Annotated in this window: 207 protein-coding genes, 3 tRNA genes, 1 rRNA gene and 2 pseudogenes; 127 read left to right on the forward strand and 86 right to left on the reverse strand. The window is 70.6% G+C overall.

Annotated elements, in window-relative coordinates; translation table 11 throughout:
• The 16 genes from rrf to obgE form a co-directional block, all read left to right on the forward strand.
• Positions 1–79, forward strand: a 5S ribosomal RNA gene (gene rrf / locus ABGA98_RS08985); the annotation flags it as partial.
• Between the two features lie 148 nt (positions 80–227).
• On the forward strand, positions 228–1,517 hold the full coding sequence (locus tag ABGA98_RS08990) for a folylpolyglutamate synthase/dihydrofolate synthase family protein (RefSeq protein ID WP_347618333.1): 1,290 nt from the start codon (positions 228–230) through the stop codon (positions 1,515–1,517).
• Positions 1,514–1,858: a DUF4233 domain-containing protein gene (locus ABGA98_RS08995; protein WP_347617731.1), complete on the forward strand. Its 345-nt coding sequence runs from the start codon at positions 1,514–1,516 to the stop codon at positions 1,856–1,858. Before ABGA98_RS08990 ends, ABGA98_RS08995 begins: the two co-directional genes overlap by 4 nt.
• A gap of 11 nt (positions 1,859–1,869) precedes the next feature.
• Positions 1,870–3,435 carry a hypothetical protein gene (locus ABGA98_RS09000; RefSeq protein WP_347617732.1) on the forward strand — a complete coding sequence of 522 codons (1,566 nt, stop codon included), beginning with the start codon at positions 1,870–1,872 and terminating at the stop codon, positions 3,433–3,435.
• Between the two features lie 138 nt (positions 3,436–3,573).
• On the forward strand, positions 3,574–3,984 hold the full coding sequence (ndk, locus tag ABGA98_RS09005; RefSeq protein WP_020546379.1) for a nucleoside-diphosphate kinase: 411 nt from the start codon (positions 3,574–3,576) through the stop codon (positions 3,982–3,984).
• A 317-nt stretch (positions 3,985–4,301) separates the two neighbouring features.
• On the forward strand, positions 4,302–5,333 hold the full coding sequence (locus tag ABGA98_RS09010) for a rod shape-determining protein (protein WP_347617733.1): 1,032 nt from the start codon (positions 4,302–4,304) through the stop codon (positions 5,331–5,333).
• The gene (mreC, locus tag ABGA98_RS09015; RefSeq protein ID WP_347617734.1) at positions 5,333–6,211 is read left to right on the forward strand and encodes a rod shape-determining protein MreC; all 879 of its coding nucleotides are present in this window, start codon (positions 5,333–5,335) and stop codon (positions 6,209–6,211) included. The genes ABGA98_RS09010 and mreC overlap by 1 nt, the downstream gene beginning before the upstream one ends.
• Before the next feature lie 355 nt (positions 6,212–6,566).
• Complete coding sequence (gene mreD / locus ABGA98_RS09020) at positions 6,567–7,031, forward strand: rod shape-determining protein MreD (RefSeq protein WP_347617735.1); 465 nt, start codon at positions 6,567–6,569, stop codon at positions 7,029–7,031.
• On the forward strand, positions 7,028–9,073 hold the full coding sequence (gene mrdA / locus ABGA98_RS09025; protein ID WP_347617736.1) for a penicillin-binding protein 2: 2,046 nt from the start codon (positions 7,028–7,030) through the stop codon (positions 9,071–9,073). Before mreD ends, mrdA begins: the two co-directional genes overlap by 4 nt.
• Positions 9,070–10,236 carry a rod shape-determining protein RodA gene (gene rodA / locus ABGA98_RS09030; RefSeq protein ID WP_347617737.1) on the forward strand — a complete coding sequence of 389 codons (1,167 nt, stop codon included), beginning with the start codon at positions 9,070–9,072 and terminating at the stop codon, positions 10,234–10,236. Before mrdA ends, rodA begins: the two co-directional genes overlap by 4 nt.
• A 56-nt stretch (positions 10,237–10,292) precedes the next feature.
• Positions 10,293–12,203 carry a TIGR03960 family B12-binding radical SAM protein gene (locus ABGA98_RS09035; protein WP_347617738.1) on the forward strand — a complete coding sequence of 637 codons (1,911 nt, stop codon included), beginning with the start codon at positions 10,293–10,295 and terminating at the stop codon, positions 12,201–12,203.
• Between the two features lie 153 nt (positions 12,204–12,356).
• Positions 12,357–13,109: a TIGR03936 family radical SAM-associated protein gene (locus tag ABGA98_RS09040; RefSeq protein WP_347617739.1), complete on the forward strand. Its 753-nt coding sequence runs from the start codon at positions 12,357–12,359 to the stop codon at positions 13,107–13,109.
• Positions 13,110–13,253: 144 nt separating this feature from the next.
• A complete protein-coding gene (locus ABGA98_RS09045) occupies positions 13,254–16,466 on the forward strand; it encodes an Rne/Rng family ribonuclease (protein WP_347617740.1) in 3,213 nt (1,070 codons plus the stop codon).
• 226 nt (positions 16,467–16,692) lie between these two features.
• Complete coding sequence (gene rplU, locus ABGA98_RS09050; protein ID WP_132638318.1) at positions 16,693–16,995, forward strand: 50S ribosomal protein L21; 303 nt, start codon at positions 16,693–16,695, stop codon at positions 16,993–16,995.
• Between the two features lie 15 nt (positions 16,996–17,010).
• Positions 17,011–17,268: a 50S ribosomal protein L27 gene (rpmA, locus tag ABGA98_RS09055; protein WP_132516546.1), complete on the forward strand. Its 258-nt coding sequence runs from the start codon at positions 17,011–17,013 to the stop codon at positions 17,266–17,268.
• A gap of 183 nt (positions 17,269–17,451) precedes the next feature.
• Entirely contained in the window at positions 17,452–18,801 is a 1,350-nt protein-coding gene (obgE, locus tag ABGA98_RS09060) for a GTPase ObgE (RefSeq protein WP_347617741.1), read from the forward strand.
• A gap of 236 nt (positions 18,802–19,037) precedes the next feature.
• On the opposite strand, the gene ABGA98_RS09065 is transcribed toward obgE, so the two are convergent.
• Positions 19,038–19,808, reverse strand: a complete 771-nt coding sequence (locus tag ABGA98_RS09065; RefSeq protein ID WP_347617742.1) for an SDR family oxidoreductase — start codon at positions 19,806–19,808, stop codon at positions 19,038–19,040.
• A 54-nt stretch (positions 19,809–19,862) separates the two neighbouring features.
• Here ABGA98_RS09065 and ABGA98_RS09070 point away from each other — a divergent pair, with 54 nt between their 5' ends.
• The 5 genes from ABGA98_RS09070 to ABGA98_RS09090 all read left to right on the forward strand — a co-directional run bounded on the left by ABGA98_RS09070 (position 19,863) and on the right by ABGA98_RS09090 (position 25,339).
• Positions 19,863–20,462: a helix-turn-helix domain-containing protein gene (locus ABGA98_RS09070; protein WP_347617743.1), complete on the forward strand. Its 600-nt coding sequence runs from the start codon at positions 19,863–19,865 to the stop codon at positions 20,460–20,462.
• A 1-nt stretch (position 20,463) separates the two neighbouring features.
• Positions 20,464–21,591, forward strand: coding sequence for a glutamate 5-kinase (gene proB / locus ABGA98_RS09075; protein ID WP_347618334.1), 1,128 nt, complete (start codon positions 20,464–20,466; stop codon positions 21,589–21,591).
• Between the two features lie 84 nt (positions 21,592–21,675).
• Entirely contained in the window at positions 21,676–22,947 is a 1,272-nt protein-coding gene (locus ABGA98_RS09080) for a glutamate-5-semialdehyde dehydrogenase (protein ID WP_347617744.1), read from the forward strand.
• A 49-nt stretch (positions 22,948–22,996) separates the two neighbouring features.
• Positions 22,997–23,185 (forward strand): hypothetical protein, encoded by a 189-nt coding sequence (locus ABGA98_RS09085; RefSeq protein WP_347617745.1) that lies wholly within the window; start codon positions 22,997–22,999, stop codon positions 23,183–23,185.
• Positions 23,186–23,266: 81 nt separating this feature from the next.
• Positions 23,267–25,339 carry a protein kinase gene (locus tag ABGA98_RS09090; RefSeq protein ID WP_347617746.1) on the forward strand — a complete coding sequence of 691 codons (2,073 nt, stop codon included), beginning with the start codon at positions 23,267–23,269 and terminating at the stop codon, positions 25,337–25,339.
• Between the two features lie 67 nt (positions 25,340–25,406).
• Here the strand turns inward: ABGA98_RS09090 and ABGA98_RS09095 are convergent, their stop codons facing one another.
• Positions 25,407–26,429, reverse strand: coding sequence for a M48 family metallopeptidase (locus ABGA98_RS09095; protein WP_347617747.1), 1,023 nt, complete (start codon positions 26,427–26,429; stop codon positions 25,407–25,409).
• A gap of 96 nt (positions 26,430–26,525) precedes the next feature.
• Between ABGA98_RS09095 and nadD the strand changes: the two genes are divergently transcribed.
• From nadD to ABGA98_RS09155, 12 genes are all read left to right on the forward strand, one after another.
• Positions 26,526–27,143 (forward strand): nicotinate-nucleotide adenylyltransferase, encoded by a 618-nt coding sequence (nadD, locus tag ABGA98_RS09100; protein WP_347617748.1) that lies wholly within the window; start codon positions 26,526–26,528, stop codon positions 27,141–27,143.
• Between the two features lie 90 nt (positions 27,144–27,233).
• Positions 27,234–27,629: a ribosome silencing factor gene (rsfS, locus tag ABGA98_RS09105; RefSeq protein ID WP_132516528.1), complete on the forward strand. Its 396-nt coding sequence runs from the start codon at positions 27,234–27,236 to the stop codon at positions 27,627–27,629.
• Positions 27,626–28,255, forward strand: a complete 630-nt coding sequence (locus tag ABGA98_RS09110; RefSeq protein WP_347617749.1) for a histidine phosphatase family protein — start codon at positions 27,626–27,628, stop codon at positions 28,253–28,255. Before rsfS ends, ABGA98_RS09110 begins: the two co-directional genes overlap by 4 nt.
• A gap of 130 nt (positions 28,256–28,385) precedes the next feature.
• Positions 28,386–28,458, forward strand: a tRNA-Ala gene (locus tag ABGA98_RS09115).
• 655 nt (positions 28,459–29,113) lie between these two features.
• Entirely contained in the window at positions 29,114–30,436 is a 1,323-nt protein-coding gene (locus tag ABGA98_RS09120; protein ID WP_347617750.1) for a hypothetical protein, read from the forward strand.
• 458 nt (positions 30,437–30,894) lie between these two features.
• Positions 30,895–31,830, forward strand: a complete 936-nt coding sequence (locus ABGA98_RS09125; RefSeq protein WP_347617751.1) for a GNAT family N-acetyltransferase — start codon at positions 30,895–30,897, stop codon at positions 31,828–31,830.
• Positions 31,827–32,537 (forward strand): PIG-L family deacetylase, encoded by a 711-nt coding sequence (locus tag ABGA98_RS09130; protein WP_347617752.1) that lies wholly within the window; start codon positions 31,827–31,829, stop codon positions 32,535–32,537. The genes ABGA98_RS09125 and ABGA98_RS09130 overlap by 4 nt, the downstream gene beginning before the upstream one ends.
• Positions 32,538–32,548: 11 nt before the next feature.
• Entirely contained in the window at positions 32,549–34,159 is a 1,611-nt protein-coding gene (locus ABGA98_RS09135) for an ABC transporter substrate-binding protein (protein ID WP_347617753.1), read from the forward strand.
• Positions 34,156–35,136, forward strand: a complete 981-nt coding sequence (locus ABGA98_RS09140) for an ABC transporter permease (RefSeq protein ID WP_132341496.1) — start codon at positions 34,156–34,158, stop codon at positions 35,134–35,136. The genes ABGA98_RS09135 and ABGA98_RS09140 overlap by 4 nt, the downstream gene beginning before the upstream one ends.
• Entirely contained in the window at positions 35,133–35,966 is an 834-nt protein-coding gene (locus tag ABGA98_RS09145) for an ABC transporter permease (protein WP_132606084.1), read from the forward strand. Before ABGA98_RS09140 ends, ABGA98_RS09145 begins: the two co-directional genes overlap by 4 nt.
• Positions 35,963–36,964, forward strand: a complete 1,002-nt coding sequence (locus tag ABGA98_RS09150; protein ID WP_347617754.1) for an ABC transporter ATP-binding protein — start codon at positions 35,963–35,965, stop codon at positions 36,962–36,964. Before ABGA98_RS09145 ends, ABGA98_RS09150 begins: the two co-directional genes overlap by 4 nt.
• A complete protein-coding gene (locus ABGA98_RS09155) occupies positions 36,961–37,956 on the forward strand; it encodes an ABC transporter ATP-binding protein (RefSeq protein WP_347617755.1) in 996 nt (331 codons plus the stop codon). The genes ABGA98_RS09150 and ABGA98_RS09155 overlap by 4 nt, the downstream gene beginning before the upstream one ends.
• Positions 37,957–37,987: 31 nt before the next feature.
• Here the strand turns inward: ABGA98_RS09155 and ABGA98_RS09160 are convergent, their stop codons facing one another.
• Complete coding sequence (locus ABGA98_RS09160) at positions 37,988–39,412, reverse strand: cytosine permease (RefSeq protein WP_347617756.1); 1,425 nt, start codon at positions 39,410–39,412, stop codon at positions 37,988–37,990.
• A 293-nt stretch (positions 39,413–39,705) separates the two neighbouring features.
• The gene (locus ABGA98_RS09165; RefSeq protein ID WP_347617757.1) at positions 39,706–40,164 is read right to left on the reverse strand and encodes an SDR family NAD(P)-dependent oxidoreductase; all 459 of its coding nucleotides are present in this window, start codon (positions 40,162–40,164) and stop codon (positions 39,706–39,708) included.
• Between ABGA98_RS09165 and ABGA98_RS09170 the strand changes: the two genes are divergently transcribed.
• Positions 40,121–41,095, forward strand: a complete 975-nt coding sequence (locus ABGA98_RS09170; protein WP_347617758.1) for an RNA polymerase sigma-70 factor — start codon at positions 40,121–40,123, stop codon at positions 41,093–41,095. The two genes, ABGA98_RS09165 and ABGA98_RS09170, sit on opposite strands and share 44 nt — an antisense overlap.
• 125 nt (positions 41,096–41,220) lie before the next feature.
• Here ABGA98_RS09170 and ABGA98_RS09175 read toward each other — a convergent pair whose 3' ends face one another.
• From ABGA98_RS09175 to nhaA, 3 genes are all read right to left on the reverse strand, one after another.
• Positions 41,221–41,553 carry a hypothetical protein gene (locus ABGA98_RS09175; RefSeq protein ID WP_347617759.1) on the reverse strand — a complete coding sequence of 111 codons (333 nt, stop codon included), beginning with the start codon at positions 41,551–41,553 and terminating at the stop codon, positions 41,221–41,223.
• A gap of 106 nt (positions 41,554–41,659) precedes the next feature.
• Complete coding sequence (locus tag ABGA98_RS09180) at positions 41,660–42,109, reverse strand: hypothetical protein (protein ID WP_347617760.1); 450 nt, start codon at positions 42,107–42,109, stop codon at positions 41,660–41,662.
• Positions 42,109–43,944: a Na+/H+ antiporter NhaA gene (gene nhaA, locus ABGA98_RS09185; RefSeq protein WP_347617761.1), complete on the reverse strand. Its 1,836-nt coding sequence runs from the start codon at positions 43,942–43,944 to the stop codon at positions 42,109–42,111. Before nhaA ends, ABGA98_RS09180 begins: the two co-directional genes overlap by 1 nt.
• Positions 43,945–44,072: 128 nt before the next feature.
• On the opposite strand from nhaA, the gene ABGA98_RS09190 reads away from it, so the two are divergent.
• Positions 44,073–44,669 (forward strand): TetR/AcrR family transcriptional regulator, encoded by a 597-nt coding sequence (locus tag ABGA98_RS09190; RefSeq protein WP_347617762.1) that lies wholly within the window; start codon positions 44,073–44,075, stop codon positions 44,667–44,669.
• A 42-nt stretch (positions 44,670–44,711) separates the two neighbouring features.
• The gene (locus ABGA98_RS09195; protein WP_347617763.1) at positions 44,712–45,089 is read left to right on the forward strand and encodes a hypothetical protein; all 378 of its coding nucleotides are present in this window, start codon (positions 44,712–44,714) and stop codon (positions 45,087–45,089) included.
• Here ABGA98_RS09195 and ABGA98_RS09200 read toward each other — a convergent pair.
• Complete coding sequence (locus tag ABGA98_RS09200; protein ID WP_347617764.1) at positions 45,065–45,559, reverse strand: DUF523 domain-containing protein; 495 nt, start codon at positions 45,557–45,559, stop codon at positions 45,065–45,067. The two genes, ABGA98_RS09195 and ABGA98_RS09200, sit on opposite strands and share 25 nt — an antisense overlap.
• A gap of 126 nt (positions 45,560–45,685) precedes the next feature.
• On the opposite strand from ABGA98_RS09200, the gene ABGA98_RS09205 reads away from it, so the two are divergent.
• The 6 genes from ABGA98_RS09205 to ABGA98_RS09230 all read left to right on the forward strand — a co-directional run bounded on the left by ABGA98_RS09205 (position 45,686) and on the right by ABGA98_RS09230 (position 49,308).
• Entirely contained in the window at positions 45,686–46,048 is a 363-nt protein-coding gene (locus tag ABGA98_RS09205) for a hypothetical protein (protein WP_347617765.1), read from the forward strand.
• Positions 46,045–46,422 carry a hypothetical protein gene (locus tag ABGA98_RS09210; protein ID WP_347617766.1) on the forward strand — a complete coding sequence of 126 codons (378 nt, stop codon included), beginning with the start codon at positions 46,045–46,047 and terminating at the stop codon, positions 46,420–46,422. The genes ABGA98_RS09205 and ABGA98_RS09210 overlap by 4 nt, the downstream gene beginning before the upstream one ends.
• A gap of 52 nt (positions 46,423–46,474) precedes the next feature.
• Complete coding sequence (locus ABGA98_RS09215) at positions 46,475–46,729, forward strand: SRPBCC family protein (protein WP_347617767.1); 255 nt, start codon at positions 46,475–46,477, stop codon at positions 46,727–46,729.
• 139 nt (positions 46,730–46,868) lie between these two features.
• Positions 46,869–48,101 (forward strand): MFS transporter, encoded by a 1,233-nt coding sequence (locus ABGA98_RS09220; RefSeq protein WP_347617768.1) that lies wholly within the window; start codon positions 46,869–46,871, stop codon positions 48,099–48,101.
• A complete protein-coding gene (locus ABGA98_RS09225; RefSeq protein WP_347617769.1) occupies positions 48,098–48,919 on the forward strand; it encodes a metal-dependent hydrolase in 822 nt (273 codons plus the stop codon). Before ABGA98_RS09220 ends, ABGA98_RS09225 begins: the two co-directional genes overlap by 4 nt.
• Positions 48,920–48,939: 20 nt before the next feature.
• Positions 48,940–49,308 (forward strand): Clp protease N-terminal domain-containing protein, encoded by a 369-nt coding sequence (locus ABGA98_RS09230; RefSeq protein ID WP_347617770.1) that lies wholly within the window; start codon positions 48,940–48,942, stop codon positions 49,306–49,308.
• Positions 49,309–49,312: 4 nt separating this feature from the next.
• Here the strand turns inward: ABGA98_RS09230 and sigJ are convergent, their stop codons facing one another.
• Entirely contained in the window at positions 49,313–50,218 is a 906-nt protein-coding gene (gene sigJ / locus ABGA98_RS09235; RefSeq protein WP_347617771.1) for an RNA polymerase sigma factor SigJ, read from the reverse strand.
• Positions 50,219–50,292: 74 nt separating this feature from the next.
• Between sigJ and ABGA98_RS09240 the strand changes: the two genes are divergently transcribed.
• Both ABGA98_RS09240 and ABGA98_RS09245 read left to right on the forward strand, forming a co-directional pair.
• Positions 50,293–50,365: transfer RNA gene (locus tag ABGA98_RS09240), tRNA-Ala, on the forward strand.
• Positions 50,366–50,562: 197 nt separating this feature from the next.
• The gene (locus ABGA98_RS09245) at positions 50,563–51,378 is read left to right on the forward strand and encodes a helix-turn-helix transcriptional regulator (RefSeq protein WP_347618335.1); all 816 of its coding nucleotides are present in this window, start codon (positions 50,563–50,565) and stop codon (positions 51,376–51,378) included.
• Positions 51,379–51,390: 12 nt separating this feature from the next.
• On the opposite strand, the gene ABGA98_RS09250 is transcribed toward ABGA98_RS09245, so the two are convergent.
• Positions 51,391–51,771, reverse strand: a complete 381-nt coding sequence (locus ABGA98_RS09250; RefSeq protein WP_347617772.1) for a nuclear transport factor 2 family protein — start codon at positions 51,769–51,771, stop codon at positions 51,391–51,393.
• A gap of 98 nt (positions 51,772–51,869) precedes the next feature.
• Positions 51,870–52,313: an AAA family ATPase gene (locus ABGA98_RS09255; protein ID WP_347617773.1), complete on the reverse strand. Its 444-nt coding sequence runs from the start codon at positions 52,311–52,313 to the stop codon at positions 51,870–51,872.
• A 66-nt stretch (positions 52,314–52,379) separates the two neighbouring features.
• Here ABGA98_RS09255 and ABGA98_RS09260 point away from each other — a divergent pair, with 66 nt between their 5' ends.
• The gene (locus tag ABGA98_RS09260; RefSeq protein WP_347617774.1) at positions 52,380–52,814 is read left to right on the forward strand and encodes a GNAT family N-acetyltransferase; all 435 of its coding nucleotides are present in this window, start codon (positions 52,380–52,382) and stop codon (positions 52,812–52,814) included.
• A gap of 30 nt (positions 52,815–52,844) precedes the next feature.
• Entirely contained in the window at positions 52,845–53,675 is an 831-nt protein-coding gene (locus ABGA98_RS09265) for a maleylpyruvate isomerase family mycothiol-dependent enzyme (protein WP_347617775.1), read from the forward strand.
• 105 nt (positions 53,676–53,780) lie between these two features.
• Here ABGA98_RS09265 and tnpA read toward each other — a convergent pair.
• Positions 53,781–54,000, reverse strand: a pseudogene (gene tnpA, locus ABGA98_RS09270) (IS200/IS605 family transposase); the annotation flags it as partial.
• A gap of 118 nt (positions 54,001–54,118) precedes the next feature.
• Positions 54,119–54,316 carry a DUF4236 domain-containing protein gene (locus tag ABGA98_RS09275; RefSeq protein WP_347617776.1) on the reverse strand — a complete coding sequence of 66 codons (198 nt, stop codon included), beginning with the start codon at positions 54,314–54,316 and terminating at the stop codon, positions 54,119–54,121.
• Between the two features lie 98 nt (positions 54,317–54,414).
• On the opposite strand from ABGA98_RS09275, the gene ABGA98_RS09280 reads away from it, so the two are divergent.
• From ABGA98_RS09280 to ABGA98_RS09370, 19 genes are all read left to right on the forward strand, one after another.
• Positions 54,415–55,164, forward strand: coding sequence for a metallophosphoesterase (locus tag ABGA98_RS09280; protein WP_347617777.1), 750 nt, complete (start codon positions 54,415–54,417; stop codon positions 55,162–55,164).
• A gap of 346 nt (positions 55,165–55,510) precedes the next feature.
• Entirely contained in the window at positions 55,511–56,512 is a 1,002-nt protein-coding gene (locus ABGA98_RS09285) for an ABC transporter substrate-binding protein (protein WP_347617778.1), read from the forward strand.
• Between the two features lie 113 nt (positions 56,513–56,625).
• Positions 56,626–58,080, forward strand: coding sequence for a sugar ABC transporter ATP-binding protein (locus ABGA98_RS09290; protein WP_347617779.1), 1,455 nt, complete (start codon positions 56,626–56,628; stop codon positions 58,078–58,080).
• Positions 58,077–59,117: an ABC transporter permease gene (locus ABGA98_RS09295; RefSeq protein WP_347617780.1), complete on the forward strand. Its 1,041-nt coding sequence runs from the start codon at positions 58,077–58,079 to the stop codon at positions 59,115–59,117. Before ABGA98_RS09290 ends, ABGA98_RS09295 begins: the two co-directional genes overlap by 4 nt.
• A 47-nt stretch (positions 59,118–59,164) precedes the next feature.
• Positions 59,165–60,151 carry a galactofuranose ABC transporter, permease protein YjfF gene (gene yjfF / locus ABGA98_RS09300; RefSeq protein ID WP_347617781.1) on the forward strand — a complete coding sequence of 329 codons (987 nt, stop codon included), beginning with the start codon at positions 59,165–59,167 and terminating at the stop codon, positions 60,149–60,151.
• Positions 60,152–60,346: 195 nt separating this feature from the next.
• Positions 60,347–61,465 carry a multiple monosaccharide ABC transporter substrate-binding protein gene (chvE, locus tag ABGA98_RS09305; protein WP_347617782.1) on the forward strand — a complete coding sequence of 373 codons (1,119 nt, stop codon included), beginning with the start codon at positions 60,347–60,349 and terminating at the stop codon, positions 61,463–61,465.
• A gap of 61 nt (positions 61,466–61,526) precedes the next feature.
• Positions 61,527–63,056, forward strand: coding sequence for a multiple monosaccharide ABC transporter ATP-binding protein (gene mmsA / locus ABGA98_RS09310; RefSeq protein WP_347617783.1), 1,530 nt, complete (start codon positions 61,527–61,529; stop codon positions 63,054–63,056).
• 5 nt (positions 63,057–63,061) lie between these two features.
• Positions 63,062–64,321, forward strand: a complete 1,260-nt coding sequence (gene mmsB / locus ABGA98_RS09315; protein WP_347617784.1) for a multiple monosaccharide ABC transporter permease — start codon at positions 63,062–63,064, stop codon at positions 64,319–64,321.
• Positions 64,322–64,355: 34 nt separating this feature from the next.
• Positions 64,356–65,408 (forward strand): LacI family DNA-binding transcriptional regulator, encoded by a 1,053-nt coding sequence (locus ABGA98_RS09320; protein WP_347617785.1) that lies wholly within the window; start codon positions 64,356–64,358, stop codon positions 65,406–65,408.
• Between the two features lie 56 nt (positions 65,409–65,464).
• Complete coding sequence (araB, locus tag ABGA98_RS09325) at positions 65,465–67,096, forward strand: ribulokinase (protein ID WP_347618336.1); 1,632 nt, start codon at positions 65,465–65,467, stop codon at positions 67,094–67,096.
• A 68-nt stretch (positions 67,097–67,164) separates the two neighbouring features.
• On the forward strand, positions 67,165–67,848 hold the full coding sequence (locus ABGA98_RS09330; RefSeq protein WP_347617786.1) for an L-ribulose-5-phosphate 4-epimerase: 684 nt from the start codon (positions 67,165–67,167) through the stop codon (positions 67,846–67,848).
• Positions 67,845–69,299, forward strand: coding sequence for an L-arabinose isomerase (gene araA / locus ABGA98_RS09335; RefSeq protein WP_347617787.1), 1,455 nt, complete (start codon positions 67,845–67,847; stop codon positions 69,297–69,299). Before ABGA98_RS09330 ends, araA begins: the two co-directional genes overlap by 4 nt.
• A gap of 96 nt (positions 69,300–69,395) precedes the next feature.
• Complete coding sequence (locus tag ABGA98_RS09340; RefSeq protein ID WP_347617788.1) at positions 69,396–70,604, forward strand: FAD-binding protein; 1,209 nt, start codon at positions 69,396–69,398, stop codon at positions 70,602–70,604.
• Positions 70,605–70,693: 89 nt separating this feature from the next.
• Positions 70,694–71,476, forward strand: a complete 783-nt coding sequence (locus tag ABGA98_RS09345) for an LLM class flavin-dependent oxidoreductase (RefSeq protein ID WP_347617789.1) — start codon at positions 70,694–70,696, stop codon at positions 71,474–71,476.
• Positions 71,477–71,511: 35 nt separating this feature from the next.
• Positions 71,512–71,904 carry a DUF3224 domain-containing protein gene (locus ABGA98_RS09350; protein WP_347617790.1) on the forward strand — a complete coding sequence of 131 codons (393 nt, stop codon included), beginning with the start codon at positions 71,512–71,514 and terminating at the stop codon, positions 71,902–71,904.
• A 101-nt stretch (positions 71,905–72,005) separates the two neighbouring features.
• Complete coding sequence (locus ABGA98_RS09355) at positions 72,006–72,482, forward strand: TetR/AcrR family transcriptional regulator C-terminal domain-containing protein (protein ID WP_347618337.1); 477 nt, start codon at positions 72,006–72,008, stop codon at positions 72,480–72,482.
• Positions 72,466–73,557, forward strand: coding sequence for a methyltransferase (locus ABGA98_RS09360; RefSeq protein WP_347617791.1), 1,092 nt, complete (start codon positions 72,466–72,468; stop codon positions 73,555–73,557). The genes ABGA98_RS09355 and ABGA98_RS09360 overlap by 17 nt, the downstream gene beginning before the upstream one ends.
• Before the next feature lie 24 nt (positions 73,558–73,581).
• Complete coding sequence (locus ABGA98_RS09365; protein ID WP_347617792.1) at positions 73,582–74,637, forward strand: 3-oxoacyl-[acyl-carrier-protein] synthase III C-terminal domain-containing protein; 1,056 nt, start codon at positions 73,582–73,584, stop codon at positions 74,635–74,637.
• A 40-nt stretch (positions 74,638–74,677) separates the two neighbouring features.
• A complete protein-coding gene (locus ABGA98_RS09370; RefSeq protein WP_347617793.1) occupies positions 74,678–75,220 on the forward strand; it encodes a TIGR03086 family metal-binding protein in 543 nt (180 codons plus the stop codon).
• On the opposite strand, the gene ABGA98_RS09375 is transcribed toward ABGA98_RS09370, so the two are convergent.
• Entirely contained in the window at positions 75,189–76,862 is a 1,674-nt protein-coding gene (locus tag ABGA98_RS09375; RefSeq protein ID WP_347617794.1) for an asparagine synthase-related protein, read from the reverse strand. The genes ABGA98_RS09370 and ABGA98_RS09375 overlap by 32 nt on opposite strands.
• 223 nt (positions 76,863–77,085) lie before the next feature.
• On the opposite strand from ABGA98_RS09375, the gene ABGA98_RS09380 reads away from it, so the two are divergent.
• Both ABGA98_RS09380 and ABGA98_RS09385 read left to right on the forward strand, forming a co-directional pair.
• The gene (locus ABGA98_RS09380) at positions 77,086–78,567 is read left to right on the forward strand and encodes a von Willebrand factor type A domain-containing protein (protein ID WP_347617795.1); all 1,482 of its coding nucleotides are present in this window, start codon (positions 77,086–77,088) and stop codon (positions 78,565–78,567) included.
• Between the two features lie 112 nt (positions 78,568–78,679).
• Positions 78,680–78,752 (forward strand) — tRNA-Ala (locus ABGA98_RS09385).
• A gap of 11 nt (positions 78,753–78,763) precedes the next feature.
• Here the strand turns inward: ABGA98_RS09385 and ABGA98_RS09390 are convergent.
• The 3 genes from ABGA98_RS09390 to ABGA98_RS09400 form a co-directional block, all read right to left on the reverse strand.
• On the reverse strand, positions 78,764–79,684 hold the full coding sequence (locus ABGA98_RS09390) for a transporter substrate-binding domain-containing protein (protein WP_347617796.1): 921 nt from the start codon (positions 79,682–79,684) through the stop codon (positions 78,764–78,766).
• A gap of 7 nt (positions 79,685–79,691) precedes the next feature.
• Positions 79,692–80,327 carry a hypothetical protein gene (locus tag ABGA98_RS09395; protein WP_347617797.1) on the reverse strand — a complete coding sequence of 212 codons (636 nt, stop codon included), beginning with the start codon at positions 80,325–80,327 and terminating at the stop codon, positions 79,692–79,694.
• 126 nt (positions 80,328–80,453) lie between these two features.
• Positions 80,454–81,707, reverse strand: a complete 1,254-nt coding sequence (locus ABGA98_RS09400; RefSeq protein WP_347617798.1) for a hypothetical protein — start codon at positions 81,705–81,707, stop codon at positions 80,454–80,456.
• 186 nt (positions 81,708–81,893) lie between these two features.
• On the opposite strand from ABGA98_RS09400, the gene ABGA98_RS09405 reads away from it, so the two are divergent.
• Together ABGA98_RS09405 and ABGA98_RS09410 are read left to right on the forward strand one after the other, a co-directional pair.
• A complete protein-coding gene (locus tag ABGA98_RS09405; RefSeq protein WP_347617799.1) occupies positions 81,894–82,820 on the forward strand; it encodes an NAD-dependent epimerase/dehydratase family protein in 927 nt (308 codons plus the stop codon).
• The gene (locus ABGA98_RS09410) at positions 82,817–83,692 is read left to right on the forward strand and encodes a glycosyltransferase family 2 protein (RefSeq protein WP_347617800.1); all 876 of its coding nucleotides are present in this window, start codon (positions 82,817–82,819) and stop codon (positions 83,690–83,692) included. The genes ABGA98_RS09405 and ABGA98_RS09410 overlap by 4 nt, the downstream gene beginning before the upstream one ends.
• A 47-nt stretch (positions 83,693–83,739) precedes the next feature.
• Here ABGA98_RS09410 and ABGA98_RS09415 read toward each other — a convergent pair.
• From ABGA98_RS09415 to ABGA98_RS09425, 3 genes and pseudogenes are all read right to left on the reverse strand, one after another.
• A pseudogene (locus tag ABGA98_RS09415) lies at positions 83,740–84,141 on the reverse strand (GtrA family protein); the annotation flags it as partial.
• Entirely contained in the window at positions 84,104–84,853 is a 750-nt protein-coding gene (locus ABGA98_RS09420) for a class I SAM-dependent methyltransferase (RefSeq protein WP_347617801.1), read from the reverse strand. The gene ABGA98_RS09420 and the pseudogene ABGA98_RS09415, both read right to left, overlap by 38 nt.
• Positions 84,843–86,012 carry an NAD-dependent epimerase/dehydratase family protein gene (locus ABGA98_RS09425; protein WP_347617802.1) on the reverse strand — a complete coding sequence of 390 codons (1,170 nt, stop codon included), beginning with the start codon at positions 86,010–86,012 and terminating at the stop codon, positions 84,843–84,845. The genes ABGA98_RS09420 and ABGA98_RS09425 overlap by 11 nt, the downstream gene beginning before the upstream one ends.
• A gap of 268 nt (positions 86,013–86,280) precedes the next feature.
• On the opposite strand from ABGA98_RS09425, the gene ABGA98_RS09430 reads away from it, so the two are divergent.
• The 4 genes from ABGA98_RS09430 to ABGA98_RS09445 all read left to right on the forward strand — a co-directional run bounded on the left by ABGA98_RS09430 (position 86,281) and on the right by ABGA98_RS09445 (position 87,571).
• The gene (locus tag ABGA98_RS09430; RefSeq protein ID WP_347617803.1) at positions 86,281–86,532 is read left to right on the forward strand and encodes a hypothetical protein; all 252 of its coding nucleotides are present in this window, start codon (positions 86,281–86,283) and stop codon (positions 86,530–86,532) included.
• Positions 86,533–86,603: 71 nt separating this feature from the next.
• Positions 86,604–87,215 (forward strand): TetR family transcriptional regulator, encoded by a 612-nt coding sequence (locus ABGA98_RS09435; RefSeq protein WP_347617804.1) that lies wholly within the window; start codon positions 86,604–86,606, stop codon positions 87,213–87,215.
• Between the two features lie 11 nt (positions 87,216–87,226).
• A complete protein-coding gene (locus ABGA98_RS09440; protein ID WP_347617805.1) occupies positions 87,227–87,358 on the forward strand; it encodes a hypothetical protein in 132 nt (43 codons plus the stop codon).
• Positions 87,359–87,394: 36 nt separating this feature from the next.
• Positions 87,395–87,571, forward strand: a complete 177-nt coding sequence (locus ABGA98_RS09445; RefSeq protein WP_347617806.1) for a hypothetical protein — start codon at positions 87,395–87,397, stop codon at positions 87,569–87,571.
• A 10-nt stretch (positions 87,572–87,581) separates the two neighbouring features.
• Here the strand turns inward: ABGA98_RS09445 and ABGA98_RS09450 are convergent, their stop codons facing one another.
• Together ABGA98_RS09450 and ABGA98_RS09455 are read right to left on the reverse strand one after the other, a co-directional pair.
• Positions 87,582–88,403: an SAM-dependent methyltransferase gene (locus tag ABGA98_RS09450; protein ID WP_347617807.1), complete on the reverse strand. Its 822-nt coding sequence runs from the start codon at positions 88,401–88,403 to the stop codon at positions 87,582–87,584.
• A gap of 86 nt (positions 88,404–88,489) precedes the next feature.
• Positions 88,490–89,440, reverse strand: coding sequence for a helix-turn-helix domain-containing protein (locus ABGA98_RS09455; RefSeq protein WP_347617808.1), 951 nt, complete (start codon positions 89,438–89,440; stop codon positions 88,490–88,492).
• A 71-nt stretch (positions 89,441–89,511) separates the two neighbouring features.
• On the opposite strand from ABGA98_RS09455, the gene ABGA98_RS09460 reads away from it, so the two are divergent.
• From ABGA98_RS09460 to ABGA98_RS09500, 9 genes are all read left to right on the forward strand, one after another.
• Positions 89,512–90,810 carry an MFS transporter gene (locus ABGA98_RS09460; RefSeq protein ID WP_347617809.1) on the forward strand — a complete coding sequence of 433 codons (1,299 nt, stop codon included), beginning with the start codon at positions 89,512–89,514 and terminating at the stop codon, positions 90,808–90,810.
• Positions 90,807–91,466: a peptidyl-tRNA hydrolase gene (locus tag ABGA98_RS09465; protein WP_347617810.1), complete on the forward strand. Its 660-nt coding sequence runs from the start codon at positions 90,807–90,809 to the stop codon at positions 91,464–91,466. The genes ABGA98_RS09460 and ABGA98_RS09465 overlap by 4 nt, the downstream gene beginning before the upstream one ends.
• A gap of 255 nt (positions 91,467–91,721) precedes the next feature.
• Positions 91,722–92,483: a hypothetical protein gene (locus ABGA98_RS09470; RefSeq protein ID WP_347617811.1), complete on the forward strand. Its 762-nt coding sequence runs from the start codon at positions 91,722–91,724 to the stop codon at positions 92,481–92,483.
• A gap of 38 nt (positions 92,484–92,521) precedes the next feature.
• Complete coding sequence (ftsH, locus tag ABGA98_RS09475; RefSeq protein ID WP_347617812.1) at positions 92,522–94,468, forward strand: ATP-dependent zinc metalloprotease FtsH; 1,947 nt, start codon at positions 92,522–92,524, stop codon at positions 94,466–94,468.
• A gap of 66 nt (positions 94,469–94,534) precedes the next feature.
• Positions 94,535–95,155, forward strand: a complete 621-nt coding sequence (locus ABGA98_RS09480) for a DUF937 domain-containing protein (RefSeq protein ID WP_347617813.1) — start codon at positions 94,535–94,537, stop codon at positions 95,153–95,155.
• Positions 95,156–95,171: 16 nt separating this feature from the next.
• Positions 95,172–95,753: a nucleoside triphosphate pyrophosphatase gene (locus ABGA98_RS09485; protein ID WP_347617814.1), complete on the forward strand. Its 582-nt coding sequence runs from the start codon at positions 95,172–95,174 to the stop codon at positions 95,751–95,753.
• Between the two features lie 10 nt (positions 95,754–95,763).
• Positions 95,764–96,522, forward strand: coding sequence for an EI24 domain-containing protein (locus ABGA98_RS09490; RefSeq protein ID WP_347617815.1), 759 nt, complete (start codon positions 95,764–95,766; stop codon positions 96,520–96,522).
• 132 nt (positions 96,523–96,654) lie between these two features.
• Entirely contained in the window at positions 96,655–97,038 is a 384-nt protein-coding gene (locus ABGA98_RS09495) for a DoxX family protein (RefSeq protein ID WP_347617816.1), read from the forward strand.
• Between the two features lie 104 nt (positions 97,039–97,142).
• On the forward strand, positions 97,143–98,243 hold the full coding sequence (locus ABGA98_RS09500) for a DUF4192 domain-containing protein (protein ID WP_347617817.1): 1,101 nt from the start codon (positions 97,143–97,145) through the stop codon (positions 98,241–98,243).
• Positions 98,244–98,350: 107 nt separating this feature from the next.
• Here ABGA98_RS09500 and ABGA98_RS09505 read toward each other — a convergent pair whose 3' ends face one another.
• Positions 98,351–98,695, reverse strand: coding sequence for a hypothetical protein (locus tag ABGA98_RS09505; RefSeq protein ID WP_347617818.1), 345 nt, complete (start codon positions 98,693–98,695; stop codon positions 98,351–98,353).
• A 181-nt stretch (positions 98,696–98,876) separates the two neighbouring features.
• Between ABGA98_RS09505 and ABGA98_RS09510 the strand changes: the two genes are divergently transcribed.
• Positions 98,877–99,428: a DUF1707 and DUF4870 domain-containing protein gene (locus ABGA98_RS09510; RefSeq protein WP_347617819.1), complete on the forward strand. Its 552-nt coding sequence runs from the start codon at positions 98,877–98,879 to the stop codon at positions 99,426–99,428.
• 142 nt (positions 99,429–99,570) lie between these two features.
• On the opposite strand, the gene ABGA98_RS09515 is transcribed toward ABGA98_RS09510, so the two are convergent.
• From ABGA98_RS09515 to ABGA98_RS09530, 4 genes are all read right to left on the reverse strand, one after another.
• Positions 99,571–99,861, reverse strand: coding sequence for a septal ring lytic transglycosylase RlpA family protein (locus ABGA98_RS09515; protein WP_347617820.1), 291 nt, complete (start codon positions 99,859–99,861; stop codon positions 99,571–99,573).
• Positions 99,862–100,774: 913 nt separating this feature from the next.
• On the reverse strand, positions 100,775–102,298 hold the full coding sequence (locus tag ABGA98_RS09520; protein ID WP_347617821.1) for an ATP-dependent DNA ligase: 1,524 nt from the start codon (positions 102,296–102,298) through the stop codon (positions 100,775–100,777).
• A 272-nt stretch (positions 102,299–102,570) separates the two neighbouring features.
• Complete coding sequence (locus ABGA98_RS09525; protein ID WP_132516184.1) at positions 102,571–102,945, reverse strand: FKBP-type peptidyl-prolyl cis-trans isomerase; 375 nt, start codon at positions 102,943–102,945, stop codon at positions 102,571–102,573.
• Positions 102,946–103,040: 95 nt separating this feature from the next.
• Positions 103,041–104,480, reverse strand: a complete 1,440-nt coding sequence (locus ABGA98_RS09530; protein WP_347617822.1) for a GuaB1 family IMP dehydrogenase-related protein — start codon at positions 104,478–104,480, stop codon at positions 103,041–103,043.
• 97 nt (positions 104,481–104,577) lie between these two features.
• Between ABGA98_RS09530 and ABGA98_RS09535 the strand changes: the two genes are divergently transcribed.
• Positions 104,578–105,030: a GyrI-like domain-containing protein gene (locus ABGA98_RS09535; RefSeq protein ID WP_347617823.1), complete on the forward strand. Its 453-nt coding sequence runs from the start codon at positions 104,578–104,580 to the stop codon at positions 105,028–105,030.
• Positions 105,031–105,051: 21 nt separating this feature from the next.
• On the opposite strand, the gene ABGA98_RS09540 is transcribed toward ABGA98_RS09535, so the two are convergent.
• Entirely contained in the window at positions 105,052–105,570 is a 519-nt protein-coding gene (locus ABGA98_RS09540) for a helix-turn-helix domain-containing protein (RefSeq protein ID WP_347617824.1), read from the reverse strand.
• Positions 105,571–105,653: 83 nt separating this feature from the next.
• Here ABGA98_RS09540 and ABGA98_RS09545 point away from each other — a divergent pair, with 83 nt between their 5' ends.
• Positions 105,654–106,877: an FAD-dependent monooxygenase gene (locus ABGA98_RS09545; RefSeq protein WP_347617825.1), complete on the forward strand. Its 1,224-nt coding sequence runs from the start codon at positions 105,654–105,656 to the stop codon at positions 106,875–106,877.
• Here the strand turns inward: ABGA98_RS09545 and ABGA98_RS09550 are convergent.
• Positions 106,874–107,995, reverse strand: a complete 1,122-nt coding sequence (locus tag ABGA98_RS09550; protein ID WP_347617826.1) for a CaiB/BaiF CoA-transferase family protein — start codon at positions 107,993–107,995, stop codon at positions 106,874–106,876. The genes ABGA98_RS09545 and ABGA98_RS09550 overlap by 4 nt on opposite strands.
• Positions 107,996–108,248: 253 nt before the next feature.
• Here ABGA98_RS09550 and ABGA98_RS09555 point away from each other — a divergent pair, with 253 nt between their 5' ends.
• From ABGA98_RS09555 to ABGA98_RS09570, 4 genes are all read left to right on the forward strand, one after another.
• Positions 108,249–109,796: a serine/threonine-protein kinase gene (locus tag ABGA98_RS09555; protein ID WP_347617827.1), complete on the forward strand. Its 1,548-nt coding sequence runs from the start codon at positions 108,249–108,251 to the stop codon at positions 109,794–109,796.
• Positions 109,793–110,761, forward strand: coding sequence for an NAD(P)-dependent oxidoreductase (locus ABGA98_RS09560; protein ID WP_347617828.1), 969 nt, complete (start codon positions 109,793–109,795; stop codon positions 110,759–110,761). Before ABGA98_RS09555 ends, ABGA98_RS09560 begins: the two co-directional genes overlap by 4 nt.
• A 145-nt stretch (positions 110,762–110,906) precedes the next feature.
• Positions 110,907–112,256, forward strand: a complete 1,350-nt coding sequence (locus ABGA98_RS09565) for an FAD-binding oxidoreductase (RefSeq protein ID WP_347618338.1) — start codon at positions 110,907–110,909, stop codon at positions 112,254–112,256.
• A 7-nt stretch (positions 112,257–112,263) separates the two neighbouring features.
• The gene (locus ABGA98_RS09570) at positions 112,264–113,523 is read left to right on the forward strand and encodes a cyclopropane-fatty-acyl-phospholipid synthase family protein (RefSeq protein WP_347617829.1); all 1,260 of its coding nucleotides are present in this window, start codon (positions 112,264–112,266) and stop codon (positions 113,521–113,523) included.
• Between the two features lie 47 nt (positions 113,524–113,570).
• Here ABGA98_RS09570 and ABGA98_RS09575 read toward each other — a convergent pair whose 3' ends face one another.
• The 5 genes from ABGA98_RS09575 to ABGA98_RS09595 form a co-directional block, all read right to left on the reverse strand.
• Positions 113,571–114,230 carry a DUF6069 family protein gene (locus ABGA98_RS09575; RefSeq protein WP_347617830.1) on the reverse strand — a complete coding sequence of 220 codons (660 nt, stop codon included), beginning with the start codon at positions 114,228–114,230 and terminating at the stop codon, positions 113,571–113,573.
• A 133-nt stretch (positions 114,231–114,363) separates the two neighbouring features.
• Positions 114,364–115,647 carry a PHB depolymerase family esterase gene (locus ABGA98_RS09580; protein ID WP_347617831.1) on the reverse strand — a complete coding sequence of 428 codons (1,284 nt, stop codon included), beginning with the start codon at positions 115,645–115,647 and terminating at the stop codon, positions 114,364–114,366.
• 156 nt (positions 115,648–115,803) lie between these two features.
• Complete coding sequence (locus ABGA98_RS09585) at positions 115,804–116,130, reverse strand: phosphotransferase (protein WP_347617832.1); 327 nt, start codon at positions 116,128–116,130, stop codon at positions 115,804–115,806.
• 256 nt (positions 116,131–116,386) lie between these two features.
• Positions 116,387–116,935: an AAA family ATPase gene (locus tag ABGA98_RS09590; protein WP_347617833.1), complete on the reverse strand. Its 549-nt coding sequence runs from the start codon at positions 116,933–116,935 to the stop codon at positions 116,387–116,389.
• A gap of 86 nt (positions 116,936–117,021) precedes the next feature.
• Complete coding sequence (locus ABGA98_RS09595) at positions 117,022–118,557, reverse strand: long-chain fatty acid--CoA ligase (RefSeq protein WP_347617834.1); 1,536 nt, start codon at positions 118,555–118,557, stop codon at positions 117,022–117,024.
• A gap of 196 nt (positions 118,558–118,753) precedes the next feature.
• Here ABGA98_RS09595 and ABGA98_RS09600 point away from each other — a divergent pair, with 196 nt between their 5' ends.
• The 3 genes from ABGA98_RS09600 (at position 118,754) to ABGA98_RS09610 (ending at position 122,649) form a co-directional block, all read left to right on the forward strand.
• Positions 118,754–120,295, forward strand: coding sequence for a GMC family oxidoreductase N-terminal domain-containing protein (locus ABGA98_RS09600; protein ID WP_347617835.1), 1,542 nt, complete (start codon positions 118,754–118,756; stop codon positions 120,293–120,295).
• 128 nt (positions 120,296–120,423) lie between these two features.
• The gene (locus tag ABGA98_RS09605) at positions 120,424–121,320 is read left to right on the forward strand and encodes an alpha/beta hydrolase (protein WP_347617836.1); all 897 of its coding nucleotides are present in this window, start codon (positions 120,424–120,426) and stop codon (positions 121,318–121,320) included.
• A gap of 87 nt (positions 121,321–121,407) precedes the next feature.
• Positions 121,408–122,649 carry a cytochrome P450 gene (locus ABGA98_RS09610; protein WP_347617837.1) on the forward strand — a complete coding sequence of 414 codons (1,242 nt, stop codon included), beginning with the start codon at positions 121,408–121,410 and terminating at the stop codon, positions 122,647–122,649.
• 16 nt (positions 122,650–122,665) lie between these two features.
• On the opposite strand, the gene ABGA98_RS09615 is transcribed toward ABGA98_RS09610, so the two are convergent.
• A complete protein-coding gene (locus ABGA98_RS09615) occupies positions 122,666–124,570 on the reverse strand; it encodes a hypothetical protein (RefSeq protein WP_347617838.1) in 1,905 nt (634 codons plus the stop codon).
• Between the two features lie 465 nt (positions 124,571–125,035).
• Here ABGA98_RS09615 and leuS point away from each other — a divergent pair, with 465 nt between their 5' ends.
• Entirely contained in the window at positions 125,036–127,483 is a 2,448-nt protein-coding gene (gene leuS / locus ABGA98_RS09620; protein ID WP_347617839.1) for a leucine--tRNA ligase, read from the forward strand.
• On the opposite strand, the gene ABGA98_RS09625 is transcribed toward leuS, so the two are convergent.
• Positions 127,480–128,448, reverse strand: a complete 969-nt coding sequence (locus ABGA98_RS09625; protein ID WP_347617840.1) for a TIGR03557 family F420-dependent LLM class oxidoreductase — start codon at positions 128,446–128,448, stop codon at positions 127,480–127,482. The two genes, leuS and ABGA98_RS09625, sit on opposite strands and share 4 nt — an antisense overlap.
• Before the next feature lie 52 nt (positions 128,449–128,500).
• Positions 128,501–128,926 carry a hypothetical protein gene (locus tag ABGA98_RS09630; protein WP_347617841.1) on the reverse strand — a complete coding sequence of 142 codons (426 nt, stop codon included), beginning with the start codon at positions 128,924–128,926 and terminating at the stop codon, positions 128,501–128,503.
• A gap of 147 nt (positions 128,927–129,073) precedes the next feature.
• On the opposite strand from ABGA98_RS09630, the gene ABGA98_RS09635 reads away from it, so the two are divergent.
• Positions 129,074–132,223, forward strand: coding sequence for a PDZ domain-containing protein (locus tag ABGA98_RS09635; protein WP_347617842.1), 3,150 nt, complete (start codon positions 129,074–129,076; stop codon positions 132,221–132,223).
• 79 nt (positions 132,224–132,302) lie between these two features.
• Here ABGA98_RS09635 and ABGA98_RS09640 read toward each other — a convergent pair whose 3' ends face one another.
• From ABGA98_RS09640 to ABGA98_RS09650, 3 genes are all read right to left on the reverse strand, one after another.
• A complete protein-coding gene (locus ABGA98_RS09640) occupies positions 132,303–136,397 on the reverse strand; it encodes a vitamin B12-dependent ribonucleotide reductase (RefSeq protein ID WP_347617843.1) in 4,095 nt (1,364 codons plus the stop codon).
• Positions 136,394–136,849 carry a transcriptional regulator NrdR gene (gene nrdR / locus ABGA98_RS09645; protein WP_347617844.1) on the reverse strand — a complete coding sequence of 152 codons (456 nt, stop codon included), beginning with the start codon at positions 136,847–136,849 and terminating at the stop codon, positions 136,394–136,396. The genes ABGA98_RS09640 and nrdR overlap by 4 nt, the downstream gene beginning before the upstream one ends.
• Positions 136,850–137,187: 338 nt before the next feature.
• A complete protein-coding gene (locus tag ABGA98_RS09650; RefSeq protein ID WP_347617845.1) occupies positions 137,188–137,526 on the reverse strand; it encodes a LysM peptidoglycan-binding domain-containing protein in 339 nt (112 codons plus the stop codon).
• A gap of 669 nt (positions 137,527–138,195) precedes the next feature.
• On the opposite strand from ABGA98_RS09650, the gene lexA reads away from it, so the two are divergent.
• The gene (lexA, locus tag ABGA98_RS09655) at positions 138,196–138,906 is read left to right on the forward strand and encodes a transcriptional repressor LexA (protein ID WP_347617846.1); all 711 of its coding nucleotides are present in this window, start codon (positions 138,196–138,198) and stop codon (positions 138,904–138,906) included.
• Between the two features lie 116 nt (positions 138,907–139,022).
• Here the strand turns inward: lexA and ABGA98_RS09660 are convergent, their stop codons facing one another.
• Positions 139,023–139,865: an aminoglycoside adenylyltransferase domain-containing protein gene (locus tag ABGA98_RS09660; protein WP_347617847.1), complete on the reverse strand. Its 843-nt coding sequence runs from the start codon at positions 139,863–139,865 to the stop codon at positions 139,023–139,025.
• Positions 139,866–140,030: 165 nt separating this feature from the next.
• On the opposite strand from ABGA98_RS09660, the gene ABGA98_RS09665 reads away from it, so the two are divergent.
• On the forward strand, positions 140,031–141,047 hold the full coding sequence (locus ABGA98_RS09665; protein WP_347617848.1) for an aminotransferase class I/II-fold pyridoxal phosphate-dependent enzyme: 1,017 nt from the start codon (positions 140,031–140,033) through the stop codon (positions 141,045–141,047).
• 186 nt (positions 141,048–141,233) lie between these two features.
• Here ABGA98_RS09665 and ABGA98_RS09670 read toward each other — a convergent pair whose 3' ends face one another.
• On the reverse strand, positions 141,234–142,115 hold the full coding sequence (locus tag ABGA98_RS09670) for a glycerophosphodiester phosphodiesterase family protein (protein ID WP_347617849.1): 882 nt from the start codon (positions 142,113–142,115) through the stop codon (positions 141,234–141,236).
• Between the two features lie 173 nt (positions 142,116–142,288).
• Here ABGA98_RS09670 and ABGA98_RS09675 point away from each other — a divergent pair, with 173 nt between their 5' ends.
• Positions 142,289–143,674 carry an MFS transporter gene (locus ABGA98_RS09675; protein WP_347617850.1) on the forward strand — a complete coding sequence of 462 codons (1,386 nt, stop codon included), beginning with the start codon at positions 142,289–142,291 and terminating at the stop codon, positions 143,672–143,674.
• Here ABGA98_RS09675 and ABGA98_RS09680 read toward each other — a convergent pair.
• Both ABGA98_RS09680 and ABGA98_RS09685 read right to left on the reverse strand, forming a co-directional pair.
• The gene (locus ABGA98_RS09680; RefSeq protein WP_347617851.1) at positions 143,625–144,095 is read right to left on the reverse strand and encodes a TIGR03618 family F420-dependent PPOX class oxidoreductase; all 471 of its coding nucleotides are present in this window, start codon (positions 144,093–144,095) and stop codon (positions 143,625–143,627) included. The genes ABGA98_RS09675 and ABGA98_RS09680 overlap by 50 nt on opposite strands.
• Before the next feature lie 57 nt (positions 144,096–144,152).
• Positions 144,153–144,554, reverse strand: coding sequence for an ester cyclase (locus tag ABGA98_RS09685; protein ID WP_347617852.1), 402 nt, complete (start codon positions 144,552–144,554; stop codon positions 144,153–144,155).
• Between the two features lie 37 nt (positions 144,555–144,591).
• On the opposite strand from ABGA98_RS09685, the gene ABGA98_RS09690 reads away from it, so the two are divergent.
• The 3 genes from ABGA98_RS09690 to ABGA98_RS09700 all read left to right on the forward strand — a co-directional run bounded on the left by ABGA98_RS09690 (position 144,592) and on the right by ABGA98_RS09700 (position 147,931).
• On the forward strand, positions 144,592–145,803 hold the full coding sequence (locus ABGA98_RS09690) for an amidohydrolase (protein WP_347617853.1): 1,212 nt from the start codon (positions 144,592–144,594) through the stop codon (positions 145,801–145,803).
• A gap of 59 nt (positions 145,804–145,862) precedes the next feature.
• A complete protein-coding gene (locus ABGA98_RS09695) occupies positions 145,863–146,957 on the forward strand; it encodes a PrsW family intramembrane metalloprotease (protein WP_347617854.1) in 1,095 nt (364 codons plus the stop codon).
• 353 nt (positions 146,958–147,310) lie between these two features.
• Positions 147,311–147,931 carry a pyridoxamine 5'-phosphate oxidase family protein gene (locus ABGA98_RS09700; protein ID WP_347617855.1) on the forward strand — a complete coding sequence of 207 codons (621 nt, stop codon included), beginning with the start codon at positions 147,311–147,313 and terminating at the stop codon, positions 147,929–147,931.
• Between the two features lie 22 nt (positions 147,932–147,953).
• On the opposite strand, the gene ABGA98_RS09705 is transcribed toward ABGA98_RS09700, so the two are convergent.
• From ABGA98_RS09705 to ABGA98_RS09715, 3 genes are all read right to left on the reverse strand, one after another.
• Positions 147,954–148,121, reverse strand: a complete 168-nt coding sequence (locus ABGA98_RS09705) for a hypothetical protein (protein WP_347617856.1) — start codon at positions 148,119–148,121, stop codon at positions 147,954–147,956.
• Positions 148,122–148,491: 370 nt separating this feature from the next.
• The gene (locus ABGA98_RS09710; RefSeq protein ID WP_347617857.1) at positions 148,492–148,626 is read right to left on the reverse strand and encodes a carboxymuconolactone decarboxylase family protein; all 135 of its coding nucleotides are present in this window, start codon (positions 148,624–148,626) and stop codon (positions 148,492–148,494) included.
• Between the two features lie 133 nt (positions 148,627–148,759).
• Positions 148,760–149,233 (reverse strand): hypothetical protein, encoded by a 474-nt coding sequence (locus ABGA98_RS09715; RefSeq protein WP_347617858.1) that lies wholly within the window; start codon positions 149,231–149,233, stop codon positions 148,760–148,762.
• A gap of 46 nt (positions 149,234–149,279) precedes the next feature.
• On the opposite strand from ABGA98_RS09715, the gene ABGA98_RS09720 reads away from it, so the two are divergent.
• Positions 149,280–150,386, forward strand: a complete 1,107-nt coding sequence (locus tag ABGA98_RS09720) for an MFS transporter (RefSeq protein WP_347617859.1) — start codon at positions 149,280–149,282, stop codon at positions 150,384–150,386.
• Between the two features lie 75 nt (positions 150,387–150,461).
• Positions 150,462–150,713 carry a hypothetical protein gene (locus ABGA98_RS09725; RefSeq protein ID WP_347617860.1) on the forward strand — a complete coding sequence of 84 codons (252 nt, stop codon included), beginning with the start codon at positions 150,462–150,464 and terminating at the stop codon, positions 150,711–150,713.
• 47 nt (positions 150,714–150,760) lie between these two features.
• Here the strand turns inward: ABGA98_RS09725 and ABGA98_RS09730 are convergent, their stop codons facing one another.
• The 7 genes from ABGA98_RS09730 to ABGA98_RS09760 form a co-directional block, all read right to left on the reverse strand.
• On the reverse strand, positions 150,761–152,452 hold the full coding sequence (locus tag ABGA98_RS09730) for an ABC transporter family substrate-binding protein (protein ID WP_347617861.1): 1,692 nt from the start codon (positions 152,450–152,452) through the stop codon (positions 150,761–150,763).
• A gap of 362 nt (positions 152,453–152,814) precedes the next feature.
• Positions 152,815–154,836 carry an ABC transporter ATP-binding protein gene (locus tag ABGA98_RS09735; RefSeq protein ID WP_347617862.1) on the reverse strand — a complete coding sequence of 674 codons (2,022 nt, stop codon included), beginning with the start codon at positions 154,834–154,836 and terminating at the stop codon, positions 152,815–152,817.
• On the reverse strand, positions 154,833–155,741 hold the full coding sequence (locus tag ABGA98_RS09740; RefSeq protein WP_347617863.1) for an ABC transporter permease: 909 nt from the start codon (positions 155,739–155,741) through the stop codon (positions 154,833–154,835). Before ABGA98_RS09740 ends, ABGA98_RS09735 begins: the two co-directional genes overlap by 4 nt.
• Complete coding sequence (locus tag ABGA98_RS09745; protein ID WP_347617864.1) at positions 155,738–156,724, reverse strand: ABC transporter permease; 987 nt, start codon at positions 156,722–156,724, stop codon at positions 155,738–155,740. The genes ABGA98_RS09740 and ABGA98_RS09745 overlap by 4 nt, the downstream gene beginning before the upstream one ends.
• A 68-nt stretch (positions 156,725–156,792) precedes the next feature.
• Positions 156,793–159,144 carry an AAA family ATPase gene (locus ABGA98_RS09750; protein WP_347617865.1) on the reverse strand — a complete coding sequence of 784 codons (2,352 nt, stop codon included), beginning with the start codon at positions 159,142–159,144 and terminating at the stop codon, positions 156,793–156,795.
• Positions 159,145–159,208: 64 nt separating this feature from the next.
• Positions 159,209–160,105, reverse strand: a complete 897-nt coding sequence (locus ABGA98_RS09755) for a haloalkane dehalogenase (RefSeq protein ID WP_347617866.1) — start codon at positions 160,103–160,105, stop codon at positions 159,209–159,211.
• 61 nt (positions 160,106–160,166) lie between these two features.
• Positions 160,167–161,906, reverse strand: a complete 1,740-nt coding sequence (locus ABGA98_RS09760) for a hypothetical protein (RefSeq protein ID WP_347617867.1) — start codon at positions 161,904–161,906, stop codon at positions 160,167–160,169.
• A gap of 259 nt (positions 161,907–162,165) precedes the next feature.
• On the opposite strand from ABGA98_RS09760, the gene ABGA98_RS09765 reads away from it, so the two are divergent.
• A complete protein-coding gene (locus ABGA98_RS09765; RefSeq protein WP_347617868.1) occupies positions 162,166–163,695 on the forward strand; it encodes an MFS transporter in 1,530 nt (509 codons plus the stop codon).
• 35 nt (positions 163,696–163,730) lie between these two features.
• Positions 163,731–164,423: a DoxX family membrane protein gene (locus tag ABGA98_RS09770; protein ID WP_347617869.1), complete on the forward strand. Its 693-nt coding sequence runs from the start codon at positions 163,731–163,733 to the stop codon at positions 164,421–164,423.
• 55 nt (positions 164,424–164,478) lie between these two features.
• Here the strand turns inward: ABGA98_RS09770 and ABGA98_RS09775 are convergent, their stop codons facing one another.
• Together ABGA98_RS09775 and ABGA98_RS09780 are read right to left on the reverse strand one after the other, a co-directional pair.
• Positions 164,479–165,540, reverse strand: a complete 1,062-nt coding sequence (locus ABGA98_RS09775; protein ID WP_347617870.1) for a glycoside hydrolase family 76 protein — start codon at positions 165,538–165,540, stop codon at positions 164,479–164,481.
• Positions 165,541–165,592: 52 nt separating this feature from the next.
• Positions 165,593–166,747 (reverse strand): substrate-binding domain-containing protein, encoded by a 1,155-nt coding sequence (locus tag ABGA98_RS09780; protein WP_347617871.1) that lies wholly within the window; start codon positions 166,745–166,747, stop codon positions 165,593–165,595.
• Between the two features lie 187 nt (positions 166,748–166,934).
• On the opposite strand from ABGA98_RS09780, the gene ABGA98_RS09785 reads away from it, so the two are divergent.
• The 5 genes from ABGA98_RS09785 to ABGA98_RS09805 all read left to right on the forward strand — a co-directional run bounded on the left by ABGA98_RS09785 (position 166,935) and on the right by ABGA98_RS09805 (position 172,528).
• Positions 166,935–167,888, forward strand: a complete 954-nt coding sequence (locus tag ABGA98_RS09785) for a sugar ABC transporter permease (protein WP_347617872.1) — start codon at positions 166,935–166,937, stop codon at positions 167,886–167,888.
• Positions 167,889–167,893: 5 nt separating this feature from the next.
• Entirely contained in the window at positions 167,894–168,787 is an 894-nt protein-coding gene (locus tag ABGA98_RS09790; protein WP_347617873.1) for a carbohydrate ABC transporter permease, read from the forward strand.
• 37 nt (positions 168,788–168,824) lie between these two features.
• Positions 168,825–170,102: an ABC transporter substrate-binding protein gene (locus ABGA98_RS09795; protein WP_347617874.1), complete on the forward strand. Its 1,278-nt coding sequence runs from the start codon at positions 168,825–168,827 to the stop codon at positions 170,100–170,102.
• Between the two features lie 11 nt (positions 170,103–170,113).
• Complete coding sequence (locus ABGA98_RS09800; RefSeq protein ID WP_347617875.1) at positions 170,114–171,604, forward strand: glycoside hydrolase family 76 protein; 1,491 nt, start codon at positions 170,114–170,116, stop codon at positions 171,602–171,604.
• A gap of 96 nt (positions 171,605–171,700) precedes the next feature.
• A complete protein-coding gene (locus ABGA98_RS09805) occupies positions 171,701–172,528 on the forward strand; it encodes a PhzF family phenazine biosynthesis protein (RefSeq protein ID WP_347618339.1) in 828 nt (275 codons plus the stop codon).
• On the opposite strand, the gene ABGA98_RS09810 is transcribed toward ABGA98_RS09805, so the two are convergent.
• The 6 genes from ABGA98_RS09810 to ABGA98_RS09835 all read right to left on the reverse strand — a co-directional run bounded on the left by ABGA98_RS09810 (position 172,506) and on the right by ABGA98_RS09835 (position 177,705).
• Complete coding sequence (locus ABGA98_RS09810; protein WP_347617876.1) at positions 172,506–173,510, reverse strand: biotin-dependent carboxyltransferase family protein; 1,005 nt, start codon at positions 173,508–173,510, stop codon at positions 172,506–172,508. The genes ABGA98_RS09805 and ABGA98_RS09810 overlap by 23 nt on opposite strands.
• A gap of 83 nt (positions 173,511–173,593) precedes the next feature.
• Complete coding sequence (locus ABGA98_RS09815; protein WP_347617877.1) at positions 173,594–174,223, reverse strand: allophanate hydrolase subunit 1; 630 nt, start codon at positions 174,221–174,223, stop codon at positions 173,594–173,596.
• Positions 174,220–174,975, reverse strand: coding sequence for a 5-oxoprolinase subunit PxpA (locus ABGA98_RS09820; protein WP_347617878.1), 756 nt, complete (start codon positions 174,973–174,975; stop codon positions 174,220–174,222). Before ABGA98_RS09820 ends, ABGA98_RS09815 begins: the two co-directional genes overlap by 4 nt.
• A 17-nt stretch (positions 174,976–174,992) precedes the next feature.
• Positions 174,993–175,769: a thioesterase family protein gene (locus ABGA98_RS09825; RefSeq protein WP_347617879.1), complete on the reverse strand. Its 777-nt coding sequence runs from the start codon at positions 175,767–175,769 to the stop codon at positions 174,993–174,995.
• 21 nt (positions 175,770–175,790) lie between these two features.
• The gene (locus ABGA98_RS09830; protein ID WP_347618340.1) at positions 175,791–177,281 is read right to left on the reverse strand and encodes a hypothetical protein; all 1,491 of its coding nucleotides are present in this window, start codon (positions 177,279–177,281) and stop codon (positions 175,791–175,793) included.
• A gap of 199 nt (positions 177,282–177,480) precedes the next feature.
• Entirely contained in the window at positions 177,481–177,705 is a 225-nt protein-coding gene (locus ABGA98_RS09835; protein ID WP_132597337.1) for a hypothetical protein, read from the reverse strand.
• Between the two features lie 154 nt (positions 177,706–177,859).
• Here ABGA98_RS09835 and ABGA98_RS09840 point away from each other — a divergent pair, with 154 nt between their 5' ends.
• The 3 genes from ABGA98_RS09840 (at position 177,860) to ABGA98_RS09850 (ending at position 182,662) form a co-directional block, all read left to right on the forward strand.
• Entirely contained in the window at positions 177,860–178,429 is a 570-nt protein-coding gene (locus ABGA98_RS09840) for an HhH-GPD-type base excision DNA repair protein (protein WP_347617880.1), read from the forward strand.
• 244 nt (positions 178,430–178,673) lie between these two features.
• Positions 178,674–180,767, forward strand: coding sequence for a SpoIIE family protein phosphatase (locus ABGA98_RS09845; protein ID WP_347617881.1), 2,094 nt, complete (start codon positions 178,674–178,676; stop codon positions 180,765–180,767).
• Positions 180,768–181,009: 242 nt separating this feature from the next.
• Positions 181,010–182,662 (forward strand): RNA polymerase sigma factor, encoded by a 1,653-nt coding sequence (locus tag ABGA98_RS09850; protein WP_347617882.1) that lies wholly within the window; start codon positions 181,010–181,012, stop codon positions 182,660–182,662.
• A gap of 119 nt (positions 182,663–182,781) precedes the next feature.
• Here the strand turns inward: ABGA98_RS09850 and ABGA98_RS09855 are convergent, their stop codons facing one another.
• Positions 182,782–183,519: a peroxide stress protein YaaA gene (locus ABGA98_RS09855; protein WP_347617883.1), complete on the reverse strand. Its 738-nt coding sequence runs from the start codon at positions 183,517–183,519 to the stop codon at positions 182,782–182,784.
• Between the two features lie 401 nt (positions 183,520–183,920).
• On the opposite strand from ABGA98_RS09855, the gene ABGA98_RS09860 reads away from it, so the two are divergent.
• Positions 183,921–184,685: a GNAT family N-acetyltransferase gene (locus ABGA98_RS09860; RefSeq protein ID WP_347617884.1), complete on the forward strand. Its 765-nt coding sequence runs from the start codon at positions 183,921–183,923 to the stop codon at positions 184,683–184,685.
• A 299-nt stretch (positions 184,686–184,984) separates the two neighbouring features.
• On the opposite strand, the gene ABGA98_RS09865 is transcribed toward ABGA98_RS09860, so the two are convergent.
• Complete coding sequence (locus ABGA98_RS09865; protein ID WP_132342023.1) at positions 184,985–185,215, reverse strand: hypothetical protein; 231 nt, start codon at positions 185,213–185,215, stop codon at positions 184,985–184,987.
• A 224-nt stretch (positions 185,216–185,439) separates the two neighbouring features.
• On the opposite strand from ABGA98_RS09865, the gene ABGA98_RS09870 reads away from it, so the two are divergent.
• The gene (locus ABGA98_RS09870; protein WP_347617885.1) at positions 185,440–187,530 is read left to right on the forward strand and encodes a DNA topoisomerase IV subunit B; all 2,091 of its coding nucleotides are present in this window, start codon (positions 185,440–185,442) and stop codon (positions 187,528–187,530) included.
• 607 nt (positions 187,531–188,137) lie between these two features.
• Here the strand turns inward: ABGA98_RS09870 and ABGA98_RS09875 are convergent.
• Entirely contained in the window at positions 188,138–188,650 is a 513-nt protein-coding gene (locus ABGA98_RS09875) for a carbonic anhydrase (protein WP_347617886.1), read from the reverse strand.
• Positions 188,651–188,790: 140 nt separating this feature from the next.
• Between ABGA98_RS09875 and ABGA98_RS09880 the strand changes: the two genes are divergently transcribed.
• Positions 188,791–189,105 (forward strand): hypothetical protein, encoded by a 315-nt coding sequence (locus tag ABGA98_RS09880; protein WP_347617887.1) that lies wholly within the window; start codon positions 188,791–188,793, stop codon positions 189,103–189,105.
• Positions 189,106–189,121: 16 nt separating this feature from the next.
• Here ABGA98_RS09880 and ABGA98_RS09885 read toward each other — a convergent pair whose 3' ends face one another.
• On the reverse strand, positions 189,122–189,685 hold the full coding sequence (locus ABGA98_RS09885; RefSeq protein ID WP_347617888.1) for a thioredoxin family protein: 564 nt from the start codon (positions 189,683–189,685) through the stop codon (positions 189,122–189,124).
• A gap of 54 nt (positions 189,686–189,739) precedes the next feature.
• Here ABGA98_RS09885 and ABGA98_RS09890 point away from each other — a divergent pair, with 54 nt between their 5' ends.
• Positions 189,740–190,111, forward strand: coding sequence for a VOC family protein (locus ABGA98_RS09890; protein WP_347617889.1), 372 nt, complete (start codon positions 189,740–189,742; stop codon positions 190,109–190,111).
• 309 nt (positions 190,112–190,420) lie between these two features.
• Here ABGA98_RS09890 and ABGA98_RS09895 read toward each other — a convergent pair whose 3' ends face one another.
• Entirely contained in the window at positions 190,421–192,916 is a 2,496-nt protein-coding gene (locus ABGA98_RS09895; protein ID WP_347617890.1) for a DNA topoisomerase IV subunit A, read from the reverse strand.
• 489 nt (positions 192,917–193,405) lie between these two features.
• Between ABGA98_RS09895 and ABGA98_RS09900 the strand changes: the two genes are divergently transcribed.
• The 3 genes from ABGA98_RS09900 to ABGA98_RS09910 all read left to right on the forward strand — a co-directional run bounded on the left by ABGA98_RS09900 (position 193,406) and on the right by ABGA98_RS09910 (position 196,849).
• On the forward strand, positions 193,406–194,227 hold the full coding sequence (locus ABGA98_RS09900) for a TauD/TfdA family dioxygenase (protein ID WP_347617891.1): 822 nt from the start codon (positions 193,406–193,408) through the stop codon (positions 194,225–194,227).
• 94 nt (positions 194,228–194,321) lie between these two features.
• Positions 194,322–196,439, forward strand: coding sequence for a RecQ family ATP-dependent DNA helicase (locus ABGA98_RS09905; protein WP_347617892.1), 2,118 nt, complete (start codon positions 194,322–194,324; stop codon positions 196,437–196,439).
• A 266-nt stretch (positions 196,440–196,705) separates the two neighbouring features.
• On the forward strand, positions 196,706–196,849 hold the full coding sequence (locus ABGA98_RS09910; RefSeq protein ID WP_347617893.1) for a hypothetical protein: 144 nt from the start codon (positions 196,706–196,708) through the stop codon (positions 196,847–196,849).
• On the opposite strand, the gene ABGA98_RS09915 is transcribed toward ABGA98_RS09910, so the two are convergent.
• The gene (locus ABGA98_RS09915; RefSeq protein ID WP_347617894.1) at positions 196,846–197,739 is read right to left on the reverse strand and encodes a sugar kinase; all 894 of its coding nucleotides are present in this window, start codon (positions 197,737–197,739) and stop codon (positions 196,846–196,848) included. The two genes, ABGA98_RS09910 and ABGA98_RS09915, sit on opposite strands and share 4 nt — an antisense overlap.
• A 169-nt stretch (positions 197,740–197,908) precedes the next feature.
• Between ABGA98_RS09915 and ABGA98_RS09920 the strand changes: the two genes are divergently transcribed.
• From ABGA98_RS09920 to ABGA98_RS09935, 4 genes are all read left to right on the forward strand, one after another.
• Positions 197,909–200,782, forward strand: a complete 2,874-nt coding sequence (locus ABGA98_RS09920) for a GNAT family N-acetyltransferase (RefSeq protein WP_347617895.1) — start codon at positions 197,909–197,911, stop codon at positions 200,780–200,782.
• A 114-nt stretch (positions 200,783–200,896) separates the two neighbouring features.
• A complete protein-coding gene (locus tag ABGA98_RS09925; protein ID WP_347617896.1) occupies positions 200,897–201,487 on the forward strand; it encodes a DUF5998 family protein in 591 nt (196 codons plus the stop codon).
• Positions 201,488–201,951: 464 nt separating this feature from the next.
• On the forward strand, positions 201,952–203,058 hold the full coding sequence (locus ABGA98_RS09930) for a nucleotide pyrophosphatase/phosphodiesterase family protein (protein ID WP_347617897.1): 1,107 nt from the start codon (positions 201,952–201,954) through the stop codon (positions 203,056–203,058).
• The gene (locus ABGA98_RS09935) at positions 203,055–203,870 is read left to right on the forward strand and encodes a sulfurtransferase (protein ID WP_347617898.1); all 816 of its coding nucleotides are present in this window, start codon (positions 203,055–203,057) and stop codon (positions 203,868–203,870) included. The genes ABGA98_RS09930 and ABGA98_RS09935 overlap by 4 nt, the downstream gene beginning before the upstream one ends.
• Before the next feature lie 83 nt (positions 203,871–203,953).
• Here the strand turns inward: ABGA98_RS09935 and ABGA98_RS09940 are convergent, their stop codons facing one another.
• From ABGA98_RS09940 to ABGA98_RS09965, 6 genes are all read right to left on the reverse strand, one after another.
• Positions 203,954–205,789, reverse strand: a complete 1,836-nt coding sequence (locus ABGA98_RS09940; protein WP_347617899.1) for a hypothetical protein — start codon at positions 205,787–205,789, stop codon at positions 203,954–203,956.
• 168 nt (positions 205,790–205,957) lie between these two features.
• Positions 205,958–206,179 carry a hypothetical protein gene (locus ABGA98_RS09945; protein ID WP_347617900.1) on the reverse strand — a complete coding sequence of 74 codons (222 nt, stop codon included), beginning with the start codon at positions 206,177–206,179 and terminating at the stop codon, positions 205,958–205,960.
• 786 nt (positions 206,180–206,965) lie between these two features.
• Positions 206,966–209,467, reverse strand: coding sequence for a CHAT domain-containing tetratricopeptide repeat protein (locus tag ABGA98_RS09950; RefSeq protein ID WP_347617901.1), 2,502 nt, complete (start codon positions 209,465–209,467; stop codon positions 206,966–206,968).
• Between the two features lie 61 nt (positions 209,468–209,528).
• Positions 209,529–209,975, reverse strand: a complete 447-nt coding sequence (locus tag ABGA98_RS09955; protein ID WP_347617902.1) for a hypothetical protein — start codon at positions 209,973–209,975, stop codon at positions 209,529–209,531.
• The gene (locus ABGA98_RS09960) at positions 209,972–210,526 is read right to left on the reverse strand and encodes a sigma-70 family RNA polymerase sigma factor (RefSeq protein ID WP_347617903.1); all 555 of its coding nucleotides are present in this window, start codon (positions 210,524–210,526) and stop codon (positions 209,972–209,974) included. The genes ABGA98_RS09955 and ABGA98_RS09960 overlap by 4 nt, the downstream gene beginning before the upstream one ends.
• Positions 210,527–210,598: 72 nt before the next feature.
• Positions 210,599–211,612: a S8/S53 family peptidase gene (locus tag ABGA98_RS09965; RefSeq protein ID WP_347617904.1), complete on the reverse strand. Its 1,014-nt coding sequence runs from the start codon at positions 211,610–211,612 to the stop codon at positions 210,599–210,601.
• A 174-nt stretch (positions 211,613–211,786) separates the two neighbouring features.
• Here ABGA98_RS09965 and ABGA98_RS09970 point away from each other — a divergent pair, with 174 nt between their 5' ends.
• Positions 211,787–212,281 carry a DUF3145 domain-containing protein gene (locus ABGA98_RS09970; RefSeq protein WP_347617905.1) on the forward strand — a complete coding sequence of 165 codons (495 nt, stop codon included), beginning with the start codon at positions 211,787–211,789 and terminating at the stop codon, positions 212,279–212,281.
• A 186-nt stretch (positions 212,282–212,467) separates the two neighbouring features.
• Here ABGA98_RS09970 and ABGA98_RS09975 read toward each other — a convergent pair whose 3' ends face one another.
• From ABGA98_RS09975 to ABGA98_RS10015, 9 genes are all read right to left on the reverse strand, one after another.
• Positions 212,468–213,892 (reverse strand): carboxyl transferase domain-containing protein, encoded by a 1,425-nt coding sequence (locus tag ABGA98_RS09975; RefSeq protein ID WP_347617906.1) that lies wholly within the window; start codon positions 213,890–213,892, stop codon positions 212,468–212,470.
• A 1-nt stretch (position 213,893) separates the two neighbouring features.
• Positions 213,894–215,126 (reverse strand): beta-ketoacyl-ACP synthase II, encoded by a 1,233-nt coding sequence (fabF, locus tag ABGA98_RS09980; RefSeq protein ID WP_347617907.1) that lies wholly within the window; start codon positions 215,124–215,126, stop codon positions 213,894–213,896.
• 49 nt (positions 215,127–215,175) lie between these two features.
• A complete protein-coding gene (locus tag ABGA98_RS09985; RefSeq protein WP_043614464.1) occupies positions 215,176–215,415 on the reverse strand; it encodes an acyl carrier protein in 240 nt (79 codons plus the stop codon).
• Positions 215,416–215,507: 92 nt separating this feature from the next.
• The gene (locus ABGA98_RS09990) at positions 215,508–216,464 is read right to left on the reverse strand and encodes a beta-ketoacyl-ACP synthase III (protein WP_347617908.1); all 957 of its coding nucleotides are present in this window, start codon (positions 216,462–216,464) and stop codon (positions 215,508–215,510) included.
• Positions 216,461–217,357: an ACP S-malonyltransferase gene (locus ABGA98_RS09995; protein WP_347617909.1), complete on the reverse strand. Its 897-nt coding sequence runs from the start codon at positions 217,355–217,357 to the stop codon at positions 216,461–216,463. The genes ABGA98_RS09990 and ABGA98_RS09995 overlap by 4 nt, the downstream gene beginning before the upstream one ends.
• Positions 217,358–217,460: 103 nt before the next feature.
• Positions 217,461–218,585 carry a helix-turn-helix domain-containing protein gene (locus ABGA98_RS10000; protein WP_347618341.1) on the reverse strand — a complete coding sequence of 375 codons (1,125 nt, stop codon included), beginning with the start codon at positions 218,583–218,585 and terminating at the stop codon, positions 217,461–217,463.
• A 103-nt stretch (positions 218,586–218,688) separates the two neighbouring features.
• Complete coding sequence (locus ABGA98_RS10005) at positions 218,689–219,120, reverse strand: DUF350 domain-containing protein (protein WP_347617910.1); 432 nt, start codon at positions 219,118–219,120, stop codon at positions 218,689–218,691.
• A 42-nt stretch (positions 219,121–219,162) separates the two neighbouring features.
• On the reverse strand, positions 219,163–220,308 hold the full coding sequence (locus ABGA98_RS10010) for a glutathionylspermidine synthase family protein (protein ID WP_347617911.1): 1,146 nt from the start codon (positions 220,306–220,308) through the stop codon (positions 219,163–219,165).
• A 3-nt stretch (positions 220,309–220,311) separates the two neighbouring features.
• Positions 220,312–220,725 carry a hypothetical protein gene (locus ABGA98_RS10015; RefSeq protein ID WP_347617912.1) on the reverse strand — a complete coding sequence of 138 codons (414 nt, stop codon included), beginning with the start codon at positions 220,723–220,725 and terminating at the stop codon, positions 220,312–220,314.
• A gap of 172 nt (positions 220,726–220,897) precedes the next feature.
• Here ABGA98_RS10015 and ABGA98_RS10020 point away from each other — a divergent pair, with 172 nt between their 5' ends.
• The 3 genes from ABGA98_RS10020 to ABGA98_RS10030 all read left to right on the forward strand — a co-directional run bounded on the left by ABGA98_RS10020 (position 220,898) and on the right by ABGA98_RS10030 (position 223,213).
• The gene (locus ABGA98_RS10020; protein WP_347617913.1) at positions 220,898–221,920 is read left to right on the forward strand and encodes a PHP domain-containing protein; all 1,023 of its coding nucleotides are present in this window, start codon (positions 220,898–220,900) and stop codon (positions 221,918–221,920) included.
• Between the two features lie 115 nt (positions 221,921–222,035).
• A complete protein-coding gene (locus ABGA98_RS10025; RefSeq protein WP_347617914.1) occupies positions 222,036–222,764 on the forward strand; it encodes a YafY family protein in 729 nt (242 codons plus the stop codon).
• Between the two features lie 92 nt (positions 222,765–222,856).
• A complete protein-coding gene (locus ABGA98_RS10030) occupies positions 222,857–223,213 on the forward strand; it encodes a VOC family protein (protein WP_347617915.1) in 357 nt (118 codons plus the stop codon).
• A 137-nt stretch (positions 223,214–223,350) separates the two neighbouring features.
• Here the strand turns inward: ABGA98_RS10030 and ABGA98_RS10035 are convergent, their stop codons facing one another.
• From ABGA98_RS10035 to aceE, 3 genes are all read right to left on the reverse strand, one after another.
• Positions 223,351–224,139 carry a maleylpyruvate isomerase family mycothiol-dependent enzyme gene (locus tag ABGA98_RS10035; protein WP_347617916.1) on the reverse strand — a complete coding sequence of 263 codons (789 nt, stop codon included), beginning with the start codon at positions 224,137–224,139 and terminating at the stop codon, positions 223,351–223,353.
• Between the two features lie 10 nt (positions 224,140–224,149).
• The gene (locus ABGA98_RS10040; protein ID WP_347617917.1) at positions 224,150–225,646 is read right to left on the reverse strand and encodes an alpha/beta hydrolase; all 1,497 of its coding nucleotides are present in this window, start codon (positions 225,644–225,646) and stop codon (positions 224,150–224,152) included.
• A gap of 117 nt (positions 225,647–225,763) precedes the next feature.
• A complete protein-coding gene (aceE, locus tag ABGA98_RS10045; RefSeq protein ID WP_347617918.1) occupies positions 225,764–228,511 on the reverse strand; it encodes a pyruvate dehydrogenase (acetyl-transferring), homodimeric type in 2,748 nt (915 codons plus the stop codon).
• Between the last annotated feature and the right edge of the window lie 540 nt (positions 228,512–229,051).

A 229,051-nucleotide genomic window follows, 5' to 3' on the forward strand; every position in this document is an offset into this window, starting at 1 on the left:
TCCGAACCCGGAAGTTAAGCTTCTCTGCGCCGATGGTACTGCACTCGGGAGGGTGTGGGAGAGTAGGTCACCGCCGGACAATCTTTTCTGGAGGGGGTTTCGACGCGCACAGCGTCGAAACCCCCTCTTTTTGTGTTGGGGCACCTCCGCGACCGGGCCGCGTCGTGAGCGGTGGGGGAGGTCAGTAGGGTTGGGGTGTGGATTATCGTGCGGTAGAACGCGCGATCATGGAGCGTGGCGTCGAGTGGGATTTCGAGCCGACGCTCGACAGGATCGCGGCCCTTCTTGACGTGCTTGGCTCCCCGCAGCGGGCGTACCCCGTCATGCACATTGCCGGCACCAACGGCAAGACGAGCACGGCGCGGCTGGCAGAGGCGCTCCTCAGGGAGCGCAACCTGAGGGTGGGGCGGTTCACCAGCCCGCACCTGGTGTCGATGCGCGAGCGGATCACCGTTGACGGTGCGCCGCTGAGCGAGGAACGGTTCGCAGAGGTTTACGAGGAGATCATCCCGTATGTCGAACTGACCGACACGCAGGGACGGCGCATCCAGTTCTTCGAGTTGCTGACGGCGATGGCGTTCGCGGCGTTCGCCGACACGCCGGTCGATGTCGCGGTCGTCGAGGCCGGGATGGGCGGCTCCTGGGACGCCACCAACGTCGCGGACGGCACAGTGTCGGTGATCACGCCCATCTCGCTGGACCACACCGATCGGCTCGGGCCCGACATCCCCAGCATCGCCGCGGAGAAGGCGGGCATCATCAAGGCCGGCTCCACCGCCGTGTTCGCCCAGCAGGAGCTGCCGGCCGCCGAGGTGCTGATGAGGCGCGCGGCCGACGTCGGCGCCGTCGTGGCGCGGGAGGGGCTCGAGTTCGGGGTGCTCAACCGTGAGGTGGCGCTCGGAGGGCAGCTGCTCACGCTGCGCGGGCTCAAGGGTGTCTACGACGAGGTCTACCTACCGCTTCACGGCGCCCATCAGGCCGGCAACGCCGTCTGCGCGCTGGCCGCCGTCGAGGCGCTGACCGGCGGCGACGACCCGCTCGACGTCGACCTCGTGCGCCAGGCGTTCTCTGAGGTCGCCTCGCCGGGGCGGATGGAAGTCGTGCGGCGCACGCCGGCGGTCGTGGTCGACGCCGCTCACAACCCCGCCGGTATGCAGGCGACGTTGGAGGGACTGCACGAGGCGTTCGACTTCGCCAAGGTCATCGGCGTGGTCGCGGTCATGCGCGACAAGGACGTCGACGCCTTGCTGGAGTTGCTTGAGCCCGTGCTCGACGAGATCATCGTCACGCGCAACTCCTCTCCTCGGTCGATGACGCCGCAGGAGCTGGGTTCTCTGGCGGTGCCGGTCTTCGGTGAGGAGCGCGTGCACGTCGTCGACCGCCTCGACGACGCCATCGACCAGGGCATCGGCATCGCCGACGCCGAGGGTGAGTTCAGCGGCACGGGCGTGCTCATCACCGGATCCGTGGTCACCGCGGGGGATGCGCGGCTGCTGCTGAAGGCGGATGGTTCATGATGAACTTCGAGATCACCCCAGGGATGCGGCGGCTCGGCGCCAGCGTGCTCGGCATGGAGGCGATCGTCGCCGGGCTGATCACACCCGTGGCGATCAGCGTCGTCGGGGTCGAGCCGTGGCTCGCGGTCACTGTCGGCATCGGCCTGGCCGTGTTGTGCGTGGTCGCCGCGGGCCTGCTCAAGAAGTCCTTCGGCTACGTTCTCGGTAGCGTTGTCCAGGTGCTGGCCATCTGCGCGGGCTTCCTCGTGCCGGCGATGTTCTTCCTCGGAGCGATCTTCGCCGCACTGTGGATCACGGCGATTATCGTCGCTCGCCGTGTCGAAGGCGCTACTACCCGCTAAAGTCGGCCTACATGGCCGTCCCCCCGATCCATCGGTCGCCGCACCCGGCTGGCGCCAGGCTTCCATGGCTGCTCGATGCCGTGCTCGGGCTCCTCGTCGTGGCCGCGCTGCCGCTGGCGATCGTCGCGATCCCCAACACGCTCTCCGTCGTCGCCAAGCTGCTGCCCGGCGACATCGACCAGATCGGGCTCATGCGCACCCATGGGCTCGCCCTGCCCGCGTTGATGCTTACCGTGCCGCTCGCCGCTGTGGCGTTGCGCCGGGTGAAGGCCGCGCACCTCTTGCTCGCCGGGTTGACGCTGGTGGCGCTGTCCGACGCCGCGGGCGGCTATGCCGGGTCCGAGCTGCTGGTGGGAGCGGTGCGCGTGGTGCGTGGCATCGGCGCCGGCCTGATCCTGCCCGCCACGCTCGCGGCCGTCTGGGATCGGGCGCGGGTGCTGCGCGCCCTGTGGGTGGGCACGTTCGGTCTGAGCCTGCTCGCGGCCCAGGCGCTGGCGCTCTGGCCACTCGACGCGGTGAGCAGCTGGAAGGTGACGTTGCAGCCCTACCCGTTGGTGACGGGTGTGGCGCTCGCTCTGGCCGCCGTCCACCTCGTCGGATGGATGCTGCTCGGCCGGCCGTCCACGCAGGCGGCCGACGACGAGGACCGCTGCAGGCTGCTGCTGGCCGTCGCGCCGGCGGCGGGGATCGCCATCATGGCGATCAGCACCGCGAACGAAGGCTGGCGGGCGATCCCGGTCATCGCCCTGGCGGGCCTGGCGGTCGTCGGGTTGCTGGTGCTGGCCTCATTCGGGCCGCCACCGAACCGTACGCTGTCGTACTCGATGGTGGCGGTGGGCGTGGTGCTCCTGCCGAGCGCGGCGCAGGTCACGCTCATGGAGATGGGCGGGCTCGGCGGGCCGGGGCTGCGCGGGTTGTGGGTTCCGTTCGGGTTGGCCGGGTTGCTCGCCGTCGCGGCGGCTGTGGCGGTGCGGCTGTTCGCCGGGATCGCCGCGCGGTGGCTGGTGCCTCTGGGGCTGCTGGCCATGGTCGCGGGCTTGTGCTCGGTCCGGCTGGTCGTGCCTGCCGCTGATGGGCTGGTGCTCGTGGTGCCGTTCACGCTGCTCGCCGCAGGGGCGGCGGTGGCGCTGACGGCGGCGTTGCAGGACGTGGGGTTCGGGGCGGCGGTCTACGGGCTGTCGTTGTGCTGTGCTGGGGTGCTGGCGGGTTTCCTGCTGGGCACCGGGGTGCAGATGACGATGCTCGACGGGGTGCGCTCGGCCCAGGAACTGGTCGACCGCTTTGTCGGGGCCCTGCACTGGTGGGCGTTGATCGGCGGCTTCCTGCTGGTCGTGGTGATCGCGCTCGCCTCGCTGATGGCCCGGCGGCCGGTGAAGGAGGAGGCGCGGTCCCTGCATGACGCCGGCGCGGCGGAGCAGCCCTGCGCCGGAGGGCCCGCGGATGAGGGAGCCCGGGCCGGCACGCCCCCCGAGTCGGCCTTCGACACGGGCCGGCCGCGGTGGGGCGACGAGCGGCGGCCCGAGCCGCCGGCGGTGCCGCCACAGGCGCATTCGCCCGAGGACACCGCCTCCGCTTAGCGAAACGAGGGCGCGGCACGGGACGGTAAGCTGAGGGCCCTGTCATGGCGACGCGTGGGCCCGTGCCCCGCGGAGCGTTCACCGGGCCAGGTCCGGTGCCTGTCGCCGCGTCCCACTCTGTTCGAAGGAGAACATCAAGTGTCCGAGCGCACTCTTGTCCTGATCAAGCCCGACGGGGTTAAGCGCGGCCTCATCGGTGACGTGATCGCCCGCGTGGAGCGCAAGGGCCTCAAGGTCGTGGCGATGGACCTGCGTACCCTCGACGCCGACACCGCGAAGGCTCACTACGCCGAGCACTCCGAGCGGCCGTTCTTCGGCGAACTCGTCGAGTTCATCACCTCCGGGCCGCTCGTCGCCATGGTGCTCGAGGGCCCGCGCGCGGTCGAGGCCTTCCGTGCGCTGGCCGGCGCCACTGACCCGGTCAAGTCGGCCCCCGGCACGATCCGTGGCGACCACGCCCTCGAGATCGGGGAGAACGTCGTCCACGGCTCCGACTCGCCCGAGTCGGCCGCCAGGGAGATCAAGATCTTCTTCCCTGACCGCTTCTAGCCGTCTCCCCTTTCCTGCCGTGCCCGCGTAGCTTCTCGCTGCGCGGGCACGTGGTCTTTTCGCCGGTTTCTTTGCGGGGGCGCGAACAGAGTTTTGTCGGAGCGTTCCCATAGTCTTGCCCGCGGTTGGGTGTTGAGACGTTCCCGCGGCCGGTCGGATGTTGTGGTGCAATCCGGGCAAAATTGCGGTTGAGGTAGGGGCTGGAGATTTTTGAGGGGCGCGGGGGCTCATTGCGCCCGTCGGTGGGTACGTCACGTTACGATTCGAATTCGATCCGTAGTCATTCGCATTGGACGTTACGGAGGGCTCCGTTCCCCATGGGCAGCAAGCTCGCGTTTCTCGGCCGCGACATGGCGGTCGACCTGGGCACCGCAAACACGTTGGTTTACGTGCGCGGCCGGGGCATCGTGCTAAACGAGCCGTCAGTCGTAGCGATCAACACCGCCACCGGCAAGATCGTGGCGGTCGGCATCGAGGCCAAGCGGATGATCGGCCGTACGCCTGGCAACATCGTCGCCGTTCGTCCGCTCAAGGATGGTGTGATCGCCGACTTCGACGTCACTGAGCGGATGTTGCGATATTTCATCCAAAGAGTGCATCGACGCCGCCACCTCGCCAAACCCCGCATCATCATCGCCGTGCCCAGTGGCATCACCAGCGTCGAACAACGCGCGGTCAAGGAGGCGGGATACCAGGCGGGTGCCAGGAAGGTCTACATCATCGAGGAGCCCATGGCGGCGGCCATCGGCGCCGGGCTGCCGGTGCACGAACCCACCGGAAACATGGTGGTCGACGTCGGCGGGGGCACGACCGAGGTGGCGATCATCTCGATGGGCGGCGTGGTCACCAGCCAGTCGATCCGGATCGGCGGCGACGAGCTCGACCAGGCGGTGATCTCGTTCGCGAAGAAGGAATACTCGCTGATGCTCGGCGAGCGCACGGCCGAGGAGATCAAGATGGCGATCGGCTCGGCCTGCCCCACCGGCGAGGAGTCGCACGCGGAGATCCGCGGCCGCGATCTGGTCAGCGGGCTGCCCAAGACCATCATCGTGTCGAGCGAGGAGATCAGGAAGGCCACCGAGGAGCCGGTCAACGCGATCGTCGACGCGGTCAAGACCACGCTCGACAAGTGCCCGCCCGAGCTGTCCGGCGACATCATGGACCGCGGCATCGCGCTCACCGGCGGTGGCGCCCTGCTCAGAGGGCTGGACGAGCGGGTCAAGGTCGAGACGGGCATGCCCGTCCACCTCGTCGACAACGCGCTCGACTCGGTCGCCATCGGCTCAGGTAAGTGCGCGGAGGAGTTCGAGGCGCTCCAGCAGGTCCTGGTTCCGGAGTCGCGACACTGATGAGAGATTCCAACCGTGCCCGGCTGATCCTGGGAGCGCTGCTGGCGGCGGCGCTGGTCATCCTGACCATCGACCATCGCACGGGCGACAACTCGCCCCTGCACCCGCTGCGAGCGGCCGGAGCCTACGTGTTCGGCACGGTGGAGCGACTCGGCGGCGGCGTCGTACGCCCCATCGGCGGGTTCGTGCAGGCGCTGGTGGCCGCTCCCGGCGCTCAGGAACGCATCGACGCCCTCAAGGCGGAGAACGCCAAGCTGCGGGCGGGGATGCTGGTCGGCAAACTCGATTCCGACCGGGCCAAGGAGCTCAAGGATCTGCTCGGCCTTGCCGGTGCGGGCGGATACAAGGTGGTGCCGGCCAACGTCGTCGCCCGGCGGGGAGCGCCCGGGTTCGAGGACGCCGTGCAGATCGACGCGGGCACCAGCGACGGCGTGCGTGCGGAGATGACCGTGCTCAGCGGCGAAGGGCTGGTCGGGAGGGTCATCCGCGCGTCGGCGCACAGCTCGACGGTGGTGCTGCTCAGCGATCCCGCCTCGGCCGTGGGGGCGCGGCTGGAAGGGGCCAAAGAGATCGGCGTCGTGCACGGGGTGGGGGAGCACGGACGGCTCGTGCAGTTCCGGCTCCTCGACTCGACCGCACCGCTGACCAGGGGCGGGCGGATCGTGAGCTTCGGATCGCAGCACGGGAGGCCGTACGTGCCCGGGGTGCCCGTCGGGGTGATCGAGAGGGTCGAGTCGACGCCTGGAGAGCTGACGCGCATCGCCTACGCCAGGCCGTACGCGGATCTGACGGCTCTCGACGTGGTCGGTGTGGTGGTGGAGGCGCCCAAGCGTGACCCGCGTGACGCGGTGCTGCCCCCCAAGGAGAAGGCGCGGTGATCGGGGCGCCAGGAGGGATGACGGTTCTGAGGCCGGGAGTGGACGCGGCGCCAGGTGCGGGCGCCTCTGCGGGCGAGGTGATCGCTCCGCGGCCAGGTGCGGTGACGCCTTCGGATGATCCTCTGGTGGGGTCGGGGGTGAGGGCTGTCGGGGGTTGGGCCCTGGTGGGGTCGGGGGTGAGGGCTGTCGGGGGTTCGGCTCTGGTGGGGCCCGGCGTGAGGGGTTCTCGGGGGTCGGCTCCGGCGGGGCGGGGTGGAAAGACGTTGTGCGGTGAGGCTCTGGCGAGGGCGAAAGTGGCGTCTTCGGGTGGGGCGTACGCCGGGTCCGGTGTGGTCGTCGATGGGGAGGGGTCGCGGTGATCGGGGGGTTGTCCGTGGTGATCGCGCTGCTGGCGCAGGTCATGCTGGTCAACCGGCTGCCGCTGCCCGGCGGGGGCGCGCCTGACCTGGTGCTGCTCGCCCTGGTCGGGACGGCTCTGTCGCGCGGGTCCGCGTCGGGCGCGATGCTCGGGTTCTTCGCCGGCCTGCTGGTCGACGTCATGCCGCCGACCGCGCACCTGCTCGGCCAGTACGCGTTCGTGCTCGCGCTCGTCGGCTATGTCGCAGGGCACGGCGCGGGCGGACCGGTGACGACCGTCGTGTTGTGCGTGCTGATGGCGCCGCTGCTGGCGGCCGGCGTGGGCGGGCTGATCTCCGATTCCCGGGTGACGATGTCCACGCTGACCGAGCAGGTGCCCGTCACCGTCGTCTACACGCTGCTGGTCTCGCCGATCGTGATCTGGCTGACCACACGTGCCGGGCGGGCGAGGTTCTCGACATGATGCGGATGCGGGCGCGGCTGCTGGTGCTCCACGTTCTCGTGTTGACGCTGCTCGTCGTGCTGGCCATGCGGTTGTGGCAGGTGCAGGTGGTGCGCGGGCAGGAGTTCGTGACGCGGGCGACGGAGACCCGGACGCGCACCGTGATCGTGCCGGCCGTGCGCGGGCAGATCCTCGACTCGTCCGGCCGGCCGCTGGTGCGCAACAAGACCGCGCTGGTCGTGTCCGTGGACCGTACGCGGCTCTCGAGGATGCCCGACGGCGGTGTGAAGGTGCTGCGGAAGTTGTCCGCGGTGCTCGACAGGCCGGTGGCGCACCTGCAGCAGCGCATCACGCCGTGCGGGCCCGGGATCGCCAAGCCGTGCTGGACGGGGTCGCCGTACCAGCCGGTTCCGCTGGACGAGAAGGTCGACACCCGTGAGGCGTTGCAGATCCTCGAGCGGCAGGAGGAGTTTCCCGGGGTCACAGCGGAGATCCACTCCGTCAGGCAATATCCGGGAGGCAAGGCAGGCGCCCAGATGCTCGGCTACCTCCAGCCGGTCACCGAGGCGGAGCTGGAGAAGCGCGAAGGGCTCAAGGCCAGCTTCTCGGGGGTGGACCTCGTCGGGCGTGACGGGCTCGAATACGTCTACGACGAGGCGCTGCGAGGCAAGGCGGGGCTGCGTAGGGTGCAGGTCGACCGGATGGGCAAGGCGCTCGGCGTCGAGGAGCAGACCACTCCCATTCCGGGCGACCACCTCGTCACCAGCATCGATGCGCGCGTCCAGAACGTGGTGGAGAAGGCACTCGCGCGGGCCATGAAGTCGGCGCCGGCAGCCGATGGCGGGGCCGGGGTGGTGCTCGACGCCCGCAGCGGGAGGGTCGTGGCGCTGGCCAGCGCCCCCGGCTACGACCCGGCGATCTGGGCGGGCGGGATCTCAGCGCGCGGATACCAGTGGCTGATGTCGGAGAAGTCCGGCAAGCCGCTCGTGTCGCGGGCGATCAACGGCCAGTTCGCGCCGGGTTCGACGTTCAAGGTCTCGTCGGTGACCTCCATGTTGCGGGCCGGCTACCCGCTCAACGGCAAGTACAGCTGCCCCGGCTCCGTCATGGTGGGCGGACGGGCGTTCAACAACTTCCGCGGCATCCCCCTGGGCACGCTCGACCTGCACATGGCGCTGGTCAGATCATGCGACACGATCTTCTACCAGGCCGCCTTCGAGCAGTACTTGAAAGACGGCGGCCGCAACCCGAAGAAGACGCCGAAGGAGGTGTTCGCCAACGTGGCGAGGTCCTTCGGCTTCGGCGGGCCGACGGGCATCGACCTGCCGGGCGAGTCGTCGGGGCGCATCCCCGACCGGGCCTGGAAGAAGGACCTGTGGAACCGCACCAGCGCGGTCAACTGCGAGCGGTCGCGCAAGGGCTATCCGGAGGTCAAGGACCGTGCGCGGGCGGAGTTCCTGAAGCGTCTCGCGCTGGAGAACTGCACCGAGGGGTTCCTGCTGCGGCCGGGTGACGCGGCCAACTTCTCCATCGGCCAGGGCGACGTGCTGGTGACGCCGCTCCAACTGGCCAGGGCGTACATGGCGCTGGTGACCGACGGAAAGCTGCGCAGCCCGCGCATCGGGTGGGCGCAGGTCAGGCCCGACGGCAAGGTGGTCAAGACCATCGACGTGCCGGTGGTGGGCAAGCTGCCGCTCAGCGAGAAGGAGCGGCGCTACATCAAGAACGCGCTCAGCCAGGTGCCCTCCGACGGCACCGCCGCCGGCGCCTTCGCCGGATTCCCGATGAACAAGGTACGCATCGGCGGCAAGACCGGAACCGCCGAGGTCTGGGGCAAGAAGGACACCGCGTGGTTCGCCTCGTTTGCACCCACCCAGAACCCTCAATACGTCGTGGTCGTCATGATCTCTCAGGGTGGGATGGGCGGCTCGGCGGCGGCGCCGGCCGCGCGCGAGATCTACGAGGGCATCTACGGCATCAAGCGGCCCCCGGCGGTGCCCGGCGGGCGGTTGACGACGCGGCTGCCGACGTTCGCGCCTGACGGAACGGTGGCAAGAGGATGACGGGCCGCACGGCCGCCGTCCGGCGCCCCTCGCTGCTGCGGCGGGTGGCAGGCGAGAACTCTGCCGTGCGGCGCTTCGACGGGCTCATGCTGGTCGCGGTGGCCGGGCTGTGCGTGATCGGCACGCTGCTGGTGTGGTCGTCCACCCGCACCTGGGCGCCGGGGGCGACGGGACTGGTCAAGAAGCACCTGCTCAACCAGGCGCTGGGCGTGGTGCTGTGCGGCATCGTGGCCTCGGTCGACCACCGGGCGATGCGGGCGTACGCGCCGCTGGTGTTCCTGATGTCCCTGGTGGGACTGGGACTGGTGATCACTCCGCTGGGCGCGACGATCAACGGTTCGCATTCGTGGATCCTGCTCGGCGGCGGGTTCGCGGTGCAACCGTCGGAGTTCGCCAAGGTGGGCCTGCTGCTGATCACGGCGATGCTGCTGGCGCAGCCGGCGGAGGGGTCCGACCGGCCGCGCGGGTTCGACGTCGTGCTGGCGCTGCTCGCCGCGGCGCTCACGATCGGGTTGGTGATGCTCCAGCCCGACCTCGGCACTGCGATGGTGCTGGCGGTGATCGCGGCGTCAGGGTTGATCATCGCGGGGGTGCGAAAACGGTTGATCGTGGCGCTGACGATGGTGGCGGGCGCCGGAGTGTTCGCGGTGTTCTACTTCCAGTTGCTGGAGCCGTACCAGGTGGCGCGGTTCACCGCGTTCGTCGATCCCAGCGTGGATCCGCGAGGGGTGGGCTACAACAGCACGCAGTCGCTGATCGCGATCGGCTCGGGGCAGCTGCTGGGCAAGGGGCTGCTGGGTGGCGGGCAGACGACCGGGCGGTTCGTGCCCGAGCAGCACACCGACTTCATCTTCACGGTGGCGGGAGAGGAGTTCGGCTTTCTCGGGTCCGTCACCGTGGTGCTGCTGCTCGGCGTGGTGCTGCTGCGCGGGCTGAAGATCGCCAGGCAGTGCGAGGACCGGTTCGGGACGCTGGTCGCGGGGACGATCGTGTGCTGGTTCGCGTTCCAGATGTTCATCAACGTGGGGATGACGATCGGGATCATGCCGATCACCGGGTTGCCGCTGCCGTTCGTGTCGTACGGTGGTACGGCCACGTTCGCCAATCTCATCGCGGTCGGGTTGTTGCAGGCCATCAGGGTGCGCGGTCATTCGTTCACCTGAAGGCCCTCAGGGGGCTGCGGACCTGTCACCGTCTGAACGCCGCTACCCTTGACGGTATGCCTGTCGAGTCGATTTTCCACCGTCTGGAAGCGTTGCTGCCCAAGGTGCAGAAGCCGATCCAGTATGTCGGGGGCGAGCTCAACTCGACCGTCAAGGACTGGGACTCCGCCGAGGTGCGGTGGGCGTTGATGTATCCCGACGCCTACGAGGTGGGCCTGCCCAACCAGGGTGTGGCGATCCTCTACGAGATCCTCAACGAGCTGCCGGGCACGCTGGCCGAGCGCACCTACGCGGTCTGGCCCGACCTCGAGGCGCTCATGCGCGCCGAGGGCATCCCGCAGTTCACCGTCGACGCGCACCGGCCGGTGCGCGCCTTCGACGTGCTCGGGGTGTCGTTCTCGACCGAGCTCGGCTACACCAACATGCTGACCGCGCTCGACCTGGCCGGCATCCCGCTGACGGCGGCCGACAGGGGCGACGACGACCCCATCGTGCTCGCGGGGGGCCACGCGGCCTTCAACCCGGAGCCGATCGCCGACTTCCTCGACGCGGCCGTGCTCGGCGACGGGGAGCAGATCTCCATCGCCATCTCCGAGGTCGTCCGCGAATGGAAGGCGGAGGGCCGCCCCGGCGGCCGCGACGAGCTGCTGACGCGGCTCGCCGAGTCGGGTGGCGTCTACGTGCCCAAGTTCTACGACGTCGACTACCACCCCGACGGCCGCATCAAGCGGGTCGCGCCCAACAGGGCCGACGTGCCGTGGCGGGTGCACAAGCACACCGTGATGGACCTCGACGAGTGGCCCTACCCGAAGAAGCCACTGGTTCCGCTGGCGGAGACGGTGCACGAGCGGTTCAGCGTGGAGATCTTCCGCGGCTGCACGCGCGGTTGCCGGTTCTGCCAGGCAGGCATGATCACCCGGCCGGTGCGCGAGCGTTCGATCACCACGATCGGCGCCATGGTCGAGAACGGCGTCAAGGAGTCCGGCTTCAACGAGGTCGGCCTGCTGTCGTTGTCGTCGGCCGACCACTCCGAGATCGCCGACGTCGCCAAAGGCCTGGCCGACCGCTACGAAGGCACCAACACCTCGCTGTCGCTGCCCTCGACCAGGGTCGACGCGTTCAACATCGACCTGGCCAACGAGTTCTCGAGGAACGGCAGGCGCTCGGGCCTGACGTTCGCGCCCGAGGGCGGCTCCGAGCGCATGCGCAAGGTGATCAACAAAATGGTCACCGAGGAAGATCTGATCCGCACCGTCACCACGGCCTACTCACAGGGGTGGCGGCAGGTCAAGCTCTACTTCATGTGCGGGCTGCCCACCGAGCAGGACGAAGACGTGCTCGGCATCGCCGACCTGGCCAAGAAGGTCATCAAGGCGGGTCGCGAGATCACCGGCAGCCGGGACATCCGCTGCACGGTCTCCATCGGCGGTTTCGTGCCCAAGCCGCACACGCCGTTCCAGTGGGCCGCCCAGGCCGACCACGAGACCGTCGATCGGCGGCTCAAGGCGCTGCGCGACTCGCTCAGGGGCGACAAGCAGTACGGCAAGGCCATCGGCTTCCGCTACCACGACGGCAAACCCTCGATCGTCGAGGGCCTGCTCTCGCGCGGCGACCGCCGTGTGGGCGCCGTGATCCGCGCCGTCTGGGAGAGCGGCGGCAGGTTCGACGGCTGGAGCGAGCACTTCTCCTACGAGCGCTGGATGGCGGCGGCCGAGCAGGCCGGCGTCGACGTCGCCTGGTACACCACGCGCGAGCGGGAAGAGAACGAAGTCCTCCCGTGGGACCATCTCGACGCCGGGCTCGACCGCGAATGGCTCTGGCAGGACTGGCAGGAGGCCGTTACCGGCGGTGAGGTCGAAGACTGCCGCTGGACCCCGTGCTACGACTGCGGAGTCTGCCCCACCATGGGGACAGAAATTCAGATCGGCCCTACCGGGCGAAAACTCCTTCCTCTGACGGTGGTCTAGCGCGCTCAGTGGGCGAGCCGTGTCACGGCGTACACGTACACACGCCGGCGCGGCTTATCCTGAGGGGAAGGAACTCTTACAAGGGAAGGACGACAAGCTCTGAAACCTGTTCCCGAAGGGCCTCCGCCCGCGCCCACGGTGCAGCGCCTGCGTGTGCGTTACGCCAAGCGCGGCCGCCTGCGCTTCACCAGCCACCGCGACATCTCGCGGGCCGTCGAAAGAGCGGTCCGCCGTGCCGGCATTCCGGTGGCCTACAGCGCGGGCTTCTCGCCTCACCCGAAGATCTCCTACGCGGGCGCGGCGCCGACCGGCGTCGCCAGCGAAGCCGAATACCTCGAGATCGGTGTTACCACGCCGTGCGTTCCTGAGCAGGTCAAATCCGGCCTCGACGGGTCGTTGCCGCCCGGGCTCGACGTGCTCGACGTTGTGGAGGCGGGGCCTGGTGGTCTGGCCGACCGCTTGGAGGTCTCCGACTGGGAGGTGCGGCTGCCCGGTGCCGACCGTGAGCTCGCCGAGGTGGCGGTGGGGAAGTTTCTCGCGGCAAGCACGGTGGACGTCGAGCGCCTCACCAAGAAGGGCCCCCGCCGCTTCGACGCGCGGGAGGCCGTCCTGAGGCTCGTGGTGTCCGAGGGAACAGACAGAACCGCAGCTCAGGTGCATGGACGACCGTGTGTCATACTGCGCATGGTTGTTCGGCACATGACGCCTGCCGTTCGACCCGACGATGTGCTCACAGGGCTGCGCCTTGTGGCCGACTTCGCGCCGCCGGTTCCCCCCGAGGTGACCAGGCTGGCGCAGGGGCCGCTCGACGCCAGCACCGGTGCGCTTGCCGACCCGCTCGACCTGGACCGCGACACGACGCGCGGCGGCGAGGCGGGACCGGCGGGTGAGCACGTCGCCGGTTAAGGGAGTGCCCTGCGCGAGCCGGGCACGACCGTTGACAGGACTTGGCGCCGGCGCCCCCTCATCGGGGGAGCCGGCGGACAACGAGACACGAGGGCTCCTGCGCGGCGCGGCGACGCGCCCGGGAGCTGACGGGAGAGCGCCCGCATGCTCGACAACGAGCCCAACGCCGGGGCCACTGGCCCTGACGGGGAGACAATTGAACAGCCCGAGGTGACCAAGCGTCGCCGTTCCGCCCGCCGGCCCGCGGGTCCGCCGCCGGAGCCCGACGAGCCGGCCTCCGTTCCGGTCACCGTTGCAGCCGCGCAGGCGGCGCCGTCGGTGGCTGAGGTGCAGCCGGTGCAGATCAACGCCGTGCAGCGTGCCGCCGGTGAGCCCGCACCCGAGATTCTCGCGGAGGCCGCCGTCACGACCGGCGGAGCTCCGAGCAACGGTGACACGGCCGGCGGGGTGCGAAGCGGCGACACCGGCGAGGCCGCAGGTGTCGGCGGCACGGTCGTTGAGACCGCGGCCGGTGGCACGGTCGCCGCGGCTCCCGACACGGACGGTGGAGGGATGAGCGCGGCCGGTGCCGCCGAGGCCGGCGCGGGTGCGCCGGCGGCCGAGGAGAAGCCCAAGAGGGCCACGCGGACACGGTCCACGGCCACGACGACACGCCGGCGTACCACGAAGAAGGCCGCGGAGGCGCAGGCCGAAGAGGCGGGAGCGCTCCCCGAGAGCGCGGCGCCCGCCGAGGAGGCCCCGGCGAAGCGGCGCAGGACCCGCAAGAAGGCTGAGCCTGAGCCCGGGGCGGTCGCCGAAGAGCAGGAGGGCGTGACGACGCCCGCCGGCGGCGCGGTCGCCGTGGGCGCGCCCACAGGCGGTGCCGAGGCCGCCGCCCCGTTCGGCACGGACGAGGGCGCCGGCGGCCGTGACACCGAGGACCTGGCCGCTGACGTCGCCGCCGTGGCGGCCGGCGAGGCCGAGGTCTCGCAGGCCGGCGCGGGGACGGCGGCCAAGGCGAAGGACGCACGGGCCGGTGCAGGGACGGTGTCCGAGGCCGAGGGCTCGTCGGCCACGGCATCCGGGGCCGAGCACTCCGGAGGGGACGTCGAGGTGGCGCCCTCCGGCGCGGACGTGGCGCCTTTCGCGGCCGCCGGCGGGCAGGACGACGAGGACATCATCGAGATCCTGCCCGAGGACGAGCCGCTCGACGACGAGCCCGCGGGAGAGGACCTCGACGAGGAGGTCGACCGTCCGAGCCTGCTCGCCGACCCGTTCGGGCTGACCGCGCGCAGGCAGGACGAGCCGGGCGCCGCGTTCCGGCGGCCCGCGGCCATCTTCGCGCCGTTGTTCCAGGCGCCCGACCCCAGCAGGGCCAAGCCCGCCGTCACCAGGCGGGCCGAGCCGCCGCAGCCGGTCGCCGAGCCGGAGGAGGCCGAGGAGCCGGTCGACGAGACCGCGATCGAGGACGAGCCCGACACCGACACCGACACCTCCGACGAGCAGGAAGAGGAGGGCGGCGGCCGTCGCCGTCGCCGCCGTCGCGGCGGCAGGGGCCGTGGCAAGTCACGCGAGCGCGACGAGTCCGAGGACTCCGACGAGCAGGAAGAGGACTCCGACGAGGGGCAGAGCGAGGAGACCCAGGAAGAGGAGACCTCCAGCTCGCGCCGCCGCCGCCGGCGTCGGCGCCGTGGCACGGATGAGGGCGTGGAGCCGGCCGGCGACGACCCCCCGAACACGGTGGTGCGCATCCGCGCGCCGCGCTCGGGACGTTCGGCCGGGTATGACATCGCCACTGACGGCGTCCAGAGCGTGCGCGGCTCGACCAGGCTCGAGGCGAAGAAGCAGCGCCGCCGCGAGGGGCGCGAGCTCGGGCGCAGGCGCCCGCCGATCATCACGGAGTCGGAGTTCCTGGCCCGCCGAGAGTCCGTCGACCGGATGATGGTGGTGCGCAGGCAGGGCGACCGCACCCAGATCGCGGTGCTGGAGGACGGCGTGCTCGTCGAGCACTACGTCAACCGCGAGGCAAGCCAGTCCTACGTCGGCAACGTCTACCTCGGCAAGGTCCAGAACGTGCTGCCCTCGATGGAGGCGGCGTTCGTGGACATCGGCAAGGGCAGGAACGCCGTCCTGTACGCCGGTGAGGTGAACTTCGACACGGCAGGTCTCGAAGGCCAGCCGAAGCGCATCGAGTCGGCGCTGAAGTCGGGCCAGTCGGTGCTCGTCCAGGTCACGAAGGACCCGATCGGGCACAAGGGTGCGCGGCTCACGTCGCAGATCAGCCTGCCGGGCCGCTATCTGGTGTACGTTCCCGACGGGTCGATGACCGGCATCAGCCGCAAGCTGCCCGACAAGGAGCGCGCACGGCTCAAGAGCATCCTGAAGAAGGTCATGCCGGAGAACGCCGGCGTGATCGTGCGCACCGCCGCCGAGGGCGCCTCGGAGGAAGAGCTGGCCCGCGACGTGGCCCGCCTGTCCGCGCAGTGGGAGAACATCCAGAAGAAGGCCAAGTCGGCCAGCCCGCCCGAGCTGCTGTCCGCCGAGCCCGACCTGACGATCAGGGTCGTGCGTGACGTGTTCAACGAGGACTTCACCTCGCTGGTCGTGCAGGGCGCCGACGCCTGGGACACCGTTGACGAGTACGTGAAGTACGTCGCGCCGCATCTGGGCGAGCGCCTGTCGAAGTGGGACGCGGGCCAGGGTGACGTGTTCGAGTCGTACCGGATCGACGAGCAGCTCGCCAAGGCGCTGGAGCGCAAGGTGTGGCTGCCGAGCGGCGGCTCGCTGGTGATCGACCGCACCGAGGCGATGACCGTCGTCGACGTCAACACCGGCAAGTTCACCGGCCAGGGCGGCAACCTCGAAGAGACCGTCACGCGCAACAACCTGGAGGCGGCCGAGGAGATCGTCCGCCAGCTCAGGCTCCGCGACATCGGCGGGATCATCGTCATCGACTTCATCGACATGGTGCTCGAGTCCAACCGCGACCTGGTGCTGCGGCGCATGCTGGAGTGCCTGGCCCGCGACAGGACCAAGCACCAGGTGGCCGAGGTGACCTCGCTGGGGTTGGTCCAGATGACCCGTAAGCGGGTCGGTCAGGGCCTGCTGGAGGCGTTCTCGACGGCCTGCGACTGTTGCAACGGGCGCGGGCTGATCATCTCCACGGAGCCGGTCGAGGCCAAGCCGGAACCGCGCGGGACGCAGGGCAAGATGGCCGTCGAGAAGGCGGTCGCCGACAAGGTTTCCGCGGCGAAGGTCTCCGGCAACCGTGATACTGTGACCGGTGCGCTTGAAGAAGTCCCCGCTGAGGACGACCAAGCCAGCCAGACTTCCGGCAGGGGGCGGAGACGCTCCCGCCGAGCCAAGTCAGCCGAGTAACTTCGGCGGGCTTCCGACGTTCCGTCCGGTTCGCCTAGGGCGCCGTTAATCCGGTACCCTGGTGAATCGGTGCGTCAGGTGACGTGCCCTGTTGGCGCGCTTACTCGGTTCGTCGGTTTTGACAGGCCGAATGACAGGCGCAGCATTCGGAGTCAGCGGCCATTCCCGCGCGGGGTGGCCGGGGTCTCAGTGCAGTGCAACAGTGAGTCAGTAGAAGGGTTCCGCGGTGTACGCGATCGTTCGTTGCGGCGGCAGGCAGCAGAAGGTCTCCGTCGGTGACGTCCTCGAGGTGGACAAGGTCGCCGGCGAGGTCGGCTCTTCGGTTTCGCTGCCGACGGTGCTCGTCGTCAACGACGGCGATGTGACCACGGAGGCGGGCAAGTTCACGGTCAACGCCGAGATCCTCGGCGAGACCAAGGGCCCCAAGATCCGCATTCTCAAGTACAAGAACAAGACCGGTTACAAGAAGCGCCAGGGTCACCGTCAGCGGTACACCCAGGTGAAGATCACCGGCATCGACCAGGCCTGATCGGGAGTTTGAGAGATGGCACACAAGAAGGGCGCGTCGTCCACCCGGAACGGCCGTGACTCCAACGCTCAGCGCCTGGGCGTCAAGCGCTTCGGCGGCCAGCTGGTCAACGCGGGCGAGATCATCGTCCGCCAGCGTGGCACCCACTTCCACCCCGGCGACAACGTGGGGCGTGGCGGCGACGACACGCTGTTCGCGCTGGCCGCCGGGCACGTGCAGTTCGGTGTCAAGCGCGGGCGCCGGGCCGTCAGCATCGTTCCCGTCACGGAGTAGTTTCCTCCCGGGTTTCGCAGCCAAGGGGTGGATCGATCGAGTGTCGATCCACCCCTTGGCGTTTTTCGGGGATGTTCTGCGGCCCCGCGCTTGTTGAACAGGCGACCGCCCGGCGTGAGGACTGCCGCCGGGCTCGTTGGTGTAGTGGAGATGCCCCTGCCGGGGTGATGGAGAGGGTGCTTGATGCCGGACTTCGTGGACCAGGTGGTCCTGCACATCAAGGCCGGTGACGGGGGGAACGGGTGCGCCTCCATCCACCGGGAGAAGTTCAAGCCGCTCGGCGGCCCCGACGGGGGCAACGGCGGGCGGGGCGGCGACGTCGTCCTCGAGGTCGATCCCAACACCGCGACCCTGCTCGACTATCACTACCGCCCGCACCGCAAGGCCGGCAACGGCAAGCAGGGTCAGGGGTCCAACCGCGACGGCGCCAACGGTGACGAGGTGGTCCTGCCCGTGCCCAACGGCACGGTGGTGAGGGACAGCGCCACGGGTGAGGTGCTGGTCGACCTCGTGGGAGTCGGCACACGCTACGTGATCGCCCAGGGCGGGCACGGCGGGCTCGGCAACGCGGCGCTGGCCACCACCCGGCGCAAGGCGCCCGGGTTCGCGCTGCTCGGCGAGCCGGGCGACGAGCTCGACGTCATGCTGGAGCTCAAGAGCGTCGCCGACGTGGCGCTGGTCGGGTTCCCCAGCGCCGGGAAGTCGTCGCTGATCGCCGCGCTGAGCGCGGCCAAGCCCAAGATCGCCGACTACCCGTTCACCACCCTCGTCCCCAACCTGGGCGTGGTGACGGCCGGCGACACCGTGTTCACCGTCGCCGACGTGCCCGGGCTGATTCCCGGGGCGTCGCAGGGCAAGGGGCTCGGGCACGAGTTCCTGCGCCACGTCGAGCGGTGCGACATGCTCGTGCACGTCATCGACTGCGCCACCATGGAGCCGGGGCGCGATCCGATCACCGACTACGAAGTGATCGAAGCGGAGCTTCGGGCGTACGGCAAGCTCGACGACCGGCCGCGGCTGGTCGTCCTCAACAAGGCCGACGTGCCCGACGCCAGGGAGCTGGCCGAGCTGGTCACCCCGGACTTCGAGGCGCGAGGACTGAAGGTCTTCACGATCTCGGCCGCCACGCACGACGGGCTGCGCGAGCTCACGTACGCCATGGGCGAGTGGGTGGCCGCCGCCAGAGCCGCCAAGCCGGTCGAGGAGCCCACGCGGCTGGTGATCCGGCCCAGGCAGCTCGGGGACGCCGGCTTCTGGGTGCGGCGGGTCAACGACAACCTGTTCCAGGTCACCGGCGAGAAGCCGGAGCGGTGGATCAGGCAGACCGACTTCAGCAACGACGAGGCCGTGGGCTATCTCGCCGACCGGCTCGAACGGCTCGGGGTGGAGGAGGAGCTGGCGAAGGCCGGCGCCCGCGCGGGGGTCGAGGTGGTCATCGGGCCCATGGAGGGCGGCTACGTCTTCGACTGGCAGCCCACGCTCCACGCCGAGTCGATACGGGGTCCGAGGGGCTCCGACAGCCGCCTCGGATAGGCCTTCTCCTGGCTCGCCCGCCCACGAGGGCGCCGGCCGCCCGCCGCCCTCGTGGGCGGGCGTGCCAGGGGCCAGGGGTCCCGTGGTGGCCCAGTGTGGTGGTTGTCCCCGTTCCGGCGGGCTTGTGCCTGGCTTCGAGCGTTTGCCCGCCCGAGGGCACGGCGTGATGGCGTACGGCGGGTGCACGGTCAGGACGGGGGGCCTGCGGAGGGGCGGCTCGACGCCGGCCTGCCTGGTCAGGGGCGGAGGGTGGCTTCGGCGCCGCCGTCGGCGTAGAGGATCTGGCCGGTCATGAACGCGTTGTCCGGGCTGACCGTCCACGCGAGCAGGGACACGATCGCGGAGACGGGCCCGGGGAATCCGAGGGGCTGGGGCATCATGGAGGACACCAGCGCGCGGGTGGCCGGATCGTCCAGGAACATCGTTCTCGCCGTCTCCGTGTCCACCACACCCGGTGCGACCGCATTGAGCGGAATGCCGGCCTCCGCCCAGGCAGGGCTGACGGCGGCCCGGCGGAGCCAGCGGTTGAGCGCCAGCTTGGTGGACGGGTAGACGATGCGGCCCCGGCCGGCCTCGACGGCGGTCGTGACGGCGGCCACGGCTGCCTCCTCGTCCATGGACAGGCACGCGTCGACGATGGTGTCGTCGGCGGCCACGATCGCGCTCAGCGAGGAGACGGCGACCGCCCTGGGCCGGTCTGATCCGGCCAGAAGGGGCCTGATGCCCTCCAGGGTCGCGATCGTGCCGAAGAAGTTGAGCCGCGCGGTGAGCGGCGACGGGGCGGCGCTGCCGGCCACGGCGATCAGGCCGTCGACCCGGCCGTCAGAGGCCGCCACCACCGCTGAGGCGAGCCGTTCGCGGCCCTCCGGTGTGGTCAGGTCGGCGGTCACGTCGGCGTCGCGCACGTCGCAGCGGATCACCCGGTCGCCGCCCTTCTCCAGGTGGTCTGCGGTGGCGGCGCCGATGCCCGACGCGGCACCGGTCACGACGTAAGTGCGGATTCCCATGGACAAATTACTACATCGAATGAATTGATGCAGTCAATGTAGTAATGTGGGCGTATGGCGGAGGGGATGAGGGAACGGAAGAAGCGGCGTACGCGCGAGGCGCTGATCGCGGCGGCGGTGGAGTTGTTCCGGCGGCAGGGCTACGAGGCGACGACCGTCGCCCAGATCGCGGCCGCGGCCGACGTGTCGACCAGGACGTTCTTCCTGCACTTCGCCACCAAGGAGGACGTCGTCCTGGCCGACGCCGGCACGCGGGTCGAGCTGGCCGTACGGACCATCGAGGGGCGGGGGGCGGACGAGTCGCTGCCCGACGTGCTCGCCACGGCGGCCGAGCGCATGATCAGCGAGGTCACCGGTTCCGACCTGGCCACCGGGATGGCCGACGTCCGGGTGAAGCTGATGCTGACCGTCCCCGACCTGCAGGCCCGGATGATGCGGCGGCTGCTGGACGCGCAGCGGCGCATCGTCGACGCGTTGTGCCGGAGCTATCCGGAGGAAGGCGACGTCGTGGTCGTCGGGGCGCTGGTGGGGGCGCTGGTGGGGGCGGTGACCTCGGCCGCCGCGTACGCGCTGCGCCGGGGTGACACGCCGGAGGAGGTCGCCGCCGCCATGCGCGCGGCGGCCGGTCGCGTCGCACTTTCCGGCAGCCGATAAGCTGCCAGACGTGCGGGAACAGCTCAGCTCGGCGTCCAAGGTCGTTGTCAAGGTCGGCTCCTCCTCGCTCACCACTCCTCAGGGCATGATCGACGTCGACCGGGTCGACGCGCTGGTGGATGTGCTGGCGGCGCGGCGCCTGGCCGGAACGCAGATCGTCCTGGTCTCCTCGGGAGCGATCGCGGCGGGCCTCGGCCCGCTGGGGCTGACCGCGCGACCACGTGACCTGGCCACCCAGCAGGCGGCCGCGTCCGTCGGGCAGGGTGTGCTCGTCGCCCGCTACACCTCCTCCTTCGCCCGCTACTCCCTGCGCGTCGGCCAGGTGCTGCTGACCGCCGACGACATGATGCGCCGCGCCCACCACGCCAACGCCCAGCGCACTCTCAACCGGCTGCTCGAGCTGGGCATCGTGCCCATCGTCAACGAGAACGACACGGTGGCCACCGACGAGATCCGCTTCGGCGACAACGACCGGCTGGCGGCGCTGGTGTCGCACCTGATCCACGCCGACGCGCTGGTGCTGCTGTCGGACGTCGACGCGCTCTACGACGGCCCGCCGAGCCGCAGCGGCTCGCGCCGCCTGACGGAGATCCGCGGCGCCGGCGACCTGATCGGGGTCGAGCTCGGCAGGAGCGGCGCGGCCGTGGGCACCGGCGGCATGGTGACCAAGGTGCAGGCGGCCAGGATCGCCACCGGGGCCGGAGTGCCCGTGGTGCTCACGGCGGCCGCTCACGCGGCCCAGGCGCTGAGCGGAGCGGACGTCGGCACCTACTTTCACCCCGGCGGCCGCCACCCCGGCACGCGCCTGCTGTGGCTCGCGCACGCCACCACCGGGCGTGGCCGGCTCCACCTCGACCAGGGCGCGGTCGACGCCATCGTGGGCCGGCGCAAGTCCCTGCTGCCGGCAGGGGTGACGTCGGTGGAGGGCGAGTTCGCCGCCGGCGACCCCGTCGACCTGTGCGAACCGGAAGGCCTCGTGGTGGCACGCGGCCTGGTCAACTTCGACGCCGCCGAGATCCCCGGCCTGCTCGGGCGCTCCACGTGGGAGCTGGCGAGCACGCTGGGTCCGGAATATGAGCGCGAGCTGATCCACCGTGACGACATCGTCATACTGGAAGCCCACAGTTGAGAGCCGGATGCCCGACCGACGGGCCCCGGTGACGAAGGACGGCCGGGGCGCCGGGCGCCCCGGGCAGCGGAGCGGAGCGTAGCCATGAGCACAGAGTTCCTGAAGGTCGCCCACGCGGCGCGAGAGGCCGCCGCCGAGCTGGCCCCGCTGCCTCGGGCGCCGAAGGACCGGGCGCTGCGCGCCATCGCCGACGCGCTGGTCGCGCACGCGGCGCCGATCGTCGAGGCCAACGCCAAGGACGTCGAGCAGGCCAGGTCCCAGGGCACCGCCGAGGCGATGGTCGACCGGCTGCGGCTCGACGAGGCCAGGATCGCGGCCATCGCCGAGGCCGTGCGCCAGGTCGCCGACCTGCCCGACCCGGTCGGCGAGGTCGTGCGCGGCGCCACGCTGCCCAACGGGCTCGAGCTGCGCCAGCTCAGGGTGCCGCTGGGGGTGATCGGCATCATCTACGAGGGCCGCCCCAACGTCACCGTCGACGCCGCCGCCCTCTGTCTCAAGAGCGGCAACGCGGTGCTGCTCAGGGGCTCGTCCAGCGCTCACTCCTCCAACGCCGCCCTGGTGCGGGTCATGCAGGACGCCCTGGCCGGCACCGAGGTCCCGGCCGGGGCCGTGCAGCTCGTCCCCGGGCTGACCCGCGACTCGGTCAAAGAGCTCATGCGCGCCCGCGGCCTGGTCGACGTGCTGATCCCGCGCGGCGGCGCGTCGCTGATCAACTCGGTGGTCGAGGAGTCCACTGTCCCGGTGATCGAGACCGGCGTCGGCAACTGCTCCGTCTACGTCGACGCCGACGCCGACGTGGACCTGGCCGTGCAGATCCTGGTCAACGCCAAGGCGCAACGGCCCTCGGTGTGCAACGCGGCGGAGACGTTCCTGGTGCACGCCGACGTGGCCGACGCGTTCGTGCCCCGGGCGCTGCGGGCGCTGGCCGAGGCGGGCGTGACCGTCCACGGCGACGCGAAGATCGCCGCGTACGGCGAGGTCGTGCCGGCCACGGATGACGACTTCCGCGCCGAATACCTCTCGCTCGACATCGCCGCCGCCGTCGTCGGCTCGCTGGAGGAGGCGGTGGCCCACATCAGGCGCTACGGCTCCGGCCACACCGACGCCATCGTCACCAGGTCGCAGAGGGCCGCCCGCAGGTTCGTCGCGCTCGTCGACTCGGCGGCCGTGGCGGTCAACGCCTCGACGAGGTTCACCGACGGGGGCGAGTTCGGCTTCGGGGCGGAGATCGGCATCTCCACACAGAAGCTGCACGCGCGCGGCCCGATGGGGTTGCCCGAGCTGACGTCCACCAAGTGGATCTACACCGGTGAGGGGCATTTGCGCACGTCGGAGGGCACGGTGGTGGCCGGTTAACCGGCGTGTCGGCATGGCCGGCGCCTGACGACGCGGTTTGACTGGGGGCATGGAAATTGTCGTCGCCCTCGCCCTCATGGCCGCGGTGTTGTTCGGCGCCGACCGGCTGCTGCTCCGGCTGGAGAGCCGTGGCCGGGTCAACTGGCGCAGGAACAATCGCAGGCGGCTGTCCGAGGCGCCCACAGCCGAGCTCGACAGCATGCTGTCCGCCGGGCCGGCCACTCAAGCGCGCCGTTAACCTTCGGCGTGCCTCACGCGGTGACTCGCGTCACGGCGCTAGGGTTGTGTCCCTTATGGGCGCGCCGGGCGGGGAGGGACGGTGAGCAAGCTCGGCAAGGTGGGGCCGTACACCCTGGTCGAGCGGCTCGGCCGCGGCGGCATGGGAGAGGTCTATCTCGCCTCGATCCGTCGCGGCGAGCACGTCGCACTGAAGGTCCTGCACGACCTTGCCGAGGACGAGACCTCGCGCATCAGGCTGGAGCGCGAGGTCCGCGCGCTGCGCAGGGTCGAGAGCCCCTACGTCGCCAAGGTCCTCGACGCGGACCTGGGCTGCGCGCGCCCCTACCTGGTCATGGAGCACATCGAGGGCGCCACGCTGCTCGATCGTGTACGCCAGAACGGCCCGCTCGACGACGCCGACCTGGTCGACCTCGCCCAGGGCATCGCGGCGGCGCTGGCGATCATCCACGCGGCCGGAGTCGTCCACCGGGATCTCAAGCCGGGCAACATCATCATGGGCGCCGGCGGGCCGGTCCTGATCGACTTCGGCATCGCCCAGGTGCTCGACGCGACCCGGCTCACCATGACGGGCACGTTCCTCGGCACGCCCGGCTACACCGCGCCGGAGATCTTCGCCGACGAGCACGTCGACTCGCCCGCCGACGTGCACGCGTGGGCGGCCACGGTGGCGTTCGCGGCGACCGGGCGGCCGACGTTCGGGCGGGGCACGGCCGAGGCGCAGATGTACGCGGTGCTGAACGGGCAGGCCGACCTCAAGGGCGTGCCCGTGCAACTGCTGCCCCTGCTGCGGGCGGCGCTCAACAGGGAGCCGGGCAAGCGGCCCACGGCGGCGTTGCTGGCCGATCGGCTGTCGCGGCTGGCCAGGGCGGCGAGCGGGGCCGATCCCGAGCCCGCGGCGACCGGTGGACGGGCCGTCGAGGTGGCCGAGGAGGCCGGCAAGGGCACGGCCGTACGCAGCCGCACGACGGAGGACTCGGCGCGCGGACGGGCCGGTGGCACGGGTGTGGACGGCAAGGTGCCTGCGCCGCGCGGCCGTACGAGCGCCGACGGCAAGGGCGCGGCGGCGCGCGGCCGTGGCACCGCGGACGGCGCGGCGGTCCGGAGCCGGGCGGGCACGGACGGTCCCGCGGCGCGCAACCGCGCGAACCCGGACGGTTCCGCCGCGCGCGGCCGGTCAGGTGCTGACGGAGCCGCCGTTCGTGGCCGCGCGGACACGGAGGGGGCCGCGGCGCGAAGCCGGGCGAGTGCGGACGGGGCCGCACGGAACAGGGCGGGCACGGACGGGGCCGCACGGAACAGGGCGGGCACGGACGGGGCCGCACGGAGCCGCTCGGGCACGGACGGGGCCGCACGGAACAGGGCGGGTACGGAGGGATCCGCACGGAGCCGCTCGGGCACGGACGGGGCCGCGGCACGGAACCGCACGGACGGTGTTGCTGCGGCGCGGAGCCGTGTCCAGGCAGAGGGCAAGGTGCCCGCGCCGCGGAGCCGCGCGAGTGTCGACGGCAAGGTCACGGGGCCGCGGGCCAAGGTGGCCGCGCCACGTCAGCGGACGGCGGCGGCCGTGCGCGCGAGGGCCGCGACCAAGCCGCAGGACAAGCGGAAGACGGGCCTGCGCTCCGAATCGTCCACCACGCTGCCCGCGGGCAACGGCGCCCTGCTGTTGCTCGCCGCGCTGGCCGTGCCGTGCGTGGTGACCTCGGTGATCTGGCCGATCGCCTCCATCGCCATCACGACGGTGCTCGTGGTGCTGACCAGGACCCTCTGGATGAGCCACTGGCTGGTCAGGAACCGCAGCTCACGGGCCACGCGCGTGGCCCTGCGCGTGCTGCTCTTCCCGCTCGCGCTCGCGGCGGCGACGACGACGGCCGCCGTGTGGCCCGGCGTGCCCGTCGCGGTGGCGTCGGGCGGGGCGCTCTGGGCGACCGGCGGGGGTCAGATCGACGCTGACTGGTGGCAGCAGCCGGCGCCGGTGACCGTGGCCGGCGTGGTGTTCGGGATGTTGTGCGGTGGTTTCACCGGGCGCGAGATCGAGCGCATCGGCCAGCGCCTGCCCGATCTGCGCAGGGAAGGGCTGCGCGCACTGGCCGTGCTGGGCGGGTTCGTCGCCCTGTGCGCGGCCGCCGTGCGCGCCATCGCCCTGCTGCTCTGATCCGCCGTCGCCGTGCGCGGCGGATCACGCGGTCGATCACGCTGATCGGCCGCGTGCGGCGCTCCCGTCAGCCCTGGCCGCCGTCGCGGCGGGAGAAGCGGTTGAAGATGCGCTCGCCCGCGTTGACGGCGCCCTCGGCCACGTCGCGCAGGACGCCGATGAACGGGTCCTGCGACTGCTGCCATGAGGCGCGGTAGGACTCGGCCGCGGCCTTCATCTCGTCGGTCACCCGGGCGTTGGCGTCGTCTTCCCTGCGCGGGTAGTCGCCGCCGATGATCCGGTCGTATTCGCCGCTGCGCTGCCACTTGTCCAGCTCCGCCACGCGCACCACCGCGAACGGGTGGGTGGTGCCGAGCAGGTTGAGCACCTTGAGGAAGCCGTCGCGAAGGTCGCCCGCGGTGTCGTATTCCTGGTATTGCGCCAGGAACGCCTCGATGTTCATCTCGTGGGTGTAGTCGCCGCCGGCGAGCTTCATCAGCGCGCGCTTGGCCGCCTCGGGGTTCTGCCCCGTGAGCAGGCCGCCGCGGTCGGAGGACAGCTCGGACTTGCGGTACCACTCCTCCAGGCCCGCGACGATCGCGCGCAGGCCGATGTAGCCGAGCGGGATCCAGGCGACGCGGGTGGCGAGGCGGGTGAGGATGTCGAGCATCGTCCGGTAGACCGCGTGCCCCGACAGGATGTGCGAGGTCTCGTGGCCGATGACGAAGCGCTGCTCCTCCTCGTTCATGAGGTTGAGCAGGCCGGTGGTCACGACGATGAACGGGTCGTCGAAGCCGATGGCCTTGGCCTGGACCTGCGGGTCCTGCTGGACGTAGATCTCGGGGATCCGGTGCAGGTCGAGGGTGTAGGCGGCGTCGCGGCCCATGTCGTAGAGCGCGCGGAACTGGGTCTCGCTCACGCGTACGGCCGACGCGAGGTACATCAGGCGCAACCGGCGCTCGCTGACGAGGCCGGACATCTGCTTGAGAACTGTGTCGAACCCACTCAACTTACGCAGAGCGACCAGGGCGGACCGGTCTGCGGGGTGTTCGTAGGCTCGGGACGATATGCCGGGCAGTTGGACGCGGTTGCGGTCCGGGGTGGTCGTCATGCCCGGCATGCTACGTCCGCAGCGGAAGTGATGCGCGGACATCACTCAGGGGGGTGCCATCATGTTGTCGTAGGACGTCCGCGTAAGGTCCGTTTCATGATGAACGCGCCTGGTGTCCAGGGGAAGCGGCGAGTGGGTGTGATGGGTGGGACGTTCGATCCCATCCATCATGGGCACCTTGTCGCGGCCAGCGAAGCGGCCCACCATTTCCATCTCGACGAGGTCGTCTTCGTACCGACCGGACGGCCGTACCAGAAGTCCGAGCGTGAGGTCTCGGCGGCGGAGGACCGCTATCTGATGACGGTCATCGCGACGGCGTCGAACCCCCGCTTCTCCGTGAGCAGGGTGGACGTGGATCGCCCTGGCCCTACCTTTACTATCGACACATTGCGTGATGTATCGGAAGTTTATGGTCCGCAGACCGAGCTTTTCTTCATCACCGGCGCCGACGCCCTCGGCGCCATCCTCGGCTGGCAGGACGCCGGCGAGTTGTTCGAGCTGGCCCACTTCGTCGGTTGCACGCGCCCCGGCCACACGCTGCACGACCCCGGCCTGCCCGATGGCAAGGTGACGCTGCTGGAGATCCCCGCGCTGGCCATCTCGTCGTCGGAGTGCCGGCAGCGCGTCGCCAAGGGCGAACCGATCTGGTATCTGGTGCCTGACGGGATCGTGCAGTACATCAACAAGCGCGGGCTCTATCACGCCACCGGCTGAAGGTCGTCACGCTGTGGGTGAGGGGTTTCGGCCCGGAAGGGTACGCTCAACATAAGGCATGCTGCCGACACAGGAGGACAGACCCGCATCGTGACCGCATCTGACAGATCCGTCCAGCTCGTGCGCATCGCCGCGGAGGCCGCGGCCGACAAGCTGGCCGATGACATCCTCGCATACGACGTGAGCGAACAGCTCGTCATCACCGACGCCTTCCTGCTCTGCTCCGCCACCAACGACCGTCAGGTACGCGCCATCGTCGACGAGATCGAAGAGCGGCTGCGCACCGAGGCCGACGTCAAGCCCGTGCGCCGAGAGGGCGAGCGCGAGGGCCGCTGGGTGCTGCTCGACTACATCGACATCGTCGTGCACGTCCAGCACGAGGAAGACCGCACGTTCTACGCGCTCGAGCGCCTCTGGAAGGACTGCCCGGCCATCGCGCTGCCGGAGAGCGTCATGCAGGCCAATCTGCAGCGGGCCCGCAGTTGAGTAAAAGGATCGTGTGTCTGCGTCACGGGCAGACGTTGTGGAACGTTGAGCGGCGCTTCCAGGGCCACTCCGACATCCCTCTCGACGAGACCGGCATGGCGCAGGCGGCCAGGGCCGCGTCGCTGCTGGCATCGCTGCGTCCGACCCTGATCGTCTCCTCCGACCTCCAGCGGGCCAACGACACCGCGCTGGCGCTCGGGCGGGTCATCGGGCTCGACGTGGCGGTCGACAAGGACTTCCGCGAGCGCGGCGGTGGTCAATGGGAAGGGCTGACGCGCGAGGAGATCGCCGCACGCTGGCCCGACGAATACGCGGCCTGGGAGGCGCCGGACGGAGAACCCGTCGGTGACGTGGCCGCCCGGGTGGCGGCCGCCATGCGCAAGTGGGCCGGCCGCCTCGACGACGACGGGCTGCTCGTCGTGGCCTCGCACGGGGCCGCGCTGCGGCTCGGGATCTGCGAGCTGCTCGGGCTGCCGGAGGAGCTGTGGCCGGCGCTCGGCGGGCTGGGCAACTGCTCCTGGTCCGTGCTGCAGGAAGGGCGCAAGGGATGGCGGCTGCTCGAGCACAACGCCGGCACCCTGCCGGAGCCCGTCAACAGTGACGACCGGCCGGACGCCGAGGTCTGAGGTCCGGCAGGCACGTACGGCTCGGGGGCCGTACGGCCTTCCTCCGGTGTGCGGGCGCGATTAGGAGAATCAGCGCGGATGGCTATAAGCTCTCCGAGCGCCGCAACGGGTGGGCTCGGAGCGGTGATCAGGGGCTATGGCGCAGTTGGTAGCGCGCCTCCATGGCATGGAGGAGGTCTGGGGTTCGAATCCCCATAGCTCCACCCACGATTCGCACGACGGCGGTGTCCTTCAGGGGCGCCGCCGTTCGTCGTCTGTGCAGGCGGCTCGCCGATCGGGCAACCGGGGCCGGCTCCCAGGACCGCCGTCCGGCGGCTCGCCGCCGAGGCGGTGCTCCCGGTTCGACCGAACCGTGATCGGTTGTCGGGTGTTCGCCTGACACTCCCGCGTGCGGGCCGTCCGTAGGCTCGGAGCGGCCACGGTTCAAGCGCGGGGGCGTACGCATGCCTGGCCGCCCGAAGGACGGCAGGGCCCTCGCTTGGACGCGGCTTTCTCGGCCGTCGTGGCCACCCAGTCGAAGTTCTGCCGGTCTGTTATGAAGGGTCGCTGATGTCCACCCCATTCCCGCCGTCCCCGGGGCGCGGCCCCGCCAGGCCGCCGCAGGGGCCCGGCGGACAGGGGATGCCGGGGCAGGCGGGCGGTTTCCCGTCGATGGGTCCCGGAGGGCCGGGCCGGGGCGGTCCCGGAGGGCCGTGGCCAGGTGGTCCAGATGGGCGTGGACCGGGTCAGGGCGGTCCCGGAGGGCCGTGGCCGGGCGGTCCTGGAGGGCCCGGGGGGTGGCCGGGCGGTCCAGGAGGGCGGCGGCGGCTGCCGCGGCGTGGCGGTGGGGGGAAGGGGGCGCTGATCGCCATCGTCGCGGTGCTCGCCGTCGTCCTGATCGGCGGGGCGGCCGGAGGGTGGCTGCTCCTCCAGCAGTTCGGCGACGGACCAGGACCGCCCCCCGAACTCACCGGCAAGCGGCCCCGACTGGTGCGGACGCCCTCGGCGACCCCGGCCGCCGAGGTGGTGAAACTACGGCCGATCACCGGGTCCCAGCTCTGCGACGCCATCCCGGACGCCCTCCGCAAGAGCCTGGTCACCGACGGCAAGTACGGCGGAAGGGACGCGTCCACAGGGGCCGCCACAGAAAGCGACAAGCGGGCGAACTGCGGATGGAGCAATAACAAGATGGACGTCGGCGACGGCGTCATCGGCCATCGCAGCCTGAGCATCTCCGTCCGGGCCAGGAGCACCGAGAGCCGGAACGCGCTCGAGTACGCCAAGGACCAGTTCGAGCAGGACAGGAAGGCGCACGAGCGGCGGGTCAACGTCCGGGACGGCAAGCGGGTCGACGGGAGGACCTCGGGCTCGGCGTTCGGCGAGACCCTCAAGCTCACGTACGGCGACGCGTCGTACAGCCAGAGCTCGATCGGGCACAGCGGCCTGTCGGCCGAGGTGTACGTCCGGCAGGGGCCATGGCTGATCAAGGTCAAGTACGGCGGCAGCAACCGGACCGGCCGGAAATACCCCTTGGGCGACGAGGTGCGCGCCGCGGCCGGCAAGGTCGCCGAGCGCGTCACCGCGGAGATGGCCAAGGACGCCTCCAAGGTCAAGATCGGCGGGCCCTGCGGAATCCTCAGCGTCGCGGACGTGCAGTCGGCGTTCTTCCCCGCCGTCACCGGGCCGTCCGTGGGCGACAACGACGGGCGCATCAAGCAGACCACCTGCACCTGGGCCATCTCGGAGGCGGTGAAGCACGAGCCGGGCCAGGAGTACACCGCCAGGGGCGGAAGCTTGCGCATCCACGTCGTCGACTGGGGGAACGACGGCAGCAGCGGGTCGGACTTCCAGTTCGATCGTGATGCCAGGAAGTACGACCGTTACCGCGCCAAGGGCGGCATCGGCAACAGCGTGAGCCACACCACGTACGAGCCCAGGGAGGAGCTCTCAGGGCTCGGGGAGAAGGCGTTCGCCGTGGTGTCCTCCACCACCACGCCTGGAGAGCCGGACGAGGAACCCCGGCGGGAGTTGCTCATCAAGGTCCTGTCCGGCGAGCGCACGGTCGAGTTCACCTTCAGGGGCACGACGGCCGGCGGCGGCATCGTCGAGGCCGACGACTACCAGGCGCCGGTCTTCGAGTCCGGCGCCGCCAAGTCGGCCGTGACCCGGCTGGCCAAGACGTTCCTCGCGGGTCTGGAATAGCGGCTGCGCGGAGGGATCGCGCGTCCGCGCGGGGCTGGTCGCGCGGTTTCGAGCCCGCCGGGCGGACAGGGGGTTGCCCGTCCGGCGGAGGAGCGTGCTGGAGGGGTACCGGCCCCTCCAGCACGCACTCCTTACAGCGCGCCTGGCGCACCGTGCGGCCGTTCCGGTCGTACCGAAGTATCGAAGGCCGACGCGAGCGCGAGGCATCCGTCGGGCCCGCGCAGGGCCGGGTGAGCGCAGCCGGCGCAGGGGTGCGGGGCGGGTTTCCAGGGCGGGACAGGCGGAGCGGACGCAGCCTGGACAAGCGGGGTGGACGCGCAACTATCCATAGATACCGCACGCGAAACTAATTTTCCACTTTTACTGCGAGATGGAAAATTTCTTCCTACATCGCTTGACCTGGGCGGTTAACACTGGGAAAGCTGTGGCGGGACAGCAGCAGTGTGAAAGGACCCCCCATGGTGACTGTCCGCGCGTTCGCGCCCGGCGACGAACGCCTCCTGGTGGACGCCTGGAACAAGAGCATGCCAGGAGACCCCACCACCTCCGGATGGTTGCGTGACTGCGTGCTGCTCGACCCGAACTTCGATCCCGAGGGCCTGCGGGTGGCCGTGGTGGACGGGCGGGTGGCGGGCTGTGCGTACGCCGTCCGCAGGCTCACGCCCCTGGCCCCTGGCACCGATCTGGAACCGGAGACCGGCTGGATCCCGTTCTTCTTCGTCACGCCGGAGCATCGCGGCGCCGGGCTGGGGCGGCGGCTGGTGGGGGAGGCGCTGGCGTTCCTGGAGGGCGTCGGCCGGACGAGGGTGGATTTTTCGTCCTATACGCCGAACTACGTGCTGCCGGGCGCCGACCCGGAGCTCTACCCCGCCGGCTTCCGGCTGCTGGAGTCGCTGGGCTTCCGTACGTTGTACTCGCCGGTCGCGATGGACCGCACGCTCGTCGGCTACGTGACGCCGCAGGACGTGCACGAGCTGCGCGCCAGGCGCGAGAGCGAGGGGTACGTCTTCCGCAGCCCTGCCGTGGGGGAGCTGCCGGAGCTGATCCGGTTCGCGGCCGACGCCTTCAACCCCGACTGGGGTGAGGCGATCCGCCACCACCGCGACCCCGAACGCATCGTCATCGCGAAAAAAGACGACATCGTGGGCTTCGCCCTCTACGCGGCCTACCGCGGCATCCCCGAGCGGTTCGGCCCCTTCGGCGTCGACCCTGGGCAGCGCGGCACCGGCCTCGGCAAGATCCTGCTCCATCTCACCATGACGATGATGCGGGCCGAAGGGCTCCACTCGTCGTGGTTCCTGTGGACCGGCGAGACCAGCCCCGCCGGCCACCTCTACACCAAGGCCGGTTACGAGATCACCAGGCGGTTCCATGTGATGAGGCGAGAAGCATGACGCACGTTCTGGCCATCGGCGCCCACGCGGGCGACCTCGACCTGACCGCGGGCGCCGTGCTCGCCCAGCACGTCCTGCGCGGCGACCGCGCGACGCTGCTGCACCTGACGCTCGGCGAGCGCGGCCATCCGCGCATGTCCGTGGCCGACTACGCCAAGCAGAAGCGCGAGGAGGCCGAGACGTTCGCCGAGCGGATCGGCGCCGGCGTGCGCTTCCTCGACTACGAGGACGGCCTGCTGCCCGAGGACGACGAGGTCAAGATGCGCGTCGGCGACCAGATCAGGGAGTTGCGGCCGGACGTCATCCTGACCCATTGGAGCGCGTCCATCCACAAGGATCACGCTCGCACCCACCGCATCGTCGAGGACGCCCGCTTCTACGGCGGGCTGAAGACCCTCGAACGCGAGCAGCCCGCCTACTGGGCGAGCGAGCTCTACTACGCCGACAACTGGGAGGACGCCGAGGGTTACGCCCCCGACGTGTTCGTCGAGCTGAGCGAGGAGGCGTACGAGATCTGGTCGCAGGCCATCACCGGCTACGCCTACGCCAGGGGCGAGACCTACGGCTTCCCCTACGTCGACTACTACCGCGCGCTGACCGTCGTGCGCGGTGCACCAGCCGGATTCGGCCGCGCGCAGGCGTTCGCCGCCCCGAAGGGCTCGCGCGTCCTCCGGACGAAGTATTTCGGAAAGGCAGCCCCCCAATGATCAGGCCCCCCGTGAAACGTCTGCTGGCGGTCCTCGCCGCCCTCGCCCTCGCCGGCTGTTCCGGCGGCGGAGGCTCCGGCGGGAGCGGCGAAGCTGAGAACGCCCCGCCGCTGGTCATCCATGCCGTGGACGCGGGCACGTTCCAGGAGGACTTCAACCCGTACCACCTCGAAGGCGTGAACTTCGGGACGAGCGGGATGATCCACGAGACCCTCATGTACTTCAACAAGCTCAAGCCCGGCGAGATCACGCCGTGGCTGGCGCTGAAGCACGAATGGTCTGACAAGGGCAAGTCGGTCACGTTCACCCTCCGCCAGGGTGTGAAGTGGTCCGACGGGAAGCCGTTCACCGCCGACGACGTCGCCTTCACGTTCCAGATGCTCAAGGACAACCCCGAGCTCAACAGGAACGCGCTGGAGATCACCGGCGCCGAGGCGCTGGCGCCGGACAAGGTGCGGATCGACTTCGAGAACACGTCGTACGCCAAGCTGTTCAACATCGCCGGCAACTCGCCGATCGTGCCCAAGCACCTGTGGGAGAAGCAGAAGGACCCGGTCACCTTCACCAACCCGAAGCCGGTCGGCACCGGCCCCTACACGCTGTCGAAGTTCTCGGCCCAGCTCTACGAGATGGTCAAGAACCCGTCCTACTGGCAGCCGGGCAAGCCCGAGGTGCCGGTGCTGCGCTTCCCCGCGTACACCGCCAACGCCGTCCAGACGGCGCTCCAGCAGGGCGAGGTCGACTGGGCGGGCGCGTTCGTGCCGGACATCCAGAAGATCTACGTGCAGGGCAAGCCGGAGCAGAACAAGTTCTTCTTCCCGCCCGAGGGCGTGGTGACGCTGCTGCCCAACCTGACCCACCCGATCCTGTCCAAGCCGGAGGTGCGCCAGGCCATCAGCCTCGCCATCGACCGCGACAAGATCGTCCGGGTGGCCGAGCGCGGCTACACCAAGGTCGCGCATCCGACCGGCGTGCCGATGCCGGGCGGGGAGGCGTACGTGCCGCCCGAGTACAAGGACGCCGCGTTCAAGGTCGACCTGGCCAAGGCCAAGGAACTGCTGAAGGGCGTCGACCCGGCCAAGCTGAAGTTCACGCTGCTGGTGCCCTCGCCGTTCACCGACTGGGTCAACGCCGCCCAGCTCATCCGGGAGGACCTCGCCAAGATCGGCATCACCGTCGACACCAGGGGCGTGGCGTTCCAGGACTGGGTGTCCAAGGTCGGCAAGGGCAACTACGAGCTGTCGATCAGGGCCACCGCGTCCGGGCCGACCCCCTACTACCAGATGCGCTCGATGCTCTTCGGCGGCCTGGCCGAGCCCGTCGGCGAGTCCGCGACCGGCAACTACCAGCGCTGGAAGGACGCCGAGACCGACCGGCTGATCGAGGAGTACGCCGCCACCGAGGACAAGGCCGAGCAGCAGAAGGCCACGCAGGGACTCGGCAAGATCATGGTGGAGAAGCTGCCCACCCTGCCGCTGTTCTACAGCCCGTCCTGGGCGCAGTACCGCACCAACAAGTACGTCGGCTGGCCGTCCGAGCAGGACCCGTACGCGATGCCGTCGCCCTACACCTCGCCCGACGCCGCCGTGGTGCTGCTGCATCTGAAGCCGGCCGCCAAGTGAGGTTCCTGGCTCGGCGGCTCGGCTTCTACCTCCTGACGGCCTGGGCCGCCATCACGCTCAACTTCCTGATCCCCCGGCTCATGCCGGGGGATCCGGTGGAACTGCTGGTGGCCAGGATGAAGGGCAACGTCGAACCGGAGGCCATCGACGCGATGCGGCGCGCGTTCGGCATCAGCGACGCGAGCCTCTGGCAGCAGTACCTCGACTACCTGGGCAACCTCGCACGCGGCGAGCTGGGCCGCTCGATCACCTTCTTCCCCACCGAGGTGTCCACGGTCATCGCCGACAGCCTGCCGTGGACGGTCGGGCTCGTCGGCGTGGCCACCCTGATCAGCTACCTCATCGGGACCTCGCTGGGCGTGCTCATGGCGTGGAGGCGCGGCACCTGGCTCGACGGGGTGTTGCCCGCGGCCACGTTCATGCACGCGGTGCCGTACTTCTGGGTGGCGCTGGCGCTCGTGTTCGTCTTCGGCGTGACCCTGCAGTGGTTCCCCGTGTCGAGGGCGTACGGGCTGGACGTGATGCCCGGCATGACCGGCGAGTTCGCGGCGAGCGTGCTCTACCACGCGGCGCTGCCCGCCGTCACGATCGTGATCGCGTCGATGGCCGACCGCATCCTCGGCATGCGCAACGTCATGGTGACGACGCTGGGCGAGGACTACGTGGTCATGGCCGAGGCGAAGGGGCTGACCTCGCGGCGGGTCATGTGGGCGTACGCGGCCCGCAACGCGATCCTGCCCAACATCACCAGCTTCGCCCTCTCGCTCGGGTTCGTGGTGGGCGGCTCGGTGCTGACGGAGATCGTCTTCTCGTACCCGGGGATCGGGTCGATGCTCCTCAAGGGCGTGGAGAACGAGGACTTCCCGCTCATGCAGGGCATCTTCCTCGTCATCTCCCTGGCCGTGCTCGTCGCCAACTTCCTGGCCGACCTGGCGTACGTCGTGCTCGACCCGCGAACCAGGCAGGAGTCCGAATGAAGATCAAGATCGGCTTCGGCATCCTCGTCTTCTTCGCGCTGATGGCCCTGGTCGGCCCGCTGCTCATCGGCGCAGACCCCGCCGCCACCAGCGAGGACGGGCTGCAGGGCCCGTCGGCCGAGCACTGGCTCGGCACCACGCAGACCGGCCAGGACATCCTCACCCAGATCGTGTACGGGGCCCGCATCTCGATGGGCGTCGGCGTCTTGTCGGCCGTCATCGCCAACCTGCTCGCGATCCTGGTCGGCCTCGTCGGCGGCTATTTCGGCGGCGCGGTGGACGAGGTCCTGTCCGTGCTCACCAACATCTTCCTGGTGCTGCCCGCCCTCCCGCTGATCATCGTGCTGGCCGGCTACCTGCCGCAGCGCGGCGTCGGTTCCGTGGCAGTGGTGATCGCGGTCACCGGCTGGGCGTGGGGCGCCCGCGTGTTGCGCGCCCAGACCCTCTCGGTACGGCGGCGCGACTTCGTCCAGGCCGCCAGGGCCAGCGGCGAGGGGCCGCTGCGGATCATCTTCTTCGAGATCATGCCCGTGCTGCTGCCCGTCATCGCCACCAGCTTCCTGGCCACCGTGGTCGCCGCGATCCTGGCCGAGGCCGGGCTGTCGTTCCTGGGCCTGGCCGACCTGTCCACGGTCAGCTGGGGCAGCATGCTCTACTTCGCCCAGAACGGCCAGGCGCTGCTCATCGGGGCATGGTGGTGGTTCATCCCGCCGGGGTTGTGCATCGCGCTCATCGGCACGGGCCTCGCGCTGGTGAACTTCGGCATCGACGAGATCGCCAACCCCCGCCTGCGCACGGTCAAGGTCAAGGTCCGGAAGGCCCGCACATGAACGTCCTGGAGATCCGCGACCTCGGCGTCGACTACCTGTCGCAGACCGGCGCCGTGCACGCCGTCGCCGACGTCTCGCTCGACCTGCGGCGGGGCGAGATCCTCGGCCTCGCGGGGGAGAGCGGCAGCGGCAAGTCCACGCTGGCCAACGCCGTCGCCCGGCTGCTGCGCCCGCCCGCCGCGATCACCTCCGGCTCGGTGGTCTACCACCGCCAGGACGGCACCGCCGTCGACGTGCTCGCCCTCAAGCGGGACGAGTTGCGCGCCTTCCGGTGGAAGGAGCTGGCCGTCGTCTTCCAGAGCGCCATGAACTCGCTCAACCCGGTCAGCACCGTCGGCGCCCAGATCGACGACGTCCTGCGCATCCACGCCCCCAAGATGCCCCGCAAGGACCGGGCGGAGCGGGCCGTCGAGCTGCTGCAGCGCGTCGGCATCAGCGCCGACCGGCGGCGGTCGTACCCGCACGAGCTGTCGGGCGGCATGCGGCAGCGCGCCGCCATCGCGATCGCGCTCGCCCTCAACCCCGAGGTCATCATCATGGACGAGCCGACGACGGCGCTCGACGTGGTGGTGCAGCGCGACATCCTCCACGAGATCAGGGCGCTCAGGGAGGAGTACGGCTTCGCGGTCGTGTTCATCACGCACGACCTGTCGCTGCTCATGGAGATCTCCGACAGGATCGCCATCATGTACGCGGGCCGCGTCGTCGAGACCGGCACCGCCGCGGCGCTGCACAGGGCGCCGCGGCACCCGTACACGCTGGGCCTGCTCCGCTCGTTCCCCCGCCTGCACGGGCCCCGCGAGGAGCTGCTCGGCATCCCCGGCACCCCACCCGACCTGCGTTCGCTGCCGCCCGGCTGCGCCTTCCACCCGCGCTGCGGGAGGGCCATGGAGGAGTGCTCCACGCGGCTGCCCCTGCTGACCGGTGGTGCGGGCGGGGCGGACGGCGAGGTGGCGTGTCTGCTGAACGGCGGCAGCGGTGTGGAGGAAGCATCATGATCGTTCTTGAGGGTCGTAACCTCACCAAGCACTTCACCTCGGCCCGCGGGCCGAGGGGACGGCTCGGGAGGCGGCCGCCCGTGCGGGCCGTGGAGGACGTGTCGATCGCCCTGCGCGCCGGCTCCGTGTCGGCGCTCGTGGGGGAGAGCGGCTGCGGCAAGAGCACGGTGGCCCGGCTGCTCGCGCAGGTCTATCCGGCCACGTCGGGCGAGCTGCTGCTGCGCGGCGAGCCGGTGCGCGCGCATCGCGGGGCGGCGTTCCGCGACTACCGGCGCCAGGTGCAGCTCATCTTCCAGGACCCGTTCTCCTCGCTGAACCCCTTCCACCGGGTGCGCTACCACCTGGCCAGGCCGCTGCGCATCCACGGCCACGCCCGCTCGGACGAGCAGGAGCGCACGATGGTCGCCGAACTGCTCGAACGCGTCAGCCTCACGCCGGTGGAGCAGTTCATGGACAAGCTGCCCCACGAGCTGTCCGGCGGGCAGCGGCAGCGGGTGGCGATCGCGCGGGCGCTGGCCGTCCAGCCCGTCGCGCTGATCGCCGACGAGCCCGTGTCGATGCTGGACGTGTCGATCAGGCTCGGCGTGCTGCGGCTGCTGGAGGAGCTGGCCAAGGAGAGCGGGCTGGCGCTGCTGTACATCACGCACGACATCGCCAGCGCACGCTACTTCGCCGAGGACATCACGGTGATGTACGCGGGCCGGCTCATCGAGAGCGGGCCCAGCGAGGCGGTCACCCAGTCGCCCCGGCACCCGTACACGCGGCTGCTGCTGGAGTCGGCGCCTGACCCCGACCGGGTGACCCCGCCCGACGCGACCCGGCACGGCGAGCCGCCCAGCCTCATCGCCCCGCCTGGCGGGTGCCGTTTCCATCCGCGCTGCCCGGTGGCGCTGCCGGTGTGCTCGAGCGAGGCGCCGGGACGTACGGAACTGGGGGAGGGCCGCTGGACGCACTGCTGGCAGGCGGAGACGCCGGACCCCGTGGCGCGGTGACGTCTCGGGTGACTCCTGGCTCGCCGAATCTTCAGGGCCGCTCCCCTACCCTCGTCCATGTCTGTGCCCGGACGCGGGCCCGCGTCAGCGCGTAGTACAGGCCACCGGCCACCAGCCCCCCCGACAGCCAGGAGAAGTCGGTGTCGTTCAGCGCGCGGGCGATGGGACCCTGGGTGAGCGGCACCATGCCGTACTGCCAGCTCCATGCCGCCACCAGCCCTGCGGCCAGCGCGAGCAACGCGCGGCCGTTGACCGGCCCGTACGGCGAGGCGTCCGCGCGATACAGGGACGCCACCTCGAGCCGGCCGCGCCTGGTGACGAAGAAGTCCACCAGCAGGATGCTCGCCCACGGGCTGATCCACACCAGGATGGAGACCATCCAGTGGTCAAAGGCCTGCGCGAAGTCGTCGGACTGGACGAAGACCGCCAGCACGGCGGACGCCACGCCGCCGGCGATGAGGGTCAGCTTCCAGCGGGCGATCCGGATGCCGACCGAAAGGGCGGCAAGCGAGCAGGAGTAGAGGTTGAGGATGTTCGTGGCCACGGGACCGTGCATGACGAGGAGCAGGACGGGCACCGCGAGCAGGCCGAACGTGTTCGTCACCAGATCGGAGGGGTCGCTTCCGGTCCCGCTGCTGCTCAGGTAGGCGCCGAGGGCGGCGAGCCAGACCGTGGGCACGTACATGCCGAGCGCCGTCGACCAGAAGACTGATGAGCGGGACGCGCCCGGGCGCACGAAACGACTGTAATCCGCCGAGTAGGGTAGCCAGCTGATGCCCCATCCGACGCCGATCGCGGTCAGCAACTGCGTGATCGCCGTCACCTTGTCGGCCGGTGTGGTGGCGGTGGCGGTGGCCCATTCCGGGTCGACCTGGGCGACGGCCAGGACGGTCATGATCGCCATGATCACCACGGTGGCCGGCACGGTGTACTTCTCGAAGGTACGGATCGCGTAGAAACCGTAGAGCGCCAGCAGGAGCTGGACGGCCATGATGACGGCGGCGACGAGATACTTCAGGCCGACACTGCCGTGCACCCCCATGCGGGCGAGAATGGCCAGGGTAAGGTCCAGCACGACCCAGGTGTTGACCCCAACCCACCCCATGGTCAGCAGGCCCTGGACGACTCCGGGGAGGATGGCTCCCTTGATGCCGAACGCCGCCCGGCCGATCACCATCTGGTTGACGCCCGTACGGTGGCCCATCAGATTGAACAGGCCGAAGACGGCGCACCCGATGAGGTTGCCGATCGCGATGACCGTGATGGTTTCGATGAGGCTCAGACCGAGCGTCACCCCCAGGGATCCCAGGACCCAGTTGATGGGTGCGATGTTGGCACCGGTCCAGATCCAGAACTGCTGCCAGGGAGTGGAGTCTCTGGCGGACGCGGGAATGGGCTCGACTCCGTGATCGTCGAAGGGCACGCCGTCCGGGGGAGTGTTCGTGCTCGGGCGCATGGTTGCCTCCTTGGTGATGTGGCCCACAGAACCACGGGGCATCATCGGAGATGAATGGAGACTTCTCCATGACTACGTTGATCCATTGGACAGAGCCACACCGTGTTCCCCCTTCGTTGGTCTGGTGGATCGTTCGTTCCTCCATCTCACCGTGCTGGTCGCGGGCAGGCCGGGGGGCGATGGACGAGCCGGTCGCCTGGGTGCACAACACCGAGCTGCCCGCCACGCCCCCTGACCGGCACCGACCCCCGGAGCATCGCCACGTGCCGTCGAAGCTCCGGGGCGTCCGACTGCTACCAGGGCACGGGGCCGTCCGCGCTGAAGAAGCCGGCGGTCGGTCCATCGGCGCCGAGCGTGGCCAGGCGTACCAGGACCGTGGCGCCCTGCGCGGGGGTGAGGAACCCGCTGTGGTCGTTGATGTCCGTGGCGACGTAGCCGGGGGCGGCGGCGTTGACCAGGATGCCGTCCTTGCGAAGCTCGTTGGCATATTGCACGGTCAGTGCGTTCAGCGCGGTCTTGGACGGCGAGTACGCGGCCGACGTCGGCAGCCCCGTGAACGGGCCGTCCAGGTCGCCGTTGATGGTCAGCGACGCGCCACCGCTGCTGACGTTGATGATGCGCGGCGCCGGTGACCGCCTCAGCAACGGGAGCATGGCGTTGGTCACCGCGATCACTCCGAAGACGTTGGTCTCGAACACCGCCCGGACCATGTCCAGGTCCACGGTGCTGGGGATCTGGTCGACGGCGTCCATCGGCGAGACCCGCCCCGAGCCAGTGATGCCGCTGCTGTTCTCGATCGCCTACCGGATTCTCGGGAGCGTGAGCGAAGCAGAGGACGCGGTCCAGGAGACCTGGCTGCGTTACGAGGCCTCACAGGCACAGCCCCGGTCGACCAAGGCGTTCCTGTCGGCCACGGTGTCGCGGATCTCGATCGACGTGCTGCGCTCGGCGCGCGTGCGACGGGAGGAATACTCCGGGCAGTGGTTCCCTGAGCCGCTGCTGACCGATCCGTACGCGGATCCGGAGCGGTCGGCTGAACTGGCCGACTCCTTGTCGATGGCCGCTCTGCTGCTGCTGGAACGGCTCAGCCCGCTGGAGCGCGCGGTTTTCGTGCTGCGCGAAGTGTTCGGGTTCGGCTTCGGCGAGGTCGCCTCTGCGGTGGGGCGCTCGGAGGTGGCGTGCCGCCAGCTCGCAGTCCGGGCGCGTCGTCACATGGACGACGGGCGCGCCCGGTTCGAGGCGGATCGCCGCGAGCGGGAAGAACTCGCCGGGCGCTTCTTCCACGCCTTCAGAGAAGGAGACGTGGACGGGCTGCGCGTGCTGCTCGCCGACGACGTACGGATGGTCGGCGACAGCGGCGGCAAGGCGCCGCTGTGGGGCGACGGTGTCTACGGCGCTGGACACGTGGCCCGAACGCTGGCTGCCATCGCTACGCCGTTCGCACGGATCGGCGGCGTTGTGGAGTCGCACGAGATGAACGGCCAGCCGGGTGCGATCTTCCGCGACCGGGACGGCAGGATCGTAAACACCTTGACGCTCGACCTCCTCGACAGGCAGGTGCAGACGATCCGCGCCATGCTCAACCCCGAAAAGCTGCGGCACCTGGGCCCGGTGGCGGACGCCTGGGCGGTCGTGCGCGAGGCGAACCAGGCCCGCAGACCCGGATGGAGCAGACCTGCTTGACACCGACCCGGCTCCCGGCGGCGAAGCGAGCGCGTCCACCTCGCTGCCCGCCACTCGCCTGGGGTGTAGTGGGCCGGCACGCGCCGGCACCACCACGGGCGCGCTCGACACCTGGCCCACGGACGTCACGCGCGCGTGACGGCGGTCTCCGCCTGGAGGGCCCGCGACCCGGCGCCGGCGTCGCTCCGCACCCACAACACCGCCGCCACGGCCACCGCCGCGATCAGCAGCACCAGCCCGCCGGCCACGATCACCCACCACCAGCCGGACCTGGGCGGCCTGGCTTCGTAGAGGGGCACGTCGGGCAGCATGTCGGGGGTGTAGGGCAGGCGCTGCGTGTACGGCGACTCCGGCGGGCCCTGTGCGGGCGGGCCGGGCGGCGGGACCGGGCGCGGGAAGCGATGCCTGATCGTCCGGTTGGGATCAGGTTCCTGCCTGTCTGGCTGCTCTCGCGTCATGATCCCCCCCACGCGCTTGTGAGTTACGCCCACATTGTCACACTTCCGGGGGAAATTCCGTCTGTATGACACGACGGAAGCCGCGCGAGAGGGGCGCCGGCGGCCGCTAGCCCTGGCCGCCGTAAGGCGGCTGCCGCCAGCCCTGCTGCTGGGGCTGCGAGGGCTGCTGGGGCTGCTGGGGGTAGGGCTGCTGGTGCTGGATCGGCTGCTGCTGCCAGCCCTGCGCCTGGCCGGGCTGCGGGTAGTGCGGTTGCTGCGGGTCGCGCCGGGCGATCACGCCCGCGATCAGCAGGCCCGTGCCGGTCGCGTTGAAGAGCATGCCGAGGGCGCCGATGAGCATGGCGGCGCCGCCCGCGCCCAGGGCGTCGTACATCGACGTGGCGATGAACCCGAGGACGACGTTGACCAGCACCCCCACGAGCAGCACGGCGCAGCCCGCCATGCCCAGCGTCGCGCCGCGCCCATGGGCGCGCCGGTTCATGGCGGTCACGATGACGCCGCCCACCAGCACGACGACCATGATGAGGGGGAAGATGATGGTGATCACATTGAGCATCAGGCCAACTCCGGGGGTTGCGGGGTCTCCTCGACGGTAGTGGATCGGCGGGCTTCGTCCACCGCCTTGCTGATCGAGCCGAGATCCAGGGCGCCCTGATAGCGCACGCCGTTGAGGAAGAGGGTGGGGGTGCCGCGCACGCCGCTGTCGCGGCCCGAGATCTCGTCGGCGGCGATCCTGGCGGTGTGGCGGGAGACGTCCGTCCAGGGCTCGACGTCGATCTGGGCGGCGTAGTGCTCGAGGTCGGCGTCGGTGAGGAAGCGCTGGTTGTCGAAGAGGATGTCGTGCATCTCCCAGAACCGGCCGGCGTCGTCCGCGGACTCGGCCACGACCGCCGCGGAGGCGGCCCGCGGATGCAGCGTGCGCAGCGGGAAGTGCCGGAACACCACGCGCACGTCCGGGTTCTTCCTGAGCAGCTCCTCCAGCACCGGGTGGAGCCGCCCGCAGTAGGGGCACTCGAAGTCTCCGTACTCCACGATCGTCACCTTGGCCTTCGCCGGCCCGCGCACGTGGTCGCCGGGCCCCACCGGCACGGCAAGCAGCTCGGGCAGCTCCTCCTCGGGCTCGGCCTCGGGCGGCGCGCACACCCCGCCGCGGTCCCACGCCAGCTTGAAGATCAACCATCCCAGCACCGCGGACAGCAGCGACCCCGCCAAAATCCCGATCTTCGCCTGCGACTGGATGCCCGGATGGTCGTCGAAGGCCAGGTCCACGATGAACAGGGAGACGGTGAAGCCGATCCCGGAGACCGCCGCGCCACCGAACAACTGCCCCCAGACCAGGTTGCCCGGCAGGCTGCCCCATCCGAACCGCAGCGGCACCCACGTGCCCAGCGAGATGCCGACGAACTTGCCCAGCAGCAGCCCCAACACCACACCGATCGACACGGGCGAGGTGACGGCGGCCCGCAGGGCCTCCCCGTCCAGCACCACCCCGGCGTTGGCCAGCGCGAACACCGGCACGATCACGTACGAGCTCCACGGCTGCAGCCGCAGCCGCAGCCGCTCGTTGACCGAGACGGCCCGCTGCACCCGCATCGTGGCCTCCCTGGCGGCCTGCGCGCTCGGGGAGCTGGTGAACGAGTGCACGGCCTCGCCGGCGAGCAACAGCTTCTGGTCGGTCGGCGCGTAGACGAAGACCAGGATGCCCAGCGCGATGCCGACCAGCGTGGGGTGGATCCCGCTCTCCAGCGTGGCCACCCAGAGCCCGAAGCCCAGCACGATGTAGGCGGGAGCCCGCCAGATCTTCAGCTTGCGCAGGGTCAGGATCGCGGCGAGCAGCCCGAACGCGGTGAGGAGCGCGGGAACGGACAGGCTGTCCGTGTAGAACAGCGCGATGACCAGGATCGCCAGCACATCGTCCACGATGGCCAGCGTCATCAGGAACGCCCGGAGCGGATCGGGGCAGCGGGCCCCCACGACGGCGAGCACGCCCAGCACGAACGCGGTGTCGGTGGCGATCGGCACGCCCCAGCCGACGGCTCCCGGCCCGCCGAAGTTCAGCAGGAGGTAGATCCCGGCCGGGACGAGGATCCCGCCCAGCGCCGCCACGGCCGGCACGGCGAGGAGCCGGCGGTCGCGCAACTGCCCGAGCCGCACTTCGTACGACACCTCGAGGCCGATGAGGAAGAAGAAGACCGCCATCAGGCCGTCGTTGACCCAGTGCCGCAGGTCGAGGGAGAACAGCGCGTCGTTGAAGGAGATGCCTGTCGGTATGTGCCAGAAGGCCTCGTACGTGTCGCCCCACGGCGAGTTCGCCCACAGCAGGGCGAGCACGGTGGCGCCGAGCAGCACGGTCGTACTGCCCGCCTCCGTCCTCAGAAACGCCCGCAACATGACAGTTCACCTCCAGGTGTCCGATCCTAGAGGTGCCGGGAAAGCCGCCTTCGAGCTGCCCGCCCCAGCTGTCCGCCCGGCGGTACTGTGGGCCGTCGCTACCGCCCGGCACCGGCGAAGGAGATCCGATGAAGAGCCGACGGTGGGGCCGGTCGAGCGGCACCCGCGACACGCTGCTGCGCGCCGCCCGCGAGGTCTTCCTGGCCAAGGGGTACGCCGAGGCGACCGTCGCCGACATCGTCGAGGCGTCCCGCATCAGCGTCGGCAGCCTCTACCACCACTTCGGCGGCAAGCCCGGCCTGTTCCTGGCGTTGTGGGAGCAGTTCATGCGCGGGCAGGAGGAGCGCACCTCCAAGGCGGCCAAGGCCGCGGAAGGCACCGCCGAACGGTTCCTCGCCGGCGCCCGCGCCTACCTGGAGGGCTCGTGGGAGCACCGCGAGGTGGCCAGGTTGTTCCTGGGAAACGACGGCCCCGCCGAGTTCGTCACGCTGCGCCGGCAGCGCGGCTGGGACTGGATCGGCGGCAACAAACGCCTGCTCGGCCTGGCGGACACGCGCGAGAGCCACGTACTCGTCGTGCTGCTCACGACCATGATGGGCGAAGCGGGCCGCGAGGTGGCCGCGTGCGAGAGCGGCGAGGACGCCAGGGTGACGATCGACGAGGTGATCCACCTGGTGAGACGGCTGCTCCCTACCTCCGACGGCGTATCCGAGCCGTCTCCTTAGGGACGACGACACGGCGTGCGGCCGGATGCGAGCGTGGACCGCATGGACGCTCTCCGCAGGGCGCTGGGCTGGCTGTCCGCCTGCTACGCGCTGGTCTTCCTGTCGTTCGCGCTGCCGCATTGGGGTGTCGTTCCCGGCCTGATGGGCGAGCCCGTGATCATCCCGGCCGCGGTCGTCGAGACGCTGTGCGCGGCCGCCGTGCTCGCCGGCGCCCGCGGCGCGCTGGCCGGGCGCTCCTGGGCCTGGAGCGGGCTCGTCTACAGTCATGCGGCGGCGCTGGGCGGGGTGGTGCTGGGCATCCTGGCCACGGCGCTCGGCGGGGCCGGCTCGGCGCTGCTCACGTGGTATCACGGCTCGATGGCGGCCGTGCTCGCCGCGGGCCTCGCCGGAGCCTTCTACGTCTCCAGCGTGCGCAGGTAGGCGGCGGCCTCGTCGAGCCGGCCCTCGCCGAACACGCGGATGCCGTCGAGTTCGAGCAACGCCGTCGTGACGCCCTGGCCCGGCGTGCGGCGCCCCTCGAAGGTGCCGTCGTAGATGGACAGCCCGCCGCACGAGGGGCTGCCTTCCTTGAGCACCGCCATCCGGATCCCGGACGAACGCGCCAGCGCGAGCGCCGACCGCGCGCCTGACAGGAACGCGGCCGTCACGTTGGAGCCGTCGGCCGCCAGCACGCGCGCCGCGCCCGAGAGCACGGCCGCGCCGCCCGCGCCGCCCTCGATCTCGGCGGCCGGGCGCGGCACCGGCAGCCCGCCCTCGACCTCTGGGCAGAACGGCACCAGCCGTCCCTCCGCCCGCCACGTTGCGAGCAAGGCGTCGGAACTGGTCTTCGCGCCGCCGTCGTAGCGCACCTTGCGCCCCATCAGGCAGGCGCTGACGAGGATTCTTTCCACGACTTCGATCCTATGAGCGCGATCGGCACCAGCGAGACGGCGGCCCGACGACAACTTCGAGCGCGGGCTTACCTGGGTGCTGGACGGAATCGAGACCGACCTGCACGGGCGATAGCCTTACCTGCGATGAACACCGTCGTCTCCACGATCGTCATCGCCGGCTCCCTGCTGCTCATGCTCATGAGCCTGGTCGTCGCGATCCGCAACCGGCCGATGGGCATGGTGCTGCTGTCCGGGTTCGCCCTGCTCGAGGTGGCCCTGCTCGTCCAGGCCGGCTTCGTGATCGCGGCGGTCGCCGGCGGAGCGGGGCCCGGCGACAAGGTGACGCTGTTCGGCTACATCGGCGGCGGGGTGCTGATCCCGCCCGCCGGGGTGTTCCTGGCGCTGGCCGAGCGGAGCAGGTGGGGGCCGGCCATCCTGGTCGTGGCCGGGTTCGCGATCGCGGTGATGAACGGGCGGCTGCTGCAGATCTGGCAGGGCGTGGCGTGAGCGCCGCCATCGGCTCCGGGCCCGGGCGCGCCCTGATCGCCGTCTACGGGCTGTTCTCGCTGGCCGCGGGCGCGCGGGCGGCCGTGCAGATCGCCGGCCGGTTCTCCGAGGCGCCGCTGGCCTACTCGTTGTCGGCCTTCGCGGCGCTCGTCTACATCGTGCTCACCGTGGCGCTCCTGCGGGGTGCGCGCGGGCTGGCGCTGGCCGCGCTCGGCATCGAGCTGGCCGGCGTGCTGATCATCGGCACCGCCAGCCTGGTGGATCCGTCGGCGTTCCCCGACGAGACGGTCTGGTCGGCGTACGGCCGGGGTTACCTGTTCATCCCGCTCGTGTTGCCGCTGGTGGGCCTCTACTGGCTGCTGCGCCGTCGGTGACGGCGGCCCGCGCGGCGTTATCGCCGTGCCCGCCGGGGCAGTGGCTGATCCCATGAGCAGTATCGAACACTCCGTAGACGTAGAGGCCCCCATTACGGTGGCCTACAACCAGTGGACGCAGTTCGAGAGCTTCCCCGAGTTCATGGAGGGCGTGGAGTCGGTCAGCTCGACGTACGGCGGAGAGCAGTCCGTGCCGCCCGGCACGGTCGGCGGCGGCGGGGCGCCTCCCGGTGGCACGCTCCCGCCTCCCGGGCCGGTGCCGCCGCACGGCCAGCCCCCCGAGGGGCCGCCGCGTCCCCTTCTCTGACCGGAGTATCGTCCACCGGCATCGCCCCCGGGCCCCGCGAGGCTCGGGGGCTTGTCATGGGTCAGGAATAAAGTGCCCTTTAACTCCTGTTAGGCTGGTGATTCGTCCCATGATTTGATGAACGGAGGATCTCCGGCATATGAGCGTGCTCGCCCAGGAGTCCAGAGGCCGTACCAGCCCTCTCGCGTGGCTGCTCGTGCTGGGGATCGTGCTCGCCGCGCTCAACCTGCGCACCGCCGTCACCAGCGTGGGGCCGCTGCTCGACCAGCTCGCCGGAGCGCTCGGCATGACGAGCGTCGGCACCGGCGTGCTCACGACGCTGCCCGTGCTGGCCTTCGCCAGCGTCGGGGCGATCACCCCCACGCTGGCCAGGCGCGTGGGCGAGCACCGGTTGCTGCTGCTCGCCCTCGTCACGCTCGGCATGGGCATGCTCATCAGGTCAATGGCGGGATCCGCCGAGATATTCCTGCTGAGCAGCGCGGTCGCGCTGTCCGGCGGAGCCGTCGGCAACGTGCTCATCCCGACGCTGATCAAGCGGCACTTCCCGGCCCGCACCGGGATCATGACCACCGTCTACACCACGGCCCTGGCCGCCGGCACCATGCTCGCCGCCGCCGCGACCGTGCCGATCGAGCGCGCGTCGGGCGACTGGCACATCGCCCTCGGCGTGTGGGCGGCCCTGGCCGCCGTGGCCGCCGTTCCGTGGCTCGCGCTGCTGCGCAGCGAGCCGGAGCGGGACACGGGCGCCGGGGACGCGGGCATCCGCCGGATGGTCAGAAGCCGGCTGGCGTGGACGGTGGCGATCTATTTCGGCACCCAGGCGATGATCGCGTACATCATGTTCGGCTGGCTTCCCACCATCCTCATCGACGGCGGCTACACCACGTCGCAGGCCGGGCTGATCCTGGGGGTGTTCACCGCGCTGAACATCCCGGTCTCCATCGCCACGCCCATGGTCGCCTCCCGCTTCCGCGACCAGCGACCCGTCGTGGTGGGGCTCGTGGCGTTCTACGCGGCGGGGTTCCTCGGGTTGTGGTTCGGGCCCGCGTCCATGGCGCCGGCCTGGATCGTGCTGGTGGCCGTGGGCATGGGGTCGTTCCCGCTGGCGCTGATGATGCTGGCGCTGCGCACCCGCACGCCGGAGGCCACGGCCGGGTTGTCAGCCTTCGGGCAGAGCACCGGCTACCTCATCTCGGGTGCGGGACCGCTGCTGGTCGGCGTGCTGCGCGAGGCCACCGGCGGGTGGGCGCTGCCGTACACGATGATCTTCCTGGTCCTCGTGGCGCAGCTCTGCACCGGCCTGTACGCGGGCCGCGACCGCTACCTGGAGGACGAGCGGCGACCCGCCGAGGCTGGGAAGATCGGCGGATGAGATCCACCGTCGTCACCTTCCCGTCCGGCCGGGTCAGCGGCCGCTCGCGGATCGAAGGAGCCGTGCCGGTGGGGGACCGGCACGGCCTGGTCGTCGCCGAGACGCCCTTCCACCCCCTCGACCACACCTGGCCCGACCAGCCCGCCGATCGGGGCACGATCGCGGGCCTGCCGGTTCTCGACTGCGTCACAGGGGCCCAGTCGAGCTCCGGTGAGGTGTTCGCCGGCGGGGACATCCCGGTGCGGCGCGGCACCGAGGGGTGGGAGTGGCTGGTCCTGCACGTCACCTCGGAGCCGTTGCCCGTGGGGGCCGAGGTGGAGCTGGAGGTGGACGCCGGCTTCCGTGCGGGGCTCTCGGCCGGCCACACCGCCTGCCACCTGGCCGCGCTCGCCCTCAACGCGGCGCTGGCCGACCGCTGGCGCAAGGAGCCGGCGCTCGACGGGCTCGGGCGGCCCGACTTCGACCAGGCGGCGATCACCTCGTCGCGGATCGTGCCGCGCGGCAGCGTGGACGTCTACCGCCTGGGCAAGTCGTTGCGGAGGAAGGGCTTCAGCGCCGAAGGGCTGGACCTGGCGCAGGTCACCCGGCGCGTGAACGAGCAGCTCGCCGCCTGGGTGGCCGCCGGGGCGCCGGTCATCGTCGACGTACCGGGGCCGGAGCTGACGGCCCGGCGCACCTGGCGGTGCTCGTTGCCGGAGGGTGAGGCGTCCATCCCGTGCGGCGGCACGCACGTGAGCAGCACGGCCGAGCTGGGGCGGGTCGAGGTCGCGTGCACGCTGGAAGAGGCGGCCCTGACCATGCGCACCACCTGCGCCTAGCGAAGCCCTGCACGGCCGACGTGCGCGAGCGCGTCGGCGCCGGCGACCCCCGGGCGCTGCTGGCCACGATCGGCATCGACCTCGACGCGGTGCACCGCCGCACCAGGGCGGGCACGGACGAACCCGGCCTGTGGAGCCTGCGCCGCTCGCGGGTCCGCCCGCTACGCGTCACCCTCTACGGTCCGCTCGGGCAGCTCCCGCTGGCCATGCACGCCAGAAAGGTCATCGAGGTGGCGGCGTGGCGGCCGGGGCCGGTCACGGGGGAGCGGGTGCTGTGGGGCCTGCTCGCCGACCCCGCCAACGGCGCCGCCGCGATCCTCGCGGACGCGGGCGTGGACCTGCCGGCACTCGTACGGGAGGCGGGCGTCCCCACCCGCCGCGCCGCCTGACCGGTCAGCCGGCCTCGCTCGCCGCCGGCTCCAGATGGGCGATCTTGTCCGGGTTGGCGATGAGGTAGATCGTGCTGATCCTCCCCTCCGAGACCTCCAGCGAGATGACCGTCACCACCCGCCCGGCCGCCGAGACGACGATCGCCGGGGCGTTGTTCAGCACCGCGGAGCCGAAGGAGACCCCCTCCGCCCGCGCCAGGCCGACCGAGCTCATGAAGCGGGCGAGGTTCTCGGGGCGGCTGATCGACGTCAGGAAGCGGCCGACGTTCTCCGCCCCCGTGATGGTCCGCAGCGCGGCCCTGGCCTTGCCGCCGCCGTCGGTGACCATCGTGACCTCGTCGGCGAACATCGCGATCAGCGTGTCCAGGTCCCCCTCCGCCGAGGCGCTGACGAACCGCTCCGTCATCCGCCTGCGTTGCTCACGGTCCACGTCGAACCGCGGCCGCTTCTCGCGTACGTGCTCGCGCGCCCGCCGGGCGAGCTGCCTGGTGGCCGGTTCGCTGCGTGCGATGATCTCCGCGATCTCGGCGAACGGCAGGTCGAACGCCTCCCGCAACACGAACACGGCCCGCTCAAGCGGCGACAGCGTCTCCAGAACCACGAGCAGCGCCATCTCCACGGATTCGGCCACCTCGGCGTGCTCGGCGGCGTCCGGGGCGGTGCTGATCGGCTCGGGCAACCACGGCCCGACGTACGACTCGCGCCGCGACTTCGCCCACCGCAGCCGGTCGAGGGCCAGCCGCGAGGTCACCCTGACCAGATAGGCCCTGGCGTCGTCGACGCCCGCCTCGTCCACCCTTGACCAGCGCAACCACGCCTCCTGGACGACGTCCTCGGCGTCGGCGACGCTGCCGAGGATCCGGTACGCGACTCCGGCCAGCAGGCTTCTGTGCTCCTCAAACGTCGACATGACGTCTAAGACGTATCACGAGGCTTCGGTGTGACACGAGGGCTCCGGATCTCCTATACACTTGGTGATCGCAAGGGGCTATGGCGCAGTTGGTAGCGCGCCTCCATGGCATGGAGGAGGTCTGGGGTTCGAATCCCCATAGCTCCACTCAAGCCGAGACAGTCGAAAGCGGCCCTCCGTCTGATGGCGGAGGGCCGCTTTCGACTCCGGACCAGGCTCGGTCGCCGTTCGCGGGATCCGAGAGGGCTAGCTCTGCAGCTGGGCTGCCAGGGTTGCCGGATCCGAGCCCGGTGAGCCGCCTGAGCGACTACACAGAGAGCATGAGCCGGAACATGTCGTCTGTCATGGGTGAGTCTCGGACCCCTGGGCAGGCCCTACGCCACTGGCGGCGCAAGTGCGGATTGAGCCAGCTCGAACTCTCCTCACGATCTGGCGTGTCCACGCGGCACATCAGTTACGTCGAGACGGGCCGAGCCAACCCCAGCCGGGAAACCATACTCCGGCTGGCTTCGTACCTCGATATCCCGCTCCGTGAGAGAAACCGGATCCTTCTGGCTGCCGGCCACGCCCCGAGCTATCCTGAGCGGCCCCTCGACTCGCCCGAGCTCGTTCCCGCGCTCGTCGCGGTCCGCCGGATCGTCGCCGCGCACCAGCCGTATCCGGCACTTGCCATGGATGGCCGCTGGAATCTCCTCTGGGCCAATCCCGCCGCGCGGATCCTGATGCAAGGAGCTCGGGACGACCTGTTGCGGGAACCGGTGAACATGATGCGACTCGGGTTGCACCCGGCCGGTGTCGCGCCGAGGGTGCGGAACTTCAGCGAGGTCCGCCGGGCCATGCTCGCGCGACTCGCCCGGCAGGTGGAGCGGACGGACGATCCCGTGTTGCGCGCGTTGCTCGGCGAACTCGCCCACTACGGTGCCGGAGAAGACGTGGCCGGGTTCGCCGCCACCATGGAGCACGAGATAGCACTGCCCCTCAACATCGAGTATGCCGGTCACGAGCTCTCCCTGCTGAACACGGTGACGACGTTCGGCAGCGCCTACGATCTCACGTTGCACGACGTCGTCATCGAGACGTACTTGCCCGTCAACGCCGAAACGGCCGCCGCATTGGGGGAACTGTCGATCCGAGCGGGTGCGCCACCGGCGGATCTCTGACGTGACGGACGTTCAGAACATCCCGTTCGGGGTCTCGGCGTTGCCGGGCACCGGCTGGACGACGTCCCAATGCTCCACGATCAGGCCATCCGCCACTCGCCAGATGTCGACGACGGCGAGCGCCGGCGAGTCGTCGTGCGGGGTGAGGCAGTAGTGCAGCACGACGAGATCATCACCGGCGATGACGCGCTTCAGGTCCAGAGCGGCGTTCGCGACCGGCGCCTTGAGGATGTGCTCGATGAACCGGTCGCGACCCGACGGGTTGCCCGGACTGTGCTCGACGAAGTCCGGGTGGAGGACCTCGGCCAGGATGCCGGTGTCGCCCCGCGCGAACTCGGCGAAGGCGCCGACGACTATCTCACGATTCGTCTTCTCGGACTGGTTGCTGGTCATGGCATCGACCGTCGCCCACGACGCCCCCGTCCGTCCATGACCAGGTGGTCATGAGCGCCGGCCGGCCGTCGAATGCCGCGAGCCTCCGGACCCCGCCGTCAGGGCGGGTCGAAGAGGGCGAGTTCGTCCCGGTCCGGAGCCTCGAAGAGGCGGGCCCACTCCTCCAGCATGTCCCGCGTGATCGGGACCGTGTCGCCGGCTCCGCTCGCGTTGCGCGACTCCAGGCGTCGGCAGAGCTCGTCGATCGGCGCCGCGAGATAACGCAACTCCACGGCCGCCCCAAGGGCCCGGGCGGCCAGCCGAAGCTCGTCGCGCTCGGCCCGCGACCAGAAGCCGTACTCCAGGACCACGACCTGACCGAGCCGCAGCAGCTCCTGGGCGTGCCGCCAGAGTTGCCGTTCCAGCCGGTCGCGGGCCCCGTCGTCGAAGAGATCGAGGTCGAGGCGCGCCAGCCATTCGTCCGGGCACAGCCGCACGGCCGGGAGCTCGGCGGCCAGGCGGCGGGCGAGCGTCGTCTTGCCCGCGCCCGGCAGGCCGCACACCAGGATCAACCGTCCCGCAGCATCGGAGATATCCTTTTTTGCCGCAGAAGATAAGGAGTCTCATCAGTGGTGGTCATCGCTCCGGAGCGGTCGTTCGACGAAGCCGAGGTTTTCGCACTCTACGACTCGGTCGGCTGGGGACCGTGGACACGTGACATCGCCAGGGTCTGCCGGAGCCTGGCGAACTCGCACCTGGTCCTCACCGCCAGGGACGAGGCGGGGCGGCTTGTCGGCCTGGCGCGGACGGTGTCGGACGACGAGATGATCTGCTACGTCCAGGAGTTGCTGGTCGACAAGGAGTTTCACGGCCAGGGCATCGGGCGGCGGCTGCTGGAGCACCTGAAGGAACGTTACGCGCACTGCCGCTACTTCATGCTGACCACCGATCATGAGTCCACGCCGGAAGGGGTGGCCAACCACGCCTTCTACCGGCGCCTCGGCCTCATCGAGCACCACGAGCAGAAGTTGTCGGCGTTCGGGCTGAAGGTCGGAGACGGTTGAATTCCCCGCCGGCCGCATAATGTCGGAGGTATGACGATCTTCGGCCCTGTCATCGACGTACGCCCGCTGTTCCCGCGCGAGCGGCGGGCCCTGCTGGACCTCCTCGGCGGGCTCGCGCCGGAGGACTGGTCGAGGCCGACGGTCTGCCCCGGATGGGACGTCCACGACGTCGTGGCCCACGTGCTCAACGACTACATGCGGCGGCTGTCGGGCAGCCGCGACGGCTACGGCCGTGCCGTCTTCGCCGGCGACGAGACGCTGCCCTCCTACCTGGCCCGCGTCAACGGCCAGTTCGCCGAGGCGCTGCGCCAGATCAGCCCGCGCGTGATGATCGACCTGCTCGGCCGGCTCGGCGGGCAGCTCGACGACCTGTGGGCGGCCCGCGACCTGGGCGGGCCCGCCGACCTGGACGTGTCCTGGGCCGCCACGGACGTCGGCAGCCCCGCGTGGCTCGACATCGGGCGCGAGTACACCGAATTCTGGGTGCACCAGCAGCAGGTGCGCGACGCCGTCTCCGCTCCCGGGGCCGACGACCCCGCCCTGATGGGGCCGGTGCTGGACGTCTTCGCCCGGGCCCTGCCGTACACACTCCGCTCGGAGGAGCGCCCGGAGGGGACCACGGTCGCGCTGGAGGTGACCGGGCCCGCCGGCGGCCGGTGGTCCGCCACCAGGCGCGCGGGCCGCTGGAGGATGTCCCAGGCCGGTGCGGAGTCCGCCGCCCGCGTCTCGATGGACCAGGACACGTTCTGGCGCCTGGCCACCAGGGGCGTCACCCCCGATCAGGCCCGCGAGCGCGCCGACATGACGGGTGACCCGGCGCTCGCCGCGTCGGTCACCACGCTGCTGGCCATCGTCGCCTGACCGTGACGGGCGACCGCGGTGTCCCGGCCGAAGTGCGCACCGGGTGAGCACTTCAGACTGCACGGCAGGCCGCGTGGTGCTGTGACGGTTGCACGCGTGAGCTGCTCAGCTCGGCCGCTTCTGGTTCTCGATGTACTCCTTGATGATCGACAGTGGGGCACTGCCGCAGGACGCGGCGAAGCAGGACGGGACCAGAAATGCCCGCGCCACAGACATTGGCGGACGTGCGGGCCGGATTGTTTGCGGAGGAGCCGCGCCGAGACGCCTTTGAGGGAGTTGACCAGGACCGACAGCGCGACTCCGGGCGGTGGTGGACCAGCAGGTGCCTTCCGCCCGCCGGCCGCCCAGCCCTTCGATGATCGCTGTCTGTCGTGGCAGCACCAGATCGAAGCCATCGACGGCGAGGAACCGCAAGCTCGGTCCCTTCCGGGCCGAGAAGCTGACTAGTGCCGGTGACGCTGCGACCCCAACGTCTTGCCTATGTGGAAGCCGCCCGGCAGGTGCACGGACACGTGGCGGCGGCCGTCGGGGCCGGTCGTGACCCGGAAACGCCGGTTGCCGAAGCTGTGGCCGACGCCGCGCCGCGACAGGTTGATCCGGAACGGCCCCACCTTGATCGACTTTCTGTAGTGCCAGCCCAATGCCCCTCCTCCGGCTTCGTACACTCATCCGGAGAAACGACCGGGCCGCCCGCGGGGTTCCTCCCGCCGGGCCGTGACCATCGGAAGGATCCACGTTCATGATCCTGATCGCCCATCTGAGCGACATCCACATCGGCGCCACGCCCGCCGCCGTCGCGCGCGCCGACAGGGTGATGCGCTACCTTGACGCGCTGCCGTACGACCTCGACGCGGTGCTGGTGACCGGCGACATCGCCGATCACGGGCTGGCCGAGGAGTACGAGCAGGCCGGGAAGGTGCTCACTTCGCGTCACCCCGTACTGACCGGGCCCGGCAACCACGACGTGCGGGCGGAGTTCCGCCGGGTCCTGCTCGGTGCGCAGCACCTGGTTGACGGGCCCGTCAACCAGGTGCTCCGCACCGACCGCGCGATCTACGCCATGTGCGACTCGTCCATCCCCGGCGAGAACGCAGGGCGGCTGGATGACGAGACGATCACCTGGCTCGAAGGAGTGCTGGACGGCGCCGACCGCCCGGTGTTCGTGGCCTTCCACCATCCGCCGGTGACGCTGCAGAGCCCGCCGCTGGACGGGATCAGGTTGCACCGGCCGGAGCGGCTGGAGGAGCTGCTCGCCGGTCGTGCGGACGTGCCGGCCGTGCTGGTCGGCCATGCGCACATGCCGGCCGCCACCACGTTCGCCGGACGCCCGCTGCTGGTCGCTCCCGGAGTCGTGTCCACGGTGAGGCTTCCGTGGGAGGGCGGCACGACGTTCGACACCTGCATCGACTACGACCTGCCGCCGGCGCTCGCGTTCCACGTGCTCGACGGCGAGGGCCGGATGACGACCTACTACCGCCTCGTCCCGTAGCCGCACCGCGCGGTCACGTCAGGGGGAGGTGACGCGCTGAGGGCCGCGTCCCGCGTCACCGGTTGCGGCACGTCGCTTGGGCGCCTGCCTCGGTTCTGAGGGTCCAGAAGTAGGTGACGTGGGCACGTGCTGCGCCGACGCGGCGGTTCGCGTGACCTGACCGTAATCCGTCGGCCCCTTGACGAGACCCTTTGTTAACGTTCACAGTCGGGGCCAGACCGAAAAGGAGCGCGGCTTCGGCCGCCGCTCGTGATGTGTCGAGCAGGAGAAGGTGAACGGCAGGAAGGTAGGAGGCGCTGGCGTTCCCCTCGGAATGTTAGCGCTCACATAGGAAGGGACCCCCCACGTGTTGAAGAGGATCTCGGCGCTGGTGCTCGCCGGGCTCACCGCGATGTCGGTGGCGGCGTGCGGTAGTGGCGGCAGCGGCAGTGCCGGCTCGGACGGCGCAGACGGCTCGGGTGGCGCGGACGGCTCGATCACCATGGGCTTCTCCCAGGTGGGAGCGGAGAGCGGATGGCGCACCGCGAACACCAAGTCCGTCCAGGAATCCGCCCAGAAAGCGGGCATCACGCTCAAGTTCTCCGACGCCCAGCAGAAGCAGGAGAACCAGATCAAGGCCATCCGCTCCTTCGTCCAGCAGAGGGTGGACGTCATCGCCTTCTCGCCGGTGGTGGAGTCGGGCTGGGACACGGTGCTCAAGGAGGCCCAGAACGCGAAGATCCCGGTCATCCTGACCGACCGCGCCGTGGACTCCAAGGACACGACCCTGTACAAGACCTTCCTCGGCTCGGACTTCGTCGAGGAGGGCAAGAAGGCCGGCCAGTGGCTGGTGGAGGAGTACAAGGACACCACCGAGACGGTGAACATCGTCGAGTTGCAGGGCACGACCGGCTCGGCGCCGGCGAACGACCGCAAGGCCGGGTTCGCGGAGGTCATCGGGGCCGACCCGAAGTTCAAGATCATCGCCTCGCAGACCGGTGACTTCACCAGGGCCAAGGGCAAGGAGGTCATGGAGGCCTTCCTTAAGTCGAACCCGGACATCGACGTGCTCTACGCGCACAACGACGACATGGGCCTGGGGGCGATCGAGGCGATCGAGGGCGCGGGCAAGACGCCCGGCCAGGACATCAAGATCATCACTGTGGACGCCGTCAAGGACGGCATGCAGGCGCTCGCCGACGGGAAGATCAACTTCATCGTCGAGTGCTCCCCGCTGCTCGGCCCGCAGCTGATGGACCTGGCCAAGAAGGTCGTCAAGGGCGAGCAGGTGCCCGCCCGCGTGGTGACCGAGGAGACGACGTTCACCCAGGAGCAGGCCAAGCAGGTCCTGTCCACCCGCCAGTACTGACCGCACGGCCGGGGCCGCCCCGGCCCCGGCCGTCACCTGCGAAGGGGAAAAGGCGTATGGCCGTACCCGCGCCGGTCCTGACGATGAGCGGGATCGGCAAACAGTTTCCGGGCGTGAAAGCCCTGGACGGCGTGGACCTGCGGTTGTCACCCGGAGAGGTGCACGCGCTCATGGGAGAGAACGGCGCGGGCAAGTCCACCCTGATCAAGGTGCTCACCGGCGTGTACCCCGCCGACACGGGCACCATCGAACTGGACGGCGCCGCCGTGGCGTTCGGCAGCCCCCTGGAGGCGCGGCAGGCCGGCATCAGCACGGTCTACCAGGAGGTCAACCTCTGCACGAACCTCTCGGTCGCCGAGAACGTCCTCATCGGCCGGGAGCCGCGCCGCCTGGGCCGTATCGACTGGAAGCGGATGCGGGCCAGGGCGGCCGAACTGCTGTCGCGGCTGGAGCTGAGCCTGGACGTGTCGGCGCCGCTGTCGACGTACTCGCTGGCGATCCAGCAGATGGTGGCGATCGCGCGGGCGCTCGACGTCGACGCGAGGGTGCTGATCCTCGACGAGCCCACGTCCAGCCTGGACGCGGGCGAGGTCGAGCAGCTGTTCATGGTGATGAGGCGGCTCAAGGAGGAGGGCATCGCCATCCTCTTCGTCTCCCATTTTCTCGACCAGATCTACGAAATTTCGGATCGTATGACGATCCTTCGCAACGGTCGGCTCGTCGGCGAATACCTGACCAGCGAGCTCAGCCAGGTGCAGCTCGTCGCCAAGATGATCGGCCAGGAACTGGACGTGCTCGAACGCCTGCACGGCGAGGCCAGGGTCTTCGACCGCCCGCTGGTCGAGGCGCGCGAGCTCGGCAGGGCGGGCGCCATCGAGCCGTTCTCGCTCACCGTCCACGAGGGCGAGGTCGTGGGCCTGGCCGGGTTGCTCGGCTCGGGCCGTACGGAGATCGCGCGGTTGTTGTTCGGCGCGGACCACGCGGGCACGGGCGAGATCGCGGTCGGCGGATCGCCGGCGTCTCTGCGCACGCCGCGCGCGGCCATCAATCACAAGATCGCGTTCTGCTCGGAGAACCGCAAGGAGGACGGGCTCATCCCCGACCTGACCGTGCGCGAGAACATCATCCTGGCCCTCCAGGCCACCCGGGGCTGGACGAGACCGGTGCCGAGAGAGCAGCAGGACGAACTGGTCGGCAGGTACGTCAAGGCGCTGCGGATCAGCCCGCCCAACCCCGAGCACCTCGTACGCGACCTCAGCGGCGGCAACCAGCAGAAGGTGGTGCTGGCCAGGTGGCTCATCCTGGAGCCGCGCCTGCTCATCCTCGACGAGCCCACCCGGGGCATCGACGTCGGCGCGAAGACCGAGATCCAGCGGCTGGTGGCGGAGCTGTCCGACGGCGGCGTGGCGGTGCTGTTCATCTCGGCCGAACTGGAGGAGGTGCTGCGGCTCAGCCACAAGGTCGAGGTGCTGCGCGACCGGCGGCTGGTGGCCGAGCTGCCCAACGGCGACGAGCTGACCACGGACGTGCTCATGGAGACGATCGCGAGCGGGGGCCGGGACGCATGAGACGGCTGCTCTGGCCGGCGGTGGTCCTCGTGCTGCTGCTGGCGCTCAACGTGCTCTTCACCCCGAGCTTCCTGTCGATCCAGGTCAGGGACGGTCACCTGTACGGCAGCCTGATCGACATCCTGCGGTTCGGGGCTCCGCTGATCCTGGTCGCGCTCGGCATGACGCTCGTCATCGCCACCGGCGGCATCGACCTGTCGGTGGGCTCCGTGGTGGCGATCTCGGGCGCGCTGGCGTGCCTGCAGATCAGCCAGGACGCCGGCGTGTTCACGGCGGTGGCGCTGGCGCTCGGGCTCTGCCTGGCGCTGGGAGCGTGGAACGGGTTCCTCGTCGCGGGCATCGGCATCCAGCCGATCATCGCCACGCTCATCCTCATGGTGGCCGGGCGCGGCCTGGCCCAGCTCATCACCGGCGGGCAGATCATCACCGTCAACAGCGAGGCGTACAAGGTGATCGGCGGCGGCTACTGGCTGACCGTGCCGTTCGGCGTCCTGATCGTGCTCGCGGTGCTGGGGATCACCGCGTTCCTGACCCGGCGGCTGGCGCTGGGGGTGTTGATCGAGTCGGTCGGCGGCAACGCCGAGGCGAGCCGGCTGGCCGGCATCAGGTCGCGCGGGATCATCCTCATGGTGTACGCGTTCGCCGCGCTGTGCGCCGGCGTGGCCGGCCTGATGATCAGCTCGAACGTCTCCAGCGCCGACGGCAACAACGCCGGGTTGTGGATCGAGCTGGACGCCATCCTGGCCGTCGTGATCGGCGGCACGTCGCTGGCCGGCGGCCGGTTCTCGCTGGGCGGCACCGTGCTGGGCGCGCTCATCATCCAGACCCTGACCACGACCGTCTACTCGATCGGCGTGCCGCCGGAGACGACGCTGCTGTTCAAGGCGCTGGTCGTGACGGCGGTCTGCCTCATCCAGTCGCCGTCCTTCCGCGCGAAGGTGTTCGGCAGGAGGGGCAGGACCGCCCCGCCGGGCGCCGTGGCCGAGGAGCCGGCGCGGGTGCGCGAGGAAGTGCCGCCGGGCGGAGTGAGGCCATGAGCAGGTGGCGGCGTATGGCGGCCGAGCCCGCCGGACGGAGTGAGGCGATGAGCATGAGCACGATGACCCTGGGCCGGGCCGTGCCCGCGAAATACCTGCCGGTGCTGGTGACCGGCTGCTTGTTCGCGGCCATGTTCGTGGCGGGCGGGATCCGCTACGAGGGGTTCGCCAGCGGGCAGGTGGTGCTCAACGTCTTCATCGACAACGCGTTCCTGCTGGTCGTGGCGGTGGGGATGACGTTCGTGATCCTGACGGGGGGCATCGACCTGTCGGTGGGCTCGGTGGTGGCGCTGTCGACGATGATCGCGGCCAGCCTGATGGCGGGGCCGGGGTGGCCGCCGTACGTGGTGATCCCGCTGGTGCTGGCGATCGGGTCGGGGCTGGGGCTGGTGATGGGCGCGATCGTGCACGCCTTCGACATCCAGCCGTTCATCGTGACGCTGGCGGGCATGTTCCTGGCCCGAGGGTTGTGCTACACGATCGGGACCGACTCGATCCCGATCGAGGACACGACGTTCACGGCGTTCGCGCAGACCAGGATCGACCTGTTCGCCGATCTGTGGATCTCACCGAGCGTGGTCATCGCGGTGGTGGTCGTGGTCGTGGCGGCGTACGTGCTGCACTACACCCGGCTGGGCCGCTCGGTCTACGCCACCGGCGGCAGCGAGCAGTCGGCGATGCTGATGGGCCTGCCCGTGGGCCGGACGAAGATCGCGGTCTACACGATCAGCGGCTTCTGCTCGGCGCTCGGCGGGGTGCTGCTGTCGTTCTACATGCTCTCCGGCTACGGCCTGCACGCCGTGGGCATGGAGCTGGACGCGATCGCGGCGGTGGTCATCGGCGGCACGCTGCTGACCGGTGGCAGCGGTTTCCTGCTCGGCACCGTGCTCGGCGTGCTCGTGCTCGGCCTGATCCAGACGATCATCAGTTTCGAGGGCACGCTCTCCTCGTGGTGGACGAAGATCTTCATCGGTCTGCTGTTGTTCGTCTTCATCCTTTTGCAGCGGGTGTTCTCGGCCCGCTCAAGCCGTTGACCTGCGGGGAGACGTTTCGGGATAGTTACCTGTCGGTTATGGGCGGCCGTTGACAAGGGCTTTGTTAACGATAACAATCGGGCGGTGGTGAACGCGAAATTTGTTGTTATTCGTCACGTTCTGTGATGGGAATCACCGCTCTACCGGCAGCCGCGACGTCCAGCGCTGCCGCGACCCCCTTCGCAAGGAGATGACATGAGGTTGGGACGAATCGGGGGCGTGGTGTCCGCCATCGCGCTCGCCGCGACCATGACGGCCTGCGGTTCGAGCACGAAGACGATCGACGCCGAAGCCTCCGCCTCCGCCGCGGCCGGCAACGCCGGCGCCCTGGTCGGCGTCACGATGCCCACCAAGTCGTCGGAGCGCTGGATCCACGACGGCGACAACGTCAAGGAGCAGCTCGAGAAGCTGGGCTACAAGGTCGACCTGCAGTACGCGGAGAACGACATCCCCACGCAGGCCAACCAGATCGAGAACCAGATCACCAAGGGCGCCAAGCTGCTGATCATCGCCTCGATCGACGGCACCGCGATCACGTCGCAGCTCCAGCAGGCCGCCGACAACAAGATCCCGGTCATCGCCTACGACCGGTTGATCCGCAACAGCCCCAACGTCGACTACTACGCCACGTTCGACAACTACAAGGTGGGCGTGCAGCAGGCGACCTCGCTGCTGAAGGGCCTCGGCGTCGAGGACGGCGAGAAGGGCCCGTTCAACGTCGAGTTGTTCGGCGGCTCGCCCGACGACAACAACGCCACGTTCTTCTGGAACGGCGCCATGTCCGTGCTCCAGCCGAAGATCGACGACGGCACGCTCGTGGTGAAGAGCGGCCAGACCGACTTCAAGACCGCCGCGATCCTGCGCTGGGACCCGGCCACCGCGCAGAAGCGCATGGAGGACATCCTCACCAAGACCTACACCGGCGGCGCCAAGGTCGACGGCGTGCTCTCGCCCTACGACGGCCTGTCGATCGGCATCCTGTCGGCGCTCAAGAGCTCCGGCTACGGCCGCAGCGGCCAGGCGTACCCGATCGTGACCGGCCAGGACGCCGAGCTCGCCTCGGTCAAGTCGATCATCGCCGACGAGCAGTACTCCACCATCTTCAAGGACACCCGCGAGCTCGCCGAGCAGACCGTGAAGATGGCCGACGCCGTGCTCAAGGGCGGCCAGCCCGAGGTGAACAACACCAAGGACTACGACAACGGCAACAAGGTCGTGCCCTCGTACCTGCTCGAACCGGTGATCGTCGACAAGAGCAACTACAAGGACGTCATCATCGGCGGCAACTACTACACCGAGGACCAGCTCAAGTAAGGCCGGGTGCCCGGGGACCGGCGAGGTCCCCGGGCCTGCCCGGCGGTGAGCGAGGGGCGTAATGACCGAGCAAATCTTGCGGATGAGCGGGATCACCAAGACGTTCCCCGGCGTCAAGGCGCTGCAGGACGTCAACCTGTCCGTCCGGCGGGGCGAGATCCACGCCATCTGCGGTGAGAACGGCGCAGGCAAGTCGACGCTGATGAAGGTGCTGTCGGGCGTCTACCCGCACGGCGACTACGAGGGCGAGATCACCTTCGAGGGCCGGCGGTGCGAGTTCGGGAGCATCCGCGACAGCGAGCGCGCCGGCATCGTCATCATCCACCAGGAGCTGGCGCTCAGCCCGCAACTGTCGATCGCCGAGAACATCTTCCTCGGCAACGAGCGCGCGAGGCGCGGCCTCATCGACTGGAACCGCACCAACTACGAGGCCGCCACGCTGATGAAGCGGGTCGGGCTGCGGGAGAACCCGACCACGGCGATCGCCGACATCGGCGTGGGCAAGCAGCAGCTCGTGGAGATCGCCAAGGCGCTGGCGAAGGAGGTGAGACTGCTCATCCTCGACGAGCCCACCGCCGCGCTCAACGACGACGACTCCGCGCACCTGCTCGACCTGCTGCGCGGCCTGCGCGACGAGGGCATTACCTGCGTGATCATCTCGCACAAGCTCAACGAGGTGACCGCGATCGCCGACTCCGTCACGATCATCCGCGACGGCCGCACCATCGAGACCCTGGACATGGCCACCGACCAGGTCACGGAGGACCGCATCATCTCCGGCATGGTCGGCCGCGCGCTCGACAACCGGTTCCCGCCGCACGAGCCGACGATCGGCGACGAGGTGCTGCGCATCGAGGACTGGACGGTGCACAGCCCCAGCCAGCCCGGCAGGAAGGTGGTCGACGGCGCCGCGCTCTCGCTGCGCCGCGGCGAGATCGTCGGCCTGGCCGGGCTGATGGGCGCCGGTCGCACGGAGCTCGCGATGAGCGTCTTCGGGCGGACGTACGGCGTGCACATCACCGGCAAGATCTTCAAGGACGGCAAGCCGGTCGAGATCCGCAACGTCCAGGACGCCATCAAACACGGCATCGCCTACGCCACCGAGGACCGCAAGAGGTACGGGCTCAACCTCATCGAGGACGTCAAGCGCAACATCAGCGCCGCCGGGCTGCGCGGGATGTCCAAGCGCGGCTGGGTCGACGAGATGGAGGAATATCGCGTCGCCGAGGAGTTCCACAAGAGCATGAACATCAAGGCGCCCAGCGTGTCGAGCATCGTCGGCCAGCTGAGCGGCGGCAACCAGCAGAAGGTCGTGCTCTCCAAGTGGATCCTCACCGAGCCCGACGTGCTCATCCTCGACGAGCCCACCCGCGGCATCGACGTCGGCGCCAAGTACGAGATCTACACGATCATCAACCGCCTGGCCGACCAGGGCAAGGCCGTGCTCGTGATCTCCTCCGAGCTGCCTGAGCTGCTGGGCCTGTGCGACCGCATCTACACGCTCTCCGAGGGGCGCGTCACGGGCGAGGTGCCGCGCCGGGACGCCACGCAGGAACGCCTCATGCACCTCATGACCAAGGGACAGGAGTAGCTCACATGAGCAGCATCACGCCCGCCGACGTGGAGGTCGGCGCCAAGGGCGACGGAGGATCGCCACGGCGGCCGGGCCGGGTGTCGCTCGGCGGACTGTCGCTCAACCTGCGATCGAGCGGCATCTACATCGCCTTCGCGCTGATCGTCGCGCTGTTCTCGGTGCTGACCGACGGAGCCCTGCTCACACCGCAGAACATCTCGAACATCATCGTCCAGAACTCCTACGTGCTGATCCTCGCGATCGGGATGATCCTCGTCATCATCGCCGGGCACATCGACCTGTCCGTCGGCTCGGTGGTCGCCGTCACGGGCGGGCTGGCCGCGGTGCTCATGGTCAACATGAGCGTGCCGTGGCCGCTGGCCCTGCTCATCACGCTGGTGGCCGGAGCCCTCATCGGGGCCTGGCAGGGCTACTGGATCGCCTATTTCGGCATTCCGGCGTTCATCGTGACGCTGGCCGGCATGCTGCTGTTCCGGGCGCTGACGCTGACCGTGCTCGGCAACCAGGGCATCGGCCCGTTCCCCGACCAGGTCCGCACGCTCGCCAACGGCTTCACCAGCGGCTATCTCGGCAACATCGGCCTCGGCCCGCTCGGCGGCGCCGACCTGTTCAGCCTGCTGGTCGGCCTCTTCGCCGTCGCCGGCATGGTCGCCGCCCAGTGGCGTTCGCGCACCGCCCGCCAGGGGTACGGGCAGGTGGTCGACCCGATGGCGCTGTTCGTGGTGAAGATGGCGGCCGGCGCCGCGCTGATCCTTTTCCTCGTGGTGCAACTGGCCCGCTTCAACAACCTCCCGTGGGTGCTGGTCCTGCTGGCCGTGCTCGTGCTGGCGTACTCGCTGATGGCCGGCAGGACCGTGTTCGGCCGGCAGATCTACGCGATCGGCGGCAACCTCCAGGCGGCGGTCATGTCCGGCGTACGCGTCAAGTCGGTGGTCTTCTGGATCTTCGTGAACATGGGCGTGCTGTCGGCCATCGCCGGCATCATCTTCGCCGGCCGGCTCAACCAGGCGGGCCCCACGGCGGGCAACGCCTTCGAGCTGGACGCCATCGCGGCGGCGTTCATCGGCGGCGCGGCCGTCCAGGGCGGCGTCGGTAAGATCGTCGGCGCGATCACCGGCGGTCTGATCATGGCGGTCATCAACAACGGCATGTCCCTGATCGGCTCGCCGAGCGAGCGCGTCATGCTCGTCAAGGGCGCCGTCCTCCTCGCCGCGGTGGCCTTCGACGTGTGGACCAAGCGCAGGGCGGGCGCCACGCGCTAGCAGCGACCTGCCCGGCCGAGTGAAAGGAGAGACCGTGACGACCCCCAAACGCCGTCTGCCGGTCATGGCTGACGTGGCCAAAGAGGCGGGCGTCTCGCACCAGACGGTCTCCCGGGTGCTCAACGACCACCCGAACGTCCGGGCCGACACCCGCGCCCGCGTGGAGGAGGCGATCATCCGGCTGGGCTACCGGCGCAACCTGGTCGCCCGCGCCCTGGTCACCAAGCGGTCGAGGACGCTCGGCGTGGTGAGCTTCGACACCACGCTGTACGGCCCGGCCAGCACGATCTACGGCATCGAGCAGGCGGCCAGGAGCGCCGGCTACTTCGTCAGCATCGTCAGCCTGAAGTCGATCGACGCGGCCGGCGTCCGCGACGCCATCGACTACCTCGCCGAGCAGGGGGTCGACGGCGTGGTGGTGGTCGCGCCACAGCGCTCGGCCGCGCGTGCCCTGGAGAACCTGCCGTCCGGCATGCCGGCCGTGGCGGTCGAGGGCACCCACAGCGCGGACGTCTCCGTGGTGTGCATCGACCAGATCGAGGGCGCCAGGCTCGCCACGCGGCACCTGCTCCAGCTGGGCCACGAGACCGTGTGGCACGTCAGCGGCCCGTCCGACTGGCTGGAGACCGAGGGCCGGATGCAGGGCTGGCGCGCCGTGCTCGAGGAGGCCGGCCGGGACGTGCCCGAGCCGCTGGCCGGCGACTGGAGCCCGCGCGCCGGCTACGAGGCGGGCAAGAGCCTGGCGCGGATGGCCGGCGTCACCGCCGTCTTCGCGGCCAACGACCAGATGGCGCTCGGCGTGCTGCGCGCCCTCAGCGAGGCGGGGGTGCGCGTCCCCGACCAGATCAGCGTGGTGGGCTTCGACGACATCCCCGAGTCGGCGTTCTTCTCGCCGCCGCTCACCACGGTCAGGCAGGACTTCGACGTGGTGGGCAGGCACTGCATCGAGGTGCTGCTGCGGCAGATCGACGGGCATGTCGGCGGGCCACCCGCCGACATGCCCCTCGACGGGGGGCCCGCCGCGTACGAGCGCCTGGTCGTGCGTCCCGCCTTCGTCGTCAGGTCGAGCACCGCCCCAACTCGGTAGATGATGGGGATGCCCCCGGATAACCCCTGGAGTCCAATGTGAACGCTAACACCTACGTGGTCGGAGTGGACTTCGGCACCCTCTCAGGGCGTGCCGTCGTCGTTCGCGTGCACGACGGCGCCGAGCTGGGCAGCGCCGTCCACGAGTACACCCATCGCGTCATCGAGACGGAACTGCCCGGCTCCGGCGTACGGCTCGGCCCCGACTGGGCGCTGCAGTCGCCGCAGGACTGGATCGACGTGCTCAGAACCGCCGTGCCCGAGGCGGTCGCCGCCGCGGGCGTCGCGCCCGAGCAGGTGATCGGCATCGGCACCGACTTCACCGCCTGCACCGTGCTGCCCGCCACCGCCGACGGCACGCCGCTGTGCTTCGAGACGCCCGGCGAGCCGCACGCCTGGCCCAAGCTCTGGAAGCACCACGCCGCGCAACCCCACGCCGACCGGATCAACGACCTGGCCGCGCGCCGGGGCGAGAGCTGGCTGCCCCGCTACGGCGGCAAGATCTCCTCCGAGTGGGAGTTCGCCAAGGCCCTGCAGGTCCTCGAAGAGGCCCCCGACGTGTACGCCAGGGCCGAGCGCTGGATCGAGGCCGCCGACTGGATCATCTGGCAGCTCACCGGCGTCGAGAGCCGCAACATCTGCACCGCCGGCTACAAGGGCGTCTTCCAGGACGGCCACTACCCGTCGGAAGAGTTCCTCGCCGCGCTCAACCCCGGATTCGCCGGGTTCGCCGCCAAGCTCGCCACCGGCCAGGTGGGCGACCGGATCGGCGACAGGGCCGGCGGCGTCACGCTCGCCCCGCTCGGCGGCCTCGCCGGCCGGCTGACCGCGCGGGCCGCCGGATGGACCGGGCTGCCCGAGGGCGTGGCCGTCGCCGTCGGCAACGTGGACGCCCACGTCACCGCCGCCGCCGCGGACGCCGTACGGCCCGGCCAGATGGTGGCCATCATGGGCACCTCCACCTGCCACATCATGCCCAGCGACCGGCTCGCCGAGGTGCCCGGCATGTGCGGCGTCGTCCAGGACGGCATCGTGCCCGGCCTGTGGGGCTACGAGGCCGGGCAGTCCGCCGTCGGCGACATCTTCGCCTGGTTCGTCGACTCCTTCGGCGCGGACGGGCACGAGCAGCTCACGTCGATGGCCGAGAAGCAGGCCGTGGGGCAGCACGGGCTGGTGGCGCTCGACTGGTTCGGCGGCAACCGCTCGGTCCTCGTGGACCACAACCTCTCCGGGGTGATCGTCGGCCAGACGCTGGCCACCAGGCCGGAGGACGTCTACCGCGCGCTCATCGAGGCCACCGCGTACGGCGCCCGCATGATCGTGGAGACGTTCGAGAAGTCCGGGGTGCCGGTCGAGGAGTTCGTCGTCGCCGGCGGCCTGCTGAAGAACCCCTTCCTCATGCAGGTCTACGCCGACGTGCTGCGCCGCCCCCTGTCAGCCATCGGCTCCGACCAGGGGCCCGCGCTCGGCTCGGCCATCCACGCCGCCGTCGCCGCCGGCGCCTACCCCTCGATCGAGGAGGCGGCCGCGGCCATGGGCAAGCGCACGGAGGCCGCGTACGTGCCCGACCAGGCCCGCGCCGACGCCTACGACCGGCTCTACGCCGAATACCGCAAGCTCCACGACTTCTTCGGAGACGGACACATGCTGCACACCCTGCGCGCCATCAGGAACGAGGCCCACCCATGACCCGCGAGGGAGTGCCGTCGCCCGGAGGAGCGGCGGGAGCGGAGCGACCAGAGCGGGGGAGGGCGGCGGTGTCTGGCGACCGAGCCGCCGATCGGAGTGAGGCCATGAAAACAATCGTCGCCGGCCTGCATGCCGAGCTGGTCCGGTACGGGCTGGTGGTCTGGACCGCCGGCAACGTCTCGGGGCGGATCCCCGGCGAGGACCTGTTCGTCATCAAGCCGTCCGGCGTCTCCTACGACGAGCTGACCGCGGAGAACATGGTCGTGTGCGACCTCGACGGCAACCTCGTCGAAGGCGCGCATTCGCCGTCCAGCGACACCGCCGCGCACGCGTACGTCTACCGCAACATGCCCGACGTGGGCGGCGTCGTGCACACCCACTCCACCTACGCCTCTGCGTGGGCCGCCCGCGGCGAGGCCATCCCCTGCGTGCTGACCGCGATGGCCGACGAGTTCGGGGGCGAGATCCCGCTGGGCCCGTTCGCCCTGATCGGCGACGACTCGATCGGCCAGGGCATCGTGGAGACGCTCAAGGGCCACCGTTCGAAGGCCGTGCTCATGCAGAACCACGGTGTGTTCAGCATCGGCAAGGATCCCAAGGCCGCCGTGAAGGCGGCGGTGATGTGCGAGGACGTGGCCCGCACCGTCCACGTGGCCAGACAGCTCGGCGAGCCGCTGCCCATCCCGCAGGACGACATCGACCGCCTCTACGACCGCTATCAGAATGTCTACGGACAGAGGAGCCCGCGTTGAACATCTGGTTTCTGACCGGCAGCCAGGGACTTTACGGCGACGACACGCTGCGCCAGGTGGCCGAGCAGTCCCGGCGGATCGCCGAGCAGCTGCCCATGCCGGTGGAGTGGAAGCCGGTGCTCACGGACGCGGCGGCGATCCGGCGCATCATGCTGGAGGCCAACGCCGACGACTCGTGCGGGGGCGTGATCGCGTGGATGCACACGTTCTCGCCGGCCAAGATGTGGATCGCCGGGCTCGACGCGCTGCGCAAGCCGCTGCTGCACCTGCACACGCAGGCCAACGTGGAGCTGCCGTGGAGCTCCATCGACATGGACTTCATGAACCTCAACCAGGCCGCCCACGGCGACCGCGAGTTCGGCCACGTGCAGACGCGCCTGGGCGTTCCGCGCAAGACCGTGGCCGGACACGTCAGCGACCCGGCCGTGGCCGGGCGCGTCCTCACCTGGGTCCGCGCTGCCCGCGGCCTGGCCGAGGTGCGCACGCTGAAGCTGGCGCGCTTCGGCGACAACATGCGCGACGTGGCCGTCACCGAGGGCGACAAGGTCGAGGCGCAGCTGCGCTTCGGCGTGTCCGTCAACACCTACGGCGTCAACGACCTGGTCGAGGCCGTGGACGCCGCCGCGGACGCCGACGTGACGGCGCTGGTCAAGGAGTACGCCGAGCAGTACACCGTCGCCCCCGAGCTGCTCGGCGAGCGTCACGAGTCGCTGCGTTACGCGGCCAGGATCGAGCTGGGCCTGCGCGGCTTCCTCGAGTCCGGCGGCTTCAAGGCGTTCACGACCAACTTCGAGGACCTCGGCGGCCTGCGCCAGCTGCCCGGCCTGGCGGTGCAGCGGCTGATGGCCGACGGTTACGGCTTCGGCGGCGAGGGGGACTGGAAGACGTCGGTGCTGCTGCGCACCCTCAAGGCCATGGGGCCCGGCGGCACGTCGTTCATGGAGGACTACACCTACCATCTGACGCCCGGCCAGGAGCTCATCCTGGGCGCGCACATGCTGGAGGTCTGCCCGTCCATCGCCGCCGGCACCCCGTCGTGTGAGATCCACCCGCTGAGCATCGGCGGCAGGCAGGACCCGGTCAGGCTCGTCTTCGACGCCGAGCCCGGCCCCGGCATCGTGGTCGGCCTGGCGGACATGGGTGACAGGTTCCGGCTGGTGGCCAACGAGATCGACGTCGTGGCCCCGCCCGAGCCGCTGCCCAGGCTGCCCGTGGCCCGCGCGGTGTGGCGTCCCCGCCCCGACCTGCGCACGTCCACGGAGTCGTGGCTCACCGCGGGTGCGCCTCACCACACGGTGCTCTCCACGGCCGTCGGCCGGGACGAGCTGACCGACCTGGCCGACATGCTCGGCGTCGAGCTCGTGATCATCGACGCCGGGACGACCACCGAGCGGTTCGCCAAGGAGCTGCGCTGGAACCAGGCGTACTACCGCCTGGCCCAGGGCTTCTGACGCAGCCGACGGGCGGCGGCCTCCCCGCGCCGCCGCCCGTCGGGGCGGGCGACCCCGGCATGATCGACAGGGGACGACTGTGGCAGGGTGAGGGCCGTGACGCTGACGAACTGGGCGGGCAACACCGCATTCCGCGCTCGAGACGTGCACCATCCCACCTCCCTCGACGAGCTCCAGCGGCTCGTCGCCGCCAGCGACCGGGTGCGGGCGCTGGGCAGCGCCCATTCCTTCAACGAGGTCGCCGACGCCACCGGCGACCTCGTGGTCCTCGACCGCATGCCCGAGGCCGTGGAGATCGACAGCGCGGCGGCCACGGCCAGGGTGCCGGCGCGCATGACGTACGCGCGGCTCGCGCCCGTGCTGCACCAGGCCGGGTTCGCGCTGGCGAACATGGCCTCGCTGCCGCACATCTCGGTCGCGGGCTCCGTCGCGACCGGCACCCACGGCTCGGGGGAGGGCATCCCCGGCCTGGCCGCCGCCGTGTCCTCGCTCGACCTCGTCACCGCCGACGGCTCCGTGCCGACGCTCTCCCGCGGCGACGCCGGCTTCCCCGGCGCGGTGGTGGCGCTCGGCGCGCTCGGCGTCGTCACGTCGCTGACGCTCGACCTCGTGCCCGCCTTCGAACTGCGCCAGTACGTCCGCGAGGGGCTGCCCGCGGACGCGCTCGGCGACTTCGACGAGATCATGGCGAGCGGCTACAGCGTCAGCCTTTTCACCGACTGGCGCGACACCCGCGTCTGGCTGAAGCGCGCCGACGAGCTGACCAGCCCCGGCTGGTACGCCACCCGCCCGGCCGACGGCCCCCGCCACCCGCTGCCCGGCATGCCGGCCGGCAACTGCACGGTCCAGCTCGGCGTGCCCGGCCCGTGGCACGATCGGCTGCCGCACTTCCGCGCCGACCACCCGCCGAGCGGCGCCGGCGACGAACTGCAGTCGGAGCTGCTGCTGCCCAGGGAGCACGCGGTCAAGGCGCTGCGCGAGCTGTTCGCGATCGGTGACCGGATCCGGCCCGTCCTGCACATCTCGGAGGTGCGCACGGTCGCCGCCGACGACCTGTGGCTCAGCCCGTTCCACGGTCGTGACAGCGTGGGCATCCACTTCACCTGGGTGCGCGACGTCGCCGCGGTGCTGCCGGTGCTGAAACTGGTGGAGGAGACGCTGGCCCCGTTCGAGCCGCGGCCCCACTGGGGCAAGTTGTTCACCGTGTGGCCGCCCTGCCCGGAAAGCTTCCGCTCGCTGGTGGGGCGGCTCGACCCGGAGGGCAAGTTCGCCAACGACTTCACCCGGATACTGCTGCGGGAGTAGGAAGCCACCGGGGCTTGCGCCCCCTGATGTAGGGGATCACAGGTCCGGGGGACGATGCGCCGGGCACGGGTGTCCACGATCGTTGGACCATGAACCATCTCCCGTTCCGCTTCGGCGCGGTCGCCGGACAAGCGCCCGACGCCGCCTCGTGGACCGGCCTGGCCCGCCGGGCGGAGCGCCTGGGCTACGCCACGCTGCTGGTGCCCGACACGATCGCCACGCTCTCGCCCTTCACGGCCGCCGCCGTCGCCGCCACGGCCACGACGACCCTGCGCGTCGGCACGTACGTCGTGAGCGCCCCGTACCGGACGCCGGAGGCCGTCGCGTGGGAGACCGCGACCCTGCACACGCTCACCGGCGGCCGGTTCGAGCTGGGTCTCGGGGCGGGCCGGCCGGACGCCGAGCAGGACGCGGCCGCGCTCGGCGTCAGGTTCGGCACGCCGGGCCAGCGCATCGAGCGGATCTCCAGGACCATCGACGCGGTCAAGAACGTGCGGGTCCTGGTGGCCGCGGCCGGGACGAAGCTGCTCAGGCTGGCCGCCGGGAAGGCCGACACGGTCGCGATCGGCGTGCCGCCGCACCACCCGGAGGAGCGGGTGGCGGCGAAGCTGGACGAGCTGTACGAGCTGGCCGGCGACCGCTACGACGAACTGGAGCTCAGCATGAACCTCGCGGTCGCGGGCGGCGAGCCGCCCGGCCGGCTGTTCGGCCGTTTCGGCCGCACCGGCAGCGGGATCCTCACCGGCACGGTCGACGAGATGGCCGACGTCCTGCGGCGCCGCCGCGACCGGCTCGGGATCTCGTACGTGACGGTGAACGCCCAGTGCATGGACGCCTTCGCGCCCGTGGTCGAAAGGCTCGCCGGTACCTGACGGAACCTGACAGGTATGTCCGGCACGATGAGCCCATGACCGCCAAGGGAACCTTCGACACCGCCGGCTGGGACGCCAAGCCGCCCTTCGACGAGCGCGACGGCGTCTCGCTCGGGCTCGTGACCCTGACCAAGACCTTCCACGGAGACCTGACCGGCACCAGCGTGGTCACCATGATGGTGGCCACCACCCCCGTGGAGGACTCGCGTTCGTACGTGGCGCTGGAACGCATCGAAGGCACCCTGCACGGGCGCTCGGGCACTTTCGTCGTCCAGCACGACGCCGTCAGCGACGCGGGCGAGCAGTCGTTGCGCATCTCGGTCGTGCCCGATTCGGCGACGGGCGAGCTGCGCGGCCTCAGGGGTGAAATGGGCATCGTCATCGCCCCCGACGGCGGCCACTCCTACACCTTCGACTACCGGCTCTGATCCACCCCGGCGCAGGCGCAGGCGGCCGGTGACGTGGCGGGGCCGCATGACCGGCCTCCAGGCGCGGGTGCGGGTGCGGGCGGAGAGTGCCGGTGAAGCTCATGCCCCCGTGCCGCTCCCGCTCGGCGGGGATAGGCCTCAGAGCGCCGGACGCGTTCCATGATCCTGGCCACCATCTGGTGCTCGGCGCGCAGCGTGGCCAGCACCTCGGCCAGCTCGGGGTGCTCGTCGCCGAGGTGCGGTGGTCGCCGTCGAGCGCGGGGCTGACGATCGAGCAGGCGATGGACGCCTACCGGATCATCTGGCACTACACCGCGGGCGAGATCGCCGCGCGAGCGGCAGCGGCGAAGAGGCGCGAGGATGGGAGCATGACGTACCGGGACCGCGTGTTCGCCGAGCTGGACGCGCGGGAATACGCCCGCCTCAGCGAGGTGGGCCGGCGGTGGGCCGGGCTGACCGCGCGCGACACGTACGAACAGGGGCTGCGCGCGCTGGTGAGAGGGCTCCTGCCCGCAAAAACAGTGGCCGCGCGGGCGCGGTCCGTGAGACGGTCGGGTTCTGATGATCAATTGGAGTGAGGCGGGACAGGAACGATCGGCGCCGTGGCGCACGGCGCTGGGCGCGCCGCCGCCGGCGCGCGTGGTGGTCGCCGACGACCGTATGAAGGCCGACACCGCCTACCGGCTGGCCTGCGAGGGCACCGCGCTGCTGTGGCAGGGTGACTTCCAGAACGCCCGGCAGCTCCTGCGCGCCATGGGCCGCCGCTGCAAGCCGGCCGCGCCCGGCAGCGGCTTCCACCGCTACCGCCAGGCGCAGTCCCAGCGCGCCCGCACGCTCGGCATGTTGCTCATCCCGTACGCCGCCGGCCACGTGGTGCCGCTGCGCCGGGCGCCGGACGTGCGGGAGGCGTGCACCGAGGCGTACGGCGCAGACGCCCGTCCCGCGGTCGGCCAGCTGCGCGAGCTTCTCGGCGTGATCGGCGCCCACGAATGGCGCAAGAAGGGCGTGTACGTCCCGGCGCTCGGCGCGCGCATCCACCCCCATCACGGCGTCTTCTCCCCGATCAGGGGCGAATATGTCGATCTCATTGCCGAGGCGCCGCTGCCCGGCGACCGGCTGGCGTTCGACGTCGGCACGGGCACGGGCGTGCTGGCGGCCGTGCTGGCCAGGCGCGGTGTCCGCCACGTCGTCGCCACCGACCTCGACGAGCGGGCCGTCGCCTGCGCCGGCGCCAACATCGCCCGGCTGGGCCTGGCCGAGCAGGTGGAGATCGTGCGCACCGACCTGTTCCCGCCCGGACGCGCCCCGCTCATCGTCTGCAACCCGCCGTGGTTGCCCGCCAAGCCGGTCTCCCCGCTCGACCACGCCGTCTACGACCCCGGCGGGCGGATGACGCGCGGGTTCCTCGACGGCCTGGCCGGGCATCTGGAACCGGCGGGCGAGGGCTGGCTTGTCCTGTCCGACCTCGCCGAGCACCTGGGCCTGCGCACGCGCGCCGCGCTGCTGGCCTGGTTCGAGGAGGCGGGGCTGCGCGTGGTGGACCGCATGGACGCCGCGCCGCGGCATGACCGGCCGAAGGACGAGAACGACCCGCTGCACGCGGCTCGCGCCGCCGAGACGACCTCCCTGTGGCGGCTGACCCCGCTGACCTGAAGGAGGCGGCGGGAGCGGGCCGGCATGTTAGCCAGGGCCGCTCAGCGGCAGGAGATGTCCATGCATATTTCGGGGGTACAGATCGTTTTCCCTGATCACCGCTACGAGCAGGCGGAGATCACCGAGGCGTTCTCCCGGCTGACGGAGTGCGATGAGGAACTGCTGCGGCGCTTCCACACCGCGACCGGTGTGGAGGGCCGCAATCTCGCGCTCGCGCTGGCCGACTATCCCAAGCTCGACTCCTTCTCCCGCGCGAACGACGCGTACGTCGAAGCCGCCCTCGATCTCGGCGAGCAGGCGATGCGGGCCGCGCTCAAGAAGGCCGACCAGCGCCCTGAGAAGATCGATCACCTGCTGTTCTGCTCGACCACCGGCCTGGCCACCCCTTCGCTCGACGCGAGGCTGGCCCAGCGGGTGGGCCTGCGGCCGGACGTCAAGCGGGCGCCGGTGTTCGGGCTCGGCTGCGCGGCGGGCGCGTCCGGCCTGTCCCGCCTGTACGACTACCTGCGCGGCTGGCCGGACCACGTCGCGATGCTGGTCTGCGTGGAGTTGTGCTCGCTGACGATCCAGCGCGACGACACCTCGATCGCGAACCTGGTCGCGAGCGGCCTCTTCGGCGACGGAGCGGCGGCCGTCGTGGCGACGGGGCGCGGTCAGGGCCCCGAGGTCGTCGCCACCCGCAGCAGGCTCTATCCCGGCACCGAGCACCTCATGGGCTGGACCGTCGGCGACCACGGCTTCCGGATCATGCTGGACCCCGAGCTGACCGCGTTCGTCGAGCAGGTGCTGGCCGCCGACATCAAGGCCTTCCTCGCCGACTACGGCCTGACCCCCGAGCAGGTCGCCACCTGGGTCTGCCACCCGGGCGGTCCGAGGGTCATCGACAAGATCGTGGAAACCCTCGGCCTGCCGCCCAGGGCGCTCGACGTGACGTGGCGGTCGCTGCGCGAGCACGGCAACCTGTCGTCGGTGTCGGTGCTCCACGTCCTCCAGGAGACGCGCGGCCGGCCCGGCACGCCCGCCGTGCTCATGGCGCTGGGCCCGGGGTTCTCCGCCGAACTGCTCCTGCTGCACTGGTGATGCGCGTGGAGGGCGCGGCGGCGCTGGCAAACTGTACGTCATGAACGAGACGCTGACGATGCTGCGTGGCGCGGCCGAACGCACGTCGAAGCTGGTCACCGAGATCGGCGAGGACGAGTTCGCGCTGCCCACCCCTTGCGCCGACTACGACGTGAAAGCGCTGATCAACCACCTGGAGTGGGGCGCCAGCCTGTTCGAGTCGCTGGCCCAGGACGGCGAGTTCCTGCCGCAGAAGGAATACACCGGTGACTTCCCCGACCGGGTCGAGCGGATGCTGGCCGTCTGGGCGCGGCCGGAGTCGTGGGAGGGCGTCAGCCAGGGCATGGGCCTGCCGAAGAGTGTGCTGGCCCATATGGCGCTGACCGACCTGGTGGCCCACGGGTGGGATCTCGCCCGCGCGACGGGGAGGATTTACGAGGTGGAGGAGGAGACGGCGGCCGCGCTGCTGGCATTCGCCCAGCAGATGGCGCCGACGGGCCGCGAGCGCGGTGCGTTCGGCGAGGAGGTGCCGGTGCCGGAGAGCGCGCCCGTGTTCGACCGTCTCCTCGGCGTCATCGGGCGGGATCCGGCCTGGAGACCGTGATCTGTTCCAGCCCTTCGGGCTCCTTGCCGGGATAGAGGCCGGTGAGCAGGGTGCTGACGGTGTAGAGGTGCCAGGCCTGGGCCGGTTTCCTGACCACGGGGTCGGCGAAGAGCGCGCGCACCTCGTCCGGGTTCACGACGGGGGTCAGGGCGTCCAGGTTGCCGAGCACCTGCGTGCGCAGGATGTCCGTCAGCGCGGGTCCGGGGCTGGTGCGCCAGCTCCACCCGCCGCCGGTCTTCGCGGTGGGCATGTGCCCGGCGGGCAGGCGGGACCAGGGCCACCGCTTGGTCATCCCCTCCGCGAACCGCCACGGTTTCCCTTCGATCGGCACATCGCGCAGCTGAGGGGCGAAGCGCAGGATGAGGTCATAGATCACTTCTTCGGACAGGCGCCAGCCCTGGTCCAGGCTCAGCGCCGCGCGCACCACCCGGTTGTCCAGGAACGGCCGCACCGGGTCGCCGCGCCGCAGCGACCCCGCGCGGGCGCTGGCCTGCCAGCGGCCCACTTTGTACCAGATGTAGATGTGGTCGAGGGCCTCCAGCCGGTCAGGCCTGGCCAGCCACGGCCTGGCCAGCTCGCGTGCGTGCTCGTTGGCCTCCGCCGTGAACAACTTCTCGTCCTTGGCGAAGGTGGTGGTGATGCGCCGCTGCAGCGCCTTGTCGCCGAGGTCGGTCTGGAGCAGGTTCAGGCTGCCCGCGCGCAGCGTCTCACCGCTCTGCCCTGACATGGTGGGCTTGCCGGAATACGGCAGGTAGCTGACGATCGACTCGTACGCCGACGTCATGCCCTCGCACGTGCGCAGCGTCTCCCAGGCCCGGCTCAGCGGGTGCTCCACCAGTACGGCGTCCTTCTGGGCGGTCTGCTGGGGAGCGATGACGGTGTGCTCGACCTTCAGCCGGGCCGCGATCTGCCGGGCGATGATCACGTCGGGGTGGCTGTCGAGCCCGTTCGTCGTCACCCGGAACGGCACCCGCGCCGCGTGCAGCAGCGCCGCCAGGATGCGGGTGTCGCGCCCGCCGGTCAGCGCCAGGTTGACCGGCTCGCTCAGGTCGCGCAGCGGCGCGACGGTGGCCAGCAGCGCCTCCGCCAGCTCGCCGGTCGCCGCCCGCTTGGCCCGCGCCGACGCGGGCGCCGGCGCCGCCTCCGGCAGCGGGGTCTCGGCGATGGCGCGCCGCCCGTCCCGGACGTCGAGCCGCGCGTTCGGCCGCAGCGCCGTCACCCCCTTGTACGGCGTCTCGTCCGACAGGAAGAACCCCTGCCTGATCATGGTCTGCAGGGCGAGCACGTCGTGTTCGATCCGGTCGACCGGCTGGGCCGCCAGGTGCACGAGCAGAGCGCGGCTGCCGACGACGTGCAGGTCGGGCGTCTCGGCGTAGAAGACGGGGCACACCCGGTTGACGGCGGTGCTCGCGGTCAGCTCGCCGTCGCGGGCGATCCACGCGGAGAAGCAGCCGCCCACTCCGTCGCCGGGCAGCCTGGTCACGTCGGCCGGATCGGCCAGGTGGCCGTTCAGCCCGATGACCCGGCCGTCGTGCTCGGAGATCAGCGGCGGCTGCCGCGTGTCGTCGGGTTCGTTCGTCCACGCGAGCAGCGACACGCCCCTGCCGTGCCATTCCCGTGCGCGGATGACGTCGGCGGGCACCGGAAAGGCCGTTTCGATAACGGTCCTGACCCTGCTCAGGACATCAGCGGGAATGTCATGTCGCTTCGCGGCCAAACCCAGATACACGCGCACGGCGTCATGCCTACCTCAAATACACCATTTGTCACAACTGATCACGCGACGGTCGCGGTTTGCGCTCGCTTACGTCACCGGCCCGGCCACTGCTGGATCGATTCCGTCGTACGGGGCGGAGGTGGAAGTGATGAAGTTTCGTCCCATGGTGGCCGGCGTCGGGCTGGTGACCGTACTGACCCTCGCCGCCTGCGGTGGCCCAGGCGGCTCGGCGGACGGGGAACGGGCGGCGCAATCGGTGGGCAGTGCCGACCGGCGGCCGGCCCCGTCGGCGACACGGACGGCGAACGCCGAGGAGGACGGCGACAAGGACACCACCACGGCGCAGATCTCCACGTTCGCCCTGGACGTGGACACCGCGTCGTACGGCTACGCCCGCCGTACCCTGCAGGAGGGCCGCTGGCCCGCGCCCGCCGAGATCCGTCCCGAAGAGTGGGTCAACGCGTTCAGGCAGGACTACGCGCAGCCGTCAGGCGACGGTTTCACCGTGCACGTGGACGGCGCGAAGCTGCCGTCCCGCGACGAGGCGGTCATGCGCGTGGGACTGCAGACGCGCGGCACCGACGCCGCCCAGCGGCGGCCCGCCAACCTCACGTTCGTCGTCGACGTGTCCGGCTCGATGGCCGAACCGGGCAGGCTCGACCTCGTCAAGTCGGCCCTGAACAAGCTGCTCGACCAGCTCGCGCCCGGCGACCAGGTGTCGATCGTGGCGTTCAGCGACGAGGCCACCGTGCTGGCCTCGATGACCCCGCTGACCGCCAGGGAGGAACTGCGCGAGGCCGTGGACCAGCTGGCCGTCGACGGCGGCACCAACCTGGAGAGCGGCCTGGTCGCCGGCTACGAGGAGGCGTCCAAGGCGTTCAGGACCGCCGCCACGAACCGGGTCATCCTGCTCTCCGACGGCCTGGCCAACCAGGGCAGCACCGAGTGGCAGGCCATCCTCGACCGGGTCGAGGAACACGCGGGCAAGCAGGTCACGCTGCTCACCGTCGGCGTCGGCAGGGACTACGGGGACGAGCTCATGGAGCAGCTCGCCGACAACGGCGACGGCATGGCCGTCTACGTCAGCTCCCAGGAGGAGGCCGACAAGATCTTCACCACGCAGCTGCCCGCCACCATCGAGTTGCGGGCGCGCGATGCCAAGGCGCAGGTCGTGTTCAACCCCTCCGTGGTGGAGAGCTACCGGCTCGTCGGGTACGAGAACCGCGCGCTGGACGCCGACGAGTTCCGCGACGACACCCGCGACGGCGGCGAGATCGGACCGGGCCACTCCGTCACCGCGCTGTACGCGTTGCGGCTCAAGCCCGGCGCCAAGGGCCAGCTCGCCCAGGCCACCGTGCGCTGGCAGGACCCCGACACCAGGGCCGCATCCGAGGAGAGCGCGTCGTTGCGGGCGGACGATCTGGCCGGGTCGGTGTGGGACGAGGCGCCGGTCCGGCTCCAGGTGGACGTAATCGTCGCCGCGTTCGCCGGCTACCTGCGGGACAAGAAGGCGTTCGGCCTGGACCTGTCCACGCTCGGGGAGCACGCCTCCCGGCTGGCCACCGACTCCGAGGACCCGATGGTGGCGGAGCTCGCCACGCTCATCGAGAAGGCCAGGTCGGTCGGCTGACCACCCGGGGCCGGTTCGGCGTCACGGGCGCACGCCGAGCCGGTCCCCTGTTCCGCCGGATGTATGCGTGCTTGGGCGGTCGGGAAGTCGGCTACACTCGTACACGCGACAAGGGGCTATGGCGCAGTTGGTAGCGCGCCTCCATGGCATGGAGGAGGTCTGGGGTTCGAATCCCCATAGCTCCACCCACATCGTCCTAGGCGGGGGCTGCAAGCGCGTTCCCGTCGGCGCAACGGTCGGCGTTGATCGTCTTCGGCTCGAACTTTTCCCTGATCTGTTCGTCGGTCAGATGAGGGTTGCCGGGCGCCAGTCTCAGATATTCATCGATGAGCTGGCCTCGCAGGTCGGCGAGCCAGTCGTTGCTCCTGACATATGTGTCGATGGCGCTCACCAGGCGCCGGCACGCTTCGCCATGATCTTTGTGCAGCGCTATCGAGATGTGCTGCTGCCTTCCTAACGGCAGGTCGGGCACCCGGAAGAGGGATTTTCCCGTCTCCCTGCTGACATTCTCACTCTGGGTGGTGAATCCCATGAGGATGATCCGGTCTGTGCTGTAGGCGTAGGCCTCCTTGTTCCTGACCTTCTCGACGCACGTTTCCGGGGTCGAGACGGAGGTGAGATGCAGGCCGGTGGAGTTCTGCAGCACCTTCATTGTTTCGTCGGCCGTGGTGCCCTCCACCGTGCATATGGTCTTGCCGACGAGGTCGGGGACCTTGTGGACCGGCTCGGCGTCGGCAAGGGTCAGCAGCCCGATGTCGGTCCGCAGATAGGAGCGGGCAAGCCGGAACTTGACCGCCCTGAGGTCGCTGTCGGAGATCATCCCCATCACCATGTGGACTTTCCCGTTGCTCAGCGCGGTCTCCCAGTTGCTCGTCCATACAGGAGTGGGTGCCGACTCCCGGACGCCCGCGTGCTTCAGTATCTTGCTCCGAGCCTGTGCCTCGAAGCCCACCGGAAGGTGGCTGTTCACCGGAGACAGACCTGGGTACAGTTTGACGCCCACCGAGACGATGTCGGCGTCCAGGGGCGGAGGAGGCGCCGCAGCCCCGCAGGCGGTCACGAGGAGAAGCGCCGCCGCGAGAATGCTGATACTCCGTGAGGGCTTACCGGACTTCATCTGGACCTCACCGATGGAGTGTGACGTTTTTCGTGTTGATGGATATCGAGCAGTTCTGTGTGGAGATCAGCTCCATGGACAAGGTGACCCGGCTCGTGTTCTCGGCTATCTCGAACTCGGCGAAATCCCCATTGCCGAAGTCCTCCTTCTTCTCGTTCGGCTGACGGCCGTCCATCAGAACATCGACCCGGTTGTTCGGGCAGGACCCCAACCCCTTCGCGGGGTCTGTGTACGACACGGGAACACGCAGCCGCGTATATCCAGGTTCGAAGCGAACCTCCGCCTCGGCCGTGCGACCCTGGTCGAGGGGGTTGAGAGACCAGTTCACGGCCACGGGGTGGCCCTCCGCGCTGGCGACCGCCCGGAAGATCCCGTGGGCTGCCAGGCCGGCCAGGGCCGGGGTGACGACAGTGAAGATCACGATGGCCAGGGTCGCGGGAGGCGGGTCCAGCAACGGTTTGCGAATAATGACGAGCACGGCGGCGGCCAGTGCGGCATATCCGACAAACAGAGCGGCCAGGTCCAAATCCAGCCAACCTGGACCGGCCGCTATGCCGAGGAGAACTGCAAGGAGATGAACCGCTCCGACGATGAGGGTGTCTCTCCGCTTTACGCCACCCTCGGCCGGTTGGTGGGCGTCCATGGGGAGATGCTAAGTCCTCACCTCTCACGCCGCGCGGGACCCCGACAATTTCGGGACTTGAAAAGGAGCGGCGTTATGCACGCTTCCGGTGCGCACATATTGTCGGAGGGGTGAGCGGCCCAGGCATCACCGCCGGCCGTTCACCGCCGGCTCATGACCATCCGAAAGCCCTTGCACGCCGGCCGCCGAACCGGTCGCGGGCACGCCCCGCTCCCGCCAGGGCAGGGCGTATACCAGCGCGGCGATGACGGCGAGCGACGAGAACACCCACACCCGGTGGGCCGTTCCCCATTCCATGCCCGTCAGGAAGTAGATCAGGTGCAGGTAGCCGACCGTCACCCACAGGCTCGTGAGCGTGATGGCGCTCCATGCTCCGCGCGGCGGCCGGGCGAGGAGATAGGGCAGCGGCCAGAGCAGATACTGGGCGCCCAGGCGGTAGGTCACGATGAGGAAGACCAGGAGCAGGGCGAGGGTCAGCACCTCAGGCTCGGCCCGCCGCCACCACCAGAGCGCGGCCAGGAGCGCGGCGGCCAGGATGACCAGGCCGACCCGGCCGAAGGCGGGCGAGACGATCTGCTCGCCGCCGGTCGCCACGGCCGTCCAGCCCCAGTCGCCGACCACCGGGCGGGTCGACATGATGGCGCGCACCAGGGCGGGCAGCTCGGTGACCGCGGTGTCGAGGAAGACCGCACTGCTGGCCAGCATGGCGAGGGGCGCCACCACGGTCCAGACGAGCACCGTGACCCGCCGGCGCAGGCCGGGCACCGCCAGCACGACACCCGGCACGAGCAGCAGCGACCAGTGGGTGCACGACACCGACAGGCCGATGAGCAGCCCCGCGAGCTGGACGCGACCGCTGCGGGCGGCCAGGAGCGCGGCCACGCCGAACAGCAGCGTGATCGGCGGGAACTGCCCGTGCAGCCCGCTCACCAGGACGCCGAGGGGCAGGCACGCGTACTGGAAGCCGCGCAGCGCCCCGCGCTCGGCCGCGAGCCTGCTGATGAGGGGGATGAGCGCGAGATCGGCGACGATCGGGACGATCCGGCCGGCGACGGCCCACGACAGCCCCAGCGTCTCTCCCAGCTCCTGCTGCCCGGCCAGCACGTAGGCGAGCAGCGGCAGGAAATGCCAGCCCCCCTCACGCAGGTGCATCGTCGGGTTGAGCCCGTCGAGCACCGCGTTGGCGGCGTCGCGGAAGTCGTGCTCGAAGTCGTAGGGCTGGACGGCCATCTGGGGGGCCAGCAGCATGGTGAGCACGCGCAGCACCGCTCCGGCGCAGAGCGCCATCCACAACGGCGGGGCCCAGCCCTTGCGCTGGGCGAGCACCGCCAGAGCGAAACCGACGGCCAACGGCGGCCCCAACATCACTTCGGGGGTCACCGGCACTCCATGGGGTGGCTCCGATCTCGGCTGTCACGATCAGGATGAAGAAAACCGTAGCCTACGTTAAGTGCGCGACGGCTCCGTGTGACGTGTCTGAACACCCCCAACGTGGGCAGCCGGATTGAGCGAATCTACAGGTTGCGCCGGTAGGGTCTCCAGAACGTCAAGCGAAAGGAGCGGCGAATGTCGGAGTTCGCCGGAGCTCGTGTGCTGGTCACGGGAGGGTCAGGCTTCATCGGCAGACGCCTGGTCGCGGCTCTGCTCGCAGAAGGTGCCGAGGTCGTGGTGGCCGATCTGAACGCCCATCCCGACCCCGCGGTGCGCTCTGTGGTGGGAGATCTGCGCGACCCTGCGGTCCGCGGTGCGGCCGTGTCCGCGGGGCTCGACGGCGTCGTGCACCTCGCGGCGGTCACGTCGGTGTTGCGCTCGGTCGAGGACCCCACCGGAACCTATGAGGTGAACGTCGCGGCGACCGCGGGGTTGCTCGAACTCGCCCGCGAGCGGGAGGTGCCCAGATTCACGTTCGCGTCCACCAACGCCGTGACGGGCGACGTGGGCAGCGCGCCCATCACCGAATGGCAGGCGCTGCGCCCGCTCACCCCCTACGGCGCGACCAAGGCCGCGGGCGAGATGTTGCTGAGCGCCTACTCCGGCGTCTATGGCATGCAGACCTGCGCGCTGCGTTTCGCCAACGTCTACGGCCAGGGGATGCGTCACAAGGACAGCTTCGTGCCCCGGCTGATGCGCGCCGCCGCCGAGGACGCCGGCGTACAGGTGTACGGCGACGGCACCCAGCTGCGCGACTACGTCCATGTGGACGACATCGTCCAAGCCGTCCAGGTGACCTGGCGCACGGGCCACAACGGCCCTCTGGTGGTCGGCTCGGGGCGCTCGGTGAGCGTGAACGAGCTGATCGAGGCGGCCCGCGAGGTCACCGGGGCGCCGATCCCGGTCGAGCACGTCGCCGCCAAGCAAGGAGAGATGCCGGCGGTCGTGCTCGACACGTCGCTGGCCAAGACACTCGGGTACGAACCGCGGCACGATCTGACCACCGGCCTGCCGACCGTGTGGCCGGACTTCGTGCCGGGTGGTGTGGAGGGCCTGGCATGACCGCCGATCACCTGGCGAAGACCGACGCGCGGATCGACGCCGCCGCGATGGCGGAGTTCACCGCCGAGTACGGCGGCGACCTTCCCCCCATCGCGATCGTCATCGCCGCCTACAACGAAGAACGCGGCATCGGCGACGTGGTCAGCGCGATCCCGGCCGTCATCGCCGGGCACGAGACGGCGACCGTCGTGGTCGTCGACGGCGCATCCGACGACACGGCGGCCGTGGCCCGCAAGGCCGGCGCGCTGGTCTGTGACGTCCCCGTCAACCGCGGGCAGGGCGCGGCCCTGCGGCTCGGCTACCGCATCGCCAGGGCGGGCGGCGCCCGCTACATCGTGACCACCGACGCCGACGGGCAGTACGACCCGGCCGACATCGAGCGCATCCTCTCTCCCGTGGTGAGGGGGGAGGCCGACTTCGTCACCGGCTCGCGGGTGCTGGGGCACCAGGAGACCTACGACCGCGTGCGCCGCCTTGGCGTGCACGTCTTCGCCCGGATGATCAGTCTGCTGACCGGGCAGCGCATCACCGACACCTCCTTCGGCATGCGCGCGATGCGTGCCGAGGTCACCGGGGCCGTCACGCTGAAGCAGCCTCAGTACCAGTCGTCCGAGCTGCTCATCGGCGTCATCTCGCGGGGCTACAAGGTGCTGGAGGTGCCGGCGACGATGCGGTTGCGGGTCGCCGGCACGACCAAGAAGGGCGGCAACCTGGTCTACGGCTACCGCTATTTGCGCGTGGTGCTCGGCACCTGGCTCCGGGAGCGCCGCGGCACAGCGCGGTCAGGGTCCTCGGCGCCGTCCGCGGCCGCCTCGCCTTCTTCGTCCGCCTCGCCGGCGGAGCCCGCCCGGGGGTCGGCGAAGACGAAGTAGTGGAAGAAGCAGAACTTCGCCATGAACAGGACGCCGTAAACCCCGAGGAAGACCGCGCCCACGAACACCACGCGTGCTCCGTCGGTGGCGAACAGCCGGGGCCCCACATCGTGGGCGACCCCGGTCGCCCACGTGGTGAGCAGCAGCCCCGTCACCGACGTCAGCCAGAACGGCAGCAGCTCGCGCAGCACCCGGGGGCGTCCCCTGCGCCGCCACGCCCACCGGCGGGCGAGCACGTAGTTGGTCACCGCGCCCAGGGCCCAGGCGGCCACCGCGGCCGCCTGGGCTCCCAGCAGCTCCTGACCGTAGGCCACCAGCAGCGTCACCTCGCTCACCACGGCCGCGACCACTGAACCGAGCGTGTAGCGCGTGAAGATGCGTGGCAGCGCGCCACGGAGGAAGCGGCGGAGGTCAATCACGGCCGGTGCGCTCCCCGTCGTGCGGCACACGGAGCACGCCGAGCACCGACTGGCCGAAGGGGATCGGCAGCACCCGGTCGAGCACCCGGGTGACCGGCACGATGACCTTGTCGTACAGGCCGACGGCGCCCGCCTTCGGCGAGCCCGCCTTGCCCATGCGCACCGCGGCCCACCAGGCGAGCCCGCCCAGCAGGTTGACCGGCCTGGCCAGCGTCACGCCGAGCCCCGCGCGACGGGCGGCGTCGCGCAGGGTGGCGGGCGTGTAGCGGCGGAAGTGGCCGACCTTGCGGTCGAACTCGCCGTACAGGCTCATGTAGGCGGGCACCCAGAGCACGATCGTGCCGCCCGGCGTGACCGAACCGGCCAGCTGCCTGAGGATCTCGGCGTCGTCCTCGAAGTGTTCGAGCACGTTGATGGCGATCACCGTCTCGACCGGCCGCTCCAGCTGCGCGCCGGAGGAGAGGTCGAACTGCATGGCCTCCACTTCGGCGGAGCTCGCGAAACGCTCTTTCAGCAGCGCCACCGCGTCGGGGTCGACGTCGGTGACGACCAGCCGGTCGAGGCCGGTGAACTGCGCGGCGAACTCGCCCAGCCCGGCGCCGACCTCCAGCACGCTGCGTCCGCAATGGGGGGCGATCAGGTCGTACTGGTAGCGGCGATAACGGGGCTTGTCGGGGCCGCCGTCCTCGCGCTCCGCCGTACGGCCGGTGGCGCGGGCGAAGGCTCCCTCGTCAGCGCTCACTGGTCCGCTCCGCACCCGGGCTGCGCCAGTTGACGACCGGCAGGAGCGCTTCCTCACGGACCCGGTCGACATGGCGCTTGGCCACGTCGAACAGCGACGTGATGAGCGTGTCGGACAGCAGGTGCGGCACCAGGCCGAGCTCCACCAGGCCCGTGTGGGTCACCTTGTAGTAGTGCTCCTCCTTCTCGACGCGGGGGTTGTCGAGGTTGTCGATGGTCACCTCGCCGGGGAAGGACTCGGAGATCGTGGCGGCGATGTCTCTGACCGACATGGACTCGGTCATCTGGTTGAACACCCGGAACTCGCCGCGATCGGCCGGGTTCTCGCAGGCGAGCTGGATACAGCGGACCGTGTCGCGGATGTCGATGATGCCGCGGGTCTGGGTGCCGGAGCCGTAGACCGTCAGGGGGTGGCCGAGCACCGCCTGGATGACGAATCGGTTGAGCACGGTGCCGAAGACGGCGTCGTAGTCGAACCGGGTGGCCAGCCGGTCGTCGAGCGTGGTCTCGGGCGTCTCCTGGCCGTAGACCACGCCCTGGTTGAGGTCGGTGGCGCGCAGGCCCCAGATGCGGCAGGCGAACTCCATGTTGTGGCTGTCGTGCACCTTGGACAGGTGGTAGAACGAGCCGGGCCGCTTGGGGTAGAGCACACGGTCCTTGCGGCCCTTGTGCTCCAGGTCCAGCCAGCCCTCCTCGATGTCGATGTTGGGCGTGCCGTATTCGCCCATCGTGCCGAGCTTGACCAGGTGGATCTCCGGGTCGATCTCGGCGATCGCGTAGAGCAGGTTGAGCGTGCCGACGACGTTGTTGGTCTGCGTGTAGACCGCGTGCTTGCGGTCGATCATCGAGTAGGGGGCGGCCCGCTGCTCGGCGAAGTGGACCACGGCGTCGGGGCGGAAGTCGCGGATCATCGCGTACGTGAAGTCGGCGTCGGTGAGGTCGCCGATGAACATGTCGATGGTCTTGCCGGTCCGCTCCTGCCACGCCGTGACGCGGGTGTGCAGCGACTCGATCGGAACGAGGCTGTCCACGCCGAGCTCCAGGTCGTACTGACGACGTACGAAGTTGTCGGCGACCGCCACCTCGTGGCCGCATTGCGACAGGTGGAGAGCCGTCGGCCATCCGAGGTATCCGTCGCCGCCGAGGACCAAGATCCGCATAAATCCATCCTGACTTGTTGTAGACGCATCCGCATCCCGCGGCCCTGCGTCGGTGTGTCGCCTACGGGGTGTCCGCAGCTTGCAGCTAACCAGCCTTACCACACGCTAAACGGGTTCTCATTAATTGAGCATGACTTCTCAGGCTGACTTTGATGGTCCGACGATGTTATGTGTTCTGCGCACCGTACCGGGTTCTGGAGGGGCGTTGTGCTGAAGGTGGGGAGTGTCCTCCTAGGTTTATCGAATATGAGTTCGTATAATGGTCGTCATGGATCTCAGTCCCGAAGAACTTCCCGAGCTTTGGAGGCCGCCCATCGTGGAGCACGCCGCGACGATCCGCGCCCGTGAGAGGCACTATCTGCTGGCCTGGGGCGACGACGCCAGGGGCGCACGCTGGGGGTTCCTGCTGGGGCCGCCGCAGTCGCGCGGGCGGCGGGCCCGATGGGTGCACTGGGGAGAGATCCGCCCGGTCGCGGGAGAGGACTACAGCGCGGTCCCCGTCGCGGATCCGCTGTTGTGAGACTCGTCTCTTCATGATTTCTGCGTGATCCGAAAATTTGCGCATACCGCACGTTTGGCTAAGCTGCTCTCGTGAGCGGGTTGAGGGAGCGGAAAAAGCGTGCCACACGTGAGGCGCTCATGGCGGCCGCACTCCGGCTCGCGCTGGAGCGGGGGCTGGAGGGCGTCCGCGTCGACGACATCGCCGCCGAGGCCGGCGTCTCGCCCCGGACGTTCAACAACTACTTCGCCGGCAAGCACGAAGCGATCGCCGCCCGCCACACCGACCGGATCGAGCGGTCGGTGGCGGTGCTGCGCGGGCGGCCCTCCGAGGAGCCCCTGTGGGAGGCGCTGACGGAGGCCATGGTCGAGCCGTGGGAACAGCACGCGGGCGACGCGCACGCGCCGCCGCCTCCCGAGTTGCTGGCGAGCATCCGGATGTTGTCCAGGGAGCCCGCGCTGCGGGCCGAGTCGCTGCGGGTGGCCTTCGCCGCCGACGGCGCCCTGGCCGCGGCCATCGCCGAGCGCACCGGCACCGACGGCTCCCGTGACCTCTACCCCCACCTCGTCGCCGGCGCCGCGACCGCGGCCGTCCAGGCGGCCGTCGGCCACTGGCTGCGCGCCGACCCGCCGATCCCGCTCGCACCCCTGCTGCGCGACGCCCTCCGCGCGCTGGCGGCAGGGCTTCCCGGCCCGTCCATCTGAGGAGCCCGGTGGTGGCCTCCGAAGGCCCCGACGCCGTGCTCGTACGTCCCGACGGCTATGTGGCCTGGGCAGGCACGCCCGGCGAGTCGCTGGACGAGGCGCTAAGGACGTGGTTCGGCGAAAGCCTGGAGGTGGCGGCGTAGCGCGTCGCGCATCAGCTTGGGCGTCATCCGCTCGGGGTGGAGCACGCCCGCGAGGGTGAGCCCGTCGATCAGCGCGGCCAGCCGCTCGGTCTCCACCGCGGGGTCCATGCCCGGCGGCCGGTGCCGATCGGCGTCGGCCTGCTCGGCGAGTCGCTGGTGATCCTGCTCAGGTCGAGGAGCGCGGGCGTTCCCTACGCGCGGGAACAGCGCTGACCGGCCCGGCTCACGCGCGGCCGACGCCGGCGAGGATGCCCGGCCTGACGTAGTCGTACGGGCCGTCGGGGGAGGCGTCGGGCGTCCAGTCGGCGACCGGGACGACGCCGGGGCCGATCAGGTCGAGACCGTCGAAATAGGCGGCGATCTGGCCGCGGTCGCGGCCGGCCAGGCCGCCGGAGGTGGTGCCGCGGTAGACCGACCGGCCCGCGTCGGTCACGTCGGCCGCGGCGTTGCCCGTGTACACGTGCGAGAGCACCAGATGGCCGCCGGGCCGCAGCCGCTCCCTGACGCGGGCCACGATCCTGGCGGCCTCGTCGTCGTCGGGCACGAAGTGCAGCACCGCGACGAGCAGGACCGCGTACGGCTCGGACATGTCGATGCGCCCGGTGACGCGCGGGTCGTCCAGGATGGCGTCGGGGTCCCTGAGATCACCCTCCATCGCGACGACGTCGGGATCCCTGGCCAGCAGCGCGCGCGCGTGGGACAACACGATCGGGTCGTTGTCGACGTAGACGACGCGGGAGCCGGGGGCGTGCCGGTGGGCCACCTGGTGCACGTTGTCCTGGGTGGGCAGTCCGGCGCCGATGTCGACGAACTGGCGCACGCCGGCCTCGGCGATCACGCGTACGGCCTGCCGCAGGAAGGCGCGGTTGGCCAGCGCGATCTGCCGGGCGTCGTTGCCCATCCGGCGGCCGATCTCGATCATCTTCTCGGCTGCCTCGCGATCGGCGGGGAAGTTGTCGCGGCCGCCGAGATAGTAGTCGTACATGCGGGCGACGCTGGGGACGTGAGGGTTGATCTCTAAAGATAAGCGGTCAACCTCGGCCATGTCGCGACCCTTCGTGACATCGATCTTTTGCGCCGATTCTAGGCGGGGAACGTGCCGGGATCCCGGGCCCTGCGGCGAGCGGCCGATCAGATGCGCCGGAAGGTACGCCGGTAGGCCAGCGGCGCCACGCCCACGGCCGCGCGCAGGTGCTGGCGCAGCGAGACCGCCGTGCCGAAGCCGGCCCGCCTGGCCACCTCCTCCACCCCCAGCTCCGTCGTCTCCAGCAGGTGCCTGGCGTGCTGCACGCGCTGCCGGTTGAGCCACTTGGCCGGGCTCACGCCGCTCTCCTCGCGGAAGCGCCGGGTGAACGTGCGCACGCTCATCCTCGCGTGCGCGGCCAGCGCGTTGAGATCGAGCGGGGCGTCGAGGTTGGCCAGCATCCAGGCGCGGGTGGCCGCCGTGCCGTCGCCGTCGCCGTCCGGGAGCGGCCGGTCGATGTACTGAGCCTGGCCGCCGTCCCGCCAGGGCGGCATGACGCAGCGGCGGGCGGCGCGGTTGGCCACCTCGCTGCCGTGGTCGCGCCTGATCACGTGCAGGCACAGGTCCATGCCGGCCGCCACCCCGGCCGAGGTCAGCAGGTCGCCGTCGTCCACGTAGAGCACGTCGGGGTCCAGCTTCACCCGCGGGAACAACCGGCCGAAGAGCGCCGCATCGCTCCAGTGCGTGGTGGCCCGCCGCCCGTCGAGCAGGCCCGCGGCGGCCAGCACGAACGCGCCCGTGCAGATCGACATCGTGCGCGGCCGATTCTGCAGGGCCGCCGACAACCGCTCCGAGATCGTGCCCTCCACCAGGGCCCGGCCTCCGTGGATGCCCGGCACCAGGACCGTGTCGGCCGTGCCGAGCACGTCGAGGTCATGGTCGGGCTGCACGGTGTAGCCAGCCGAGCAGCGCACCGGCATGCGGCCCTCGGAGCAGGTCACCACCTCGTAGAGCCGTTCGCCGTCCGCGTCGCGGGCGCTCCCGAACACCTGGCCGGGCACGCCGAGGTCGAGCGGGGCGAAGTGGTCCAGCACCACGACCGCGATCCGATGGGTCATGGCTGGATTCTTGCAGATATTGGCTTTTCGGCCACTCGTGACCACCTGGGGGGTTCGACCAGGATGGGCGCATGACTTTGAGCACCACCCCCACCCGTCGCGGGCTGCACCGGGCCTGGTACGTCGCGGCCGTGGCCTTCGTGACGATCCTGGGCGCGGCCGGGTTCCGCGCCACCCCCGGTGTGCTGATCACCCCGCTGCGGGAGGAGTTCGGCTGGTCGGCCGGCACGATCTCGCTGGCCGTCTCGATCAACCTGGTGCTCTACGGCCTCACCGCTCCCTTCGCCGCCGCCCTGATGGACCGTTTCGGCATGCGGCGCGTGGTCGCCGTGGCGCTGCTGCTGATCGCCTGCGGCAGCGGGCTCACCGTGCTGATGACGGCGAGCTGGCACCTCCTGCTGCTCTGGGGCGTGCTGGTCGGGCTCGGCACGGGGTCGATGGCGCTGGTGTTCGCCGCGACGGTGGTGGACCGCTGGTTCGTCCGCCACCGCGGGCTGGTCACCGGCGTGCTGACCGCGGGAGGCGCCACCGGGCAACTCGTCTTCCTGCCCGTGCTCGCGCACCTCGCTCAGGGCCCGGGATGGCGCTTCGCCTCGCTGACCGTGGCCGCGGCGGCGCTGGCCGTGGTGCCGTTCGTGTGGTGGCTGCTCCGCGACCGGCCCGAGGACGTGGGCACCACGGCGCTGGGCGCGCAACCTGGTGCGGTGCGCACGGCGCCCAGCACGGCCAACGCCGCCCTCAGAGCCGTCACCGTGCTCGCCGCGGCGGCGCGGACACGGCCGTTCTGGATGCTGGCGGGTGGTTTCGCGATCTGCGGAGCCAGCACGAACGGACTGGTCGGCACCCACTTCATCCCCGCCGCGCACGACCACGGCATGGCCGAGCCCGTCGCCGCGGGCCTCCTGGCGGTCATCGGGATCTTCGACATCGTGGGCACGGTCGCGTCCGGCTGGCTGAGCGACAAGATCGACCCGAAGGTGCTCCTCGGCGTCTACTACGGGCTGCGCGGGCTCTCTCTGATGGTGCTGCCCGGCCTGTTCGCGGCCACGACAGAGCCGAGCATGCTGATCTTCATCGTCTTCTACGGCCTGGACTGGGTGGCGACCGTGCCGCCCACGGTCGCCCTGTGCCGGCGCGTCTACGGAACCGACGGAGCCGTCGTGTTCGGCTGGGTGTTCGGCGCGCACCAGGTCGGGGCCGCGATCGCCGCGTTCGGGGCCGGCCTCACCCGCGACCACCTGGGCGCCTACGACCTCGCCTGGTACGCCGCCGGCGCCCTCTGCCTGGTGGCCGCCGGCATGTCCCTGGCGATCGGGCATGCTAGGGAGGCGACGAAACCCGAGCAAGCGATGAACCTCAGAGAGCGATGAACACCGAGCTTTACGTCCTGCCGCTGGTCGTCAGGATCGAGCGGGCCGCGCCCCCCGAGCGCACCGACGCCCTGGAAGCCGCCGCCATGGCCGTGCTGAGCCTGCTGGCCGACCCGGGCGAGTGGGCCGCCGAGCTGCACGCCTGGCAGTCCACCGGCAAGATTCGCAAGGTCGTGCGCCGGGCTCGGGGCGCCGAGTGGCGGCGGGCGCTCGCGCTGCCGGGGCGCACGATCGGGCACCGCACGGCAGAGGTGCGCGTGCATCCGCCGGTGCCGCTCGACGACTGGCCGAGAGACCTCGCGCGGCTGCAGGTGTCGGGCACCGAACTGGCCGACACCGCCGAGGCGCCTCCCGCCGAGCCGCCGATCCTGTGGGAGAACCCCAAGCTGGAGATGTCCGCGGGCAAGGCCATGGCGCAGGCCGGGCACGCCGCCCAGCTCGCGTGGTGGGCCAGCGACGCCGGCGAGCGTGCCGCCTGGCGGGAGCGCGGGATGGCGGTGTCAGTGCGCCGGGCCTGCGCACAGGGCGACTTCGACGCCAGGGTGGCCGGCGGGCTGCCCGTCGTGCGCGACGCCGGGTTCACCGAGATCGAGCCGGGTTCGTGCACGTTCGTCGCGGACGCGCCCTGGCTCGCCGGGCGCGTCTTCAGGGCGTGAACACGTCGGTCAGAACGCCGCCGGGGTTTGCATGGGTTTGGGCTGCTCTGGAGGCTTGATCGAAGCGCAGCTCCACCCGTTCCACGACGCCATGATTGCACTTCGGTCGCTTCGAGGACGCCATGGCGGGATATGTCGTACGCTCCGCTCGTGCTCGATGGGGAAGATGAGATCAAGGGTTCCCGCGTGAGAACCGCTTCCAGACCTTGGATCCCTGCTTCTCCGCCCAAACGCTCCCGCATCGGTGATCTCCGCATGCGGGTGGTGTACCGGGGGCTCGTCGTGGCCGTCGCCGTCGTGGCCGTCGCCGTGACGCTGGTCGTGGTGGTGCTCCCGTCAGGGCCGGACGAGGTCGCGGCGGGGCCGGTAACCGCGCCGCCGGCCGCACCGTCCTCGTCCGGCCCCGCACCCTCCCCCGCGGTCAGCGAGCCCGTCGAGGCGGCGAAGGCGTCACCCACCCCCGGCGCCTCGCTCGCGCCCGGCTACACGGCCATGGAGGCGCTGTACGCCGACCCGCGCATCCCCAAGCTGACCTCCAAGGTCAAGAAGATCAAGATGCGCCCGCCCGCCAGGCGGGTCCTCAAGGACCGGCGCACCGGGCTGGCCGTGCCGAGGCTGGGCCGGCCGTGGAAGGCGCACAACCCGGCGCCGTTCACCACCAAGCAGGTGCTGCCCAGGCAGCGCGGCACGAGCCTGCGCGGGATCCTCGTGACCTGCCCGCTCCCGATCATGAGGCAGAGGTCGCCGCGCGACACGGCGCTGCTGGCCGCCCGCTGGACGCTCAACCACCACCCCAAGGGCTCCCGGATCACCTGGCTGGCCGCGCAACCGGTCAAGCGCGGATGGATGCTGCTTTATCGGGTGAAGTACGGAAAACACTCCTCCCGGGCGGCCGTCGTCGTCATAGACGGGGGAATGAGCAAGCCCGGCCTGGCGTTCGTCACAGTGCCTGACACGCAGCGCAAGCACTGGCCCGATGTCGGCCGCGTGGCCGCAGGGGTACGTGTCCTAGGCTAGGAAGATCATTGAATGCGGCGATTTGGGGGAGTGACGCCGTGGAACGCTCTGGAGCGCCGCAGGCATCCGACAAGGGCAAGGGCAAGCCGCCCTGGCGTTCGGAAGGCCTGCCCGGCACACCCGGAGGGCGACCCAAGATCAACTGGTGGCGGTTCGCCGTCACCCTTCTGATCGTGTACGCGGCCTTCTTCGTGGTCTCGTCATTCGTCGACAGCGGCTCGGTCGAGACGATCTCGTACACCGAGTTCACCAAGCAGGTGAACGCGAAGAACGTCAAGGACATCTACGCCGAGGGCCTTTCCGTCGAGGGTGACCTCAGATCGGCGGCGAAGAACCCCGAGAGCAACGAGCCCTACACCAAGTTCGCCACCGAGATCCCGGCCTTCGCCAACACCGACCAGCTCGACCAGCAGCTGGCCAACGGGCAGGTCGAGATCACCTCCAAGCCGATCACGCGCGGGTTCTTCTCCAACCTGCTGTTCTCGCTGCTGCCCGTGCTGCTGCTGGCGGGCCTGTGGATCTGGATCATGCGGCGGGGCGCCAGCATGATGGGCGGCGGCGGCCTGGGCGGGCTCGGCAAGTCGAAGGCGGCCAAGCCGGTCGAGGCCGCGCAGGTGCGTGTCACGTTCGACGACGTCGCCGGCATCGACGAGGTCGAGAACGAGCTCGTCGAGATCGTCGACTACCTCAAAGACCCCGACAAATACCGCAGGCTGGGCGCGAAGCTGCCCAAGGGCGTGCTGCTCGCGGGCCCTCCGGGCACCGGCAAGACGCTGCTGGCCAGGGCGGTCGCGGGCGAGGCCAAGGTGCCCTATTTCTCGGCCAGCGCCTCCGAGTTCATCGAGATGATCGTCGGCGTGGGCGCCTCGCGCGTGCGCGACCTGTTCGAGGAGGCGCGGAAGGTGGCGCCGTCGATCGTGTTCATCGACGAGATCGACGCCATCGGCCGGGCCAGGGGCGGCGCCGGCGGCGTCGGCGGGCACGACGAGCGCGAGCAGACGCTCAACCAGATCCTCACCGAGATGGACGGCTTCTCCGGGGCCGAGGGCGTGATCGTCATCGGGGCCACCAACCGCCCCGAGATCCTCGACCCGGCGCTGCTGCGTCCCGGGCGCTTCGACCGTACGGTGCAGGTGGGCCTGCCCGACGCGGCCGGCCGCACCGCGATCCTGGCGGTGCACACGAGAGGCGTGCCGCTCGACCCCGAGGTCGGCCTCGACCAGCTCGCCAAGACCACCCCCGGCATGACCGGCGCCGACCTGGCCAACCTCGTCAACGAGGCGGCCCTCCTTGCCGCCAAGCGCGGCAAGGAGAAGGTCTCGACGGCCGACTTCACCGACGCGCTGGAGAAACTGCAGCTCGGCGCGGCCCGCAGCATCGTCATGCCGGAGGACGAGCGCACCAGGACCGCCTTCCACGAGGCCGGGCACGCGCTGCTCGGGATGCTCCAGCCGGGCGCCGACCCGGTCAGGAAGATCTCCATCATCCCGCGCGGCCGGGCGCTCGGCGTCACGCTGTCCACCCCCGACAGCGACCGTTACGCCTACGACGAGCAATATCTCCGCGGGCGCATCACCGGCGCGCTCGGCGGCATGGCGGCCGAGCAGGTCGTGTTCGGCGTCATCACCACCGGCGCCGAGAACGACCTCGAACAGGTCACGATGATCGCCCGCGGCATGGTCGGCCGCTGGGGCATGTCGGAGAAGATCGGCCCGCTGACCATCCTGCCCAACGACGGCCAGCAGCCCCAGGCCTCGCCTGTCACGCTCGCCATGGTCGACGAGGAGGCGCGGCGCATCGTGGACGAGTGCTACGAGCGCGCCGTCCAGGTGCTCAGCGACAACCGCGACAAGCTTGACGCGATCGTGGAGGCGCTGCTGGAGCACGAGACCCTCGACGAGGCCGGTGCGTACGCCGCCGCGGGCCTGTTGAGCCGGTCCACGGACACCGCCGGGAGCCGGCCGAGGGAATTTTCCGAGAAATAGGCAATCCGGACGTTGACGCCGATTGTGGCCGGGGCAGATGTTCGGACAACGATCGGGGGACTTGTCGTGACACTGACTGACGAGCTTCTCGCCGGGCTCGGAGACTCAGGACTGGAACAGGTCGCCGGGATGCTCGGCACCGACCCGGCCACGGCCCGCATCGTGACCCAGGCCGTCGCGGGCACGATCATCGGAGGCATGGCCCGCGACGCCGAGCAGCTTGACGGCGCCGACGCCCTGCTCAGCGCCCTGGACGACCACAAGGACACCGACCCGTTCAACGGCGACGTGGCCTCGCTGACCCGCGACGGCCACAACATCCTCGGGCACGTGTTCGGCGGTCAGGGCACCGAGCGGGCGGCGGCCGGGTTGTCGCAGCTCGCCGCGGTGCACCCCGGGGCCATGATGAAGCTGCTGCCGCTGGTCGCCCCCATGATCATGTCGCTGCTCGCCGACCGCGCCGCCGCGCGTCGCCTGGACGCGCGCTCCCTGGCCGACGAGCTCGACCACGAACGGTCCACACTTCCCGCGAAGCTGGACGACCTGGTCACGACCCTGCTCGACGGCATCTTCGGCGGTCCGCCCGCGCAGCGGGACAGCCCGTACGACACGGCGGCCCTCACCCGCAACCGCAGGAGCGCGAGCAGGCGTGAGATCACACCGGGCACAGCGACCCCCGACTGGTGACCGGTAGGCTGTGCGAGTGATCGTTCTGGCCTCAGCCTCCTCCGCCCGCCTGGCTCTCCTGCGCAGCGCGGGCCTCGACCCCAAGGTCATCGTCAGCGGCGTCGACGAGGAGGCCTATTCGGCCTACTCCCCGGCGGCGCTGAGCCTGGTGCTGGCCAAGGCCAAGGCCGAGGCGGTCGCGAGCGGGCTGGACGAAGGGCTGGTCATCGGCTGCGACTCGATCCTCGAGCTCGACGGCCGCCCCTACGGCAAGCCGGCCACGCCCGAGGAGGCCCTGGAGCGGTGGCGGCTGCTGCGGGGCCGCACGGGGCGGCTCGTCACGGGCCACTGCGTCATCGACGTCGCCGCCGGCCGGCAGGCGGCGGAGACCGCCACCACCGTGGTGCACTTCGGCCGGCCCTCCCCCGAGGAGATCGCCGCCTACGTCGACACCGGCGAGCCGCTCTCCCTGGCCGGGGCCTTCAGCATCGAAGGGCGCGGCGGATGGTTCGTCGAAGGGATCGAGGGCGACCACGGCAACGTGCTCGGCATCTCGCTGCCGCTCCTTCGCGACCTGTTCGCGGAGCTCGGCTACGCGGTGACGGCTTTCTGGCGCTAGCCTGCCGGACATGCGATCAGTGCGTGACTTCTTCTCCGGCGTGGGCTTCTTCCTCCAGGGGTTCGGCTGGGTCTCCCGCAACGGGCGCTGGTGGCTGTTCGGGCTCATCCCGGCGCTCGTCGCGTTCGCCGTCTACGTGGTCGCGCTGATCTTCCTCGGCACCAACGCGACCGATCTGGCCGCGTTCCTCACGCCGTTCGCCGACTCGTGGAGCTGGCGGGAGGCGTTCCGCGCGCTCGTGGGCGTCGCCCTGTTCCTCGGCGGCCTGGCGCTGGCGGTGCTGACGTTCGTCGCGCTCACGCTGGCGATCGGTGATCCGTTCTACGAGAAGTTGTCGGGGGCGGTCGACGTGCTGGAGACGGAGGACGAGCAGCCCTGGTGGCGCACGCTGCCGCGGTCCATCCGCGACAGCCTGGTCACGCTGTTCTACGTGCTGCTCTTCACGGTTCCGCTGTTCGCGCTCGGGTTCGTCCCCGTGGTGGGGCAGACGGTGGTGCCGGTGCTGGGAGCGGCCGTTTCCGGATTTTTCATGACAGTGGAGCTCACCACGCTGGCCCTGGAACGGCGCGGCATGGCCCGCAAGGAACGCTTCGCCCTCCTCCGCGCCAACAAGGCCGCCACACTGGGGTTCGGGGTGGCCGTGTTCCTGCTCTTCCTCATCCCGTTCGTGGCGGTCATCGCCATGCCCGCGGCCGTGGCCGGCGCCGCACTTCTCGTACGCACCCGTCTGGCACCCGCCTCCACCCCCAGCCCCGACCCGGCACCCTGAGGTGCTTCGCGGGCAGGGAACGCGCCACCTCCTCAGACCCTCGGCCCAGCTCACCGGCGGCCCCGCCGATGTCACAGCAGTAATGGGTGTCTCGTCATAGAGGCTGCACACCTTTCGTTTCAGGAGCAGCTGATGAACCTCGCATTGTGGATCGCCGCCGGACTGCTGGCCGCCGTGGCCATGCTCGGCGGCTTCACCAAGACCTTCATCCCCCAGGAAAAGCTGGCCGCGGCCCATGGCGGGGGATGGACCGGGCAGGTGAGCGCCGGCTTCGTCAAGACCCTGGGCATCCTGGAGTTCCTGGCCGCGGCGGGCTTCATCCTGCCCGCCGCGCTGGGCATCGCCCCGGTGATGGTGCCGGTGACCGCCGTCTGCTGGATCCTGCTGATGATCGGCGCGGGGATCACCCACGGCCGCCGCGGCGAATACCCGCTCGTCGCGCTGAACGTGGTCTACCTGGCGCTCGCGGCCTTCGTCGCCTGGGGCCGCCTCGCCGTCGAGCCCTTCACCGGTTGAGCCGGCTCCGGGTTGTCCACAGCCTCAGCCCGACACCTCGCTCCATCCCCAGAACGACTTTCGGCTCGTCCGCCCCTCGCCCGCTCCCGGCAACCTTGGGGCCCATGACGACCGACAGCTCCACTCCCGCTCCCGCCTTCACCGACGAGCCCCGCCTCACCCTGGCCAGCCCTTCCGACGTCCTCGCAGCCGTCCCCTACCTGGTGGGTTTCCACCCGAAAACCTCCCTCGTCGTGATCGGCATCGACCACGGCGCGACCAAGGTCGTGGCCCGGTGGGGTCTCCCGCTGGAGCCCGGCACCCTCGACCCGCTGGGCCCCCTCCTGCAGCGGGAGAGCGTCACGGAGATCGTGATCATCGGCTACGGTCCCGGCAAGGTGGTGACCCCGGCGGTCGACGAGGTCAGGCGGCTGGCTCCGCGGGCCGGCGTCCACGTGGGGGAGGCACTACGCGCCCATGAGGGCCGCTACTGGTCCTACATCTGCGATGTCCCCAGATGTTGCCCCGCGGAAGGCACCCCCTACGACCCGTCCACCAGCCGGATCGCCGCGGAGGCGACGGTCCGGGGCCTGGTGGCCCTGCCCGACCGCGAGGCGCTGGAGCACACGCTGGCCCCTGTCACGGGCCCGGTGCGCATGGCGATGCAGCGGGCCACGTCCGACGCGGTCGCGGAGGTCAGGGCCGGGCTCACCGCCACTCCCGACCTCGACGCCTACGCCCGGCGGTTCGTCTCGGAGGGCCTGGCCCGGGTCCGGTCGGCGGTGCGGACCCACGCCGAGGGCGGCCGCCTGGACGACGCCGAGGCCGCCAGGCTCGGCTTGGACCTGGCGATCATCCGCGTCCGCGACGAGGCCTGGACCCTCATGGACGAATCCCACGCATCCCTGTGGAAAGACCTGACGCGCAGGCTGGAGCCCCGCTTCACGCCACCGGCCGCCTCCCTCCTGGCCATGGCGGCCTGGCGCGCGGGAAACAACGTCCAGGCCACCATCGCCCTCGAGCGCGCCCTGACCGTCGACCCCGGCTACTCGATGGCCAACCTCCTCATGCACGCCCTGCAGAACCTGCTCTCCCCGAGCGTCCTGCGAGACCGTCTCCCCACCCCGGCCGAGCTCGACGCCGCCATGGGGCCCGTACACGCGGCGTGGTTGCTGCCCCTGGTCAACCTGCTCGACGACGAGGCGCAGCCCCCACCCCTCGAATAGCCGTCCACCCGTGGTCCGTGGCCTGCGAATACCCTGGACCCTGCAGATGGATATGACCCTCGGCCGCCTGGTGAATCGCACGGAGGGGGAATTGAATTCCCGGCGATTCAGAGGGTGTCCTCCTCGCGGCGGCGGCGCTCGTTGTAATCGCGCATCCGCCGCGGATATCCGGTGAGCTGAACGTCATACACCGGCAGGGCGAGATCGCGAGCGACCTTGCGGATGACGGCCGGTGAGCCGACCCTCCGCCTGGTCCACTCGCCGTCGTCGGCCACCGCCACAGCGGTCGTGTCGGTGGCGAAAGTCTCTGGCTCGACGTAGAACTCGACGCCACGCCGCGAACGGGCAAAGGCGATGAGCGCTTCGATGTCGGCGTCTGTCGCCTCACGGTCGAACTTTGCGACTTTGGGGCCGCGCAGCCGACGCAGGCCGTAGCGGTCGCGCCATCTCATGAATCCTTTTTATACGATCTGAGGGCTCCGCGCCCGGGGATGATCTAAGGGACGGATCGGGGATTCTCCGGATAGCACCCTGGCCTTCGAAGACGCAGTATGGGGGGAGACCGTTCGATTCTCACCGAGGAGAGGCATGGCGATGATGGCTGGGGTACCGACAACCCCTGGGCCGGGACAGGTGCCGCCAGCTCAACTGCGCGTCACCAACCAGGACCGAGAGCACGTGGTGGAGCACGTCAAGGCCGCCTACGCTGAGGGCCGCTTCGACAAGCTCGAGTTCGACGACCGGCTGGAGCGCGCGATGACGGCGCGCACGCACGGTGACCTGATGCCGATCATGACCGAGATCTACGGCACTCAGGTCGTGCCCAAGCTCGCCTCTCCTCCCGCGGCCGAGGTCCGCCACGAGCGTGCGCCGGAGAGCAACGAACGCCTCGGCGCCGCACTCGGCCACATGGTGCTGCTGCTCGGCGTACCGATCGTGGCACCGCTGATCCTGCTGCTCACCGGAGGCAAGACCTCCCCCTATATCCGCCGGCAGGCGCTGGAGGCGCTCAACTTCCAGATCACGCTCGTGGGAGCGTCGATCTTGCTGCCCTTCACCATCATCGGCGTCGTGCTGGTGCCGATCATCTGGGTCGTGGCGGTGGTCCTCGCGATCGTCGGCGGCGTCTCGGCCCTGACGGAGGGCAACTTCCGCTACCCGATGACGCTCCGCCTGGTGAAGTGACACGACGTCCCGTCCCGTTCGTCCGCGTCCGCCCCGCCGAGGCCCTGACCTCCGCGGGGCGGGTCGCGTCCTGCCAGGCGTACGCCCGGCTTCGAGCTTCCCGGCCGGTCGTCGTCCTACCGGCCGTCGGCTGTAGCCAGGGTCAGCGGGCCAGCACCTGATACTTGACCTTCATCACACCGGCACTGATGGTGCCGATGGCGGCGAAGGCGGCCCTGGACAGGTCGAGGCAGCGGCCGCCGATGTACGGGCCGCGGTCGTTGATGCGGACCGTGACCGCCTCCCCGCTGGCCGGGTTGATCACGCGGACCTTGCTGCCCAACGGGAGGGTCTTGTGCGCGGCGGTCATCGCCAAGGGGTTGAAGCGCTCGCCGCTGGCCGTCATCTGAGGGTCGCCGTAGTAGGAAGCGCCGCACCTGCCGGACGACAACACACGAAGCTTGGGCTTCGAGGAACGCGTGGTCGGCTTGGGTGATCCGGGGCTCGCCGTCTCCTGGGAATCGATCTTCGTTCCCGATCCCCGGGCCTCAGCCTTCGCCCCGGACCCCTGGGATTCCGTTCTCGCGCCTGCACGCTGGGCTGCCTTCGCGCCAGGGCCGCGGGTCGCGGACCCCTGGGAGCCGGTGTCACCGCCGGACTCAGGGGATGTCGTCGTCTTCGGGCGGGCCGCCGGGGTCTTGGAGAGGAGGGACGGGCGCGGGCTGTTCCGGCGGGCGGCTTCATCCGAGGTGGTGGCCTGGCCGGTAGCGGCGCCCATCGTGCGCCGAGTGGAGTCATCGTTGCCGAAGGCGGCCCAGGCGGTCGTCGAGGCGGCGCAGACGACGGCGGCGCCGGCTGCGACGGCGGTCCACCGCTTGGCGGGAGAGAGCTTGCGGTCATGCGGAGACGGCTTGCGGGAATGCTGGCCCAACGTGAACCACGGGTCCTACCTAGGGGACAGGGCAGGGAAAGGCCGGGCGCGAGGGGTGCGAGGGCGTACGGCGGCCGATCCGCGGGCGGGCTGGGGGCCCGCGCGACGAGGACGAACATATGCGACAAACAGCAAGTAAAGGCAACTTAATGGGACATTAAGTGACTCATCTCACGGACTCGCCCCAGCGGTGTGGCAGCCGGCCGAGGACCGGCACATGTACGTCATCGAGGACACCGCTCGCGCCGGAGGCGGTGTGAGCATGATCTGAGGGGACGACCCGGTGTCCGAGGCCGGTCGCATCGCGGGACGCGGGCTACGGCCGGCGGAAAGGATCAGCGCGACCGTGCGGGGTGGGGGAGAGCGGCGCGGCTGTGCAGCGACCGCGCCGACGCCCTCGACGGCCCGCCTCCGGTGGGTCGCGAGGCCGTAAAGATCACACCATCAGGGCGCGTACGGTCTCGACCGTGTCGGCGTCCTCGACCCGTTTGTCGGGGCGGTAGCGCAGGACGCGGGCGAAGCGGAGGGCCATGCCGCCCGGGTAGCGGGGTGAACGCTGCACCCCGTCGAAGGCGATCTCCACGACCACCTCCGGCCGCACCCTGACCGTCCAGCCGTCGGTGGGGCCTTCGGCGAGCTCGAGGAAACGCTCGGTCTGCCAGGCGAGCAACTCGTCCGTCATGCCTTTGAAGGTCTTGCCGAGCATCACGAACCCGCCCTCGGGGTCTCTGGCCCCCAGATGGAGATTGGACAGCTTGCCCTGGCGCCGCCCGTGGCCCCACTCGGCCGCCAGCACGACCAGGTCGAGCGTGTGACGCGGCTTGACCTTGATCCAGCCGGCGCCACGGCGGCCCGCCGCGTAGGGGGAGGCCAGGGACTTGACCACCAGGCCCTCGTGGCCGGCCTTCACCACGTCGGTGAAGAACTGCTCGGCCTCCGTCACCTCGTCCGCGATCAGCCGCGGGGTCAGCAGCCCTCGGGGGACCACGCGGGTCAGCGCCTCCTGGCGCCGGGCGTAGGGCTGGTCGAGCAGGTCGGCGCCGTCGACCCGCAGCGCGTCGAAGAAGAACACGCTGAGCGGTGTCCGCTCGCGCAGCCGTGCGACATCCGTCTTGCTGGACACCCGGCTCGCCGTCACCTGGAACGGGTGCGGCCGCCCGTCGGGGCGCAGGGCGATCACCTCGCCGTCGAGCACCAGATCGTCCGCGGGCATCGCCAGCACGGCCTCGACCAGCTCGGGAACCTGCGGCGTGATGTCGTCGAGTGTGCGGGTGAAGACCTTGACCTCCGAGCCCGCGCGGTGGGTCTGCACCCGGACCCCGTCGAGCTTCCACTCCAGCGCCGCGGGCGTGCCCGCCTTCTCGAGGGCGGCCGCCACGTTGGGCGCGCTGCCCGCCAGCATGGGCGAGACCGCCCGCCCCACCTCCAGCCGGAACGCGTGCAACGCCGCCACCCCGCCGGCCAGCGCGGCAGCCCCGACGGCGGGCAGCGAACCGCGCAGCGTGAGCGCGCGGCGCACGTCGCTCGCGGGAGCGCCCGACGCCTTGGCCACCGCCTCGATCATCACGCCGTCGAGCGCGCCCTGCCGCAGCTCGCCGTGGAGCAGCCGGCTCATGAACTGCTGCTCCTGGCTGGTCAGCCCCGCGAACAGCTCCGCCACCAGCGTCTTGCGCGCCGTTTGCGAGCCCTGCCCGGACACCGCCTTGATCGTGCTCAGCAACGCGTCGACGGCGGTCAGCGTGGCGGTGGCGGCCAGCTTGGGCTGGGGGAGATCCTCCAGCGTGCGCCAGCCGACGCCCACCTGCCGCTGGGGCAGCTCACCCGAGAGATAGGAGATCGCGATCTCGGCTTCGCCGGGGCCGACCCGGCCCAGCAGCTCCGCCAGATGACCGATCTTGCCCAGCCTGGCGGACGTGCGCGTCACCGCCTCGGACACCCGGACCACGTCGATCAGAAGCACACGTTCATGGTGCCTCACGTGGCCGACATTTCCGTCCACCGGACTCAAGGATTCTCAGTGATTCGCCCGGTGCGCGAGCGACGTGAGCGCTTAGGCGCGCTGAGAACGGCTGCGCCGAGCGCCGGGCCCATGGCGGCTGCCGCAGCCCCGGGCCAGAAGGTGGCTTCCGCGCCGGGCCCGAAGGACGGCTCCGCTGGTGGTGCTGGAAGGTGGCCTTCGGGACCGGCTTCGACCGGGTGACCAGGGCGGGCCCTCCCGGAAGGAGGGAGAAGCTAGCTGACGCCGAGCAGGTCGACGACGAAGATGAGCGTCTCGTTCGGCTTGATGCGGGCGCCCGCGCCGCGGCTGCCGTAGCCGAGGTGCGGCGGGATGACCAGCTTGCGCCGGCCCCCGACCTTCATGCCCGCGACGCCCTGGTCCCAGCCGGCGATGACCCGCCCACCGCCGAGGGGGAACTCGAACGCCTCGCCGCGGTTCCACGACGCGTCGAACTCCTCCCCGGTCGAGAACGCGACGCCCACGTAGTGGACGCGTACGTTGTGGCCGGGCTTGGCCTCCTGGCCGTCGCCGACGGTCAGGTCGACGATCTCCAGGTCGGCGGGCGGGTTGCCCCCGGGGAAGTCGATCTCGGGCTTCTCGAGTGCCACGAAGTGCTCCTGTTGACGATGAGAACTGACCCGACGACTCTATGCGCTCGGGACACCGTCGCCCGCCCCCGGTCGGGAAACGGCGGGGCGCGCGGTCACCAGCTCTGGTGCAGGGGCATGCCTTCGGCGTAGCCGGACGAGCTCTGGACGCCGACGACCGCCTGCCGGTGGAACTCCTCCAGGTCGGAGGCCCCCGCGTACGTGCACGACGAGCGCAGCCCGGCCACGATGGCGTCGATCTGGTCCTCCACGCTGGGCCGTTTCGGATCCAGGTACATCCTGGACGTCGAGATGCCCTCCTCGAACACGGCCTTCCTGGCCCGCTCGAAAGCCGAGTCGTCGGCCGTCCTGAGCCGCACGGCCCGCGCGGAGGCCATGCCGAAGTTCTCCTTGTACTTGCGCCCGTTGGCGTCCGTACGGGTGTCTCCCGGCGACTCGTACGTGCCCGCGAACCAGGACCCGATCATCACGTTGGAGGCGCCGGCGGCCAGCGCCAGGGCCACGTCGCGCGGGTGCCGCACGCCGCCGTCGGCCCACGCGTGCCGCCCCAGCCGCCGGGCCTCGGCCGCGCACTCGACGACCGCCGAGAACTGCGGCCGGCCGACCCCGGTCATCATCCGCGTGGTGCACATGGCGCCGGGGCCCACTCCGACCTTGACGATGTCGGCCCCGGCGGCGACCAGATCGTGTACCCCTTCGGCGGTCACCACGTTGCCGGCCGCGACGGGGACGGGGGCGTCGAGCGCCTTGACGGCGCGGAGCGCGGAGATCATCTTGTCCTGGTGGCCGTGGGCGGTGTCCACGACCAGGCAGTCGATCCCGGCGTCGAGCAGTTCCGAGGCCCTGGCGGCCACGTCGCCGTTCACGCCGACGGCGGCGGCGATGCGCAGCCGGTTCCGGGAGTCGACGGCGGGCTGGTAGAGGGTGGCGCGCAGCGCGCCCATGCGGGTGAGGATGCCGACCAGCCGCCCGGCGGCGTCGACGATGGGCGCCAGCCGGTGGCGGCCCTCGTGCAGCCGGTCGAAGGCCGTGCGCGGGTCGAGCCCGGCGGGCAGCGTCAGCAGCTCGCTCGACATGACCTCGGAGAGCTGGGTGTACATGTCCACGCCCTCGCAGTCGGCCTCGGTCACGACGCCGACGGGCTGGTTGTCCCAGTCGACCACGATGACGGCGTTGTGCGCACGCTTGGGCAGCAGGTGCAGCGCCTCGCCGACCGTGTCGTGCGGGGTGAGGGTGAGCGGCGTGTCGTGCACGAGGTCGCGTTTCTTGACCCAGTCGACCACGTCGGCCACGACGTCCAGCGGGATGTCCTGCGGGATCACGGTGATGCCGCCGCGCCGCGCCACGGTCTCGGCCATGCGCCGGCCGGCGACCGCGGTCATGTTGGCCACGACGAGGGGGATGGTGGTGCCGGTGCCGTCGTTGGACGAGAGGTCGACCGCGAGCCGCGAGCCGATCGAGGACCGCGACGGGACCATGAACACGTCGCTGTAGGTCAGATCGTACGGAGGCTCGAGGTCATTGAGAAATTTCACGTTCATCCATCTTATGTGGTGACAGGGTGTGCCAAGGGTTTCCCCCTTTCTCGGGGGCTTATGATCGGCCGGGACACTTTTGGGGGAGGGAGGGCCTGTGGACGTCACCGAACGGGCCGAGCTGACCGTGGTCGGCTTCGCCGTACGTACCACGAACGCCGACGAGAAGGATCCGGAGCGCGCCAAACTGCCCGCGCTCTGGAAGCGAGCGGGTGCGCCGGGGGCTTTCGCGCACGTGCCGGGACGCGTGGACGAGAACCTCTACGCCGTGCTGACGGACTACGAGAGCGACCACAACGGGGCTTTCACGCAGATCGTCGGCATCGGCGTGCGCACCGTGCCGCGGTTGCCCGAGGCCATGGTGGCCGTCCGGGTGCCGGCGGCCAAGTCGCTGAAGCTGGAGGCCCGCGGCTCGATGCCGCAAGCCCTCGTGGAGGCGTGGCAGCAGGTGTGGCACTACACCGAGTCGGGCGGTTCGCCGGCGCGCGCGTTCACCACGGATCTGGAGGTGCACCACCGCGACGGCGCCGACCTGTTCATCGCGCTCTAGCGAGGGCCGGACACGGATGGATCAGAGGCCGAGCGCGTCGGCCGCCGCCTGGACGGCCGTCGGCTTGACCTCCTCGATCGGCAGGCCGGCGTATTCGACCGCGCAGTCGGACATCCCGCCGAGCGCCACCGTGGCCCGGATGCGCTGCTCCTGTGTGAGGTCCGCGCCGAACAACAGGGCGACGAGCCGGCGCCGCCAGTCGAACATGCGGTCGGCCAGTTCGAGCTGGCCCAGCGTGGCCAGCTCCCTGATCACCATGACGAGCACCTGCCGGTGCCGCCAGATCATCTCGAAATAGTCGTCCAGCAGCTCGCGCGGGTCGCCGGGCGTCCGCGCCGTGACGAACTTGTCGTGGTCGTCGATCAGTGGCTGGACGATGCTGCGCACGAGGTCGTCGCGTGAGGCGAAGTGGTAGTAGAGCGCGGGCTTGGTGATGCCCAGCCGGTCGGAGATCTGCCGCAGGCTGGTGTTGCGCACGCCCTGCTCGACGAAGAGTTCGCGGGCGACCGCCTGGATGCGGGCTCTGGTGTCACTGGGCATGGGCCAAGGCTATCCCTTACCTTCCGTTAAGTAAGGGCTCGTGCTAGCGTCGTACTTACCATCCGTTAAGTAAGGAGAGTGCGGTGCGGATCCTCATCTCGGGTGCGAGCGTGGCAGGCCCGGCGCTGGCGTACTGGCTCGGCCGGTACGGCTTCGAGGTCACCGTCGTGGAACGTGCTCCCGCGCTGCGGAAGAGCGGTGGCCACGCCGTCGACCTGTTCCGGCCCGCGATGGACATCGTCGAGCGGATGGGCGTGCTGGAGCAGGTCCTGGCCAGGAGGACCGGCACGGACCTGCTCACGATGTACAGGGAGGGGCACGCGCGCCCCGTGGACCTGGAGGTGCGCCGCCTCATGTCGGCGGTCTCCGACCGGCACGCCGAGATCATGCGCGACGACCTGAGCGAGATCCTCTACGACGCCACCCGGCACGACGCCGGCTACGTCTTCGGCGACTCCATTGCCTCGATCTCCGACTGCGGGGAGGTGGTCTTCGACAGCGGCAGGACGGGCGCGTACGACCTCGTGATCGGCGCCGACGGCCTGCACTCCAACGTGCGCCGCCTGATCTTCGGCCCCGAGTCGCGCTTCACCTCGTGGATCGGCGCCTACCTGGCCGTCGCCTCGGTGCCCGACCACCTGGGGCTCGACGGCCGGATGGAGGGCCTGGCGGGGGTCGGCAGGATGGCCGCGCTCTACAGCGCGGCGCACATGGCCGACGCGCGGGCCGTGTTCCTGTTCCGGACCCCCGAGCCGCTCGACTACCACCACAGGGACGTCGCCCGCCAGAAGCAATGGCTGCGCGAGCACTTCGCCGATGCGGGCTGGGAGGTGCCGCGGCTCATGGACGAGCTGGACCGTACGCCGGCCTTCTACTTCGACTCCATCACCCAGCTCCGCCTGGACACCTGGTCACGGGGCCGGGTGACCCTGGTCGGCGACGCCGGCTACTGCCCCGGGCCGGCCGTCGGGGGCAGCACGAGCCTGGCGGTCGTGGGGGCGTACATCCTGGCGGGCGAGCTGGCCGCCCATGGCGGCGACCACACGCGGGCCTTCCCCGCCTACGAGGCGGAGATCGGCGCGTACGTACACCGCAGCAGGGCCTTCGCCATCGCCGCGGCCAAGCGCCTGGTGCCCGGCAGCCGGTTCGAGTTGTGGACGCTGGCCCAGGCCGCACGGCTGATCCACTACCTGCCGTCGGCCGTGACCAGGGCGGCGAGCAGGATCGGCGCCGCGAAGGGGGTGCGTCTGCACGACTCGATCACGCTGAAGAACTATTCGGCCCACGCCGTGACGAGGGCCCGCTAGGCGAGCACTCCCTGGGCGCGTAGCTTCTCCGCCTCCTCCGGCGACAGGCCCCAGGCCGACAGGTCGGCCTGGCGGGTGGCGGGTGACAGATCCTGGGCGGGCACGCCCAGCAGGCGGGGCGCGGGCACGGGATGGGTCACGCCGCCGACCTCGACGAACGCGCCTCTGGCGACGTTGTGCGGGTGCGCGGCGGCCTCCGCCATGGACAGCACGGGGGAGACGCAGGCGTCCGAACCCTCGAAGAGGGCCTCCCACTCGGCCCGCGTCCGCGTCCTGAACTCCGCCGCCAGGCGGGCCCTCAGCGCCGGCCACTGCGCCCTGTCGTTCCTGTCGGGCAGGTCGGTCAGGCCCATCAGGGTCACCATCGCCTCCCAGAACTGCGGCTCCAGCGCCCCCACGGCGACGTACCCGCCGTCGGCCGTCTCGTAGGTGTCGTACTGCGGGGCGCCGGTGTCGAGCAGGTTCGTGCCGCGCGGCCCCCACAGGCCGCTCTGCACGGCCTGGTAGAACATGGAGAACAGGATCGCCGCGCCGTCGACCATGGCCGCGTCGATCACTCTGCCCCTGCCGGTGCGCTCCCGTTCGAACAGGGCGAGCAGCACGCCGTACGCGAGCATGAGCCCGCCGCCGGCGAAGTCGCCGAGGATGTTGATCGGTGGCGTCGGTTTGTCGCCTTCGCGGCCCAGCATCGACAGGACGCCGGAAACGGCGACGTAGTCGATGTCGTGCCCGGCCGTGGAGGCGAGCGGCCCGTCCTGCCCCCAGCCGGTCATCCGGCCGTAGATCAGCCGCTCGTTCACGGCGTGCAGGTCGTCCGGCCCGATGCCGAGCCGCTCGGCCACCCCGGGCCGGAACACCTCGATCACCACGTCGGCGTGCCGGGCCAGCTCCTTGAACGCCGACACGCCCTCCGGGGCCTTCAGATCCAGCCCGATCGTGCGCTTGCCGCGGTCCATGACGTCGGCGCGCGGCCGGTCGGAAACCGCCTTGACACGGTCCACACGCAGGACTTCCGCGCCGTGATCGGCTAGCATCATCCCGGCGAACGGCCCTGGAGCGAGTCCGGCGAGTTCCAGCACGCGCACTCCGGCCAGCGGGCCACGGCGATCATCAGGCATGTACGTCTCCTCGGTGTGAGCCCAGCTCCAGTAGAACAACCTTCGGTCGCCCGTGGCAAGCCGCCCTTCCGAGCCTCGCGACCTTCGCGACCTTCCCGCGAAGTTGGGGGAGGTATGGGAAACTTGCCCACTGTTCGGATGGTCTACAGGCGGCCGCGTACGGCGGGTGTCTGCAGAAGGCGTACGCGCCTCCACGGACTCCCGCGTCCAGCGGTCGTCCCGTGGCAGGCGCTCGCCGCTACAGGGGTAGGACATGGTTTCGGAGAGCAACCGCCTCATCGCAGGGCGCTACCAGTTGCTGCGCGAACTGGGCCGCGGGGGGATGGGCGTGGTCTGGGAAGGCCGCGACACCTTGCTCAATCGGCAGGTGGCCGTCAAGGAATTGCTGCTGCCCGAGGGCTTCTCGCCCGCCGACCAGGAGCGGCAACTCCTGCGTACGGCCCGGGAGGCGCGCACCGCGGCCCAGCTCAACCATCCGTCCGTGGTCGCGATCTATGACGTGGCCGAGGACGGTGGCCGGCCGTGGATCGTGATGGAGCTGGTGCGGCACCCGTCACTTGAGGAGGTCGTGCTCACCACCGGCGCCCTGCCCGTACGCGAGGCGGCGGTCGTCGGCCGGCAGGTGCTGTCGGCGCTGAAGGCCGCGCACGAGGCCGGCATCCTGCACCGCGACGTCAAACCCAGCAACATCCTGCTGGCCGACGACGGCCGCGCCGTGCTCACCGACTTCGGCATCGCCACCGCCGAGGGCGACGCGTCGCTCACCCAGACCGGCATGGTCACCGGCTCGCCGAGCTTCCTCGCTCCCGAACGGGTCCGCGCCGCCGACGCCGGACCCGCCTCTGACCTGTGGTCGCTGGGGGCCACGCTCTACGCCTGCATGGTGGGGCGCTCGCCGTTCGAGCGCGGCGACCCCATGGCGACGCTCAACGCCCTGCTCAACGAGGAGCCCGACTACCGCAGGATCCCGCCGGCCCTGCACGAGGTGCTGCGCGGCCTGCTGCAGAAGGAGCCCGAGGACCGGATCGACGCGGAGGAGGCCGACCGGCTGTTCGCGGCCATCATCGCGAACCGGCCCTCGCACGACGACCAGCACGTCGAGGAGAGGAAGCCGGGCAGGCGCCGCGGCCGGGCCCTGCTCGCGGCCGGCGCCGCGGCGGTGCTGGTCATCGCGGGCGGCACGGTGGCCTACCTCGAGTTCGCCGCCCCGGCGGAGGGCACGCCGCGCACCACCACGCGTCCGGCCGCGGTGAGCAGCCCGCTCACGCCGGTCGCCACGGCGACGCAGCCGAGCGCCTCGCCCACGCCCACGGCCACGGCCACGCCGAGCATGACCAGGGCCGTCCCGATCGTGCGGGCGTGGAAGTCGCGGGACGGCTGGTCGATCATGCGGCCGACGGGCTGGCGGGGCGCGCTCGCCGAGGCGTACACCGAGTGGACCCGCAAGGACAGGAGCGCGCACCTCGGGGTCGAGGCCGTCTACGCCGAGCTCGACCCGCACCAGATCATCCGCGACTCCGAGGAGACGTTCAAGCAGAACGCCGTCAACGTCGTCGACCGCGGTCTCAGGAGGATCACCCACCAGGGCGTCAAGGCCGTGGAGTGGGAGTTCTCCTGGACGGCCGGCGAGGCGGGCGACGCGCGCTGGGTACGGCCGGGCGTCCGCTACCGCGAGGTGCGCAGGGCGGTCGCGATCGGCGACACCGCCTACATCCTGTCCTGGACGGTCACCGAGGGGCAGTGGCGCCGCAACAGGGAACTGATGCGGCAGGTGATCAGCAGCTTTACCGTAGGCGCATGAAACCCTGGAACCTGCTCGCCCTGCCCCCGCTCCCCGAAGAGGTGATGCGCCGCCTGCTCGCGCCGCTCGGCGACCGGGTGGCCGTGCGCGTTCCCGCGGCCCGCGAGCGCGACGCGCTCCTGGCGGCGCTCCCGGAGGCGGAGATCGTGCTCGGCGACTGGACGGGCACGCTCGCGCTGGACGCCGAGGCGGTCGCCGCCGCGCCCCGGCTGGCGTTCGTGCAGCAGCCGTCCGTGGGCGTCGACGGTCACGACCTCGACGCCCTGGCCGCGGCCGGGGTGCCCCTGGCCAACACCCCCGGCGTCAGCGCCGTCGCGGTGGCGGAGTGGTGCCTGGCCGCCACGCTGTCGTTGTCGCGCAAGCTGGCCGCCGCCGACGCGGCCGTGCGCGCGGGCGAGTGGCCCCAGCAGGGCCTGCAACCCCGCGAACTGCGCGGCCGCCGCGTCGGCGTGGTCGGCTACGGACCGATCGGCGCGGAGTGCGTCACGCTGTTCCGCGCGCTCGGCTGCGAGGTGTCCTACTGGACCCGCACGCCGCGCCCCGACCCCGGCTTCGAGGCCCTGGACGCGCTCGTGGCCGCCGCCGACGTCGTGGTCGCCGTCATCGCGCTGTCGGACGAGACCCGCGGCCTCGTCGACCCGGCACGCATGAAGCAGGGCGCCCTGCTGATCAACGCGGCCAGGGGCGGGGTCGTGGACCAGGGCTCGCTCACCGAGGCGCTGCGCTCCGGGCACCTGGGCGGAGCGGCACTCGACGTCTTCGACGTGGAGCCGCTGCCGCCCGGCGATCCGCTGCGCGACCTGCCGAACGTGCTGCTCTCCCCGCACGTCGCGGGCGTCACTCCCGAGGCCACCGGCCGCCTGCTCACAGCCACCCTGGACAACCTGGCCGCGGCGGTCGAAGGGAGAAAGGTGGACGCCGTGCTGAACGGTGTCGGGCCGCTGATCTCCAGAAAGTTTACGTAATCGCCTACCATGCAGGCGGTTCACCTGGCACGATAAACAGTTTTCGTGTCTTTAACGACCCCGGTCTGGTTCGGGCCGCCCGCGAGAGATAACGTCTTACCGGCGATCTCTACCGGCTCAAGGGGGTGCTTCCGTGACGACGACGATGTCGACACACCAGCGGGCAGTAGAGCAGATCCGGCGGTCCTACGCCGAGATCCCGGGCGGCGCCGCGCCCCGGCTGGCCAAATCGACGTCCAACCTCTTCAGGTTCCGCGACCAGGGCCGCACGGCCAAGCTCTCGGCCCGCGATCTCGACGAGGTCATCAGCGTCGACCCGGAGACCATGACGGCCGAGGTCCAGGGCATGACCACGTACGAACACCTGGTCGACGCCACGCTGCCGCACGGGCTCATGCCCTACGTCGTCCCGCAGCTCAAGACCATCACGCTGGGCGGCGCCGTGACCGGGCTCGGCATCGAGTCCACCAGCTTCCGCGACGGCCTGCCGCACGAGTCGGTCGAGGAGCTCGAGATCCTCACCGGTGACGGGCGCGTCGTCGTGGCCCGCGAGGACAACGAACACCGCGAGCTTTTCCGCGCGTTCCCCAACTCGTACGGCACGCTGGGCTACGCGCTGCGCATCCGGATCAAGCTCCGCAAGGTGCGGCCGTACGTGCATCTCACGCACGTCAGGTTCACCGACGCGGGCAAGTGCATGCTGGCCATGCAGGAGATCTGCGACAGCATGGTCCACGACGGCGAGAACGTCGACTTCGTGGACGGCGTCTTCTTCACGCCGGGGGAGATGTATCTGACGCTCGGACGCTTCGCCGATCGTGCCCCCTACGTGTCCGACTACACCGGGATGCGCATCTACTACCAGTCGATCCGGCAGCGCAGCCGCGACTGGCTGACCGTCCGCGACTACCTGTGGCGCTGGGACACCGACTGGTTCTGGTGCTCGCGGGCCTTCGGCGTGCAGCAGCCGATGATCCGCTCGCTCATGCCGCGCCGCTACATGCGCTCCGACGTCTACCGCAAGCTGGTGGCGCTCGACCGGAAATACGGCCTGACCGCCCGTATCGACCGGTGGCGCGACCAGCCTGTGCAGGAGTCGGTGATCCAGGACGTCGAGGTCCCGGTCGAGCGCGGCGCCGAGTTCCTTGACTTCTTCCACGACAAGGTGGGCATGACACCTGTGTGGATGTGCCCGCTCCGCGCCGGCTCGCGCTGGCCGCTCTATCCGCTCGAGCCGGGCAAGCTGTACGTCAACTTCGGATTCTGGGGCATGGTGCCGCTGCCGCGGGGGCAGTTCGACGGCTACTACAACCGGCTCATCGAGCGGTCGGTCCACGAGCTCGACGGGCACAAGTCGCTCTACTCGACCTCCTATTACGCCCCGGAGCAGTTCTGGCAGCTGTACAACGGCGAGGCCTACCGGCCGGTCAAGCGGGAATACGACCCGAACGGTCGCCTGCTGGACCTGTACGAAAAGTGTGTACGGGGAAGGTGAAACACGGATGGCGCTGGCAACCATCTTCGAGAAGATCGTCGGCACGGACGCGAATGTCGCGTTCACGGCCTACGACGGGAGCAAGGCCGGGCCGGACGGGGCAGACCTGGCCATCGAGGTGAAGTCCCCGATCGCGGTGGCCTACCTCGCGCAGGCGCCCGGAGAGCTGGGCCTGGCCCGGGCGTTCGTCTCCGGGCACCTTGACGTGCAGGGAGACCTCTACACCCTGCTCGACCGCATGTGGAACATCACCACCAACGACCTCACGACGTCGGAGAAGCTCGCCGCCGTCCGGGCCCTCGGCATGAAGCCGCTGCTCATGCGCGTGCCGCCGCCCCCGCAGGAGATGCGCCAGAGCGCCCTTGCCAGGCTCGGCTCCCGCCACGCCAAGCAGCGCGACGCCGAGGCCATCCACCACCACTACGACGTCTCCAACCGCTTCTACGCGTGGGTGCTGGGCCCGTCCATGGCCTACACGTGCGCCGTCTTCCCCTCTGAGGGCTCCACGCTCGAGGAGGCCCAGTTCGCCAAGTTCGACCTGGTGGCCCGCAAGCTCGGGCTGGAGCCGGGGATGCGTCTGCTCGACGTGGGTTGCGGCTGGGGCGGCATGGTCATCCACGCCGCCCAGCACTACGGCGTCAAGGCCCTGGGCGTGACGCTGAGCAGGCAGCAGGCGGAGTGGGGGCAGAAGGCCATCGCCGACGCCGGCCTCGAGGACCTGGCGGAGATCCGCTTCATGGACTACCGCGACGTCCAGGAGACCGGCTTCGACGCGGTCAGCTCGATCGGCCTGACGGAGCACATCGGCAAGGCCAACCTGCAGGCCTACTTCTCCTTCCTGAACGGGAAGCTGAAGCCCGGCGGGCGCCTGCTCAACCACTGCATCACCCGGCCGACCGGCAAGGAGAAGACCTTCAACAAGGGCGGCTTCATCAACCGCTACGTCTTCCCCGACGGCGAGCTGGAGTCGGTGGGCCTGCTGATCAGGCAGATGGAGGACCTCGGCTTCGAGATCCGCCACGAGGAGAACCTCAGGGAGCACTACGCGAAGACCCTGCGGCACTGGTGCGACAACCTCGACGCCAACTGGGACGACGCGGTCCAGGAGGTCGGCATGGGCACGGCCCGGGTGTGGGCCCTCTACATGGCGGGCTGCATCGTGGGCTTCGAGCGCAACAAGGTGCAGCTCCACCAGGTGCTGGGTGTCAAACTCGACCGGAACGGCCGGTCGGGGGTGCCGCTGCGGCCGGCGGTCGACTGGCCGTGACGGCCCGCGCGGGAGGGCCGGCCGGTCCTCCCGCGTGACGGGCGCCGTCAGTCGTAGGGATCGTGGTCGCGGCGCTCGTAGCCGCGCTGATCGTAACCTCGCTGCTCATAACCCTGCCGCTCGTGGCGCGGCTGCTCATAGCGGGGCTGCTCGTAGTGCGGCCGATCGTATCCGCGGGGCTGGTCGTAGCCGCGGGGATCGTAGCCCCGAGGCTGCTCGTACGGGTGGGGCTCGGGCTCCGGCGCCTCCTCCAGGGCCGTGCGCCCGATCGACGTCAGCAACGAGGCGATGGCGATGCCGATGACGAGGTTGATGGCGGCCGTGGCGATCTGCTCCAGGAGATCGGCGGAGTGCATGAACGGCAGGATCGTGATGATGACGGCGAAGAGCCCGGCGATCCAGCTGAAGAACCTGGCCGGCTCGGGCGTGGAGAGCATGAGGACGAAGAGCAGCAGCGTGGCCACGAGCGCGGCCGCGGCGGCCGAGATCGCGTAGCCCGTGGTCGCCGCGCTGCCGTAGACGGGATCGCCGTCGGGGGCGATCACGCGGATGCCGAGCAGGCTCTTGCTGATCATCACGCCGACCACGACGATCAGCGCGGCCACGACGGCTGCGGCGACCCCTCCTCCCCACACTCGCGCCGGGTTGACCCGTGGTCCGGCCGATCCAGGGCGGCGATCATAGCGATCGTGCGAGGGGTATGACATGAGCTCACCTTTGTCGCGGATGCCGATCAAGCACTTCGGAAACCTTACACGCGCCGTCAAGAGCCGCCCGGGGAGCCGGTCCATCCTGATCGCTCACGGCTGGCTATGGAGTGCGGGTGGAGCCGCTCTCCCGTCAGGAGGTCGTGCAGGCGGCGCCGTTGAGGGCGAAGGAGTCCGGCTCCGCGGTGTCGCCGCCGTGCGTGGCCTGGAAGCCGAACGACGCCGACGCGCCCGGGGCGATCGTGCCGTTGTAGGGGGCGTTCGTGGCCGTGACCCGGCCGCCGGCCGGTGAGACGGTGGCGTTCCACGCGGAGGTGACCGTCTGGCCCGGGGGCAGCGTGAAGGCGAGCGCCCACGAGCCGACCTGGGACGAGCCCGTGTTGGTGATCGTGACGGCCGCCGTGAAGCCGGTGTTCCAGCTGTTCATGGTGTACGTGACCCGGCAGGCGCCCGGCGGGTCCGGCGTCACGGTCGGCGAGGTGGTCGGGCCGCCGCCGGCCGACAGGCCGAAGAAGTCGATGACCGCGGCGGCCATCCCGCTCTGGGGCAGGCTGTGGCCGACGCCCTGGATGCTGATCGCCTCGACGGGCGGGGTGGTCCCGGTGCCGCCGTACCTGGTTCTGGTCCAGTTGGGCTGCGGCCGGTCGGTGAGGCTGGGCGTCTGGCTCAGGCCGTGGACGTCGGTCCACTGCTTGATCTGCTCCTGGAAGTTCGGATAGCGCAGCGTGCCGTCCTCGGTGCCGTGCCAGATCTGCATGCGCGGCCGAGGGCCGCTGTAGCCGGGATAGGCGGCGCGCACCAGGTCGCCCCACTGCTGCGGCGTCCTGCTGATCTGCCCGTTGGCGCAGGCGCTGTTCCAGCTGGAGCCGTCGGTGGTGGCGAAGCAGCCGAACGGCACCCCCATGAACGCCGCCCCGGCCTTGAACACGTCGGGGTAGTCGCCGAGCAGGACGTTGGTCATCATGCCGCCGGACGACGCCCCGGTGACGTAGGTGCGGTCGGGGTCGGCGCCGTGGCGTTGCTGGACGTATCTGACCATGGAGACGATCCCGACGGGGTCACTGCCTCCGTCGTGCCGCAGCGCCTGCGGAGAGGAGACGTCGAAGCAGGAGCCGCTCCTGGTCGCCGACGGGTAGATGACCACGAACTTGTGCCGGTCGGCCAGCGAGGCGAACTCGGTGCCGGAGTGGAAGGCAGGGCCGGACCCGGTGCAGTAGTGCACGGCGACCAGGACCGCCGGGCGGGCGGGCACGCCGTCGGGGACGTACAGGTGCATGCGCAGGTTGCTGGGGTTGGCGCCGAAGCCGGTCACCTCCGTCAGCTGGGCGGAGGAGGCCGGGGTCGCCGTGATCAGGCCGGCGATGACGAGGGCCGCGGCGGCCGTCACGGCGCCTGCTATCCGGGATCTCAGGTTCATCGTGTTCCTCTCCCACGCGGCTGAAACATTGCGAGTGTGAAGAGAAACTTTCAATCTGGCAATCTTCTCGGGACGGACCCGTGCGGTCGAACACATGCTGAGCTGCCAGGAAGGGCCGGCGGAGGGCTTACGCCGGGCTGAAACTTTCGGCTCCCTTCAGGAGGCCGCGCGCAACTCCTCGAGGGTGCCGGCCAGCGACGTCCAGGCCTGTTCTGCGTCCGGCGTGCGCCCGTGCGGCGAGCGCAGCCACTCCACGAACTCGGCCACGTCGTCGAGGGTCCACCGCAGCCGGTAGAACGCCAGCGCCCGCGGGTCGGGCGTGCGGCCCGTGGCCTCGGCGTACCGGGCGAGGTCGCCCGGTTCCTTGGCGACCAGCCAGAGGTCGCGCTCGGGCGGAGCCAGGCCGACCGTGTCCCAGTCGACCAGGGACCACTGGCCGTCCGCGCACAGCAGGTTGCCCGGATGCGGCTCGCCATGGGTCACCACCGGCTCGTCGAGGACGCCGGCCGGTCCTCCGGCCGATCTCGCACGCGATCCACGCTATCGGTACGAACCAGGCGATTTCTCGTCAACAAGCCAGTCGATGGCGGCGACGACGTCCGTGACGACATGGTCGGCTCCACCCCCGGACGGCTCCGCCACCATGCCCCGGTCGACCCAGATCGTCCGCAGGCCCGCCCCCCGCCGTCGAAGAGCGCCAGCATCAGGTCTCCTTGTCGTGAGGGGAACGCGGGCCGCTTCACGAGAGGGGCGCCGCGCCGGCGACGAACGCGGCCCGCTCCTCGACCGGCGCCCTGGGCAGCGCCACCACGTCGTACCCGTGGTCGGCGTAGGCCCGGACGACGGCCTCATAGGTCCGCTCCGCCTCCTCCAGGCTCTGCTTGCGCTCGCTGTCGTGCTCGTAGATCTCGGGCCACGGCGGGGCGGCGAACACGCGCCGGTGATAGCGGAACGTCTCGGCCGCGGTGAGCAGGTGCGGCGGCACCGGACGCCCCAGCATCCGCAGGTAGCCGATGGTGTCGACCAGCCCCCGGTCGAACACCACCGGTCCCGGCCCCGGGGCCGTGCGGTGCGAGCGCAGGTCCCACGACAACATCAGCTCAGCGAACAACTCCGGATCCACCCAGGGCAGCGCGCGGCCGGAGATCGCCACCTGGTCCCGGATGATCGCCCGCCCGGCCTCGGGCCGCGTGGCGAACCCCTGGGCGCCCAGGTGCTCGACCAGCGTGCTCTTCCCTGAGCCTGGTCCTCCGGTGATGACGATGTAGCGGTCGTGGTATTCGGGCATGCGGCAGCGTTCCCCTTCTCTCGGTGGTGACAGGAAGGCCGCCGATCAGGGCCGGGCACGGGAGGCACGCGCCCGGCACGTCGCGCCTAGCGCAGCTCCCGCTTGAGGATCTTGCCCGTGGCCGTCATCGGCAGCTCGTCGCGGAACTCGATGATGCGCGGATACTTGTAGGCCGCCATGTTCTCCTTGCACCAGGCGATCAGCTCGTCCTCGGTGATCGTGGCGCCGGGCGTGCGGATGACGTACGCCTTGATCTCCTCGCCGTGGGAGTCGTGGGCGACCCCGACCACGGCGGCGAGCGAGACGGCCTCGTGGGTGATCAGCACCTCTTCGAGCTCGCGCGGGTAGACGTTGAACCCGCCCCTGATGATCATGTCCTTGGAGCGGTCGATGATGGAATAGTAGCCGTCGGCGTCACGGGTCGCGATGTCGCCCGTCCTGAACCAGCCGTCGCGCATGACCTCCGCGGTCGCCTCGGGGCGGCCGTAGTAGCCCTTCATGATGTTGTGGCCGCGGATGGCGATCTCGCCGGGGCCCTCTCCTTCGACGGTCTTCCAGTCGCTGTCGACCAGCTTCATCTCCACGCCCCAGATGGGCGTGCCCACGGTGCCCGCCTTGGCGGGCCGGCCGGGCTGGTTGAAGCTGGCCACCGGTGAGGTCTCCGACAGCCCGTACCCCTCCAGGATGCCGACCCCGAACGTCTGCTCGAAGTCCTTGAGCACCTCGACCGGCGAGGAGGCGCCGCCCGCCACGGCCACGCGCAGGGAGCGCGGCACCTCCACGCCGTCCGCGTGGATCTTGGAGAGCATGCCCCAGTACATCGTGGGCACCCCGGCGAAGAACGTGACGTTCTCCTTCGTCATGAGCGCGAGCGCCTCGCCGGGGTCGAAGCGCGGCATCAGCACGATCGCCGAGCCGCGCAGGAAACCCGTGTTCATGACGACGGTCTGGCCGAAGGAGTGGAAGAGCGGCAGCACCGCCAGGTAGACGTCGCCGCCCTCGCTGTCGGGGAACATCGTGTCGCTGACCATGGCGTTCATCAGCATGTTCTGGTGGCTGAGCTCGGCGCCCTTCGGCTGGCCCGTGGTGCCCGAGGTGTAGAGGATCACCGCGGTGTCGTCGGCGGCGGTCTGCACGGTCGCGAACTCGCCCGCCATCCCGCCGAGCGCGGCCCAGATCGACTCGCCGTGCTCGGACTCGGTCGCCAGCGGCGTGGCGGGGAGGACGAAGAAGTGCTCGCAGCCGGCGGCCGCCTCGAACCCGGCCCTCCCGCGCTCACCCAGCGGCAGTTCGGGCGTGCCCTCGAAGCAGAACAGGGCCTTGGCGTCGCTGTCGTCGAGGTGGTAGGCGATCTCGCGGGACTGCAGCAGCACGTTGAGCGGCACCACCGTGGCGCCGGCCTTCAGGATGCCGAAGTAAACGAACGGGAAGTACGGCAGGTTCGGACACGCCAGCGCGACCTTGTCGCCCTTGCCGATCCCGCGCGACACCAGCAGGTTGGCCACCTGGTTGGCGACAGTGTCGATCATGGAGTACGGCAGCCGCATGTCGCCGAAGACGATCGCGGTGCCGTCGGGGGTGTTCCTGGCGCTGTCCTCCAGGACGACCGACAGATTGAGCATGACGCCTTCCTCCCTCTCAGCAGGCTTCGGCGCCATCTTCGCAGGGGCAACATACCGGCCGGTAGGGCAAAATCGCGATTTCTCCCGCTGTGGCGCCCCGGACACGGCCCGACGCAGGTTGCGGGGGCCACCTCGGGATATGGACGTGCCCCTGCGCCTGGAGTAAGCAGGGAGCAAACACTCCTCAAGGAGGGTCATGGAGTACGACTATGTGATCGTCGGGGCGGGGTCGGCGGGCTGCGTGCTGGCCGGCCGCCTCTCGGAGGATCCGGATGTGTCGGTGGCGCTGGTCGAGGCGGGCGGGCGGGACGGCAAGCTCGCGATCCGGATGCCCGCGGGCTTCTCCAAGCTGTTCAAGACCGGCGACGACTGGAACTTCACCACCGCCAAGCAGGGCGAGCTGTCCGGCCGCGAGCTCTACTGGCCCAGGGGCAGAGTGATCGGCGGCTCGTCCTCCATGAACGCCCAGATGTGGGTGCGCGGCTGCCAGCACGACTACGACCAGTGGGGCGTGCCCGGCTGGGCCTACGACGACGTGCTGCCGTACTTCACCAGGGCCGAGCGCCGCGTCGGCAGCAACGAGGGCGGCGTCTACGGCACCTCGGGCCCTCTGTACGTGTCCGAGCTGCGCAGCCCCAACGTCACCACCGCCGCGTTCCTCCAGGCCTGCGACGAGCTGGGATTATCCCGGCTCAGCGAGCTGAACGGGCGCTCCAACGAGGGTTACAGCCCCACGCCGGTCACCCAGCGCCGCGGCCGCAGATGGAGCGCGGCCGACGCCTACCTGCACCCGGCCATGAAGCGGCCCAACCTCCACGTGATCACCGGGGCCTCCGTCGAGCGGGTGCTGTTCGACGGCCGCCGGGCCGCCGGCGTCGAGTACGGCGGCGGGCGGATCGGGGCCAGGCGGGAGGTCATCCTGTCCGCCGGCACGATCGGCTCGCCCCACCTGCTCATGCGCTCCGGCGTGGGTGCGCCGGAAGAGCTCCGCGACGCCGGGGTGCCCGTCGTGCGCGAGCTGCCCGAGGTCGGCAAGAACCTGCAGGACCACCTCTCCACCGGCGTGTTCGTCGAGTGCCGGCAGCCGGTGACGCTGACCAGGGCCGAGTCGATCGGCAACCTGCTGCGCTATCTCGTCCTGCGCTCCGGCATGCTCACCACGAACGTCGGCGAGGCCGTGGCGTTCATCAGGACCTCGGACGAGGAGCCCGCGCCCGACATCGAGCTGGTCTACGCGCCCGTGCCGTTCGTCGACCACGGCCTGTCCGAACCGGCCGGCCACGGGCTCACCGTCGGGGTCGTGCTGCTGCAGCCGGACAGCCGCGGCAGGATCGGGCTGAGCGGAAGGGACGTGGTGATCGACCCCGCCTACCTGACCGCGGAGGCCGACGTCCGGCGCCTGGTGGCGGGGCTGAGGACGGCCAAGCGGGTGTTCGCCACCGCCGCGATGAAGCCGTACGCGGGTGGGCCGATGGCGCCGTACTGGGGGCCGGAGAGCGATGAGGAGCTCGCGCAGTGGGTGCGCGAGCGCGCCGAGACCCTCTACCACCCCGTCGGAACCTGCCGCATGGGGGTCGACGACGCCTCCGTCGTGGACCCCGAGCTGCGGGTACGCGGCGTCGAAGGGCTCAGGGTCGTGGACGCGTCGATCATGCCGACGCTGAACCGCGGTCACACCCACGCGCCGGCCGTCATGATCGGCGAGAAGGGCGCCGACCTCATCAGGAGTTCGAGGTGAGGCACCCTTGACGTAAGTGGTCACTCGCCGTCTCGTCAACGGCATCAACCACCTGCGCCACACCTGGTGAGAGCGCCGCGGCGGGAGTGCGTGCTCCGGCGGCGGGCCGAATGCTAGGTTTCGCAGTCATGGAGATCAGGACTGTCCACGCCAATGGGGTGGAGTTCGCGTATCTGACGATGGGGGAGGGGCCGCTGGCGTTGTGCCTGCACGGCTTCCCCGACACGGCCCACACCTGGCGCCACCTGATGCCCGCGCTGGCCGAGCGCGGCTACCGCGCGGTCGCGCCGTTCATGCGCGGCTACGCGCCCACCGAGGTCCCCGCCGACGGGGCGTACGAGGAGGCCGCGCTGGTCGCCGACGTGCGCGCGCTGCACGAGGAGCTCGGCGGCGACGCGGACGCGGTCGTCATCGGCCACGACTGGGGCGCCTTCCCCGTCTACCGCGCCGCCGGCCGCTTCCGCAGGGCCGTGGCCCTCGCCGTGCCGCCGCCCGGCGCCCTCGGCGCCCGCTTCCTCGACTACGACCAGCTCAAGCGCTCCTTCTACGTCTTCCTGTTCCAGACGGGCGTGGCCGAGGCCGCCGCCGCCAGGCCCGGCTTCATCGGCAACCTCTGGCGCGACTGGTCGCCCGGGTACGACGCGCGCGAGGACCTCGAGTTCGTCCGGCGCAGCATCGGCGAGCCCGCCAACCTGCGGGCGGCCATCGGCTACTACCGGTCCATGCTGGGCGCCACGCCGCCCTCAGGCCGCTACCCGGAGGTGGAGTCCACGGTGACCGGGCCGGTCCTCTACCTGCACGGCGCCCAGGACGGTTGCCTGAGCGCCGAGCTGACACAGGACGCGCCCGGCCTCCTGCCGGAGGGCTCGCGGGTGCAGCAGGTGGCGGGGGCCGGGCACTTCCTTCATCTCGAACGGCCCGCCGAGGTCAACCGGCTCATCCTCGACTGGCTCGGCCCGGCGTCCTCGGCCGAGCTGACCCAGATCCGCCCGATGGGCTTCAACCTCGGCTCCGGGCGTTCCTGAGCGCCTGCCGCCCCGGATGTCCAAGGGCAACGTACGGTGTACGTCCGGACCATTGACGTAAGTGTCCGCTTTCCGAATGATGGCCACATGAGCGTTCTCGACTTCGATCTGTCGGACCCCGAGTTCTGGGCCAGGCCCATGGACGAGCGAGAGAGGGCGTTCGAGCGGTTGCGCTCGCGCGAGACGCCCGCCTTCTTCGAGGAGATGGAGCTTTCCTTCGCGCCCAAGGGGCCCGGCTACCACGCGCTGGTCAAGCACGCCGACATCCTCGAGGCCAGCCGTAATCCCGAGGTCTTCAGCTCCGGTCAGGGCGGCGCGACGAACATCCCCGACATGCCCGCCGAGTTCGCCGAGTATTTCGGCTCGATGATCAACATGGACGACCCCCGGCACGCGAGGCTCCGCAGGATCGTCTCGCGCGCGTTCACGCCCAAGATGATCAAGCAGTTCGAGGCGGACGTCGAGGCGGCGGCGGGCGCCATCGTTGGCGACCTCCTCGCCAAGGGGCCCGGCTGCGACTTCGTCACCGAGGTCGCCGCGCGCCTGCCCCTGAAGATCATCTGCGACATGATGGGCATCCCCGAGCGCGACTACCGGTTCGTCTTCGACCGCTCCAACATCATCCTCGGCGGCTTCGACCCCGAATACACCGGCGGCGACCTCACCCAGATCGCCGACCGCCTGCTCACCGCCGGGATGGAGCTGCAGCAGCTGGTCCAGGACCTGGCCGCCCACCGCGCCGACCACCCCACCAACGACCTGACGTCGTCCCTGGTCAACGCGAACATCGACGGCGAGCGGCTGACGATGCAGGAACTGGGCTCGTTCTTCATCCTGCTGGTCGTGGCCGGCAACGAGACCACCAGGAACGCCATCTCGTACGGCCTGCGCCTGCTCACCACGAACCCCGGCCAGCGCGCGCTCTGGCTGGACGACATCGACGGGCGCGCACCGGGAGCCGTGGAGGAGATCGTCCGCCTGGCCTCCCCGGTGAACTTCATGCGCCGCAAGGTCACCCGCGACCACGAGATGAACGGCCATCTCTACCGCAAGGGCGAGAAGGCGGTCCTGTACTACTGGGCGGCCAACCGGGACGAGGGCGTGTTCGCCGACCCGCTGCGCTTCGACATCACCCGCGACCCCAACCCGCACGTCGGCTTCGGCGGCCCGGGCCCGCACTTCTGCCTCGGCGCCCACCTGGCCAGGCGGGAGATCACGGTGATGTTCCGCGAGCTGCTGCGCCGCGTCCCGAACATCGAGGGCGGCAAGCCGGACCGCCTGCACTCCAGCTTCATCAACGGCATCAAGCACATGGAGTGCGTCTTCTAGCCGTCGAGGCGCCAGGTCAGGAGGCCAGCCTGATCTGGTTCATGACCGTGCGGATGTCGGGCAGGAGCTGCTTGCTCTCGGCCGGGATCGACATGTAGACGATGGCCGGGACGTTGCCGCCGGTGTTGACGGCCATCGTCACGATCGTGGCCTTCTCGGTCTGCGACGTCAGCGAGTACGCGATCAGCCGTCCCGTGGAGTCGCCCACCTTGATCGGCTGCTGGGCGATCTTGCGGACCGTGTTGTCCTTGGGGAAGAAGCTCCTGCGGGCGGAGAGCACCACCTGCTTGATGACCGGCTCCAGGTCGTCCCGCTCGTAGTACGAGGCCAGCCGCTGCGACAGCGGCGCCGTCATCAGCTGCGCGTAGCGCTCGGGCGCGACCTGGACGTACTGGCGGGTGTCGAAGCCGTACGTGGCCTTGACCGTGGCGCGCTGGTCCAGCCGCCAGTCACCGCCGAGGCGCGGGACCGAGATGCGGGCCGGCGCGTCCGGGATCCTGCCGAGGACGGGGGAGGGCTTGCCGGAGTATTTCGGCAGCGGGCCGATCGACGACGAGGTCTTGGTGGCGCGCGGCTTCTTCGAGGCGGACGGCTGCGCCGCGACGTTGGAGCTCGCCGGGTCCTCGCTCGCGAGCGGTCCCGCCAGGAACGCCCAGATCAGCGCGATCACCAGGGCGACCGCCACCGAGCCGCCGAGGGCGTACATCCAGACGGGTTTGCCTGGCTTGTCCTCCAGGGCGTCCTGCTCGCCCATGGCCTGGTAGTTGTCGCCGAAGACGGTGTTCCAGAGCTCCTGCTGGCGCTCTGGCGGCGGGGTGCGTGACCCGCTGATCTGGCCCGCCGTCACGAAGCGGCGGTCGGGGTCGGAGGGGTCGCGGTTGAGGTTCGCCCCGGGGCGGGAGGCCTGGTCCTCGCCGGAGGGCGTGTCAGTGTGGGGGGAGTCCATGGGGGTGGAGGGCACCGCGCGATCGTCTCGCAGGTTCTCGGAGTGTTTGGCGTACGTGATCGTCCGCTCGGAGGCGGGGACGGAGGACGGGGGAGGGTGGGCTGTGGACGGGCCGTCGTGGGGCGGGGTGTGGTTGGGGGCGGACTGGTGGTGCGTGGGCGTGAGCTCCGGTGACTCGGCCGCGTGGCGCTTGCCCCGTGGCGCCGGTTCGTCCGGCCACGCGCCGGGAGCGGGGGCCGGCGGCTGCGCCCACGCGGGCACCGGGTCGGGGACCTGACGCTGCTCGGGGTGCTGGGGCGCCTTCGTGCCGCCCTGCGGTGGCCGGTCCTGCCGCGGGGAGGATCCCGGGGCGGCCTGCGGTGGTCCGGCCACGCTCTGGGGGGACACCTCCGGCCAGGACATGGGCACCTCGGGGGAGGAGGTCTCGGGCCGCGAGGCCGGCACGTCCTGGTGTGGTGCGCCAGGCCAGGAGGAGGGGGCGGCGGCGTTCCGCGTGGAGCCGGGCGGCCATGAGGAGGGCCCCGCGCGGTCCTGTGGCGGAAGGTCCGGCCAGGAGGCGGCGCCGGCGCCCGGCTGCGGCGATGCCTGGGGCCACGCGGAAGGGCCGGTGCCCACCGCGGTGGGGTCGGGCTGAGCGGAGCCGGACCAGGAGGAAGGGCTGGTGGTGTTCTGCGGCGGGAGGTCCGGCCAGGACGAGGCGCCCGGGGCGGTGCTCTGGGGCGGCTCGGGCCAGGACGGGCCGGTCGTGTCCTGCGGGGAGGCCGCGTGGCGTGAGCGGCGGGGAGGCTCGGGCCAGGAGTCGTCCTTGCGCGGCGGCTCCGGCCACGCGGGGTCGCCGTGGCCGGGCACCGGTGCCTCGGGCCACGATGTGGGAACGTCGGCGGCGTGCGAGCCGGACGACCGTGGGCCGGATCCGTCGCGTCGCGGGGCGTCGGGCCAGGACGGCAGGTGTGATCCGGAATCATCCGCTGCCATGGCCGGCCCTCCCGATGTAGTGTCCGGATTTGCCCTTATATCCGGATTTGACGTCCGAGGCATGATCTCATGGGATTTTCCAGGAGATGTAGGCCGTTCCGCAGCGAAACGAGCGAAGCCGTCAGGATCGGTCGGCGGATCCTGGAGCGGCAGGTCGGCGTCCGGACGATCAGGCTCAGCTGGGTACACCACGGCGACAAGGCTATTCTTCTGGGACGAATGAGGTCACAACGGATACATCACCATCAGGTCTCGCTGGACCTGAAGGATCTATTGTGCCCGCCGGCCTCGATCGAGTATCTGCATTCAGCCGAAGACGTGCGCTAGGCTTGACACATGCGTTCCGCGACCCTGCTTCTTAGCGGGCCGCGACGGCCCTGAAGATCTCGCCGTCGCGGCTCCACCCCTCGTTGTGTGCACGGGGGGTTTTCTTATGGGTCCGAGTCAATTCAAAGGACAGTAGCCGTGAGTGAGTACGATCCGCAGGCGCTGCAGGCCAAGTGGCAGCAGCGATGGGAGGAGCAGGACCCCTACCGGGCGAGCGAAGACCCGGCCGACCCCCGCGAGCGGCGCTACATGCTCGACATGTTCCCCTACCCGTCGGGTGACCTGCACATGGGCCACGGCGAGGTCTTCGCCATCGGCGACGTCATCGCGCGCTTCTGGATGCAGCAGGGCTACAACGTCCTGCACCCGATCGGCTGGGACTCCTTCGGCCTGCCCGCCGAGAACGCCGCGATCAGGCGCAACGCCCACCCGGCCGAGTGGACCTACGCCAACATCGAGACGCAGGCCACCTCGTTCCGGCGCTACGCCGTCTCCTTCGACTGGTCGCGTCGCCTGCACACCAGCGACCCCGACTACTACCGGTGGAACCAGTGGCTGTTCAACCGGTTCTTCGAGCGCGGCCTGGCCTACCGCAAGGGCGGTCTGGTCAACTGGTGCCCCAACGACCAGACCGTGCTGGCCAACGAGCAGGTCGTGGCCGGCAAGTGCGAGCGCTGCGGCGCCGACGTCATCCGCCGCGAGCTGACGCAGTGGTACTTCAAGATCACTGACTATGCGCAGCGCCTGCTGGACGACATGGAGCAGCTGGACGCCTGGCCCGAGCGGCTGCTGACCATGCAGCGCAACTGGATCGGCCGCTCAGAGGGCGCCGACGTGCTGTTCGAGATCGAGGGCCGCGACGAGCCGGTCCACGTCTACACCACGCGGCCCGACACCCTGTTCGGCGCCACGTTCTTCGTGGTCGCCGCCGACGCCGCGCTGGCCGACGAGATCGTCACCGACGAGCACCGCGCCGACTTCGAGGCCTACCGCGCCGAGGTCGCCAAGCTGAGCGACATCGAGCGCCTGGCCACCGACAAGGAGAAGACGGGCGTCTTCCTGGGCCGCTACGCGATCAACCCGGTCAACGGCGAGCGCATCCCCGTCTGGGCGGCCGATTATGTGCTGTCCGACTACGGCCACGGCGCCATTATGGCCGTGCCCGCCCACGACCAGCGTGACCTGGACTTCGCGCTGAAGTTCGGGCTGCCGGTGAAGGTCGTCGTGCACACCGGTCTGGCCGACCCTGGCGAGACCGGCGAGGCCACGCCCGGCGAGGGCACGCTGGTCAACTCCGGGCCGCTCGACGGCCTGAGCAAGACCGAGGCCATCGCCAGGATCATCGAGATCCTGGAGCGCGACGGCAGGGGCACGGGCGCGGTCAACTACCGGCTGCGCGACTGGCTGCTGTCCCGGCAGCGGTTCTGGGGCACACCGATCCCGATCATCCACTGCCCCGACTGCGGCGAGGTGCCCGTCCCCGACGAGCAACTGCCGGTCACGCTGCCCGACATGCGCGGCGAGGCGCTGGCGCCCAAGGGCGTCTCCCCGCTGGCCAGCGCGACGGAGTGGGTCAACGTCGAGTGCCCCAAGTGCTCCGGTCCGGCCCAGCGCGACACCGACACGATGGACACCTTCGTCGACTCGTCGTGGTATTTCCTGCGTTACTGCTCGCCGGGCTACGCCGACGGCCCGTTCGACCCCGAGCAGGTGCGCAAGTGGGGCCCGATCGACCAGTACGTCGGCGGCATCGAGCACGCGGTGCTGCACCTGCTGTACTCACGGTTCTTCACCAAGGTCCTGCACGACATGGGCATGGTCGACTTCACCGAACCGTTCGTCCGCATGCTCAACCAGGGGCAGGTGATCAACGGCGGCAAGGCCATGTCGAAGTCCCTGGGCAACGGCGTGGACCTGGGCCAGCAGATCGACGACTTCGGCGTCGACGCCGTGCGCCTGACGATGATCTTCGCCGGGCCGCCCGAGGACGACATCGACTGGGCCGACCTCTCGCCGGCAGCCTCGCAGAAGTTCCTGGCCCGCGCGCTGCGCGTGATGTCCGAGGTCACCGGCGAGCCCGGCGTGCCGTTCGAGGGCGGCGACGTGGAGCTGCGCAAGGTCACGCACCGCACGATCGACGAGGTCACCAGGCTGGTCGAGTCCTACCGCTTCAACGTGGCGGTGGCGCGCATGATGGAGCTGACCTCGGCCACGCGCAAGGCCATCGACTCCGGCCCCGGCCCGGCCGACCCGGCGGTCCGCGAGGCCGCCGAGACCCTGGCCGTCATGTTGTCGCTGGTGGCCCCCTACACCGCCGAGGAGGGCTGGGAGCGGCTGGGCCGCACCGGTCCCGTCGCCTTCGCCGGCTGGCCGGTGGCCGAGCCGCAGCTGCTGGTGCAGGAGTCGGTCACCTGCGTGGTGCAGGTGGCGGGCAAGGTCCGCGACCGCCTGGAGGTCCCGCCCGGCATCAGCGAGGACGACCTGCGGGCGCTGGCCCTGGCCTCGGAGAAGGTCGCGCCCTATCTGCAGAACGCGCCCCGCAAGGTGATCGTCCGGGCGCCCAAGCTGGTCAACATCGTCCCTTAGAGGGAGCGCAGGGCCGGCAGCAGTTCCTTCTCCGCCCAGTCGAAGAAGGGCTGCTGCCGGTCGTGGCCGATCTGGACGAGCGCGATGTGGGTGAATCCCGCGTCGACGTACTTCCTCGCGGCCTGCACGACCGCGTCCACGTCGTCGCCGCAGGGCACGCTCCGGGCCACGTCCTCCGGGCGCACGGTGCCGGTGGCGGCGGCGAAGTTCACCGGCGCGGGCAACTCGGCCATGACCTTCCAGCCGCCGGTGGCCGCCCAGCGCCACAACGTGTGCGCGCGCTCCTTGGCGGCCTCGGCGTCGGTGTCGTAGGAGAGGGCGAGCTGGCCGTAGACGGGCCTGCCGTGGCCGCCCGCCGCGTGGAACTGCTGCACCACCTCCGGCAGCGGCTCGTTGACCACGAGTACGTCGCCGTACTCGGCGGCGAGCTCGGCGGACTGCCCACCGGAGGCGGCGATGCCGATCGGCACCGGCCGCTCCGGCAGGTCGTAGAGCTTGGCGGAGTCGACGTCGTAGAACTCGCCCTGGCGGGTGACGTACTCGCCGCTGAAGAGCTCCCTGATGATCTGTACGGCCTCGGCGAACATGCGGTGCCTGGTGTCGACCGGCGGCCAGCCCTCGCCGATGACGTGCTCGTTGAGGTTCTCGCCCGCACCGAGCCCCAGGGTGAACCGGCCCCCGCTCAGCACGCCCATCGTGGCCGCCTTCTGCGCGACCACGGCCGGGTGGTAGCGCATGATGGGGCAGGTTACGTAGGTCATGAGCGGGAGCCGCTCGGTGACCTGGGCCGCGGCGCCGAGCACCGACCAGCAGTAGGGCGAGTGCCCCATCTCCTCCAGCCACGGGAAGTAGTGGTCGGAGATGACCGCGTAGTCGAAGCCGGTCCGCTCGGCCGCCGCGGCGTAGTCGACCAGCTCGCGGGCCGGGGTCTGTTCCGACATCAGGGTGTAGCCGATATGTACCATGCGTCCCGGCTACCCCTGTATGCCGGGATTAGCGTCCACGGACTGGAGATCGTCAACGGCACCGGTCGCGCATCTCCTCGGCCACCAGGCCCAGGCCGATACCCAGCAACCAGACGTCCTTGGCGATCGCGACGCCCTGCTCGGAGGGCCGCAGACTGCCCTCCTGCCGCAGGCCGGGCGTCTTGAGATACAGGCCGAGCAGGCCCGCCGCGAAGCCGGTCAGCGCGGCCCCCGCCAGGAGCGACGGCACCAGCGGCACCAGCAGGGCCACGCCGAGGGTGATCTCCGTCTTGGAGAGCAGCCTGGTGAAGGTGGCCGGGCTCATCCTGTGCAGGAACGTATAGGTGCCCGCGGCCATGCCGTGCAGGCTCGCGGCGGTGTCCTCCCCTGCGCCTGACTTGCTGAGCCCGGAGTTGAGGATGACGGCCGCGGCGGCCAGCCGGGGCGGGAGCTGGTGCGGGCGGGCGAGGATCTTCATGGTGCCTCACAGGATGCGGAAGCCGGAATTCGTACCATTCCCCTGCATGTCCGGCGCATCCCGGACTTGGTCGTTCCGAGGACAGGGTGAGTTCGCTGGGGAGAGAATTCTTGGGTCGGCCTTGGTCTCGCGCATTAGTGTGCATCTGTGACAAATGGCGCATACCTCAGACACCCGCACCTGCACGGTGACATGGTGACCTTCGTCGCCGACGACGACGTCTGGCTGGCTCCCCTGACAGGAGGCAGAGCCTGGCGCTTCACCGCGGACCGCGTATCGGTGTCGCATCCGAGATTCTCGCCCGACGGCAGCCGCATCGCGTGGACCAGCGGCAAGGAGGGTGCCCCGGAGGTGTTCGCGGCCGAGATCGACGGCCCGGAGGGCGAACGGCTGACCCACTGGGGCAACACGGCGACCGGCGTACGCGGATGGACCCCCGAGGGCGACGTGCTCGCGGTCAGCGCGGCCGGGCAGAGCGAGACCAGCAGGAACTGGGCCTACGCGGTGCCGCTCGACGGGGGACCGGCCACACGCCTGCCGTACGGGTGGCTGAGCGACGTCGCGGTCAACGGCGTCCAGGTGGCGACCGTGTCGCCGATGTGGCGAGAGCCCTCGCACTGGAAGCGGTACCGAGGCGGCACAGCGGGCAAGATCTGGGTCGACGCCGACGGCGACGGGACGTTCACCAGGCTGTTCGCCGACAGCGCGGCACAGTACTGGTCGGCCGGCTGGGTGGGCGACAGGATCGTGTTCCTGGCCGACATCGACGGCGTCGGCAACCTCTACTCCGCCCGGCCCGACGGCTCCGACCTGCGCAAGCACAGCTCCCACGAGGAGTTCTACGCCCGCCACGCCGCCGGTGACGGCGAACGGGTCATCTACAGCCACGCCGGCGACCTGTGGTTGCTGGAGAGCCTGGACGCCGAGCCGTACCGGCTGGACGTGCGGCTGGGCGGGCCGCGGCCAGGGCGGGCCCGGCGGCCGGCGCCCCTGCGGGCGGGCTCGTACTCGCCCGACCCGAGCGGGCGGGCCAGCGTCGTGGAGATCCGCGGCACCGCCCACTGGGTGACCCACCGCGACGGCCCCGCCGGCGTGCTCCAAGCGCGGCCGGGCGTCCGCGTACGTCTCCCGCAGGCCCTGGACTCCGACGGGCGGGCCGTCTGGGTGTCCGACGCGAGCGGCGAGGACGGGCTGGAGGTCGGCACGCCAGGAGGCGAGATCAGGACGCTGGCCACCGGTCAGCTCGGCCGCGTGCTCGACCTGGAGGCAGCCCCTGACGGCAAGCACGTGGCGGTGGCCACCCACGACGGGCGGCTGCTGGTCGCCGACCTCGAAACCGGGAACCTCCGCGAGCTCGACCGCACCACGCAAGGAGACGTCAGCGGCCTGACGTTCTCGCCCGACTCGAGCTGGCTGGCCTGGGTGCACCCCCACCACGAGCCGCTGTCACAGATCAAGATCGGACGCGTCGACGGGACCTCCGTCATCGACGTGACCCCGATGCGGTTCGCCGACTACGACCCCGTCTTCACCAAGGACGGCAAACACCTGGCGTTCCTGTCGATCCGGACGTTCGACCCCGTCTACGACACCCACAGCTTCGACCTGTCGTTTCCCCAAGGTTGCCGCCCCTACCTCGTGCCGCTGCAGGCCGGCACGCCGTCGCCGTTCGATCCCTCGCTGCAGGGCCGCGGGTTCAACGGTGAGGACGACAAGGCCGCCAAGGACGACGGAGCGAAGGACGACGCGCCGCCGCGCACCGAGGTCGACCCCGACGGCATCGCCTCCCGCGTGGTGGCGGTGCCGGTGTCCTCGGGGCTCTACAACAACCTGCGCACCGCCAAGGACGCCCTCCTCTGGCTGCGCCACCCGCTCACCGGCCGCCTGGGCGACGGCACCGAGTCCGAGAACGACACCGTGCTCGAACGGTACGACCTCAAGAAGCGCGCCAAAGCAGAGCTGGGCAGGGAAGTGCGCTCGTTCGAGGTCAGCGGCGACGGCGCCAGGCTCGTCACCAACGGCAAGAACGGCCTGCAGACCCGCTCCGCCGCCGAGGGGGACGAGGTCGTCACCATCGACCTCGACCGCGTCACCGTCCAGATCGACCCGGTCGCCGAATGGCGGCAGGGCTTCCGCGAGGCCGGGCGGCTCATGCGCGACCACTTCTGGCGCGAGGACATGAACGGCGTCGACTGGCAGGCCGTACTCGACCGCTACGAGCCGCTGGTCGACCGCATCGGCTGCCACTCCGAGCTGATCGACCTGCTCTGGGAGACCCAGGGCGAGCTGGGCACCTCGCACGCCTACGCCGTGGCCAACACCGGCGGCCACGACCCCCGCCGCCGCCAGGGACTGCTCGGCGCCGACCTGGACAGGGACGGCGACGGCGTGTGGCGGGTCACCCGCATCCTGCCCAGCGAGTCGTCCGACCCCGCCGCCCGCTCGCCGCTGCTCGCCCCGGGCGTCGCCGTCCGCCCCGGCGACGCCATCATCGCCGTCGGCGGCCGCCCCGTCGACCCGGTACGCGGGCCGCTCGCCCTGCTGGCCGGCACCGCCGACCAGCCCACCGAGCTGACCATCCGCCCCGCATCAGGGGGCGAGCCGCGCCGGGTCGTGGTGAACCCCATCGCCGACGAGACGCAACTGCGCTACCACGACTGGGTGGAGGACCGCCGCGCACACGTCAGGCAGGCTTCGGGCGGCCGGCTCGGCTACCTGCACGTGCCCGACATGGTGGCCTCGGGATGGGCGCAGTTCCATCGCGACCTGCGTACCGAGATGGCCTGCGACGGGCTCATCGTGGACGTCCGCGAGAACAGCGGCGGGCACCTGTCGGAGCTGATACTGGAGAAGCTGTCCAGGAAGGTCACCGCGTGGTCGCTGGTCCGCGGGTACGAGCCGATGCGCTACCCGGAGGACTCGCCGCGCGGGCCGGTCGTGACCGTCACCGACGAGTTCGCCGGCTCCGACGGGGACATCGTGAGCGCCGGGGTCAAGAACCGCGGGATCGGGCCGCTCGTGGGCACGCGGACGTGGGGCGGCGTGATCGGGATCGACTCGCGCTACACGCTCGTCGACGGGACACGGGTGACGCAGCCGCGCTACGCGTTCTGGATCGAAGGCCCTGGGTGGGGGGTGGAGAACTACGGGGTCGACCCCGACGTCGAAGTGGTGATCACCCCGCAGGACCGGGTCGCGGGGCGTGACCCGCAGCTCGACAAGGCGATCGAGCTGGCCATGGCCGCCCTGGAGGAGACCCCGCCCGCCACGCCTCCCAGCCTGCCGCCCGCCCGCTGAGCCCGCACACCGGTGGGGAGGAGCCGTACGGCCCCTCCCCACCGGTGATCCATCTCAACGGCCACCCGCCGGCCGCGGGTCAGCTGCAGCCGCTGGTCGAGCCGCAGCCCTCGCAGACGTAGCAGCTGCCGGCCGGGCGCATCTTGGTGCCGCAGGTCATGCAGAGCGGCGCGTCCGCGGTGAAGCGCTGGTGGCTCTCCAGCGTCAGCTCGGCGACCGGCTGCTCCGCCTTGGGCCGGGTCTCGATGGGCGCCGACTGGGCCAGCGCCTCGCGGTCGACCGGCTCCTGCAGCGCCGCGGGGTCCTCGCCCCGCTGCTGCGCCGCCCGCTCGGCCGCCGAGAAGATGCCCAGGGCCGCCCGCTCCTCATAGGGCAGGTGGTCGAGCGCCAGGCGGCGGAAGATGTAGTCCATCACCGACGTGGCCATCCGGATGTCCGGGTCGTCCGTCATGCCGGCCGGCTCGAACCGCATGTTCACGAACTTGCTCATGTACGTCTCCAGCGGCACTCCGTACTGGAGCCCGATGGAGATCGCCACGGAGAACGCGTCCATGACGCCCGCCAGCGTCGAACCCTGCTTGGACATCTTGAGGAAGACCTCGCCGAGCCCGTCGTCAGGGTAGGAGGAGGCGGTCATGTAGCCCTTGGCGCCGCCCACGGTGAACCGGGTGGTCATGCTCGGCCGCTGGTTGGGCATGCGCCGGCGGGTCGGCCGGTTGACCTCGACGACCTTGACCTCGGGCTCCGCCTGCGGCTCCTCCTTCTTGGAGCCGTTGCCCGCCGACAGCGGCTGGCCGACCTTGCAGTTGTCGCGGTAGACGGCCAGGGCCTTGAGGCCGAGGCGCCAGCCCTCCGTGTAGACCTGCTCGATGTCGTCGATCGTGGCCGACTCGGGCAGGTTGACCGTCTTCGAGATGGCGCCGGACAGGAACGGCTGGGTGGCCGCCATCATCCGCACGTGACCCATGGGCGCGATCGCCCGCTCACCCATCGCGCAGTCGAACACCTCGTAGTGCTCCCGGCGCAGGCCGGGCGCGTCGACGACGTGACTGTGCTCGGCGATGTACTCGACGATGGCCTCGATCTGCTCCTGCTGGTAGCCGAGCTGCTTGAGCGCCCGCGGGATCGTCTGGTTGACGATCTGCATGGAACCACCGCCGACCAGCTTCTTGAACTTGACCAGCGCCAGGTCCGGCTCGATGCCCGTCGTGTCGCAGTCCATCATGAGGCCGATGGTGTTGTGGCTGACCATGCCGTTGGCGACGTAGGTGACGTTTTCCGGGACGGAAAGGTCGTACGTGGGCTGAACGCCGCCGTCCTCGTTGGCCTCGACAACCTCGAAGGCATATCCGAGAGCTTTTGCCAGTCGCCGGTCGAACGTCTCCGTGAAGAGCAGCCGAGCCGCCATGCGCGCCACGCCCCCGCTCTTGCGAACCGACTGCAGGATCGCGTCGCGGGACTTGTGCCCCTTCGGCGCGAGCTCTTCCCAAACCTCACGCGGCAGATAGACGTAGTCTCTCTTGGCCGACCGCTCCGGTTCCGTGAACGCCATCGCGCGGGCCTTACGCTCGCCGAGGAAGCCGATCACCTCGTCGAAGGCCATCGCGTGATCGACGTTGCGGAGGCGTACCTGGAAGATGTCGCCACCGAAACCGCTGGTGGTCGTCCTGGTGGTGGTGATCAGGCCGATCGAGAGCAGCAACGTGCGGATCTCGCTCGCGAACGACTCCGACGAGGTGCTGACGCTGGGCACGCCGTCGGCGACAGTGCCGTCGGCCTCGAACAGGCCACGGAGGAAGGCCGCGTAGACGACCGTGTCGTTGGTCTCGAGAATCGCCGAGGGGACCTGAGGAATCCAGCCCTTGCCCGTGTGGCCGGCCCTCGGCAGGCTCTTGGCGAAACCGGAAGCCTTCCACCAGCGAGCCAGCCGGACGGACTGGAGGACGACCTCGTGGTAGCCCTCCTGCTGCGTGACCACGGGCTCCAGATCGAAGAGACTCTTCGAGATGATCCGAAGCCGCTCCACGACGTCGAGGTCGGCATCGGCGACGCAGAGCCTGATGCCCTTACTGTGCAGGCTGCCGTCGCCCATGAAATAGCCGACCAGCTCGGCCAGCTCCTCCGACACGGTGCCAGGCACCCGGACGTTCCTGTCACCCGTGTAGTGAGCCTGGTCCAGGACCGGAAGCGGAACCTCGCGCGGTTCGCCGACCAGGGTGGACAACTGCATGGGCAGCACATCGCCCTCGCGGAGATCGGCCATGCGCTTCCAGGCCCACGCGCCGGTCATCTGGTCCACGACCTTCACCCGGTGGGTGAGGGTGCCCTGAATGCGGTAACCGCCCGCGGTGGTGATCCGACGGGTGGGCTCCTCGCCGTTGACGAAGAACTTCGTCGCCTGACGCGGCCCCTCATCGGTGGAGACCGTCATGTCGAGATCCTGCCAGCGATCGCCGTACACATCACCGATCTCGGCGAGGCGGACGAGGCCACGGTCAGTGGTGATCAGTGTGTCGCCGGTGAGGCAGCCGGTAGGGGCCAGCAAGGATGCCTGGGCGTTGCGGTAGCCGTGCTTCTCGCCCAGCTTGAGGCACTCCGACCACTGGCGCGAAGCCTCGGAGTGGATCTTCGCGTCCATGGAGCCGACCGTGCGCAGGTCGTCGTTGGCCGCCGCGTGCTTGCGCATGACCCGCTTGTGCGGCTCGGCGTTCCTGGCATATCCGTCGTACGGCCCCACCACGCCCGCCAGTTCGGCGCTGCGCCGGTAGGACACGCCGGTCATCAGCGACGTGATCGCCCCGGCCACCGCCCGGCCGCCGTCGGAGTCGTAGGCGTGCCCGGTGGCCATCAGCAGCGCGCCCAGGTTGGCGTAGCCGATGCCGAGCTGCCGGTAGGCGCGGGTGGTCTCGGCGATCTTCTCGGTCGGGAAGTCGGCGAACGAGATCGAGATGTCCATCGCCGTGATGATCAGCTCGGTCAGCTTGACGAAGTCGGCGATGTTGAAGGAGTTGTCGTCCTTCAGGAACTTCAGCAGGTTGATGCTGGCCAGATTGCAGGACGAGTTGTCCAGGTGCACGTATTCCGAGCAGGGATTGCTTGCGGTGATGCGTCCGGTTTCCGGGGTGGTGTGCCAGTCGTTGATCGTGTCGTCGTACTGCAGGCCGGGGTCGGCGCACTCCCAGGCGGCCTTGGCCATCTTGCGGAAGAGGTCTCTGGCGTCGACCTTCTCGATGACCTCACCGGTCAGGCGGGCACGCAGGCCGAAGTCGCCGCCCTTCTCCACCGCCCGCATGAACTCGTCGGAGACGCGCACCGAGTTGTTGGCGTTCTGGTACTGCACGGAGACGATGTCCTTGCCGCCCAGATCCATGTCGAACCCGGCGTCGCGCAGCGCGCGGACTTTGTCCTCCTCGCGCGCCTTGGTCTCGATGAATTCCTCGATGTCGGGGTGGTCGACGTCGAGCACCACCATCTTGGCGGCCCTGCGGGTCGCGCCACCGGACTTGATCGTCCCCGCGGACGCGTCGGCGCCGCGCATGAACGACACCGGGCCGCTGGCCGTGCCGCCGCTGGAGAGCAGTTCCTTGGAGGAACGGATGCGGGACAGGTTGACCCCGGAGCCCGAGCCGCCCTTGAAGATCACACCCTCTTCTTTGTACCACTCCAGGATCGACTCCATCTGGTCGTCCACGGAGAGGATGAAACACGCCGACACTTGCTGCGGCGACTGGGTGCCGACGTTGAACCAGACCGGCGAGTTGAACGCGAACACCTGGTGCGCGAGCGCGTGCTTCAGCTCGTGGTCGAAGATCTCGGCGTCCTCGTCGCCGGCGAAGTAGCCGTGCTCGATGCCCGTCCTCGTGTAGACGCCGACGACCCGGTCGATCAACTGCTTCAGGCTCCACTCGCGCTGCGGGGTGCCCACCGCGCCGCGGAAGTATTTCGTGGTCACGATGTTGGCCGCGTTGACCGACCAGAACTCGGGGAATTCGACACCCCGCTGCTCGAAGTTGACCGAGCCGTCGCGCCAGTTGGTCATGACGACGTCGCGGCGCTCCCACTGGATCTCGTCATACGGGTGCACACCGGGCTTGGTGAAGATGCGCTTCATCTTCAGTCCCTTACGCGGACGCTTGCCCCCGCGCGCCACTGAACCGCTGGCCGTCTCCGTCATGACTCCCCCTTCTCCGCCTTCAACTGTGAGATCTCGGCCTCGAAGTCCGCCAGGCTCTCGAAACCGCGATATACCGATGCGAAACGCAGGTAGGCCACCTCGTCGAGCTCCCGCAGCGGGCCGAGGATCGCCAGGCCCACCTCGTTGGAGGGGATCTCGGCCGCGCCCTTGGCCCTGATGGCCTCCTCCACCCGCTGCCCGAGCTGCGCCAGCGAGTCCTCGCTGACGGGTCTGCCCTGGCAGGCGCGCCGCACGCCTGCGACGACCTTCTCCCGCGAGAACGGCTCCGTCACGCCGCTGCGCTTGCTCACCATGAGCAGTACGGTCTCCTGCGTGGTGAACCTGCGCCCGCACTCGGGACAGGTGCGCCGGCGCCTGATGGCCGCACCGTCGTCCGTCGAACGGCTGTCGATGACCCTGGTGTCAGGGTGGCGACAGAACGGGCAGTGCACGCTTTCGCCTCCAAGGCCCCTGCTTCACCACGAACCCGAACCCGCACGAGGGGACGCTCGCGCACGCTCCATGGCTGACCACGGAACGGTGGCATAACCACAAGGTGTGGTGAACCTACATCGGTGTAACTACTAGATGTTGTGGTCCAACCGTAGAAGCGTGCGACCATGAACGCAAGTTGAGCCACTCCATCCCACCGAAGTCGCTGATCAGCCCGCCATCCTCTTCTGCCTCGGGCGTGTCGCGCCTCCGGACGGGCGTTCGCGCAGTTGAGGGTGTCACAGGAGCGGTGCGGGGGCTCATCCGTGAACGATCCTCACAACGCTACCGGAGGTGGTCAGCGTAAGGCGGTGGCGTCGTCCTTCGGGATGTACAGGCGGGCGCCGGGGCGGATGAGGGAGTCGGGCAGGCCGTTCAGCCGCTTGATCTCCTCCACCAGGGCTGCGGGATCCTCGCCACGGGAGAGGGCGTCGGCGATCGCCCACAGCGTGTCTCCCTCGTGGACCTCCACCCACGGCAGCCCCGCGTGGGCCGGCACCATGACGTGGACGGCGGCGTGCCCGGCGGTGCGCGTGCCGAGCCAGAACCCGCTCAGCGACAGCAGCGCGGCCGCCGCCACCAGCACGACCCGCCCGCGCCGGGTCAGCCGTAGCGGCGGGGTGGTCCGGCGGCGCAACGTGGCGGGGGTTCGCCGCTGCCGCCGCTCCGCCGCTCGGCGACCCCACGGCCGTCCGGACCGCTTCGGGGCCCCCATCCGTCGAGGGCCCGCGGCGGAGGCCCGCCTTTCCCTGCCGCTCGGTCCCGCGCCGGGGCCCGCGTTCGCGGCGCGTCGTCGGGTGGAGACGGTCGGGTCGCCGTCGGTGGCGGACCGGCCCGGTGGCACGGCGCGGTTGGTTGCCTCGCCCGTGCGGGGCGGCGGGACGAGGCGCAAATGGGATCTTCCTCCGCCATTCGAACGGGACACCAACCTCTTGCCGGAATTACCCCTGGCGACGGGCTGTGTACGCGTATTGTCTCCCCGTCGATCCTTACTCTGCGTGGCATCGGCGATGAGTGTGAGCTGTTGGACGTCTTCGCTGGTCGTGTCCATGTTCGTGGGTGTTCGCATGGATGACCTCCTGCCGTGTGGCCCGAGGAAAAGGCCAAATAAAGATCAGCAAATCGAACACGATGTCGATCGAACTCCCGTACGATGTTGTACACCACGCACGCGGTAATTTCGAGGAAGACTCGAACAATTGTTTGAAGATGATCTTCAACAGAGATACGGTCGCTGTGTGCGACATCAAGACCACGGACTGGGAGGTTCGCCGGTGAGGCGGGCCGCCAGGCGAGGAGGAAGAGCATGACCGAGCGGGATGACACCAACGGGGTCAGCGACCTCGCGGTGCGACGGCGAGATTCCCTGGGCCTGACCCCCAGGCAGCGCAAGATCCTCGAAGTGATCCGCGACTCGGTGCAACAGCGCGGATATCCGCCCTCCATGCGCGAGATCGGCGAGGCGGTGCAGCTGACCAGCACCTCCAGCGTGTCTCACCAGTTGACGGCGTTGCAGCGCAAGGGCTATCTGAGGCGTGACCCGCACCGGCCCCGCGCGCTCGAGGTGCGGCTGCCCGGTGAGCCCGTGATGTGGGTCGATCCTGACGCCGCCCCCGACGTCGAGTCCACGGTGAGCCGCCCCACGGCCGCCTACGTGCCGCTCGTCGGGCGCATCGCCGCCGGTGGGCCGATCCTGGCCGAGGAGAGCGTCGAAGACGTCTTCGCCCTGCCCAAGCAGCTCGTCGGCGAGGGCACCCTCTTCCTCCTCCAGGTCACCGGTGACTCGATGATCGACGCGGCCATCGCCGACGGCGACTGGGTGGTCGTCCGCCAGCAGCCGGTGGCGGAGAGCGGCGACATCGTGGCCGCGATGATCGAGGGCGAGGCCACCGTCAAGACCTTCAAGCGCAAGGACGGCCATGTCTGGCTCGTCCCCCACAACTCCAACTACGAGCCCATTCCCGGTGACGAGGCCAGCGTCCTGGGCAAGGTCGTGGCGGTTCTCCGGCGGCTCTGACCCGACGGGGTGACCAGGCGCGCGTCCAACCGCACGCGCCGCGATGACGGCGCGCGCCACCAGCACACCTGCCACGGGGATGACACCGCCCGTCACCCCCGGGGTTGTCGCCATTGTCAGCGGGCGGCGTACAACGCGTGCGCGGACGTGATCGCCTGCCCGGCGAAGCCCAGCACGTCCTTCCTGCGCTCGAACGGAGAGCCGTAGAGCGACTGCCGGGGAGCGCCGAAATGGTCACCCAGCCCCGAGGTCAGGCTGCCGAGCGTCGGTGCCGCGGTGTCCTCCTCGCGCACGCGCAGCGCCTCGTTCACCACGCGGTGCCAGCGCTCGGGGAACGCCTCCAACGCGTACCGTCCGGCCTCCGTCTTGGAGGTGATGTCGCCGGTCGCCAGCGTGTAGTGCAGCCGCGCGACGCCCGTGACGACCCACAGCGTGCCGTATCCGCCCAGGCAGATCAGGCCCCAGGGCGTGGCCAGCCGGGAGGCCCGGCTCACCAGGCGTCGCCAGTAGCGGTCGAGGTTGTCGTCGGTCCAGGCCGCCAGCGCGTCAGGATCGTTCCAGATCTCGAACTCGTCCGGTTTGGGTCCGCGGCAGGTCAGCCCGTGTTGTGCCAGCGTGTGCCAGGTGATCGGGTTGAGCGCGCCCCGGCGGTTGAGCCTGCCGTGCTGCGCCTGCGGACGGGTGCCCAGACCGTCGGGGCCGCGCCGCAGGTCGTCCCACGTGAGGTAGACACCGTCGAAAGGGTGGGCGCCGAGCCGGGTGTGGATGCGCTCCAGCACGTCTTCGGGTGGGGCGGCGGCCGTGACGGCGATGAAGTCCACGTCGCTCGTGCTCGGCCGGTAGTCGCCCAGGGCCGCCGAGCCCTCGAGGTAGAGCCCCTCCACCAAGCCGGGCGCCTCCATGTCGGCGATCGACAGGTAGGTCTCGACAATGGCATCGATCTTCGAGTGGGGCATCATGGCCGCCCAGCCTGCCACAACCGGCGGCAGCACCTTATCAACATTCGAGAATCCTAAAATGGGTGGGTGGATTACGCATATACCCCTGAAGGGGTCAAAGCCACACACGACGGTTTGAAATGGGCGGCGGTTGAACCGGGGGTGATCCCCGCCTGGATCGCCGACATGGACCTTCCCACTGCACCCGAGGTGATCGAGGCGCTGCGGCGCCGGGCAGGCGGCGACCTCGGCTATCCGGCCTGGCTGACCGATCCCTGCGCGGGGCCGCTGGCCGAGGCGTTCGCCGAGCGTATGGCGGGCAAATACGGCTGGGCGGCCGACCCCGCGCTCGTACGCTCGTTCAACGACCTCAACCAGGCGCTCCAGGTGTTCCTCCACACCTGCACCGAGCCGGGCGACGGCGTCGCGCTGCACACCCCCGCCTACCACCCGTTCCTGTCGACGCTGGACGTCATGGAACGCCCCCTCCGCCCCATCCAGATGGAACCCGACGGCGACTCGTGGCGTTTCGAGGTGCCCGACCTGACGGGCTGCCGGGTGCTCCTCCTGGTCAACCCGCACAATCCGACCGGCAGGGCCTTCACCCGCGCGGAGCTGACCGAGTTGGCCGAGCACGCCGAGCGCCACGATCTGCTGGTCCTCGCCGACGAGATCCATGCCGACCTCGTGTACGAGCCGCAGCGCCACATCCCGTTCGCCACGATCCTCCCCGACCGAACCGTTACGCTCACGTCCGCGACGAAGGCGTTCAACCTGGGCGGCATCCGCTGCTCGGTCGCCCACCTCGGTCACCCGGGCGCCCGCAGGGCGCTGGAGGCGCAGCCGCCCTTCGTGTACGGCTCCGCGAACGTGTTCGGCGTCGAGGCCACGGTCGCGGCGTGGCGGCACGGGGACGCCTGGCTGGAACGGACCCTCGCCCTGCTCGACCGCAACCGGCACACGATCGCGGCCCGCCTGCCGGAGACGTTCGGCTACCGGGTGCCGGAGGCGACGTACCTGGCCTGGCTGCGCGTCGGCAGGCCGGGCCTGGCCGAGGTCTTCGAGCGCGAGGCCGGCGTACGGCTGAACGAAGGCGCGGACTTCGGCCCCGGCGGCGCGGGCCACGTACGGCTCAACTTCGCCACCACCGAGCCCATCCTCGCCGAGATCCTCGACCGCCTGGCCGGGGCCCATCCAGGTTGACCACGGTGACCGGCTCCTGGCCGGAAGTGCCGCTTGTCGCCCGACTGGCGTCCGGCTGCCACCGCCACAGACCGGGCTCCTTGCGACGCCATCCCGAACGCCCGAACGCCCGGAAGCCCGGGCCGTGTCGGGGTCCGGAGCCGGGCAAGGACAGGCGGTCGGGCACGGAAGGTCGGGGCTGGGGAGTCAGGCGTCGGTCAGGTCCCGTAGGACGTCGGGTTTGTTGGTGATGATGCCGTCCACCCCGTACGAGATCATCCGGCGCATGTCGTCCGGGTCGTCGACCGTGTAGGTGAGGACCTCCATGCCGAGCCCGTGCACGCGCCGGACGTACGCGGACGTGAGCGTGGTGTACGGCGGGTTGATCTGGTCGGCGAACGTGGCCAGCGAGGGCAGCTCCGCGGTCGCCGGCGTGCCGAGCAGCCCGATCGGCACGCCGGGCAGGAGCCGGTGGAACTTCCGCATCGAATCCCAGTCGAACGACTGCACGACCAGCCGTCCCGGTGCCAGCCAGCGGGGGTTGCGCCGCAGCTCGGCGGCGATGCGGGCCTCGATGCCGGGGTACCGGTCGGGGGCCTTGACCTCAAGGAGAAGGCCCATGCCCGAGCCGCTCATCGTGCGCAGCGCCTCGCCGAGTGTGGGCACCGGCTCGCCTGCGTGCTCGCCGGAGAGCCACGAGCCGGCGTCGAGTTCGCGGATCTGGGAGAGGGTGAGGTCGCCGACGTTCCACGGCGACAGGCCGGGGAAGACCTCCTCGGCGTCGGTGGTGCGGGTCAGGGTGGTGTCGTGCATGAGGACCAGCCGGTGGTCCTTGGTCTCCTGGACGTCCAGCTCGAACATGTCGGCCCGCTGGTCGTCCGCGAGCTCGAAGGCGGCGATCGTGTTCTCGGGGGCGTACGCGGACGCGCCCCGGTGGGCGACGTTGACGACCGGCCGGCCGGTGTACGCGGACGCGCCCCGGTGGGCGACGTTGACGACCGGCCGGCCGATCGCCGCGGGCGCGGTCCCGGTGAGCGCGGTCAGGGCGGCGAGGGTGGTCGCGATGATGAGGGCGAGTCGTCTGGACATGGGTCTCCTCTGCTGGGGAGAGGCCTACGACTCGACGGTCACAAGATCGCATGACGTGCAGTTGAGTGCAGAGTAGCCCTGCGGTGCCCCGGCGGTGAGCATCCGACACGCAAACCTGCCGCAGCGTCGAAGTTCATGACCCTTTAACCTGAAATGTGCATTATCGCGGGGCGTTGGCCGTTCTTCTGTCGGCGTGGTTCATGGCGCAGTTCGACTTCTTCGTGGTGAACGTGGCCGCCCCCTCCCTCGAACGTGACCTGAGCGCCGGCCCCGCGGCCCTGGAGCTGATCGTGGCCGGCTACGCCTTCACGTACGCGGCCGGAATGATCACCGGCGGGCGGCTCGGCGACCGCTACGGCTACCGGCGCGTGTTCGCCTGGGGAGTGGCCGCCTTCACGGTGGCGTCGCTGCTGGGCGGGATCGCGCAGACCCCGGCCCAGCTCGTCGCCGCCCGCCTGCTGCAGGGGCTGGCGGGCGCCGCCATGGTGCCGCAGGTGCTGGCCACGATCTCCGCCGTCTATCCGCCGGGCCAGCGGGCACGCGCCATCGGCTGGTACGGCGCGACCGGCGGCCTCGGCTCGATCGCCGGCCAGGTCCTGGGCGGCCTGCTGCTGACGGCCGACGTGCTCGGGCTCGGCTGGCGGGCGGTCTTCCTCGTCAACCTGCCCGTCGGCCTGGTCGTCGTGCCGCTGGCCTGGCGGCTGCTCCCGGAGGTGGAGACGCGACGTCGATCCCGGCTCGACGTGCCGGGCGCGGCCGGACTGGCGGCCGGGGTGGCGTTGCTGCTGGTGCCCCTGGGCCTCGGCAACAGCCTGGGCTGGCCCCTCTGGACCTGGGCGTGCATGGTGGCGAGCGTCCCGGTGTTCGCGCTGACCTGGCGCTGGTTGCGGGTGCTCGGGGCGCGCGGCGGGCAGCCGGTGCTCGACCTGGCGCTGCTCAGGGTCCACTCCTACCTGGCGGGCGTCGGGTCGATCGTCGCCTTCATGGCGTACTTCGCCTCGTTCATGTTCACACTGACGTTGCTGCTCCAGACCGGGCTGGGGCTCACGGCGTTCGAGGCGGGCCTGGCCTTCGCGCCGATGGGCGCGATGTTCACGCTCACCTCGTTGCTCGGGGTCCGGCTGGTCAGGAGGCGCGGGCTGATCGTGGTCATCGCGGGCGGCCTGGTGGTCGCGCTCGGGCTGGTCCTGCTCCTGGTGGCGGCCGGTCAAGGGCTGCCGTACGTGCTGGTCGCGCTCATGCTCGTCGGCGCCGGCAACGGCCTGGTGCTGCCGCAACTCATCGGGGCGGCGCTGGTCGAGGTCGAGCCCCACCAGGCCGGCATCGGGTCGGGGGCGCTGAGCACCGCTCAGCAGTTCGCGGGCGCGGGCGGCGTGGCCGTGATCGGCGCGCTCTTCTTCGCCGTCGCGGAGGGCGGGCGCCACGTCGCGGCCATGCGCTGGTCGGCGGCCGTCGACCTGGCGCTCGTCCTGGTCGTGATCGCGTCGGTGGCCTACAACCGGCGCCGCGCTATCCGGCGGGCCTGGCCAGAGCGGTCCCGTACAGGTGCGACACCCTGAGCCTGATCACCAGCCGCCGGTCATCGGCCATCTGGCGCAGAAAGGCGGTGGGGTCGTCGACGTGCTGCTGCATGGCCAGGAGTTCCAGGCTCACCTCGTCGCCCGGATCGGTGGTCACCGGCGACAGCTCCGCCTCGCCCTCGGCCACGGCGTAGGAGGCGAAGTCGTCGCTGGCCACGTAGAGGGCGCCGTGCGGGTCCTTGTGCAGGTGCCTGACCTTGAGCCGCTCGGCCATGGTGGAGATGCGCACGACGCGCTGCCGGGGATCCCACGTGTACTGAACGGTGGACATGTGCGGGTGGCCGCTGCTCTCGTTGGTGGCCAGCGCCCCGAATCGCTGCCCGCTCAGCAGCTGGGACAGCTCGCCGTCACTCAGCGAGCGGGGTGGGGGGCCCGCCTCGGGCGCGTACTCCTGTGACATGCACCATCCTGTACGTACGCGTGCACGACCTGAAGTGCACCGACATGAAGAGATATGTCAGCCTATCCCCAGTTCCCTGCTGAAGGTCTGGGCGTCCGAGATCACCCAGTATTCGGCGAACCGGCCGCCCTCGGCCCGCAGGATGTCATGGCCGCTGAAGGCCACCCTGGTCCCCTCGGCCACGGTCGCGCCGGGGATGCCGCCCCGGTATGTGCCGGTGAACGTCCACCTGGCCGCCACCAGGTCGCCGTCCGGGATCGGGCCGACGTCGAGCGTGACCTCGACGTCGTCGAAGGGGGCGTACCCCTGCTTGAGCACCTCGACCAGCTCGCCCGGCCCCGACACCTCCATGCCCGGCCAGTGGCCGGTGAAGCCGGGGGTGACCAGTTCGTGGGCGAGTTCGAAGTCGCCGTTCCACATCTCGAGCAGCCATCGCCTGTACAGGTCGGAGATCGTCATTCAGAGCCCCTACCCGCCCGCCTGTAAGTTACGGGTCATGAAACTCGCCATCATCAGCGGATTTGTCGTTCCAGTCGACGGAGACCCCATCGACGGCGGCACCGTGCTCATCGAGGACGGGAAGATCACCGCGGTCGGCCGGGACGTGGCCGTGCCGGAGGGCGCTGCCGTGGTGGACGCGGGCGGCGGCTGGGTGCTGCCCGGCTTCGTCGAGGCCCACGGCCACCTCGGTGTGTACGAGGAGGCCGAGGGCTGGGCCGGTCAGGACACCAACGAGATGACCGACCCGAACGGCGCCCGCCTGCGTGCCCTCGACGCCATCAACCCCGCCGACCTGGCCTTCGGCGACGCGCTGTCGGGCGGTGTGACCACGGCGGTGATCAAGCCGGGCTCCGGCAACCCGATCGGCGGGCAGACGGTCGCCGTGAAGTGCTGGGGCAGAAGCGTGGACGAGATGCTGATCAGGGAGCCGGTGAGCGTCAAAAGCGCTCTGGGCGAGAACCCCAAGCGCGTGTACGGCGACCAGAAGAAGCTGCCCTCCACCCGGCAGGGCGTGGCCGCGGTGATCCGCGACGCGTTCATGAAGGCGCAGGACTACCGGGCCAGGCGGGCGGCCGCGGAGGCGGAGGGCAAGCCGTTCGACCGCGACGGCACGCTGGAGATCCTCGTCCGCGTGCTGGACGGCGAGCTGCCGTGGTGCCAGCACACGCACCGGGCCGACGACATCGCCACGGCGCTCAGGCTGGCGGCGGAGTTCGGCCACCGGGTCGTGATCAATCACGGCACCGAAGGTCACCTGCTGGCCGACACCCTCGCCGCCAGGAACGTTCCGGTCATCATCGGCCCGCTGTTCACCAGCCGGTCGAAGGTCGAGCTGCGGCAGCGCTCGCTGCGCAACCCCGGCATCCTGGCACGGGCGGGCGTCGAGGTGGCCATCACCACCGACCACCCCGTCGTGCCCATCCACTTCCTCGTCCACCAGGCCACGCTCGCGGTCAAGGAGGGGATGGACCCGGCCGAGGCGCTGCGGTCGATCACCGTGAACCCGGCCAGGATCATGGGCCTCGACGACCGGGTCGGCTCCCTGCGCCCCGGGCTCGACGGCGACGTGGTCATCTGGTCCGGTGACCCGCTGGACGTCATGAGCCGGGCGCGGAGGGTGTTCATATCCGGCCGGGAGGTGTATTCGTACACCGACGGCGAGCCCGTCGTGGCCGACCCCTATTACCGCGAATCAAGTGACCGTTGAGCGCCTGTAAATGCGTGGCCCGCATAGTGGGCGGACCGAACGGGAAGTGAGGCACCACGATGACAGCTCCGCCCCAGAGCATCCTCTCCCAGCGCCCCAGCAAGGCCCTGCTGATCGGCCTGGTCGTCTCTGGTGTGCTGGCGCTGCTCGTGCTGGCGGTCATGCTGGTGTCGGGCGGTCCCGTCGGCTTCGGCCTGGCCGCGCTGCTGGCCGTGGCGCCGCTGCCGGTGTTGCTCGCCGCCGTGCTCTCCCTCGACCGGCTGGAGCCCGAACCCAAGCTCAGCCTCGCGTTCGCGTTCGCGTGGGGTGCGGGGCTGGCGATCGTGCTGGGCATCGCGCTGACGCTCGTGGGGCAGCAGCTGTTCGTCCGGGCCGGGTTCGGCGCCGCGGTCGTCGACGACGTGGGCGCCGTCGTGCTCGCCCCGGTGATCGAGGAGGCGCTCAAGGGCTCGGCGCTGCTCCTGCTCCTGCGCAGGCGCAGGGAGATCGACGGCCTGACCGACGGCATCGTGTACGCCTCCATGGCCGGCCTCGGCTTCGCCGCCGTGGAGAACGTCGGCTACTACCTGCTGGCGTTCGCGGAGGACGGCGCCGGCGGTGCGGTGCAGTTGTTCGTCGTGCGGGGCCTGATCGACCCGCTCGGCCACCCGGTCTACACCTCCATGATCGGTGTGGGGGTCGCGTACGCGCTCACCCGGCGCACCGCGGGAAGGTACGCCGCGATCCCGCTGGGTTACCTGGCCGCCGTCTTCCTGCACGCCCTCTGGAACGGCGCCGCCACCACCGGATCGCTGGCCTGGCTGGGCCTGGCCTACCTGGTGATCATGGTGGCGCTGATCGCCCTGATCGCCGTGACCGTCTCCGAGCGCCGTCACCTCGTCGCCAAGATGGGCGCCTACCTGCCCGGCTACGGGCCGACCGGGCTGGTCACCGAGGCCGACGTCAGGATGCTCAGCACGCTGCCCGGCCGTAAGGAGGCGCGCAAGTGGGCCAGGAGGGCGGGGCACGGCCGGGCCATGAGCGACTACCAGCAGGCGGCGACCGAGCTGACCATGCTGCACCTGCGGGCCGAGCGGCAGGGCATGGACCCCGCCCGGTTCGCGGCCGAGCGCGATGCGTACCTGGCGGCGATGGCGCACGCCCGGCGCTGGTAGCGGTGTGGTGGTGTGGCCCGGGGGGTCCGGAACTCTGGCAGGCACGCCAGCGTACGCGTCCGTCACTCCGGGTACGAGACCTCATCCGGCAAGGCGAGGAAAGGACCGGACATGATCCCTGGCTGCGGCAACTGCAACTGCAACGACGCGATGTACGAAGGCAGGCCGTCCCACTGGACCGCGTTGCGCGTCGAGTAACGACACCGCGCCGGGGCCGCGCCCCCTGTCCCACCGCGGCCGGCCCCGGCCACCCGGTTGAAGTCCCCAGTGCGGAGCTCGTTCTGCGGGCAAGCTCACAGGAGGCTCGGCCCGATTCCCTGACAAAATAGGGGAAACCCTCGAAGGGAGATCAGATGAGCTGGGCGGAGATCGGGTCCGAGGACGAGCTGCGCGAGATCCTCGGCGAGGTGATGCCGAGGGCCGCGACCAAGGAGCGCGTACGCCTCCACCAGCGCGACCGCGACTGGCTGGCGGCCTCGCCGTTCTGCCTGATCGCCACGTCGGACGACAAGGGCGCCTGTGACGTCTCGCCCAAGGGCGACCCCGCCGGGTTCGTGCACGTCATCGACGACACCACGATCGCCATCCCCGACCGCCCGGGGAATCGCCGGGCGGACGGATTCCGCAACGTCCTGAAAAATCCTAATGTGGGGTTGATCTTCCTCATTCCCGGCCGCAACGAGACGCTGCGCATCAACGGCCGGGCCAGGCTCGTCCGCGATGCCCCGTTCTTCGGCGAACTGATCGTCAAGGGCCACCGGCCGCACCTCGCGCTCGTGGTGGAGATCGAGCAGATCTTCTTCCACTGCGCCAAGTCGTTCCTGCGCTCCGCGCTGTGGAAACCCGACACCTGGCACCCCGACGTCCTGCCCTCGCACGCCAGGCTGGTCAAGGAGGTGCAGGTGGTCGAGGAGAGCGTGGAAGAGCTGGAGACGTACTACGGCAAGGCCTACGCCGAGAAGTTGTACGGCTGACGCCGGAGCCGCGGGAGGGCCGTCAGGCGGCGGAGGTGGGGCCGCCGGGGAAACGGATCACGTTTCTGCCGGTGTAGGCCCGCAGGTCGATCACCTTGGGGTCGGCGGGTGGCTTGCGGCGGTCCGCTGTGCGGATATAGCGGACCTTGTGCCTGGCGATGTGTGGCGGCACCACCACAAGCCTCGTCATCGTGAGCCCCCCGTGATGTCCTTGTTATCTCTGTCTACAGAAACGCCCGTAAATTCGGCGTAAGGAGCAGCTCAGTAGGGAAGCGTGCGACCCGCAGGCGAGCGCAGGTCCAGCTCCACCGCCGGCCGCGGGCGCCGTTTGGCGGTCGACTTCGTGACTCTCACGCGTTTCATAAACTTCCCCCTCTCTGAAGCGCGTGTCCTGTCTCCTGCGACGATGCGCCGCGCCGCTTGACGGCGGCATGCCGGGCGCTTGTCACCCGCCATGCGCGCCAACCTAGCCGGGGCTCACTGATCGGCTCAATGCATTTCCCCACAGAAAGGGTGTCTCAGGTGCCCGGTGTGAACCACGCGGCGACCCCGATCCGGTCTCAGGCGCCCGCCTCTTCCGCCGGCTCGAGCGCGGCGCGCTCTGCCGGGGTGCGGACGATGGCCTCGCGCCAGGCCGCCACCGGCCATGGACGCTCGTCGCTTTCGCCGGCCTTCTTCAGGTCGCGGCTGTGCATCTCCACACAGTACCCGCAGCTGTTGACACAGTACCCGCAGCGCCGGCACGCAGCCTGACCGGCACGAAGGCAGCTCGCTGCCGTGCAGGAGCCTCTCCGCCGCGCGGAAGACGCACAGAAGACGGTGGCGTGTCTAACCTTTGCAGTTACCCCAGGCCTTGCGCCCGCCCCAGGCCTCGACGCGGTTGCTGGAGTCGCGGGTCCAGCCGGAGTACCGCACGCACTTCCAGGCCCCGTCGATGTGGCCCGTCTCGGCGTAGTAGCGGTATTTCTGCACGTCCTCGCTCCGGCCGCCGCCCCGGACCTCGAGGTGGGCGCCGGTCACCGTGCGTGCGCCCTTGTACGCCGTCTTGATGGCGGCGACGCAGTTCTTGCCGCTGCGCTTGCTATACATCAGATAAACGTGCCCGAACACCGCTCCTGCGCGGGTCTTCATCGCGCGGTGGCCGTCCTTGACCCGGTGGAAGCCGGGGCCGCAGACGCGCTCGGGGGTGTAGGCGGCCGATCCGGCGTAGGCGGCGGAGGGAATGGCGGCGATTCCGGCGGCGGCCAGGGCGGCCGCGATGACCGTGCGGATGAGCACGTGTGCCCTCTCGGCAGACGGCAATAAGGACATCGTCGATCTTTACTGTGACTGACCAAAATTTCAAGGGGTGCTGGTCATCATGCCGCTGATCGCGGTCTGCGCGGTGTGGGGTGTGTTCTGGGGCTCGTGGTCGGTCCTGCTGCCCGCCGTCAAGCTTGAGCTGGGGCTGTCGGCGAGCGACCTGGGGCTGGCGCTGAGCGCCGTACCCGTGGGGGCGCTGCCCGCGATGGCGCTGGCCGGCAGGCTCGCGCGCGGGCGCGAGCGGGCGGCCCTGATGGGGTTCACCGTGCTGTTCGCGCTGAGCGTGGCCGGCATCGGGCTGGCGGGCACGGCCTGGCAGCTGGCTCTCGCGCTTCTGCTGGTCGGCGCGGCGAGCGGCGCGCTCGACGTCGCGCTCAACCTGGCCACGGGGCGGGCCGAGCGCGAGAGCGGGCGCCGGCTCTTCCAGCCCGTGCACGCCGCCTTCCCCGTCGCGGTCATCGCCGCCGCGCCGGCCACCGGGCTGGCCCGCTCGCTCGGTCTCAGCGCCGGCGCGGTACTCGTGGCGATCGGGCTGATCGTGATCGCCGCCTCGCTGACGCTGCTCGCGCTGCCGCTGGGGCGCGGTCTGCCGGTCACCTCCTCCGAGATCGACCGGCGCAGCCTCGTGGGGGCCGCGCTGCTGCTGGGAGCGCTGGCCGCCTGCGTGCTGACCATCGAGAACTCGGTCGAGCAGTGGTCGGTGCTGCTGCTGGAGGAGCACCGCGGGGCGTCCCCGCTGACGGCCAGCGCCGCGCCCGCGGTCTACATGGCGGCGTTGACCGTCGGGCGGCTCATCGTGCAGGCGCTGCCCAGGACGCCGCTCAGGGCGCTGCACCTGGTGGCGGGGGCAGGCGGCGGCGCGGGCATCGCGCTGGCCGGCCTGGGCGGCAGCGTGCCGGTCTCCATGGCCGGGTTCGCGCTGACCGGGCTGGCGCTCGGCCCGATGGTGCCCGCCCTGCTCAGCCGCGCCGCCGCCGACGACGCCGGTGGGACGCTGGTGTGGTGGGTGTCGACGATCTCGTACACCGGGTTCGTGGTCAGCCCTCTGCTGGTCGCCGGGCTCAGCGGCTGGCTCGGCCTGCCCGCCGCGCTGGCGGCTCTCGGGCTGCTCGGCCTGCCGCTGATAGGCCGCTTCGTGTCGCGCGGGCCGTGACGGACGGCCGGAATACGGCCGCCGTTTGGGGTAAGGAGACCCACGAACTGCGGATTCAGTGCAAAGGGGATCACCATGGCCGTCTGCGAGACCTGCGGCAACGACTACGACATGGCGTTCGAGGTGCGCGCGCAAGGGGCCGTGCACACCTTCGACTGCTTCGAGTGCGCGATCGAGGCGATGGCGCCCAAATGCGAGCACTGCGGCACGAAGGTCATCGGACACGGCGTCCAGTCGGGCGAGCACTGGTACTGCTGCGCCCACTGCGCACGCCAGGAAGGCACCAAGGGCATCGTCGACCGCGTCACGACCGGCGCGCCCACCTGACGGCCTCCGCCGGCGGCGGTGCGGGGCGAGCGGGCCGGCCGGTCGCGTCAGCGCATGAAACCGATGTCCTCGTAGCGGAGGTCGTAGAAGCCGCGCGCCCCCACGTTGGCCAGCGTCTGCCGGGTCGCGACGATCTGCGGCCGCTGGTAGAGCGGCAGCACGGTCACCAGTTCCCAGATCAGCCGGTCCGCCGTGTTGGTCTCCTTGCGGGCCTGCACCGGGTCCAGGCTCTGGGCGGCCCGGCTCATGGCCTCGTCGACCGCCGCCGACCCGACGCGCCCGAAGTTCGCGTTCCAGGTCTTCCCGTCGGGCGCGTTCGCGTAGATGCCGTAGCTGCTCGAGACCGGGAACGGTGTGCCGATGTAGGCGAACGGCGTGATGTCGAAGTTCCCGGGGATCACGTACTTGCTGAAGAAGTCGTCGCTGGGCACGGACTTGATGGTCAGTTTCACGCCGATCTGTGCCAGCATGCTCTGCGCCAGCTCGCCTTCCGACTTGCTGAGCTGCACCCCCGACGGCACCACGAAGCGCAGGTCGAGGGGCTTGCCGTCCTTCTGCCTGACCGTGCCGCCCGCGAGCTTCCAGCCGGCCGCGTCCAGCAGCTTCCTGGCCCGTTCCGGGTTGTACACGCCCAGGCTGCCGGCGTTGTCCCGGTAGCCCTCCTGCGTGTTCATGAAGAAGTGGTTGTTCAGCAGCGCGATCGGCCAGTCCAGCCCTTGCAGGTCGGACCGGACGATGGCCTGGCGGTCGATGCCGAGCTGCACGGCCAGCCGCACATTGCGGTTCTTGAGCAGCTCGCTCGACCCGTTGAAGGTGAAGTGCCGGAAGTCGGGGCCGGCCGCCTGCCGCACCTGCGCGCCCTGGGCGGCCCTGGCGCGGGCGAGATCCGGGGCGGACGGGCCGAGGTCGACGATGTCGAGCTCGCCGTTGCCGAACGCCCCGATCAGCGCGTCCTGCTCCGACGCCCGGTAGATGATCTTGTCGAGCTTGGCCCGGTCACCCCACCAGGCCTCGTCACGTACCAGCGTGATCGTCTTGGCCGTCTGGTCGAATCCGCCGAACTTGAACGGACCCGCCGACACCGGGATCTTGTTCAGCCAGGCGTTGTTGAAGGACTCGGGCGTGCGGTTGGCGGCGGCGGGCAGCAACGGCGAGAAGAGCGACTGCCAGTCCCCGAAGGGCCGCTCGAACGTCACCACCACCTCGAAGTCGTTCCTGCCCCGCGCCACCTTCCCGATGTCCTGATAGCCGGTGGACGAGGCGATGCGGAAGTCAGGATCGCGCCCGTTCAGCGCCCGCCACTGCGCCTGGTAGTCGGCCCACGTGATCGGCCGCCCGTCGGACCACCTGGCCTTGGGGTTCAGCGTGTACGTGACCACCTGCTCGGGCCGCCGCTCGGTCACCCTCGCGTCGATCACGTAGTTGTCGTTGACCGTGATCTCGGCCTTCTCGTCGGACAGGAACGGCGAGGGCAGCAGCGCGTTGCTGACCACGGCGGCCATCGCCAGGTTGCCGTCGACGTGGTTCCTGTTCCACTGCGCGGGGAACTCGTTGATGCCCCACCGCAGCGTGCCGCCGTCCTTTACCTTGTCGCGCGGCTGCGCGTTGACGTCGTAGGCCTTCGGCGCGCGGTCGTCCCCCGCCGTGCCGCCGCCGCCCGAGCCGCCCCCGCCGCCGCAGGCGGCCAGCAGGAGCGAGCCCGTCACGGTGACGGCCACGACAAGACGTGATGCTTTCATCACATGCCTCCGAGGAGACCCCCGCCTTCAGGCGAGGGAGGAATCGGACCCCTGCGGATCAGGACAGGGGTAGCCGATTCGCCGCCAGGCGAACCGGCGTCAAAACGCCGCACGACATCGCACGGTTCGGTAGTGTGTTCGACGGTGGCGATAACCAAGCCACCGGACGAACGATCAGAAGCACCCTCGCCGCAGGGCTTGCGGAGAGGTGAAACGCCTGTGGAGCTGGTGTAAGACCTCAACGAGAGTTCCCTTTCTCGGGCGGGCGACCGGCGGTGAAGCAGGAAGGCCAGTCGGCGACGGCTGGAATCCCGGTTCTTTCAGGGCCGGGAGGATGTCAACGAGCGATTACCTCCTGGTGGTCATACGACGTCGCGCCGCTCGGCGTAGTGGCAGGCCGCGCGCTGGTCCGCGCCCAGCGGGCGTACCTCGGGCTCGACGTCCACGCAGAGCCTGCGCTCGTCCCCGGTGAGCTCAGCGCGGAACTTCGGGCATCTGGTGCGGAAGCGGCAGCCCGTCGGAGGGTCGGCCGGACTGGGCAGGTCGCCTTCGAGCAGGATCCGGTCCCGCGCGCGCTCACGCACCGGATCGGGCAGCGGGATCGCCGACAGCAGGGCCTGCGTGTACGGATGCATCGGAGCCTGGTAGACGGCGTCCACCTGCCCGATCTCGGCGATCCTGCCGAGGTACATCACGGCCACCCGGTCGGCGATGTGGCGCACCACGGCCAGGTCGTGCGCCACGAACAGGTAGGACAGGCCGAGCCTGGCCCTGAGCGAGCCGAGCAGGTTGATCACGCCGGCCTGGATCGACACGTCGAGGGCCGAGACCGGCTCGTCCAGCACCAGCAGCCGGGGCTCCAGCGCGAGCGCGCGGGCGATGGCGATGCGCTGCCGCTGCCCGCCGGAGAAGTCCTGCGGGTAGCGGGCGGCGTGCGAGGGGTCGAGGCCGACCAGCGCGAGCAACTCGGCGATCCGCCGCCCTGGACGCCGCTGCCCGTGGGTGCGCAGCGGCTCGGCCAGGATGTCGTGCACCGTCATGCGCGGGTCGAGCGAGGCCAGCGGATCCTGGAAGACGACCTGCATGTCGCGCCGGATCCCGGTGCGCCGCGCGGCGTCGAGCCGGGCGGTGTCGTGGCCGAGCACGGTGATGCTGCCCTGCTGCGGCCGGGCCAGCTCGAGGATCTGTGTCAGCGTGGTGGTCTTGCCGCTGCCCGACTCGCCGACCAGCCCCAGCGTCTCGCCCTGGCGCAGGTCGAAGTCGATCCCGGCCACCGCGTGCACGGTGCCGATCCTGCGCCTGAACAGCGCCCCCTTGAGCAGCGGATAGTCCTTGACCAGGCCGCGCACCTCCAGCACCGCGCGCTGCGGGCGCCGCGGCGGCCGGGGCGCCGCGCGGGGGACCTCGGGCGTGCCCGCGGCGTACGGGGCCACCTCCTTCCAGCGGATGCACGCGGCGCTGTGCCCGTCGCCCACCTCGAACAGCGAGGGCTCGCGCTCCTCGCACGCGTCGATCCGCATCGGGCAGCGCGGCGCGAACGGGCATCCGGGCGGCAGCGCGGCCGGCGACGGCGGGCTGCCCTCGATCGGCCTCAGCGGCCGCCGCCCGCCCTCGTCGACGCGCGGGATCGAGCCGAGCAACCCCACCGTGTACGGCATCCGCGTCCGGTAGTAGACGTCGTCCACGCCGCCCACCTCGACCGGGCGGCCTGCGTACATGACCAGCACCCGGTCGGCGAAACCGGCCACCACACCGAGATCGTGGGTGATCATGATGATGGCGGCGCCGGTCTTCTGCTGCGCCTTCTTGAGCACCTCCAGCACCTGCGCCTGGACGGTCACGTCGAGCGCGGTGGTCGGCTCGTCGCAGATGATCACATCGGGGTCGTTGGCGATGGCCATCGCGATCATCACGCGCTGCCGCATCCCGCCGGAGAACTCGTGCGGGAAGGCGAGCGCCCGCTCCGAGGGGTGCGGGATGCCGACGAGGTCGAGCAGCTGCACGGCCCTGACCAGGGCCGCCTCCTTGCCGACCCGCTGGTGCACGCGCACGGCCTCGGCGATCTGGTCGCCAACCCGGTAGACGGGCGTCAGCGCGGACAGGGGGTCCTGGAACACCATCGACATGGCCTTGCCGCGGCAGGAGGTCAGCTCCCGCGCGGGCGCGCCGATCAGCTCCCTGCCGTGCAGGCGTACGGACCCGGTGACGTGCGCGCCCGGGGGCAGCAGCCCCATGACGGCCGCCGAGGTGACCGACTTGCCCGACCCCGACTCGCCGACGATGCCGAGGACCTCGCCGCGGCGTACGGCACAGCTCACCTCGCGCACGGCGGGCACGCCGCCGAACGACACGCTGAGGTCGCGCACGTCGAGCACCGGGCTCATCGCGCCCTCTTCGACGAGGGGTCGAACGCGTCGCGCAGGGCGTCGCCGACGAGGTTGACCGCGAGCACGGTGACCACCAGCAGCCCCGCGACGAACCAGAACGTCCACGGCGCGTAGACGGCCGTGCGCGAGCCGTCGGCGATGAGCGTCCCGAGCGAGACGTCCGGCGGCTGGATGCCGAACCCGAAGTACGACAGCGAGGTCTCGGTGAGGATCGCGGTGCTGACGTTGAGCGTGGCGTCCACGATGAGCAGGGACGACAGGTTGGGGATCACGTGGCGGAAGATGATCCGCACGGGAGGCACGCCCATGTAGCGGGCGGCCTGGATGAACTCCCGCTCCTTCGTCGAGATCGTCATCCCGCGTACGACCTTCGAGGTCACCATCCACAGGAACAGCGCCAGCGTGATCACGAACAGCGGCCACTGACCCGCCCCGAAGAGCGGCGACATGATGGCCAGGACCAGGAACGCGGGCAGCACCAGCAGCAGGTCGCTCACCCAGGTCAGCGTCCGGTCGGTCCATCCCAGGAAATAGCCCGCGAACGCCCCGACCACGGCCGCCAGCGCCGTGGACACCAGAGCCGCGAGCAGCCCCACGATCAGCGACTTCTGCATGCCGCGCAGCGTCACCGCGAAGACGTCGGCGCCCGTCTGGAGCGTTCCGAACCAGTGGTCGGGCGACGGCGGCTGCAGGAACGCGGTGAAGTCCTTGTCGAGGTAGCTCCATGGGCTGATCAGCGGCCCCGCGAAAGCCAGCAGGAACATCAGTGCCAGCACCGCGAACCCGAGCCGCCCCTGCCCTGAGCGGAAGAAGCGCCCGGCGATCAGGCGCGTCCTGGACGGCGCGCCCGCCATGACGCCGTCGTGGAGCTCCTCGGCCAGTTCCTCCTCGGAGAGCGTCATCGCGCCCGCACCCTCGGGTCGAGCGCGGCGTGCAGCAGGTCGGCGGCCAGCGAGGCGCACAACACGGCGACGGCCGCCAGGAGGGAGATGGCGGCGACGGTGTTGACGTCGTTGCGGAAGATCGAGTTGATCAGCTGCTCGCCCAGGCCGTGCCAGCCGAAGATCTTCTCGGTGAACGTGGCCCCCGTCAGCAACGTCCCGAACGTGAACGCGAAGTAGGTCGCCACGGGGATGAGCGCGGTCCGCAGCGCGTGGCGAACGAGTGCCCTGCCCCTGCTCAGCCCTTTGGCCATGGCGGTGCGCACGTAGTCGGCGCCCAGCACGTCGAGCATCATGTTGCGCTGGTAGCGGCTGAAGACGGCGATGAGCCCCACCGACAGCGAGACGGTCGGCAGGATCAGGTGTTGCATCCGGTCGAGCGCGTGGCCCCAGAACCCGGTGTCGAGGCCGTCGCTGTATTCGCCGCTGATGAGGAACACCTGGCGGCCGAAGAGGTGCTCGTTGGCCCACGTGGCCGCCAGGATCAGCATGTTGGCCAGCACCACCACCGGTACGGCGAGCACCACGAACGACAGGCCGGTCGAGAGGCGGTCGAACCATCCGTACTGCCGGGCCGCGGCCAGCGCGCCGGCCAGCACGCCCAGCAGGCTCCCGCACACCAGCCCCAGCACGACCAGCCGGAAGGTCACGCCCATGCGGCGCCGGAGGTCGTCGTTGACCGGCGTGCCTGCGACGGACCTGCCGAAGTCGCCGTGCAGCACGCCGGCCGCCCACGTGGCGTAGCGCTGCAGCAGGGGAGTCCTGTCGTTGAGATTGAGCGCGGTCAGCTGGGCGTCGACCACGGCGGCCGGGGGCTTCGGCGTGCGGTCGGCGTAGTTGGAGCGGGGGTCGAGGGCTGTGGCCGCCAGAAGGTAGGCGAGACTGGCGGCCACCACGACGAGCACGGCGTAGTTGAGCAACCTGCGGGCCAGGAACCCCGCCATCGCTCCCCCTTCGACGCCGAGCCACCCATCGTGTTCATCTTGCTACACAGGGTGAGCGTCGTGGTGGATTACCGGCCGGAAAGTTCGTCCACGGCGGTGCGGACGTCCTCGCTCGTGATCGTCGTCAGGTCGGCGGAGCTGGCCGAACCGCCACGCGAGGCGTGCGCGGCCAGCCGGACGTCGCGGCGCATGGCGGCGCGCTCGAACAGCGACCTGGCGAAGCGGCCGTTGCCGAGCCCGTCGATCAGCCGCTCCTCGCACACCCAGGCGAACACCTCGTCGAGCCGGCGCAGCGCCTCCTCGTCGAACGAGTCGCCGGACCGCTCGGCGAGCAGCACCGCGATCTCGGACAGCTCGGAGGGGGAGTAGCTGGGGAAGGCCACCCGCTGGTTGAACCGGCTGGCCAGGCCGGGGTTGGTGGCCAGGAAGGAGTCCATCTCGCGCTGGTAGCCGGCCAGCACGATCACGAGCCGGTCGCGGTCGTCCTCGGCGCGCTTGAGCAGGGTCTGCACGGCCTCGGCGCCGAACGCGTCGCCGCCCTGGTAGCCGGGGTTGACCAGGCTGTAGGCCTCGTCGATGAAGAGCACCCCGCCCAGCGCCCGGTCGACCAGCTCGTTGGTCTTGATGGCGGTGGCGCCGAGGTGCTGGCCGACCAGGTCGGCCCGGTGCGCCTCGACGACGTCGGGCCTGGCCAGCAGGCCGAGCGCGGCGAACACCCGGCCCAGCACCCTGGCGACCGTGGTCTTGCCGGTGCCGGGCGGGCCGGCGAACACGAAGTGCCGCATCTGCGGCGGGGTGGGCAGCCCGCGCTCCTGCCGCATCCTGGCTACCTGGAGCTGGGCGGCGATGGCGTGCACCTGCCGTTTGACCGGTTCCAGGCCGGCCATCCCGTCGAGGTCGGCCAGCGCCTCCTCCAGCGTGGGCGTGGCCACGTAGCCGCGGAACCGCGCGGTCAGCTCCTCGAACGCCTTGGTGACGTCGGGCGTCGTGGTGGTGACGAGGTCGTGCGTGGTGGGAGTGCCGCCCGCGCCCACGACGCGCACGTCGCGGGCCTGCGCGGCGGCCTCCACCAGGCTGCGCGCGAACCTGGCGTTGCCCAGCTCGTCGACCAGGCCGCGCCGGTGCACGTCGTCGAAGAGGCCGAGCAACACCCGCTTGGTGTCGTCGCCCATCGTGTCGCCCCTGCGCTTCTGCAGCAGCTCGGTGACCTCGACGAGCTCGGCGGGGGAGTAGCCGGGGAAGCGCACCCGCGTGGCGAACCTGCTGGCCAGGCCGGGGTTGCTGGACAGGAACGAGCCCATCTCCTGCTCGTAGCCGGCCAGGATGATGATCAGCCGGTCGCGGTCGTCCTCCGCCCGCTTGAGCAGGGTCTGCACCGCCTCCGCGCCGAACCTGTCGGGCTGCCCGTCGGAGGAGTTGACCAGCCCGTACGCCTCGTCGATGAACAACACGCCGCCCAGCGCGCGGTCGACCAGCTCGTTGGTCTTGATCGCGGTGGCGCCCAGGAACTCGCCCACCAGGTCGGCCCGCTGCGCCTCGACGACGTAGGGGGTCTCCAGCAGGCCGAACGCGTAGAAGATCTTGGCCAGCGCGCGGGCCACGCTGGTCTTGCCGGTGCCGGGCGGGCCGACGAAGACGAAGTGCCTGGTGGGCCGGCCGGTCGTGTAGCCGGCCTCGGCCCGCAGCCTGGACGCCTCGATGGAGGCGGCGATCGAGCGCACCTGCTCCTTGACCGGCGACAGGCCGACCATGCTCTCCAGCTCGCCGAGCGCCTCTTCTACGGAGATCTGCGGCGGCGCGGCGGATCTGTCCTGTGGCGACTCCGGCCTGCCCTCGCGGACCCTGACCCGGACCTGCTGCTCCTCGGCCGCCGCGCGTTCGGCCTTGGCCTTGCGGGCCAGCACGAAGCGGTGGATCAGCACCGCGAGGGCGGTGGCGTACGCGGCCCAGACGGAGACGCTCTCGGAGGCGAAGGAGAGCGGGACGGCGAGCAGGCCCGCGGGGGCGAGCGCCACCAGCGTGCTCACCCACGGCGTCACCCAGCGGATCAGATGGGCGCCGGCCGCCACGGGCAGCGCCAGCCCGACCAAGAGGTGCACCGAGCCCGAGCCGGCCGGGAACAGCCCGGAGAAGAGGGGGAGCGCCAGCACCATCCAGCCCGCGACCACCAGGGCGGTGGCGGCGGCGCGCGGGAAGCGCATGGTCAGCGCGACGAACGCGAGCGCCAGGAGGACGAGCGGGAAGGTGCGCAGCAGGTCCCAGCCGAGTGCGGCGCCCACGCCCATGGCGGCGACCAGCACGAGCACGTAGAGCACCCGGCGCACGGCGGGGGGAATCTGGTAGTAACGCTGCCGCACCTTCTCGAACAGATCCCGCGCCGCGGCCCGCCCCGCCGCCTGGGCCCTGTCGGACTCACGCATCACGCCTCCCCGGTCCGCCCCCGGTTATACCGCACCGGACGGGCGATTGGGCGGTCCTGACACGCTAGGTGGAGGTCACGAAAGCGGCGACGTGGCGGCCGAGCGCGGTGCCCGCGTCCTCCTGGAGGAAGTGGCCGGCGCCCTCGATCACGGGATGCCGCAGGCCGGAGGTGCCGGAGATCGATGAGAGCAGGATCGGCGCCATGCCGCCGGTGATCGGATCGCCGTCCGAGAACGCCACCAGGAACGGCCGGTCGAGGGTGGTGAGAACCTGCCAGGCAGCGCGGTTGGCGGGCGCGGCGGGGTCGTCGGGCGTGATCGGCACGAGGCCGGGCATGGCCCGCGGCCCCGCTTTGTACGCCTCGCCCGGGAACGGCGCGTCGTAGGCCGCGCGGACCTCCTCGGTCAGCCGCGTCCTGCAGCCCGCCTGCACGAGCCGGGCGATGTCCAGGACCGGGGCCTTGAGCACGGTGGCCTTGAACTGGTGCCACACCTCGGGCAGGGGAATGTCACCGGTCGGCAAGCCCGTGTTGGCGGCCACGATCCTGGCGACGCGCCCGGGGTGTTCGGCGGCGACGCGCAGCCCGATCAGCCCGCCCCAGTCCTGGCCGACGACGGTGACGCCGCTCAGGCCGAGCGCGTCGAACAGCAGGGCGCGGGTCCACTCCACGTGCCTGGCGTACGTGTGCGCGGCGAGGTCGGCCGGCTTGTCGGAGCGGCCGAACCCGACGAGGTCGACGGCGATCGCGCGCAGCCCGGCCGCGGCCAGTTCCCGCATGACGTGCCGGTAGAGGAACGACCAGGTCGGCTCCCCGTGCAGCAGCACGACGGGCTCGCCATCGGCGGGGCCCGCCTCGACGTAGGCCATGCGCAGGCCGTCGGCGACGTCGGCGTAGCGGGGTTCGTAGGGGAAGCCGGGCAGGCCGGCGAAGCGCTCTTCAGGCGTGCGCAGGACGTCCATAGAACAATATTCTACGCGGGATCGGCGGGCCGCGCCCTGGCCCGCCGGCGCGCGGGCACGCTCAGGCCTGGCGGCGCTGGTGGCGGCCGGGGAACTCGCCCAGGAACACCTGCTTGGGGGTGATGCGCAGGACGTCCGAGTCGGCCTGGGCGACCCCGCGCACCTCCACCCAGAAGCGCCGCTGCAACGGGTCCGTGGCGAACACCGCCACCCTGGGGTCGGCCTCGATGGCGTCCCAGGCCTCCGTCTCCGCGATCAGCCGCAGCTCGCCCGACGAGGTGACGGACGCCACCGCGCCCGCGACCCGGGGACCGAGGGAGTCGGCGTACGACAGGACGATGCTGCGGGCGTACGAGAAGGTCTGGCGCACCTCCGGGCCGAGCGGGACGGACGGCTCGGCGCCCATGGGCAGGTCGCACATGAGGAGGGAGGCCCGCCACGGGCCGGCGCCGCCGCGCCACCACGCGCGCGCCGCGCGGGCCAGGAACACGGCCATCGCCACGCCCAGACCTCCGAGCCCGGTCCGCCACGCCCAGGCCGACCCGAGCAGCCCGCCCGCCGCGCTCGCCACGGCGGACAGCACGACGAGGCCCGTCGCGGCGAGCAGCCACCTGTTTCCGCGGTGCCGGGCGCGCAGGTATCCGCGCACCATCGGGTACGGCACCGCGACCGCCGCCAGCGCGGCCCTGGGCTCCACGGCGAGGGCCCCGCCGAGCAGCGGAACGAGCACCGTCCAGGTCCTGACGAGCAGGATCCAGAGTGTCACGCCGGTGTTCCGCCTGGCGGTGCGCTCGCTCTCCTGGGCCCGCGCCGACGCGGCCAGCGCCCGCAGCGGACGGCCCCGCCACGCCTCGGCCAGGGCGCGTACGGCGGCCAGCGCCGGCCAGCCCAGCACCGCGATGCCCGCCAGACCGGCCCAGACGGGGTCGAACGCGGCCGGCAGCGCCGGCATGGCCGCCACCAGCAGCCAGGCGGCGAACGCCGCCACCGACACCGCCGCCGAGACGAGGTGCGCGCCGAGCCAGGGGTCCCGGCGGAGCATCGGCCGCACGTACCGCCACAGGCCCACCCGTCTGGCCTGCCTGATCGTGAGCGGCACCAGCAGGGCCAGCACCGCGAAGCCGCCGAGCTCGGCCTGCGCGCCCCAGCCGGTCAGCAGCGCGGCCGCGGCGATCGCGACCGTGGCGACGGCGACCAGCAGGCGCGCCTGGCGGGACCAGACCTCCAGGGCGCGCCTCGCCCTGCCGGTGTCGCGCGGGTGCACCGGCCATGCGGGGTCGTGGTGCGGGCGGGGGCGGTCCCAGCGCAGCAGCGACAGGCCGAGGTTCACGCGGGCCTGCGGGTGGCCGGGCTCGGTGGCGAGCGCGGCGCGGTAGGACCGCTCGGCGGCGGCGTGATCGCCGCGCAGCAGGGCCAGGTCGCCCAGCAGGACCCTGGGGCCGGCCTCCTCGGGCGCGAACTTCCCCGCCAGCGTGGCGTGTTCGGCCGCGTCGCCCCAGCGGCCGGGCACGCGGCGCAGGATCGAGGCCAGGCGCAGGCGGGCCGGCCAGGAGCCGCGGGCCAGCTCGACGGCCCGCTCCGCGGCGGGCAGGGCGTCGGCGTCGCGGCCCAGCCGCTCGTGGGCGAGGCTGATGAGCCGGTGCGCCCACTCGGCGGACGGATCAAGGTCGGCCGCCCTCCGGGCGGCGTCGAGCGCGGAGGCGGGACGGCCGGCGTTCAGCCTGGCCAGGGCCTCGGCACACCACTCGCGGGAGGACCGGTCGGGAAGATTGCCTTTTCTGCCATGTTGATCGGTCCCCACGGTCCCATGATCGCTTCGCGAATGATCGTTGGATAGATACCGACATATGGCTGTATCTCTCTAGAGAGGTTCGTGTGTGACCCTGGATCAGGCGATACCGCTACGACAAGTGCCTGACATGGCCTAAGCTGCCACGCAAGCCGGAGCGGAGGAGCCGGGCGCGGGGCCTCGGGAGGAGCGAGTGCCGAGCCGTGGTCCCACGCGCCGACCTGGAGAGCACGTGCGGGCCCTGGACACGGATCGGCCTGCAAGGAGGCCCATGACCGTCACACAGGCCGCACTTTTCGTACGGACTGCGGATCGGGAGCACCGGGACCACCGCTGGTCCATCCTCGTGCTCCTGTGCCTGAGCCTGCTGTTGATCACCGTTGACGCCACGGTCCTGCACATCGCGGTGCCCGCGCTCACGGCCGCGCTCGAACCCTCCGCCGTGCAGCTGCTGTGGATCATCGACATCTACTCGCTGGTGGTCGCGCCCCTGCTGATCATGTTCGGCACGCTGGGCGACAAGTACGGCCGCAAACGCATGGTCCTGTGCGGCTTCGCGCTGTTCGGCCTGGCTTCGGCGGGCGCGGCGTTCGCCCCGACCCCGCTGACCCTCATCCTGGCCAGGGCGCTGCTCGGCGTCGGCGGCGCGATGATCATGCCGGCCACGTTGTCGCTGATCCGCCAGGTGTTCACCGACCGGCGCGAGCGGGCCATCGCGCTGGGCGTCTGGAGCGCGGTCGCCGCCGCTGGCGCGGCCGTCGGGCCGCTCGTCGGCGGCGTGCTCGTCGGCGTCTGGTGGGGCGCGGTCTTCCTGATCAACGTGCCGATCCTGCTGGTGTTGCTGCCCGCCGCCGTCCGGCTGCTGCCGGACTCGCGCGAGCACAAGGACCGGCCATGGGACGCGATGAGCGCCGTGCTCTCCGTGCTCGGGATCCTGGCGCTGGCGTTCGGGCTGAAGGAGGCGGGCTCGGGCAGCCTGATGCCGTTGTGGGCGTCCGTGCTGGTGTTCCTGACCGGGCTCGGGCTGCTGGCCGCCTTCGTCCGGCGGCAGACGCGGCTGCCTGCGCCGCTGCTGGAGATCGGGTTGTTCCGGCGGCGCGAGTTCGCCACAGGGGTCGCGGGCGTGCTGCTCGGCGTGTTCGCGCTGGTCGGGCTCCAGCTCATGCTCGCCCAGTACCTTCAGCTCGTGCTCGGCGACAGCCCGCTGCGCGCCGCCGTCCGGATGTTGCCGCTGGTCATCTCCGCCATCTCCGGCGGGCTCGCCGCCGCCCACATCCTGCCGAGGATCGGCATGCGGGCCACGATGAGCGGCGGTCTCGGCCTCGTCGCTCTGGCGCTGACACCCACGCTGAGCTGGGGGGTCGAAGGCCACCCCGTGATGCTGGCGATCTGTTTCGTCGGCATCGGCTTCGGGGTGCAGGTGGCGCTGCTGGCCGCCTCCGACACGATCATGTCGTCGGCGACCGAGTCCCAGGCGGGTGGGGCCGCGGCCATCGAGGAGACCGCCTACGAGCTGGGGGCGGGGCTGGGCGTGGCCGTGCTCGGCACGATCACCGCGATCGTGTACGCCCCCGCATTGCCCGCCGTGCCCGGAGTGTCCGCGGGCGGCATGGACAAGGCCAGGCAGTCGCTCGCCTCGGCCGCGCACGTCGCGGACGAGATCGGCGGCCGCGCCGGTGGCGCGCTGCTCGACGCCGCCCGGTGGGCCTTCGTCAACGCCCTGCACACGACCGTGGTCGTGAGCGTCGTTCTGCTGAGCCTGACCGCCGTCGCGGTGGCCACGTTGCTCAGCCGTGATTGAGGTGTGCCATGTCCCGATTAGGGCAGACAACTACCGTGAAACAGGCCCTAAGCGATATTGCCGCTTTAGTCGCCCGCATCGGCGTGGGCGGCATCTTCTTCGCCAACGGCTGGGCCAAGCTGGAAGACGGGCTGAAGATCACCGGGGAGAAGTTCCTGGAACAGGGCGCCCCCGCACCCGGCGCCTGGGCCCCGATCACGATGCTGGCCGAGCTCATCGGCGGCGCGTTACTGATCGCCGGGCTGGCGGTCTCCGTCACCGGGCTGATCCTCTTCGCCGAGGCGCTCGCCGTCTTCCTGGTCGCGCCGCCGCTCAACCCCATCAGCCTCAATGAGCTGATCCTCCTCGGCGCGGCCTCCCTGCTGCTGGCCGTGGTGGGGGCGGGGCGGGCCTCGGTGGACCACATGGTGGTGATCCGGCGGCGGGAGTCGGAGGCGGCGGACGAGTTCGCCGCCGACAGGGAGGCGGACAACGTCATCGCCTCCCTACGCGAACCCGACGCACCCTCCAAGCCGGAGAAGCCGGACACTCGGGATAAGCCCACCAAGACGGGCAAATCCGAGCCCGCGCCCGAGACGCCGGCCACGGAGGACACGGCGCCGCACCCGCGTCCGCGCTCCGGGGAGCAGAAGAGCGGCGAGGACCCGGCGCCGGCGCCGGGCGACACGCTGGTGGCCGGCCGCAAGAAACCCCCGGCCCGGGGCCGCCGCACCACCACCTCCGACTGACCCCCCTCCCCGCCGGCTCGGCCCCGCGGGGAGAAGGAACGGCCCGCCTGACCGGTCAGGCGGGGGCGACAGGGGAGGAGACGAGGGCGGCGCAGGCCTCGGTGGCCATGACGGCGCTCAGCTGCGCCGACAGGGGCACCTTGGCGTCCGCCGCGCGCGTCCACACCGGCCCGGCCAGGATCGTGCCGTCGCGGGCGCACGACCGCCACAGCCGCTCGGTGCTGGCCAGCATGAAGTCCCGCAGGTCCGGCACGTCCGCCGCGTCCACCAGGAGGCGGGCGTACCGGTAGAAGACGCCCTTGAACAGCCCTTCGTCACCGCCGCCGCCCTCGTGGGCGAAGACCCCGTCGGTGGTCAGCTCCGCGAGGGCCGTGCGCGCCGTCCTGGTGGCGCGCCGCAGGTAGTCGTCATCCCCCAGAGCGCCGGCCAGTTCCACGCAGGCACCGATGTACAGACCCTGGTTGTACGTGAAGCGCCACTGCTCGTCGATGACGTGGTCCTGCCGCCGGTTGATGCCGTCGTGGACGAACCCGTCGGCCCGCACCAGCACCCGCTCGAGCCAGTCCATCGCCCGCCGCCCCCAGTCCAGCTGCGCGGGGTCGCCCGTGTGCCGGTGCAGGCGGGCCGAGAGCAGCACGAAAGGGCCGTTGGCGGGGGTGTTCTTGTAGTACGGCTGGGGCACCCGCCAGGCGATCCCGCCGCCCTCGTGCTCGTTCCAGCCGTTGTCCAGCACGTGCCGCCAGATCGCGGCCGCCTCGGCGCGCAGCCCGTCGTCGCCGCGGGCGTCGGCCAGCCGCAGGATCGCCAGGCCGAACCAGAGCATGTCGTCGAAGTAGTCGTTGAACAGCGAGCCGTCGTTGCGCGCGAGGATGTTGTCGTGGATCTCCCCGGCCCGGTCCAGCCACGACGGGTCCGAGGTCCGCTCGTACGCGTCCACCCGCGCGTCCAGGGCGTGCGCCAGCCACCAGTAGTTGAAGACGTCGTTGTCGCCGGGACCCAGCGGGTGCCAGTTGTCGTACAGCTGGCGTCCGGGGGCGGCGAAATAGTGATCCAGGCTGCGCTGCGCCACGTCGGCGCGGTCGTTCCAGAGCGTGCGGGGATCGGGCTCGGTCGACACCAGGCGTTCTCCGTTCGTCGTTGCGTGTGGTCCTTGCGTCCGGGGGCCGCTTCTAGCGCGGCTCGCGCTGGTCGTGGGCCTCGACGATCGTGAAGGGGACGATGGATCGCGAGGGGACGGGTTCGCCGCGCGTCTGGGCGAGCAGCAGGTCGACCGCGCGCCTGCCCATCTCGCGCTGGTCCTGGCGCACATGCAGGAAGGCGGGCCCGGCGACGGGGTCGCCGGCGGAGTCGAAGCAGGCGATGAGGGGCCTGACGCGGCCGGGCGGGGCCGCCACGGCCCGGTCCATCACGCGCGCCAGGTTGTACTCGCAGACCACGAACGCGGTGACCTCGGGTTCGCGCTCCTGGAAGGCGCGGACCCGCTCCACGTCGGCCCGCACGTTTTCCGCGCTGAAGGCGCCGGGCAGGGTGCTGGACAGGCCGGTCAGCAGGTGCTGGTGGCCGAGCGGCAGGCCGCGCCCCGCCAGGGCGGTGCGGAAGCCCTCCAGCCGCTCCTCGATGCTCGAGGTGTTCTCCGGCGGGGGCGAGACGAACGCGATGTGCCGGTGCCCCAGGTCGAGCAGGCGGTCGGTGAGGGTGCGGGCGGCCGCCACGTTGTCGGTGTGGACCGCGCAGGCCTGGATGCCCGCCAGGTAGCGGTCGACCAGCACCAGCGGGTAGCCGGCGAGGATGGTCCGCAGCAGGCGGGCGTTGTAGTACTCGCCGTGGACGGGGAAGACGATCAGGCCGTCGACGAGGCCGCCGTCCACCATGGAGGCGATCGCGCGCTCCTCCTCCGCCTGGTCGCCGCGGGTGCGTTTGATCACGAGGGCGATCCCGTGCTCGGCGCAGCGCTCCTCCACGGCGGCGAGCAGTTCGAGACCGTACGCCTCCGACGCGTCGGGATAGATCAGCGCGATCGCTCCTGGAGCCCGCTCACCCGGTGCCGCGCGCTCGGCCGCGGCTCCCTGGGCGGGGATCGCGAGCTGGTCGAGGTCGGGCAGCTCGCCGGCGACGAACGAGCCCTTGCCGCGGATCCGCTCGACGACGCCCGCCTGCCGGAGGAGCTCCAGGGCGCGCTTCGAGGTGATGCGGCTGACCTCGAACTGCTCGGCCAGCTCCATCTCGGAGGAGACGCGGTCTCCCGGGACCAGGGCGCCCCGCCTGATCTCGTCCAGCACGTAATCGATGATCCGCTCGTAGAGCAGCGGGCCTCTTGCGACCACTCTTCCCCTTAGGCCACGAAAGTTGGTATGTCAGCGAAAGCTAGGTATATGCCATCTTACCCGCCTATCTTCCTGGGCACTGCTGCAGAGATATTTCATCCTGGTATCTCCAACATATTGACTTATATCAACATGCTTTCTACCTTTCCCACAAGTGACATCTCCGGGAAGTCCCGAAGGAGACCGCGTGACCAGGACGCTCGCCACAGGGCCGGACATCCGCGGGCCCGCCACCGGCCCGGCTCCCCACCGCCGGCCCTCCGAACGTTCGGCACTGGGCCGCCACCAGGCACGCGCCGGGATGGTGTTCACCGCGCCGGCGATGGTGTTGTTCCTCGTCTTCACCGTGCTGCCCGTGGCCGGCGCCTTCGGCCTCAGCTTCACCGCGTACGACGTGCTCACGCCTCCGTCCTGGGCCGGCCTGGCCAACTACGCCCGCCTCCTGGAGGACGAGACGTTCTTCACCACGCTGAAGAACATCCTCTACTACTGCGCGATGTTCGTGCCCGCCATGATCGCCCTCTCGCTGGCGCTGGCGCTGGCGCTCAGCCGGCGGCTCCCGGGCATGGCGATCTTCCGCACCGTCTACTTCATCCCGGTCGTCACCTCGCCCGTCGCCGCCGCGACCGTGTGGGCGTGGATGCTGAACAGCCACTACGGCCCCATCAACGAGATCCTCGGCTATTTCGGCATCCCCGGCCCCGCCTGGGTGGGCGACGGCAGCACGGCCATGGTGTCCATCGTGATCGTCACGCTGTGGCAGGGAGTGGGCTCCAACATGCTCATCTACCTGGCCGGCCTGCAGAACGTCCCCGCCCACCTGTACGAGGCCGCCGCCCTCGACGGGGCCGGCCGCTGGCGGTCGTTCCTGCACATCACCTGGCCCTCGCTGCGCACGACGACGTTCTTCGTCACGACCCTGTCGCTGATCGGCGCGTTCCAGCTCTTCGACCAGGCGTACGTGATGACCAAAGGCGGTCCTGGCAACACGACGCTGACGCCCGTCTACCAGATCTACGAGACCGGCTTCAACCGGCTGCAGATGGGCTACGCCTCGGCCCAGGCCTTCACCCTCTTCATCATCATCGTCGCCGTCACGGTGATCAACATGCGGGTCAACCGCGACCAGGTGCCGGAGTGATGCGCATGACCACCAGCAGGACCACCAGAACGATCCGCCTCGCGCTCGGCCGCACGGCCTTCTACGGCGTCCTGACCGCGGTGGGGCTGTTCATGCTGCTGCCGTTCCTGTGGTCGCTGAGCACGTCGCTCAAGCCGAACGAGGACATCATCGCGCTGCCCGTCAAGTGGCTGCCCGGCTCGATCACCTTCGAGCACTACTGGTCGGCGTTCACCACCGTCCCGTTCGCCCGGCACTTCGCCAACTCCATGCTGCTGGCCGTGGCGGGCGTGGCGACCAACGTGCTGCTCGGCGCGCTGGCGGGCTACGCCTTCGCCCGGCTGGCGTTCCGCGGCAACCGGCTGCTGTTCCGGCTGCTGCTGGCCTCGATGATGGTGCCGCCCGTCGTGACGCTGGTGCCGTCGTTCATCATCGTCAGGAGCATGCCGCTGGCAGGCGGCAACGACCTCGCCGGCCAGGGCGGGGCCGGGCTGCTCAACACGTACTGGGCGGTCATCCTGCCCGGCGCGGTCGGGGCGTTCGCGGTGTTCATGATGCGGCAGTTCTTCCTGGCACTGCCCAAGGACCTGGGCGAGGCCGCCCGCGTCGACGGGTGCCGCGAGTTCCGCATCTTCTGGAGCATCTACCTGCCGCTGTGCCGTCCGGCGCTGGCCACGCTGTCGGTGTTCACGTTCGTCGCCGGGTGGAACGGCTTCCTGTGGCCGCTGATCGTGCTCAACGACCCCGACATGATGACGATCCAGATGAGCCTGGCCGCCTTCTCCTTCAACCAGAAGACCGACTACGGGCCGCTCATGGCCGGATCCATCGTCGCCATGGTGCCCACCCTCCTGCTGTTCGCCTTCGGACAGCGCTACCTCACCCGCGGCCTGGCCTTCACCGGCACGGGCTCGAAGTGACACCCCTTGTGATCTCCGAGAAAGGAAAGAGCCGCCGATGCGCTGGACTCTGCCCGGGCGGCCGGCCGTCATCACCGTCGCCCTCCTGACCGTGATCTCCACCGGCTGCGCCCCGTCCTCCGACGACTCCTCCGGCGCCGGCGGGGTGGTCAAGCTGACCTTCTGGGGCGACTGGTCCGGTGAGGGCGAACAACAGTTCAGAACGATGACCGACGCCTTCAACAAGACCCACCCCGGCATCCAGGTCGAGTACGTCGTGCAGGAGGACATGCTCACCAAGTTCCTCACCGCCTCCACCTCCGGCCAGGCGCCCGACGTCATGTTCTGGGACCGCTGGCGCACGGCCACGTACGCGCCCAAGAACGTGCTTGAGCCGCTCGACGAGCGGATGAAGAAGGACGGCGTCGAGCGCGAGCGGTTCTACGGCGAGGCGGTGCGCGAGCTGACCCACGACGGCAAGGTGTACGGCCTGCCGCTGACCGTCGACGCGCGGGCCCTGTTCTACAACAAGGCCCACCTGAAGGAGGCCGGGGTGGAGCCGCCGCGGACCTGGGCCGAACTGGAGCAGGCGGCGATCAAGCTGACCAGGCGGGAGGGCGGCAAGCTCGTCCGCGCCGGGCTGTCGATGGACGACGCGGGCCTGTTCAGCATGTACCTGCGCCAGGCCGGCGGCCAGATGGTCACCGACGACTGCGCCCGCACGACCTTCAACAGCCCGCAGGGCGCGCAGGCGCTCGACCTCTGGAGCCGCATGATCAAGGGCGGCGTCTACCAGACCGGGTTCGAGACAGGCCTGGGCGAGGGCACCGACGCGTTCGCCACCGGCAAGGTCTCCATGATCTTCACGGGCCCGTGGAACATCACCACCTACCGCAAGTACGGCAAGGACCTCGACTTCGGCATCGTGCCGCCGCCGGCGGGGCCGCAGGGTGACAAGGCCAGCCTCATGGGCGGGTTCGGCCTGGTGATCCCGCGCGCGGCCAAGCAGAAGGACGCCGCCTGGGAGTTCGTCAAGTGGTGGACGGCCGAGAAGGACAACGCGCTGAAGTGGGCCAAGACCAGCCTGAACATCCCCGGCAACGTGGAGGCCGCGAAGGATCCCTTCTTCACCGGCGACCCCTTCTGGAAGCCGATCCTCGACACGCTCGAATACGCCAAGGTCCGGCCGGCCTGCGCCGGCTACCCGCCGATGGAGGACGACGCCCTCATCCCCAACCTGCAGTTGTTCCTCGGGGGCAAGGCCACCGCCCAGCAGACCCTGGCCAAGGCCCAGGAGCAGGGGGACCGCGTCCTGACCCAGAACAATCTCGACTGAGGAGAGCATCTGTGAGAGCGCGCATCGTGGCCTTCTGCGTCGCGTTGTCAGGCCTGCTGCAGGCCGGCCTGTTCGCCCACCCGGCCCACGCCACCGTCCCCCGGGACGCCGACGCCGCCATGTCGGCCTTCGTTGACGCCTTCTGGGACCCGGAGAAGAAGTACTTCTACACCAACAGCGACCACCGCGTGCACGAGCACGCCCACGGGCCGGAAGACGGGCTCTACACCGACTTCTGGTGGGAGGCTCAGCTGTGGGAGCTGGTGATGGACGCCTACGAGCGCACCCGCAGCCCGGAATACCGCCGGATGCTCGACGACGTGTACGCCGGCTTCGTCGCCTACTACCCGGACTTCGCCAACGACTTCAACGACGACCTCGGGTGGTGGGCGCTGGCGAGCGCCCGGGCGTACGAGCTGACGGGGGACGAGACGTACCTGAACCGGTCGAAGGAACTGTTCGACCGGATCTGGGCCGAGCGCGACGACACCCACGGCGGCGGCATCTGGTGGCGCAACGACGTGCGCGACCAGAAGAACGTCGCCACCAACGCCCCCGCGGCGATCACCGCCACCAAGCTGCACGCCGCGACGGGCGAGGCCTCCTACCTGTCGCGGGCGCGGAGCCTGTTCGCCTGGGTCAAGGAGAACCTGCAGGAGGACGGGCACGTCTACGACCACTTCGAAGCCGACGGCACGCTCGTCAAGTGGGACTTCACCTACAACTTCGGCACCTACATCGGCGCCGCCGCCGCGCTGCACGAGGCGACGGGCGAGGCCTCCTACCTCGCCGACGCCGGTGCCGCCGCCGACTGGGCCACCGCCAACCTCACCAACGGCGGCACCCTGCTGCACGAGGGCGTCAACGACGGTGGCGGCTTCAAGGCGCTGCTGGTCCGCTATCTCAACGTGCTGGTCACCCGGCACGGCCAGACGAAATATCTGCCGTTCCTGCAGCGCAACGCCACCCAGGCGTGGCAGCACCGGCGTCCTTCCGACGACCTGATGGGCCCCGACTGGTCCGCGCCCGCGCCTGACACGTTCCTGCAGAGCCTGACCGCGGCGGCCCCCGTCAGCATGCTCCAGCTCGTCAAGCCCGACGGCAACGCCGGGCTCCAGCCGGAGAACGGCGTGTACGAGGCCGAGAACGCGCGCTCCGAGGGCATCGGAGGGGAGAGCAGCCAGCCGGGCTTCACCGGCAGGGGCTATCTCGCCGGCTGGAACGCCGCAAACCAGGCGCTGACCATTCACGTGAACGTGGGCCGCGCCGGGCCCCACCAGCTGCGCTTCCGCTACGCCGCCGGCGCGGGCGACGCGGGGCGCCGCATCCTGGTGAACGGCGCCCAGGCCGGCGACCTGCGCTTCCCCGCCACGCAGGGCTGGGGCCAGTGGGGCACCGCCGTGCTCGACGGGGTCAGGCTGGCGCGCGGGCACAACACGATCCGGATGGAGCTGGGCGCCGGCAACTACCTCAACCTCGACGCGGTGACCCTGGGCACATGAGACCCGCTCAGTTGCCCGGGCCGATCCGCCACATCGACCAGTCTGGGGGTGGCACGGCGACGGGGAAAGCCCCCACCTGGAAGACTCCGTCGTGTGATGCGCGCATTCAGCCAGGTGGACGTCTTCACCACTGTCCCCTACCGCGGCAACCCGCTGGCCGTGGTGCTCGACGGCGAAGGCCTGAGCACCGAGGAGATGCAGCGGTTCGCCGCGTGGACCAACCTGTCGGAGACCACGTTCCTGCTGCCGCCGGTCGCGCCGGAGGCCGACTACCGGGTGCGGATCTTCACCCCGGACGGGGAGCTGCCCTTCGCCGGGCACCCGACGCTGGGCACCTGCCACGCCTGGCTCGAGGCCGGGGGAGTGCCGCGCGAGGGCGGCGAGATCACGCAGGAGTGCGCGGCCGGGCTCATCCGGTTGCGGGGGACGGACGCCGGGCTCGCGTTCCAGGCGCCGCCGCTGCTGCGCTCGGGACCCGTGGAGGGCGAGCTCGTCGAGCGGATCGCCGAGAGCCTGCGGATCTCCCGGGACGACATGGTCGACGTCGAGTGGGCCGACAACGGCCCCGGCTGGGTGGCGGTGCTGCTCGCCGACGCCGACGCGGTGCTCGCGCTCAGTCCGGGCCCGGTCCCGCACGACGTGGGCGTGGTGGGGCCGTACCCGGAGGGCTCGCCGTGCGCCTTCGAGGTGCGGGCCTTCACCCCCGCCCAGGACGCCTTCGTCGAGGATCCCGTGACGGGCAGCCTGAACGCGTCGGTGGCACAGTGGCTGCTGCGGACCGGCCGGGCCACGGCGCCGTACGTGGCCAGCCAGGGCACCGCGCTCGGGCGAGCGGGACGGGTGCACGTCTCCACCGGCGAGCAGGGCGAGGTCTGGGTGGGCGGCTCGGTCGTCACCTGCGTCAGCGGGCGGGTCGTCCTGTGAACCTGACCTCGTCACCCGGCCTCAGCTGGGCGGCCACCGGCAGGTCCGCGGCCGTCACGACGGCGATCACCGGGTAGCCCCCCGTCGGCGGATGGTCGGCGAGGAAGACGATCGGCTGCCCGCTCGGAGGCACCTGCACGGCCCCGGCCACCATGCCCTCGCTCGGCAGCTCGCCCTCCATGGCCCGCACCAGCTCGGGGCCGCTCAGGCGCACGCCGACCCGGTTGCTGTCCTGGCTCACCACGTACGGCCCGGCGCACAGCGCCTCCGTCGCGTCCCGCGTGAACCAGTCGTCGCGCGGCCCCGGCAGGACGCGCAGCACGGCGGGCCGGGGCCCGGGCAGGGGCGCGAGGTCGGCGACGATGCCGCCCACGATCCCCGCCGCGGTGCCGGCCGCGGTGCCGGCCACGACGCCCCCCGCGGTGCCGGCCACGACGCCCCCCGCGGTGCCGGCCACGACGCCCCCCGCGGTGTCACCCCGGTGCGGGCCCACCGGCAGCAGCGCGCCCGCCCGCAGCGGCTCGGGGCCGAGCCCCGACAGCGAGTCGGTGGACCGGCTGCCGAGCACCGGTTCGGCCGCGATCCCTCCGCGCACGGCCAGGTAGGTGCGCAACCCCCAGGCAGGCGTCCCCAGACGCAGCTCCGCCCCCGCGGGCACCCAGAACGGCACTCCCATGCCGGCCCGCGCGCCCGCCCTCCTGGCGGCCTCGAGCGGACCCGTGCCCTCCCCGCCGGGGGCGACCGCCACCGTCACCGGGGCGCCTGCCAGCGCCGCCCACCCGCCGTCGTGGAAGCGCAACCAGGCCCCGCCGAACGTCAGCTCGATCCCCGCCAGCCCTTCCGCGTTGCCCACGAGCCGGTTGGCCAGCCGCAGGCTCGGCGCGTCGGCCGCCCCCGAACGGGGCACGCCGAGGTGGGCGTAACCGGGCCGCCCGAGATCCTGCACGGTCGCGTACGGACCGGGCGCCAGCACCTCGATCATCACGTGCCCGTGGCCTCACTCCGTCCGGCGGGCTCGGTCGCCATCTGCCACCCTCTTCCTCAGCTGCCCTGGTAGCCCGCCTTTCATGACGGCGGCGCTCCCTCGCGTACGAACCGCACGCGCATGCCCGGCCTGAACAGTGACGGAGGGTCAGCCGTGACGTCCCACACCCGCACGGACGTGCGCCCGAGCAGCCGCCACCCGCCGGGCGAGGCGGTCGGATAGACGGCGGAGTAGGGGCCCGCGATCGCCACGGACCCGGCGGGCACCGACGTGCGCGGCGTGGCGAGCCTGGGCGACTCCAGCACCGGATCGAGCCCGGTGAGGTAGGCGAACCCCGGGGCGAACCCCAGCCACCCCACGACCAGCTCGCGCCCGGAATGCCGGGCGACGACCTCGTCCGCGGAGATGCCGGCCAGCGCCGCCACCGCATCGAGATCCGCGCCGTCATAGGTCACGGGAATCGTCACGACGGGCCCCTCGGCCGACCCGCCGCCGGCCTTGCCCCGCTCGTCGGCGACGACCGCCGCCAGCCGATCGCGCAACCACGCCTGATCCGCCCCGGGCGCCACCACGAGCACGGTCGCGGGCCCCGGCACGATCTCCACCACCCCGGCGGGCCGGTCCGCCCGGAGCGCCGCGTCCAGCCGGTGCGACAGCTCGAGCGAGCCCGTCTCGACGAGCAGCCCGTGCTCCCCGGCCCTGCGGATCACGTGAACGCCTGCAGGACGACCCCGGCCGCCAGCAGCGCGTCGCGGACCCCCTGCGCCAGCGCGACCGCGTCAGGCGTGTCTCCATGGACGCAGATGGAACGGGCGCTCAGCGGGACGGAACTCCCGTCGGAGGCCGTCACGGAGCCCTCCACGGCCATCTGGCGGGCACGGGCCGCCACCACGGCGACGTCGTGGATGACCGCGCCCGGCTCCCTGCGCGGGACCAGCATCCCCTCGGGGGTGTAGGCGCGGTCGGCGAACGCCTCGTTCACTGTCGGCACGCCGGCGGCCGCCGCCGCCTCGTGCACGACCGAACCGGGCAGCGTGAGCACCGGCAGCGAGGGATCGTAGTCGGCCACCGCGTCGATCACCGCTCCCGCCTGCACCTTGTCGCGGCAGATCCGGTTGTAGAGGGCGCCGTGGGGCTTGACGTAGGACACCCGGCCGCCCATCGCCCTGGCGATGCCGTCGACGGCCGCGAGCTGGTAGAGCACTTCGGCGCAGAGTTCCTCCGGCTCGAGCTCCATCTCCCTGCGTCCGAAATGCGCAAGGTCGCGGTAGGACACCTGCGCCCCGATCGCCACGCCGCGGTCGACGGCCGCCGCGCACGTGCGCCGGATCGTCACCGGGTCGCCGGCGTGGAAACCGCAGGCCACGTTGGCGCTCGTGACGATGTCGAGCAGCGCCGTGTCGTCGCCGAGCCGCCAGATGCCGTAGCCCTCGCCGAGATCCGCGTTGAGGTCGATCACCATGGCACCATCATGGCGCTTCACGGCCGGCGTGGTGCGACGAACAGAGTCTGAGTGGCCGTCCCCACCTCGCCATTCTCGTCATACAGGGTCGAACGGGTCAGCCCGCGGCCGGCCGGGCCGAGCACGGTCGCCGCCTCCATGCAGACCCACTCCGTTTCGGGCGACCGGAACAAGGAGATCGTCAGGTCCACGTTCACGAAGAGGTGCGTGGCGAAGTCCACGGCGAGGCTGACGCCGTTGCCGCTGTCGGCGAACACCGCCAGGCGCTCCAGCGGGGTGATCTCCTCGCCCTCGACCAGCGGCATGCCGAGCCTGCCCCAGACCGTGGCGGGGCCGGGCGTCATGGGGCTGCCGGTGACGAAACGCCAGTCGAGCGCCCTGCCGTACCCGAAGCCGGAGCCCAGCCACGAGCGCGCGTGCTCCTCGGAACGCGGCGGGACCGGCGCGGGCGGCTTCTGCGCCGGGGTGGCGGGTGTGCCGGCCTCGCGGATGCGCCAGGCACTCGCCCTGGCGAACTCGCGGCCGCCGGAGTGGACGCTCGCCGACAGGCACTGCACGCGCTTGCCGTCACGGGCGACGTCGGTCTCGACCCGCAACTCGGCCACGGGCACGGGCGCGAACACGTCGACCACCAGCCTGGACAGCTGGAGGCCGGGCCGCGGCGCCGTGCGGGCCAGCTCGTGCACGAGCAGGGCGGTGACGGGACCCATGTGCTGCGAGCCGGGGTCCCACGGGCCCTGGGTGTGCTCCGACGCGCGGTAACGGCCTTCGCCGACGCGGCTGTACATCGCCATAGAACGAAATTCTATGGCGTGCTAGATCCCGTCGGGAATGTCGGCGATGTCGTCGAGAGCAGCCGCGAGCTCCTCCGGGTCGTCGCCGATCCGCTCAGCGATCTCGATCAGCACGTGGAGGACGTCGTGGCGGTCGTGCCCGAGATCGAGCAGGCGCTGTGCGGCCTCCCACAACTGCGGCGGGTCGCCCTCCCACAGCCGGGTGGCGATCTCCTCGTGCCAGGCCAGGTGCTCCTGATCGATCGCGCCGCCGTGGTCGATCTCGAGCAGCGTGCGGCGGTCGGCCTCGTCGGCGGGGTTGAGGTGGTCGAGGTCGACGCCGTTGTGCGTGCCCTGCAGGAAGGGGAAGGCGAAGACCCGCCTGGCCAGGGCCGACAGGTCGCCGTCCGGCAGCAGGCGCTCCAGCAGCGGCCGGTCGAGGCCGAACGAGGTCGGATCCCGGTAGGCCTCGGGGAACTTGCCGATGGCCTCCCACACCGCGTCGAGCGTGGCCTTCAGCCCCTGCTCGGGCAGCCCCGTGCGGTGGGCGGCGAAGCGCACCCACGCCGCCAGAACGTGCGGCATCGCCTCCTGCTCCGCCACGCTCAGCATCACCTTGCGCGGCAGCCAGTCGAGCAGGAACGTCTCGCACTTGGTGGGGCTGACCCGCAACGGCCGGTTGAAGTCCTGCTCGCAGCCGTAGTCGATGATGTGGTCGGCGCAGCGGGAGGCGGCCGAGGGGTCGGACAGGTGCTCGGCCGCGTCGGAGGCCAGGAACTCCGCCGCCAGCATGGCCCGCCGCTCCCTGCTGTAGGGGGCCTCGATGTGCAGCGGCGCCGGCCGCTTGCGCCCGGGCGGCAGCGCCTTCAGCCTGGCCCTGGCGAACGCGTGGTAGGCGCTGTAGCTGTCGCTCACCGGCGGCGGGGTCTTGGGCTCCTTCGTGGCCTTCATCGCCGACTCCAGCAGCGCCCTGGCCTGCTCCGGCTGGATCTCCTCGAACAGCAGCATCGGGTTGCCCGCCGCCTCGGCCCTGGCCTGTTCGAGCAGCTTGTCGACCTGGGAGGAGACCCAGGCGTCGCGGGTCATGCCGCTCATGTTGTAGTCGACGACCATGACGAGCGCGTGGCGGTCGGCGGGGAATTCGCCGTCGTTCCACCGGTAGGAGAACGTGCAGATCACCGTGTCCTGGTCGCCGTAGGCGTCGCGGGAGACGTAGCAGCCGGCCGGTTTCACCGCGCCCACCCGGTCGGCCCAGCCCGGCCTGGCCACCCCCGACTCCATCATCGCGAGCGCCGCGCCCTCGGCCTTGGCGCCCTGGCGGGCCGTGCCCAGGTAGGCCAGGCACATCAGCAGGGTCAGCGAGGCCGGCGTGCCGGCCTTGGCCGCGTAGTCGACCAGCCCCTCGCCGAGCACCTGCTCCACGTCGCCGCCTCTGACCCGCCGGCCCCACCAGGCCCCGATCATGTCGGAGACCATCAACTCCGCGTCCAGAGGAGTGCGTACGGCGAGCAGCTCTCGAGCCGCCTGCACCATCTCCTTGAACACGTCGTCGGGCGGAGTGCTCTCCCGGGGTTCTCGTCGGTGTCGGCGCACGCCCTCACTCTCTCGTATTCCAGGCACGAACGGTGCGGAGAACACGGCCCGGTGACCCCGATGTTATCGACAGGGTCATGCCGGTGACCCGCGTCCGGCGTCCTGCGGGAACACGCCGCAGGACGCTCGCCACGTCACGTCAACGGGAACTCCGCGGCGGAGGCGCGGAGTTCACGATCGCGAGCAGGTGCTCGCGGGCGATGCGTTCCACGATCTCCGGGGTCGCGGTGACGCCCAGATGCTGCGCACACGCGCACACGTCGGCCACGCAGCGGTCGATCGTGTCCACGGGTACGGTCAGGAACTCTTCGGCCAGCCTGAGACTGACCGGTTCGCGCAGGAACCGTGTGGCCAGAGCGAGCATAGGAGTGAGATTCCTCTGGAGACCTAGGGGCAAACCCCTAGGAACGTCTGCAGGGCGACTTGCGCTCTCATTCCACCCTTTCTTGGACGGGTGTCAAGCCTCCACGACGCCTGTGTTCACTTCACCCGGTGCCCTTTCATGCGAAGCTGTCTCCATGCGCATCCAGCTCGCCCAGCGGAGCGAGGCAGACGAGCTCCTCGGCCGCAGCCCGCTCGCCCTGCTCGTCGGCATGCTGCTCGACCAGCAGATCCCCATGGAGTGGGCGTTCACGGGGCCTCACACCATCTCCCAGCGGCTGGGTCACGACCTCACCGCCGAGGAGCTCGCCTCCTACGACCCGGGGGAGTTCGCCGCGCTGCTGGCCCAGCCGCCGGCCGTGCACCGCTATCCCAAGGCGATGGCGGGCCGCATCCAGCAACTCGCGGCCTACCTGGTGGAACACTACGACGGCAGGCCCGAGCAAATCTGGGCCGAGGCCGCCGACGGCAAGGACTTGTTCAAACGACTGAACGCCCTTCCGGGATACGGCAGGCAGAAGGCCCAGATCTTCTTGGCATTGCTGGGGAAGCAGCTGGGGGTCCAGCCGTCAGGCTGGCGAGAGGCGGCCGGGCTCTACGGCGAGGAGGGTGCGCACAGATCGGTCGCCGACGTGGTCGACGCCGACAGTCTGAGCCGGGTGCGCGCCGCCAAGCAAGAGGCCAAGCGCGCGGCCGAGGCCCGATGACCGTGGCGGGCAAGCGCCCCGATTATCGGGCGCGGTAACCTGATCTTGCTGCGCAAAGTGGAGCGACTTTGACAGGATGCGTAGACCCTAGAGGCGACCGGGCACCGGCGGGGGCTTCCGTCCGCGCGTGCCCATCGCCGATGATGTACTGCAGGATCCGGTCGCCCGGAGCTGCGCTACGCCGATACACGATTATGGAGATGTGCCGCGTGGGAGACCCTGGCACGCGACGGAGGTGCCGACCATGAGCGCCGAGACCTCCGTTCCCCGTCCCCGGGAGTCGGATGTGGACATCTCAGACTCCGCCCTCTTCAAGGGCATGTTGTCGGAGGCAGAGTTCGCCTTCGCGTTCTTCGACCCCGACGGCCGCGTCCAGCGGGTCAACGACGTCTTCAGCGACGTCGTCGGCGTGCCCGCGGAGCGCATGGCGGGCCGCCAGCCCGTCGAGGTGCTGGCCGCCGACCTGAGCCAGATCATCACGCACGCCGTGCAGGCCGTCATCGAGAGCGACGCGCCGGTCACCGAGGGCCGCGTGCGCGTGCGGTCGGCGGAGGGCGACACCCGGCACTGGTCGTTGTCGTTCTCGCCGGTCCACGACGACGCCGGCGAGCTGCGGGCGATCGCGCTGATCGGGCTCGACGTGACCGAGAGCCGCCAGACCGAGGAGGCGCTGCGCCGTAGCGAGGAGCGCTACCGCTCGCTGGTCGAGGCGCAGTCGCAGCTGGTGTGGATCACCTCGCCCACGGGCGCGGTCGTCGAGGACGCGCCGCAGTGGCGCGCCATCACCGGCCAGGGCCTGGAGGAATACCTCGCCAACGGCTGGCTGGACGTCGTGCACCCGGACGAGAGCCAGCAGACCGAGGAGGCCTGGAGGGAGGCGCTGCGCGGGCGCACCATGTTCGAGTGGAACTACCGCGTGCGCACCCGGGCCAGCGGCTACCGTCACTTCGAGGTGCGGGCCGTGCCGATCATCCGCCACGGCCGCGTCGTCGAGTGGGTCGGCGCGAACACCGACGTGACCCCGCAGCGCGAGGCCGAGGAGATGCGCGGCAGGCTGACCGACCAGCTCGGCGCCGCCGCCCTGCGCACCGCCCGGCTGCAGGGCGCCACCGCCATGCTCGCGGAGGCGCTGACGGTCGAGCAGGTGGTCCAGGTCATCATCGACGTGGGCCGCACCGCCCTGGCCGCCGACCGCTCGGCGGTGGCGCTGCTCGACACCGACAGGGCCGCGCTCAAGCTGATCAACGGCGAGGGCATCCCCGAGGCGTCCGGCCCCTCCGGCGAGGAGATCCCGCTGTCCAGCTCCAGCGTGATGACCATGGCGGTCAACAGCCGCAGGCCGGTCTTCGCCGAGTCTCCCGAGTCGCTGAAGGCCCAGCTGCTGGAGGCGGGCGGCGACGAGGACGTCCTGGGCAACTACCTCGCCCACAGCGACGAGCGCGCCTGGGTGGGGCTGCCGCTGCTGGCCGCCGGACGGGCTTTGGGAGCGCTCCGATTCTCCTTCACCCGGCCCCAGAAGATCTCCCAGGAGGACGGCGTCTTCCTGGAGGCGCTGGCCGGCCAGTGCGCCCTGGCGGTCGAGCGGGCCACGCTGTTCGAGCGTGAGCACCGCACCGCCGAGACGCTGCAGCGCAGCCTGCTGCCCGACCGCCTGCCGGTGGTCAAGGGCCTCGTGCTGGCCCAGCGCTTCCGTTCGGGCAGCCGCCACGTCCAGGTCGGCGGCGACTGGTACGACGCCTTCGTCCTGCAGGACGGGCGTGTCGCGGCGGTCGTGGGCGACGTCATGGGCAAGGGTGTCAAGGCCGCCGCCGGCATGGGCCGCATCCGCAACGCGATGCGGGCCCTGGCGCTGACCAACCCGCCGCCCGCGGCCGTGCTCACCGGGCTCGACCGGGTCTTCGAGGCCACGGAAGAGGAAGAGCAGGTCACGACCCTGGCCTACATGGTCGTCGAGCCCGTCACCGGTGAGGGCACGCTGGCCATGGCCGGGCATCCGCCGCCCGTGCTGGTTTCGCCCCAGGGCACGGCGATCCTGTGCGACGCGGAGCCCGGCACTCCGCTAGGCTGGCCGACCAGCCGCAGGCAGTTCCGGTTCGTGGTGCCGCCCGGCCATACAGCCGTGCTCTACTCCGACGGGCTCGTGGAGAACAGGAAGCGCGGGCTGGATGCCGGTCTCGCAGAGATTTGCAGTGTTGTGACCGAAGCGCCGCCTGAAGTCGTGAGTAGTCCTCACATGTTGCTGGACTTCCTGGTTGACCGGATGTTGTCTGGATATGAACAAGATGATGACGTTACCGCGCTAGCAATTCACGTGCCGCCAGTCACGAAGAGTGACTGAATGAAACAGTCATAACGGTTGCTTTCGGGTATCGGTGCCCCGCTTACGTACGCACTACTGTCTCGGTCGGCCTAGGGTGGAGGTCAACCGCCGGGAGGTGGCCGTATGGAGTGCGGGGTCGTGCCACAATGCTGTGCAGGTCCGTCGCGGTCCGCACGGCCTCACCGATCTCCGAGAGAGGCAACAGCCCCCCAGCGGGCATCTGGGTCCATTGTCGCCACGCGTTCGTTCGAGAGGTGTTCGTGTCGCCTGCAAGTTCGACTCGCTCGAAGCCACAAGAGCTGAACGAGCCCGTCATTCAGCGACTGCTCGAGCGTGGGCGCTCGCAGGGTTTCCTCGAGTCTGAGGATGTCCGTCAGGCCTTCGAGGAGGCGGACATCCCCATGTCGCACGCCGCCGCGTTCTTGCGGAACCTCAGCAAAGAGGGCGTGACCGTGGTGGTGACCGCCGCGGATTCGGCTGCGCCGAAGAAGTCTCGTGGTCCAGCAAAGCGCCGCACCGCCGCCCCCGTCAAGACCAAGACGGCGGCGGCCGCCAAAGAGCAGCAGCCCGAGACCGTGACCGCGGTCGTGGGCACCGCTGAAGCCGAGCCGGCCGCCAAGAAGGCGGCCCCTGCCAAGAAGGCCGCTCCGGCGGCGAAGAAGGCCGCGGCCGCAGCCGCCGCCAAGAAGGCCGAGCCGAAGAACGCTGGGCCTGCCGAGACCAAGCCGAAGGCACCCGAGGCCCCGCGCGCCGACGGAGACGACGACGACATCGAGCTCGACGGCGACGTGGAGCTGGAAGACCTCGAAGACATCGAAGTCGACGACGAGGAGATCGTCGCCGAGGGCGACTCCGAGGCGGAGGGCGACTCCGACACCGACGACGAGGCCGAGGAGCCCAAGGCCGCCGAAGTCACCGTGGAGAAGACCGAGGAAGAGGTCCTCATCCTCTCCGACGACGACGATGACGCCCCGGTGGCGCAGGTCGCCGCCGCCGGTGCCACCGCCGACCCGGTGAAGGACTACCTCAAGCAGATCGGCAAGGTCCCCCTGCTCAACGCCGAGCAGGAGGTCGAGCTGGCCAAGCGCATCGAGGCGGGCCTGTTCGCCGAGGAGCAGCTCGGCGGCGGCGAGACCGAAGGGCTCCCCGTCGATGTCAAAGCCGAGCTGGAGTGGATCGCCGAAGACGGCCGCCGGGCGAAGAACCACCTGCTGGAGGCCAACCTCCGGCTCGTGGTCTCGCTGGCCAAGCGCTACACCGGCCGCGGCATGTTGTTCCTCGACCTGATCCAGGAAGGCAACCTGGGCCTGATCAGGGCCGTCGAGAAGTTCGACTACACCAAGGGCTACAAGTTCTCCACCTACGCCACGTGGTGGATCCGGCAGGCGATCACGCGTGCCATGGCCGACCAGGCGCGGACCATCCGCATCCCGGTCCACATGGTCGAAGTGATCAACAAGCTGGCCCGCGTCCAGCGGCAGATGCTGCAGGACCTCGGCCGCGAGCCCACGCCGGAAGAGCTGGCCCGCGAGCTCGACATGACGCCCGAAAAGGTCGTCGAGGTCCAGAAATACGGCCGCGAGCCCATCTCCCTCCACACCCCGCTGGGCGAGGAGGGAGACAGCGAGTTCGGTGACCTCATCGAAGACTCCGAGGCCATCGTCCCCGCCGACGCCGTCAGCTTCACGCTGCTCCAGGAGCAGCTGCACTCCGTTCTCGACACGTTGTCGGAGCGGGAGGCGGGCGTCGTCTCGATGCGCTTCGGGCTCACCGACGGCCAGCCGAAGACGCTCGACGAGATCGGCAAGGTTTACGGGGTCACCCGTGAGCGCATCCGCCAGATCGAGTCGAAGACCATGTCCAAGCTGCGCCACCCGTCACGCTCCCAGGTCCTGCGCGACTACCTGGACTGATCGGCCGCATCACCCCGCCGCCCCGCCCGGACCCGTCCGGGCGGGGCGGCGGCGTTCGTGCCCGACAGTGGGGGTCGTGTGCGTTGGGGGTGGGGCGTGCGTCGAGTGCGGGGTGTTGGCTAGGAGACGTGCACGTCGAGCGTCCATGAGCGGCCGGCGCGCGTGGGCGCTGCCGCCTCGACGCGGTAGCCCAGCGCGTCGAGCACCTTGACCAGCTCGTCGGGGCTCGTGGGGGTGGTGCCCTGCTGCAGGAGGGCTCGGGCGATCTCGCCCCGGGTGGCCTTGGCCATGTGGCTGACCACCTTGCCGTCCCTGAGCACCCGGACCGTCACCGAACGCTCCCCAGGCTGCCAGGCGCTCGCGTACGTGGCCGAGCGGAGATCCACCACCAGCCCCGGGATGCCGTCCAGCACCTTCGAGACCTGCGGCCGCCAGAACGCGCCCAGCCCTCCGAGTGGAGGCAGGTTGACGCCCATCGACAGGCGGTAGGGCGGAATCCGGTCGGTGATCCGCACCACACCCCAGAGGCCGGAGAAGATCAGCAGCGTCTCCTCGGCCCGGCTCCGGGCCCCGCCGTCCAAGGTGCGCAGCCCGAGGTTGTCGTAGAGCACGCCGGTGTAGAGGTCGGCAGCGGGCAGCGTGGGAGCCGTCTTCAGCGCGACATTCCTGGCCAGCTCGCCCGCCAGGCCCGGCGTCAGGCCGAGCACGTCGATGGCGTCACGGCGCTTGGACGCCCGCACGAGCGCGGTCATCACCCGCTTGCGGGATCTGTCCAGGGCGGGGAACGACAGCTCGCCGACGGGCGGGCCGCTGCCTTCCGCCGCCTTCCCCTCCGACGGCGGCAACAGAATCAGCACAGCCCCAGCCTAGGGGTGCTCGTCATTCTTTACGGCAGGCCAGGTGGTCCCCAGCCGCCGACCGGGGCCGGGCTCTGTCCAGGGAGACGCTCACCAGGTGGAGACGGCTGAGCGCCGCGACGGCGCCTCCTGGGCCGTCCGCTTCGCCGAATCGATGACCATCGTCCGCCCGCGAGGTTGCCCTGAGACTTCGTTCGTGGGCTCCGGCCCCCGTTCCGTCCCCTGTTCGTGCCCTCTCCCTTGTGGGCGAACGCTCGTCAGCCGTGGATGGCCGTTCGCCCGGGATGGCGCGTGGTCGTGGGCGTGGGATGCCGAGTTGGTTGGGTTTCCGTGGGAGAGCATGGTTTCGGGGGCGCCGGGTGGTTCGTCGGGGTGGTGGGCGAGGTGGTTAGGCTGCGCGAATGGACTTCGACGTGCTGGTGCATGAGGCCTGGCCTGCCTACGAGCATCGCGTACATGACGGATGGGTGCTGCGTTACGCCGGTGGTGTGACCAAGCGGGCCAACTCCGTGCTGCCGCTGCACGCCCCTGCCGATCTCGGCGGCGCCATCGAGGCCGCGGAGGCGTTCTACGACACGCGCGGGCAGCGCTGCGTCTTCTCGCTGGGGCTCAACGCCGCGCCCGGCCTGGACGAGGAGCTGGAACGGAGAGGGTACGAGCTGGTCGATCCGACCGTGATCATGGCCGGCGCGCCGGGGAACGTGCCCGCGTACAAGGTCAGGATCCAGGATCGGCCGTGGCGGGGCTGGCTGGAGACGTGGTGGGCCGTGGACGGGCGCTACGGCGCGGGGATCGAGCACGCCGAGCGCATCTGCACCGGAGTGCCGGCCTGGTATGCGGCGTACGAGGAGGATGGTGTGGCGTTGTCCGTCGGGCGGGGTGTGCCGCAGGGGGACACGCTGGGGGTTTACTGCATGGCCACGGTGCCCGGCGCCCGCCGGCGAGGGCTGGCGCGCGCGGTGCTGCGGGCCCTGGCCGGGCACGCGGGCGCGCGCTCCGCCTACCTGGTCACCACCGCCAGGAACGAGGGAGCACAGGCCCTCTACCGGGGCGAAGGGTTCGAGCTCGCGGGAAGCTATCACTACCGGGTGGCCGGCGTGCCGGCCCGGGCAGCGGATGCGCCTGTCCAGCCCGCGCGAACCGTGGAACGTCCCGGACCTGCCTGACGAACGATCGGGCAACGTCCGAACCAGCCCTGCGACGGAAGAGGGAGATCACGCCCGTGTGACAGCCGACGGCTTTCGCACACTGTCCGTTCGAGCGGGGAGTGCGGCGGATGCGGAGCACCTCGTGACCTTGACCCGGTCGTGGGATCCGACTGCCGGGCGGGTGGCCGGCGTAGCGGGTGCACCTGCTGGAAAGGGGTTGCCGGCGGCCGGGTGAACGCAGCGCGGCGACCCCGGGCACGCCCGGGGTCGCCGCGCTGTTACGCGCTATGTGGTTATCTCATCACGACCAGCGCCGGTCAGCGCTCGTCGTTGGGGGCAACAGTTGGGGTTTCGCTGAGGCGAGCCGACTCGTCCAGGATGTCGGCGCCCTTTTCACGCAGCGCTGCGATGTGCTGACGCCCATGATGGGCGCAGAACAGCAGCTCCCCACCCACAGGCAGGGTCGCGCGAATGTAGGCCTGGGCACCGCAGCGGTCGCAGCGGTCGAGGGCCGTCAGCGGCTTAACGGGGGCGAGAGCTCCAGTCACGTATCGCCTTTCGGGTCACCCCCGCCGAAGCGAGGATCTGGCGTCAGTCACTTGGAACAACATCTAACCGGACGTGGACGTTCCCAACCGCCCCCTCGCTACGCCCAGAGCAGAATGTGTCCGGAAGTAATGATGATCAGCCGCTTGGTAACAGCAAACGCGGCTCCATGGCAAGCTTGTACGCGCGCGTGTGGGAAGAACGGTAAGCTACGCACACGTGTTCGATGCCTAGACCCAGGGGAGCTGGAGTGACGCTAGTGGAGGCGGGTTACACGGCTCGTCACCTGTCGGTGCTTGAGGGCCTCGAGGCCGTCCGCAAGCGACCCGGCATGTATATCGGGTCCACCGACAGCCGCGGGCTCATGCACTGCCTCTGGGAGATCGTGGACAACGGCGTCGACGAGGCTCTCGCGGGCCACTGCGACCGCATCGAGGTCGAGCTCCACGCCGACGGCTCCATCGAGGTGCGCGACAACGGCCGCGGCATCCCTGTGGACGTCGAGCCCAAGAGCGGCCTGGCCGGTGTGGAGCTGGTCTATACCAAGCTGCACGCGGGCGGCAAGTTCGGCGGCGGCGCCTACGCCGCGTCCGGCGGCCTGCACGGCGTCGGCGCCTCCGTGGTCAACGCCCTGTCCTCGCGGCTCGACGTGGAGGTCGACCTCCACGGCCGGGTGCACGAGATCAGCTTCCGCCGCGGCGTCACCGGCATCTTCGACGGTGAGGGGCCGACGGCCAAGTTCAAGAAGAAGTCCGGGCTGCGCGTCGGCGACAAGCTGCCGAAAAACGTCACCGGCACGCGCGTGCGCTTCTGGGCCGACAAGCAGATCTTCCTGCCCGACGCCGAGGTCTCGCTCGACGAGATCCACGTGCGGCTGCGCCAGACCGCGTTCCTGGTGCCGGGGCTGACCCTGGCGGTCTATGACAGCAGGCACGAGGAGCGCATCGAGGAGGAGTTCCGCTTCGACGGCGGCATCTCCGAGTTCACCGAGTTCCTGGCCCGCGACGAGGCCGTCTGCGACGTGCTGCGCCTGCAGGGCGCCGGCCACTTCCACGAGACCGTGCCGGTCCTCGACGACCAGGGCCACATGACGCCCACGCAGATGGAGCGCGAGCTCCTCGTCGACGTGGCGGTCCGCTGGGGCAAGGGCTACGAGTCGACCGTGCGCTCGTTCGTCAACGTCATCGCCACGCCCAAGGGCGGCACCCACCTGTCCGGTTTCGAGCGCGGGCTGGTGCGCACGATCAACGAGGTGCTGCGCGAGACCCGCCTGCTGAAAAACGGCGACGATCCGGTGACCAAGGACGACATCTCCGAGGGCCTGACCGGCGTGGTCACCGTCCGCGTTCCCGAGCCCCAGTTCGAGGGCCAGACCAAGGAGGTGCTCGGCACCTCCGCGGCCACCCGCATCGTCTCCCACGTGGTCTCCCGCGAGCTCAAAGAGCTGTTCGCCAACCCGCCGCGCGGCTACAAGCAGCCCCTCAGGGCCGTCCTGGAGAAGATCGTCGCGGCGGCCAAGGCCCGCATCGCGGCCCGCGAGCACCGCGACAACCAGCGGCGCAAGAGCGCGCTGGAAAGCTCCGCGCTCCCGGCGAAGCTGGTCGACTGCCGCAGCGACGACGTCGACCGCAGCGAGTTGTTCATCGTCGAGGGCGACTCGGCGCTGGGCACGGCCAAGCTGGCCCGTGACTCGGAGTTCCAGGCGCTGCTGCCGATCAGGGGCAAGATCCTCAACGTGCAGAAGGCGTCCGTGAGCGACATGCTCAAGAACGCCGAGTGCGCCGCCATCATCCAGGTGGTCGGGGCCGGCTCGGGGCGCTCGTTCGACATCGAGGCGGCCCGCTACGGCAAGGTCATCCTCATGGCCGACGCCGACGTCGACGGCGCCCACATCCGCTGCCTGCTGCTGACCCTCTTCCACCGCTACATGCGGCCCATGGTGGAGGCGGGGCGCGTGTTCGCCGCGGTGCCGCCGCTGCACCGCATCGAGCTGACCAACCCCGGCCGGGGCAAGGAGAAATACATCTACTGCTACTCCGACGGAGAGTTGCAGAAGGTGCTGCGCGATCTGGAGCGGCGCGGCAAGCGCTGGAAGGATCCGGTGCAGCGTTACAAGGGCCTGGGCGAGATGGACGCCGACCAACTGGCCGAGACGACGATGGACCCCCGCCACCGCATCCTGCGGCGGGTCCGCATCGAGGACGCCGAGGGCGCCGAGGGCATCTTCAGCCTGCTGATGGGCAGCGACGTGGCGCCGCGCCGCGAGTTCATCGTCAACAGCGCCGCCGAGGTGGATCGCGACCACATCGACGCCTGACGCCCCCTGGCTGCCGAGGCCCGCGTGGAACGCCTCGGCGGCGACGTCGGGTGCTCCACCGCTTCTGCGTTTCCCGGTGTCCACGATGCTGCTGTGATGCCGGTCGCGTCCTGTGCCCTGTACGGCGCTGGAGCGGCCCCTGAGGGGCGGAACGAGCCCGGTCCGTGGTCTCCCAGGCCATCCGTGCGGTGGCGTGGCGACAGGGATGTTTGAGGCTACGGAGAGCGAATGTGGCTGTGAGGCGGGCCCGGCTCCCATGCTCCTGGAGGGCCCGCGAGCCGATTTCGGGGCCGACTGGAGGAGCCCGCGAGCCGGCTCCGGGGCGGCGTTGAAGGAGACCGCGAGCGGCTTCGGGGTTCGCTGAAGCAACGCGCGGGTCGGCTGCGGGTCGCGCCGAAGGAACCCGCGGGTCGGCTGCGGGGCGCGCTGAACGGGCCCGCGAGCCGGCTCCAGGCACCCGAGGAAGGGTGCGAGGGCGCCTGCGATGAGCCGGTTCGCCGGGCGGTTGGTCCGGGAGGGACGGTCGCGGCCGGAGAGCGTTCGCGATCGGCGGGTGCGTTCACACTGGAGGCCGGACGCGACGCTCCCTCACGGAAGGGAACGGACGTCAGGCCGCGTCGGACGCCTGTCTCGGGGCCGGGGTCAGCAGGCCGGTGTGGACGTCGTAGATGGCGCCGGCCACCGGCATGTCCTGCGGCAGGAACGGGGTGCTGCGGATCCGCATGAGATCGTGGCGCAGCGCTTCGTCCTGGTCGGGCACGGTGTGGAACTCCAGGCTGCGGGTGTCGACTCCCTGCTCGCCGGCGAGCGCGTGCACGTCGGAGTCCGTCACCTTGGACATGCCGCAGTCCGTGTGCGGCATCACCAGCACCCGATCGACTCCCAGCAGGTAGACGGCCAGCACCAGGGTGCGCAGTACGTCGTCCGTCACCCGGGCGCCCGCGTTGCGGAGGATCTTGGCGTCGCCCGGTTTGAGACCCAGCAGTCCGAGCGGGTCGATGCGGGAGTCCATGCAGGTCACCACGGCCAGCCCGCGGGCAGCCCGGCCGGTTAGGGTGGAGTTCTCGAACTCCTTGGCGAACGTCGCGTTGGCGGCGTACAGGTCGTCGAACGCTGTCATGACCACAAATATCCCTCACCCTCCGCACTTCATGCTCTCCGGGGGTCACGAATGGCCCGACTTGGCAAACCTCCCACGAATGCCCTTCGCTCTGCGTGATGATGTCGTAGCCGTATGTACGGGATCGAAGAAGGTTACTCGTGAGTAGGTCCGAATCCCTCGCCGCGTTTCTCCGCGTCCAAGCCTGGCGCCGCCTCGACCGCGTGGAGTCCAACGACGGTGGCCGTAACGCCAGGAGTGCGCTGGCGCTCCTCGACACCGCCGCCTACGCGGCCGGTCTCCCCGACGACGATCCGCTGATCATCATGTTGGATGAGGCGGGTTGTTATGGGCCGCTGGGCTGCGAGGGCTTCGACCCGGGAGAGGCGGGCACCCGGCTGATCCGGCACTGGGAGGGCGGCGAACCGCACGAACTGCTGCTCGCGATCCCGTCCGCCATCGCGGCCTCCGGTTGAGGGGACCCGCGAACGATCAGACGGGTGCGTTGCCCGGCTTCCACTTGATGCCGCACCCGAGCGACGGGTGTTGTTCTTCCGGCACCGGGTCGCCCGCCAGCACGGCGTCGATGGCCGCCCGCAGGGACGCGCCGGTCACCGGTTCCGCGTTGCCCGGCCGCGCGCCGTCGAACTCTCCCCGGTAGGCGAGCCGCATCTGCGCGTCGTACAGGAAGAAGTCGGGCGTGCACGCCGCCCGGTAGGCCTTGGCCACCTCCTGCGTCTCGTCCAGCAGGTACGGGAACGTGAATCCGGCTCGCTCGGCCTGTTCCGCCAGGTGTGTCGGGTCGTCATCCGGGTAGTTCACGCTGTCGTTGCTGGAGATGGCGACGATCGACAGTCTCGCGCCGTAGTCGGCGGCCAGGGCTCCGATGCCGTCCTCGATATGCCGTACGTAGGGGCAGTGGTTGGACAGGAAGATCACCAGCGTGGCGGGAGAACCTTTGAGGTCCTCCAGTGAAACGCTCCCGCCGTCGATGGCGGTCAGGTCGAAGGCCGGCGCGGGAGTGCCGAGCGGAACCATGAACGAGTTGGCAGCCATGGCAACATTCTTGTCTCCGATCGGCCAGGCAAAACGGGCCGGGAAGGTGAATTGATGAGCGGCATCGCGCGGTTCCGCACCATCGTGCTGGACTGCCCGGACCCCGAAGGGCTCGCGGAGTTCTACTCGAACCTCCTCGGGTGGCCGGTCACGTCCGTCGAGGAGGACTGGGTGGTGGTCTCCGACGGCGGGTCGTCCGGACGGCTGGCCTTCCAGCTCGCCCCCGACCACCGGCCGCCGGCCTGGCCCGACCCGCGACACCCCCAGCAGATCCACCTCGATCTCACCGTGGACGACATGGACGAGGCCGAGGCGCGGGCCGTCGGGATCGGGGCGCGCAAACACGAGCACCAGCCGAGCGAGGACGACGCGTTCCGGGTGTTCCTCGACCCGGCCGGGCACCCGTTCTGCCTCTGCGCCGGCTGAACGCGGGCTCCCGGTCCAGCGACCCCGGCCCGGGCTATGGGGACTGCTCCCCGGGCCGGGCCGCCGGGACCGGGATGGGGACTGACCCCGCCCACACCGGGGCCAGTCCCCATCACGACCGCGCGACCGCCGCGTTCATGAGCACCGCGTCAGCGGATCGACCGGGACAGCAGGTCGGTAGAGGTGTGCGGCGTCGCCGCTCCCGTCCAAGCGCGCGAGCCGGCACCTCGACGACTCCGTCGCAGGGTGCGGAGCCGCCGGTGCCGGGACACTTCCCATCGACACGGAGCCGGTGAACGTGCGCCTCGGTCACTCCTCCAGGGGCGTCTCGCCGCCGGCGGAGGGCAGGGCGGCAGGATCGGCGGCGATGGCGCCGCCGATGGCGCCGATCGTGTGGGTGAGGCGGACGCCCGAGCCGTCGCGCTTGCCGAGCTCCTCCGGCAGCGGCACCGGCTTGCCCACCGTGGAGACCGCCTTGGCCGGAGCGGGTCCGGCCCAGGCCAGCAGGAGTTCGTCCTCGCCCTTCAGGAACCGCTGAGCGCGGACGCCGCCCGTGGCCCGGCCCTTCGCCGGGAACTCCGCGTAGTCGGACACCTTGCCGCCGCCCACCTGCGTGCCGGGCAGCGCCGTGGAGGAGCCGGCGATCGTGACCACATGGCCGGGCCGCTCGGGGTCGACGGCGCCGAACCAGATCACCCGCGCGTCCCCGTCGAGGCGGATGCCCGCCACGCCGCCCGCGGGACGCCCCTGCGGGCGCACCAGCGCGGCGGAGTAGCGCAGGAGCTGGGCGTCGGAGGAGATGAACACCAGGTCGTGGCTCTCCGACACCAGCTCGACGGCGCCCACCACGCGGTCGCCTTCTTTCAAGGTGATGACCTCGAAGTCGTCGCGGTTGGCCGGGTAGTCGGGCACCACCCGTTTGACCACGCCCTGCGCCGTGCCCAGGGCCAGGCCGGGGCTGTCGGGGTCGAGGGAGCCGAGGCCGACGACCTTCTCGTCGGGCTCGAGCGAGACATATTCGGAGACGGGATGGCCGCCCGACAACGACGGCGGGTTGGCCGAGGGCGGCAGCGTCGGCAGGTCGACGACCTGGACGCGGATCAGCCGGCCGTGCGACGTGACCACGCCCACCTCGCCGCGCACGGAGGTGCGGACGACGGAGACGAGCACATCGTGCGCGGTGCGGTCGCCCTCGCCCGCCAGCGGCGAGGCGTCGGAGGTGCGGGCCAGCAGGCCGGTCGAGGACATCAGCGCCAGGCACGGGTCGTCGGCCACCTGGAGCGACTGGATCGGGGTGCGGGCGACGCCCGGCGCCTCCAGCAGGACGGTCCGGCGCGGCGTGCCGTAGCGCTTGGCCACGTCGGCCAGCTCGCCCGAGACCACCTGGCGGAGCCTGGCCGGAGAGGAGAGGATCTCGGTCAGCGCGGCGATCTCGTCGCTCAGCGTCTGCTTCTCGCGGTCGAGCTCCAGCTTGTCGTATTTGGTCAGCCGGCGCAGGGGCGTGTCGAGGATGTAGGCGGCCTGGACCTCGGACAGCTCGAAGACGTCCATCAGGCGGGTGCGCGCCTGGGCCGAGTCGTCGGAGGAACGGATGACCTGGATGACCTCGTCGATGTTGAGCAGCGCGATGATGAGGCCGTCGACCAGGTGCAGGCGCTCCTCGCGCCTACGGCGCCGGAACTCCGACCTGCGGCGCACGACCTCGAGCCGGTGGTCGACATAGACCTGGAGCATCTCGCGCAGCCCGAGCGTGCGCGGCTCGCCGTCGACGAGGGCGACGTTGTTGATGCCGAAGGTCTCCTCCATCGGCGTCAGCCGGTAGAGCTCCTCCAGCACGGCCTCGGGGATGAACCCGTTCTTGATCTCGATGACCAGGCGCAGGCCCTTGTGCCGGTCGGTGAGGTCTTTGAGATCGGCGATGCCCTGCAGCTTCTTGCTGGTCACCAGCTCTTTGATCTTGGTGACCACGCGCTCGGGGCCGACGTTGTAGGGGAGCTCGGTGACGACGATGCCCTTGCGGCGCGGGGTGATCTGCTCGACCGCGCACGTGGCGCGCATGCGGAACGTGCCACGCCCCGACTCGTACGCGTCGCGCACCCCCTGCAGCCCGATGATCGAACCGCCGGTCGGCAGGTCGGGCCCCGGCACGAACTTCATCAGCTCGTCGAGCGTCGCCTCGGGCTTCTTGATCAGGTGGCGGGCGGCGGCCACGACCTCGGTGAGGTTGTGCGGCGCCATGTTGGTGGCCATGCCGACCGCGATGCCGCTCGTGCCGTTGACCAGCAGGTTGGGGAACGCCGACGGCATGACCGTGGGCTCGGTCTCCTGGCCGTCGTAGTTGGGCTTGAAGTCGACGGTGTCCTCGTCGAGCGACTCGACCATGAGCATCGCCGCCGGGGCCAGCCTGGCCTCGGTGTAACGCATGGCGGCGGGTGAGTCGTCGGGGGAGCCGAAGTTGCCGTGGCCGTCCACGAGCGGCAGGCGCATGGAGAACGGCTGCGCCAGCCGGACGAGCGCGTCGTAGATGGCGCTGTCGCCGTGGGGGTGCAGCTTGCCCATGACGTCGCCGACGACGCGCGAGGACTTGACGTGGCCGCGCTCGGGGCGCAGGCCCATCTCGCTCATCGAGTAGAGGATGCGCCGCTGCACCGGCTTGAGGCCGTCACGGGCGTCGGGCAGGGCGCGCTGGTAGATCACCGAGTAGGCGTATTCGAGGTAGCTCGTGCGCATCTCGGAGGAGACGTCGATGTCGACGATCCGCTCCTCGAAGTCCTCAGGTGGGGGTGCAGTCGTGCGTCGGGCCATCTTGTGCTGCGCGGCTGCCTCGGTCGTCGCGCCGAGGGGAAGCGCATCCTCCTTCTGTCCTTGTGCGGTAACCGTAACCCTCAGCCCGGCAGAGCGGCGTCAGGTCGGCGGGCGGGGCGTCGACGTAAGCTCTCCCGGTCGCGACGGCGGCCGAGGGCGCGCGCGGGCACGAGACCGGTGCGGGTGTGACGTTTTCTCCCCTGGAGATGATGGCACGAGCCAGGCGCGCTGTGACGTATCCATGGCGTTGCTCATGCCTTCGCGGGCCGCCTGCAGGGCCGCGCGGGCGAGGGCCGCTGCCGTCAAGACGCCTCCTCGGTGATGATCCGGTTGCCGGGGAGTGTGCGGTGCGCACGTCGCCGGCGTCAAGATGATACGCGATCCCCCACCACTTCTCGTAAACATGTTCGATTTCCTACCATTCTTGACCAAGCAATTGCTTGGGTGCTACGTTCCGGACACGAGGCTCCCGTCGTCTTCGGAGGCGTCATGATCGAGTTTTATCCCGTGACGAAGCACATCGGCGCCGAGGTCACCGGGGTCGATCTGCGCAAGCCGCTCTCACCGGAAGAGGTCGCGGCCCTGCGCGAGGGCTGGCTCCAGCATCTCGTCCTGTTCTTCCGCGACCAGAACATCGACGACGAGCAGCACCTGCAGTTCGCCCTCAACTTCGGCACGCTCAACCATCCCGCCTTCAAGAAGGACGCCGGCAGCCCCATCCACGTGCTCGACCAGACCTCGCCCAAGGGTGAAGGCGGCGACGAGTGGCACAGCGACAACACCTTCGAACCCACTCCGCCGATGGGCTCGCTGCTGCGCTGCGTCCAGCTGCCCAGCGTGGGCGGCGACACGTGCTGGGCCAACACGTACCTGGCCTACGAGACGCTCTCGCCGTCGCTGCAGCGGCTGTGCGACGAGCTGACCGCCGTGCACGACATCACGATGTCGATGAAGAAGGCCATCTCGAAGGGGCACCCGTTCGACCTGGCCGAGATCCAGGCGAAGTGGCCGCCGATCGAACGCCCGGTCGTCCGCGTGCACGCCGAGACCGGCCGCAAGGCCCTCTTCGTCAACCGCGCGTCGACGACCCGCCTGGTGGGGCTGAGCGACCGGGAGAACGAGGCGCTCCTGCCCTTCCTGATCGACCACATCCGCTCGCCCGAGTTCCAGCTCCGGCTGCGGTGGCGGCCTGGGACGCTGGCCTTCTGGGACAACCGCCCCACCCAGCACTACGCGGTCGCCGACTACACCGAACGCCGCCGGATGCACCGCGTCACCATCAACGCCTTCCCCGAGCACGCCGACGCGTAGCCCTCACGGCACCAGCCCGCGCATGCCGTAAAAGATGCTGGTTTTGCGGGCCTCGGTCACCACGGCGCCCGGGAGAGCTGGTAACAAGGGAGGCATGATTGACGCCCCCGATGTCGGGATGCTACGGGAAGAGGCCGAGACGCGGCTGCGGGCGCTGGCGGGTGAGCACGCCGTGCTCCGCGACGACCAGTGGGCCGCCATAGAGGCGCTCGTGATCGACCGCCGCAGGGTGCTCGTCGTGCAGCGCACCGGCTGGGGCAAGTCGGCCGTCTATTTCGTGGCCACCGCGCTCCTGCGCGAGCTCGGCGAGGGCCCCACCGTCATCGTCTCGCCGCTGCTGGCCCTCATGCGCAACCAGATCGCCGCCGCCGAGCGGGCCGGCATCAGGGCCGTCACGATCAACTCCGCGAACCCCGAGGCGTGGGAGGAGATCTACGGCCAGGTCGCCGACGGCATGGTCGACGTGCTGCTGGTCAGCCCCGAGCGGCTCAACAACCCCGACTTCCGCGACAACGTCCTGCCCGAGCTGGCCGAGAGCGCCGGGCTGGTCGTGGTCGACGAGGCCCACTGCATCTCCGACTGGGGCCACGACTTCAGGCCCGACTACCGCAGGCTGGCCACATTGTTCGGTGACCTGCCGCCGGGCATCCCCGTGCTCGCCACCACCGCCACCGCCAACGCCCGCGTCACCCGCGACGTGGCCGAGCAGTTGAGCCTTCCCCCGGAGTTGCGGCCCGAGGGCGGCGACGACACGCTCGTCCTGCGCGGGCCGCTCGAACGCGAGAGCCTGCACCTGAGCGTCGTCCGCCTGCCCACCGCCGAGCAGCGGCTGGCCTGGCTGGCCCAGACGCTGCGCGAGCTGCCCGGCTCCGGCATCGTCTACACCCTCACCGTGGCCGCCGCCCACGAGATCGCCGGCTACCTGCGCGAGCAGGGGCTCGAGGTGGCCGCCTACTCCGGCCAGACCGAACCGGCCGAGCGGCTGGCGGCCGAGGAGGCGCTGCTCCGCAACCAGATCAAGGCGCTGGTGGCGACGAGCGCGCTCGGGATGGGGTTCGACAAACCCGATCTCGGGTTCGTGGTGCACGTCGGGGCGCCGCAGTCGCCCGTGGCCTACTACCAGCAGGTCGGCCGGGCCGGGCGCGGCGTCGAACGGGCCGAGGTCATCCTGCTGCCCGGCACGGAAGACCGCGACATCTGGGCCTATTTCGCGTCGCTGGCGTTCCCGCCCGAGCCCGTCGTACGCACCACGCTCCAGACCCTCGAAGAGCGCGGCGTCATGTCCACCCCCGCGCTCGAAACGGCCGTCGACCTGAGCCGCGGCCGGCTGGAGATGATGCTCAAGGTCCTCGACGTCGACGGCGCGGTCCGCCGGGTCAAGGGCGGCTGGGAGGCCACCGGGCAGCCGTGGGCCTACGACACCGAGCGTTACGCCCGCATCGCCGCGGAGCGCAAGGCCGAGCAGGACGCCATGCTCAGCTACCTGACCACCTCCGAGTGCCGGGAGCGGTTCCTGCGCGGGCACCTCGACGACGAGACCGCCACGCCGTGCGGCCGCTGCGACAACTGCACCGGCACGCACCGCTCGACGGAGATCGGCGCGCAGGCCGTCGAGGGCGCCCGCGAGCGCCTGAGCAGGCCCGGTGTCGAGATCGAGGCCCGCAGGCAGTGGCCCACCGGGCTGCCCGACCTGTCCGGCCGGATCAAGCCCGAACTGGGCGCCGAGCCGGGCCGGGCGCTGGGGCGGCTGACCGACATCGGGTGGGGCAACCGGCTGCGCGAGATGTTCAGCGCCGGCGACGGGCCGATGGCCGACGACATGTTCGCGGCCGTGGTGAAGGTGTTGTCCGCGTGGGACTGGCGCGAGCGCCCGGTGGCCGTGGTAAGCGTGCCGTCGGCGACGCGGCCGAAGCTGGTGCGCACGTTCGCCGAACGGCTGGCCCAGGTCGGGCGGCTGTCCTACCTGGGGGAGCTGGGCTACCGTGCGGGCTCGCCCGGGCAGCAGTTCAACAGCGCCAAACGGGTGCAGGCGATCAGGGGCACGCTCGCCATGCCGAAGGACGTGGGCGCCGCGATCGCGCAGTGCGGCGGTCCGGTCCTGCTCATCGACGACCGCGTCGACACGGGGTGGACGATGACGTTGGGCGCGGCCATGGTGCGCCACGCCGGGGCGCCCGCCGTGCTCCCGCTCGCCCTGGCCACCACCTCCTGACCGGCACGGCCGGTCAGGGTGAGACCCATCGTGACCAGGTCGGTGCATCACCACCGGCATCGGCCCGGAACCGAACGTCGCCTCCCCGTGGCCGCGAACACCATCGTCCCCGCCCACGCGAACACGTCGCTGGCGGGAGCCGCCGGCACCGCGTCAGGCAAGCTTCACCGGTGATCAGCGTGCGCCAGGAGGTGCGCCCTCCTCGGCGTCGAGCCGGTGGTCCGCCCAGACGTAGCTGTCGGGACGGCGCAGGGGCCGCCGGTGAAGTGGCAGGCGTTCACCGCCGTGATGATCCGGCCGTCGTGTCGCGCGCCGCGGCCGCCATGGTGTGGTTGTCGCCCCTGCAGCGGGTGGCCGCGACGTTCGTTCTGCGCGCCAGGCTCCGCGTGAACGTGCTGATCGGGCACTAGAACGGGGGACGCGCACCCAGATGCATGATGGCCTTGGCCGCCAGGCGGCAACCCGACGCCAGCGCCTCCGCCGGCGGCTTGCCCTCGAGCCACGGCGGCAGGAACCCGGCGGAGAACGCGTCACCCGCACCGGTGCCGTCGACGATCTTGTCGACCGGCTCGGCGGCGACCCGGACCGGATCGGGGCGACCGTTGCTATACCACAGCGCGCCCTCGGCGTTCATCTTGATCACGACCTGCGGGAACCACGCGGTCAGCACCTTGGCGGCGGCCTCGGGCTCGTCGCGGCCCGTCAGGACCTTGGCCTGGTCGATGTTGGCGAACAGCAGCTTGGCGCCGTTGGTCCACTCGAGGAACGGCTCGGCGCCCGTGCGCTCCAGCGGCGCGGACGAGGCGCAGTCGACCGAGATCGACATGCCGGTGCGCCTGGCCATGTCGAGCGCCGCGAGACCGGCGTCGCGCGAACCCTCGTTGATCAGCGTGTAGCCGGAGAGATGCAGATGTGTGCCCTGGCCGAACAGGTCGCGCGGCAGGTCTTCCGGCGACAGCGCCGCGTTGGCGCCGGGGTCGGACAACATGGTGCGCTCGCCCTTGTGCGTCACGAGCACCACGCAGGTGCCGGTGGGCCGCTCAGGGTCCATGACGAGCCGGGCGTCGACGCCGTAGCCCATCAGCTCCATGTCGCGGTTGCGCCCCGTGATGTCGGCGCCCCTGCGGCCGATGTAGGCCACCTCCGCGCCCTCGACGGCCAGCCACGAGGCGATGTTCGCCCCCGAGCCCCCGCCGTGCATGGTCACGATCGCCGGGGTGTCGCTCGCCCTGGCGAGCGCATAACGGGCGCGCGCGACCGCGTCGGTCATGAGATCGCCCACCACGACGACCCGCGTCATGATGTCACCACCTTGCTGCCTTCGGAACGAGCCTGGCCACGGCAAAACTAACAGCTTCCGGGCTGCTCGTGGGACGGACCCATCACACAGGGCAGCAGTCGATGCACAAGCGTTGCCCAACTGGGGCCCCGGGTCTTGGCATGTGGGATGCGGGTTTACGCTCAGGACTGTGGAGGAACAGTATCCGGCTCACTGGGAGGCGGATGTCGTCCTGGCCGACGGCGGCACCGCACACGTCAGGCCGATCAGGCCCGCCGACGCCGATCGTCTCCGTTCCTTCTACTCCCGTCTGTCCGACGAGTCGATCTATTTTCGCTTCTTCGGGCCCCGGCCGCGGCTGTCCGACAAGGAAGTCGCCCGCTTCACGAACGTCGACTACGTCACCAGAGTCGCGCTGATCGCCACCATCGGCGACGAGATGGTCGCCGTGATCCGCTACGACCGCACCGGCCCCGGCGAGGCCGAGGTCGCCTTCCTCGTCGAGGACGCGCACCAGGGCAGGGGAGTGGCCTCCGTGCTCCTGGAGCACCTGGCGGCCACGGCCCGCGAGCACGGCATCGAACGCTTCATCGCCGACGTCCTGCCCGCCAACATGCGGATGACGGGCCTGCTGCGGCAGGCGGGCTACACGGCCCAGAGCCGGTTCGCCGACGGCGTCGTACGCATGACGCTCGACCTCACCCCCACCGACACCTCAGCCGAGGTGACGGCCGCCCGCGAGCACCGCGCCGAGGCCAGGTCCATCGCCCGGCTGCTCACCCCCGGCTCCGTCGCGGTCATCGGAGCCTCGCGCGAGCCCGGGGGCGTCGGTCAGAGCGTCCTGCGCAACCTGCTGGCCGCCGGCTTCACCGGCCCCGTCTACCCCGTGCACCGCGAGGTGCGGGCGGTGCACGGCGTACGCGCCCATCCGAGCGTGACGGCGATCGACGACGAGGTCGACCTGGCCGTGGTGGCCGTGCCTGCCGAGAGCGTGCTCGACGCGGTCAAGGAGTGCGCGGAGAAGGGCGTGCACGGGCTGGTCGTGGTCTCGTCGGGGTTCGGCGAGACGGGCGCGCTGGGCCGGGCCAGGCAGGACGAGCTCGCCAGGATCGCCCGCTCCTACGGCCTGCGCGTCGTCGGCCCCAACTGCCTCGGCATCGCCAACACCGACCCGGCCGTCAAGCTCAACGCCACCCTCGCCCCCACCGTGCCGGGCCGGGGCAAGGTGGGGTTCTTCAGCCAGTCGGGCGCGCTCGGCACCGCGCTGCTCCAGCGGGTGGCGCAGCGTGGCATGGGCATCTCGTCGTTCGTCTCCGCGGGCAACCGGGCCGACGTGTCCGGCAACGACCTGCTGCAGTATTGGGAGGAAGACGACTCCACCGATGTGATCCTGCTCTACCTGGAGTCGCTCGGCAATCCGCGCAAGTTCACCCGGCTGGCCCGGCGCATCGCCCGCCGCAAGCCCATCGTGGTGGTCAAGAGCGGCGGCACCCCCGCGGGGCACTCGGCGGAAGAGCTCGGGCTGCCCGACTCGGCGATCAGCTCCCTGTTCGAGCAGGCGGGGCTCATCAGGGTCGACGATCTCATCCAGCTGTTCGACGTGGGGCAGGTGCTGGCGTACCAGCCGCTGCCCGCCGGGCCCAGGGTCGCGCTCGTGACCAACTCCGACGCGCTCGGCCTGCTCGCCGCCGACGCCTGCCTCGCCGCGGGCCTCGAGCCCCGCCCGCCGGTCAACCTCGGTCCCGCCGCGGGTCCCTCGGAGTTCGGTACGGCGCTCGCCGGCGAATTGTCCTCCCCGGACGTGGACGCCGCCGTCGTGATCCACATGCCGCCCATCCCCGGCGCGTCCGACGAGGTGGCCGCCGAGCTGCTGCGCGTCTCCAAGGACGTCGCCAAGCCGGTGGTGACCACGTTCCACGGTCATCTGGGCATGCATCCGGCGCTGCGTGTCGAGACCGGTTCCGCGACGCCCGGGAGGTGCTCCATCCCCTCCTACGCGGCGCCCGAGGAGGCGGTGAGGGCGCTGGCGCACGTGGTGCGGTACGCGAGGTGGCGGGCACACCCGGCGGTGCCGCCACCGGAACTCGACGGCATCGACACCACCCGCGCCCGATCCCTGGCCCGCACCGCCCTGGCCGCCGCCCCTTCGGGAGACACTGTCACTTCCTCGCCGGGTGAGGCGGTCACCGCGTCGCCTGATGGATCACCCGGTACGGCGATCGCCGGGCCGTCCGATGGGTCGTCCGGTGAGGCCGCCGTCACGTCGCCCGGTGGGGCGCTTGGTGAATCGGTCCCCACGTCCGCCGGAGCGCCGTCTGGGACACCGTCTGGGACACTGGGCGGAGGGCCGGACGCCGGGCGGACCGGCTCGTCGGGTGTGTTCGCCGAGCCGGGGCCGCCGGTCGAGATCGACCCCACCGAGCTGGTGTCCTGCTACGGCCTGACCGTGTGGCGGGCCGAGCTGGTGCGTTCCGCCGATGAGGCGGTGGCGGCGGCCGAGCACCTGGGCTGGCCCGTGGTGGTCAAGGTCGCCGACCCGGGCGCCTCACGCAGAGCCGGGACGGTGCGCCTGGGGTTGACGGGCCCGGAGATGGTCCGCAACGCCTACACGGAGTTCGCCGTGCAACTGGGCGAAGGAGCGGAGCTCGCGGTCCAGCGTATGGCTCCGCAGCCCGCCGTGCCGACCGTCGTGGGCGTCGTCGAGGACCCCGCGTTCGGGCCGGTCGTGTCGTTCGGGCTGGGCGAGGTGACCGCCCGGCTGCTGCAGGACCAGGGTTTCCGCCTGGCCCCGCTGACCGGCGAGGACGCCGCCGCCCTGGTGCGCTCCGTACGCGCGGCTCCGCTCCTGTTCGGCGAGTACGGCTACCCGCCCGTGGCCGTCGGCGCCCTGGAGGATCTGCTCGTACGCGTCGGCCGCCTGGCCAGTGACCTGCCGGAGCTGGCCCGGCTGGACCTCGACCAGGTGCTCGTGGGGGAGTCGGATGTCATGATCCTCGGCGCCCGCGCCACCCTGCGCACGCCGGCGGGCCCGCGTCTTGACGGTGGCCCGCGCCGGCTCTCCTGATAGGCCTTGAGCGAATGCAGGGAACGGAGTGCTCAGTGTTACCTGTACACAGACCGTTATAGAGCGTTATATCCGGCGGGTGAGTGCACTGCCCGGCCCTGGCAGGATGGACCCATGAGGGAAACCCGAGTCTCCGCCGCGGGCCTGCGCGAAGCGATCGAGCGCAGCGGCTATTATCCCGACCTCGTCACCGACGCGGTCGAATCCGCGCTGGGCAAGGAGGTCGTGACCGCGTTCGTGGTGCACCACGAGGCGACCTTCGATCCTGCCATGGAGGTGCGCAGGCACGTCACGGTCCTGGTGCTGACGACGACGCGGCTGCTGGTCTGCCACACCGACGAGCACCCGGCGGTGGAGGGCGTCTCCGCGTCCCACGCCTCCACCACCACGGAGGCCGTGCGTCTGAGCCGCGTCCAGTCGGTCGCCGTCACCCGCGTGGTGCCCGACCCCGCCGCCTACGCGCCCGGTGTCCCGCCCACGGAAGTGACCCTCACGATCGGCTGGGGCGCCATCTCCCACGTCGATCTGGAGCCGGCCACCTGCGGCGACGAAAACTGCGAGGCCGACCACGGCTACACCGGCGCCATCACCGCCGACGACCTCTCGCTCCGGGTCAGTGAGGCGGCCGACGGCCCCGAGGCGGTCACCCACGTCCTGGCGTTCGCGAAGTCCCTCTCCGAAGCCACGGCTCACGCCACCGCCTGACCTCTCCCGGCCCCGCACCGGCCCGCCCTCGACGCCGGCGCGCCCCCGCCCCTTTCACCCCACACCCCCGGATTCCGGCTGGACCCCGCCAAGAAGCCGCCCGGCGAAGAAGAACAGTTGCGGACAGGCGGCGACCATCACGGGTGAGTCGGCGGGCCTGGAAACGGCAGAGCTTCCACGTTGCTGTTCCTCTCACGACGCAGGCGGACGGTCGCCCGGAGACACGGTCGATGGAGGCACCGGCCGACAGGCACGTCGGCCGACGATTCGGCGAAGAACACGGCCCAGAAGACGCTCGTCACGGCGAGCACCCCGTGAGCCTTCACGACCGGCCATGACGGACGGAAACCAGCGTCGGCGCGTGCGGGCAGGCCGGCTTTGCCGTAACAGATGCAAGCCCAAGACCAGCGCCGCCGTAACAGATGCAAGCCGGATCCAACGCGAGCGGCGGTTAGGCTAGGCGCATGATGCCGGGGTACGGCGGCGGGGCGCTGACGGATCTGCCTGACTCGTTGCTGGCCGCGCTGGGAATGCGCGCGCCCAACACGCTCGCCATCGAGCCCGCCGAGCGCGTCTGCCTGTTCCTGGTGGACGGTCTGGGAGCCGAGTTGCTGCGCGCCCACGCCGACGCCGCCCCGTTCCTGGCCGGCCTGCGGAGCAGGACGCTCACCGCGGGTTTTCCCGCCACGACCGTGACGAGCCTGTGCTCGCTGGGCACGGGCCTGACGCCGGGCGAGCACGGCATGCTCGGGCTGATGCTGGCCGTGCCGGGCACCGGGCACCTGTTCAACTGCCTGCGCTGGACGATGCCCGGCGGCCACGCGATGGACCCGGACGAGTGGCAGCCCGCCGAGACCGTCTACGAGCGCGCCACTCTGGCCGGCATCGACTCCGTCTATGTCGCGCCCGCGCAGTTCGAGGGCTCCGGGCTGACCAGGGCCGTCTACCGTGGCGTGCGCTACGTGGCCGCCGAGACCGCCGACGAGCGCGTCGCCCGCGTGCGCGAGGCGATGCGGCGGCGGCCCGCTCACGTCACCGTCTACTACGGAGATCTCGACGCGGCCGGTCACATGACGGGCTGGGGCAGCGAGGAGTGGCTGCGGCAGCTCGGCGTGGTCGACGGCATGGCCCAGCGGATCGCCGAGGGCCTGCCGCCCGGGTCCGCCCTCTACGTCACCGCCGACCACGGCATGGTCAACGTCGGCGAGAAGGTCGATGCCGAGAGCGTCCCCGAGTTGACGCAGGGAGTGGCGCTGCTCGGCGGCGAGGCCAGGGCCAGGCACGTCTATGCCGAGCCGGGCGCGGGTGATCAGGTGCTGGAGGCGTGGCGCGAGATCTTCGCGGGGAAGGCCTGGGTAGTCTCCAGGGAGGAGGCGGTCGAGTCGGGCTGGTTCGGGCCCCGCGTGCGTGACGCGTGGCTGGAGCGCATCGGCGACGTCGTGGCCGTCCCCTACACCGACCTGGCCATCACCGCCCCCACGAACCATCCGGTCGAGGCGATCTTCACCGGCTACCACGGTTCGCTGACGGCGGCCGAGCAGAACGTCCCGCTCCTGGAGGTACGCACGTGACGAGCCCGCTCATCACACCCGCCGATCTCGCCGCGCTCGACGGCGTGACGGTGCTCGACGTCCGCTGGCGGCTCGGCGGCCCGCCGGGGGCGGAGCTCTACCGCGAAGGGCACATCCCGGGCGCCGTCTACTGCGACCTCGACACCGACCTCGCCGGGCCTCCCGGCGACGGCGGCCGGCACCCGTTGCCGGATCCCGGCGCGTTCCAGGACGCGATGCGCCGCCTCGGCGTGTCCGACCACCGGCCGGTCGTGGTCTATGACGACGTGGGTTCCACGGTGGCGGCCAGGGCCTGGTGGGCGCTGCGCTACTTCGGCCACCGGGACGTCCGTGTGCTCGACGGAGGGCTGGCCGCCTGGACCGGGGCGGGGCTGCCGGTCGCGAAGGAGGCGCCCGCTGTCGCGGTGGGCGAGTTCACGTCCCGGCCTGGTGGGATGCCGGTCCTGGTGGCCGACGAGGCGGCGGCGCTGGCCACCAAGGGTGTGCTGCTCGACGCCAGGGCGGCCGAGCGCTACCGAGGTGAGGTGGAGCCGGTCGATCCGGTGGCGGGGCACGTCCCTGGGGCGGTCAACGCGCCCACCACCGAGAACGTCGGCCCCGACGGCAGGTTCCTCGCGCCCGGCGCCCTCCGGTCCCGCTTCGCCGGTTTCGGGATCCGCGACGGGGTGGAGGCGGGCGCCTACTGCGGATCCGGCGTGACGGCCGCCCACGAGGTGCTGGCCATGGAGGTGGCGGGCCTGCCCGCCGCACTCTACGTGGGCTCCTGGTCCGACTGGGTCGCCGACCCGTCGAGACCCGTCGCCACGGGCTGAGCGCCGGCCCGGCGATCAGCTGGTTCCGTTCGTACGATCGCGGGCCGGCTCGTCCGACGGCCCGCCGTGTGGGGCAGGGCCCGTCAGTCCGTAGAGGCTGCTCGGATGGGGGCGGCCGTATCCGCTGGAGCGGCCTCGGAGCGTGGCGCCGGTGGATCCGGCACTTCCCGCGAGATGTGGCTCCAGGCCACCCAGTTACCCGCGTGGTTCTGGTTGGCGATCATCGGCCGCCATCCGGGTGGCGCAGCGGGCCAGGTGTGCCCGACCTCCGACCCCGTCGGCCAGGGGACCACGGCCAGAGTCACCCGCGGGTCCAGTCGCTCGGTGCGGTGCAGGTCGATCGGAATCAGCTCGGTCGGCACCTGGAACGCCTGCGACACCCAGATCCGCCAGTGCACGCCCGGGTAGTACATACCCACCCGATCATCGGGCCGCAGCCCGACGGGGCTCAGATCGGTGGCGTACTTCAGGGTGCGCCCCCACGGCGCGGAGACCTTGGCGACCACGACGCCCGCGATCGCCAGCTCGGTCAGGATGCAGGCCGTGGCGACCACGGCCGGCCAGGCCCTGCGGCCCACCTGGCCGTTCAACAGGGCCGCGACGGTGATGGCGGCCATCGAGGTCAGCGTGGCCTGTCCCAGGCTCAGCAAATCCCAATCCCCGGTAAGAAATGATATTTCGGGAAAGTCGAATACGCCGAAGAAATCGCTGGTGAGTCGTTCACCCGCATGCAGGTGAACCACCGCCATTGTCGCGACGGTCAGGCCGACCGTCGCGAGAACGGCCCGCGTCGCGACCACGCGTGGGCAGTGAGTCAGCACGATCAATCCCACGATGAAAAGCACAGGGGTGAAACAGGCGAGATACCTCCCATAGGCGAGATTGGCGACGGTACCTTCGCTCGGCAGGGCGGCCGACGTGGCCAGGGCCACCCCGGCGATCGAGCTCAGGATGGTGCCCGCGAGCAGGCGATCGGGCGTCGGGAAACCGGCGCGCAACGCTATGACGGCCAGCACGACCAGCCCGATGCCCGCCACGCCGAAGGTGGCGACGAGTGTGTGCCAGACTTGGCCGGTCGCCACCGCGAGAGTCCATGCCATCCCGTCCATGCTGGTCAGCCGGTCTGTGAGCCAGTCGCCGAGGGGAGCGACGCCGCCCGGGTATATCCGGCGTTGTATCCACGCGTTGAGCAGCCATCCCAGCCCCACGCCCACCACCGTGATGGCCGCCATCACCAGCACATCGGGACGTCGTGGCCGGTGGCGCCGCACGGCGACGACGGCGAGCAGGCACACGTGCACCAGGAGAATGATGATCCCCCGGCTGTGCATGCTGTAGGCGAGGGCCGCCACTGCGGCGGCCGCGTAGCCGTGGAGTCGGGCGCCGCCGTTCAGCCAGGTGTGCAGCAGCAGGAGCCAGCCGAGCACGAGCACCGGCAGCACGGCGTCCGTGAGCGCGAACTGCGAGTAGTAGACCGCTGATGGAAGGAGCGCGGTCGCGTGGGCCAGCAGGTAGGCCTTGCCGCGGGGCAGGCCCATCCGGCGAAGTGCGACGTAGGCGAGCAGGAGGAGCCCGGCCCCGATGCTCGCGTTGACGCAGATCGCCAGGTGATAGACGATCTGCGGATCGTCGCTGAACCAGTACGCGGGTGCGATGAGCAGCGGATAGCCGCCCTGATAGAAGGTTCGCCCGGACAGGTCAGCGGCCGAGCCCCCCGCCAGCAGTCGTGCCGCCAGGAGATATCCGGACTCATCGGGGATCAACAGAGGAGCGGCATGCTGCACTCCCAGAACAACGCGCAGAACGGCCTGCCCCAGCCAGCCCAGCAGCAGCGCGACGGCCCACGACCGGATACGTGGACGCCGAGCTTCGCCGCCGGACACGAGGAGTTCGGATCGGGTGATGGTGGCTGAGCCCACGATGACCTCTGAGGAGACGAGTCGGTGCTGCGTAAGGTGCCCCGCGTATCCAGGGCGAGCGCGGAGACGGGAGGACAGGCCCGCCCTCCGGGCTCGATTCCGGTCAGGGGCCCTGACGTGCGGACGCCGCGCCCGAACGTGGCGAGTGCGGCATCCGCCCGCTGGAAATCAGTTGTCCGGCGGTGTGTTGTCGACGAATGCGGTGCAGTTCGTCGGCCAGGTGTAGTCGCCCGTGACCACGCACGCCGTCTGGTAGACGTCTCCGTCCGCGGTGAGGATGGAGATGTGGACGTCGTTACTCGGCGGCTGGCCCTGATCCACTATCGTGGCCGCGACGACCGTCTCGCCCTCCGGCACGAGCGACGACAGGTCCTGCCAGGTCGGCGACACGTTCGCGTCACGGACAAAGAGTCCTCCGGAACTCGGGACAAGCAGCGTGAAGTAGTTGTTGTTGGCCTGCGCGCTGTCTATCGACTGGCTGGGCCCGGTAGGTCCGGTGTCCCCGGCGGGTCCGGTCGGGCCGGTCTCTCCGGCGATTCCGGGGTTCCTTGTGGTCCGGTCGGGCCGGCAGGACCGGTGGGCCCTGTTGCACCGATCGGGCACTTGGGGCAGCGATCGTGGGCGCAGCACTTGTGGCACCGCCGCTCATCGTGCCCACACGGTTGGAGACGCTGGGACTGCGGGGAAGCGTCCCGCAAGATGTCGCCGGAGACGTCAGAGTTCATTGGCCGCGGTGGATCGTCTGCGTCGGCATACGCGTTCCCCACTGACGACAGTGGAGGCGCGAAGGCCAGTGACGCTGCGGCGAGCCACACCAGGGCAAAGCCGCCGCGGCGCTATTCCGCTTAAAGCCTTTTGGTGTCATTTGACTTCCGTATACGTGCAGGGATTGTATCCATCAATCCGTTGTCCATGCCGCTAGGTATGCGCGGCATGCTCGGCATACCCGACCATGTCGCCGCGAATCGGTCGACCTGTCACCTCTCAGTAAAACCTCATCGAGCCTGAGATGTCAGTCCGATTCTCACCGATATAGGCAGGTCTCTGGCTTTATTGGGGCTTTGTGGGTATTGATGTCTATGATTCGAGTGCCGCGTTCAGAGAACGGTCGTATATGTGAAACAAGAGAATCGTGGCCGCCGGATACGGTCCCTGATGTTGGCGCCTTCCTTCGGGCTAATACAGCGCCCGGTCGCCTGCGCCGAAGCAGACGAAGGCGTGCTCCCCCGTCTTGGCCGCGGCGCACGCCAGAGCCGCGTCAGGTGGCCGGCCCGCCGCCACGAGCTCGTGGAACACTCCCATGACAGCCCGCGCCGCCTCGTCCCGCACCGGTACGAGCCCCGCCACCACGCACGAAGACCCCTTGGCCAGGAACGCCCCCGGCAGACCGAGCGGCGCCCCGTCCACAGGTGCCCGCGACATTCCCGAATTGCACGCCGACAGCACCACGAGCTCCGCCGACCGGGGCGCCTCCAGCAGGTCGTACGCCATGAGCGGCCCGTCCTCCAGCGTGATCCCGGACACCAGCGGGCTGCGCGAGTGGAACACCCCGTGCGCCGCGAGGTGCAGCACGTCCGCGACTTCGAGCGCCTTCAGGACGTCCGCCGTGCGCGCGGGCGACTCGCGTCCCCCAGGGTGGCAGGACAGGACGTGCGCCACCTCGGCGTGCGCGTGCGCCAGCGCGGGCCCGGCCGCCGCCACGACCACCGGGGGCCCGTCGCGGCGTACCCGATCGAGCGCGTGCACCCAGGCGGCCGCGCTGGCGGCCACGCTCACCGGGCGCTCCCGCAGGCACGGCAGCGCCCCCCACGGCAGCGTGTGCAGCGCGCCCACGGGCACCACCACGAGCGGCCCGTTGCCCAGCTCGGCGAGGAGCGGCTGCAGCACCAGCCGTTCGACGTCGACGGCAGCGGCTTCGACGTCGCCGGGGCCGGCCTGGCGGCGCAGCGAGTAGCGCAGCCGGACGATCGCCTCCTTGACCTGCCGGACGTCGGCCAGCCTCCGGAGCAGCACCCGTCGCTCGGAGATCAGTACGGCCAGCAGCGACTCCTCGTGGGCCACGAACTCCACCAGGGTTCCCGCTCCCAGCTCCGCCCGCACCCGCTCGGGCTCGGCGGGCGAGCCGGCGTGCGCGCGAGCGGTGACGGCCCGCCACCGCTCGCTCCACTCGAACACCTCCTCGACGCTTCCGTTGCGCACCGCCAGCCCCAGCCCGAAGGCCGCCAGCCGCTCCCCGGCCCTGGCCGCGTGGGCGCGCAGCGACGGATCGTCGAACGTGTCGACCTGCTCGCTGACCTCCGACAGCCCGTCCTGGACCGCGCGGAAGGCGCCGGTGTTGTCCTCCTGCAGCGCGGCTTCGAGCGCGAGCGCGTGCTGGCGCACCGGTCCTGGTATCTGCGAGGCGAGCTGCCTGGCCTGTGGCTCCTCGCCCAGCGGGGTGAGCCGGGTGCCGGCCGGAACCCATCGTTCGCCCCGTTCGGCGTACCGGGTGAGCCGGGCGAGCTGCGCGGAGGCGGTCGGGTGGTCGTCCACGGCGAGTGCCGCCTCGGCCGCCACGAGCCGCAGCGCCGCCCCTGCCTGCGGGGCGAAGCCGTTCTCCAGCTCGTCGGCGCACGCGATCAGCTCGCCGACGAGGGCGGGGGTGACGGGTTCGAGCGCGAGCCGCGATCGCAGCACGACCTCCTGCGCCAGCGGCAGCCAGCGGGTCCGTTCCTGCGCGGCCAGCTCGGCGGCGGCCTGCTCGGCCACCTGCCTGGCCTGGTGCGGGTCGCCGGTGAGCAGCTCCACCTGGGCCAGTTTGAGCCGCGCCTCGGCCAGCGCCACCTGGGCGCCCGACGCTTCAAGGTCGGGTACGGCAAGGCTCAGCATCGCCCTGGCTTCACCGGGCAGGTGGGCGGCCAGCAGGGCGCCGGCGAAGTCCGCCCGCATCGTGGCCAGCCGCTCGGGGAAGCCGAACAGGGTGTCCTCGGCGTCCCGGTAGTGCTTGAACGCCCCGGCGATGTCGCCCCGGCGTACCGCGAGGAACGGCAGGTTCGCGGCGGACAGGCGGGACAGGTGCAGCAGTCCGGCGTGCCGGGCGATCTTCAGGCACGCGGTCAGGTCGCGCATCGCGGCGTCCCAGTCGCCGCGGTAGGAGTGGATGAGTCCGCGGTTGAGCAGGCCGCCCGCCAGGAACCTGCGGTCGTCGATGGTGCCGGGCGCGGTCACCAGGGCGCGCAGCGCACGGTCGCAGGAGGCGATGGCCTCCTGGTGGCGGCCGAGGTGGGCCAGGGCGACCGCGCGCTGCGTGTCGAGTTTGGCGCGGTCGAGCGGGCGCAGATAGGCCCAGGCCAGGGCGGCCACGCGCAGTGCCTGCAGGGGGTGCCCGCGTTCGGTGCGCACGGTGACGAGGGAGAGCCGCACCTGCGCGAGCCGCTCCTGCGGCGCGCCGGGGGTGCCGAGGGCCTCGCGGAGGTGCTGCTCGGCCGCTTCCAGGTCGCCGAGCTCGCGGGCGGCCAGCGCCATCGCCCTGAGCGACATGACCGCGGCCTCGGCGGAGCCGACGCGGCGGGCAGCCGCCAGCACGAGGCGGCCCGCGCGCAGGGCGTGGCCGGGATCCACCAGGGAACGCAGCATCGCGGCCTCGGCCGCCCTGGCGAGCGGATCGAGGTCGCCTGATGAGTCCGGGTATGCACTCATGGCAGGCCTTGGTCTGGTGCCGGGCGGGGGCGCGGCACCCCCTGCCGGCTGGTGGTCGGGGTCAGGGCCGGATGCGCACCCATCTGGTTTGTACGGGGGCACGTCCGGGCCGGTGGCACACCACGCTGAGCCAGCCAGGAGGCAGGCCCGTCGCGGCGAAGTCGCCGTTGTGGGCGAGGTGCCTGGTCAACGTGAGGTGCGGGGTCTTCACGTCGATGACGGCGTCTTCGCCCGGGTGGGGGCACACCTGGCCCGCGACGTCGATGAGCCCGTCGCCCACCGTCACCTCCAGGTCGAAGGTGAGGTCGTCGGCGACGAAGCGCACCAGGTGGCAGCCGTCCGGGTCGCGCACGTCGGGGCCCGCGACGCGTGCGGCGGGCGTGGCGGTCACCGCGCGGGGGACCCGCAGCCCGTAGACGTCGCGTGCGGCGGCGGACACCTGGCTCGGGATGGGGTCGTTTCCCGCGGCCAGCCGGAGGGCCGCCAGGAAATACTCGTCGTTGATCATTGCGCCGTCTCCTGTGATGAGATCAGGGTGCGCAGTTTCTCGAGGCAGCGGGCCTTGGTCGGGCCCACACTGCCCACGGGCATGCCCAGTCGCGCCGCCATCTGCCGGTTGCCCAGATCGATGGCGACCAGCTGGATGAGCGTGCGGCAGGGCTCGTGCAGGGCGGAGACCTGCTTCCAGAGCAGGCGCCTGCCGTCGGCCTCCAGCACGGCGGAGGCGGGGTCGGGATCGTCGACGGCCTCGAGGGCGAGGACGTCGTGGTCGAAGGGCGCGACATCATGACGCTTGCGGAGGAACGCGTGAGCCTCGCGGCGCACGGTCGTCATGAGCCAGCCGCCGACCTTCGCCGGGTCCCTGAGCGTGTGGAGGTGCTGGAGCAGCCGCAGCCAGGATCCCTGGACCGCGTCCGCCGCGTCGGAAGGGCTGAGCCCGGACGCCCTGGCCACCGCCCACATCCGCGGCCCGTATCTGGCCTCGAGCTCGTCCCACGCCGTCCGGTCGCCGTCGGCCGCCGCCGTGACCAGCTCCGCCGGCTCACGTGGATCGGGCATGCGGCCTCCTTCCGTGCGGCACGCCGAGGCGGTCATGCCTCTTCGTGATTGTCTGAGGACTGAGTGTAAACTCTACAGACTCGCCGGTACGAGAACTCCCAGATCCGGAATCTGCCGGGCCTCCCCGGTGTCGAGGAGCCGCCTGACCACCTCCTTCGCCGGCTCGTCCCTGGCCGCGTCGGCGATGGCGCCCGCCACCAGCGCGGTGGCGAACGACGTGCCGCTCCACGACGCGAAGCCCTCGAACTCGCCGCCCCGCAGGAAGCTGCTGGTCAGCCAGTCGCCGCGGGCACAGGCGTCCACCCAGGTGCCATGGCCCGAGTAGACGGCCCGGTGCTCCTGCGAGGCGTCCACGGCCGCCACGCCCACGGCGCACCCCAGCGCGGCGGGCCAGAACGGCCGGTCGGAGGCGGTGTTGCCGGCGCAGGCCACGGTCACCGTGTCGCTCAGCGCGGCGAGGGCGTCGGACAGCAGGGGCGGCGGCCGGTCGTCGAAGGTGTGGCCGCCGAAGGACAGGTTGAGCACGTCGGGAGGCCGCTCGCGCATGCGGTGCAGCGCGCGTACGACGGTCGCCTCGTCGCCGACGCCGTCGCCGTCCAGCACCCGGTGCACCCGCAGCGCCGCGCCCGGCGCCCGGCGTGCCAGCAGGCCCGCGATGAACGTGCCGTGCCCCGCCTGAGCGCCCTCGGCCGCGTCGGCGTCGTCGGGGCCGAGCCGCTCGTACCAGTCGCTGCCGGACCACCACGGGTGCTCGGCGACGCCGGTGTCGAGCAGGCCGATGACCACGTCCGAGCGCGTACGCCCCGGCTTGTAGCGGATGGGCGGAGCGGGGAAGGGCCGGGACGCGGGGCCGCCGAAGAACAGCGGCTGGCCGCGGAACACGTGGTTCGGCGAGGCCCGCACGCCCTGGTCGCGGAGCTCGGCGGTGACCTCGCGGGGGTCCGCGCCGGGAGACAGGTGGATGACGCAGACCCCGTCCGCCTCCGAGACCGCCGAGGTCCAGCGCGACGCGGCGGACAGCGCCGACCGGTCGGTCAGAACCTGACCTGGCCGGATGAACGACTCGCCGACAGATTGCATGTCCATGAGCCGGTATCTTTCCTCCGCTGCCCCGCTGTCACGTACGACTCCCGCACCAAGTTGGTATGGCCCCCCACTGGTGCCGGATGGCGACCGACGGTAGTCTCTCCCTAGTCACTTGTGATCATCCTGGGACGAGGCCGTTGGGGAAGGCGCACCTCGTACCGAACGGGAGGTCCGGTGTCTGCTCGTGGCGTCCTTTACGTCCACTCGGCTCAGCCCGCGCTGTGTCCACACATCGAATGGGCAGTCGCGGGTGTCCTTGGCGTGCCCGTAGATCTGACGTGGACTCCGCAACCCGCCGCGCCCAACGTCGTGCGCGCGCAGGCGGAATGGGAGGGCAGGCCGGGCGTCGCCGCGGGCATCGCCTCCTCGCTCATGGGCTGGCAGCGGCTCAGATTCGAGATCACCGAGGACGCTTCCCCGGGTGTCGACGGGTCCCGGCACGCCTACACGCCGACGCTCGGCGCCTTCACGGCGGTCATCGGCGCGGCCGGCGACATCATGGTCCCCGAAGACCGGCTGCGCACCGCGATGATGCTGGCCGCTCAGGGCCGGTGCGTGCTGGAGGACGAGCTGGACAGGATGCTCGGCAAGCCGTGGGACGAGGAGCTGGAGCCGTTCCGCTATGCCGGGGACGGCGCGCCGGTCCGCTGGCTGCACGCCGCCGTCTGACCTCGCCGTACACCCGCTCGGCATGAGCAGCGCCCCGCGGCCGGGCTCCGCTGCCCGGCGACAGCAAGGCCCCGCACCGGGTCCGGTGCGGGGCCTTGCTGTCGAGCCTGACGGCGAGCCGTCGCCGAGAGCGAGCCGAGACGGCCCGGCACGGCGCCGGGATGCCCTGGATGGCGTCGTCGGCTGTCAGAGGGGGATGTTGCCGTGGGCGCCCCGGGCGGGGGTCGCCTGGGCGAGCAGTTTGGCGATCGCGCCGCGGGTCTCCTCAGGCTTGATCACCTCGTCGATGACGCCCAGCTCCTGCGCTCTGGCCAGGCCGCCGGCGAGCTTCGAGTGCTCCTCCGCCAGGCGCTCCTCCAGCTCGGCCCGGTCCTCCTCGGGCACGGCCGCCAGCTCGCGCCGCTTGATGACGCGCACCGCCGCGACGGCCCCCATGACGGCGACCTCGGTGGTGGGCCAGGCGAAGACCTTGGTGGCGCCCAGGGCGCGGGAGTTCATCGCGATGTACGCCCCGCCGTACGCCTTCCGCGTGATCAGCGTGACCCGCGGCACCGACGCCTCGGCGAAGGCGTGCAGCAGCTTGGCCCCCCGGCGCACCACGCCGTCGTGCTCCTGCCCGACGCCCGGCAGGTAACCGGGAACGTCCACGAGGACAACCAACGGCACCCCGAAGGCGTCACACATACGTACGAAGCGGGCGGCTTTCTCGGCGGACGTGGCGTCGAGGCAGCCGCCGAGCCGCATCGGGTTGTTGGCGATCACACCGACCGTCCGGCCACCGAGGCGGCCCAGCGACGTGACGATGTTCGGTGCCCACTTGGGGTGCAGCTCCAGGCCGGGCTCGTCGAGCAGGCCGTTGACCAGCGGCTTGACGTCGTAGGCACGGCGCGCGGAGTCGGGCAGCAGCGTGGAGAAGTCCACTTCCTCGATTTCTCCCGACCGCATCCGGCCCTGGTGGCCGAGGAGCGTGGCGAGCTGGCGCGCCTTGACGTAGGCGTCGGTCTCGGTCTTGGTGACGATGTGCGCCACGCCGCTGCGCTTGCTGTGCGGATCGGTGCCGCCCAGGGCGGCGCTGTCGACGTCTTCGCCGGTGACGCTGCGGACCACGTCGGGGCCGGTGACGAAGATGCGGCCGGAGTCGGCCAGGATGACCAGGTCGGTGAGCGCGGGACCGTAGGCGGCGCCGCCGGCGGCGGGGCCGACGACCACGGAGATCTGCGGCACCACGCCGGACGCCTTGGTCATGGCGGCGAAGACCCGGCCGACGGCGTGCAGCGACTCGACTCCGTCGGGGATCCGCGCGCCGCCGCAGTGCCAGATGCCGATGACCGGCACCCGCTCGCGGACGGCCACGTCGTAGGCGTGCACGATGTGCTCGCACCCCTCGCTGCCCATGGCGCCGCCCTGAAAGCGGGCGTCACTGCAGAACGCGACGACGGGAACACCCTCGACGCGCCCCATCGCGGCCAGCATGCCGCTCTTGTCTTCCGGGGTGATGAGCCGCAGCGAGCCCTCGTCGAGCAGCGCGGTCAGGCGGACGATGGGATCGCGGGGATCGGCAGGCTCCTGATCGGAGCCGGGCGTCACCACCCGGTTGTCGAGGACGGTCACGTTATGCCCCCTTAAACACGACGGTCACGTTGTGCCCGCCGAATCCGAACGAGTTGTTGACCGCGGCCACGTCGCCGTCGGGCAGCGTGCGGTTCTTGCCGTGGACGACGTCGACCTCGATGCCGTCGTCGAGATCGTCGATGTTGATGGTGGCGGGAACGATCCGCTCCTGCAGCGCCTTGATCGTGAAGACCGACTCGATGCCGCCCGCGCCGCCGAGCAGGTGCCCGGTCATGGACTTGGTCGACGTCACCAGCGGGTGGGTGCCGATGGCCTTGGCCACGGCCTGCACCTCGCCGACGTCGCCCGCGGGCGTCGAGGTGGCGTGCGCGTTGACGTGCTTGACGTCGTGGCCGGTGACGCCGGCGTCGGTGAGCGCCTGCGTCATCGCCATGATGATGCCCCGGCCGTCGGGCTCGGGCTGCGTGATGTGGTGCGCGTCGGCGGAGTAGCCGACGCCGGAGCAGTAGGCGTAGATGCGCGCGCCCCGCGCCCTGGCGTGTTCCTCCGACTCCAGCACCACGATGCCGGCGCCCTCGCCGAGCACGAACCCGTCGCGGCCGCGGTCCCACGGCCTGGACGCGCCCGCCGGGTCGTCGTTGCGGGTGGACATGGCCCGCGCGGCCGCGAAGGCGGCGATGTTGAGGCCGTGGATGGCGGCCTCGGTGCCGCCGGCGACCACCACGTCGGCGCGGCCCACCCTGATCATGTCCATCGCGTGGCCGATGGCCTCGGCGCCGGACGCGCACGCCGACACCGTCGCGTGCACACCCGCCTGGGCGCCCAGGTCGAGCCCGATCCAGGCGGCCGGGCCGTTGGGCATGAGCATCGGCACGGTGAACGGCGACAGCCGGTTCCAGCCGCGCTCGCGGTAGGTGTCGTAGGCGCTCAGCGTGGTGTTGATGCCTCCGATGCCGCTGGAGACCACGACGCCGAGCCGCTCCGGCGGCACCTCGGGAGAGCCGGCGTCCTGCCAGGCCTCCCTCGCGGCGACCATCGCGAACTGCTCGCTGCGGTCGAGGCGGCGGGCCTCGGGCCGCGGCAGCACCTCGGTGGGGTCGACCGCGGCCGTCCCCGCGAACTTCACGGGGACGGTGTCGATCCAGTCCGTGGTGAGAGCCTCGACACCCGACTGACCGGCGAGGAGCGCCGTCCAGGTCGAGGTGACGTCCCCACCGACGGGCGTCGTCGCGCCGAGCCCGGTGACGACGACACGTACCCGGTTCGCACTCACGTTTCGCGCTCCCTTGCTGATCAGTACTGGTCGGATCGGGTGTTGCGGCTCAGTTCTGGATGAAGGTGAGGACGTCCTTGACCGTCTTCAGGTTCTTGAGCTGGTCGTCGGGGATCTCGACGCCGAACTCGTCCTGGGCGGCCACGGCGATCTCGACCATGGACAGGGAGTCGATGTCGAGGTCGTCCACGAAGCTCTTCTCGGGGGTCACCTCGGACGCCGGAATGCCGGTGATCTCGTTGATGATCTTGCCAAGGCCCTCGAGGATGTCCTGCTCGGTGGCAGCCATGTCGCTATTTCTCCTTTGGTTTCCTGGGAATCTGTGCGGCTGCGCCGCACCAGTCTTTCTCTGGGCGGGCACGGCGCAGACCGTGCCCGATCCTACGGAATCTCGATCACTTGGCCCGCGTAGGTCAGGCCGGCGCCGAAGCCGAGCACCAGCGCGAGATCGCCCGTGCGGACCTCGCCACGCTCCACCATGCGCGAGAGCGCGAGAGGGATGGAGGCGGCCGAGGTGTTGCCCGCGGTGACGATGTCGCGCGCGATGACGGCCTGGTCGGCGCCCAGCTTACGGGCGATGGCCTCGATGATGCGCAGGTTGGCCTGGTGGGGTACGAACGCGGCCAGCTCGGACGGGTCGACACCCGCCCGCGAGCAGGCCTCGAGCGCCACCGGACGCAGCGCGGTGGTGGCCCAGCGGAACACCGTCTGGCCCTCCTGCCGGAGGTAGTCGGCGCGGTCCTTGATGATGATCGCGTCGGACTTGTCGCCTGCGCTGCCCCACACCACGGGGCCGATGCCGGGCGTCTCCGACGGGGCCACCACCGCGGCCCCCGCGCCGTCGGCGAAGATCACCGCGGTGGACCTGTCGGTCCAGTCGATCCACTGCGACAGCTTCTCCGCGCCGATGACCAGCACGTTCCTGGCCGAACCCCCGCGCACCGCGGCGCTGGCGGTGCCGAGGGCGTAGCAGAAGCCGGCGCAGGCGGCGTTGACGTCGAACGCCCCGGGCGCCTTAATGCCCATGCGGTGGGCCACGATGGCGGAGGCGTTGGGGATCTGGGTCTCGAGCGTGCACGTGGCGACGATGACGAGGTCGATGTCCTCCGGCGACAGCCCGCTGGCGGCCAGTGCCTTGCCGCCGGCGATGGTGGCCATGTCCTCCAGCGACTCACCGTCGGGCGCGATCCTGCGCTCCTTGATGCCGACCCGGGACAGGATCCACTCGTCGTTGGTCTCCATGGTCTTCGCCAGGTCGTCGTTGGTGACCACGTTGGCGGGCTGGTAGTGGCCGAAGGCGAGCACCTTGGCGCCAGGGGCGATGTCGGGAATCTTCACGGGATCAGCTCCCTGGCCGCGTCGAGGTCGTCTGGGGTCTTCAGCGCGACGGTCCGCACGCCGCGCAGGGCGCGCTTGGCCAGGCCGGTCAGCGTGCCGCCGGGCAGCAGCTCGATGATCCCGGTGACCCCGAGACCGGACATGGTCTCCATGCAGGCGCCCCATCGGACGGGGCTGCTGACCTGCTGGACCAGCCGCTCGACGAACTCGGCGCCGGTGGCGACCGGCCGGCCGTCGAAGTTGGACAGCAGCGTGACCCTCGGGTCGGCGGGCGTGACGTTCCTGGCCGCCTCGCGCAGGCTCTCGACCGCCGTGGCCATGTGGGCGGTGTGGAAGGCGCCTGCCACGGAGAGCGAGATGAGCCGGGCGCGGGCGGGTGGGTCGGCCTTGAACGCGGCCAGCTGCTCGATGGTGCCGCCGGCCACGATCTGCCCGGCGCCGTTGATGTTGGCGGCGGTGAGCCCGTGTCTGTCGATCGCGGCGAGAACCTCCTCCTCGACGCCGCCGAGCACGGCCGTCATGCCGGTCTCGGTGATGGCGGCGGCCTTGGCCATGGCCTGGGCGCGGTCGCGGATCAACGAGAGCGCCTGCTCAGGGGTGAGCACCCCGGCCAGCGCGGCTGCGGCGAACTCGCCGACGCTGTGCCCGGCCACGACGTCGGGGGCCGCGCCGAGCGCCTCGGCGGAGGCCAGCGCGGCGGCCACGAGCAGCGGCTGGGCGACGGCGGTGTCGCGGATCTCGTCGGCGCCGGCGGTCGTGCCCTGGGCGATCAGATCGACCCCGGCGACCTCGGACCACGAGCCGAGCCTGTCGGCCAGACCGGGCAACTCAAGCCATGGAGCCAGGAATCCTGGCGTTTGGGCACCTTGGCCCGGAGCGACGAGTACAAGCACAAAATCCACCATGCCCTGTAGAAGTCCGACACGCGGATAGAGATCCGTACGAACTTTGTCCAGGGTGATTTGTAGGAACCCTACAGTGGGGATTCCGGCGCGGTTACGTTAGAGCGCGCCAGCTCTCTGCACTCTCCGCGAGCCTGCCGAGGATGAGCCCAACCTGGAGAGTGAAGGCGGACCTGCCCTCGGTGGGCTGGTAGCCCGTCAGCTCGGTGATCTTCTTGAGGCGGTAGCGCACGGTGTTGGGATGGACGAACAGCAGCCGGGCCGTGGCCTCCAGCGAGGTGCCCTGCTCCAGGTAGGTGGCCAGCGTGTCGAGCAGCGGGGTGCCCGCGAGCGGCAGATAGACGCTCTCGATGAGCTGCCGCCTGGCGTCGAGGTCGCCGTCGAGCGCCCGTTCGGCCAGCAGGTCCTCGGCGTGTACGGGCCTCGGCGCGTCGGGCCACCCTGACGACGCCTTCAGCCCGGCCAGCGCCGCCCTGGCCGAGTTGGCGGCGGCGTGCAGGTCGGCCACCTCGGGGCCGATGACGATGGGGCCGACGCCGAAACGGGCCACAACCTGCTTGGCCGCGTCGTTGACGCTGCCCGCGCCGCCCACGATCACGATCAGCCGGTCGGCCTGGACCCCCGCCAGCAGGTCCATGCCAATGCGGCGGCCCTTCTCCCGCAGGCCGTCGATGACCGCGCGCGGGTCTCCCTCGGGGGCGTGCCCGGCGATGACGACGACGGGGGAGGAGGTCCAGCCCAGGGCGGCGGCCCAGGAGTGCAGGCCGTCGTCCACCTCGCCGCGCACCAGGGCGTCCACGATCAGGGCCTCGAGCCTGGCGTCCCACGCCCCCCTGGCCTCGGCCTCGCGGGCGTAGACGTGGGCGGCGGCGAAGGCGACGTCGCGGGTGTAGCGCAGCATGGCCTGCTGGAGCTCGTCCTCGCCGCCGGGCGCGGCCAGCTCGTGGGTCTGCGCCTCGACCACCTCGACCACGACCCTGACGATGTCGACGGTCTGCTGGAGCGAGATCGACCGTTTGAGCTCGCGCGGCGCCGTGCCGAAGAACTCGATGCTGGGCGTGCGCCGCCCCTCACCGGCGGTCGAGAACCATTCGACGAACGCGGCGATGCCGGCCTGCGCCACGAGCCCCACCCACGACCGGTCCTCGGCGCTGAGTGCCCGGAACCACGGCAGTTGCTCGTCCATGCGCGCCATCGCCGCCGTGCCGAGCGAGCCCATGGCCCGCTCGAGCCTGCGTGTGGTGTCCTCCCGGGTCGACTCTGTCACGTCTCCTAGAGTGCCAGGTCCCCTCGGCTGACCGGAACGGCGGCTCGTCCCTCCCTCAGATGACGGCGACGGCGGTGATGAGCCCGAGCGCGACGTGGGTCACCGCGAGCAGCCGCGCGCCCGGCTGCAGGTCGGGCTCCTTGACCAGCTCGCGTACGGAGATGCCGACCACCCGGTCGAAGATCAGCATGGCCACCGTCTGCACCACGATGCCGACCAGCCCGAACACCGCCGTGCCCGCGAGGCCCTCCGTGAGCCGGCCGCCCGACGACCAGATCGAGGCGGCCACGATCAGCCCGACGGCCGCCATGGCCGAGGCGGCAAGCAGGGTGGCGTTGGGGTTGCGCTCAGTACGGATGACCTCGCTCAGCTTGCCGGGCGTGGCCCAGTCGATGACATAGAACCCGACGATCATCAGGGCCACGCCGACGGCCGCGTAGGCGGCGATGGCTCCCGCGCCGCGGGTGAGGACTTCGAGAAGCGTCACGTCATATCCAATCAAGGAGCGTCCCTGTTCAGGACGGGGATGTCAGTCGGCGATGCGGTGCGGTACAAATGAAGAGGTGTCATCGGTGATGAAACCGGTGGTCTCCCTGATGCCCAGCCCGGCGGCCTCGTCGGCGACCACCCAAGCCCCGAGCACCGGCCGCTGGCCCTCGAAGACCGGCAGCGCCTCGAAGCCTTGGAAGACGTAACCCTCCTCGCCGTACGTGCCGGGCGTCTGCTGGATGTCGCCGGGGGTGACGATGCGCATCGAGGCGCCCTCTCGCCCCAGCAGCGGCTTGGCGATGTAGGAGGTCAGGTCACGGGGTCCGTCGAGGTAGGCCGGCAGCAGGCTGGGATGGCCGGGATAGAGCTCCCACAGCAGGGCCAGCAGCGCCTTGTTCGACAGCAGCGTCTTCCACAGCGGTTCGATCCAGGTGGCGTGCCGCACGGCGTGCCGGCCGAACGCGTCGGCGAGCATCCACTCCCAGGGGTAGAGCTTGAACGCCGAGCGGATCATCCGTCCATCCACGTCGGCGAAGCAGCGGTTGAGCGCGTCCCAGCCGATGTCCTCCATGGCTATGGAGATGGTCTGCAGGCCCGCCTGCTCGGCGGTCTCCTGCAGGTAGGCCACCGTCATGGCCTCCTCGCCGGTCTCGTCCGTGTTCGTGAACGAGAAGTGCGTGGGCCCCGGCGGCAGCCGCAGCTCGCGCCAGCGGTCGATCAGCCGTTCGTGGACAGAGTTCCACTGATCGCCACCAGGATGCACGTCCTGCAGCCAGAACCACTGCACCACGGACGACTCCACCAGGGAGGTGGGCGTGTCGGCGTTGTACTCCAGCAGCTTCGCCGGGCCGGTGCCGTCGTAGCGCAGGTCGAAACGGCCGTACAGGTAGGGGTCACGGCGCTCCCATGAGCGCGCGACCTCCTCCCACGCCCACTCGGGGATGGCGAAGTCGGCGAAGCGGCCTGCCGAGACCACGTGCTCGACAGTGCTCAGGCACATGGCGTGCAGCTCCTCGACCTGCTCCTCCAGCTCCTCGATCTCGCCCATCGAGAAGACGTAGTGGACGGACTCGTCCCAGTAGGGGCGGCTCAGCCCTGACGGGTGCGCGGCCTTGTGGTAAGCCAGGCCCTGGCTCTCGATCGTCCTCTCCCAGCCGGACCTGGGAGTGTCATGCTCGCGGCGCACGCGTCAGCTCCCGCCGCCCCAGCGGTTGCCGAAGCCGCCTCGCTGGATCGATTTCCCCTGGCGGGAGGTGATGTTCGCGTCGGACGGCCGGTAGGTGGTGCCCCCATGCACACGATCGCCGGACCTCGTGCCGCCGTAGTACCACCTGTACGCCCCTCGCGAGCCACTGTTGTAGCTGCTGGAGTGGTAGTCGTCGTCATCGCAGTAGTCGTCGTCCACGACGCGGTAGGAACCGTAGGGCGGAGAGGAGGTGGTGGTGGGAGTCGGAGTCGGAGTGCTGTCGTCGTCCGGAGACTCGGCGAAGTCGTCGTCGGAGGGCTGGGTGGGCTCGTCCTCGACAAAGGCGACGCAGTCCGCGGTGATCTCCTCGTCCTGCGTGCTGCAGCCGACCAGCATCAGGGACAAGATGCTCAGCACGCTGATAGGGACGGCTTTCGACGCCTTCCGCCGGGGACGCGGTGATGTGCTGGTTTGTGGCGGTGGTGCCATCAAGCTCCTGCTTTCATGGGCCGATTACTCTAGCGGCGGCGTCCGTCCGTGTTCAATGAGTAATTAGTGCATCTCGATTTATTTCGGCTATGGAGGATGTATGGATCCGGTCATGGCCCTGCGCGAGATCGCCTTCCTGCTGGAGCGCGCAGGCGAGCCCACCTACCGTGTGCGGGCCTTCCGCCGCGCCGCCGCGGTCGTCGCCGACCTCCCCGAGGACGAGCTCGTGCGGCTGGCCCGCACCGATGGGCTCGGCGACCTGCCGGGCATCGGCAAGGTCACCGCTCTCGTGGTCAACGAAAGTCTCGACGGCCAGGTTCCGACCTACCTGCGAAGGTTGCACGCCACGGAGGGCGTCGAGCTCGACGCCGAGACCGCCGCGCTGCGCACGGCGCTGAAAGGCGACCTGCACAGCCACTCGGACTGGTCGGACGGCGGGTCGCCGATCGAGGAGATGGCCGAGACCGCCGCAGGGCTCGGCCACGAATATCTGGCGCTGACCGACCACTCGCCCCGCCTGACGGTGGCCAAGGGCCTCTCGGCCGAGCGCCTGGAGCGCCAGCTGGGCGTGGTGGCCGAGCTGAACGAGCGCCTGGCCCCGTTCAGGATCCTGACCGGCATCGAGGTGGACATCAACCCGGACGGCTCGCTCGACCAGGAGCGGGAGCTGCTCGAACGGCTCGACGTGGTGGTGGCCAGTGTGCACTCCAAGCTCCGCATGGACGGCGCGGACATGACCCGCAGGATGGTCACCGCCGTCGCCGACCCTCTCGTGGACGTGCTGGGGCACTGCACCGGCCGGGTGGTGCGGGCCGGCGGGCGGCGCGGGGAGCGCAGGCCGGAGTCGGAGTTCGAGGCGGAGCTGGTGTTCGAGGCGTGCCGGCGGTTCGGGGTGGCGGTCGAGATCAACTCGCGGCCCGACCGGCTCGACCCGCCCAAGCGGCTGATGCGGCTGGCGTACGAGATGGGGTGCGTCTTCGCGATCGACTCCGACGCGCACGCCCCGGGACAGCTCGACTGGCAGCGGTACGGCTGCGAGCGGGCGGCCATGTGCGGCATCGAGGCGGAGCGCCTCGTCAACGCCTGGCCCTTGGACAGGCTCCTCGACTGGACCCGGGCCTGACGCTCCGAGCACCCTCCCTCCGGTCGTCAGGTCTTTGTAGTCCTGCGGTGAGGCAGGGGTTACCGGGCGCCGCGGGGGCCCGCGGTTGTCGGTGGCGCGGCGTAGCGTCGCGGCTGTGAACCGTACCGACCGGCTCTACGCGCTCGTCGAAGACCTGCGTGCCATCGCGCCGCGCTGCCGCTCCGCCCGCGAGCTCGCCGGGCGGTTCGAGGTGAGCGTGCGCACGATCGAGCGCGACATCACCGCGCTGCAGGAGTCCGGCGTCCCGATCTACGCCCAGCCGGGCCGCAAGGGCGGTTACGCCATCGACAGGAAGATGTCCCTTCCCCCGCTCAACTTCAGCCCGGCCGAGGCGGTGGCGATCGCGGTGGCGCTCAGCCAGGCCGGCGACCAGCCCTTCGGCCGTCAGGCCCGCAGCGCGTTACGCAAGGTGGTGGCCGCGATGCCGGGGCCAGAGGGCGAGCTCGCCAGAGAGCTGGCCCGGCGGGTGCAGCTCGTCCAGCCGCCCGACCAGCCCGCCACCGGCATCCAGCCCCTGGGCGCCGAGGGCATCTCCCGGGCCATCGAGGAGGCGCTGCTGCGCCGCCGCGTGCTCAGGCTCGACTACGCCGACGCCAAGGGCGCGCTGACCTCGCGCGACGTCGAGCCGGGGGTGTTCCTGGGCGGGCGCGGCGGTTTCTGGTATCTCGTGGCGTGGTGCCGGCTCCGCGACGACGTACGCGTCTTCCGCCTCGACCGCATCGCCTCGGCCACCGTCACCGGCGAGCGCTGCCCCGAGCGCCCGCTTGAGGGGTTCGCCACCGACGTGCCCGAGATGGTCGTCCACGGCACCACCCTCGACTGAACTCGTGCTCGAAAAATCAAGAGGAAACACCGACATAGGGTTGTCGCTCTGCCGTTAGATCGTTGTCCCGTTCGAGAACTGAGGAGACGATGATGGACAACACGGTGACGTGGTTCGAGGTCGCGAGTGACGACCCCGAGGGCGCCGAGAGATTCTACGGCGGCCTGTTCGGCTGGGCCTTCACCGGAGAGGGCGGCCCGATCGACTACCGCACGATCAGCCGGCCGGGCGGCGACCAGCCGATGGGCGGGCTGTTCAACACCAAGGGCGAGTTTCCCAACCACGCGATCTTCCACGTGCAGGTCGCCGACGTCGAGGAGACCTGCGCCAAGAGCGAGTCGCTCGGCGGCAAGGTGCTGATGAAGGTGATCGACGACGGCGCCGGCACCGACTTCGCCTACATGAGCGACGTGTCCGGCAGCGTCTTCGGGGTCTTCCACCGCAGGTGATCATCCGGGCGCTGGCCGGGGGAGCGCCTTCCCCGCGACCACCGGCCCCCGCCCGGGCCGCTCCGCGCGGAGCGGTTCACCATTGATGCCCTGGACACGCCGCCGATCGCCGAGCGGCGGCGCGTCCAGGGCGATCGTCAGAAGTCGACGGCGGCCAGCCAGCGGCCGAGCAGGTCGCGGTCGCCGTGCACGGTCAGGTCGCCGGGTGAGCGCCTGCCATAGAGCATGAGCAGCAGATCCGACACCGGGCCCTGGACGGCGGTGTCGCCCTTGGCGTGGCCGCCCACCCAGGTGATCTTCCCGGCGGGGCCCTGCGTGATGGTCCACTCGCCCTCGCCGTCGCTCGCGTGGAGGTGGATCGTGGCCCCCTCCACACCGAGCCCGGCCAGCGACCGGGTGACCCAGGCGGCGTGCGGCAGGTTGTGCAGGAATTCCTCGACGCCGTCGACGGCGGTCTCCGCCGGGACGACCGGGTCGAGGCCGAGCGCGAGCTCGGCGTCGACCCGGTGGATCACCAGCTCGAAGAGCATCCGGGGTGTCCACCACGCGGCCCGCCGGTCCGGGCCCCAGGTCCACACCTCCAGCTCCGGATCGGTGGTGCGCAACGTGTCGAGCAGCTCGGCGGCCCCCGACATCAGCCAGGCGGAGTCGCCGCTGCGCCCCTCGGCCAGCCCGCTCGGCACCTGCCGCGACCAGATCTTCTCCCGCACCTGGTTGCGCAGCACGTGGGCCGCCCAGCGATGGGTCTGGCCGACATGCGTGACCAGCTCCGCGAGCGTCCATCCCGGGCACGTCGGCACCGTCACCGACAGGTCGCCCGCCAGGGCGGCCAGGCGCGCGGCCTCGGTCTCTATCCCCGCGATGCGCGCCTCACGCGACTCGTTCTCCGTCTCCTGGCCCGCGTTCTGAGTGTTGTTCTGCGTCACCTGACCCAGCCTAGGCCGCCGGGCAGCTGGCGCCCTTCTCGGGCACCTTGCCGTCGAGCAGGTACGCGTCCACCAGCCCGCGCACGCACTTGCTGCCCGACAGGTACGCCCCGTGCCCTTCGCCCTCGTACGTCACCAGCGTGGCCGTCTTGAGCTGGGACGTCAGCTTGGGCGCCCACTGGTACGGCGTGGCCGGGTCGCCCTTGCCGCCCACCACCACGATCGGCGCGGACCCGGTGGCGTCCACGTGCCGCGCCTGGTTGCTGCCCTTGACCGGCCAGACCCGGCACAGCCCGCCCGAGCCCTCGCTGCCGAACAGCGGCGAGATCTTCAGCGCGGCCGCCTCGGTGCGCCGCAGCTCGGCTCTGCTGGGGCGCTCCGCGGTGTCGGCGCAGGTGATGGCAGGGAAGCTGGTCATCTGCGTGGAGTAGGTGCCGTCATCCCTGCGCCCGGTGTAGTTGTCGGCGAGGTAGAGCAGCGCCTCGCCGTTGCCCTTGAGTCCTTCGCTGAGCGACTGCTCCAGGAACGGCCAGGTCAGCTCGGAGTAGAGGGCGGCGGCCACGGCGGTGGAGGCCAGCCCCTGCGTCAGCGTGCGGCCGTGAACGTTGAGCGGCTTGGTGGTCAGCTTCATCAACAGGTTCTCGACGTTGCGGTCGGCGGTGGCCTCGTCCTTGCCGAGCGCGCACGTGGTCTTGACGCACGAGCGCAGGAAGCTCTCGTACGCCTTCTGGAAGCCGCGCGTCTGGGCCAGCGTGCGCTGCTCGAACGAGACCGTCGGGTCGAGCGGCGCGTCGAGCACCATCCGGCCCACGTTGTGGGGGAACTCGGTGGCGTAGACGGCGCCGAGCTGCGTGCCGTAGGACATGCCGACGTAGTTGAGCTTGGAGTCGCCCACGGCGGCGCGGATGCGGTCCATGTCGCGGCTGGCGTTCACGGTGCCGACGTGGGGCAGGATCTTGCCGGAGTCGCGCTCGCAGAGCTCGGCGAACCTCTTGTTGGCCGCCGTGGCGCGCCGGTGCGTCTCCTCGTCGGGGGGCAGCGTGTTCAGCGAGGTGTACGCCTCGAGCTCGGAGGCGTCGCCGCAGCGCACGCCCGAGCTGCGATCGACGCCGCGCGGGTCGAAGCTGATCAGGTCGTAGCGGGTCCGCAGCGTGGTGAGCGCCTTGGCCGCCTGGTCGAGCGTGTCGACGCCGGACGCGCCCGGGCCGCCGAAGTTGAACACCACGGATCCGAGCCGCTTGTCCTTGCCGGTGGTGGGGAGCTTGATGAGCGCCAGGTTGAGCTGTTCGCCGTCGGGTTCGTCGTAGTCGAGCGGCACCGCGAGCGTTCCGCACCGCACTGAGCTGTCCTGGCGGGCGGGGGGCTCACCATCGGGACGCTCGATGTCGGTGCACGGCCCCCAGTCGATCGTGGCGGTCTCGCCGGGGGCGTCCGTGGCGGGCTCGGCTGGTGCGGTGGAGCAGCCGGCTGCGGTCACGAGCAGGGCGGCGGCTAGGACACGTCGCATATCGATGGAACTTCCCCTCGTCTCTCCGGGGGAAGTAGTGCCCACAATACGTGACCGTGCACCAAACCCGGGTGAGGCGGCGCGTATCCACCCTGGTCGCGCCGCCATCGGGACGGGTCAGACGCCCATCGACTGCGTGTCGTTGCTCTCGGCGCCGCCCGCCTCGGTGACGCCGTTCTTCAGGTGGTAGCGGGCGATGGCCTCGCGCAGCACCTCGCCGCCGAGCTCACCCTGCTTGACCAGGCTGGACAGCACGGCCAGCGTGATCGACGCCGCGTCCACGTGGAAGTGGCGGCGCAGCGCCGAGCGGGTGTCGGACAGGCCGAACCCGTCGGTGCCCAGCGAGGACCAGTCACCCGGCACCCACTGCGCGATCTGGTCCTGTACGGCCTTCATGTAGTCGCTGACGCCCACGAACGGCCCGCGGGCCTGCGACAACACCTGCGTCACGTAGGGGACGCGCCGCTCGGCGTCGGGGTGGAGCAGGTTGTGCTCCTCGCAGGCCAGGGCATCGCGGCGCAGCTCGGTCCACGACGTCGCCGACCACACGTCGGCCGACACGCCCCAGTCCTCGGCCAGCAGCCGCTGCGCCTCCATCGCCCACGGGCCGGCGACGCCCGATGACAGGATGTTGGCCTTCGGCCCCGGCGTCTGCGGCCCCTCGGCGAACTTGTAGAGGCCCTTGAGCAGGCCCTGCACGTCGATGTGCGGGGGCTGCGCCGGCTGCAGGTAGGGCTCGTTGTAGACGGTCAGGTAGTAGAAGATGTCCTCCGGCTGGTCGCCGTACATCCTCCTGAGGCCGTCCTTGACGATGTGGGCCACCTCGAACGCCCAGGACGGGTCGTAGATGACCGCGGCCGGGTTGGTCGAGCCGATGAGCGGCGTGTGACCGTCCTCGTGCTGCAGGCCCTCGCCGTTGAGCGTGGTGCGGCCCGCGGTGGCGCCGAGCAGGAAGCCGCGGCCCATCTGGTCGCCCATGGCCCACATCTGGTCGCCGGTGCGCTGGAACCCGAACATCGAGTAGAAGATGTAGATCGGGATCATGTGCTCGCCGTGCGTGGCGTACGACGTGCCGGCGGCGATGGTCGAGGCCATCGAGCCCGACTCGCTGATGCCCTCGTGCAGGATCTGCCCCTGCACCGCCTCCTTGTAGGACAGCAGCAGCTCCCTGTCGACGGCCTCGTAGGTCTGGCCGTGCGGCGAGTAGATCTTCGCCGTCGGGAACATGGCGTCGAGGCCGAACGTGCGGGCCTCGTCCGGAATGATCGGCACGAACCTGTGGCCGATCTCCTTGTCGCGCATGAGGTCCTTCAGCAGCCGTACGAACGCCATCGTGGTGGCGACCTGCTGCTTGCCCGAGCCCTTGCCGAAGGCGTCGTAGACGTCGTCGCCGGGCAGCTTGACCGGCTTGGCGCGGACGACCCGTTTGGGCAGCACGCCGCCGAGCGCGGCGCGGCGCTCCATCATGTACTGGATCTCGGGGTCGTTCTCGCCCGGGTGGAAGTAGGGGGGCAGCTCGCCCTCGAGCGCGGAGTCGGGGATCGGCAGGTAGAGCCGGTCGCGGAACTCCTTGAGCTCGGCCTTGGTGAGCTTCTTCATCTGGTGGGTGGCGTTGCGGGCCTCGAAGTCCTTGCCCAGCGTCCAACCCTTGATGGTCTGGGCGAGGATCACCGTCGGCTGGCCGACGTGCTCGCGGGCCGCCTTGAACGCGGCGTAGACCTTGCGGTAGTCGTGGCCGCCGCGCGACAGCTTGCGGATGTCGTCGTCGGTCAGGTGCTCGACCATCTTGCGCAGGCGCGGGTCGGAGCCGAAGAAGTGCTCGCGGATGTAGGCGCCCGACTCGACGGAGTAGGTCTGGAACTGGCCGTCGGGCGTCGTGTTCATCTGGTTGACCAGCACGCCGTCGACGTCGGCCGCCAGCAGCGGGTCCCAGTCGCGGCCCCACACGACCTTGATGACGTTCCAGCCGGCGCCACGGAAGTAGGACTCCAGCTCCTGGATGATCTTGCCGTTGCCGCGCACCGGGCCGTCGAGCCGCTGCAGGTTGCAGTTGATCACGAACGTGAGGTTGTCGAGCTCTTCGCGCGCCGCCACGCCGATGGCGCCGAGCGACTCGGGCTCGTCCATCTCGCCGTCGCCGAGGAACGCCCACACGTGGCTGCGGCTGGTGTCCTTGATCTGCCGGTTGAGCAGGTAGCGGTTGAACCGCGCCTGATAGATCGCGCCGATCGGGCCCAGGCCCATGGAGACCGTCGGGAACTCCCAGAAGTCGGGCATCAGTCGCGGGTGAGGATAGGAGGGCAGGCCGTGGAAGCCGTGCGACAGCTCCTGGCGGAACGCGTCGAGCTGGCTCTCGTTGAGCCGGCCTTCGAGGAAGGCGCGGGCGTAGATGCCCGGCGCGGCGTGCCCCTGGAAGAAGACCTGGTCGCCCGACTCGCCGTGGTCCTTGCCGCGGAAGAAGTGGTTGAAGCCCACTTCGTAGAGCGACGCGGCCGAGGCGTAGGTGGCGATGTGGCCGCCCACGTTGGTGCGGGCGTTGGCCCTCGACACCATGATGGCCGCGTTCCAGCGGATGTAGGCGCGGATGCGGCGTTCGACGTGCTCGTCACCCGGGAACCAGGGCTCGCGCTCCGGCGGGATCGTGTTGATGTAGTCGGTGCTGCGCAAGCCCGGCACGCCGACCTGGTGCTCGCGGGCCCGTTCGAGCATGCGGAGCATCAGGTAGCGCGCTCTGGTGCGGCCTTCGGTCTTGACGACGTTGTCGAGAGACTCGAGCCACTCGTTGGTCTCACTGGGATCGACATCAGGCAGCTGGCTGGGTAGGCCGTCGCTGATGATCGAGAATCGCTGGCGTCCGGAAGCCACTGGGTCTCGCCTTCCGAGGTGGACTGATGACTGGTCTGGGTCGCCTTCCATCCTGGTCGCTAGTCGTAGAAAACGCATCTCTACTCGTCGGTAACCAGGGTGTCCCTGCTGGCAGGAGGGGTGCCGATGGCCTAGACCACCGATGGTAGGACGAATCTCGCCACAGGTTACATCCCGGGAGCAATTTAACAAGACCGGAAAACGAACGAAATTTCGCTCATATGGCCTGGATCGGTCCCGGGGGCTCGCCGTACGAGAACCTGCCCTGGAGAGGCGGGGGTACGCGCCTGGCGCCGTGCCGCGCGAGTCTAACCCCTTGCCCGGCGCCGCCCCGGACGGGGGCGGGCGCCGGGCCCTCCTCTATGGAGGCGCGCGCGTACAGACGTCTCCGCACCAGTGATCTCCGGGTCTCGTCCTCAGGAAGTCTGCTGTTCGCTCACAGGTGAATCGTCGGAGAGGAGGACGCCCGCGGGCTCGGCGCACCGGGCGCTCACGGTCCGAGCCGCGTAACATTTTGGTCATGTTTCGGCTTGTCGTCGC

It is taken from the genome of Nonomuraea sp. B1E8 (assembly GCF_039871515.1).
Taxonomy (GTDB): domain Bacteria; phylum Actinomycetota; class Actinomycetes; order Streptosporangiales; family Streptosporangiaceae; genus Nonomuraea.

Bases quoted from the DNA above. Each gene is read 5' to 3' on its own strand.
- ABGA98_RS08990 (WP_347618333.1), top strand. From the start codon at position 228: ATGGAGCGTGGCGTCGAGTGGGATTTCGAGCCGACGCTCGACAGGATC.
- ABGA98_RS08995 (WP_347617731.1), top strand. From the start codon at position 1,514: ATGATGAACTTCGAGATCACCCCAGGGATGCGGCGGCTCGGCGCCAGC.
- ABGA98_RS09000 (WP_347617732.1), top strand. From the start codon at position 1,870: ATGGCCGTCCCCCCGATCCATCGGTCGCCGCACCCGGCTGGCGCCAGG.
- ABGA98_RS09010 (WP_347617733.1), top strand. From the start codon at position 4,302: ATGGGCAGCAAGCTCGCGTTTCTCGGCCGCGACATGGCGGTCGACCTG.
- mreC (WP_347617734.1), top strand. From the start codon at position 5,333: ATGAGAGATTCCAACCGTGCCCGGCTGATCCTGGGAGCGCTGCTGGCG.
- mrdA (WP_347617736.1), top strand. From the start codon at position 7,028: ATGATGCGGATGCGGGCGCGGCTGCTGGTGCTCCACGTTCTCGTGTTG.
- rodA (WP_347617737.1), top strand. From the start codon at position 9,070: ATGACGGGCCGCACGGCCGCCGTCCGGCGCCCCTCGCTGCTGCGGCGG.
- ABGA98_RS09035 (WP_347617738.1), top strand. From the start codon at position 10,293: ATGCCTGTCGAGTCGATTTTCCACCGTCTGGAAGCGTTGCTGCCCAAG.
- ABGA98_RS09045 (WP_347617740.1), top strand. From the start codon at position 13,254: ATGCTCGACAACGAGCCCAACGCCGGGGCCACTGGCCCTGACGGGGAG.
- rpmA (WP_132516546.1), top strand. From the start codon at position 17,011: ATGGCACACAAGAAGGGCGCGTCGTCCACCCGGAACGGCCGTGACTCC.
- obgE (WP_347617741.1), top strand. From the start codon at position 17,452: ATGCCGGACTTCGTGGACCAGGTGGTCCTGCACATCAAGGCCGGTGAC.
- ABGA98_RS09065 (WP_347617742.1), bottom strand. From the start codon at position 19,808: ATGGGAATCCGCACTTACGTCGTGACCGGTGCCGCGTCGGGCATCGGC.
- ABGA98_RS09070 (WP_347617743.1), top strand. From the start codon at position 19,863: ATGGCGGAGGGGATGAGGGAACGGAAGAAGCGGCGTACGCGCGAGGCG.
- ABGA98_RS09080 (WP_347617744.1), top strand. From the start codon at position 21,676: ATGAGCACAGAGTTCCTGAAGGTCGCCCACGCGGCGCGAGAGGCCGCC.
- ABGA98_RS09085 (WP_347617745.1), top strand. From the start codon at position 22,997: ATGGAAATTGTCGTCGCCCTCGCCCTCATGGCCGCGGTGTTGTTCGGC.
- ABGA98_RS09095 (WP_347617747.1), bottom strand. From the start codon at position 26,429: ATGACGACCACCCCGGACCGCAACCGCGTCCAACTGCCCGGCATATCG.
- nadD (WP_347617748.1), top strand. From the start codon at position 26,526: ATGATGAACGCGCCTGGTGTCCAGGGGAAGCGGCGAGTGGGTGTGATG.
- ABGA98_RS09125 (WP_347617751.1), top strand. From the start codon at position 30,895: ATGGTGACTGTCCGCGCGTTCGCGCCCGGCGACGAACGCCTCCTGGTG.
- ABGA98_RS09130 (WP_347617752.1), top strand. From the start codon at position 31,827: ATGACGCACGTTCTGGCCATCGGCGCCCACGCGGGCGACCTCGACCTG.
- ABGA98_RS09145 (WP_132606084.1), top strand. From the start codon at position 35,133: ATGAAGATCAAGATCGGCTTCGGCATCCTCGTCTTCTTCGCGCTGATG.
- ABGA98_RS09150 (WP_347617754.1), top strand. From the start codon at position 35,963: ATGAACGTCCTGGAGATCCGCGACCTCGGCGTCGACTACCTGTCGCAG.
- ABGA98_RS09155 (WP_347617755.1), top strand. From the start codon at position 36,961: ATGATCGTTCTTGAGGGTCGTAACCTCACCAAGCACTTCACCTCGGCC.
- ABGA98_RS09160 (WP_347617756.1), bottom strand. From the start codon at position 39,412: ATGCGCCCGAGCACGAACACTCCCCCGGACGGCGTGCCCTTCGACGAT.
- ABGA98_RS09170 (WP_347617758.1), top strand. From the start codon at position 40,121: ATGTCCAGGTCCACGGTGCTGGGGATCTGGTCGACGGCGTCCATCGGC.
- ABGA98_RS09165 (WP_347617757.1), bottom strand. From the start codon at position 40,164: ATGGACGCCGTCGACCAGATCCCCAGCACCGTGGACCTGGACATGGTC.
- ABGA98_RS09175 (WP_347617759.1), bottom strand. From the start codon at position 41,553: ATGACGCGAGAGCAGCCAGACAGGCAGGAACCTGATCCCAACCGGACG.
- ABGA98_RS09180 (WP_347617760.1), bottom strand. From the start codon at position 42,109: ATGCTCAATGTGATCACCATCATCTTCCCCCTCATCATGGTCGTCGTG.
- nhaA (WP_347617761.1), bottom strand. From the start codon at position 43,944: ATGTTGCGGGCGTTTCTGAGGACGGAGGCGGGCAGTACGACCGTGCTG.
- ABGA98_RS09190 (WP_347617762.1), top strand. From the start codon at position 44,073: ATGAAGAGCCGACGGTGGGGCCGGTCGAGCGGCACCCGCGACACGCTG.
- ABGA98_RS09195 (WP_347617763.1), top strand. From the start codon at position 44,712: ATGGACGCTCTCCGCAGGGCGCTGGGCTGGCTGTCCGCCTGCTACGCG.
- ABGA98_RS09205 (WP_347617765.1), top strand. From the start codon at position 45,686: ATGAACACCGTCGTCTCCACGATCGTCATCGCCGGCTCCCTGCTGCTC.
- ABGA98_RS09215 (WP_347617767.1), top strand. From the start codon at position 46,475: ATGAGCAGTATCGAACACTCCGTAGACGTAGAGGCCCCCATTACGGTG.
- ABGA98_RS09220 (WP_347617768.1), top strand. From the start codon at position 46,869: ATGAGCGTGCTCGCCCAGGAGTCCAGAGGCCGTACCAGCCCTCTCGCG.
- ABGA98_RS09225 (WP_347617769.1), top strand. From the start codon at position 48,098: ATGAGATCCACCGTCGTCACCTTCCCGTCCGGCCGGGTCAGCGGCCGC.
- sigJ (WP_347617771.1), bottom strand. From the start codon at position 50,218: ATGTCGACGTTTGAGGAGCACAGAAGCCTGCTGGCCGGAGTCGCGTAC.
- ABGA98_RS09245 (WP_347618335.1), top strand. From the start codon at position 50,563: ATGGGTGAGTCTCGGACCCCTGGGCAGGCCCTACGCCACTGGCGGCGC.
- ABGA98_RS09250 (WP_347617772.1), bottom strand. From the start codon at position 51,771: ATGACCAGCAACCAGTCCGAGAAGACGAATCGTGAGATAGTCGTCGGC.
- ABGA98_RS09265 (WP_347617775.1), top strand. From the start codon at position 52,845: ATGACGATCTTCGGCCCTGTCATCGACGTACGCCCGCTGTTCCCGCGC.
- ABGA98_RS09280 (WP_347617777.1), top strand. From the start codon at position 54,415: ATGATCCTGATCGCCCATCTGAGCGACATCCACATCGGCGCCACGCCC.
- ABGA98_RS09295 (WP_347617780.1), top strand. From the start codon at position 58,077: ATGAGACGGCTGCTCTGGCCGGCGGTGGTCCTCGTGCTGCTGCTGGCG.
- yjfF (WP_347617781.1), top strand. From the start codon at position 59,165: ATGAGCATGAGCACGATGACCCTGGGCCGGGCCGTGCCCGCGAAATAC.
- chvE (WP_347617782.1), top strand. From the start codon at position 60,347: ATGAGGTTGGGACGAATCGGGGGCGTGGTGTCCGCCATCGCGCTCGCC.
- mmsA (WP_347617783.1), top strand. From the start codon at position 61,527: ATGACCGAGCAAATCTTGCGGATGAGCGGGATCACCAAGACGTTCCCC.
- mmsB (WP_347617784.1), top strand. From the start codon at position 63,062: ATGAGCAGCATCACGCCCGCCGACGTGGAGGTCGGCGCCAAGGGCGAC.
- ABGA98_RS09345 (WP_347617789.1), top strand. From the start codon at position 70,694: ATGAACCATCTCCCGTTCCGCTTCGGCGCGGTCGCCGGACAAGCGCCC.
- ABGA98_RS09350 (WP_347617790.1), top strand. From the start codon at position 71,512: ATGACCGCCAAGGGAACCTTCGACACCGCCGGCTGGGACGCCAAGCCG.
- ABGA98_RS09355 (WP_347618337.1), top strand. From the start codon at position 72,006: ATGCCCCCGTGCCGCTCCCGCTCGGCGGGGATAGGCCTCAGAGCGCCG.
- ABGA98_RS09360 (WP_347617791.1), top strand. From the start codon at position 72,466: ATGATCAATTGGAGTGAGGCGGGACAGGAACGATCGGCGCCGTGGCGC.
- ABGA98_RS09365 (WP_347617792.1), top strand. From the start codon at position 73,582: ATGTTAGCCAGGGCCGCTCAGCGGCAGGAGATGTCCATGCATATTTCG.
- ABGA98_RS09370 (WP_347617793.1), top strand. From the start codon at position 74,678: ATGAACGAGACGCTGACGATGCTGCGTGGCGCGGCCGAACGCACGTCG.
- ABGA98_RS09380 (WP_347617795.1), top strand. From the start codon at position 77,086: ATGAAGTTTCGTCCCATGGTGGCCGGCGTCGGGCTGGTGACCGTACTG.
- ABGA98_RS09390 (WP_347617796.1), bottom strand. From the start codon at position 79,684: ATGAAGTCCGGTAAGCCCTCACGGAGTATCAGCATTCTCGCGGCGGCG.
- ABGA98_RS09395 (WP_347617797.1), bottom strand. From the start codon at position 80,327: ATGGACGCCCACCAACCGGCCGAGGGTGGCGTAAAGCGGAGAGACACC.
- ABGA98_RS09405 (WP_347617799.1), top strand. From the start codon at position 81,894: ATGTCGGAGTTCGCCGGAGCTCGTGTGCTGGTCACGGGAGGGTCAGGC.
- ABGA98_RS09410 (WP_347617800.1), top strand. From the start codon at position 82,817: ATGACCGCCGATCACCTGGCGAAGACCGACGCGCGGATCGACGCCGCC.
- ABGA98_RS09425 (WP_347617802.1), bottom strand. From the start codon at position 86,012: ATGCGGATCTTGGTCCTCGGCGGCGACGGATACCTCGGATGGCCGACG.
- ABGA98_RS09430 (WP_347617803.1), top strand. From the start codon at position 86,281: ATGGATCTCAGTCCCGAAGAACTTCCCGAGCTTTGGAGGCCGCCCATC.
- ABGA98_RS09450 (WP_347617807.1), bottom strand. From the start codon at position 88,403: ATGGCCGAGGTTGACCGCTTATCTTTAGAGATCAACCCTCACGTCCCC.
- ABGA98_RS09455 (WP_347617808.1), bottom strand. From the start codon at position 89,440: ATGACCCATCGGATCGCGGTCGTGGTGCTGGACCACTTCGCCCCGCTC.
- ABGA98_RS09460 (WP_347617809.1), top strand. From the start codon at position 89,512: ATGACTTTGAGCACCACCCCCACCCGTCGCGGGCTGCACCGGGCCTGG.
- ABGA98_RS09465 (WP_347617810.1), top strand. From the start codon at position 90,807: ATGAACACCGAGCTTTACGTCCTGCCGCTGGTCGTCAGGATCGAGCGG.
- ABGA98_RS09470 (WP_347617811.1), top strand. From the start codon at position 91,722: ATGCGGGTGGTGTACCGGGGGCTCGTCGTGGCCGTCGCCGTCGTGGCC.
- ABGA98_RS09490 (WP_347617815.1), top strand. From the start codon at position 95,764: ATGCGATCAGTGCGTGACTTCTTCTCCGGCGTGGGCTTCTTCCTCCAG.
- ABGA98_RS09495 (WP_347617816.1), top strand. From the start codon at position 96,655: ATGAACCTCGCATTGTGGATCGCCGCCGGACTGCTGGCCGCCGTGGCC.
- ABGA98_RS09500 (WP_347617817.1), top strand. From the start codon at position 97,143: ATGACGACCGACAGCTCCACTCCCGCTCCCGCCTTCACCGACGAGCCC.
- ABGA98_RS09505 (WP_347617818.1), bottom strand. From the start codon at position 98,695: ATGAGATGGCGCGACCGCTACGGCCTGCGTCGGCTGCGCGGCCCCAAA.
- ABGA98_RS09540 (WP_347617824.1), bottom strand. From the start codon at position 105,570: ATGCCCAGTGACACCAGAGCCCGCATCCAGGCGGTCGCCCGCGAACTC.
- ABGA98_RS09550 (WP_347617826.1), bottom strand. From the start codon at position 107,995: ATGCCTGATGATCGCCGTGGCCCGCTGGCCGGAGTGCGCGTGCTGGAA.
- ABGA98_RS09555 (WP_347617827.1), top strand. From the start codon at position 108,249: ATGGTTTCGGAGAGCAACCGCCTCATCGCAGGGCGCTACCAGTTGCTG.
- ABGA98_RS09560 (WP_347617828.1), top strand. From the start codon at position 109,793: ATGAAACCCTGGAACCTGCTCGCCCTGCCCCCGCTCCCCGAAGAGGTG.
- ABGA98_RS09565 (WP_347618338.1), top strand. From the start codon at position 110,907: ATGTCGACACACCAGCGGGCAGTAGAGCAGATCCGGCGGTCCTACGCC.
- ABGA98_RS09570 (WP_347617829.1), top strand. From the start codon at position 112,264: ATGGCGCTGGCAACCATCTTCGAGAAGATCGTCGGCACGGACGCGAAT.
- ABGA98_RS09575 (WP_347617830.1), bottom strand. From the start codon at position 114,230: ATGTCATACCCCTCGCACGATCGCTATGATCGCCGCCCTGGATCGGCC.
- ABGA98_RS09580 (WP_347617831.1), bottom strand. From the start codon at position 115,647: ATGAACCTGAGATCCCGGATAGCAGGCGCCGTGACGGCCGCCGCGGCC.
- ABGA98_RS09590 (WP_347617833.1), bottom strand. From the start codon at position 116,935: ATGCCCGAATACCACGACCGCTACATCGTCATCACCGGAGGACCAGGC.
- ABGA98_RS09595 (WP_347617834.1), bottom strand. From the start codon at position 118,557: ATGCTCAATCTGTCGGTCGTCCTGGAGGACAGCGCCAGGAACACCCCC.
- ABGA98_RS09600 (WP_347617835.1), top strand. From the start codon at position 118,754: ATGGAGTACGACTATGTGATCGTCGGGGCGGGGTCGGCGGGCTGCGTG.
- ABGA98_RS09605 (WP_347617836.1), top strand. From the start codon at position 120,424: ATGGAGATCAGGACTGTCCACGCCAATGGGGTGGAGTTCGCGTATCTG.
- ABGA98_RS09610 (WP_347617837.1), top strand. From the start codon at position 121,408: ATGAGCGTTCTCGACTTCGATCTGTCGGACCCCGAGTTCTGGGCCAGG.
- ABGA98_RS09615 (WP_347617838.1), bottom strand. From the start codon at position 124,570: ATGGCAGCGGATGATTCCGGATCACACCTGCCGTCCTGGCCCGACGCC.
- ABGA98_RS09625 (WP_347617840.1), bottom strand. From the start codon at position 128,448: ATGGTACATATCGGCTACACCCTGATGTCGGAACAGACCCCGGCCCGC.
- ABGA98_RS09630 (WP_347617841.1), bottom strand. From the start codon at position 128,926: ATGAAGATCCTCGCCCGCCCGCACCAGCTCCCGCCCCGGCTGGCCGCC.
- ABGA98_RS09640 (WP_347617843.1), bottom strand. From the start codon at position 136,397: ATGACGGAGACGGCCAGCGGTTCAGTGGCGCGCGGGGGCAAGCGTCCG.
- lexA (WP_347617846.1), top strand. From the start codon at position 138,196: ATGACCGAGCGGGATGACACCAACGGGGTCAGCGACCTCGCGGTGCGA.
- ABGA98_RS09660 (WP_347617847.1), bottom strand. From the start codon at position 139,865: ATGATGCCCCACTCGAAGATCGATGCCATTGTCGAGACCTACCTGTCG.
- ABGA98_RS09665 (WP_347617848.1), top strand. From the start codon at position 140,031: ATGGACCTTCCCACTGCACCCGAGGTGATCGAGGCGCTGCGGCGCCGG.
- ABGA98_RS09670 (WP_347617849.1), bottom strand. From the start codon at position 142,115: ATGTCCAGACGACTCGCCCTCATCATCGCGACCACCCTCGCCGCCCTG.
- ABGA98_RS09680 (WP_347617851.1), bottom strand. From the start codon at position 144,095: ATGTCACAGGAGTACGCGCCCGAGGCGGGCCCCCCACCCCGCTCGCTG.
- ABGA98_RS09685 (WP_347617852.1), bottom strand. From the start codon at position 144,554: ATGACGATCTCCGACCTGTACAGGCGATGGCTGCTCGAGATGTGGAAC.
- ABGA98_RS09690 (WP_347617853.1), top strand. From the start codon at position 144,592: ATGAAACTCGCCATCATCAGCGGATTTGTCGTTCCAGTCGACGGAGAC.
- ABGA98_RS09695 (WP_347617854.1), top strand. From the start codon at position 145,863: ATGACAGCTCCGCCCCAGAGCATCCTCTCCCAGCGCCCCAGCAAGGCC.
- ABGA98_RS09700 (WP_347617855.1), top strand. From the start codon at position 147,311: ATGAGCTGGGCGGAGATCGGGTCCGAGGACGAGCTGCGCGAGATCCTC.
- ABGA98_RS09705 (WP_347617856.1), bottom strand. From the start codon at position 148,121: ATGACGAGGCTTGTGGTGGTGCCGCCACACATCGCCAGGCACAAGGTC.
- ABGA98_RS09710 (WP_347617857.1), bottom strand. From the start codon at position 148,626: ATGCACAGCCGCGACCTGAAGAAGGCCGGCGAAAGCGACGAGCGTCCA.
- ABGA98_RS09725 (WP_347617860.1), top strand. From the start codon at position 150,462: ATGGCCGTCTGCGAGACCTGCGGCAACGACTACGACATGGCGTTCGAG.
- ABGA98_RS09730 (WP_347617861.1), bottom strand. From the start codon at position 152,452: ATGAAAGCATCACGTCTTGTCGTGGCCGTCACCGTGACGGGCTCGCTC.
- ABGA98_RS09735 (WP_347617862.1), bottom strand. From the start codon at position 154,836: ATGAGCCCGGTGCTCGACGTGCGCGACCTCAGCGTGTCGTTCGGCGGC.
- ABGA98_RS09740 (WP_347617863.1), bottom strand. From the start codon at position 155,741: ATGACGCTCTCCGAGGAGGAACTGGCCGAGGAGCTCCACGACGGCGTC.
- ABGA98_RS09745 (WP_347617864.1), bottom strand. From the start codon at position 156,724: ATGGCGGGGTTCCTGGCCCGCAGGTTGCTCAACTACGCCGTGCTCGTC.
- ABGA98_RS09750 (WP_347617865.1), bottom strand. From the start codon at position 159,144: ATGCGTGAGTCCGACAGGGCCCAGGCGGCGGGGCGGGCCGCGGCGCGG.
- ABGA98_RS09755 (WP_347617866.1), bottom strand. From the start codon at position 160,105: ATGGACGTCCTGCGCACGCCTGAAGAGCGCTTCGCCGGCCTGCCCGGC.
- ABGA98_RS09765 (WP_347617868.1), top strand. From the start codon at position 162,166: ATGACCGTCACACAGGCCGCACTTTTCGTACGGACTGCGGATCGGGAG.
- ABGA98_RS09790 (WP_347617873.1), top strand. From the start codon at position 167,894: ATGACCACCAGCAGGACCACCAGAACGATCCGCCTCGCGCTCGGCCGC.
- ABGA98_RS09795 (WP_347617874.1), top strand. From the start codon at position 168,825: ATGCGCTGGACTCTGCCCGGGCGGCCGGCCGTCATCACCGTCGCCCTC.
- ABGA98_RS09805 (WP_347618339.1), top strand. From the start codon at position 171,701: ATGCGCGCATTCAGCCAGGTGGACGTCTTCACCACTGTCCCCTACCGC.
- ABGA98_RS09810 (WP_347617876.1), bottom strand. From the start codon at position 173,510: ATGATCGAGGTGCTGGCGCCCGGTCCGTACGCGACCGTGCAGGATCTC.
- ABGA98_RS09820 (WP_347617878.1), bottom strand. From the start codon at position 174,975: ATGGTGATCGACCTCAACGCGGATCTCGGCGAGGGCTACGGCATCTGG.
- ABGA98_RS09825 (WP_347617879.1), bottom strand. From the start codon at position 175,769: ATGGCGATGTACAGCCGCGTCGGCGAAGGCCGTTACCGCGCGTCGGAG.
- ABGA98_RS09830 (WP_347618340.1), bottom strand. From the start codon at position 177,281: ATGGTGCAGGCGGCTCGAGAGCTGCTCGCCGTACGCACTCCTCTGGAC.
- ABGA98_RS09835 (WP_132597337.1), bottom strand. From the start codon at position 177,705: ATGCTCGCTCTGGCCACACGGTTCCTGCGCGAACCGGTCAGTCTCAGG.
- ABGA98_RS09840 (WP_347617880.1), top strand. From the start codon at position 177,860: ATGCGCATCCAGCTCGCCCAGCGGAGCGAGGCAGACGAGCTCCTCGGC.
- ABGA98_RS09845 (WP_347617881.1), top strand. From the start codon at position 178,674: ATGAGCGCCGAGACCTCCGTTCCCCGTCCCCGGGAGTCGGATGTGGAC.
- ABGA98_RS09860 (WP_347617884.1), top strand. From the start codon at position 183,921: ATGGACTTCGACGTGCTGGTGCATGAGGCCTGGCCTGCCTACGAGCAT.
- ABGA98_RS09870 (WP_347617885.1), top strand. From the start codon at position 185,440: ATGCCTAGACCCAGGGGAGCTGGAGTGACGCTAGTGGAGGCGGGTTAC.
- ABGA98_RS09875 (WP_347617886.1), bottom strand. From the start codon at position 188,650: ATGACAGCGTTCGACGACCTGTACGCCGCCAACGCGACGTTCGCCAAG.
- ABGA98_RS09885 (WP_347617888.1), bottom strand. From the start codon at position 189,685: ATGGCTGCCAACTCGTTCATGGTTCCGCTCGGCACTCCCGCGCCGGCC.
- ABGA98_RS09890 (WP_347617889.1), top strand. From the start codon at position 189,740: ATGAGCGGCATCGCGCGGTTCCGCACCATCGTGCTGGACTGCCCGGAC.
- ABGA98_RS09895 (WP_347617890.1), bottom strand. From the start codon at position 192,916: ATGGCCCGACGCACGACTGCACCCCCACCTGAGGACTTCGAGGAGCGG.
- ABGA98_RS09900 (WP_347617891.1), top strand. From the start codon at position 193,406: ATGATCGAGTTTTATCCCGTGACGAAGCACATCGGCGCCGAGGTCACC.
- ABGA98_RS09905 (WP_347617892.1), top strand. From the start codon at position 194,322: ATGATTGACGCCCCCGATGTCGGGATGCTACGGGAAGAGGCCGAGACG.
- ABGA98_RS09915 (WP_347617894.1), bottom strand. From the start codon at position 197,739: ATGACGCGGGTCGTCGTGGTGGGCGATCTCATGACCGACGCGGTCGCG.
- ABGA98_RS09925 (WP_347617896.1), top strand. From the start codon at position 200,897: ATGAGGGAAACCCGAGTCTCCGCCGCGGGCCTGCGCGAAGCGATCGAG.
- ABGA98_RS09930 (WP_347617897.1), top strand. From the start codon at position 201,952: ATGATGCCGGGGTACGGCGGCGGGGCGCTGACGGATCTGCCTGACTCG.
- ABGA98_RS09950 (WP_347617901.1), bottom strand. From the start codon at position 209,467: ATGAGTGCATACCCGGACTCATCAGGCGACCTCGATCCGCTCGCCAGG.
- ABGA98_RS09955 (WP_347617902.1), bottom strand. From the start codon at position 209,975: ATGATCAACGACGAGTATTTCCTGGCGGCCCTCCGGCTGGCCGCGGGA.
- ABGA98_RS09960 (WP_347617903.1), bottom strand. From the start codon at position 210,526: ATGCCCGATCCACGTGAGCCGGCGGAGCTGGTCACGGCGGCGGCCGAC.
- ABGA98_RS09965 (WP_347617904.1), bottom strand. From the start codon at position 211,612: ATGGACATGCAATCTGTCGGCGAGTCGTTCATCCGGCCAGGTCAGGTT.
- ABGA98_RS09985 (WP_043614464.1), bottom strand. From the start codon at position 215,415: ATGGCTGCCACCGAGCAGGACATCCTCGAGGGCCTTGGCAAGATCATC.
- ABGA98_RS10000 (WP_347618341.1), bottom strand. From the start codon at position 218,585: ATGGGCTCGCTCGGCACGGCGGCGATGGCGCGCATGGACGAGCAACTG.
- ABGA98_RS10020 (WP_347617913.1), top strand. From the start codon at position 220,898: ATGGATCCGGTCATGGCCCTGCGCGAGATCGCCTTCCTGCTGGAGCGC.
- ABGA98_RS10030 (WP_347617915.1), top strand. From the start codon at position 222,857: ATGGACAACACGGTGACGTGGTTCGAGGTCGCGAGTGACGACCCCGAG.
- ABGA98_RS10040 (WP_347617917.1), bottom strand. From the start codon at position 225,646: ATGCGACGTGTCCTAGCCGCCGCCCTGCTCGTGACCGCAGCCGGCTGC.